214 protein-coding genes, 7 tRNA genes, 1 other RNA gene, 3 pseudogenes and 1 riboswitch (2 of these 226 running past the window's edge) are annotated in these 224226 nt (G+C 66.4%); of the genes and pseudogenes, 106 read left to right on the forward strand and 119 right to left on the reverse strand.

Going from position 1 to position 224226, the window contains the following annotated elements; all coding sequences use genetic code 11:
- The 13 genes from rfbA to CFB52_RS04250 form a co-directional block, all read left to right on the forward strand.
- Positions 1-225, forward strand: the 3' portion of a protein-coding gene (rfbA, locus tag CFB52_RS04190; protein WP_059574201.1) for a glucose-1-phosphate thymidylyltransferase RfbA. The gene continues 669 nt to the left of window position 1, outside the view; the window shows 225 of its 894 coding nt (coding positions 670-894); its start codon lies off the left edge, out of view; its stop codon occupies positions 223-225.
- Positions 210-761, forward strand: coding sequence for a dTDP-4-dehydrorhamnose 3,5-epimerase (rfbC, locus tag CFB52_RS04195; protein ID WP_099316126.1), 552 nt, complete (start codon positions 210-212; stop codon positions 759-761). Before rfbA ends, rfbC begins: the two co-directional genes overlap by 16 nt.
- An 8-nt stretch (positions 762-769) precedes the next feature.
- Positions 770-1654: a dTDP-4-dehydrorhamnose reductase gene (rfbD, locus tag CFB52_RS04200; RefSeq protein WP_099316127.1), complete on the forward strand. Its 885-nt coding sequence runs from the start codon at positions 770-772 to the stop codon at positions 1652-1654.
- Between the two features lie 225 nt (positions 1655-1879).
- The gene (locus CFB52_RS04205; protein ID WP_059574198.1) at positions 1880-3325 is read left to right on the forward strand and encodes a mannose-1-phosphate guanylyltransferase/mannose-6-phosphate isomerase; all 1446 of its coding nucleotides are present in this window, start codon (positions 1880-1882) and stop codon (positions 3323-3325) included.
- Between the two features lie 209 nt (positions 3326-3534).
- Positions 3535-5109, forward strand: a complete 1575-nt coding sequence (locus tag CFB52_RS04210; protein WP_257219956.1) for a methyltransferase domain-containing protein — start codon at positions 3535-3537, stop codon at positions 5107-5109.
- A complete protein-coding gene (locus tag CFB52_RS04215; protein WP_099316128.1) occupies positions 5109-8828 on the forward strand; it encodes a glycosyltransferase in 3720 nt (1239 codons plus the stop codon). Before CFB52_RS04210 ends, CFB52_RS04215 begins: the two co-directional genes overlap by 1 nt.
- A gap of 12 nt (positions 8829-8840) precedes the next feature.
- Positions 8841-9881, forward strand: coding sequence for a GDP-mannose 4,6-dehydratase (gene gmd / locus CFB52_RS04220; protein ID WP_099316129.1), 1041 nt, complete (start codon positions 8841-8843; stop codon positions 9879-9881).
- A complete protein-coding gene (locus CFB52_RS04225; protein WP_099316130.1) occupies positions 9859-10776 on the forward strand; it encodes an NAD-dependent epimerase/dehydratase family protein in 918 nt (305 codons plus the stop codon). Before gmd ends, CFB52_RS04225 begins: the two co-directional genes overlap by 23 nt.
- Positions 10777-10978: 202 nt before the next feature.
- The gene (locus CFB52_RS04230) at positions 10979-12043 is read left to right on the forward strand and encodes a glycosyltransferase family 1 protein (RefSeq protein WP_226093714.1); all 1065 of its coding nucleotides are present in this window, start codon (positions 10979-10981) and stop codon (positions 12041-12043) included.
- Positions 11926-13230: a glycosyltransferase family 4 protein gene (locus CFB52_RS04235; RefSeq protein WP_257219957.1), complete on the forward strand. Its 1305-nt coding sequence runs from the start codon at positions 11926-11928 to the stop codon at positions 13228-13230. The genes CFB52_RS04230 and CFB52_RS04235 overlap by 118 nt, the downstream gene beginning before the upstream one ends.
- A gap of 525 nt (positions 13231-13755) precedes the next feature.
- A complete protein-coding gene (locus CFB52_RS04240; protein ID WP_059574193.1) occupies positions 13756-14721 on the forward strand; it encodes an SDR family oxidoreductase in 966 nt (321 codons plus the stop codon).
- Between the two features lie 5 nt (positions 14722-14726).
- A complete protein-coding gene (locus tag CFB52_RS04245) occupies positions 14727-15737 on the forward strand; it encodes a glycosyltransferase family 4 protein (protein WP_059574192.1) in 1011 nt (336 codons plus the stop codon).
- Between the two features lie 12 nt (positions 15738-15749).
- The gene (locus CFB52_RS04250; protein WP_099316131.1) at positions 15750-17642 is read left to right on the forward strand and encodes a nucleoside-diphosphate sugar epimerase/dehydratase; all 1893 of its coding nucleotides are present in this window, start codon (positions 15750-15752) and stop codon (positions 17640-17642) included.
- Positions 17643-17744: 102 nt separating this feature from the next.
- Here CFB52_RS04250 and CFB52_RS34130 read toward each other — a convergent pair whose 3' ends face one another.
- Positions 17745-18647: a hypothetical protein gene (locus tag CFB52_RS34130; RefSeq protein ID WP_144029717.1), complete on the reverse strand. Its 903-nt coding sequence runs from the start codon at positions 18645-18647 to the stop codon at positions 17745-17747.
- A 524-nt stretch (positions 18648-19171) separates the two neighbouring features.
- Here CFB52_RS34130 and CFB52_RS04260 point away from each other — a divergent pair.
- The gene (locus CFB52_RS04260; protein ID WP_099316133.1) at positions 19172-21496 is read left to right on the forward strand and encodes a protease pro-enzyme activation domain-containing protein; all 2325 of its coding nucleotides are present in this window, start codon (positions 19172-19174) and stop codon (positions 21494-21496) included.
- A 54-nt stretch (positions 21497-21550) separates the two neighbouring features.
- On the opposite strand, the gene CFB52_RS04265 is transcribed toward CFB52_RS04260, so the two are convergent.
- The 5 genes from CFB52_RS04265 to CFB52_RS04285 are packed head-to-tail and all read right to left on the reverse strand — an operon-like array spanning position 21551 to position 27000.
- Complete coding sequence (locus tag CFB52_RS04265; protein ID WP_099316134.1) at positions 21551-22669, reverse strand: glycosyltransferase; 1119 nt, start codon at positions 22667-22669, stop codon at positions 21551-21553.
- 27 nt (positions 22670-22696) lie between these two features.
- Positions 22697-23719: a UDP-glucose 4-epimerase GalE gene (galE, locus tag CFB52_RS04270; RefSeq protein ID WP_099316135.1), complete on the reverse strand. Its 1023-nt coding sequence runs from the start codon at positions 23717-23719 to the stop codon at positions 22697-22699.
- 15 nt (positions 23720-23734) lie between these two features.
- Positions 23735-24871, reverse strand: a complete 1137-nt coding sequence (locus CFB52_RS04275) for a glycosyltransferase family 4 protein (protein ID WP_059641926.1) — start codon at positions 24869-24871, stop codon at positions 23735-23737.
- Positions 24872-24922: 51 nt separating this feature from the next.
- Positions 24923-25747 carry a glycosyltransferase gene (locus CFB52_RS04280; protein WP_099316136.1) on the reverse strand — a complete coding sequence of 275 codons (825 nt, stop codon included), beginning with the start codon at positions 25745-25747 and terminating at the stop codon, positions 24923-24925.
- Complete coding sequence (locus tag CFB52_RS04285; RefSeq protein WP_059641920.1) at positions 25744-27000, reverse strand: lipopolysaccharide biosynthesis protein; 1257 nt, start codon at positions 26998-27000, stop codon at positions 25744-25746. The genes CFB52_RS04280 and CFB52_RS04285 overlap by 4 nt, the downstream gene beginning before the upstream one ends.
- Positions 27001-27246: 246 nt before the next feature.
- Between CFB52_RS04285 and CFB52_RS04295 the strand changes: the two genes are divergently transcribed.
- The 4 genes from CFB52_RS04295 (at position 27247) to waaA (ending at position 32106) form a co-directional block, all read left to right on the forward strand.
- Positions 27247-28641 (forward strand): phosphomannomutase/phosphoglucomutase, encoded by a 1395-nt coding sequence (locus CFB52_RS04295; protein ID WP_059574184.1) that lies wholly within the window; start codon positions 27247-27249, stop codon positions 28639-28641.
- Between the two features lie 171 nt (positions 28642-28812).
- Positions 28813-29808: a lipopolysaccharide heptosyltransferase I gene (waaC, locus tag CFB52_RS04300; RefSeq protein WP_059574183.1), complete on the forward strand. Its 996-nt coding sequence runs from the start codon at positions 28813-28815 to the stop codon at positions 29806-29808.
- Between the two features lie 23 nt (positions 29809-29831).
- Positions 29832-30716: a Kdo hydroxylase family protein gene (locus CFB52_RS04305; protein ID WP_059642178.1), complete on the forward strand. Its 885-nt coding sequence runs from the start codon at positions 29832-29834 to the stop codon at positions 30714-30716.
- A 37-nt stretch (positions 30717-30753) separates the two neighbouring features.
- Positions 30754-32106 (forward strand): lipid IV(A) 3-deoxy-D-manno-octulosonic acid transferase, encoded by a 1353-nt coding sequence (waaA, locus tag CFB52_RS04310; protein ID WP_099316137.1) that lies wholly within the window; start codon positions 30754-30756, stop codon positions 32104-32106.
- Between the two features lie 63 nt (positions 32107-32169).
- On the opposite strand, the gene ureG is transcribed toward waaA, so the two are convergent.
- From ureG to hemN, 16 genes are all read right to left on the reverse strand, one after another.
- Positions 32170-32817, reverse strand: a complete 648-nt coding sequence (gene ureG, locus CFB52_RS04315; protein WP_059574181.1) for an urease accessory protein UreG — start codon at positions 32815-32817, stop codon at positions 32170-32172.
- Between the two features lie 16 nt (positions 32818-32833).
- A complete protein-coding gene (locus tag CFB52_RS04320) occupies positions 32834-33514 on the reverse strand; it encodes an urease accessory protein UreF (protein ID WP_099316138.1) in 681 nt (226 codons plus the stop codon).
- A complete protein-coding gene (ureE, locus tag CFB52_RS04325) occupies positions 33501-34121 on the reverse strand; it encodes an urease accessory protein UreE (protein ID WP_099316139.1) in 621 nt (206 codons plus the stop codon). Before ureE ends, CFB52_RS04320 begins: the two co-directional genes overlap by 14 nt.
- A gap of 18 nt (positions 34122-34139) precedes the next feature.
- Positions 34140-35846 (reverse strand): urease subunit alpha, encoded by a 1707-nt coding sequence (gene ureC, locus CFB52_RS04330; protein WP_059574178.1) that lies wholly within the window; start codon positions 35844-35846, stop codon positions 34140-34142.
- Positions 35847-35875: 29 nt separating this feature from the next.
- Entirely contained in the window at positions 35876-36181 is a 306-nt protein-coding gene (locus tag CFB52_RS04335; protein WP_059574177.1) for an urease subunit beta, read from the reverse strand.
- Positions 36182-36198: 17 nt separating this feature from the next.
- Entirely contained in the window at positions 36199-36501 is a 303-nt protein-coding gene (ureA, locus tag CFB52_RS04340) for an urease subunit gamma (RefSeq protein ID WP_006406310.1), read from the reverse strand.
- Between the two features lie 236 nt (positions 36502-36737).
- Positions 36738-37613, reverse strand: a complete 876-nt coding sequence (locus CFB52_RS04345; protein WP_059574176.1) for an urease accessory protein UreD — start codon at positions 37611-37613, stop codon at positions 36738-36740.
- 114 nt (positions 37614-37727) lie between these two features.
- Entirely contained in the window at positions 37728-38420 is a 693-nt protein-coding gene (gene urtE / locus CFB52_RS04350) for an urea ABC transporter ATP-binding subunit UrtE (RefSeq protein ID WP_099316140.1), read from the reverse strand.
- 4 nt (positions 38421-38424) lie between these two features.
- The gene (urtD, locus tag CFB52_RS04355) at positions 38425-39282 is read right to left on the reverse strand and encodes an urea ABC transporter ATP-binding protein UrtD (protein WP_060312934.1); all 858 of its coding nucleotides are present in this window, start codon (positions 39280-39282) and stop codon (positions 38425-38427) included.
- Complete coding sequence (gene urtC / locus CFB52_RS04360) at positions 39279-40463, reverse strand: urea ABC transporter permease subunit UrtC (RefSeq protein ID WP_059574173.1); 1185 nt, start codon at positions 40461-40463, stop codon at positions 39279-39281. Before urtC ends, urtD begins: the two co-directional genes overlap by 4 nt.
- Position 40464: 1 nt before the next feature.
- Positions 40465-42084 carry an urea ABC transporter permease subunit UrtB gene (gene urtB / locus CFB52_RS04365; RefSeq protein ID WP_099316141.1) on the reverse strand — a complete coding sequence of 540 codons (1620 nt, stop codon included), beginning with the start codon at positions 42082-42084 and terminating at the stop codon, positions 40465-40467.
- A 139-nt stretch (positions 42085-42223) separates the two neighbouring features.
- A complete protein-coding gene (gene urtA, locus CFB52_RS04370; RefSeq protein WP_059574171.1) occupies positions 42224-43531 on the reverse strand; it encodes an urea ABC transporter substrate-binding protein in 1308 nt (435 codons plus the stop codon).
- 354 nt (positions 43532-43885) lie between these two features.
- Positions 43886-44209 (reverse strand): rhodanese-like domain-containing protein, encoded by a 324-nt coding sequence (locus CFB52_RS04375; RefSeq protein WP_006488544.1) that lies wholly within the window; start codon positions 44207-44209, stop codon positions 43886-43888.
- A 14-nt stretch (positions 44210-44223) separates the two neighbouring features.
- Positions 44224-44880, reverse strand: a complete 657-nt coding sequence (locus CFB52_RS04380; RefSeq protein ID WP_099316142.1) for a protein-L-isoaspartate O-methyltransferase — start codon at positions 44878-44880, stop codon at positions 44224-44226.
- Positions 44881-44984: 104 nt separating this feature from the next.
- Entirely contained in the window at positions 44985-45242 is a 258-nt protein-coding gene (locus CFB52_RS04385) for a hypothetical protein (protein ID WP_059574169.1), read from the reverse strand.
- Positions 45243-45337: 95 nt separating this feature from the next.
- Positions 45338-46729, reverse strand: coding sequence for an oxygen-independent coproporphyrinogen III oxidase (gene hemN / locus CFB52_RS04390; RefSeq protein ID WP_099316613.1), 1392 nt, complete (start codon positions 46727-46729; stop codon positions 45338-45340).
- Between the two features lie 172 nt (positions 46730-46901).
- Here hemN and CFB52_RS04395 point away from each other — a divergent pair, with 172 nt between their 5' ends.
- The 3 genes from CFB52_RS04395 (at position 46902) to CFB52_RS04405 (ending at position 48707) form a co-directional block, all read left to right on the forward strand.
- Positions 46902-47219, forward strand: a complete 318-nt coding sequence (locus tag CFB52_RS04395; RefSeq protein ID WP_027783753.1) for a YkgJ family cysteine cluster protein — start codon at positions 46902-46904, stop codon at positions 47217-47219.
- A complete protein-coding gene (locus CFB52_RS04400) occupies positions 47216-47797 on the forward strand; it encodes a DUF1439 domain-containing protein (RefSeq protein ID WP_099316143.1) in 582 nt (193 codons plus the stop codon). The genes CFB52_RS04395 and CFB52_RS04400 overlap by 4 nt, the downstream gene beginning before the upstream one ends.
- 79 nt (positions 47798-47876) lie before the next feature.
- Positions 47877-48707 carry an undecaprenyl-diphosphate phosphatase gene (locus tag CFB52_RS04405; RefSeq protein WP_099316144.1) on the forward strand — a complete coding sequence of 277 codons (831 nt, stop codon included), beginning with the start codon at positions 47877-47879 and terminating at the stop codon, positions 48705-48707.
- A 92-nt stretch (positions 48708-48799) separates the two neighbouring features.
- On the opposite strand, the gene trmB is transcribed toward CFB52_RS04405, so the two are convergent.
- The 3 genes from trmB to CFB52_RS04420 form a co-directional block, all read right to left on the reverse strand.
- Positions 48800-49576, reverse strand: coding sequence for a tRNA (guanosine(46)-N7)-methyltransferase TrmB (trmB, locus tag CFB52_RS04410; protein WP_099316145.1), 777 nt, complete (start codon positions 49574-49576; stop codon positions 48800-48802).
- A gap of 138 nt (positions 49577-49714) precedes the next feature.
- Positions 49715-49789 (reverse strand) — tRNA-Gly (locus CFB52_RS04415).
- A gap of 108 nt (positions 49790-49897) precedes the next feature.
- Positions 49898-51742: a DUF262 domain-containing protein gene (locus CFB52_RS04420; protein ID WP_099316146.1), complete on the reverse strand. Its 1845-nt coding sequence runs from the start codon at positions 51740-51742 to the stop codon at positions 49898-49900.
- A 317-nt stretch (positions 51743-52059) separates the two neighbouring features.
- Between CFB52_RS04420 and CFB52_RS34995 the strand changes: the two genes are divergently transcribed.
- The 4 genes from CFB52_RS34995 (at position 52060) to CFB52_RS04440 (ending at position 55743) form a co-directional block, all read left to right on the forward strand.
- Entirely contained in the window at positions 52060-52281 is a 222-nt protein-coding gene (locus CFB52_RS34995) for a hypothetical protein (protein ID WP_257219975.1), read from the forward strand.
- Between the two features lie 182 nt (positions 52282-52463).
- Positions 52464-53540, forward strand: coding sequence for an Imm71 family immunity protein (locus tag CFB52_RS04430; protein ID WP_099316147.1), 1077 nt, complete (start codon positions 52464-52466; stop codon positions 53538-53540).
- Positions 53541-53876: 336 nt separating this feature from the next.
- Positions 53877-54221 carry a cupin domain-containing protein gene (locus tag CFB52_RS04435; RefSeq protein ID WP_059448122.1) on the forward strand — a complete coding sequence of 115 codons (345 nt, stop codon included), beginning with the start codon at positions 53877-53879 and terminating at the stop codon, positions 54219-54221.
- Positions 54222-54564: 343 nt separating this feature from the next.
- Positions 54565-55743, forward strand: a complete 1179-nt coding sequence (locus CFB52_RS04440; protein WP_099316148.1) for a mandelate racemase/muconate lactonizing enzyme family protein — start codon at positions 54565-54567, stop codon at positions 55741-55743.
- 175 nt (positions 55744-55918) lie between these two features.
- Here the strand turns inward: CFB52_RS04440 and CFB52_RS04445 are convergent, their stop codons facing one another.
- From CFB52_RS04445 to CFB52_RS04455, 3 genes are all read right to left on the reverse strand, one after another.
- Positions 55919-56461: a chromate transporter gene (locus tag CFB52_RS04445; protein WP_060312962.1), complete on the reverse strand. Its 543-nt coding sequence runs from the start codon at positions 56459-56461 to the stop codon at positions 55919-55921.
- Entirely contained in the window at positions 56458-57069 is a 612-nt protein-coding gene (locus CFB52_RS04450) for a chromate transporter (protein ID WP_099316149.1), read from the reverse strand. Before CFB52_RS04450 ends, CFB52_RS04445 begins: the two co-directional genes overlap by 4 nt.
- A gap of 132 nt (positions 57070-57201) precedes the next feature.
- On the reverse strand, positions 57202-57957 hold the full coding sequence (locus CFB52_RS04455) for a DeoR/GlpR family DNA-binding transcription regulator (RefSeq protein ID WP_099316150.1): 756 nt from the start codon (positions 57955-57957) through the stop codon (positions 57202-57204).
- A gap of 81 nt (positions 57958-58038) precedes the next feature.
- Here CFB52_RS04455 and CFB52_RS04460 point away from each other — a divergent pair, with 81 nt between their 5' ends.
- From CFB52_RS04460 to CFB52_RS04470, 3 genes are all read left to right on the forward strand, one after another.
- Complete coding sequence (locus CFB52_RS04460) at positions 58039-58638, forward strand: NUDIX domain-containing protein (protein WP_099316151.1); 600 nt, start codon at positions 58039-58041, stop codon at positions 58636-58638.
- Positions 58635-59015, forward strand: coding sequence for a hypothetical protein (locus CFB52_RS04465; protein WP_059574152.1), 381 nt, complete (start codon positions 58635-58637; stop codon positions 59013-59015). The genes CFB52_RS04460 and CFB52_RS04465 overlap by 4 nt, the downstream gene beginning before the upstream one ends.
- A gap of 174 nt (positions 59016-59189) precedes the next feature.
- A complete protein-coding gene (locus CFB52_RS04470) occupies positions 59190-60056 on the forward strand; it encodes a Sir2 family NAD-dependent protein deacetylase (protein ID WP_089464598.1) in 867 nt (288 codons plus the stop codon).
- 53 nt (positions 60057-60109) lie between these two features.
- Here CFB52_RS04470 and CFB52_RS04475 read toward each other — a convergent pair whose 3' ends face one another.
- Positions 60110-61321 carry a S53 family peptidase gene (locus tag CFB52_RS04475; RefSeq protein WP_099316152.1) on the reverse strand — a complete coding sequence of 404 codons (1212 nt, stop codon included), beginning with the start codon at positions 61319-61321 and terminating at the stop codon, positions 60110-60112.
- 415 nt (positions 61322-61736) lie between these two features.
- On the opposite strand from CFB52_RS04475, the gene crcB reads away from it, so the two are divergent.
- Together crcB and CFB52_RS04485 are read left to right on the forward strand one after the other, a co-directional pair.
- Complete coding sequence (gene crcB / locus CFB52_RS04480; RefSeq protein WP_059574149.1) at positions 61737-62123, forward strand: fluoride efflux transporter CrcB; 387 nt, start codon at positions 61737-61739, stop codon at positions 62121-62123.
- Between the two features lie 23 nt (positions 62124-62146).
- The gene (locus tag CFB52_RS04485; RefSeq protein ID WP_059574148.1) at positions 62147-62497 is read left to right on the forward strand and encodes a DUF190 domain-containing protein; all 351 of its coding nucleotides are present in this window, start codon (positions 62147-62149) and stop codon (positions 62495-62497) included.
- Between the two features lie 15 nt (positions 62498-62512).
- Here CFB52_RS04485 and CFB52_RS04490 read toward each other — a convergent pair whose 3' ends face one another.
- Positions 62513-63076 carry a YggT family protein gene (locus CFB52_RS04490; protein ID WP_006488584.1) on the reverse strand — a complete coding sequence of 188 codons (564 nt, stop codon included), beginning with the start codon at positions 63074-63076 and terminating at the stop codon, positions 62513-62515.
- 76 nt (positions 63077-63152) lie between these two features.
- Positions 63153-64082 carry a Rossmann-like and DUF2520 domain-containing protein gene (locus tag CFB52_RS04495; RefSeq protein ID WP_059574147.1) on the reverse strand — a complete coding sequence of 310 codons (930 nt, stop codon included), beginning with the start codon at positions 64080-64082 and terminating at the stop codon, positions 63153-63155.
- 514 nt (positions 64083-64596) lie between these two features.
- On the opposite strand from CFB52_RS04495, the gene CFB52_RS04505 reads away from it, so the two are divergent.
- Entirely contained in the window at positions 64597-64893 is a 297-nt protein-coding gene (locus CFB52_RS04505) for a hypothetical protein (protein ID WP_059574146.1), read from the forward strand.
- Between the two features lie 118 nt (positions 64894-65011).
- Here CFB52_RS04505 and CFB52_RS04510 read toward each other — a convergent pair whose 3' ends face one another.
- Together CFB52_RS04510 and CFB52_RS04515 are read right to left on the reverse strand one after the other, a co-directional pair.
- On the reverse strand, positions 65012-65680 hold the full coding sequence (locus CFB52_RS04510) for a LysE family translocator (protein ID WP_059641723.1): 669 nt from the start codon (positions 65678-65680) through the stop codon (positions 65012-65014).
- A gap of 58 nt (positions 65681-65738) precedes the next feature.
- Positions 65739-67295 (reverse strand): UbiD family decarboxylase, encoded by a 1557-nt coding sequence (locus CFB52_RS04515; RefSeq protein ID WP_099316153.1) that lies wholly within the window; start codon positions 67293-67295, stop codon positions 65739-65741.
- Between the two features lie 599 nt (positions 67296-67894).
- Here CFB52_RS04515 and CFB52_RS04525 point away from each other — a divergent pair.
- Positions 67895-69022, forward strand: a complete 1128-nt coding sequence (locus CFB52_RS04525) for a transglycosylase SLT domain-containing protein (protein ID WP_099316154.1) — start codon at positions 67895-67897, stop codon at positions 69020-69022.
- A 108-nt stretch (positions 69023-69130) separates the two neighbouring features.
- A protein-coding gene (locus tag CFB52_RS04530) for an IS3 family transposase (RefSeq protein ID WP_099316614.1) occupies positions 69131-70491 on the forward strand; the annotation gives its coding sequence in 2 pieces (ribosomal slippage) (positions 69131-69593 and positions 69593-70491; 1362 coding nt in all).
- Between the two features lie 88 nt (positions 70492-70579).
- Here CFB52_RS04530 and CFB52_RS04535 read toward each other — a convergent pair.
- From CFB52_RS04535 to CFB52_RS04575, 9 genes are all read right to left on the reverse strand, one after another.
- The gene (locus CFB52_RS04535; RefSeq protein ID WP_099316155.1) at positions 70580-71776 is read right to left on the reverse strand and encodes a pyridoxal phosphate-dependent aminotransferase; all 1197 of its coding nucleotides are present in this window, start codon (positions 71774-71776) and stop codon (positions 70580-70582) included.
- 68 nt (positions 71777-71844) lie between these two features.
- A complete protein-coding gene (gene nusB / locus CFB52_RS04540; RefSeq protein WP_059638876.1) occupies positions 71845-72282 on the reverse strand; it encodes a transcription antitermination factor NusB in 438 nt (145 codons plus the stop codon).
- Positions 72279-72794, reverse strand: a complete 516-nt coding sequence (ribH, locus tag CFB52_RS04545) for a 6,7-dimethyl-8-ribityllumazine synthase (protein WP_034206641.1) — start codon at positions 72792-72794, stop codon at positions 72279-72281. The genes nusB and ribH overlap by 4 nt, the downstream gene beginning before the upstream one ends.
- A 53-nt stretch (positions 72795-72847) precedes the next feature.
- Positions 72848-73990 carry a bifunctional 3,4-dihydroxy-2-butanone-4-phosphate synthase/GTP cyclohydrolase II gene (gene ribBA, locus CFB52_RS04550; protein ID WP_059574141.1) on the reverse strand — a complete coding sequence of 381 codons (1143 nt, stop codon included), beginning with the start codon at positions 73988-73990 and terminating at the stop codon, positions 72848-72850.
- A 184-nt stretch (positions 73991-74174) separates the two neighbouring features.
- Complete coding sequence (locus CFB52_RS04555) at positions 74175-74693, reverse strand: DUF1993 family protein (RefSeq protein ID WP_099316156.1); 519 nt, start codon at positions 74691-74693, stop codon at positions 74175-74177.
- Between the two features lie 317 nt (positions 74694-75010).
- The gene (locus CFB52_RS04560) at positions 75011-75640 is read right to left on the reverse strand and encodes a riboflavin synthase (RefSeq protein WP_099316157.1); all 630 of its coding nucleotides are present in this window, start codon (positions 75638-75640) and stop codon (positions 75011-75013) included.
- Between the two features lie 14 nt (positions 75641-75654).
- Positions 75655-76776, reverse strand: a complete 1122-nt coding sequence (gene ribD / locus CFB52_RS04565) for a bifunctional diaminohydroxyphosphoribosylaminopyrimidine deaminase/5-amino-6-(5-phosphoribosylamino)uracil reductase RibD (RefSeq protein ID WP_099316158.1) — start codon at positions 76774-76776, stop codon at positions 75655-75657.
- Between the two features lie 15 nt (positions 76777-76791).
- The gene (gene hemL, locus CFB52_RS04570) at positions 76792-78075 is read right to left on the reverse strand and encodes a glutamate-1-semialdehyde 2,1-aminomutase (RefSeq protein ID WP_099316159.1); all 1284 of its coding nucleotides are present in this window, start codon (positions 78073-78075) and stop codon (positions 76792-76794) included.
- 177 nt (positions 78076-78252) lie between these two features.
- The gene (locus CFB52_RS04575) at positions 78253-78705 is read right to left on the reverse strand and encodes a hypothetical protein (protein WP_034182952.1); all 453 of its coding nucleotides are present in this window, start codon (positions 78703-78705) and stop codon (positions 78253-78255) included.
- Positions 78706-78953: 248 nt separating this feature from the next.
- On the opposite strand from CFB52_RS04575, the gene CFB52_RS04585 reads away from it, so the two are divergent.
- On the forward strand, positions 78954-80171 hold the full coding sequence (locus CFB52_RS04585; RefSeq protein ID WP_059574136.1) for a Bcr/CflA family multidrug efflux MFS transporter: 1218 nt from the start codon (positions 78954-78956) through the stop codon (positions 80169-80171).
- 133 nt (positions 80172-80304) lie between these two features.
- Here CFB52_RS04585 and CFB52_RS04590 read toward each other — a convergent pair whose 3' ends face one another.
- The 10 genes and pseudogenes from CFB52_RS04590 to zwf form a co-directional block, all read right to left on the reverse strand.
- The gene (locus CFB52_RS04590; protein WP_099316160.1) at positions 80305-80733 is read right to left on the reverse strand and encodes a type VI secretion system amidase immunity protein Tai4; all 429 of its coding nucleotides are present in this window, start codon (positions 80731-80733) and stop codon (positions 80305-80307) included.
- A gap of 102 nt (positions 80734-80835) precedes the next feature.
- A complete protein-coding gene (locus CFB52_RS04595; protein WP_060313018.1) occupies positions 80836-81192 on the reverse strand; it encodes a DUF1493 family protein in 357 nt (118 codons plus the stop codon).
- A pseudogene (locus CFB52_RS35365) lies at positions 81192-81329 on the reverse strand (STM2901 family protein); the annotation flags it as partial. The gene CFB52_RS04595 and the pseudogene CFB52_RS35365, both read right to left, overlap by 1 nt.
- A gap of 532 nt (positions 81330-81861) precedes the next feature.
- Complete coding sequence (locus tag CFB52_RS34135) at positions 81862-82455, reverse strand: hypothetical protein (protein WP_144029721.1); 594 nt, start codon at positions 82453-82455, stop codon at positions 81862-81864.
- Between the two features lie 321 nt (positions 82456-82776).
- Positions 82777-83037: pseudogene (locus CFB52_RS04605) on the reverse strand (bifunctional transcriptional regulator/glucokinase); the annotation flags it as partial.
- A 52-nt stretch (positions 83038-83089) separates the two neighbouring features.
- The gene (locus CFB52_RS04610) at positions 83090-83782 is read right to left on the reverse strand and encodes a hypothetical protein (protein ID WP_144029722.1); all 693 of its coding nucleotides are present in this window, start codon (positions 83780-83782) and stop codon (positions 83090-83092) included.
- Positions 83783-83823: 41 nt separating this feature from the next.
- The gene (locus CFB52_RS34140) at positions 83824-84465 is read right to left on the reverse strand and encodes a hypothetical protein (protein ID WP_144029723.1); all 642 of its coding nucleotides are present in this window, start codon (positions 84463-84465) and stop codon (positions 83824-83826) included.
- 301 nt (positions 84466-84766) lie between these two features.
- Positions 84767-86695, reverse strand: a complete 1929-nt coding sequence (locus tag CFB52_RS04615) for a bifunctional transcriptional regulator/glucokinase (RefSeq protein ID WP_059574132.1) — start codon at positions 86693-86695, stop codon at positions 84767-84769.
- Positions 86673-87353 carry a 6-phosphogluconolactonase gene (gene pgl, locus CFB52_RS04620; protein WP_099316163.1) on the reverse strand — a complete coding sequence of 227 codons (681 nt, stop codon included), beginning with the start codon at positions 87351-87353 and terminating at the stop codon, positions 86673-86675. The genes CFB52_RS04615 and pgl overlap by 23 nt, the downstream gene beginning before the upstream one ends.
- 88 nt (positions 87354-87441) lie before the next feature.
- Positions 87442-88911 carry a glucose-6-phosphate dehydrogenase gene (gene zwf / locus CFB52_RS04625; protein ID WP_059638885.1) on the reverse strand — a complete coding sequence of 490 codons (1470 nt, stop codon included), beginning with the start codon at positions 88909-88911 and terminating at the stop codon, positions 87442-87444.
- Positions 88912-89341: 430 nt separating this feature from the next.
- On the opposite strand from zwf, the gene CFB52_RS04630 reads away from it, so the two are divergent.
- The 4 genes from CFB52_RS04630 (at position 89342) to CFB52_RS04645 (ending at position 93743) form a co-directional block, all read left to right on the forward strand.
- Positions 89342-90589 (forward strand): ABC transporter substrate-binding protein, encoded by a 1248-nt coding sequence (locus tag CFB52_RS04630; RefSeq protein WP_059574129.1) that lies wholly within the window; start codon positions 89342-89344, stop codon positions 90587-90589.
- Between the two features lie 138 nt (positions 90590-90727).
- On the forward strand, positions 90728-91666 hold the full coding sequence (locus tag CFB52_RS04635; protein WP_059499909.1) for a carbohydrate ABC transporter permease: 939 nt from the start codon (positions 90728-90730) through the stop codon (positions 91664-91666).
- Complete coding sequence (locus tag CFB52_RS04640; RefSeq protein ID WP_011544828.1) at positions 91656-92513, forward strand: carbohydrate ABC transporter permease; 858 nt, start codon at positions 91656-91658, stop codon at positions 92511-92513. Before CFB52_RS04635 ends, CFB52_RS04640 begins: the two co-directional genes overlap by 11 nt.
- Before the next feature lie 111 nt (positions 92514-92624).
- Positions 92625-93743 carry an ABC transporter ATP-binding protein gene (locus CFB52_RS04645; protein WP_060313032.1) on the forward strand — a complete coding sequence of 373 codons (1119 nt, stop codon included), beginning with the start codon at positions 92625-92627 and terminating at the stop codon, positions 93741-93743.
- 163 nt (positions 93744-93906) lie between these two features.
- On the opposite strand, the gene CFB52_RS04655 is transcribed toward CFB52_RS04645, so the two are convergent.
- The 5 genes from CFB52_RS04655 to trxB form a co-directional block, all read right to left on the reverse strand.
- Positions 93907-94107 carry a hypothetical protein gene (locus CFB52_RS04655; RefSeq protein WP_060965688.1) on the reverse strand — a complete coding sequence of 67 codons (201 nt, stop codon included), beginning with the start codon at positions 94105-94107 and terminating at the stop codon, positions 93907-93909.
- Between the two features lie 13 nt (positions 94108-94120).
- Positions 94121-94483 carry a hypothetical protein gene (locus tag CFB52_RS34145; RefSeq protein ID WP_144029724.1) on the reverse strand — a complete coding sequence of 121 codons (363 nt, stop codon included), beginning with the start codon at positions 94481-94483 and terminating at the stop codon, positions 94121-94123.
- Positions 94484-94782: 299 nt separating this feature from the next.
- A complete protein-coding gene (locus CFB52_RS04660; RefSeq protein ID WP_059574124.1) occupies positions 94783-95433 on the reverse strand; it encodes a trimeric intracellular cation channel family protein in 651 nt (216 codons plus the stop codon).
- A complete protein-coding gene (locus CFB52_RS04665) occupies positions 95393-96172 on the reverse strand; it encodes a Smr/MutS family protein (protein ID WP_059574123.1) in 780 nt (259 codons plus the stop codon). Before CFB52_RS04665 ends, CFB52_RS04660 begins: the two co-directional genes overlap by 41 nt.
- 136 nt (positions 96173-96308) lie before the next feature.
- Complete coding sequence (gene trxB / locus CFB52_RS04670; RefSeq protein ID WP_059574122.1) at positions 96309-97271, reverse strand: thioredoxin-disulfide reductase; 963 nt, start codon at positions 97269-97271, stop codon at positions 96309-96311.
- A 387-nt stretch (positions 97272-97658) separates the two neighbouring features.
- On the opposite strand from trxB, the gene CFB52_RS04675 reads away from it, so the two are divergent.
- The 3 genes from CFB52_RS04675 to CFB52_RS04685 all read left to right on the forward strand — a co-directional run bounded on the left by CFB52_RS04675 (position 97659) and on the right by CFB52_RS04685 (position 102331).
- Entirely contained in the window at positions 97659-99968 is a 2310-nt protein-coding gene (locus CFB52_RS04675; protein ID WP_059574121.1) for a DNA translocase FtsK, read from the forward strand.
- A gap of 46 nt (positions 99969-100014) precedes the next feature.
- Entirely contained in the window at positions 100015-100704 is a 690-nt protein-coding gene (gene lolA, locus CFB52_RS04680; protein ID WP_059574120.1) for an outer membrane lipoprotein chaperone LolA, read from the forward strand.
- Between the two features lie 316 nt (positions 100705-101020).
- Complete coding sequence (locus CFB52_RS04685) at positions 101021-102331, forward strand: replication-associated recombination protein A (RefSeq protein WP_059574119.1); 1311 nt, start codon at positions 101021-101023, stop codon at positions 102329-102331.
- 52 nt (positions 102332-102383) lie between these two features.
- Here CFB52_RS04685 and CFB52_RS04690 read toward each other — a convergent pair whose 3' ends face one another.
- Positions 102384-102653, reverse strand: coding sequence for a DUF2164 domain-containing protein (locus CFB52_RS04690; protein ID WP_059574118.1), 270 nt, complete (start codon positions 102651-102653; stop codon positions 102384-102386).
- A gap of 248 nt (positions 102654-102901) precedes the next feature.
- Between CFB52_RS04690 and serS the strand changes: the two genes are divergently transcribed.
- Together serS and CFB52_RS04700 are read left to right on the forward strand one after the other, a co-directional pair.
- Positions 102902-104203: a serine--tRNA ligase gene (serS, locus tag CFB52_RS04695; RefSeq protein WP_099316164.1), complete on the forward strand. Its 1302-nt coding sequence runs from the start codon at positions 102902-102904 to the stop codon at positions 104201-104203.
- Positions 104204-104318: 115 nt separating this feature from the next.
- Positions 104319-104409: transfer RNA gene (locus CFB52_RS04700), tRNA-Ser, on the forward strand.
- 159 nt (positions 104410-104568) lie between these two features.
- Here CFB52_RS04700 and CFB52_RS04705 read toward each other — a convergent pair.
- Positions 104569-105729 carry an alkane 1-monooxygenase gene (locus tag CFB52_RS04705; protein WP_099316165.1) on the reverse strand — a complete coding sequence of 387 codons (1161 nt, stop codon included), beginning with the start codon at positions 105727-105729 and terminating at the stop codon, positions 104569-104571.
- Positions 105730-106045: 316 nt separating this feature from the next.
- Between CFB52_RS04705 and CFB52_RS04710 the strand changes: the two genes are divergently transcribed.
- The 6 genes from CFB52_RS04710 to CFB52_RS04735 all read left to right on the forward strand — a co-directional run bounded on the left by CFB52_RS04710 (position 106046) and on the right by CFB52_RS04735 (position 109566).
- A complete protein-coding gene (locus tag CFB52_RS04710; RefSeq protein ID WP_226093717.1) occupies positions 106046-106321 on the forward strand; it encodes a hypothetical protein in 276 nt (91 codons plus the stop codon).
- Positions 106284-106907 (forward strand): GNAT family N-acetyltransferase, encoded by a 624-nt coding sequence (locus tag CFB52_RS04715; protein WP_226093718.1) that lies wholly within the window; start codon positions 106284-106286, stop codon positions 106905-106907. The genes CFB52_RS04710 and CFB52_RS04715 overlap by 38 nt, the downstream gene beginning before the upstream one ends.
- Positions 106908-107076: 169 nt before the next feature.
- Positions 107077-107862: a septum site-determining protein MinC gene (gene minC / locus CFB52_RS04720; RefSeq protein ID WP_059574115.1), complete on the forward strand. Its 786-nt coding sequence runs from the start codon at positions 107077-107079 to the stop codon at positions 107860-107862.
- A 59-nt stretch (positions 107863-107921) separates the two neighbouring features.
- Positions 107922-108737, forward strand: a complete 816-nt coding sequence (gene minD, locus CFB52_RS04725; RefSeq protein ID WP_006476635.1) for a septum site-determining protein MinD — start codon at positions 107922-107924, stop codon at positions 108735-108737.
- A 12-nt stretch (positions 108738-108749) separates the two neighbouring features.
- The gene (gene minE, locus CFB52_RS04730) at positions 108750-109004 is read left to right on the forward strand and encodes a cell division topological specificity factor MinE (protein WP_006476634.1); all 255 of its coding nucleotides are present in this window, start codon (positions 108750-108752) and stop codon (positions 109002-109004) included.
- Between the two features lie 160 nt (positions 109005-109164).
- Entirely contained in the window at positions 109165-109566 is a 402-nt protein-coding gene (locus tag CFB52_RS04735; RefSeq protein WP_059574114.1) for a YXWGXW repeat-containing protein, read from the forward strand.
- Positions 109567-109682: 116 nt separating this feature from the next.
- Here the strand turns inward: CFB52_RS04735 and CFB52_RS04740 are convergent, their stop codons facing one another.
- Positions 109683-111218, reverse strand: a complete 1536-nt coding sequence (locus tag CFB52_RS04740) for a chloride channel protein (RefSeq protein WP_099316166.1) — start codon at positions 111216-111218, stop codon at positions 109683-109685.
- A 191-nt stretch (positions 111219-111409) separates the two neighbouring features.
- Between CFB52_RS04740 and waaC (CFB52_RS04745) the strand changes: the two genes are divergently transcribed.
- Positions 111410-112408 (forward strand): lipopolysaccharide heptosyltransferase I, encoded by a 999-nt coding sequence (gene waaC / locus CFB52_RS04745; RefSeq protein WP_059574112.1) that lies wholly within the window; start codon positions 111410-111412, stop codon positions 112406-112408.
- 19 nt (positions 112409-112427) lie between these two features.
- On the opposite strand, the gene CFB52_RS04750 is transcribed toward waaC (CFB52_RS04745), so the two are convergent.
- The 9 genes from CFB52_RS04750 to rph form a co-directional block, all read right to left on the reverse strand.
- Positions 112428-112607, reverse strand: a complete 180-nt coding sequence (locus CFB52_RS04750; protein WP_059574111.1) for a hypothetical protein — start codon at positions 112605-112607, stop codon at positions 112428-112430.
- Between the two features lie 104 nt (positions 112608-112711).
- A complete protein-coding gene (locus tag CFB52_RS04755; RefSeq protein WP_099316167.1) occupies positions 112712-114022 on the reverse strand; it encodes an MFS transporter in 1311 nt (436 codons plus the stop codon).
- 305 nt (positions 114023-114327) lie between these two features.
- On the reverse strand, positions 114328-114819 hold the full coding sequence (locus tag CFB52_RS04765; protein WP_059574109.1) for an energy transducer TonB: 492 nt from the start codon (positions 114817-114819) through the stop codon (positions 114328-114330).
- A gap of 310 nt (positions 114820-115129) precedes the next feature.
- Positions 115130-115423, reverse strand: a complete 294-nt coding sequence (locus CFB52_RS04770) for a hypothetical protein (protein WP_099316168.1) — start codon at positions 115421-115423, stop codon at positions 115130-115132.
- A gap of 294 nt (positions 115424-115717) precedes the next feature.
- Positions 115718-116107, reverse strand: coding sequence for a hypothetical protein (locus tag CFB52_RS04775; protein WP_059638897.1), 390 nt, complete (start codon positions 116105-116107; stop codon positions 115718-115720).
- 142 nt (positions 116108-116249) lie between these two features.
- Positions 116250-116337 (reverse strand) — tRNA-Ser (locus CFB52_RS04780).
- Between the two features lie 44 nt (positions 116338-116381).
- A complete protein-coding gene (hemW, locus tag CFB52_RS04785) occupies positions 116382-117596 on the reverse strand; it encodes a radical SAM family heme chaperone HemW (RefSeq protein ID WP_060313069.1) in 1215 nt (404 codons plus the stop codon).
- 34 nt (positions 117597-117630) lie between these two features.
- A complete protein-coding gene (gene rdgB / locus CFB52_RS04790; protein ID WP_060313074.1) occupies positions 117631-118260 on the reverse strand; it encodes an RdgB/HAM1 family non-canonical purine NTP pyrophosphatase in 630 nt (209 codons plus the stop codon).
- Complete coding sequence (gene rph / locus CFB52_RS04795; protein WP_059574104.1) at positions 118253-118993, reverse strand: ribonuclease PH; 741 nt, start codon at positions 118991-118993, stop codon at positions 118253-118255. The genes rdgB and rph overlap by 8 nt, the downstream gene beginning before the upstream one ends.
- A 173-nt stretch (positions 118994-119166) precedes the next feature.
- On the opposite strand from rph, the gene CFB52_RS04800 reads away from it, so the two are divergent.
- From CFB52_RS04800 to CFB52_RS04815, 4 genes are all read left to right on the forward strand, one after another.
- Positions 119167-120090 (forward strand): YicC/YloC family endoribonuclease, encoded by a 924-nt coding sequence (locus tag CFB52_RS04800; RefSeq protein ID WP_059574103.1) that lies wholly within the window; start codon positions 119167-119169, stop codon positions 120088-120090.
- A 70-nt stretch (positions 120091-120160) separates the two neighbouring features.
- A complete protein-coding gene (gmk, locus tag CFB52_RS04805) occupies positions 120161-120844 on the forward strand; it encodes a guanylate kinase (RefSeq protein WP_059574102.1) in 684 nt (227 codons plus the stop codon).
- 58 nt (positions 120845-120902) lie between these two features.
- Positions 120903-121106 carry a DNA-directed RNA polymerase subunit omega gene (gene rpoZ / locus CFB52_RS04810; RefSeq protein WP_006025620.1) on the forward strand — a complete coding sequence of 68 codons (204 nt, stop codon included), beginning with the start codon at positions 120903-120905 and terminating at the stop codon, positions 121104-121106.
- 63 nt (positions 121107-121169) lie between these two features.
- Positions 121170-123536 carry a bifunctional (p)ppGpp synthetase/guanosine-3',5'-bis(diphosphate) 3'-pyrophosphohydrolase gene (locus CFB52_RS04815; protein WP_027783823.1) on the forward strand — a complete coding sequence of 789 codons (2367 nt, stop codon included), beginning with the start codon at positions 121170-121172 and terminating at the stop codon, positions 123534-123536.
- 185 nt (positions 123537-123721) lie between these two features.
- On the opposite strand, the gene CFB52_RS04820 is transcribed toward CFB52_RS04815, so the two are convergent.
- The 3 genes from CFB52_RS04820 to CFB52_RS04830 form a co-directional block, all read right to left on the reverse strand.
- Positions 123722-123798 (reverse strand) — tRNA-Arg (locus tag CFB52_RS04820).
- 61 nt (positions 123799-123859) lie between these two features.
- Positions 123860-123936: transfer RNA gene (locus CFB52_RS04825), tRNA-Arg, on the reverse strand.
- Positions 123937-124002: 66 nt separating this feature from the next.
- Positions 124003-124079: transfer RNA gene (locus CFB52_RS04830), tRNA-Arg, on the reverse strand.
- A 129-nt stretch (positions 124080-124208) separates the two neighbouring features.
- Here CFB52_RS04830 and greB point away from each other — a divergent pair.
- Positions 124209-124772 carry a transcription elongation factor GreB gene (gene greB / locus CFB52_RS04835; RefSeq protein ID WP_006486618.1) on the forward strand — a complete coding sequence of 188 codons (564 nt, stop codon included), beginning with the start codon at positions 124209-124211 and terminating at the stop codon, positions 124770-124772.
- An 82-nt stretch (positions 124773-124854) separates the two neighbouring features.
- Here greB and CFB52_RS04840 read toward each other — a convergent pair whose 3' ends face one another.
- Both CFB52_RS04840 and CFB52_RS04845 read right to left on the reverse strand, forming a co-directional pair.
- Positions 124855-126000: a porin gene (locus tag CFB52_RS04840; RefSeq protein WP_059898421.1), complete on the reverse strand. Its 1146-nt coding sequence runs from the start codon at positions 125998-126000 to the stop codon at positions 124855-124857.
- Between the two features lie 497 nt (positions 126001-126497).
- Positions 126498-126764, reverse strand: a complete 267-nt coding sequence (locus tag CFB52_RS04845; RefSeq protein WP_059574101.1) for a hypothetical protein — start codon at positions 126762-126764, stop codon at positions 126498-126500.
- A 394-nt stretch (positions 126765-127158) separates the two neighbouring features.
- Between CFB52_RS04845 and CFB52_RS04850 the strand changes: the two genes are divergently transcribed.
- Positions 127159-127362, forward strand: coding sequence for a cold-shock protein (locus CFB52_RS04850; protein WP_006476615.1), 204 nt, complete (start codon positions 127159-127161; stop codon positions 127360-127362).
- Positions 127363-127503: 141 nt separating this feature from the next.
- The gene (locus CFB52_RS04855; protein ID WP_099316169.1) at positions 127504-128631 is read left to right on the forward strand and encodes an exonuclease domain-containing protein; all 1128 of its coding nucleotides are present in this window, start codon (positions 127504-127506) and stop codon (positions 128629-128631) included.
- Between the two features lie 33 nt (positions 128632-128664).
- On the opposite strand, the gene CFB52_RS04860 is transcribed toward CFB52_RS04855, so the two are convergent.
- Both CFB52_RS04860 and CFB52_RS34535 read right to left on the reverse strand, forming a co-directional pair.
- Entirely contained in the window at positions 128665-129255 is a 591-nt protein-coding gene (locus tag CFB52_RS04860; protein WP_059574099.1) for a chorismate mutase, read from the reverse strand.
- Between the two features lie 223 nt (positions 129256-129478).
- Positions 129479-129583 (reverse strand): chorismate mutase, encoded by a 105-nt coding sequence (locus CFB52_RS34535; protein ID WP_162484450.1) that lies wholly within the window; start codon positions 129581-129583, stop codon positions 129479-129481.
- A 239-nt stretch (positions 129584-129822) separates the two neighbouring features.
- On the opposite strand from CFB52_RS34535, the gene CFB52_RS04870 reads away from it, so the two are divergent.
- The 3 genes and pseudogenes from CFB52_RS04870 to CFB52_RS04880 form a co-directional block, all read left to right on the forward strand.
- A complete protein-coding gene (locus CFB52_RS04870; protein WP_059574097.1) occupies positions 129823-130212 on the forward strand; it encodes a DUF2946 domain-containing protein in 390 nt (129 codons plus the stop codon).
- Positions 130213-130340: 128 nt separating this feature from the next.
- A complete protein-coding gene (locus CFB52_RS04875) occupies positions 130341-132704 on the forward strand; it encodes a TonB-dependent receptor (RefSeq protein WP_099316170.1) in 2364 nt (787 codons plus the stop codon).
- Positions 132705-132796: 92 nt separating this feature from the next.
- Positions 132797-132979, forward strand: a pseudogene (locus CFB52_RS04880) (TlpA family protein disulfide reductase); the annotation flags it as partial.
- A gap of 80 nt (positions 132980-133059) precedes the next feature.
- Here the strand turns inward: CFB52_RS04880 and CFB52_RS04885 are convergent.
- From CFB52_RS04885 to pepN, 4 genes are all read right to left on the reverse strand, one after another.
- Entirely contained in the window at positions 133060-133314 is a 255-nt protein-coding gene (locus CFB52_RS04885; RefSeq protein ID WP_006476609.1) for a GlsB/YeaQ/YmgE family stress response membrane protein, read from the reverse strand.
- A gap of 868 nt (positions 133315-134182) precedes the next feature.
- Positions 134183-134258 (reverse strand) — tRNA-Thr (locus CFB52_RS04895).
- Positions 134259-134464: 206 nt separating this feature from the next.
- The gene (locus CFB52_RS04900) at positions 134465-135478 is read right to left on the reverse strand and encodes a class 1 fructose-bisphosphatase (RefSeq protein WP_059574095.1); all 1014 of its coding nucleotides are present in this window, start codon (positions 135476-135478) and stop codon (positions 134465-134467) included.
- A gap of 284 nt (positions 135479-135762) precedes the next feature.
- A complete protein-coding gene (gene pepN, locus CFB52_RS04905) occupies positions 135763-138456 on the reverse strand; it encodes an aminopeptidase N (protein ID WP_099316171.1) in 2694 nt (897 codons plus the stop codon).
- Between the two features lie 187 nt (positions 138457-138643).
- Here pepN and CFB52_RS04910 point away from each other — a divergent pair, with 187 nt between their 5' ends.
- Complete coding sequence (locus CFB52_RS04910; RefSeq protein WP_059574093.1) at positions 138644-139354, forward strand: DUF4136 domain-containing protein; 711 nt, start codon at positions 138644-138646, stop codon at positions 139352-139354.
- A 49-nt stretch (positions 139355-139403) separates the two neighbouring features.
- Here the strand turns inward: CFB52_RS04910 and CFB52_RS04915 are convergent, their stop codons facing one another.
- The 8 genes from CFB52_RS04915 to CFB52_RS04955 all read right to left on the reverse strand — a co-directional run bounded on the left by CFB52_RS04915 (position 139404) and on the right by CFB52_RS04955 (position 147392).
- Complete coding sequence (locus CFB52_RS04915; protein ID WP_059574092.1) at positions 139404-139976, reverse strand: TMEM165/GDT1 family protein; 573 nt, start codon at positions 139974-139976, stop codon at positions 139404-139406.
- 78 nt (positions 139977-140054) lie between these two features.
- Positions 140055-140192: riboswitch (yybP-ykoY riboswitch) on the reverse strand.
- Between the two features lie 129 nt (positions 140193-140321).
- Entirely contained in the window at positions 140322-141641 is a 1320-nt protein-coding gene (gene guaD, locus CFB52_RS04925) for a guanine deaminase (RefSeq protein WP_099316172.1), read from the reverse strand.
- Complete coding sequence (locus CFB52_RS04930; RefSeq protein ID WP_099316173.1) at positions 141638-141982, reverse strand: hypothetical protein; 345 nt, start codon at positions 141980-141982, stop codon at positions 141638-141640. The genes guaD and CFB52_RS04930 overlap by 4 nt, the downstream gene beginning before the upstream one ends.
- A 27-nt stretch (positions 141983-142009) precedes the next feature.
- Positions 142010-143035 carry an adenosine deaminase gene (locus tag CFB52_RS04935; protein ID WP_089464616.1) on the reverse strand — a complete coding sequence of 342 codons (1026 nt, stop codon included), beginning with the start codon at positions 143033-143035 and terminating at the stop codon, positions 142010-142012.
- A gap of 18 nt (positions 143036-143053) precedes the next feature.
- The gene (gene xdhC, locus CFB52_RS04940) at positions 143054-144058 is read right to left on the reverse strand and encodes a xanthine dehydrogenase accessory protein XdhC (RefSeq protein ID WP_060313108.1); all 1005 of its coding nucleotides are present in this window, start codon (positions 144056-144058) and stop codon (positions 143054-143056) included.
- Positions 144059-144679: 621 nt separating this feature from the next.
- Positions 144680-145192 carry a disulfide bond formation protein B gene (locus tag CFB52_RS04945; RefSeq protein WP_059638910.1) on the reverse strand — a complete coding sequence of 171 codons (513 nt, stop codon included), beginning with the start codon at positions 145190-145192 and terminating at the stop codon, positions 144680-144682.
- 136 nt (positions 145193-145328) lie between these two features.
- Positions 145329-146705, reverse strand: coding sequence for an amidase (locus CFB52_RS04950; protein WP_059574087.1), 1377 nt, complete (start codon positions 146703-146705; stop codon positions 145329-145331).
- 6 nt (positions 146706-146711) lie between these two features.
- Entirely contained in the window at positions 146712-147392 is a 681-nt protein-coding gene (locus tag CFB52_RS04955) for a GntR family transcriptional regulator (RefSeq protein WP_059574086.1), read from the reverse strand.
- Positions 147393-147679: 287 nt separating this feature from the next.
- On the opposite strand from CFB52_RS04955, the gene CFB52_RS04965 reads away from it, so the two are divergent.
- Together CFB52_RS04965 and CFB52_RS04970 are read left to right on the forward strand one after the other, a co-directional pair.
- Positions 147680-148861: a gamma-glutamyl-gamma-aminobutyrate hydrolase family protein gene (locus tag CFB52_RS04965; protein WP_089464619.1), complete on the forward strand. Its 1182-nt coding sequence runs from the start codon at positions 147680-147682 to the stop codon at positions 148859-148861.
- A 115-nt stretch (positions 148862-148976) separates the two neighbouring features.
- Positions 148977-149675, forward strand: coding sequence for a DUF2968 domain-containing protein (locus tag CFB52_RS04970; protein ID WP_099316174.1), 699 nt, complete (start codon positions 148977-148979; stop codon positions 149673-149675).
- A 78-nt stretch (positions 149676-149753) separates the two neighbouring features.
- Here CFB52_RS04970 and CFB52_RS04975 read toward each other — a convergent pair whose 3' ends face one another.
- Positions 149754-150770 carry a hypothetical protein gene (locus CFB52_RS04975; RefSeq protein WP_306532321.1) on the reverse strand — a complete coding sequence of 339 codons (1017 nt, stop codon included), beginning with the start codon at positions 150768-150770 and terminating at the stop codon, positions 149754-149756.
- 286 nt (positions 150771-151056) lie between these two features.
- Here CFB52_RS04975 and CFB52_RS04980 point away from each other — a divergent pair, with 286 nt between their 5' ends.
- Positions 151057-152352, forward strand: a complete 1296-nt coding sequence (locus CFB52_RS04980; protein WP_059574081.1) for an MFS transporter — start codon at positions 151057-151059, stop codon at positions 152350-152352.
- Between the two features lie 82 nt (positions 152353-152434).
- On the opposite strand, the gene CFB52_RS04985 is transcribed toward CFB52_RS04980, so the two are convergent.
- Positions 152435-154342 carry a tetratricopeptide repeat protein gene (locus CFB52_RS04985; RefSeq protein ID WP_099316176.1) on the reverse strand — a complete coding sequence of 636 codons (1908 nt, stop codon included), beginning with the start codon at positions 154340-154342 and terminating at the stop codon, positions 152435-152437.
- Between the two features lie 58 nt (positions 154343-154400).
- On the opposite strand from CFB52_RS04985, the gene CFB52_RS04990 reads away from it, so the two are divergent.
- On the forward strand, positions 154401-156047 hold the full coding sequence (locus tag CFB52_RS04990; protein ID WP_099316177.1) for an FAD-dependent monooxygenase: 1647 nt from the start codon (positions 154401-154403) through the stop codon (positions 156045-156047).
- A gap of 8 nt (positions 156048-156055) precedes the next feature.
- Here the strand turns inward: CFB52_RS04990 and CFB52_RS04995 are convergent, their stop codons facing one another.
- The 4 genes from CFB52_RS04995 to CFB52_RS05010 are packed head-to-tail and all read right to left on the reverse strand — an operon-like array spanning position 156056 to position 161358.
- Positions 156056-156307, reverse strand: a complete 252-nt coding sequence (locus CFB52_RS04995) for a formate dehydrogenase subunit delta (protein ID WP_059574078.1) — start codon at positions 156305-156307, stop codon at positions 156056-156058.
- Between the two features lie 7 nt (positions 156308-156314).
- A complete protein-coding gene (gene fdhF, locus CFB52_RS05000) occupies positions 156315-159266 on the reverse strand; it encodes a formate dehydrogenase subunit alpha (RefSeq protein ID WP_099316178.1) in 2952 nt (983 codons plus the stop codon).
- 17 nt (positions 159267-159283) lie between these two features.
- Positions 159284-160861, reverse strand: a complete 1578-nt coding sequence (locus CFB52_RS05005) for an NADH-quinone oxidoreductase subunit NuoF (protein WP_059574076.1) — start codon at positions 160859-160861, stop codon at positions 159284-159286.
- The gene (locus CFB52_RS05010) at positions 160858-161358 is read right to left on the reverse strand and encodes an NAD(P)H-dependent oxidoreductase subunit E (RefSeq protein WP_059574075.1); all 501 of its coding nucleotides are present in this window, start codon (positions 161356-161358) and stop codon (positions 160858-160860) included. The genes CFB52_RS05005 and CFB52_RS05010 overlap by 4 nt, the downstream gene beginning before the upstream one ends.
- A gap of 131 nt (positions 161359-161489) precedes the next feature.
- On the opposite strand from CFB52_RS05010, the gene CFB52_RS05015 reads away from it, so the two are divergent.
- The 3 genes from CFB52_RS05015 to CFB52_RS05025 all read left to right on the forward strand — a co-directional run bounded on the left by CFB52_RS05015 (position 161490) and on the right by CFB52_RS05025 (position 163674).
- The gene (locus tag CFB52_RS05015) at positions 161490-162596 is read left to right on the forward strand and encodes a substrate-binding domain-containing protein (RefSeq protein ID WP_099316179.1); all 1107 of its coding nucleotides are present in this window, start codon (positions 161490-161492) and stop codon (positions 162594-162596) included.
- 101 nt (positions 162597-162697) lie between these two features.
- A complete protein-coding gene (locus CFB52_RS05020) occupies positions 162698-162967 on the forward strand; it encodes a hypothetical protein (RefSeq protein ID WP_059574073.1) in 270 nt (89 codons plus the stop codon).
- 353 nt (positions 162968-163320) lie between these two features.
- Positions 163321-163674: a DUF4148 domain-containing protein gene (locus CFB52_RS05025; RefSeq protein ID WP_099316180.1), complete on the forward strand. Its 354-nt coding sequence runs from the start codon at positions 163321-163323 to the stop codon at positions 163672-163674.
- Positions 163675-163933: 259 nt separating this feature from the next.
- On the opposite strand, the gene ssrA is transcribed toward CFB52_RS05025, so the two are convergent.
- The 4 genes from ssrA to ompA form a co-directional block, all read right to left on the reverse strand.
- Positions 163934-164303: a transfer-messenger RNA gene (gene ssrA / locus CFB52_RS05030) on the reverse strand.
- A gap of 17 nt (positions 164304-164320) precedes the next feature.
- The gene (gph, locus tag CFB52_RS05035; protein WP_099316181.1) at positions 164321-165034 is read right to left on the reverse strand and encodes a phosphoglycolate phosphatase; all 714 of its coding nucleotides are present in this window, start codon (positions 165032-165034) and stop codon (positions 164321-164323) included.
- A 13-nt stretch (positions 165035-165047) separates the two neighbouring features.
- On the reverse strand, positions 165048-165746 hold the full coding sequence (gene ubiG, locus CFB52_RS05040; RefSeq protein ID WP_099316182.1) for a bifunctional 2-polyprenyl-6-hydroxyphenol methylase/3-demethylubiquinol 3-O-methyltransferase UbiG: 699 nt from the start codon (positions 165744-165746) through the stop codon (positions 165048-165050).
- Positions 165747-165898: 152 nt separating this feature from the next.
- Complete coding sequence (gene ompA / locus CFB52_RS05045) at positions 165899-166567, reverse strand: outer membrane protein OmpA (RefSeq protein WP_059574070.1); 669 nt, start codon at positions 166565-166567, stop codon at positions 165899-165901.
- A gap of 536 nt (positions 166568-167103) precedes the next feature.
- Between ompA and gyrA the strand changes: the two genes are divergently transcribed.
- The 16 genes from gyrA to cysM all read left to right on the forward strand — a co-directional run bounded on the left by gyrA (position 167104) and on the right by cysM (position 184850).
- Entirely contained in the window at positions 167104-169707 is a 2604-nt protein-coding gene (gyrA, locus tag CFB52_RS05050; protein ID WP_059574069.1) for a DNA gyrase subunit A, read from the forward strand.
- A gap of 83 nt (positions 169708-169790) precedes the next feature.
- Positions 169791-170390, forward strand: coding sequence for a DUF2059 domain-containing protein (locus CFB52_RS05055; RefSeq protein ID WP_006486966.1), 600 nt, complete (start codon positions 169791-169793; stop codon positions 170388-170390).
- 155 nt (positions 170391-170545) lie between these two features.
- Positions 170546-171628, forward strand: a complete 1083-nt coding sequence (gene serC, locus CFB52_RS05060) for a 3-phosphoserine/phosphohydroxythreonine transaminase (RefSeq protein ID WP_059574068.1) — start codon at positions 170546-170548, stop codon at positions 171626-171628.
- Positions 171629-171661: 33 nt separating this feature from the next.
- Entirely contained in the window at positions 171662-172744 is a 1083-nt protein-coding gene (gene pheA / locus CFB52_RS05065; RefSeq protein WP_034206715.1) for a prephenate dehydratase, read from the forward strand.
- Between the two features lie 186 nt (positions 172745-172930).
- On the forward strand, positions 172931-173857 hold the full coding sequence (locus CFB52_RS05070; RefSeq protein ID WP_059574067.1) for a prephenate dehydrogenase/arogenate dehydrogenase family protein: 927 nt from the start codon (positions 172931-172933) through the stop codon (positions 173855-173857).
- 13 nt (positions 173858-173870) lie between these two features.
- A complete protein-coding gene (aroA, locus tag CFB52_RS05075) occupies positions 173871-175175 on the forward strand; it encodes a 3-phosphoshikimate 1-carboxyvinyltransferase (protein ID WP_059574066.1) in 1305 nt (434 codons plus the stop codon).
- A 13-nt stretch (positions 175176-175188) separates the two neighbouring features.
- Entirely contained in the window at positions 175189-175875 is a 687-nt protein-coding gene (cmk, locus tag CFB52_RS05080; protein WP_059501685.1) for a (d)CMP kinase, read from the forward strand.
- 142 nt (positions 175876-176017) lie between these two features.
- Positions 176018-177730: a 30S ribosomal protein S1 gene (rpsA, locus tag CFB52_RS05085; protein WP_059574327.1), complete on the forward strand. Its 1713-nt coding sequence runs from the start codon at positions 176018-176020 to the stop codon at positions 177728-177730.
- Positions 177731-177752: 22 nt separating this feature from the next.
- Positions 177753-178076 carry an integration host factor subunit beta gene (locus CFB52_RS05090; protein ID WP_006486894.1) on the forward strand — a complete coding sequence of 108 codons (324 nt, stop codon included), beginning with the start codon at positions 177753-177755 and terminating at the stop codon, positions 178074-178076.
- Between the two features lie 210 nt (positions 178077-178286).
- Positions 178287-178580: a lipopolysaccharide assembly protein LapA domain-containing protein gene (locus tag CFB52_RS05095; RefSeq protein WP_034183038.1), complete on the forward strand. Its 294-nt coding sequence runs from the start codon at positions 178287-178289 to the stop codon at positions 178578-178580.
- Positions 178581-178634: 54 nt separating this feature from the next.
- Positions 178635-179807, forward strand: coding sequence for a lipopolysaccharide assembly protein LapB (gene lapB, locus CFB52_RS05100; RefSeq protein ID WP_099316183.1), 1173 nt, complete (start codon positions 178635-178637; stop codon positions 179805-179807).
- Between the two features lie 90 nt (positions 179808-179897).
- A complete protein-coding gene (locus CFB52_RS05105) occupies positions 179898-181298 on the forward strand; it encodes a UDP-glucose/GDP-mannose dehydrogenase family protein (protein ID WP_060965722.1) in 1401 nt (466 codons plus the stop codon).
- 7 nt (positions 181299-181305) lie between these two features.
- Complete coding sequence (gene rfaE1 / locus CFB52_RS05110; RefSeq protein WP_059574062.1) at positions 181306-182256, forward strand: D-glycero-beta-D-manno-heptose-7-phosphate kinase; 951 nt, start codon at positions 181306-181308, stop codon at positions 182254-182256.
- A 63-nt stretch (positions 182257-182319) separates the two neighbouring features.
- On the forward strand, positions 182320-183312 hold the full coding sequence (gene rfaD / locus CFB52_RS05115; RefSeq protein WP_006496538.1) for an ADP-glyceromanno-heptose 6-epimerase: 993 nt from the start codon (positions 182320-182322) through the stop codon (positions 183310-183312).
- A 74-nt stretch (positions 183313-183386) separates the two neighbouring features.
- Positions 183387-183734 (forward strand): helix-hairpin-helix domain-containing protein, encoded by a 348-nt coding sequence (locus CFB52_RS05120; protein WP_060313163.1) that lies wholly within the window; start codon positions 183387-183389, stop codon positions 183732-183734.
- Positions 183735-183947: 213 nt separating this feature from the next.
- Positions 183948-184850: a cysteine synthase CysM gene (gene cysM, locus CFB52_RS05125; RefSeq protein ID WP_059574060.1), complete on the forward strand. Its 903-nt coding sequence runs from the start codon at positions 183948-183950 to the stop codon at positions 184848-184850.
- 85 nt (positions 184851-184935) lie between these two features.
- Here the strand turns inward: cysM and mltB are convergent, their stop codons facing one another.
- Positions 184936-186279 (reverse strand): lytic murein transglycosylase B, encoded by a 1344-nt coding sequence (mltB, locus tag CFB52_RS05130; protein WP_099316184.1) that lies wholly within the window; start codon positions 186277-186279, stop codon positions 184936-184938.
- A gap of 43 nt (positions 186280-186322) precedes the next feature.
- Between mltB and CFB52_RS05135 the strand changes: the two genes are divergently transcribed.
- Complete coding sequence (locus CFB52_RS05135) at positions 186323-187246, forward strand: histone deacetylase family protein (protein WP_059574058.1); 924 nt, start codon at positions 186323-186325, stop codon at positions 187244-187246.
- 33 nt (positions 187247-187279) lie between these two features.
- On the opposite strand, the gene CFB52_RS05140 is transcribed toward CFB52_RS05135, so the two are convergent.
- Positions 187280-188188 (reverse strand): alpha/beta hydrolase, encoded by a 909-nt coding sequence (locus CFB52_RS05140; protein ID WP_099316185.1) that lies wholly within the window; start codon positions 188186-188188, stop codon positions 187280-187282.
- 216 nt (positions 188189-188404) lie between these two features.
- On the opposite strand from CFB52_RS05140, the gene CFB52_RS05145 reads away from it, so the two are divergent.
- The 5 genes from CFB52_RS05145 (at position 188405) to CFB52_RS05165 (ending at position 192835) form a co-directional block, all read left to right on the forward strand.
- Positions 188405-189439, forward strand: a complete 1035-nt coding sequence (locus CFB52_RS05145; protein ID WP_059574056.1) for a methionine ABC transporter ATP-binding protein — start codon at positions 188405-188407, stop codon at positions 189437-189439.
- On the forward strand, positions 189429-190082 hold the full coding sequence (locus CFB52_RS05150) for a methionine ABC transporter permease (RefSeq protein WP_059574055.1): 654 nt from the start codon (positions 189429-189431) through the stop codon (positions 190080-190082). Before CFB52_RS05145 ends, CFB52_RS05150 begins: the two co-directional genes overlap by 11 nt.
- A gap of 29 nt (positions 190083-190111) precedes the next feature.
- On the forward strand, positions 190112-190906 hold the full coding sequence (locus CFB52_RS05155) for a MetQ/NlpA family ABC transporter substrate-binding protein (RefSeq protein WP_059574054.1): 795 nt from the start codon (positions 190112-190114) through the stop codon (positions 190904-190906).
- 227 nt (positions 190907-191133) lie between these two features.
- Positions 191134-191883, forward strand: a complete 750-nt coding sequence (locus tag CFB52_RS05160) for an electron transfer flavoprotein subunit beta/FixA family protein (protein ID WP_099316186.1) — start codon at positions 191134-191136, stop codon at positions 191881-191883.
- A 16-nt stretch (positions 191884-191899) separates the two neighbouring features.
- Entirely contained in the window at positions 191900-192835 is a 936-nt protein-coding gene (locus tag CFB52_RS05165) for an electron transfer flavoprotein subunit alpha/FixB family protein (protein ID WP_059638223.1), read from the forward strand.
- A gap of 320 nt (positions 192836-193155) precedes the next feature.
- On the opposite strand, the gene CFB52_RS05170 is transcribed toward CFB52_RS05165, so the two are convergent.
- A complete protein-coding gene (locus tag CFB52_RS05170; RefSeq protein WP_059574052.1) occupies positions 193156-194442 on the reverse strand; it encodes a D-amino acid dehydrogenase in 1287 nt (428 codons plus the stop codon).
- Positions 194443-194587: 145 nt separating this feature from the next.
- Here CFB52_RS05170 and CFB52_RS05175 point away from each other — a divergent pair, with 145 nt between their 5' ends.
- Complete coding sequence (locus CFB52_RS05175) at positions 194588-195076, forward strand: Lrp/AsnC ligand binding domain-containing protein (protein ID WP_012492860.1); 489 nt, start codon at positions 194588-194590, stop codon at positions 195074-195076.
- A 90-nt stretch (positions 195077-195166) separates the two neighbouring features.
- Positions 195167-196345 (forward strand): PA0069 family radical SAM protein, encoded by a 1179-nt coding sequence (locus CFB52_RS05180; RefSeq protein ID WP_060313176.1) that lies wholly within the window; start codon positions 195167-195169, stop codon positions 196343-196345.
- Between the two features lie 51 nt (positions 196346-196396).
- Here the strand turns inward: CFB52_RS05180 and CFB52_RS05185 are convergent, their stop codons facing one another.
- Together CFB52_RS05185 and CFB52_RS05190 are read right to left on the reverse strand one after the other, a co-directional pair.
- Positions 196397-196864: an NINE protein gene (locus CFB52_RS05185; RefSeq protein ID WP_059574326.1), complete on the reverse strand. Its 468-nt coding sequence runs from the start codon at positions 196862-196864 to the stop codon at positions 196397-196399.
- 109 nt (positions 196865-196973) lie between these two features.
- On the reverse strand, positions 196974-198113 hold the full coding sequence (locus CFB52_RS05190; protein WP_099316187.1) for a sorbosone dehydrogenase family protein: 1140 nt from the start codon (positions 198111-198113) through the stop codon (positions 196974-196976).
- 152 nt (positions 198114-198265) lie between these two features.
- Here CFB52_RS05190 and rpsP point away from each other — a divergent pair, with 152 nt between their 5' ends.
- The 6 genes from rpsP (at position 198266) to CFB52_RS05220 (ending at position 202395) form a co-directional block, all read left to right on the forward strand.
- Positions 198266-198520, forward strand: a complete 255-nt coding sequence (gene rpsP / locus CFB52_RS05195) for a 30S ribosomal protein S16 (protein ID WP_006476550.1) — start codon at positions 198266-198268, stop codon at positions 198518-198520.
- A gap of 42 nt (positions 198521-198562) precedes the next feature.
- Positions 198563-199240, forward strand: coding sequence for a ribosome maturation factor RimM (gene rimM, locus CFB52_RS05200; protein ID WP_060313183.1), 678 nt, complete (start codon positions 198563-198565; stop codon positions 199238-199240).
- A 1-nt stretch (position 199241) separates the two neighbouring features.
- Positions 199242-200036 carry a tRNA (guanosine(37)-N1)-methyltransferase TrmD gene (trmD, locus tag CFB52_RS05205; RefSeq protein WP_059638231.1) on the forward strand — a complete coding sequence of 265 codons (795 nt, stop codon included), beginning with the start codon at positions 199242-199244 and terminating at the stop codon, positions 200034-200036.
- 133 nt (positions 200037-200169) lie between these two features.
- On the forward strand, positions 200170-200562 hold the full coding sequence (rplS, locus tag CFB52_RS05210) for a 50S ribosomal protein L19 (RefSeq protein WP_059574047.1): 393 nt from the start codon (positions 200170-200172) through the stop codon (positions 200560-200562).
- Between the two features lie 87 nt (positions 200563-200649).
- Positions 200650-201336 carry a CoA pyrophosphatase gene (locus CFB52_RS05215; protein ID WP_099316188.1) on the forward strand — a complete coding sequence of 229 codons (687 nt, stop codon included), beginning with the start codon at positions 200650-200652 and terminating at the stop codon, positions 201334-201336.
- 120 nt (positions 201337-201456) lie between these two features.
- Positions 201457-202395, forward strand: a complete 939-nt coding sequence (locus CFB52_RS05220) for a CobD/CbiB family protein (protein WP_059574045.1) — start codon at positions 201457-201459, stop codon at positions 202393-202395.
- Positions 202396-202472: 77 nt separating this feature from the next.
- Here the strand turns inward: CFB52_RS05220 and CFB52_RS05225 are convergent, their stop codons facing one another.
- Genes CFB52_RS05225 through CFB52_RS05235 form a run of 3 tightly spaced genes read right to left on the reverse strand, consistent with a single transcriptional unit; the run spans position 202473 to position 205048 of the window.
- A complete protein-coding gene (locus tag CFB52_RS05225; RefSeq protein ID WP_011351362.1) occupies positions 202473-202790 on the reverse strand; it encodes a putative signal transducing protein in 318 nt (105 codons plus the stop codon).
- 60 nt (positions 202791-202850) lie between these two features.
- Entirely contained in the window at positions 202851-203792 is a 942-nt protein-coding gene (gene rsgA, locus CFB52_RS05230) for a ribosome small subunit-dependent GTPase A (protein ID WP_059574044.1), read from the reverse strand.
- On the reverse strand, positions 203789-205048 hold the full coding sequence (locus CFB52_RS05235; protein WP_099316189.1) for a M48 family metallopeptidase: 1260 nt from the start codon (positions 205046-205048) through the stop codon (positions 203789-203791). Before CFB52_RS05235 ends, rsgA begins: the two co-directional genes overlap by 4 nt.
- 125 nt (positions 205049-205173) lie before the next feature.
- Between CFB52_RS05235 and orn the strand changes: the two genes are divergently transcribed.
- Positions 205174-205794: an oligoribonuclease gene (orn, locus tag CFB52_RS05240; RefSeq protein WP_050011510.1), complete on the forward strand. Its 621-nt coding sequence runs from the start codon at positions 205174-205176 to the stop codon at positions 205792-205794.
- A gap of 34 nt (positions 205795-205828) precedes the next feature.
- On the opposite strand, the gene mog is transcribed toward orn, so the two are convergent.
- Complete coding sequence (mog, locus tag CFB52_RS05245; RefSeq protein WP_081083261.1) at positions 205829-206437, reverse strand: molybdopterin adenylyltransferase; 609 nt, start codon at positions 206435-206437, stop codon at positions 205829-205831.
- Positions 206421-207023 (reverse strand): ribosome biogenesis factor YjgA, encoded by a 603-nt coding sequence (yjgA, locus tag CFB52_RS05250; protein ID WP_306532323.1) that lies wholly within the window; start codon positions 207021-207023, stop codon positions 206421-206423. Before yjgA ends, mog begins: the two co-directional genes overlap by 17 nt.
- Before the next feature lie 127 nt (positions 207024-207150).
- Between yjgA and pmbA the strand changes: the two genes are divergently transcribed.
- On the forward strand, positions 207151-208521 hold the full coding sequence (gene pmbA / locus CFB52_RS05255; protein ID WP_059574040.1) for a metalloprotease PmbA: 1371 nt from the start codon (positions 207151-207153) through the stop codon (positions 208519-208521).
- Positions 208522-208605: 84 nt separating this feature from the next.
- On the opposite strand, the gene CFB52_RS05260 is transcribed toward pmbA, so the two are convergent.
- Both CFB52_RS05260 and CFB52_RS05265 read right to left on the reverse strand, forming a co-directional pair.
- Entirely contained in the window at positions 208606-209106 is a 501-nt protein-coding gene (locus CFB52_RS05260) for a dihydrofolate reductase (RefSeq protein ID WP_099316191.1), read from the reverse strand.
- 287 nt (positions 209107-209393) lie between these two features.
- Complete coding sequence (locus CFB52_RS05265) at positions 209394-209606, reverse strand: hypothetical protein (protein ID WP_257219985.1); 213 nt, start codon at positions 209604-209606, stop codon at positions 209394-209396.
- Positions 209607-209894: 288 nt separating this feature from the next.
- Here CFB52_RS05265 and CFB52_RS34540 point away from each other — a divergent pair, with 288 nt between their 5' ends.
- The 3 genes from CFB52_RS34540 to CFB52_RS05275 are packed head-to-tail and all read left to right on the forward strand — an operon-like array spanning position 209895 to position 212623.
- Positions 209895-210236, forward strand: a complete 342-nt coding sequence (locus CFB52_RS34540) for a hypothetical protein (RefSeq protein WP_180278191.1) — start codon at positions 209895-209897, stop codon at positions 210234-210236.
- Positions 210212-211609 (forward strand): sigma-54 dependent transcriptional regulator, encoded by a 1398-nt coding sequence (locus tag CFB52_RS05270; protein WP_060313194.1) that lies wholly within the window; start codon positions 210212-210214, stop codon positions 211607-211609. Before CFB52_RS34540 ends, CFB52_RS05270 begins: the two co-directional genes overlap by 25 nt.
- A 42-nt stretch (positions 211610-211651) precedes the next feature.
- Positions 211652-212623, forward strand: coding sequence for a thymidylate synthase (locus CFB52_RS05275; RefSeq protein ID WP_059574036.1), 972 nt, complete (start codon positions 211652-211654; stop codon positions 212621-212623).
- A gap of 97 nt (positions 212624-212720) precedes the next feature.
- Here the strand turns inward: CFB52_RS05275 and CFB52_RS05280 are convergent, their stop codons facing one another.
- Both CFB52_RS05280 and CFB52_RS05285 read right to left on the reverse strand, forming a co-directional pair.
- Entirely contained in the window at positions 212721-215270 is a 2550-nt protein-coding gene (locus CFB52_RS05280; RefSeq protein WP_099316615.1) for a DUF6600 domain-containing protein, read from the reverse strand.
- 162 nt (positions 215271-215432) lie between these two features.
- Positions 215433-216140, reverse strand: coding sequence for a helix-turn-helix transcriptional regulator (locus CFB52_RS05285; RefSeq protein WP_059574035.1), 708 nt, complete (start codon positions 216138-216140; stop codon positions 215433-215435).
- Positions 216141-216327: 187 nt separating this feature from the next.
- Between CFB52_RS05285 and CFB52_RS34545 the strand changes: the two genes are divergently transcribed.
- Together CFB52_RS34545 and CFB52_RS05290 are read left to right on the forward strand one after the other, a co-directional pair.
- A complete protein-coding gene (locus CFB52_RS34545) occupies positions 216328-216468 on the forward strand; it encodes a hypothetical protein (RefSeq protein WP_167351605.1) in 141 nt (46 codons plus the stop codon).
- 164 nt (positions 216469-216632) lie between these two features.
- Positions 216633-217145, forward strand: coding sequence for an acyl-CoA thioesterase (locus CFB52_RS05290; protein ID WP_023475851.1), 513 nt, complete (start codon positions 216633-216635; stop codon positions 217143-217145).
- 46 nt (positions 217146-217191) lie between these two features.
- Here CFB52_RS05290 and fumC read toward each other — a convergent pair whose 3' ends face one another.
- The 3 genes from fumC to CFB52_RS05305 form a co-directional block, all read right to left on the reverse strand.
- Positions 217192-218586 (reverse strand): class II fumarate hydratase, encoded by a 1395-nt coding sequence (gene fumC, locus CFB52_RS05295; protein WP_059574034.1) that lies wholly within the window; start codon positions 218584-218586, stop codon positions 217192-217194.
- Between the two features lie 184 nt (positions 218587-218770).
- Positions 218771-220159 (reverse strand): multidrug efflux MATE transporter NorM, encoded by a 1389-nt coding sequence (gene norM / locus CFB52_RS05300; RefSeq protein ID WP_059574033.1) that lies wholly within the window; start codon positions 220157-220159, stop codon positions 218771-218773.
- A gap of 137 nt (positions 220160-220296) precedes the next feature.
- The gene (locus CFB52_RS05305) at positions 220297-220515 is read right to left on the reverse strand and encodes an RNA-binding S4 domain-containing protein (protein ID WP_006486208.1); all 219 of its coding nucleotides are present in this window, start codon (positions 220513-220515) and stop codon (positions 220297-220299) included.
- A 268-nt stretch (positions 220516-220783) separates the two neighbouring features.
- Here CFB52_RS05305 and CFB52_RS05310 point away from each other — a divergent pair, with 268 nt between their 5' ends.
- Entirely contained in the window at positions 220784-221197 is a 414-nt protein-coding gene (locus tag CFB52_RS05310; RefSeq protein WP_099316193.1) for a hypothetical protein, read from the forward strand.
- 132 nt (positions 221198-221329) lie between these two features.
- Here the strand turns inward: CFB52_RS05310 and CFB52_RS05315 are convergent, their stop codons facing one another.
- The 4 genes from CFB52_RS05315 to CFB52_RS05330 all read right to left on the reverse strand — a co-directional run.
- Positions 221330-222112, reverse strand: a complete 783-nt coding sequence (locus CFB52_RS05315) for a DUF4088 family protein (protein WP_099316194.1) — start codon at positions 222110-222112, stop codon at positions 221330-221332.
- Between the two features lie 158 nt (positions 222113-222270).
- The gene (locus tag CFB52_RS05320) at positions 222271-222609 is read right to left on the reverse strand and encodes an AzlD domain-containing protein (protein WP_059574030.1); all 339 of its coding nucleotides are present in this window, start codon (positions 222607-222609) and stop codon (positions 222271-222273) included.
- Positions 222606-223373: an AzlC family ABC transporter permease gene (locus tag CFB52_RS05325; RefSeq protein ID WP_059574029.1), complete on the reverse strand. Its 768-nt coding sequence runs from the start codon at positions 223371-223373 to the stop codon at positions 222606-222608. Before CFB52_RS05325 ends, CFB52_RS05320 begins: the two co-directional genes overlap by 4 nt.
- Positions 223374-223499: 126 nt before the next feature.
- Positions 223500-224226, reverse strand: the 3' portion of a protein-coding gene (locus CFB52_RS05330; RefSeq protein ID WP_099316195.1) for an AraC family transcriptional regulator. Its footprint extends 179 nt past the window's final position; 727 of the gene's 906 nt are visible here — the last part of the coding sequence; its start codon lies off the right edge, out of view; it ends in the stop codon at positions 223500-223502.

A 224226-nucleotide genomic window follows, 5' to 3' on the forward strand; every position in this document is an offset into this window, starting at 1 on the left:
CTCGATACCGGCACGCACGATTCGTTGATCGATGCGGCAACGTTCATCGCGACGTTGCAGAAGCGTCAGGGGCTCGTTGTTGCCTGTCCCGAAGAGATCGCCTATCGCAGACAGTGGATCGACGCGGATCAGTTGCGCAAGCTTGCCGTGCCGCTGGCGAAGAACGGCTACGGGCGCTATCTCGAACACGTTCTTTTGGATCAGGTCGCATGGCAATTCAAGTAACGGCAACGGCGCTGCCGGAAGTCAAGATCATCGAACCGAAGGTGTTCGGCGATGCGCGTGGCCATTTCTATGAGAGCTTCAACGCGCGCGACTTCGCGGAACACGTGGCGGCGGGCGTCGAATTCCTTCAGGACAATCATTCGCGCTCGACAAAGGGGGTGCTGCGCGGCCTTCACTACCAGATTCGGCACGCGCAGGGAAAACTTGTGCGCGTCGTGGAAGGCGAGGTATTCGACGTCGCGGTCGATATCCGCAAGCACTCGCCGAATTTCGGCAAGTGGGTCGGCGTCGTGCTGTCGGCCGAGAACCATCGGCAGGTATGGATTCCGCCCGGTTTTGCGCACGGCTTCGTCGTGCTGTCCGACACTGCGCAGTTCCTGTACAAGACGACCGATTACTGGTACCCGGAGCACGAGCGCTGTATCGTGTGGAACGATCCTGAGATCGGGATCGAATGGCCACTCGATGTGGCGCCATTGCTGGCGCCCAAGGATGCCGCGGGCGCACGACTCAGCGAAGCCGAGGTGTACGTTTGAGGCCGGATATGAGGCAGCAGTCGACGATTCTCGTGACCGGGGTAAACGGCCAGGTTGGTTTCGAATTGTTGCGATCGCTCCAGGGGCTCGGCCGAGTGGTGCCGTGTGACCGGTCGACGCTCGATCTTTCCGATCTCGATCGTGTGCGCGCTTTCGTCAGGGATCTGAAGCCGTCCCTGATCGTGAATCCGGCCGCTTATACGGCGGTGGACAAGGCAGAGAACGACATCGAGCTTGCGCGACGCCTGAATGTCGACGTGCCGCGCGTATTTGCCGAGGAGGCGGCGCGTAGCGGCGGCGCGCTGATTCACTACTCGACCGATTATGTGTTCGACGGTGCGAAAGCGGGCGCGTATGTAGAAACCGACGCGACGAATCCCCTGAATGCATACGGAGCGACGAAGCTCGAGGGCGAACACGCGATCGCGGCGACCGGATGTGCGCATTTGATCTTGCGCACGAGCTGGGTATATGGCCGGCGTGGCAGCAACTTCCTGCTGACGATGCTGAGGCTGGGCGCCGAGCGCTCCGAGTTGCGGGTCGTTGCGGATCAGGTCGGCGCGCCGACCTGGGCCAGGACAATCGCTGCCGCGACGTCGCACATCGTCGCCCAGGGCGTTGCATCGGTTGACGCCGACTGGTGGGCGCGCCAGTCGGGTATCTACCACTTTACGTCTGCCGGCGCGACCTCCTGGTGCGGCTTTGCCGAAGCGATATTCGCTATCGTGATGGCTTCGCGCGCGCCGAGGGTGGTGCCGATTTCCTCGGATGACTATCCGACGGCCGCAACGCGGCCGGCCAATTCGCGAATGGCACTGGGGAAGCTGACGGCGGCATTCGGCTTGCAGATGCCGGATTGGCGCGATGCATTGCAACTGTGCTTGAGCGAATGACGCGCCGGGCGAGACGGGTTGCGGGCGCCCGGGAATGCCCCGGCCCTCCCCGGTGGTTGTTCGGGGCGCCCCCGGCCGTTTCCGGGGAAGGTGGTTCGCCGGCTATAATTCTCCTTTCGGCCCGGTCCGATGCGACCCGGCTGACACCGATGCCGGCGGTGTACTGATGCAAATGGCGAAGGCCTCGACCTTGCCAACGGATACTAAATTTCTGGAGTGAATGCGATGTTAATCCCCGTCATCCTGTCCGGTGGTGCTGGCACCCGACTGTGGCCAGTTTCCCGCGAAGGGCATCCCAAACCGTTCATGAAGCTTGCGGATGGTGAAAGCTTGCTCCTGAAAACCTACCGTCGGGCGGCAGCGGCGATCGGCAATGATGGGGAATCCGAGCGTGGAGAACTGTTGACGGTCACGAACCGCGACTACTACTTCATGAGCAAGGACGAGTTCGGCTATGCCGCGCTCGGCAATCAGCAGTCCGGTGTATTCATGCTCGAGCCGACCGGTCGCAACACTGCGCCTGCGGTGGCGATGGCGGCGCATCACGTTGCGGACAAGTACGGGCGCGACGCGCTGATGTTGGTGCTCGCAGCCGATCATCTGGTGCAGGATCAGCAGGGTTTCTCGGCTGCGGTCGCGAGCGCGATCGAACTTGCGAAGCAGGACAAACTGGTCACGTTCGGCATCGTGCCGACGGGGCCGGACACGGGCTTTGGCTACATCGAGGCGGGGGATCGCGTCGGGGACGGCCGCGTGGCGCTGCGCTTCGTCGAGAAACCCGACGCAGTGAAGGCTGCCGAATATGTCGCAGCCGGCAACTACCTGTGGAACTCGGGCATGTTCTGTTTCAAGGCCGGTGTGATTCTCGACGAGATGGCTCGTCATGCCCCGGACGTCGCGACGGCCGCCGATGAATGTTGGGCGTCGCTGCAGTCGGACAAGGGTTCGGCGCAGATGCTCGAGATTCCCGCCGAATCGTTCCAGAAAATGCCCGACATCTCGATCGATTATGCGGTGATGGAGCGTTCGTCGAAGGTTGTGGTCGTGCCGTCCAGTTTCGGCTGGAGCGATATCGGCTCGTGGGGCGCTGTGCGCGACCTGACCGTGCCGGACCAGGACAGCAACCGGGCCGTCGGCGAAGCGATCTTCGTCGATAGCCGGAACACCTATGTGCAGAGCCAGGATCGTGTCGTCGCGGCGGTTGGCGTCACCGATCTGATGATCATCGATACGCCGGACGCATTGCTGGTCGCGAGTCCGGATCGCGCGCAGGACGTGAAGCAGGTGGTAGCCCGCCTGAAGAAGCAGAATCACGATGCCTACAAACTGCATCGCACGGTGAGTCGCCCGTGGGGCACGTACACGGTGCTGGAGGAAGGCCCGCGCTTCAAGATCAAGCGCATTGAAGTCAAGCCGGGCGCGAGCCTCAGTTTGCAGATGCATCATCATCGCAGCGAGCACTGGATCGTCGTGTGCGGGATGGCCAAGGTCGTCAACGGCGATCAGGAAATTTTCGTTCGGACCAACGAATCCACCTACATTCCCGCCGGTCACAAGCACCGCCTCGAGAATCCCGGTGTGCTGGACCTCGTGATGATCGAAGTGCAGAGCGGCGAGTATCTCGGCGAAGACGACATCGTTCGCTTCGAAGACGTATACGGCCGGGCTTGATGCCGGGAATGACGCCAGTCCTTCGGATCTAGCGGGGCTCATGGCGTGAAGCGCCAAGCGGGAATTCCAGTCCAGGTTCGGAATTCCGGCTTGGCGCGGCTGTGCCGTTCTTGACCAGCGATGGCCTGCTCGCGGCGCAGGCGTGCCGCGGGTCTGATGTCGACATATCGCCGCACTGTTGTGCGGGCAAGTTGCCGTGGAGCACATGCGTGAAAGCGCTGGGCTGCGCCCGGAACGCGTTCACCCGTGACGTCAACCTGATCCAGGAGCCGCGCTTCTCGCGGTGCTACTTGCCGGTGGTGGATAATTTCGTCGATGTGGCCTGGCTGCTGGACGATGGTGAGGAGTTTGTCTTAGTGGATAGCTTTTATCGCGCGTTTGAAGATCAGCATCGAGGCTCAAGGGAACTGATCAAAAGTCGGCTGGCGAAATACCGGCCGTTTATTGCACCCCTTGCGACGCTCTATCCGGGCGGAAAAGCGTTCGATCTGGGTTGCGGTCGCGGTGAATGGCTGGAGTTGATGGGCGAGTCGGGGTTCGCCGCGATCGGCGTGGACCTCGATGGCGACATGCTGGAAGCATGTCGGGAGCGCGGTCTGTCGGTATTTCAGGGCGATGCCATCGAGTATCTTGCTGCGCTCGACGCCAATAGTCACGCGCTCGTTTCAGCGTTTCACGTTGTCGAGCATGTGTCGTTTGAGCAAGTTCGACGAATCGTCAGCGAAGCGTTGCGCGTACTGAAGCCGGGCGGTCTCTTGATCCTCGAGACGCCGAACCCCGAAAATATCGTCGTCGCGGGCTGCAATTTCTATCTGGATCCGAGTCACGTTCGTCCGATTCCTTCGGAACTCCTGAGTTTCGTGGGCGAGTATGCCGGATTTGCCAGGGTCAAGCGAATTCGACTGCAGGAGTCCCCTGCGTTGCAGGAAGAGGGGGCGCGGGCCCATCTTATGGATGTGCTCGGCGGTGTCAGTCCGGATTACGCCATTGTTGCCCAGAAATCCTGCGGTGAAGCCGACGCGGCATTTTTCGACGCAGCATTCGATGCCGATTACGGGCTGTCGCTGGCCGAGCTTGCTGCGCGTTTCGAGGCAGGGGCCGCCCGGGCGCACGAGCATGCCGCTGAACAGATCGAGCAGACGCGGAGCGAAATCGGGCGCCTTCATCAACAGACCCAGAGCGAAATCGGGCGCCTTCATCAACAGACCCAGAGCGAAATCGGGCGCCTTCATCAACAGACCCAGAGCGAAATCGAACGCCTTCATGGCGAACTTGGCTTGACTCGCGAAGAAGTGGACGGCACCCGCCGTGAACTGATGCGGGCCGTTGATGAGCTTGCGCAGATCCGCAGCGACCTGGGCCGTGTCCGGGGCGATCTGGCGCAAGTGACCGGCGAACTGAGGCGGGTCCAGGACGACGCGCAGCACGCCGCGGAGCGATTGCAGGCGGTCTATGGCAGCACGTCTTGGCGTGTCACAGCGCCCATGCGAAGCGCCGTCACGTTCGCTCGCGGAGCGAAAGCGACGTGCAAATCCGGCGTGAGGCGTGTGCTGTTCCGAAGCGTCGCGTACGTCAATCGCAACCCTCGTCTGCGACGATTGGCGGTGCGAGCGCTGGGCGCGATGCCTGGTGTGAAGCAGAGGCTCGTTCGGATCATCGTGGGGGCGCCTGCGCAATCGATGCAGAGAAAGCCGATCGATGATGACGGTTTGACACCCCGCGCGCGCGAAGCGTACATGGCGCTCAAGTCAGCGTTCGCGCCGGACCATGGGGATACTGAATAATGCGTATCGTTGTTGACATGCAAGGGGCGCAAAGCCTCAATTCGCGCAATCGCGGCGTGGGTCGTTACACCGAGTCCATCGTCAAGGCGATGATCCGGAATCGCGGCGACCACGAAATCGTACTTGCACTGAATGGCGCGTTCGAGGAGTCCGCGCGGGTCCTGCGCGAGCAGTTCGAGGCATTGCTCCCGGCGGAGAACATTCACGTCTGGTATGCAGCAGCGCCCGTCGCGCATGCGGATAAAGCCAATGGCTGGCGTCGCCACGCCAGCGAATTGACCTATGAAGCCTTTCTGACGAGCCTGAAGCCTGACTTCATTTATATCGCCAGCTTTTTCGAAGGCTTCGGCGATGATTCGATCACCAGCATTCACGCGCTTCAGACCAACGTCCCGGTCGCCGTCACGCTGTACGACCTGATTCCATACCTCTATGCCAAGCCTTATCTGGAGAATCCTCTTTTCAAGGATTGGTACCTCGAGAAAATCGAACATCTTCGACGCGCGGATTTGTGGTTGGCCATTTCCGAATCGTCTCGCTCGGAAGGGATCGAACATCTGAATTTCTCGCCCGAGTGGTCGGTCAACATGTCCGCCGATGTCGACGCATGGTTCCGTCCCGAGCAGATTTCTGCCGAGCGCGAAACTGCGTTGCGAAGCAAATACGGGCTGACGAAACCGTTCGTGCTCTATACGGGGGGTATCGATCACCGCAAGAACGTCGAAGGCATGATCCGCGCGTTCGCATTGCTGCCGTCCGAGTTGAGGAAGTCGCACCAGTTGGCGATCGTTTGTTCGATTCAACCGGCTAGCCGTGATGCATTGACGCGCCTGGCCCGGCAAGTCGGCCTGGACGCGGCTGATGTCGTATGCACGGGCTTTGTGCCGGACGAGGATTTGCTGTCGCTCTACAATCTGTGCCGCTTGTTCGTCTTTCCTTCGTGGCATGAAGGTTTCGGTTTGCCGGTGCTGGAGGCGATGCGTTGCGGCGCGCCCGTCATCGGCGCGAATACGTCGAGCGTTCCCGAGGTGATTGGCTGGGAGGAGGCGCTGTTCGATCCCAAATCCGACGACGCGATTGCGCAGCACATGCAGCGTGGCCTGACGGACGAGGGTTATCGTCAGGCACTGATCGAACACGGGATGCGTCAGGCGGGCAAGTTCTCGTGGGATCGCAGCGGGCGGTGTGCGCTCGATGCAATCGAGCGGCGGCGTCGGGCTTGGCTCGCCGAAACGCGCGAGCCGGAAGTCCAGTCGAAACGGCCCAAACTGGCCTACGTGTCGCCGATGCCGCCGGCCCGCACCGGGATCGCCGACTACAGCGCCGAATTGCTGCCGGAACTGGCGCGCTTTTACGATATCGACGTCATCGTCGATGCGCAGGCAGCGCGGGAAATACGGCTCGACCAGTTCGCGCCCGTCTCGGTCAAAACGCCGGCGTGGCTGCGCAAACATGCGGCTTCGTACGATCGGGTGCTCTATCATTTCGGCAACTCGTCATTCCACGAGTACATGTTTTCGCTGCTGGAAGCCGTGCCGGGAGTCGTTGTTCTGCACGATTTCTTTCTCTCGGGCGTGCTTGCGCACATGGCCATTCACGGGAACCGTTCCGACGCTTGGTCCAAGGCACTGTATGACGCGCACGGGTACGTCGGCCTGCGGGCACGACATCTGAGCGCGGATATTGCGGACGCTGTCTGGGAGTACCCGTGCAGCTTGGGCGTGGTCCAGAAGAGCCTCGGCGTGATCGTCCATTCTCCCAATTCACTGCGGCTCGCCCGTCGCTGGTACGGCGGGGACGTGGCAGACTGGACCGTCATTCCTCACATGCGCGATGCGCGTATCGCGTCGCATGGCGAGGATGCCCGCGACGCGCTGGGGATCGGCAAGGACGATTTCGTGGTGTGCGCGTTCGGCGGCCTCGGGCCGTCCAAGTTGAATCACCGGCTGCTTGATGCGTGGGGCCGATCGACCCTCGCGCGCGATAGGGCCTGTCATCTGATATTCGTCGGGGAAAATCAGCCGACCGAGTATGGCGAGAAACTCGCGCGCACCATTCGGCAAATGGGAGATCGGGTCCGCGTCACCGGTTGGGCCGATGCGCAGATGTTCCGGCGGTATCTGGCGGCAGTCGATGTCGGCGTGCAGTTGCGTACGCTGTCTCGCGGCGAGACGTCCGGGACGGTGCTGGACTGCATGAATTACGGCAAGGCGACGATCGTCAATGCCAACGGAAGCATGGCAGACCTGGATCGCGAGGCGGTATGGATGTTGCCCGACGAGTTTTCCGACGAGCAACTGGTCGAGGCGCTGGAAACGCTGCGCTCGGATCCGGCACGCCGGCAACGGATAGGCGCGCGCGCGCGGGACATCATCGTCAACGCCCATGCGCCCGACGTTTGTGCACAACAGTATCGCGACGCTGTCGAGCGGTTCTATCTCCAAGCGAATGCGAATCCGGTCGTATTGTCTCGCGCAATCGCGCTTCGCGCCGGTCAAGCCAGCGATGACCAGTTGCGCACGTGGGCGCTGAGCGCGGCGAGGAGCTTTGTTCCGCGCAACAACAAGCGGCAATTGTTGGTCGACATCTCCGAGCTCGTGCAGGTGGACGCCAGAAGCGGGATCCAGCGTGTGGTGCGCAATCTGCTGAAGGAATGGCTGGATTCTCCGCCCGACGGCTTCCGGGTGGAACCGGTGTACGCCACGACCAAGGACTCCTATCGCTATGCGCGTGAGTTCACGATGAGGTTGATGGGGTTCGACGACGGCTGGCTGCAGGACGAGCCGATCGACTATGCGGCAGGAGACGTATTCGTCGGTCTGGATCTGCAACCGCGGGTCGTGCCAGCGCAGCGGGCGTTTTATCAAACCATGCGATTGCAGGGTGTGCAGGTCAAGTTTGTCGTCTACGATCTGCTCTGCGTGCTGCTCCCTCAGTACTTCGTTCCTGGCGCGGCCGATGGGTTTACGGGATGGCTCGATGTCGTGGCGGAGAACGATGGCGCGTTGTGCATTTCGCAGGCTGTGGCGGCGGATTTGTCGTCATGGCTCGCAACGCACGCTCCGGACCGCGCACGCTCGTTCGAGATCGACTGGTTCCATCTCGGGGCGGATATCGAAAATTTCGCGACGTCTTCGGAAATCCCGCGGGACGGAAGCAAGATGCTTCAACACCTGCGTAATGCCCCGACGTTCCTGATGGTGGGGACGCTGGAACCCCGCAAGGGGCATGCTCAGGTACTTGATGCGTTCGAGCAGCTGTGGCGCGACAATCAGAACGTCAATCTGGTCGTCGTGGGGCGACAGGGCTGGATGGTGGAGGACCTGGTCGCCCGCCTGCGGGCGCACACGGAGCAGGGGCGCCACTTGTTCTGGCTGGAAAATGCCTCGGACGTCTATTTGGAGAAAATCTATGGGGCAAGTTCGTGTCTGATTGCGGCGTCCTATGGTGAAGGCTTTGGTTTGCCGCTGATCGAAGCCGCGCAACATGGATTGGCGATCATCGCGCGCGATCTGCCGGTGTTTCGCGAAGTGGCTGGCGAGCATGCATTCTATTTTTCCGCGCAAGACGGGCGTGAGCTGGCGACCGAGATCGAGGCATGGCTGGTGCTCCGAGCGCAGCAGCAGGAGCCTTCATCTCGCGGTATGCCGTTCCTGACCTGGGCGCAGAGTGCTCGCCAATTGGCAAAAATTCTCATGCGCGATGAAGCGTATTCTTAAAGTAGGATCATTATGTCTAAGAAAACTTCCATCATCACTGGCATCACGGGACAAGACGGTGCTTATCTGGCCGAGTTGCTGCTTGATAAGGGCTACACGGTCTACGGCACCTACCGCCGCACCAGCTCGGTGAACTTCTGGCGCATCGAGGAGCTCGGCATTGCCAAGCATCCGAACCTGCATCTGGTCGAATACGACCTGACCGATCTGTCGGCGAGCATTCGCCTGCTTCAGACGACCGGGGCAACGGAGGTGTACAACCTCGCCGCGCAGAGCTTCGTCGGCGTGTCCTTCGACCAGCCGGTCACGACTGCCGAGATTACCGGCATCGGGCCGCTGAACCTGCTCGAGGCGATTCGCATCGTCAATCCGAAGATCCGCTTCTACCAAGCGAGCACGTCCGAGATGTTCGGCAAGGTGCAGGCGATTCCGCAGATCGAATCGACGCCGTTCTATCCGCGCAGCCCGTATGGCGTGGCGAAGCTGTACGCGCACTGGATCACGGTGAACTATCGCGAGAGCTACGACATCTTCGGTTGCAGCGGGATCCTGTTCAACCACGAATCGCCGCTGCGCGGCCGCGAATTCGTCACGCGCAAGATCACCGACTCCGTCGCGAAGATCAAGCTCGGCCAGCTCGACGTACTCGAACTGGGCAACATGGATGCGAAGCGCGACTGGGGCTTCGCGAAGGAGTATGTCGAGGGTATGTGGCGCATGCTGCAGGCCGACGAACCGGACACGTACGTGCTGGCCACGAACCGTACCGAGACCGTGCGCGATTTCGTGAGCATGGCGTTCAAGGCGACGGGTGTCGACCTCGAATTCAAGGGCAGTGACGATCAGGAAGTCGGTATTGATGTCGCCACCGGCAAGACGCTGGTTCGCGTGAATCCGAAGTTCCATCGGCCGGCCGAAGTCGATCTGTTGATCGGGAATCCCGAGAAGGCGAAGCAGAACTTGGGCTGGGAGCCGAAGACGACGCTCGAGGAGCTGTGTGCGATGATGGTTCAAGCAGATTTGCGCCGAAATGAACGCGGCTTCTCGTTCTGATACGCCGCGCGCCCTGGTGACGGGGCTCGGCGGCTTCACCGGCGACTATCTCGCGAAGTCGTTGCAGGCGGCCGGCTATCGCGTGTTCGGCACGACGCACGGCTCCGAGGTGACCGGAGCCGGCATGTACCGGGTCGATCTGTGCGACCGGGCGGCGCTGGCAAAGGTCGTCGCGGACGTGCAGCCGGACGTGGTCGCGCATCTCGCTGCGGTGTCATTCGTCGCGCACGGTGATGCGGACGCGATCTATCGCACCAATGTGGTCGGCTCGCGGAATTTGCTGGAGGCGCTCGCGAGTCTGGCAAATCGTCCGCGAGCAATTCTGCTGGCGAGCAGCGCCAATATCTATGGCAACGCGGCGGTCGAGGTCATTGACGAATCCGTCGAGCCGAATCCCGCGAACGATTACGCGGTCAGCAAACTGGCGATGGAATACCTGGCGCGCCTGTGGCAGGACAAGCTGCCGATCGTCGTTGCGCGTCCGTTCAACTACACGGGCGTCGGGCAGTCGCCGCAGTTTCTGCTGCCGAAGATAGTCGGCCATTTCCAGCGCGGCGAGCGTGTGATCGAACTCGGCAATATCGATGTCGAGCGAGATTTTTCCGACGTGCGGCGCGTGGTGGATGCCTATCGGCGTCTTCTGGAACAAGCGCCGGCTGGCGGCGTGTTCAACGTTTGTTCGGGCCGGGCGGTGTCGCTGAAGGCGGTGATCGCGATGATGGAGCAGATCGCCGGCTACACGATCGACGTCCAGGTCAACCCCGCGTTCGTACGTGCGAACGAAGTGCGCCGATTGCAGGGCAACGGTGCGCGGTTGCAGGCCGCTATCGGGCAGCTCGACGACATTCCGCTGGAGAGTACGTTGCGCTGGATGTTCGAAGCGGGGCGTGGGTGAGCGTCGGTTTCGGTATGGTCGCGTCGGTTTCGCGTGGTGCGTACGCCGTCTCGGCAGGTGCACGTCGGCAGTTTGTCGAACGGGCGGGGTGCAACGAGGTATCGATGTCGGTCGGCCGGATTGTACGATTCCCCGCGTTCGGTGGCCGCGTTCGCGTCGCTTGCGAGTCGGCCCGGATGAGGAGCAGCACGTGAAGTTGGGGGTGGATATCACCTGGATGGTAGGCAACTACCGCGGCATGGGGCGATTCGCCCGGCAACTGGTGGAACCGGTCAGCGCGTCGGTGCTGGGTCTGGCGCCGAGCGGCGTGAGTGCCGACGAGTGGCCGTTCGTCAGTGACGGTCACGGTTTCTTCCCGTGGTGGGAGCAGGTCGAGTTGCCGCGCTTGTGCCGTGAGCAGAAGCTCGACTATCTGCTATGCCCGTATAACACGGGGCCGCTGCGGTCCACGGGCAGCACGCGGGTGATCGCGGTCGTCCATGACCTGATCTACATGAAGCCGTGGCATGTGCTGCCGCCGGCGCGATCGTTGTATCAGACCGTTGGGCGGGTTTACCGTCGTCAAGTGGTGCCTCGGCTCGTTCGCCGGGCCGACGCCGTGCTCACCATCTCACGCTTCACACAGCGAGAGTTGATGGAGCGGTTCGGGTTGCGCGAGGCGGACGTCCCTGTCATTCCGTGCACGATTTCGGACGACTGGTTCGCGCCGCCGGTCAGTCGGCCTGCCCGCCAGCCGTATCTGTTCACGGTAGCGGGAGAAGTGCCCAGCAAGAACGTTGACCGTTTGCTGCAGGCTTTCGCGATGGCGAGGCCCGCACTGGGCGATGACGCACGGCTCAGGATCGCGGGGATCAAATCCGACCATCACGCGCACTTTCTCGGGCGAGCGAATGCGCTTGGGCTGGGGGGCGTCGTCGAACTGCTGGGCTACGTGTCGCGAGAGGATCTGCGGCAGCAGTACCGCCACGCCCGCGCGTTCGTCTTTGCGTCGTTGTTCGAAGGGTTCGGGATTCCATTGCTGGAAGCGATGGCGTCCGGTACACCGGTCGCATGCAGCAACACGACGTCGATGCCCGAGATCGTCGGCGAGTGCGGCCTGCAGTTCGATCCTTATTCGGTCGAGGACATGGCCGAACAGATCCGCCACGTATGGGGCGACAGTACGCGATTCGACGTGGCGGTCGGTGCCGGCATGGACCGCGCGCGCACCTATTCGGCGTCTGCCGTTCGTCCATCGATTCAGGATTTCTGGGCCCGCCTGTCATGAGTCAGAACAAGAAGAAACTGCTGGTGCTGACGCCGCGGTTTCCGTATCCGGTGATCGGCGGCGACAAGCTGCGGATCTACCATCTCTGTCGCGTGCTGTCCCGCCATTACTCGCTGACGCTGCTGAGCATGTGCGAGACCGACGAAGAAATGCATGCCGTGTTGCCGGACGACGGCGTGTTCGACCGCGTCGAACGGGTCTTCCTGCCTCGCCGGCTGTCGTACCTCAATACGCTGCTCGCGTTGCCGACCCGCACGCCGTTGCAGGTCGCGTACTACCGCAGCCGTGCATTTGCGGCGGCGGTGGCGAGATTGCTGCCGTCGCATGATGGCGTATTCGTGCATCTCGTGCGCTGTGCCGAATATGTACGCAAGTCGGACAAGCCGCGCATCCTCGAAATGACCGACGCGATCTCGCTCAACTACAGTCGTGTGAAGCAGTTGAAGAACGCACGAGGGCTGAAGTCGCGCGTGTTCGGTATCGAGGCAAAGCGCCTGCTCGACTACGAGCGAACGATCGTCGACGACTTCGATCTCTCGGTGCTGGTTTCCAGAACCGATCGCGACTACCTGTTTCCCGGCGCGTCGGGCAAGAACGTGATGGTGTGCTCGAACGGTGTTGACCTGTCGGGCCTGCCGTACACGCCGCGCAGCATGGCGAGCCGCGTCGTGATTTTCATCGGCGACATGCGCACGGTCCAGAACCAGGATATGTGTCACTTTTTCGCCGGGGCCGTGTTGCCGTTGCTGCGCCAGCGTGCCGACTATCGTTTTCGGATCGTGGGGTCGATCGTACCTGCACTCGCCGAACGATTTCGCGCGTACGACGGCGTCGAAGTGACCGGCCGGGTCGAGTCGGTTGCGCAAGCTGCGTCAGACGGCGCAATCGGCGTATGTCCGATGCGCATCGGCGCGGGAGTGCAGAACAAGATTCTCGAGTACATGGCGCTCGGGCTACCCGTCGTTACCACGTCGCTGGGCCATGAGGGCTTGGGTGCTGAAGGGGGGCGGGAACTGTTGATCGCCGATACGCCGGAGGAATTTGTCGATTGCATCGAACAACTCGTCGCCGACGAGGCCGCGTCGGTAGAGATGGCGGCGCGAGCGCGCACCTTCGTCGAACGTGAGCATGGGTGGGAGCGAATGATTGCGCCGCTCGTCGAAAAGGTGAATGCGTTGCTGGCTTGATCGCTGTCGTGCCCGTCGCGGCCCATACGCGTACGGCTCGGTTGCAAGTAGCGGTTCGAGCGCCGTCGGCCCGGCTATTCGAGGCGCCCGGCTTGGAGGCCGCGAGCCGGCACGGTTACAATTTGGCACGCGTCCGATTGAACCCCCGATGCCGGCGACGGCGGTCTTCTTTCATGAGGCCGTGTCCGGGGCGGGGCGACCCCGGTCACATCAGCGGTGCAGCATTTATGTCCGATTCAGAGGCCGCGCATCGATTCGTATCGGCCCTGCCGCGGGCGGGTGCGCGGTGGTGCGAATCGATGACGGTGTCCACGATCGATATCCTCCTCGTTTTCGAGAGCCATCCGTGTTCTTCGTTGGCCCCCTTCCCGTATGCGTGCGCCCGCTGGGCACAAGCGGTCCCACCTGCGATGTAGCGCGTGGCGTCGTGACGCGCGCGCTTGACGCTCCGATTTCGTGCGTGGTCATCGGCAGTGGCATCAGGCGGTTATGTAGCGATGTCCGCCGGCTGAGTCGGAGGCGATCATGACGCATCTCGTTGTCACCGGCGCGAACGGCTTCGTGGGCCGCGCAGTTTGCCGTCTCGCGCTGGACGCCGGGCACGCTGTCACGGCACTCGTGCGGCGGCCGGGCGGATGCGTCGACGGCGTACGCGAGTGGGTGCATGGCGGCGCCGATTTCGATGGCCTCGCCGAAGAATGGCCGGCCGACCTGACCGCCGATTGCGTGATCCACCTCGCCGCACGTGTCCACGTCATGCGCGACGAGTCGCCCGATCCCGACGCCGCATTCGACGCGACCAACGTCACGGGCACGCTGCGTCTCGCCGAGGCCGCGCGCAAGCATGGCGTGCGTCGGATCGTGTACGCGAGCAGCATCAAGGCGGTGGGCGAAAGCGACGGCGGCGCACCGCTGTCTGAAAGCGTGCGCCCCAACCCACAGGACGCATACGGCCGCTCGAAGCTGCGTGCGGAACAGCAACTCGCGCGGTTCGGCGCATCGGCCGGGCTCGATGTCGTCGTCGTGCGGCCGCCGCTCGTCTACGGCCCGTCCGTCCGTGCCAATTTTCTGCGAATGATGGATGCGGTGGCGCGCGGGATGCCGCTGCCGCTCGGTTCCGTCTCCTCGCGCCGCAGCATCGTCTACGTCGACAATCTCGCCGATGCAATGCTGCAATGCGCGACGAACCCGCACGCGGCCGGTGAATGCTTCCACGTTGCCGATGACGACGCACCGTCCGTCACGGGCCTGCTGCGTCTGGTCGGCGACGCCCTTGGCAAGCCGGCGCGGCTTCTGCCGGTTCCGGCCGCGTTGCTCCGTGCGCTCGGCAAGGTGACCGGCCGTAGCGCGGCGATCGACCGCTTGACCGGCAGCCTGCAACTCGATACGGGCCGGATCAAGCGCGTGCTCGGTTGGCAACCGCCTTACACGACCCGGCAGGGCCTCGAAGCGACCGCCGCATGGTATCGTTCGCGCGATACACAACGATAGTCGACATGCCTTTCCCGATATTCACGTGGCCCGTTGCGGTGGCGCTGGCCGCCGCCATCGCATCGACGGCCATCTTGCGCGTGCTGCTCGCGACCGGCCTCGCGTGGCGTCTTGCCACCGACATCCCGAACGATCGTTCACTCCATACGCTGCCGACTCCGCGTGTCGGCGGGTGGGGCATCGTGCCGGTTTGCATCGTCGCGCTGCTGGCGCTGGCGCCGCACCTGTGGCTGATCGCGGTCGCCGCCGCCGCGCTTGCCGCGATGTCGCAGATCGACGATCGGCGCGGGCTACCGGCCCGCGTGCGGTTCTCGGTGCACCTGGCGTCCGTCGTCGCGCTGATCGCTGTCTACCCGGCCGATGCGCCGTGGTGGCTGCTCGTCGGCGTCGGCTTCGTGATGGTTTGGCTCACGAACCTGTACAACTTCATGGACGGCGCAGATGGCCTCGCGGGAGGTATGGCGCTGTTCGGCTTTGGCGCGTACGCGGTCGCGGCGTTGACGGGCGCGCATCCGTCCCCCGATCTCGCCTTGACCGGGGCGGCGGTGGCCGGCGCGGCGTTCGGCTTCCTGCTACTCAACTTCCATCCGGCCAGGCTGTTTCTCGGCGATGCAGGTTCAATTCCGCTCGGTTTCCTGGCCGGGGCGCTCGGCTATTGGGGCTGGCGTACGGACGTCTGGCCGATCTGGTTTCCGGCCCTGGTGTTCGCGCCCTTTATTGCGGACGCGTCTGTAACACTTTTGAGACGTCTGTTACGCGGCGAAAAGTTCTGGCAAGCGCACCGGGAGCACTATTATCAAAGGATGGTCCGATCGGGCGTAGGTCACGGACGGACCGCTCTTTATTGGTACCTCATCATGCTCGCAGGCATAATCGTCGCCGTGTGGGCAAAGGGCCGCCCGGAATGGCAGCAATGGCTGTCATTCTTCGCGTGGTACGCCATCCTGGCATGCATGGGATGGTCGATCGACATGCGCTGGCGCCGGTTTCAGGCGGCCGCCGAAAACAATTCGTGAGGTTTCCCGCCGATGTTGCGATCCAAAGCATCGTGGCTGTCACTGAGTGCTTTCCTGTTCGACCTGACGGCCGTTGTCGCGTCGTGGTTGTTCGCTTATCTCATCCGTTTCAACGGCAGCGTTCCGTCTGATTTCCTGAGCGGCGCGCTGATGGCCCTCGTCTGGGTGCTGCCGGTCTACGCGCTGATGTTCCACCTGTTCGGCCTGTACCGCGGGCTGTGGGTATTTGCGAGCCTGCCCGACCTGATGCGCATTTCGAAGGCAGTCGTCGGCGGTGGCGTGATCGTGATGATCGGCGCCGTGATGTTCCAGCCATCGCCGATCATCCCGCGCTCGGTGCTGCTCGTGTCGCCGCTGATGCTGTTTCTTGCGATGGGCGGGGCGCGCGCGCTGTATCGCGCGACGAAGGAGTTCTACCTGTACGGCGGGCTGGTCGGGCAGGGCAAGCCCGTGTTGGTGCTCGGCGCCGGCACGGCCGGCGCGAGCCTCGCGCGCGAGCTGTCGCGTTCGGGCGAATGGCGTCTGGTCGGCTTGCTCGACGACGACGTCACCAAGCAGGGGCGCGAGATCTACGGCTACAAGGTGCTCGGCTCGTTCAACGACCTGAAGCACTGGACAGACGCGCTGAAGGTCGAATACGCGATCATCGCGATTCCGTCGGCATCGGTCGAAACGCAGCGCAGGGTGGCGACGCTGTGCGTGCGCGCCGGTGTGAAAGCGATGGTGCTGCCGTCGCTGACCGCATTGATGCCGGGGCAGGGGTTCCTGTCGCAGGTCCGCAATATCGACCTCGAGGATCTGCTCGGTCGTGACGCGGTGACAATCGATACGCCGCACGTCGAGGCGCTGCTGCGCGGTCGCGTCGTGATGGTGACGGGCGCGGGCGGCTCGATCGGATCGGAACTATGCCGGCAGATTCTTCGTTTTGCGCCGGCGCAACTCGTCGCGTTCGACCTGTCCGAATACGCGATGTACAGGCTTGCTGAAGAGTTGCGCGAGCGTTTCCCCGACCAGCCGGTGGTGCCGATCATCGGCGACGCGAAGGATTCGCTGTTGCTCGACCAAGTGATGTCGCGCCATGCTCCGCACATCGTGTTCCATGCGGCAGCGTACAAGCATGTGCCGCTGATGGAGGAGCACAACGCGTGGCAGGCGCTGCGCAATAACGTGCTCGGTACGTATCGCGTCGGGCGCGCGGCGATTCGTCACGGGGTGCGTCATTTCGTGCTGATCTCGACCGACAAGGCAGTCAATCCGACCAATGTGATGGGCGCGAGCAAACGTCTTGCCGAGATGGCCTGTCAAGCGCTGCAGCAAACGAGCGGCGGCACGCAGTTCGAGACCGTGCGCTTCGGCAACGTGCTCGGCAGCGCAGGCAGCGTGATTCCGAAGTTCCAGCAACAGATCGCGAAGGGGGGGCCGGTGACGGTCACGCATCCCGAGATCACGCGATTTTTCATGACGATCCCGGAAGCATCGCAACTCGTGCTGCAGGCATCGAGTATGGGACACGGCGGCGAAATCTTCATTCTCGACATGGGCGAGCCGGTCAAGATCGTCGATCTCGCACGTGATCTGATCCGCCTGTACGGGTTTTCGGAAGGCCAGATCCGGATCGAATTCACGGGTCTGCGGCCGGGCGAGAAGCTTTACGAGGAGCTGCTCGCGGATGACGAAACGACGACGCGCACGCCGCATCCGAAGCTGCGGATAGCGCGCGCACGGGAAGTGCCGGATCATCTGCTCGATGAATTGCTGCCGTGGCTGATGCAGAACCGCGTGCTGAGCGACGACGAGGTGCGGCGCGATCTGCGGCGCTGGGTGCCGGAATATCAGACCGCCGCAAGTCCTGCCCTTCAAGCCGTATCGGCGTTGTTCCCGCCGAAGTCCGCGGCGCGAGGGTAGCGGACGCGGGTACTACCAAGCGTGCCCGCCGACCGTAGCCATTTTTGAAACCATTCTTGGATAAAAGGGCGCAATGCATCGAGCACGCGATGCAATCCGCCGTTACGGTGCGAGTAGTGCCCCGTAACGGGCAATTGCCCTCATGGTGATTTGTCGCTGGAGCGACGGTATCTTCGCGCCCTTGGGAAATCGCCGTATCGCCAGCAGGGACCAGAGCTTCACATCGAGCCTGCATCGGTCATCCAGCAATGACAACGTCTCCTTATCGAGTTCCTTGTCGAGCCGGATGCGCAGATTTTCCGGCACACGTGCAGTCGAATTAAGATGCATCATTGGCAGCTCGGTCTTGAACCAATGACTCAAATTTTGATGAAAATATGGGTTCTCGATAATATCGCTGTAAGCAATTGAGTCGAGTCGACTCAGTGCGTTTCTCAGTAATCTGGAGTCCTGATCCGGGGAGATGAACGAATCATTCCCGATACGTTCGTCCGGCCACAATAGCATGCGAGTGGCCAGATTATCCGTTTGACACGCAATGCGTGGATCCGTCAGGAATTCTTTCAGGGTGCCGCGCGAGAGTTTGATGCAATCTTGCCAACTTCCCCAACGCACAAGATATTCGTCCGACATACATCGCCAGTACACCCAATGAGACAAGAGGCGGGATAACGGCTCGCGAAGGAAAGTCAGTAGTTGGGCGCGCGGGTATCGATTCGTCAAAGTGCTGTAAGAGAAATGACCCATGATCAGCTTCGATTCGGGCATCTTGCTTTCATCAAGATGGATTGTCTGCGCAACCTCATCATCGAACTCCGAGAGTCGATCAAATGTGCCGAGCAGTAGTCGATCGATTCCTCGAACTTCGTCGTTGATTTTCAAGGATTGCGATATGCCGGTGATGACTGATGTGCCCGCCGTTTTCGGGACGTGCATGATCGCAAGCGGCTTTTCGTGGTTACGCGGTTCGTTTTTAAATCTGGGAGTAATGAAATAGTCGAACACGATCTAATTGGAGATGATCTATCAATAATCGCCTTGGGCAGACGATTTCTTCACGATGACTTGCGACAAGTAGAAGGCCGGCGGGTGCTATCGATCCATACGGACGGCTATGTCGGGGTGCCAGTTTATCGGCAAAAGGAGGTGGCTGCCACAACACCGGCGTCGAAGGCTGCCACAGCGGCCCGATCCCATTCTCGACATGGGTGAGGCGGTCGAGATCGTCGATCTCGCATGCGACCAGATTCGTCTTCCCGTTCTCTTGAGAGCGGGATCGAGAGCGAATTCCCGCTCGCTGCGCCCTTGAGCGAAACCATACGACGACCGGCAATACCGCAGTTTGGGTGAGCCACGGGCGGCCCGCGGCGGTATTCGTTTGACTACCAACCGATTCGTTCCTATGTTTTCCTCAAGGTACCCGTGCGATTGCCGTAAAGAAAAAAGGCGAAAAGCCAAATACGAGGCCTACGGTCCATACCAATCCGATGAAAACGGCTCAATTTGTCAGGGGAATAGGCGCGGCGCTCATGGCGCTCGCGCTTGCAGGCTGCGGCGGCGACGACGCGGGTTCCGCCGTGGCTACGGCGCAGACCGGCAAACTATCGGCGCTGCGAGCCGCGGGCAACGTGGTGAGCGCGACGCCGATGAGCGTGGCGGCGCCCGTTCATGTTGTGCTGGTGCTCAAGCTGAATGACGAAGCCGGGTTGAACCGCTTTCTGCAGCAAGCGCGCCTCCCCGGAAGCGCGAGTTTCGCGGCCGTACTGACTTCTGCGCAGATTGCTGCACAATACGCCCCTACTGCGGACCAGGTTGCCACCGTGAAGACTTACTTGGCAAGTAAGGGCTTCGCGAACATCAAGGTCGCCGGCAACAACATGATCGTCGAAGCCGATGCCCCGGCCGGCGTGATATCCAATGTGTTCCAGACGACGCTTGTCCCCGTCGCGATGGCTGACGGCACCACGACGCATATCAACACGGCCCCGGAGACCGTGCCCGCCGCGATCGGCGGGGTCGTTCGCGGGGTTCTCGGGCTCGATACCGCGACTCGCCTGCGCCCGAATTTCGTACGGGCTTCCAATACCGCCGCTGCGCTGACTTCCAACGCATCGCCGACGACCTCCGCGGTCACGGTGGGTCACAATCCGACGGATTTTCCCCGCATCTATTCCGCTGGCAGCGCTCCGACGGCGGCAAACATCACGGTCGGCATCATCGCCGAAGGAGACGTGACGCAGTCTGTCATCGACCTGGCGACGTTCGAAAGCAATAACCATCTGCCCGCCGTACCCGTTTCCGTGATTCATGCCGGACTGTCGAGCGGGGACACGAGCGCAACCATGGAATGGTCGCTCGATAGCCAGACCATCGTCGGGATGTCCGGCGGCCTCAAGCAACTCAATTTCTACGTTGCGCGGTCGTTTGCGTGGAGCGATATGGCGCTTGCAATCAATCGCGCCGTGACCGACAACACCGCCCGGGTCATCAACATGTCGATCGGCGGTTGCGAGAACTGGGCGCCGACGGCGGTCATCGACACGCTGTTCCAGCTCGCCGTCGCGCAGGGGCAGACTTTTTCGGTCAGTTCCGGCGATTCAGGAAGCGTGGCGTACGGCTGCTCTGGCACATCGGTGCAATACCCCGCGACGTCACCGTACGTGGTGGCTGTCGGCGGCACGACGCTCTATACGAACGGGAACGGCAGCTACGCAGGCGAGACGGCCTGGGATTCCAGTGGGGGCGGCATCAGTGGCATCGAGCCGATCCCGTCGTGGCAGTCGAATGTTCCGGCGCTCAAGGGGCGCGCTTTTCGGGGCATGCCGGACATCGCGTTCGACGCCGATCCGAACAGCGGCGAAGCAGTCGTCGTGGGCGGGCAACTCGAGATAGTGGGCGGGACGAGCCTGTCCGCGCCGCTGTTTGCTGCGACCTGGGCGCGCATGCTGTCGGGTGCCTGCGCGACGAATCTCGGTTTTGCTGCACCCGCGCTGTACAACGCTCCGGTCACGATGCCATCGGCATTTCGCGATATCACCTACGGGTCGAACGGTGCATACAGTGCAGGTGCGGGATGGGACTTCGTGACCGGCTGGGGCACGCCGAACGTCAGCATGCTGTATTCGTCGGTATGCAATACGGCACCCGCCGTCTACAGCGGCGGAATCAACGAAGGGACGATGCTGAAGCCACGGCAGGCCGTGTATTCCGCGTCCGGGAACCATGAGCTCCTGATGCAGGATGACGGGAACCTTGTGCTTTACAACACGACGAATGGTGCTGCGGTATGGAACACCCGGACGTATGGAAACCCCGGGGCGTATGCTGTCTTCCAGACCGATGGCAACTTCGTGGTCTACAGTGCGAATGGCACGCCGCTATGGTATTCGGCGACCTACGGCCAGTCCGGCGAGCAATATCTTGCCGTACAGGATGACGGCAACATGGTGATCTACCGGTTGTTCGTGCCGGTATTTGCTACCGCGACCGATACGCCGAGTTATGTGGTCTCGTCGGCCGGCCCCGCTGTCTGGAATGGCGGTGTCGTCCTCAGTAGCGGCCAGAGTCTTACGTCCGGCAACGGGGCGAACGTACTCGTGATGCAAGGAGACGGGAATCTGGTGCTGCTCCGCCACGGCGCGCCGGTATGGAATTCGGGTACATTCGGTTATTCGGGCGCCTTTGCGGTGATGCAGGGGGATGGCAACCTGGTCGTCTACAGTGCGGCGGGTGCGCCGCTCTGGAATTCCCGCACCGGCGGCAATCCAGGCGCGGTCACTTACGTTCAAGACGACGGCAACGTCGTGATCTATACGCGACGGCCGAACTGGAGCACGAACACTGCGGGCGCCTAGTTTTCGCGGTTGCGTAGTGATGGTCCGTCGGCATCAACGGGCCGTGCGAGCCGGCTACCGACGCCCCTCAATGCCCCGCCTTGCCTTCCTCACCACCATCCACCGCGGCGCCCTGAACCTGACGATACTGAGATAAAGCCACACATAAGTCAGCGCGAACACCACAACAAAAACGAAAAGATGCACGGTATGCCGCCAGAACAGCGTCGCCGGAATCACCGCGACGAGGCACAGCAGCCACAGATAAGGTGACGTAAGCGAATTCCGCCGCGTCAGATCGTGCGCATGCTTCGTCCCCACGGCCCACCGCATCAGCCGCTTGTACACGAGCATATGCAGATGCACGCCGTCCGGAATCCCCGGCGACATCCCGCGGATGAACTTCTTCCGGTAGATCGAGAAGCAGGTCTCGAAGATCGGATACATGAACAGCAGCACCGGATACCACGCGGACACCTCGCGGTTGCGCATCACGAGCATGATCGCGAGCTCCGCGAGCATGAAGCCGATGAAATACGCGCCGCCGTCGCCGAGAAAGATCAGCCCGGCCGGGAAATTCCACAGGAAGAAGCCGAGCACGGCGCCCATCATGATGATCGACGCGGACATCACGACCGGGTCGTTGACGTGGAACGCGACATACGCGAGCGACGCGAACATCATGAAGCTGACCATCGACGCGAGCCCGTTGAAGCCGTCGATGATGTTGATCGCGTTCGCGAGCGCCGCGACCGCGAGCACGGTGATGAACGCCGAGATGGCCACGTAGCCGAGCAGGAAATCGAGCGGCGGCACGCTGATGCGCTTGACCGCGATACCGAGCAGCCAGAACGCCAGCGCGGCCGCGCCCATCGTGCACAGCAGCCGCGCGCGGGGCGACACGCGCTTGGTCAGGTCCTCGACGAGGCCGGACAGGAACGCCGGCAGCCCGCAGGCGACGATCCCGAGAATGCTGCCGGCGATCGTCGGGTAGCGTCGCGACACGACAAGCGCGGCAATCACGACCCCGGCGAGGATCCCGATGCCTCCCACTCGCGGCACGGGCCGCACGTGGAATTTCTGCACGCCGGCCAGGTCGCTGTCGATCGAGAATTTCTCGTGAAGGTGCGCGTAGCGCACGATGAACAGCGTGACGAGCAAGGAGACGATGAAGCCGGACGCGAAGCTGAGCATGGGATCGCTCGAAAAATGGACAGCGGATTATACAAAACCGCGCGGGTTCCCCTCCTGCCATCGCCAGTGGTCGGCACACATTTCTTCGATGCCGAGCGTCGCACGCCAGCCGATGATGTCGGCCGCGGCCTGCGGGTTCGCATAGCACTCGGCGATGTCGCCCGGGCGGCGCGCGACGAGTTCGTACGGCACCGGGCGGCCCGACGCCTTCTCGAACGCGCGTACGACTTCCAGCACGCTGTAGCCCTGGCCGGTGCCGAGGTTCACGACGAAGCTCGCGTCGCGCGTGGCCAGCGCATCGAGCGCGGCGATGTGCCCCTTCGCGAGATCGACGACGTGGATGTAGTCGCGCACACCGGTGCCGTCCGGCGTCGGGTAGTCGGAGCCGAACACGCGCAGCTTTTCCAGCTTGCCGACCGCGACCTGCGCGACGTACGGCATCAGGTTGTTCGGGATGCCGGCCGGATCCTCGCCGATCAGCCCGCTCGCGTGCGCGCCGACCGGGTTGAAGTAGCGCAGCGTCGCGATGCGCCACGACGGATCGGACACCTCGAGATCACGCAGGATCTGCTCGGCGATCAGCTTCGACTGGCCGTACGGGTTCGTCGCGGACAGCGGGAACGATTCGTCGATCGGCGAGCGCTCGGGCACGCCGTACACGGTCGCCGACGAGCTGAACACGAACTGCCGGACGTTGCGCTCGCGCATGACCTTGAGCACGGCGAGCAGGCCGCCGATGTTGTTCTGGTAGTACTCGAGCGGCTTCGCGACCGATTCGCCGACGGCCTTGAGCGCCGCGAAGTGAATCGTGCCGGTGATCGGGTGCGCGTCAAATACCTTCGCGAGCGCGGCTTCGTCGCACACGTCGACCTGGTGGAACGCGGGCGTCTTGCCCGTGATCCGCTCGATGCGCCGCACCGATTCAGCCTTGCTGTTCACGAGGTTGTCGACGATCACGACGTCGTAGCCGTTGTCGAGCAGCTCGACGGCCGTATGCGAGCCGATATAGCCCGCGCCGCCGGTAACGAGGATGGTGCCTTTAGCGGTCATTGCTGATGCGCTCCTTCAGAGGGTGAATCCGGTCAACGAATGGATGGTCTCCCTGTAGCGTTCGACGACCTGTTGTTCGTCGAATTCCGCCGCGACCTTGTGTCGGCCGCGTGCGCCCATCGCCGCGCGGCCTTGCGGCCCGAGCGCGATCATGCGAATCAATTGTTCCGCGAGGCTTCCGCTGTCGCGCACGCGGCACAGGAACCCCGTTTCGCCGTCGGCGACGACGTCGCGGCAGCCCGGCACGTCGGTCGCGACGATCGGCCGGCCCATCGCCGATGCTTCCATCAAGGTGCGCGGCACGCCTTCGCGGTACGACGGCAGCACGACACAGTCGGCCGCCGCGATGTGCGGGCGCACGTCGTGCGCTTCGCCGAGATACTCGACGATGCCTTCGCCGACCCACGCGTCGACGTCCGCGCGACCGATCGCGCTTGGATTGTCGACGCCGAGCGGCCCGAGCAACTGGAAGCGCGCGTTCGGAAAGCGCTCGCGCACGACACGCGCGGCTTCCACGTATTCACGCACGCCCTTGTCCCACAGCAGCCGGCCGATCAGGATGAAGACGGGCGCGTCGCCGCCCGGCAGCGGCACGGGCGAGAACTGGTCGAGATCGACGCCTTCGCCGTGCAGCAGCCGCGCGCGCTCGGGATGCGCGAGCAAGCGCTCGTCGGTGAAAGTCGCGAGATCGTCGCGGTTCAGGAACCACACCTCGCGCGGAAAGCGGAACGCGAACCGGTACAGGCGCTTCGCGATGCTCGCCGCGCGGCTCTTCTGGATGAACACGTAGCCGAGGCCCGTCGTCACCGCGATCGACGGCACGCGTGCGAGCCAAGCGGCCACCGAGCCGTAGATGTTCGGCTTGATCGTGTAATGGAACACGAGGTCGGGCCGCAGCGCGCGGTAGTGGCGCGCGAGCGCGGCGAGCGTGCCGAGATCCTCGCGCGGGCTCGTGCCTTTCGACGCGACCGCGAGCGCGACGTAGCGGCAGCCCATCTGTTCGAGCAACGGCACCGTGCGGTCGTGCGGCGCGATCACGATGACCTCGGCGCCGCGCGCGACGAGCGCACGGATCAGCCCGTGGCGATACGTATGGATCGCCCAGGCCGTGTTGCAGACGAGCGCGATGCGCAGCGGAGAGGTGGCGGACATGAAAAAAAGAAAAAATAAAGCGTCGAAATTGCCGAACGGGCCGGATGCGCGTCAGGCGGACGGCCGCGCGGCGAACAGCGTCTGCTTGATGCGCTGCAGCGTACGGTACGGCGTCACGAAGTGCAGCAGGTTCTTGGCGAGGCCGGCCCAGTCGTACGGGTTCAGCGCGTTGAAGTGGCGCAGCAGCAGCGTGAGCGTCGACACCAGTTGGCGCCGGCGCTTGGTCGCGCTGATCCCGCCCTCGTTAAGCTCGTAGTACAGGCCGAGTTCCGGCAGGTTCGCGCAATCGTAGCGTTGCATTAACCGTAAAAAAAGATCGAGATCCTCGGCCGCGCGGTACTTGGCCCGATAGTTGCCCACTTCGCGCACGGCGTCGATGCGCAACATGACCGACGGATGCACGAGCGGGGAGCGCAGGAAGCGCGTGCGGCGCAGCGTGCGCGGATCGGTGGGCGGCGTGAGCATGAAGCGCGGCTCGCCGGCGCGCGACACGACCTGCGTCCACATGCCGACGCAGGCGACGCGCGGGTGGGCGCCGAGATACGCGCGCTCTTTCGCGAGGCGCCGCGGCGCGGCGAGATCGCCCGCGTCGATGCGGGCCGCGTAGCGGAAGCCGCGCGCGGCGAGCGCGTCGATGCCGGCCGCCAGCGCGCGTTCGATGCCGCCGTTTTGCGGCATGCGCAGCACGTCGATCGCGAGGCCCGGCAGGTCGGGCGCGACGATCGGCGGCGTGCTGCCGTCGTCGACGATCAGCACGTGCACGCGCGCATCCTCGCGAAACGACGCGAGGGTCCGGACGACGTCGTCGTGCCCGTTGTAGGCCGGCATCAGCACGGCCACGTCGTCGAGCGGGGGCGGGCTATCGGAGGGCGTCATGTTCGCAGCTTGAAACGGATGTAATAAAAGTTGACGGCGGCAGCAGCCAGGTAGCCGGCCGCCAGCCCGACGAGCGCGCCGTACAGGCCGAGCCGCGGGATCGCGAACAGGTTCACGAGCGCGGCGATCGCCAGCGCGAGCAGCCATTTCGTGAGCAACACGAATTTTGCTTGATATTTGAGAACGATAAGATTGCCTATCGCCTCGATGCCGGCCGGCACGGACAGCCACACGGCCCAGCGGAAGATGTCGACCGACGCCTCGTAGCCGCGGCCGAACACCTTGCCGACGATCAGCGGGGCGGCGGCGTCGAGCACGAGCGCGCCGGCCGTCATCAGGCCGGCCGTCATCGCGATCAGCCGGACGATGTTGCGGCGCAGCCGCGCGACGTCCTGCACGCGGTAGACGAAGGCGGGCGCGATGGTCTGCGCGAGCATCAGCGCGAGCGTGATCCAGTTCTCGTTGAGCTGCTGCGCGGCCGAGTAGCGGCCGAGATCGGCGAACGACACATGGCGCTCGAGCATCAGGCGGTCGAGCTTCAGGAACAGATACATGCAGATGAGGCCGAGCCAGAACACGGTGCCGGCCGTCGCAAAGTGCCGGAACAGCGGCCTGTCGAACGTCCAGCCGAGCGCGCCGCCGTTACGATGCCGGTAGTACAGCAGCAGCGCGAAGCCGATCGCGGCGGCTTCCAGCGCCCACAGCCACGCGAAGCGGGCAGGGCCGGCGGCCGCGCGCACCAGCAGCCACACGAGCAGCGCCTTGGCGAGCGCGGTGACCATGCTGGCGACGAGCTGCGGCTTGCTGTAGGTCATGCTCTGCAGCCACGCGTTGATCACGCCGACGAACGGCTCGCGGAACACCATCGTGACCGCGAGGCCCGCGAGCATCGCGCCGACCAGCGGGTCGAAGGCGCCCGCGGCGATCGCGATCCAGGTCGCGGCGAGCGCGGCGACCGACACGGCGATGCGCAGCACGAACGCGCTGCCGAGCACCGCGCCGAGCTGGGCCGGCGGGCGCTGGACGATGGTCGGGACGAGGATTTCCGCGCCGCACACCCAGGTGAGCGGCGCCAGTACCAGGAGCAGCGTATTCGCATACTGCCATTTGCCGAACACATCTGGCCCGAAATAACGGGCCAGCAGGCCGCTGATCGCGATCGCGACGCCGATCTGTGTAAGCCGTTCGAGCCCCAGCCAGACGAGGTTCGCGACGGCTTTCGCGACGTCCGGGTTGCCGAAGCGCTTCAGCATGCGCGGCAGCGGCGGCGCGCGGGCAGGGCGGCCGGAAGCGGCGGGTGGGCGGCGGCGGGACGGCCAGGCATTAAAATGGGCGATATGCGCGTCATCGAAACCCGCGATTATAAGTGGGATCGCGACCGCGCCAGCCGTTCCATTCCTTGTTTTGCGGGGCCGCATGTATCATGCGCGGCACCGGCGAGAGGCGGCCAGCCAAGCCAGACAATTTTCCATGCACGCAACTGAGAGAGAAGAGAATCGATGATCTCCCAATCCATCTTCAAGGCATATGACATCCGTGGCGTGGTCGGCAAGACGCTCGACGTCGACACGGCGCGCGGGATCGGCCGCGCATTCGGCAGCGAAGTGCGTGCGCAGGGCGGCGATGCGGTCGTCGTCGCGCGCGACGGCCGCCTGTCCGGGCCGGAACTCGTCGGCGCGCTGGCCGACGGCCTGCGTGCTGCGGGTGTCGACGTCGTCGACGTCGGCATGGTGCCGACGCCGGTCGGCTATTTCGCGGCGAACGTGCCGCTCGCGCTGAAGGGCGGCGAGCGCCGCGTCGATTCGTGCATCGTCGTCACGGGCAGCCACAACCCGCCCGACTACAACGGTTTCAAGATGGTGCTGCGCGGCGCCGCGATCTACGGCGAGCAGATCCAGGCGCTGTACCGCCGCATCGTCGACGAGCGGTTCGAGACGGGCAGCGGCACGTATGAGGAAATCGACGTCGCCGATCAATACATCGCGCGTATCGTCGGCGACGTGAAGCTCGCGCGGCCGCTGAAGCTGGTCGTCGACGCCGGCAACGGCGTCGCGGGCCCGCTCGCGACGCGCCTGTTCAAGGCGCTCGGCTGCGAACTCGTCGAGCGCTTCACCGACATCGACGGCACGTTCCCGAACCACCATCCCGATCCCGCCCATCCGGAAAACCTGCAGGACGTGATCCAGGCGCTGAAGGACACCGACGCCGAGCTCGGCTTCGCGTTCGACGGCGACGGCGACCGCCTGGGCGTCGTCACGAAGGACGGCCAGATCATCTATCCGGACCGCCAGTTGATGCTGTTCGCGGAAGAAGTGCTGTCGCGCAACCCGGGCGCCCAGATCATCTACGACGTGAAGTGCACGCGCCATCTCGCGCAGTGGGTGAAGTCGAAGGGCGGCGAGCCGCTGATGTGGAAGACGGGCCATTCGCTGGTCAAGGCGAAGCTGCGCGAGACGGGCGCGCCGCTCGCCGGCGAAATGAGCGGCCACGTGTTCTTCAAGGATCGCTGGTACGGCTTCGACGACGGCCTGTACACCGGCGCGCGCCTGCTCGAGATCCTCGCGAAGACGGCCGATCCGAGCGCGCTGCTCAACAGCCTGCCGGACGCGATGAGCACGCCCGAACTGCAGCTCTGGCTCGACGAAGGCGAGAATTTCCGCCTGATCGACAAGCTGCAGAAAGAGGCGAAGTTCGAGGGCGCCGAGGAAGTCGTGACGATCGACGGCCTGCGTGTCGAATACCCGGACGGCTTCGGCCTCGCGCGTTCGTCGAATACGACGCCGGTCGTCGTGATGCGTTTCGAAGCCGAGACGCAGGAAGGGCTCAAGCGTATCCAGGAAGACTTCCGCCGCGTGCTGACGGCCGCGAAGCCGGACGTCAAGCTGCCGTTCTGAGCGCCGGCGGCCGGCGGGCCGCCCGTACGACGGCCGTTCATCGGCCGTGTTCATCCCGAAAAGCGGCGCGCGCCCCGGGCGCGCGGCCGCTTTTTGTCTGTCCGGTCGTCCGGCCGCGATAAAATCCCCCCTTTATGTCCGTCGCCGGCTGCCAGCCGGCGTTTTTTCAGCGTGCAAAAGATCCTGATCGTGCGCGTGTCGTCGCTGGGCGACGTCGTGCACAACATGCCGGTGATCGCCGATATCCGGCGCCGCCACCCCGATGCGCAGATCGACTGGCTCGTCGAGGAAAGCTTCGTCGACCTCGTGCGGCTCGTCGACGGCGTGCGCAACGTGCTGCCGTTCTCGCTGCGCCGCTGGCGCAAGAGGCCGTTCTCGGGCGCGACGTGGCGCGAGATCCGTGCGTTCCGCCGGCGCCTCGCGGCCGAGCAGTACGACCTCGTGATCGACTGCCAGGGCCTCATCAAGACGGCATGGGTCGCGAGCTGGGCGCGCGGCCCGCTCGTCGGGCTCGGCAACCGCACCGACGGCGCCGGCTACGAATGGCCGGTGCGCTTTTTCTACCGCAAGCGCGTGCCGATCGCGCCGCGCACGCACGTGGTCGAGCGCTCGCGGCAGCTCGTCGCGGCCGCGCTGGACGACCCGGCGCCGACGCCGGCCGATCCGGTCGAATTCGGCCTCGACACGCGCGCGGCGGCGCTCGCGGTGGCCGCGCTCGGCCTGAACCTGCCGGTGCCGTACGTCGTGTTCGTTCACGCGACGTCGCGCGCCGACAAGCAGTGGCCGGACGCCGCGTGGATCGAGCTCGGCCAGGCGCTCGTGCGGCGCGGCGCGTCGCTCGTGCTGCCGTGGGGCAACGACGCGGAACGCGCGACCAGCGAGCGGCTCGCGAAGGAATTCGGCGCGGCGGCGATCGTGCCGCCGAAGCTGTCGCTGCCGGCCGTGGTCGGGCTGATCGACGGCGCGGCCGCGACGGTCGGGGTTGATACAGGTCTGGTTCACATCGCGGCCGCGCTGAAGCGTCCGACGGTCGAACTGTACAATTTCGCGACGGCCTGGCGGACCGGCGGCTACTGGTCGCCGAACGTCGTCAATCTCGGCACGGCGGGGCAGCCCCCGTCGATCGCGCAGGTGAAGTCGGCGCTCGCGGGCTTCGGTCTCCTGTAATGCTGTCCACATGCGAACCGATCATGAGCGAATCCCAGATCATCGAAGTCCCGTCCGCCGACTGGAGCGGACACAACCTGTCGACGCCGCGCGAGCAGTTGCTGGCGGCGGTCGAGGAAGGCAAGGTGCTGTATTTCCCGCACCTGCGCTTCGCGATCGAAGGCGGCGAGGAAGCGTTGCTCGATCCGGCGCTCGCCGATCCGAAACGCAAGAACATCAGCCTCGCGCCGAACGGCGGCGCGCTTGCCGGCGTGCTGGGCGACAGCGTCACGCAGTCGGCCGTGCGCGCGCTCGTCGCGCGCTTCCAGCAGCAGGCCGGCACGCTCGTCGACGGCCTTTTCCCCGAATATCGCGGCAAGCTGCGCGTCGCGCCGACGAGCCTGCGGCTGATGCAGGTCGAAACGCGCCAGACGTCGTGGCGCAAGGACGACAGCCGGCTGCACGTCGACGCGTTTCCGTCGCGGCCGAACTACGGCGAGCGCATCCTGCGCGTGTTCACGAACGTGAACCCGGCCGGCGCGCCGCGCGTGTGGCGCGTCGGCGAGCCGTTCGAGGACGTCGCGAAGCGTTTCCTGCCGAAGATCCGGCCGCAGTTGCCGGGCTCGGCGTGGCTGCTCAACCTGCTGCACGTGACGAAATCGCCGCGCAGCGCATACGACCACCTGATGCTGAATCTGCACGACGGGATGAAGGCCGATCTCGACTACCAGAAGACTTGTCCACAGCAGACGATGCCGTTTCCGCCGGGCAGCGTGTGGATATGTTTCTCCGATCAGACTTCGCACGCTGTGATGTCCGGCCAGTTCATGCTCGAGCAGACCTTCTTCCTGCCGGTCGATGCGATGGTGCGCCGCGAGTGCGCGCCGCTCGGCATTCTCGAACGCCTGACGGGCAGGGCGCTGGTTTGAGCGCGCCCCTGTTTCGACGTAACGCCCGGGCGGCCGCATGCTGAGGGCGATCTATCGTGCGCTGTGGTGGCTCGTCGCGCCGGCCGCGGTCATCCGGCTCTATGTGCGTTCGCGCAAGGAGCGCGGTTATCGCGAGCATATCGGCGAGCGCTTCGGCCAGGTCGCGGGCCGCTCGCCGGACGACCGCGCGCCGCTGATCTGGGTGCATGCGGTGTCGGTCGGCGAGACGCGCGCCGCGCAGCCGCTGATCGATGCGCTGATGCGCGCGCGCCCCGATGCGCGCATCCTGCTCACGCACATGACGCCGAGCGGCCGCGCGACGGGCGAACAGATCTTCGGCGATCGCGTGCTGCGCTGCTACCTGCCGTACGACATGCCGGGCGCGGTGCGGCGCTTCCTGCGCGCTTGGCGGCCGACGCTCGGCCTCGTGATGGAGACCGAGGTGTGGCCGACGCTGATCGACGAGTGCCGCCGCGCGGACGTGCCGCTCGTGCTGACCAATGCGCGGATGTCCGCGCGTTCGTTCCGGCGCGCGGCGAAGTTCGGCGCGGCCACGCGCGACGTGTTCGGCGGCTTCTCGCGCGTGCTCGCGCAGAGCCCGGCCGATGCGGAGCGGCTGACGTCGCTCGGCGCCCGCAACGTGACCGTGCTCGGCAACCTGAAGTTCGACATGACGACGCCGCCGGAGCTCGCGGCACGCGGCCATGCGTGGCGCGACGCGATCGGCGCGCGGCCGGTGTGGGTCGCGGCCAGCACGCGCGAGAACGAGGAAGCGCTGGTGCTGCAGGCGTTCGCGGAAATGCGCACGCCCGGCGCGTTGCTGGTGCTCGTGCCGCGTCATCCGCAGCGCTTCGCCGAAGTCGAGGCGCTCGTCGTGCGCAGCGGGCTCAAGTGCGTGCGGCGCTCCGTCTGGGCGGCCGATGCGGCCGCGCTCGCGGCCGGCCGGCCGGCCGCCGAACCGCTGCCGGACGATGTGACGGTGCTGCTTGGCGATTCGATGGGCGAGCTCGGCGCGTACTACGCGGCGGCCGACATCGCGTTCATCGGCGGCAGCTTGCTGCCGCTCGGCGGGCAGAACCTGATCGAGGCGTGCGCGGTCGGCGTGCCGGTGCTGATCGGGCCGCACGTGTTCAACTTCACGCAGGCGACCGCCGATGCGGTCGCGGCCGGTGCGGCGATGCAGGTCGCGGATCCGCTCGACCTCGCGCACGTGCTCGACGCGCTGTTCGCCGACAAGGCGCGGCGCATCGCGATGGGCGCGGCCGGCGCGGCGTTCGCGGCGCGTCACCGCGGTGCGACCGCGCGCACGGTCGACGTGCTCGCCGCGCTGCTGCCGGCTGTCGAAGCCGAGACGCGTGCGCTGCCGGGCGCCGCTTCCGAAGACGAATAGACGAAGGGCGGCGCAAGGCCGCCCGCGCACGCATGGCGGCGACGCGAGCCGCCGCCATGCCGCTCACACCGTCAGCAAGCCCTTCTTCTCGATGAACGCGATCACGTCCGCGACGCCATCGAGCGCCTTCAGGTTCGTCATCACGTAAGGCCGCTCGCCGCGCATTTTCTTCGTGTCGGACGCCATCACATCGAGGTTCGCGCCGACCAGCGGCGCGAGGTCGGTCTTGTTGATCACGAGCAGGTCGGACTTCGTGATGCCGGGGCCGCCCTTGCGCGGAATCTTCTCGCCGCCGGCCACGTCGATCACGTAGATCGTCAGGTCCGACAGCTCGGGGCTGAAGGTCGCCGCGAGATTGTCGCCGCCGGACTCGATGAACACGATGTCGGCATCGGGAAAGCGCGCGAGCATCCGGTCGACCGCTTCGAGGTTGATCGACGCATCCTCGCGGATCGCCGTGTGCGGGCAGCCGCCCGTCTCGACACCCATGATGCGTTCCTCGGGCAGCGCGCCGGCGACCGTCAGCAGCCGCTGGTCTTCCTTCGTATAGATGTCGTTCGTGATCGCGACGAGGTCGTACTTGTCGCGCATCGCCTTGCACAGCATTTCGAGCAGCGTGGTCTTGCCGGAGCCGACGGGGCCGCCTATGCCGACGCGCAGCGGCGGCAGTTTCTTCGTGCGGCGGGCGGAGGAGGGAGCAGGTGCGTTCATGGTCGGGCGAAGAGGTTCAGGAGCGGAACAACCGCGAGTACTGGGTTTCGTGCCGCGCGGACAGGATGCCGAGCTGCGGCGCGAACGTGTTGACGGCGTCGGGCGGCGTCGCGAGCGCGCGGCGCACGGCGGCGTCGATCGCGCCGCGCAGCGCGACGATGATGCGTTGCCCGGCGAGCTGGCCGAGCGGCACGGCCTTCAGCGCGGCGGACGTCTGGTTCTCGACCCAGCCGAATGCATACGCGGCGAGCGTCGCGTCGGCGCTCGCGTCGTGTGCGGCGGCCGCGTACGCGAACGCGGTCGGCAGCGCGATCGGCGCGATCGACGCGAGCGTCGCGCGGCGTGCGGCGTCGCCCCATTCGAGCGACGCGCACAGCTGCGCGAGCGACCAGCCCATCTGTTCGGTTTCGCGGCGCAGTTCGGCCGATTCCCGGCTCGCGACGAACCACGCGTTTTCGGCGGCGAGCGCGTGCGTGTCGTGCGCCTGCCAGCGGGCGAGCTGGTGGGCGAGGAACGGCAATTCGCCGTGCGCGAGCACGTCGGTCAGGCCGCTCGCGATCCAGTCGCGCGCGGAATCGGCGTCGCGGATCAGGTTCGCGTCGAGCGCGGCTTCGAGGCCCTGCGAATAGCTGTACGCGCCGATTGGTAGTGCGGGCGACGCGAGGTGCAGCAGCGCGACGAGTTCAGTGGTGGTCATGACCGTGGTGGCCGTGCGTGCAGCCGGGGCCATGCTGATGGCCGTGATCGTGATCGTGATCGTGATCGTGATCGTGCGAATGCGAATGCCCGTGGTGTTCGCCGAACACCTGCTGCGCGAGCGCGTAATCCTCGGCGAACGTCGCGTCGTGTCCGTGCTTGTGGCCGCCGCCGTACGCGCCGGCTTCCGGCTGGAACGGTGCGTGCGTTTCCTCGACCTGCGTGCCGAGCCGGCGCAGCATGTCCGCGAGCACGGGATCGGCCTCGAGCTTCAGGTAGCCGTCGCCGATCTCGACCGGCGTGTGACGGTTGCCGAGATGGTAGGCGGCGCGCATCAGCGTGAGCGGGTCGGCCGCGCGTACGAGCAGCACGGTTTCGGCGGCAGCGGCGATGCGAACGAGCGCGCCGTCGTCGGCGACGAGCACGTCGCCGTCGCGCAGCACGGTGCCGCGCGGCAGCAGGACCGCGACGTCCTCGCCGGTGTCGAGCGTCGCCGCGAGGCGGCTCTTGCAGCGGGCGTCATAGGCGAGCGTGAGCGTCGGCGCGCGCGCGACGAGCGACGCGGCGAGTTTCACGTTCGGGGCAATGCGTTTGTCGAGGGTGCGCATGAAACTGGGGATTCCGAATCAGAACAGGAAATAGCGCTGCGCCATCGGCAGCACCGTCGCCGGTTCGCAGGTGAGCAACTGGCCGTCGGCGATCACGTCGTAGGTTTCCGGATCGACGCTGATCGACGGGCGCCATGCGTTGTGGATCATGTCGGCTTTCGTCACGTTGCGGCAGTTGTGCACCGGCACGATCCGCTTCGCGAGGCCGTAGCGCTCCGCGATGCCCGCGTCGGCCGCCATCTGCGACACGAAGGTCAGCGACGTGCGCGCGAGCGCGCCGCCGCGCGTCGCGAACATCTCGCGATAATGAACCGGCTGCGGCGTCGGGATCGACGCGTTCGGGTCGCCCATCTGCGCGAGCGCGATCATCCCGCCCTTCAGGATCATCGAAGGCTTGATCCCGAAGAACGCCGGTTCCCACAGCACGAGGTCGGCCCACTTGCCGGGCTCGATCGAGCCGACTTCGTGCGCGATCCCGTGCGTGAGCGCCGGGTTGATCGTGTACTTCGCGACGTAGCGCTTCGCGCGGAAGTTGTCGTTGCGCGCGGTGTCCTCCGGCAGCGCGCCGCGCTGCACCTTCATCTTGTGCGCGGTCTGCCACGTGCGGATGATCACTTCGCCGACGCGGCCCATCGCCTGCGAATCGGACGACAGCATCGACAGCGCGCCGAGATCGTGCAGGATGTCCTCGGCCGCGATCGTCTCGCGGCGAATGCGCGATTCGGCGAACGCGAGATCCTCGGCGATCGACGGATCGAGGTGATGGCACACCATCAGCATGTCGAGATGCTCGTCGAGCGTGTTGATCGTGTACGGGCGCGTCGGATTGGTCGACGATGGCAGCACGTTCATCTCGCCGCACACCTTCAGGATGTCGGGCGCATGGCCGCCGCCCGCGCCTTCGGTGTGGTACGTGTGGATCGTGCGGCCCTTGAACGCGGCGACCGTCGATTCGACGAAGCCGGCTTCGTTCAGCGTGTCGGTGTGGATCGCGACCTGTGTGTCGGTGTCGTCGGCCACCGACAGGCAGTTGTCGATCGCGGCGGGCGTCGTGCCCCAGTCCTCGTGCAGCTTCAGGCCGATCGCGCCGGCCGCGATCTGCTCGACGAGCGGCTGCGGCAGGCTCGCATTGCCCTTGCCGAGAAAGCCGAGGTTGATCGGCCAGCCGTCGGCCGCCTGCAGCATCCGCTCCATGTGCCACGGGCCCGGCGTGCAGGTCGTCGCGTTGGTGCCGGTGGCCGGCCCCGTGCCGCCGCCGAGCATCGTCGTGACGCCCGACGCGAGCGCTTCGTCGATCTGCTGCGGGCTGATGAAGTGGATGTGCGTGTCGATGCCGCCCGCCGTCACGATCAGCCCTTCGCCGGCGATCACTTCGGTGGCCGCGCCGATCGCGATCGTCACGCCCGGCTGGATGTCGGGGTTGCCGGCCTTGCCGATCGCGGCGATGCGGCCGTGCTTGATCGCGATGTCGGCCTTCACGATGCCCCAGTGATCGAGGATCACCGCGTTCGTGATGACGGTATCGGGCACGTCGGCGGCCACGCGCTGCGACTGGCCCATCCCGTCGCGGATCACTTTCCCGCCGCCGAATTTCACTTCCTCGCCGTAGGTCGTGAAGTCGCGTTCGATCTCGATCAGCAGTTCGGTATCGGCGAGCCGGACGCGGTCGCCCGTCGTCGGCCCGAACATTTCCGCGTACGCGCGGCGGCTCAAGCGTAGTGTCATGTTGCTGTTCCTGAAGAGCGGGGCGCGGCTTACAGCGGCCCCATCACCTTGCCCTGAAAACCGTAGACGGCGCGCTCGCCCGCGAGGGCGACGAGCTCGACGGTGCGCGTCTGGCCCGGCTCGAAGCGCACGGCCGTGCCGGCCGCGATGTTGAGCCGGAAGCCGCGCGCGGCCGTGCGGTCGAACGACAGTGCATCGTTGACTTCGAAGAAGTGGTAGTGCGAGCCGACCTGCACCGGGCGGTCGCCGGTGTTCGCGACAGCGAGCGTCAGCGTCGCACGGCCCGCGTTCAGTTCGTGTTCGCCGTCGTCGGTGAGGATTTCGCCGGGGATCATGCGCGGTACCACCTTGGTCACGGAATCGGATGATGGACGGTCACCAGCTTCGTGCCGTCGGGGAAGGTCGCTTCGACCTGGATGTCTGGAATCATTTCCGGCACGCCGTCCATCACGTCGTCGCGCGTGAGCAGCGTCGTGCCGTAGTGCATGACTTCGGCGACCGTCTTGCCGTCGCGTGCGGCTTCCATCAACGCCGCGGTGATGAAGGCCACCGCCTCCGGATAGTTGAGCTTCAGGCCGCGCGCACGGCGGCGTTCGGCGAGCAGCGCCGCCGTGAAGATCAGCAGCTTGTCCTTTTCGCGGGGAGTCAGTTTCATGAAGGCAGGCGTTCAGGAAAACGTAATTTTTATCGGTGCGCACGCGATCGGGCAGGCGAGCGGATCATCGTAGCACCGCGCTGTTTGGCGTGCGTCGTGTATCACTTATGTAAGCAGCAAGGGGCGTGCCATGTGCATCCGGCGCGCCGTCATGCTCTTTCGTGGTGCGCGATGCGTGAAGAGTGTGCGCCGTGTGTCGCGGCATTGCGCCGAAACGGTGCGCGATGCGCGCGCGTTCAGGTTTGCCAGAGACGCAGCGGCCGCGCGTCGATGCCGTGCACGATCGGCCGCAACTGCAGCCAGCAGTCGGTGAAGTGGCGCTGCAGCGCTTCCATCGACGTCGCCAGCGCGCGCACCAGCACGACGCCGGGCGTTACGCAAGTGGCGCCCGCGCGCAGCGTATCGTCGAACGGCATCCCGGCGGCGAGCGTTTCGGCGAGCGCGGCGTCGCACGCGGCGCCGGCCGCCCACAGCGTGCCGTAGGCGGGAAAGCCGGCGAGGCCCTGCGGCGCGCCGCGCAGCGGGTCGCGTGCATCGAGCAGCGCGCGCTCGGTCCACAGCGGCCGGCCGTCGGCATCGACGAGCGCCGACGTCGACGCGATGCGTCCTGCCGACCAGGTTTCGCCGGCCGCCTGCCGGCCGAGCTGCGTCGCGTCCCAGCCGATCGCGCTCGCGCCTGCGCCGAGCGTCACCGTGAAGTCGAGCGCGGCGTGCGCCGCGTCAAAGAACAGGTTGTTCTGCGGCAGCCAGTCGAGCTTCGCGTGCGCGCCGACCGCGATGCCGATGCGCTGCGTCGCATCGAGGCCGTTGGACTTGTACCACTTGGTCGCGCCGGGCGTCGTCAGCACCGCGTGCGTGCCGTCGCCGAGCGCGATGTCGATGTCGAGCCGGTCGCCGCCCGCGACGCCGCCTGGTGGGTGCACGATCACCGCATGGCAGATCGCGTCGCCTTCCGGGTACAGCGGCCGCTGCACGCGCAGCGGGCCGTCGTGCAGCCGGTGCGCGAGCGTCGTGCGCGCACCGTGCCGCTCGAAGCCGAGTTCGAGACGGCCGCGCCACGACTTGGCGACGGCGGGGCGGGACAGCGGGGCGTGGGAGTCGGGGGCGGACATCTATTGGACGTGGAGAGGCTAAGACTTTCACTGAAATGCTCGGTTTCAGCGAGCGTTGAAGAAGACCATTTTAATGAAATTCTTGTCGCCTCTCGGCATTCGTCCAAGCCGTCACTACACCGCGATCAGTTCGCGCACCCCATTCGTCTCCATATCCCGCGCGTCACCGCCCGCGACGACCTCGCCGCGGCTCATTACCCAGTAATGGTCCGCGATCGAGCGCGCGAAATCGTAATACTGTTCGACGAGCAGCACGGTCATCCTCGATTCGTCGACGAGCTGGCGCAGCGTGCGCCCGATGTCCTGGATGATCGACGGCTGGATGCCTTCGGTCGGCTCGTCGAGGATCAGCAACTGCGGATCGCTCATCAGCGCGCGGCCGATCGCGAGCTGCTGCTGCTGGCCGCCCGACAGGTCGCCGCCGCGCCGTGCGCGCATGTCCTTCAGCACCGGAAACAGCTCGTAGATACGATCGGGCACTTTCGACGGCGCCTTGCGGCTCGCCGCGCCGACGAGCAGGTTTTCCTCGACGGTGAGCCGCGGAAAGATGTCGCGGCCCTGCGGCACGTAAGCGAGCCCGGCCGCCACACGCGCATACGGCGGCAACGCGCCGAGCGCGGCGCCGCGCCACGACACGCTGCCGCTTTTCGCGGCGACGACGCCCATCAGGCAGCGCAGCAGCGTGCTCTTGCCGACGCCGTTGCGGCCAAGCAGCACGGTGAGCTTGCCGTCGTCGGCGACGAGGTTCACGTTGCGCAGGATATGGCTGCCGCCGTAGTACTGGTTCAGCGCTTCGATTTTCAGCATCGCATCATCGTCCGAGGTAAGACTCGATCACCGCTTCGTCGCGCTTGACCTGGTCGAGCGTGCCGTGCGCGAGCACCGCGCCTTCGGCCATCACCGTCACGCGCCCCGTGTCGCCCGCGAGCGCCGCGACGAATTCCATGTCGTGCTCGACGACCATCATCGAGCAGGTGCCGCGCAGCGTGTTCAGCAGCTCGGCGAGCTCCATCGTCTCGTGGTCGGTCATCCCGGCCGCCGGCTCGTCGAGCAGCAGCAGCGCGGGACGCTGCATCAGCAGCATGCCGATTTCGAGCCGCTGCTTCTGCCCGTGCGACAGTTCGCCGGCCGCGCGATACGCATCGCTTTCGAGGCCGATCAGCGCGAGCGTCTCCTCGATCTTCGCCTGCGCGGTGCGGTCGAGCCGCGCGCGCAGCGACGCGAGCCAGCCCTTGTCGGTCTGCATCGCCAGTTCGAGGTTTTCCCACACCGGGTGCTGTTCGAACACGGTCGGCTTCTGGAACTTGCGGCCGATCCCCGCGCGCGCGATCTCGGGTTCGTTCATCCGCGCGAGGTCGATCGTCTGGCCGAGAAACACCTTGCCTGCGTCGGGCCGCGTCTTGCCGGTGATCACGTCCATCATCGTCGTCTTGCCCGCGCCGTTCGGGCCGATCACGCAGCGCAGCTCGCCCGCGTCGATCGCGAGCGACAGCTTCTTCAGCGCGCGAAAACCGTCGAAGCTCACCTCGATATCCTCGAGATAGAGGATCGTGCCGTGCGACGTGTCGATGCCGGGCGGCACGACGCGCCCCATCGACGCGCTGCCGCTGACGGCGAGCAGCTCGTCCTCGGGCGGCGGCGTGAACTGATAGAGAGCCGTGCCGTTCATGCGCGTTTCCCCTTCGCGAGCAGCGTGTCGACGAGGCCCATGATCCCGCGCGGCAGCAAGAGCGGCACGAGCACGAAGATCAGGCCGAGAAAGAACAGCCAGTATTCGGCGAAGTACGCGGTGAAGAAACTCTTCGCGCCGTTCACCGCGAACGCGCCGACGATCGGCCCGATCAGCGTGCCGCGCCCGCCCACCGCGACCCAGATCGCCATTTCGATCGAGTTGCCGGGCGACATCTCGCCGGGATTGATGATGCCGACCTGCGGCACGTACAAGGCGCCTGCGATGCCGCACAGCACGGCCGACAGCGTCCACACGAACAGCTTGTACGCGAGCGGGCTGTAGCCGAGGAACATCAGCCGCGTCTCGCCGTCGCGCACCGCGGTCACCACGCGCCCGAGCTTGCTCGTGACGACCGCGCGCGCGACGATGAACGCGAGCACGAGCGTCGCGAAGGTCAGCAGCAACAGCACGGTGCGCGTGCCCGGCGACGTGATCGCGAAGCCGGCGATGCGCTTGAAGTCGGTGAAGCCGTTGTTGCCGCCGAAGCCCGTCTCGTTGCGAAAGAACAGCAGCATCGCGGCGAACGTCAGCGCCTGCGTGATGATCGACAGGTACACGCCTTTCACGCGCGAGCGGAACGTGAAGAAGCCGAACACCCATGCGAGCACGGCCGGCACGAGCACGACCAGCGCGAGCGCCCACGCCAGATGCTGCGTGCCGCTCCAGTACCACGGCAACTGATGCCAGTCGAGAAACACCATGAAGTCGGGCAGGTCGCTGCCGTACTTGCCGTCGCGGCCGATCTCGCGCATCAGGTACATGCCGATCGCATAGCCGCCCAGCGCGAAGAACAATCCATGGCCGAGGCTCAGGATCCCGCAGTAGCCCCATACGAGATCGAGCGCGAGCGCGGCGATCGCGTAGCACATCAGCTTGCCGGCGAGCGTCATCGCGTACGCGGACAGATGGAACGCGCTGGCTTCCGGCGCGACGAGCGCGGCGAGCGGCACGCCGATGCCGATCGCCACGCACAGCGCGACGAGCGCGAGCCATGCGCGGCGCGACAGCAGCGCGGGGCGGGGCGGCAGGCCGAGCGCGAAGCCGTCCGCGCGCGTGCCGGCGGCGGGCTTCGGCGTATCGGCGACCGGGTTCGATATCGAATCGGTGAATGAAGTCACGTCAAGCCTCCGCGCTGCGGCCCTTCGGGGCGAACATGCCCTGCGGGCGTTTCTGGATGAACAGCACGATCATCACGAGCACCGCGATCTTCGCGAGCACGGCGCCCCAGAACGGCTCGATGGCCTTGCTGACGAGGCCGAGCCCGAAGCCGCCGAGCACGGTGCCGGCGATCTGGCCGACGCCGCCGAGCACGACCGCCATGAACGAATCGATGATGTAGTTCTGGCCGAGATCGGGGCCCACGTTGCCGATCTGCGACAGCGCGCAGCCGCCGAGGCCCGCGATGCCCGCGCCGAACGCGAACGCATACGCGTCGACACGCGCGGTCTTCACGCCGACGCAGGCGGCCATCCGACGGTTCTGCGTGACCGCGCGCACGAACAGGCCGAGCCGCGTCTTCGTCAGCACGGCCCACGCGACGAACACCACCGCGAGCGCGAACGCGAGGATGGCGAGCCGGTTGAACGGCAGGATCAGGTTCTGCATCACGGTCACGCCGCCGCTCATCCACGACGGGTTCACGACCTGGACGTTCTGCGCGCCGAACAGCATGCGCGTCGCCTGGATCAGGATCAGGCTCACGCCGAACGTCGCGAGCAGCGTCTCGAGCGGGCGGCCGTACAGATGCCGCAGCACCAGCCGTTCGAGCACGATGCCGACGAGCGCGGCCGCCGCGAACGACACCGGCACCGCGACGAGCGGATACCAGTCGAATGCGCCGGGCGCGTAGCGCTGGATCAGCGTCTGCACGACATAGGTTGCATACGCACCGATCATCAGGAATTCGCCGTGCGCCATGTTGATCACGCCGATCAGCCCGTACGTGATCGCGAGGCCGAGCGCGGCGAGCAGCAGCACGCTGCCGAGCGACAGGCCGGCGAACAGCGTGCCGACAATTTCGCCGCGGCGCTGCAGCGCGTGCAACGTATCGAGCCCTTGCTGCGCGGCCTCGCGCACGCGCGCGTCGGGTTCCGCGTAGCTGCCGTCCGCGTTCTTCGCGACGAGCGGGCGCAGTTGTTCGATCATGTCGAGATCCTGGCGCGCGGCCACCACCTGCACGGCTTCGAGGCGCTTCGCCGGATCGGCATCGTGCAGCGCGGCGATCGCCCACAATGCGTCGAGGCGACGTTTCAATGCCGGATCGGTTTCCTTCGCGCGGGCGCGGTCGATCATCGGCTTGAGCGCCGGGTCGGGCGACTTCAGCAGCGCGTCGATCGCATCACGCCGCGCGGCGACGTCGGGCGACGCGAGCGCGAGGCCCGACAGCGCGCCGGCGATCTTCGTGCGCAGCAGGTTGTTCAGCATCACCGGCTGCGCGTCGCCCGCCGGCGTCGCGGCCTGCGTGAGCGCGTCGTGCGCGGTGTCGCCGGACTGGATCAGCAGCCGGCCGTCGCCGGTCGCGAGCGCATCGCCGCTCGACAGCGCGTTGAGGATTGTCACCGCGCGCGGATCGGTATCGGTGGCGAGCCGCTCGATCGCGGCCGTCTTCGCGTCGAAGTCGTCGCCGGCGAGCGCGGCGGTGTCGGCCGCCGTCAGCGCGAACGAGGCGTGCGGCAGCAGGCCCGCGAGGGCGGCGCATGCCGCGATCGCGCGGGCGGCTCGGCGAAAGCGTGTAGGCATCGGGAAGTCCTGTCGGGCGAGGGGAATCGGAGCGGCGCTGCGCCGGCGCGCGCGGTTCGTCACGGCAAGCGCGGCCGGCGCATCGACGGCGGGCGGGCGAGCGGCACGTCGCGCGCAAGGCCCGACGCGCCGCCCGGCGTCACGCCAGCGCCGCGCGCTGCCGGCGCAGGAACGCCGGAATCGAGCTGACGACGTCCGGCTTGTTCTGGTTACCCGCGATGAACGGGCTCCACGGCTGCGCGCGCACGGCCGTCTTCGTCTTCCACACGACGTTGAACTGCCCGTCGCCGCGGATCTCGCCGATCATCACCGGCTTGTGCAGGTGGTGGTTGCCGTCCATCGCGAGCGTGAAGCCCGACGGCGCGGCGACCGTCTGGCCGATCATCGCGACGCGCACCTTGTCGACGTCGGTGCTCTTCGCCTTCTCGACGGCCTGCTTCCACATGTGGATGCCGACGTAGGTCGCTTCCATCGGATCGTTGGTCACGCGCTTCGCGCCGCCCGGCAGGTTGTTCGCCTTCACCCACGCGGCGAACTGGTCCTTGAACTTGGTGTTGGTCGGGTTCTTCACCGACATGAAGTAGTTCCACGCGGCGAGGTGGCCGACGAGCGGCTTCGTGTCGATCCCGCGCAGCTCCTCCTCGCCGACCGAGAATGCGACGACCGGCACGTCGGTCGCCTTGATCCCCTGATTGCCCAGTTCCTTGTAGAACGGCACGTTGGAATCGCCGTTGATCGTCGAGACCACGGTCGTCTTGCCGCCTTGCGAGAAGGTCTTGATGTTCGCGACGATGGTCTGATAATCGCTGTGGCCGAACGGCGTGTAGACCTCCTGAATGTCGGCGTCCTTCACGCCTTTCGATTTCAGGAACGCGCGCAGGATCTTGTTGGTCGTGCGCGGATACACGTAGTCGGTGCCGAGCAGGAAGAAGCGCTTCGCGCCGCCGCCTTCCGCGCTCATCAGGTACTCGACGGCCGGAATGGCCTGCTGGTTCGGCGCGGCGCCCGTGTAGAACACGTTGCGCGACATTTCCTCGCCTTCATACTGCACCGGGTAGTAGAGCAGCCCGTTCAGCTCTTCGAATACCGGCAGCACGGATTTGCGGGACACCGACGTCCAGCAGCCGAACACGCACGCGACCTTGTCCTGCGTCAGCAGCTGGCGCGCCTTCTCGGCGAACAGCGGCCAGTTCGACGCAGGATCGACCACCACCGGTTCGAGCTTGCGGCCCAGCACGCCGCCGCTCTTGTTGATGTCGGCGATCGTCATCAGTGCGGTGTCCTTCAGCGACGTCTCCGAGATCGCCATCGTGCCCGACAGCGAATGCAGGATGCCGACCTTGATCGGGCCGGTGCCCGCGTCGGCTGCGTGCGCGAACGGGCTCTTGCCCGCCAGCGCGAGCGCGCCGGCCATCGAACCGAACTTCAACAGACTGCGACGTTTCATCGAGATCCCCTTTGTCGTGTTGGATGCGCGTGCGCCGTGGCGGCGCCGGCCATCGTGTAACGCAAGGCATGTGCCAGTCGCGCCGATGCACGCCCGGCGTGCCTGTGCGGGCCATCGGCGGGCATCGACGCGGTGCGGATGACGCGTCGTGCAGCATGCGCGGTCCGTTGCGGTGCAGGCGCGCGGGCGCAAATGGTGCACGAAGGTGTCGCGGCGTCGCGGCGCGGGGAAATGTCGGAACGGAAGGGGAATGAGAAACGGGCGCGCGGTGCGCGCCCGTTCGGCGGATCGGTGCGGCCGGCGGCAGGGTGCCGGGCGGCGCGGCGGCGCGCGATGCGCGGCCGGAAGGATCGGTCAGTAGCGCGGCACGGACGGGTCGACGTCGCGCGACCACGCGTCGATTCCGCCTTGCAGGTTGTACAGCTTCGTGAAGCCGCGCGATTCGAGGAACATCGCGACCTGCGCGCTGCGCATCCCGTGATGGCACACGCAGACGATTTCCGCTTCGTCGTCGAGCTCCTCGCTGCGCGCGGGAATCTGCTGCATCGGAATCGACACGCTGCCGGCGATCTGCGCGGTCGCGATTTCCCACGGCTCGCGCACGTCGAGCACGACCGGCGCGGGGCGCGCTGTGTCGCCGAGCCATTCCGCGAGCATCGCGGGCGTCAGGATCTGCATGGAGGCTCCGCCGCTCAGAACTTGAAGCGCGACGGCTCGATCGCGTTGACGAGGTGGTCGATGTAGGTTTCGAACACGTCGGCGACGCGGTACTGCTTGTCGTCGATGCGCGTGATGATCTGCGCCTTCATCACCGGACGGCCGCCGACGAACGCCGACAGGCGGCCGCCGATCTTCAGCTGTTCGAGCATGTCCTGCGGCACGACCGGCAGGCCGCCCGCGACGCAGATCACGTCGTACGGCGCCTTCGCGGCCCAGCCGCGCGAACCGTCGCCGAGCACGACTTCGGCGTTGGTCACGCCGTCGTTGCGCAGGTTGTCCGCCGCGAACTTCGCGATCGCCGGATCGATCTCGACGGCCGTCACGTGCTGCGCGCGATGCGCGAACAGCGCGGCCAGGTAACCCGAGCCCGCGCCGATCACGAGCACGTTCTCGTGCTTCTTGACCGCCAGCTCCTGCAGCACGCGTGCTTCGACGCGCGGGAACAGCATCTTGCTGGTGCCGCCCGGCAGCGGCAGTTCGAGATCGGCGAACGCGAGATCGCGGAATTGGGCAGGAACGTAGTTCTCACGCTTGACGATCGACAGCAGGCCCAGGACATCCAGATCCAGCACGTCCCACGGACGGATCTGCTGTTCGATCATGTTGAAACGCGCGTTTTCGATATTCATGGTGTGGTCACGCAGCCTGGTCGGCCATCAGCGGGGATAGAGAAACTTCGTGATTGTACCAAACGGCGCGGCCGCGAAGCCTTCAGGCGGCCTGCAACAGACCTTTACCCCTTGCTCTTCTTGATCTGCGCCTCGAATGCGAGGTCGAGCTTGCTCGCCTTGCGCGGCTTTTGGGGGCCAAATGCGTCGACGAACTTGACGAATTCGTCGAGCGGCAGCGGCTCGCAGCGCTTTTCGGCGGTGCCGCCCGAGCGGTCGACGAGATAGAACAGGCCGCCCGCCATCGCGACGGCCGCGAATTGCGGGTTGCCGGAGCGGGTCTTCAGGCGTTCGACCGCGTGGGTCGCTTTGGTCGTGCGCATCTTGGGGGCTGGCGAAGCGGGTGTAAGCCTCACACTCTATCAAACCGGCCGCCCGCGTGCGGCCGGCGCCCGCCCCATGGCCCGCGCGAACGGCCCTAAACCGTGCGCGAGTAGCGCTGCCGCGGCGTCTGGCCGAGATACGCGTCGAACGCCATCGCGATGTTGCGCACGACCATCCGGCCGGCCGGATGGATCGTCAGCCGGTCGCGCGCGATCGTCAGCAGCCCGTCGCGCTCGAACGGGCGCAGCGCGTCGAGCTCGCGCGCGAAATGATCGGCGAAGCGGATGCCGTGCGCGGCCTCGACATGCGAGAACGGCAGTTCGAGATTGCACATCAGCTGCGTGATCACGTCCCGGCGCAGCCGGTCGTCGGGCGTGAGCCGTACGCCGCGCGCGATCGGCAGCCGGCCCGCGTCGAGCGCGGCGCCGTACGCGGGCAAGTCCTTCGCGTTCTGCGCGTAGACGTCGCCGACCTTGCCGATCGACGACACGCCGAAGCCGATCAGGTCGGTATCCGCGCGCGTGCTGTAGCCCTGGAAATTGCGCTGCAGCGTGCCGTTGCGCTGCGCGCGCACCAGTTCGTCGGACGGCCGCGCGAAGTGGTCCATCCCGATGTACACGTAGCCGGCCGACGTCAGCATGTCGATCGCGAGGCCGAGCAGCGCGATGCGCGTCTCCGGCGGCGGCAGCGTCGCATCGTCGATCTGCCGCTGCATCTTGAACAGGTGCGGCATGTGCGCGTAGCCGAACACCGACAGGCGATCGGGCGCGAGCTCGATGATCGTCTCCAGCGTGCGTGCGAACACCGCGACCGTCTGGTGCGGCAGCCCGTAGATCAGGTCCACGCTCACCGAATGGAAGCCCGTCGCCCGCGCGGCGGCGAGCAGGTCGGCCGTCATCGCGCGCGGCTGGACGCGGTTGATCGCCTGCTGCACGGCCGGGTCGAAATCCTGCACGCCGAGGCTCAGCCGGTTGAAGCCGATCGTGCGCAGGTGGACGAGCGTGGCCGGCGTGACCGTGCGCGGATCGATCTCGATCGAGAACTCGGCGTCGGCGTCCGCCGCGAGCGCGAAATGCTCGCGCGTGGCGGCCATCAGCTCGGCCGTTTCGTCGTCGGACAGGAAGGTCGGCGTACCGCCGCCCCAATGCAGCTGCGTGACGGGGCGGGACGGATCGAACAGCGCGGCCTGCAACGCCATTTCGCGCTTGAGTTGGTCGAGATACGGGCGCGCGCGGCGGCGGTTGTTGGTCGCGATCTTGTTGCAGCCGCAGTAGAAGCACGCGGTGTTGCAGAACGGGATGTGGAAGTACAGCGACAGGTCGCTCGACGACGCGCCGGGGTCGCCGGCCGCGCGCACGTAGCCGGCCGGATCGAAGTCGTCGCGGAATTGCAGCGCGGTGGGGTACGACGTATAGCGCGGCCCGTTCGCGCCGTATTTCGTGAGCAAATCGGGACGGAACATCGTGTCGGCAGAACCAGAATGCATGACGGTCTCGCGCTTTTTAGATGCTTTCGAGTATATGAACGCGCGGTCGGCCTGCATTGTGTAATAACGTCGCAGCCGGCGATGGCACAATGCGGGGTAGGGCTGCCGGATACCGCGTCCGGTTGCCGCACCGTTTTTCGTTGTTCGTCGAGAGAGCCGAGTGTCCGTCGAAATGCCTGTCCGCCCGGCGCCCGCCGAAGTCCCGCCGCCGCACGCGTGCCGCGAGGGCTGCGGCGCGTGCTGCATCGCGCCGTCGATTTCCAGCCCGATTCCGGGCATGCCCGACGGCAAGCCGGCCGGCGTGCGCTGCGTGCAGCTCGGCGACGACCTGCGCTGCATGATCTTCGGCCGGCCCGAGCGCCCCGCGTGCTGCTCCGGGCTGCAGCCGTCCGCCGACATGTGCGGCGCGTCGCGCGACGACGCGCTCGCGTGGCTCACGCGCCTCGAGGCCGCGACGCGGCCGGCGCATCCAGGAGAGAGTTCAGCATGACCGTCCCTCGCGCGCCCGGCCGGCGCCGTTTTCTCGCTGCCGCCATCGGCGCCGCCGGCGTGTGCGTATCGCTTGCCGCGTGCGCGTCGACGTTCCCGTTCATCCCCGATCACTACACGTTCTCGCGCGGCGACGTGCAGAAGGCCGTCGCGCGCAAGTTTCCTTACCAGAAGACGGTCGCGCAGGTCGTCGACGTGTCGCTCGCGAACCCGGCCGTCAACCTGCTGCCCGACCAGAACCGCGTCGCCGTGCAGCTCGACGCGAATTTCGCGAGCCCGTTCCTGCGCGCGCCCGTCAGCGGCAAGTTCACCGTGTCGGGCCAGCTCGCGTACGACGCGCCGAGCCGCTCGGTGGTGCTGAGGGCGCCGGCCGTCGACAGCCTCGTGCTCGACGGCGACGCGCAGATGTACGCGCAGCAGGTGGGCGCGGCCGCCGGGCTGCTCGCGACGCAGTTGCTGACCAACTACCCGATCTACACGTTCAAGCCGGAACAACTGCAATTTGCCGGGGTGAACTACGAACCCGGTACAATTACGATCCTTACAAACGGCATACGCGTGGCGATCGTCGAAAAGTGACGACGGGGCGCGCACGGCCGGGCGGGCCGCGCGCGCAAGAGTGGCCTTTTCTTTCGACCATTTCGGAGTTGGGCCACGGATGGACTGGATCCTGATCTGCAAGGCATTGATCCTCGGCGTCGTCGAGGGGCTGACGGAATTCCTGCCGGTGTCGAGCACCGGTCACCTGATCGTCGCGGGCAGCTTCCTGAATTTCAACGATTCGCACGCGAAGACATTCGACGTCGTGATCCAGTTCGGCGCGATCCTCGCGGTCTGCTGGGAATACCGGCAGCGGATCGCGTCCGTCGTGTCCGGGCTGCCGAGCCGGCCCGACGCGCGGCGCTTCACGCTGAACGTCGTGATCGCGACGATTCCCGCGATCGCGCTCGGCCTCCTGCTCGAGAAGAAGATCAAGGCCGTGCTGTTCTCGCCGGTGCCCGTCGCGTTCGCGCTCGTCGTCGGCGGCGCGATCATCCTGTGGGCCGAGGCGCGGCAGCGCGAACGCGGCCAGCCGCCGCGCGTGATGTCGGTCGATGCGCTGACGCCGCTCGACGCATTCAAGGTCGGACTCGCGCAGTGCTTCGCGCTGGTGCCCGGCATGTCGCGCTCGGGCTCGACGATCATCGGCGGGATGCTGTTCGGCCTCGACCGCCGCGTGGCCACCGAATTCTCGTTCTTTCTCGCGATTCCGATCATCTTCGGCGCGACGCTCTATGAAACCGTGAAGGACTGGCAGGCGTTCACCGTCGACTCGCTCGGGCTGTTCGCGCTCGGGCTCGTGTCGGCGTTCGTCAGCGCGTTCGTGTGCGTGCGCTGGCTGCTGCGCTACGTCGCGACGCACGATTTCACGGTGTTCGCGTGGTACCGGATCGCGTTCGGGCTGTTCGTGCTGCTGGTCGGTTACAGCGGGTGGCTGAACTGGTCGTGAGGCGAATGCGAAGGCCGGTGCGCCTTCGATAAAAAAGCCCGACCGGCGCGAGATGCCGGTCGGGCTTTTTTATTTTGCGCGGGGCGGGGCGTTCAGCCTGCGCGCTTGCGGAACACCAGGTCCCACACGCCGTGGCCGAGCCGCAGCCCGCGCCGTTCGAACTTCGTCACCGGGCGGTAGTCAGGGCGCGGCGCGTAGTCGGCGGCCGTGTTCTCGAGCGTCGGTTCCGCGCCGAGCACTTCCAGCATCTGCTCCGCGTAGTTCTGCCAGTCGGTCGCGCAGTGCAGGTACGCGCCGGGCTTCAGTCGCGACGCGAGATGCGCGACGAGCGGCGGCTGGATCAGCCGGCGCTTGTGGTGACGCGCCTTGTGCCACGGATCGGGGAAGAAGATGTGCACGCCGTCGAGGCTTTCCGGCGCGATCATGTGCTCGAGCACCTCGACCGCGTCGTGCTGGATGATGCGGATGTTCGTCAGATCCTGCTCGCCGATCAGCTTCAGCAGCGCACCGACGCCCGGCTCGTGCACCTCGACGCCGAGGAAATCGTCGCCCGGGCGGTGCGCGGCGATTTCCGCGGTCGACGCGCCCATCCCGAAACCGATCTCGAGGATGCGCGGTGCAGTGCGGCCGAAGATCGCGTTCCAGTCGGGCAGCGCCGGCGCATACGGGACGACGAAGCGCGGGCCGAACTCGTCGATCGCGCGGCGCTGGCCGGTCGATACGCGGCCGGCGCGCGTCACGAAGCTGCGGATGCGGCGGCGATGCAGCGGGTTGGCTTCGTCGGCGCCTTCGGCGGCTTGGTCGGCCTCGTCGGGAATGGCGTCGTCGTGCGGCGGCAGGCCGGCTTCGTTCGGATCGTTGTGCATCATCGGTACAGAGAAAGGCTCGGTTCGGGCGAGAGCCCGTTGCGCAGCAGTGCTGCCGGGCGATTCAGCGCATGGTACAAAAAAGCCGCCTTCGACGAGGGAAGAGGCGGCTCATGCGCAGGCTGCAGGGCAGCCGGAAAGTGGAGCGGGCGATGGGAATCGAACCCACGTCATCAGCTTGGGAAGCTGAGGTAATGGCCATTATACGACGCCCGCAGAACGCGTAATTCTACAGGGAGTTGGGTGGGGATGGCAAGCGGGGCGTTTTGGCCGCTGGCATCGAAACTGGCATGGCTTGATGATCGAGCGGTGTCTCGATCGTTATCAGGCTCCCTCCTTCAATCGGTTGGTTGACCACAGCCGTTCTGCAATCCCCTTGTAGAGGCTGAAGCGCTTGTCGAAGTCTGCCTTCTTGAATTCGTTGAACGGATTGAACGGCAAACCGGTCTCCGCCTTCAGCCTTACGAATCCTGGGTTGTGAACGTAGCACAAGGGGTGTAGCGATCTGGCGAGTAGGTTCTCGCTCCGGTAATGCTCTAGCTTGTCGCTATACGGCTTGTCGTTCAGGCTCGCGTTGATCTTCTTCGGCAGCAGCACGAGTCCTCCGACCTTGTTGCGATGTGCGGAAAAGTCTTGGGCATGAGTGAATTCATCGGTGTGACGCTCGAAATGGTTGGCCCACAGGTGTTCGATCTCGTGGGCATTCTTGCCCGAGCGAACGATGTATTCATGGTATCTCCCCGGCTGCCCGCTTTGCTCTTCTATCCAGTGCGTGAATCGAGCCAACTGGCGATGCAGACTCTTGGCATTCCAATTGTTGAGGTAAGGTTGATCGTCCAATGGCAGTTCGAGTTCTTCCAAGGTCAATCTCGTGATCAATTTGTCGCGCAGCACGTCTAACGGCAAATTGCGCAGATCCTTGGTCAGCAAGAAGGTGGCGTATTGCAGGGTCGAGTAGTCAATCGATTTAAAATTCCAAAGCCGGCGATTGAGCCAGCAATCAAGGTAGTCTGCCGTCAGTTTGAGCTTTGCCTTCACCGTGACTTCGTCATCGGTCGGTAGCAGTGGGGCAAGCAGGACTTGAAATTGCTGAGTAAAGCCGTGGTCAGCGTTGAAACGGATGGATTCCAGTCCCGGCGTCAAAGTCGTGGATGCTTCCAACACATTCAGGTAGATGCGAGCGAAGAATCGGAGGTCCTGACGCACCCAGCGGCTGAAATCGTCACTGGTATTGAGGCCGATTAGATCGTCCCGGTCGCGAACCCAGCGATGATATTCCGTGCCGATCAGGTCGAAGTCTTCCGGTTTTGCGCCTTTCTTTCGTTCACGGATGCCCTGCGCATACTTCGCTCGCAGCCAGGCCTTGAAGAAGTCTGCTTCGCTTTCTTTAGTTTCCCCGTCGCTGTCATGCTTGGCAAAGGCGAGCAACCAGTTCTTAATTTCCTTATTGGCCTCAGCGCGCTTTGCTGTGTCGGTGATGCTTGCGAGCAGGTAGCCCTTGAGCATGTCCGTATTCGATAGCGACAGCCCTCGGTCATTCATGGTCTCGAAGATCGTGTAGGCGTCAGCATCGGCGTATGCCGTGATCTCGACCAATTGCGTTTTGTTACGGAGCCAATCGACGAAGTAAGGTAGTGCCTTACCGGTAGCAATCTCGTCGGGAAATGCGTCAACGATGTCGTTGTAGCGTCCGATCAGGTTCCGTATCGATTCGACCTGATCGATGGAATCATATGGCTCGCCGTCGAACAGCGCGTTCATGCACTCGTTGCGTTCGGGAATATCGAGATTGAAAGACTTCTCGCCGTACTCGTCGGAGAAGATCATCTTCTCGACCGAAACTGCATCCGTCCGGTCTTTCTGGATGCTGTGTAGGTAGATCAGCAGCAGCGTGAGGCTGGTCAGCCGCTGCTGACCATCGACGATCTGCTTTTTATCGTCCGGCTGGCTGATGACGATGGAGCCCAGGAAGTAGTGGCCGTAAGAGGCTACGTCCTTGCGCTCGTGCTGTGGTTGGTACTCTTCGAGGAATGCTGAGGTGAGGTCGGAGACCAGTTCGACGATCTGCTTGGGCTGCCACTTGTACTCACGCTGGTAATAGTCGATGCCGTATTTGGTATCGCTCAGCAGTTCGCGCACGCTGCGCGTTTTCGCCTGAATCTCTCTCATCGCTCGGTCCCTGATTGGAACCTAACTGTACCGCATTCCTTGCGTGCGCAGACTCCACCGATGCGAGTTTTGTCGATGCTTCAACTGAGGAGTGTCATCAGGGAGCGGCGGCTATATCGTCAGCTTCTTGCAGTTGGCGCCGGGTGAAAACTGGCATCGCAGCGAAGCGCGCATGAACAGTGGTTCTTCGTGGAGCTGGGAGAAATTATGACGTGAGAATGCGCGTAGACAGTGACTCTGATTAACGCGCCGGGGCTTGGGAAGCTGAGGTGTTGGCCATTATACGACGCCCGCAGAACGGATAGTTCTACAGGGGTTTGCTGGCGGATGGCAAGCGGAAGGATTTGGCGGCTGGCATCACTCGACGCTGGAGCGGTGGCGTCGCTGGCAGTGTCGGGTGGAAGGGGCGGATTGCCGAGCAATGGGACAACGAAAAAGAAGTTGCCACCATGCGTTTGCTGGTCGGAGGCGATCTTCAATTCTTCGTGGACTTTGAGCACTCGTTTAATGCGCCCGTGAAAAAATGGATAGAAGCGTAGCTCGCGAACGGGCAGCTCAAGGCACTTCGGACGCATTGGATCGACGTTAAGCTACCCGATCAAGCAACCGCGCGAGCGCTCATGCTGGCCGAGCGTGAGCGATCGGACAAGATCAGACAGGAAGGCTATGCGCGGCGAGCCATCGCCAATGGCGGAAAACAATCGACGGAAGAACAGAACCAATGATGCTGAATACTTTGACCATGACGCCTGAGCAGGAGCTGGATGCGCGTGCCAAAGCATTTTACCTGCTCAAGAAATGGACAAGCGTTACGTTCCTGGACCATGCAGTTAGTCTGTACAGGGACTTTCTTCACGCGTATGCCAAGCAATTGGACACGCCGAGCCCAAATCAGGAGGAATCGGAGGCAGCGTATGTCAGCGATTTCCTGAATGCGTTGGTGAGGATGGATCAAGGCATTGAGACATTGCGGCAAGGTGCCGACAAGCGCTCGGCTTACGATGCGCTCATAACGGGTAGCGAGAAGGGCGGGGACCTTTTGTTCGGGCGGAGTGCGCACGAGGTCGGTCGAACATATGATCCGTTTTTCCACGCGCTTGGCGTGAGGGATACGAGGTTTTCGGATTTCGAATATGCAACGGGGTATGCGGAAGGGGCGTGGATTGAAGAGTTGAGCTGTCAGGCGCTCAAGTGTACTGTCGGGCTCGATTTTTCCGAATACCTTACCTATGGCAAGCGTGCCGACGGCGGTACTCGTGTGTTCAAGCATTGGACGTATGAATCGTTGTTCCAGGATCCGTTATTTCCTGCTTGGCGATATTGGCCACCCGGTCGTACCTATCCCGCATCGCTTCCTCCCTGTCCGCCCAAGAACGAATCCGCAAGCGGCGAGGTTTGCAGCGATCAGGAGATTCCTGTCGAGGGTATCTGGGAACCATGGTTTCCGGCTGGCAAGGTTGGATGTCCGAGTTACTTCCTCAAGGGCAGTATCGCCCACAAGTACCTGTTGGAAGGTACCAACGACGAACATGTGGTGCGCTGGCGGCTATTGTGGGAAGACAAGCGTTATCGGGACGGCAGCATCCCGGCAGAGGAGGAGACCTACCTCCCCAAGCCTGCTGCGCAACCAAGGCTACGTGCCCTGCCCGGGGAGCCTTGTCCGCGCGCCGGCTATTGGCAAAGTCCTGCCGTGAAAGATTCGGTTTATGTCGAGGCCGGAACGCCTATGCCAGGACCTCAACGCACGGCATGGGGAATGGTCATTTGGCATTACTCGGACCCTCAGCCGAACAATTGAATCGCGATTGGAACAAGAGCACGTCGATCGGCCCCGACGAAGGGGTGTTGCGTCGTTGGCCGCAGCAACTCTAACTCGGGCGTCAAGCCACGTAGCAGGGCAGATGGTTTGTGTGGTTTTCGATGTGCCGTGCTTCTGTTCATACGCGTAGAGGGTACGAGCCCAGCATCTCGACAGTGAACGAATGGCGCTATGCGAGCACGTCGACTGCAACGTGAGGCGGCCCGCCAGCCAATGTCGAAAATAGACGAGTCGGCGTCGGAAGCATACAAGCCCGGGTAAAGCTTTCGAACTAACGTGACAGGTCTTTCATACGATCGTCAGTCTGGAGCCGACATGTCCGATTTCATCACCGTTCTGCGCAAAACCTGCCCGACGCCTGTCGTTGACGCGACCAAGTGGAAGCGCATCGGCGGCGATCCGCACACCGTGAACCTCAACGCGTACGTCTCGAAGGACGGCAGCAAGATCATGGGTACCTGGATCTGCACGCCGGGCAAGTTCGAGGTGAATTACGAAAAATGGGAGTACTGCCACTTCCTCGATGGCTACTGCATCATCACGCCGGAAGGCGAGGAGCCGGTGCACCTGAAAGCCGGCGACGTGTTCGTGATCGAACCCGGCATGAAGGGGACGTGGGAAGTGGTCGAGACGGTGCGCAAGTACTTCGTATTCGCCTGAGTTTGTCTGAGCGGGCCCGCCGATTCTCCCGGCGCGGGCTATTCTCGTCGCCTTATCTTGTCCCGGTGCACGAAGGCAGGAGTGGCGAACGGGAATTCCGCCTCGATCAACGTCGCCCAGGTTCGGAAACAGTGCGCCGAGCGTGGTTATACGCTCGGCGTTCTGCTTTCCGGCTGCAACACGTGATGAAGGCGGCGCGCGGTTGTCGATGACGACGCGATGACGATGCCGCGGGTCCTGCACGCAAACACGCAAACCCCTAAGATGCAGCGATCCGCCCACCGTTTCCGCTGCTGCGCGTGAAGCTTGCGCCTGCGCCGGACGCCTCTCCGGAGCCCCGACCATGCGCATCACCGCGATCCACGAACGCGCGATTCCCGTTTCCCGCTATGCCGATCCGGCGATTCCGTCCGGCGGCCTGACGACGAGCATCGTCGCGGTCGTCACTGACGTCGTGCGCGACGGCCGCCCGGTGACGGGCTACGGCTACGCGTCGATCGGCCGCTTCGCGCAGGGCGGCCTGATCCGCGAACGGTTCGCGCCGCGCCTGCTGGTCGCCGCCGACGCACTCGCCGACGAAGGCGGCACGAACCTCGACCCGTTTCGCGCATGGCGCGCGATGATGGCCGGCGAGAAGCCGGGCGGGCACGGCGAACGCTGCGTCGCGGTCGGCACGCTGGACATGGCGATCTGGGACGCCGCTGCGAAGATCGCCGACCTGCCGCTCGATCGCTTTCTCGCCGATCGTCTCGGACGCACGGCGGCGCCGCGCGTGCGCGTGTACGCGGGCGGAGGCTACCGCTATCCGCACGACGATCTCGCGCGCTTGTCGGATGAGATACGCCGGATCGTCGATCTCGGCTACACGCACGCGAAGATCAAGATCGGCGGCGCGGATTTCGATCTCGACCGGCGCCGTATCGAAGCCGCTGCCGCGCAGCTAGCCGGCACCTCGCATCTCGCGGTCGATGCGATGAACACGTACGACGCGACGACCGTGTACGAGGCGGCCGACATGCTCGCGCCGTTCGACCTCTGGTGGTTCGAGGACCTCTGCGATCCGCTTGATCTGCCGCTCCAGGCAGACGTCGCCAAGCGCTACGCATCGCCGATCGCAGCAGGCGAAGCGCTGTTCTCGCTTGCGGAAGCGAAGCTACTCGACCGGTACGGCGGCCTGCGTCCCGACCGCGACGTGCTGGTGTTCGATCCAGTGCATGCGTACGGGTTGCCGGGCTATCTGCAGATCGTCGACCACTTCGTGTCGCGCGGCTGGCGGCGCGATGCGTTCTGGCCGCACGGCGGCCATCTGTTCTCGCTGCACGTCGTCGCGGCGCTCGGGCTCGGTGGCGCGGAAGTCAGCCCGTTCGCATTCCATCCGTTCAGCGGGCTCGCCGATGGCGAAATCGTCGATGCGGGATACGCCCGCGTGCCGCAGGCGCCGGGTATCGGTTTCGAACTGCATGCCAATGCACGCGAGGTATTCCGCGCGGTATCGGAATCCGAACCTGTAGCGCGCCGCTGACCGCTCAAGCGCATCGATCGCGACACGCATCGAGAAGCCGCACATAATCTGCATCGCCAAACGATCGCGGAGCGGACACGTGATCGGACGAGCGAACCACGCACCGCACGCCCACGCTCCATAGGCAAGCATTGCGAATCGGCGGAGCGAAGCGGTCGTCGGCCGCGCCGCCGCGCTACACGCCCCCGAGCGCATGCACGCCGACGAGCAGCAGCGCGCCGATCGCGATCAGCAGCAGCGCATGAACACGCGTGTAGATCACGCACAGCGTCGACGCCACCGCGATCGCGCGGGCGGCCCAGCCGCCGTCGAGCGCCTGCACCAGCACCCACGCCGACGCGACGATCATGCCGGCCGCGACCGGGCGCAGGCCGGTTTCGAGCGCGATTTGCCAGCGCGCACCCCGGTGTCGCCGCCATAGATGCGCGACGCCGTAGATCAGGAATGCGGTCGGGCCGAACAGCGCGAGCGTCGCGATCACCGCGCCCCAGAAGCCGGCCACCTGCCAGCCGATCAGCGTCGCCAGCAGCGAGCCGGGGCCCGGCGCCATCCGTGCGATCGCGAAGTCGTTCACGAATTGCGCGGCGCTCATCCAGTGATGCACATCGACGACTTGCCGCTGGATATCGGCGATGACCGCCTGCCCACCGCCGATCGTCGCGATCGACAGCGGCGCGAACACGCCGAACAGTGCTGCGTAACGTGCGGACGCGTTCATCGTGCGTCACTTCCGACCGGCGCAGCGGCCGCGCGACGGTATTCGAGCGCGACGCTCAGCGTGCCGCCGATCAGCACGGTCCACACGAGCGGCCAGTGCAGCACCGCGACCGACACGAACGTGAGCGTCGTCACCGCGAACGGCAGCACGCGGCGCGGCAGTCGGCGCACGGCGGTGATCGCCATCGAGATCGACAGCCCGATCGCCGCGGCCGCCGCGCCGGCGAGCGCGACATGCGTGAGCGGGAAGCGCGTGAGGGTCGAGAACGCGACGCCGAACAGCACGATCAGCACGGCCGGCGGCGCGATGATGCCGGTGAAGCCGGCCACCGCGCCGCGCCATCCGGCGAGCCGGTAGCCGATCCAGATCGCGAGGTTCTTCACGTTGACGCCCGGCAACGCTTGCGACAGCGCGAGACCATTGAGGAACGCCTCTTCGTCGAGCCAGCGCCGCTCGTGCACGAAATCGCGCATCATCCGCCCGCTGAGCCCGCCGCCGAAGCTGGTCAGGCCGATCTGCGCGAATGCGATGAACAGCGCGAGGACGCCCGGTGGCGGCGCGTCGCCCGCGGGCGGTGCAGTGGGAGTCATGGCGGAGGGCGAGGGCATCGGGCGGGTGGCACGTGGCGATCGAGCGATCGCCCATGTTAGCAAGCGGTGCCTGTCAGCACGCTGACATTGGCGCGAAGCCTGCACCATCCCCCTCTCCGCACCGATTCGACGCGACCGGCCCGACGCGCGCTACGCGCGCACCACGGTCACGCCCGCGGCCTCGATCGGCTTCGTCAGCGCGGCGTCGGTTTCCTTTTCGACGACGATGGTCTGCGCCAGCGTGAGCTCGCCGATCACGAACTGCGACGCCGCGCGCAGTTTCGACTGCGACGCGAGCACGACCGTCTCGGCCGCGCGTTCGGACAGCGCGCGCTTGATCGCCGCCTCCTCGAAATCACCGGTGCTCAGGCCCGCGGCCGGATGGATGCCCGTGACGCCCATGAAGTACAGGTCCGCGTGAATGCGCGCGATGCCTTCCATCGCCGCCGCGCCGACCGCGACGATCGAGTGCTTGTAGAGTCGCCCGCCGATCAGGATCACGTCGATCGACGAATGCGCGGCCAGCGCCACCGCGACGCTCGGGCTGTGCGTGACGATCGTCGCGCGCAGGTCGGCCGGCAACTGGCTGACGAGCAGCGCGGAGGTCGTGCCGCCGTCGACGATCGCCACCTGCCCGGGCGCGATCATCTGCGCGGCTCGCCGTGCGATGCGCCGCTTCTCCGTGGTTTCGAGCGCTTCGCGCTGCGCGAACGGCGCGACGGCCGGCGACGCCGGCAGCGCGCCGCCATGCACGCGCTGCAACCGCCCTTCGGCCGCGAGTTCGCGCAGGTCGCGGCGCACCGTGTCTTCGGACACGCCGAATTGCACGCTCAGCTCGGCGGCCAGCACCTGGCCGTCGCGCGCGAGCGCGTCGAGGATCGCCTTCTTGCGTTGCGTCGTCAGCATCGTGTTTGCACGAAAATTCTTGAAATTGCACGAATATGCACGTTACCATGGGCGCCGTCCTTTGTCGAACCGGAGGCTGCGATGGCTGCAACGCGGGAGCGGGTCCGCATCGTCGATACGACGGTGCTGTCCGATGACTGGTATGTGCTGAGGAAGGTGACGTTCGATTTCCTGCGCCGCGACGGGACGTGGCAGCGCCTGAGCCGCGAGACCTACGATCGCGGCAACGGCGCGACGATCCTGCTGCGTCATGCCGAGACGGGCGACGTGCTGCTGACGCGGCAGTTCCGGATGCCGGCGTTCGTGAGCGGGCACGATGGCATGCTGCTCGAAGCGGCCGCCGGGCTGCTCGACGACGAAACGCCCGAAGCGCGCATCCGCGCGGAGGCCGAGGAGGAGACCGGCTATCGCGTGCGCGGCGTGCGCAAGGTGTTCGAGGCGTTCATGAGCCCGGGCTCCGTGACGGAGAAGCTGCATTTCTTCGTCGGCGAATACGATGCGTCGCTGCGCACGGGCGCGGGCGGCGGCGTCGCGGAAGAGGGCGAGGATCTGGAGGTCGTCGAGATGCCGCTGCAGGCTGCGCTGGACGCGATCGAGCGCGGCGAGATCGTCGACGCGAAGACGATCATGCTGCTGCAGTACGTCGCGCTGCGGGAAACCGCGGGCGCGTGCGCCGCATGACGCCGCGGCTCGTGCTGGTCGCCGGCCCCTATCGCAGCGGCACGGACGGCGACCCGGCGCGCATCGCCGCGAACCTGCACCGGCTGGAAGCGGCGGCGCTCGCCGTGTATCGCCGCGGGCACGTGCCGATGATCGGCGAATGGGTGTCGCTCCCGCTCGCCGCCGCGGCCGGGTCGACGCAACTGGGCGACGCGATCGGCGAAACCTTCCTGTATCCGGCCGCGCACCGGCTGCTGCGACGCTGCGATGCGGTGCTGCGCATCGACGGTGCGTCGCGCGGGGCGGATGCGGACGTCGCGCTTGCGCGGCAACTCGGCAAGCCGGTCTATTTCGCGGTCGACGAGATTCCGGCTGGGCAGGACGATTCGGGTCACTAAGCAAGCATGGGCGCCGCGTCGCGGTATCGGCGGTGCGGACGGTCGGTATTCGCACTGTCGGAAGCCGCACGCGCGCCGCGCCACGCAGTTGCGTTGCCGATGCGGCGCGACGCCCGAACCGGCGTATGATCGCGACGCCACTCGCGCAACGTTCGACGCCACCGCTTCTCCATCATGCCGCCTTCCGATCCCGCTGATCCCGCCGATTCCATCGCGCCGCTTCCCGCCGATCTCGTCGCGTCCGCCGTCGACGCGCTCGCGCGTGCCGACGCCTTGCTCGTCACGGCCGGCGCCGGCATCGGCGTCGATTCCGGGCTGCCCGATTTTCGCGGCACGGACGGCTTCTGGCGCGCGTATCCGGCGCTGCGCCACGAGCGTTTCGAATTCCATGAGATCGCGTCGCCGCACGCATTTCGTGCGCGTGCGCCGCTCGCATGGGGATTCTACGGGCATCGTCTCGCGCTCTATCGCGCGACGACGCCGCACGCGGGCTTCGCGATCCTGCGCCGCTGGATCGACGCGATGCCGAACGGCGGCTTCGTGCTGACGAGCAACGTCGACGGCCAGTTCCAGAAAGCCGGCTTCGAGCCGGCACGCATCGTCGAGATCCACGGCTCGATTCATGCGATGCAATGCCTGCGCCCGTGCACGGACGCGACGTGGGACGCGGCCCCGTTCGTGCCGGAAGTCGACGAAGCGACGTGCCGCCTGGTTGGCGACATGCCGCGCTGCCCGCACTGCGGCGGTCTCGCGCGGCCGAACATCCTGATGTTCGGCGACACCGGCTGGCTCGGCGCGCGCTACGACGCGCAGGAGCGTGCGCTGGAAGACTGGATCGCGCAGGCCGGGCGCGTGGTGGTAGTCGAGATCGGCGCGGGCACCGCGATTCCGACCGTGCGTCTGCTGAGCGAACGGCTCGGCGCCGACGTGATCCGCATCAACGCGCGCGAGGCGCATGCGCGCCGGGCGGACGTGATCGGGCTGAAGGGCGGTGCGCTGGCGACGCTGAACGTGCTCGACCGCGCATGGCGCGGCGGCTGAGCCCCGCGCTTCGCGCCGACCTGCGCCGAAGCCGCGTGATGGCGGCCGCGCGACTACGGCCGCGCGACGAGCGCCTGCACGAGCGCCGGCGCGATCGGTGAACCGAGGCCCGTCACGTAGTCGTAGCCGCCCGCCGCGTTGCAGATGCTGCCGCAATTACCGTTGGACCCGGTCGTCACGTCGTGAAAGTCGCTGCCGTACGCGGTTTTGCCGACGGTATAGAGCGTGTCGTAGGTGCCGCTCAACGCTTTCTTGCCGGCCGCCGCGCGCAGCGAATTCGCGATCGCGACGAGCGCCGCCCATTGCGGCGCACCGGCGCTCGTGCCGCCGACCTGGAACCAGCCGGCCTGCCCCTGATAGGCGACCGAGTCGTACACCGCGAAACCGCTGGACGGATTCGCGTCGTAGCTGACGTCGGGCACGCCGCGCTTGCCGGCCACCGGAACCGGCCATGCGGTCTGGCCGGCCGGCTCGGCTTCGATGCCGCTCACGCCGCCGCCGCTGCCGCTCCATGCCGCCTCGCCGATGTAGTTGCCGGCCGTATCGGACGACAGCGTCGTGCCGCCGACGGACACCACATAAGGCGACGCGGCCGGGTATTCGGTGCCGGTGCCGCTGTCGCCGGACGACGCGACGAACGTGACGCCGGGTGCGTTGAAATGGCTGTCGAAGCCGGTCTCGCCGCTGAATTCGTTGCCGCCGAAACTCATCGACACGACCGACGCGCCGCGCTTGACCGCGACGTCGACCGCGGCCAGCAGGTCGTTGAAGCTGGCCGACGCGGCTTCGACGAGCAGGATCTTCGCCTTCGGCGCGATCGCGTGGACCCATTCGACGTCGAGCGAGATCTCGAGCGCCCAGCCTGAATCGGTCCTGGGCCGCCCACCGCGTGCGTACACCTTGGTGAAACAGCCGTTCGACGACGTGCAGGCCGGCAGCGAGAACGCATTGCTGAACACGCCGAGATCGGATTCGATCTTCGGGTGGTCGTACGCGTCGACGATCGCGACGACCATCCCGTCGCCGTGGTTCGCGATCGTGTCGAATCCGTATGCATGCCGCGTGAGTGCCGGCGTGAGGCCGGCGATCGCGGCCGTGCTCGCGCGCGACTTCGTGTGGAACGGCGGGCGGGCAAATCCGTTCGGTGCGCGGTGGCCTTCGACGTAGGATGGCGGCCCGTTGCCGTCGGCGAGCGCACCGCCGGACGCGAGCAGCGACGCGCACAGCGCCGGAATCAACATGGACGACAGGCGGATATCGTTCATTTTTCGAGTCTCCATGTCGATGGAGTGGGGTGGCGAAACGATTTTACGAAATCGACGGCGGTAATTGCATCGAATATCGGCCGGATACGGGAATGTCTGATAAGGGAAAGTACGTGGAGCCCACGTAGGACGGGCATTTCACAGGGTTGGTCCGAGCGGGATCGAACGGTTTTATCGGTTTTTAAAAAGCTGATAAATAATTGGCCGATTCAGAATCGATTTGTCATGTCGGATGAAATTGCCTGGTAAATGTTCGCCGCGGCGCGCGGGTGGAAATCGTGAAAGGCATCATGCGCTCGCGACGCGATCCGATGCCTGCCGGCCCGGTTCGTCGGCATTGCCGGTGTGGCGCGATTACGCATACAGTTCAGCGTAGGCCGCGTGCGCCGCGCGGCGCCGTCACTGAGGGGTGCCCTTGTTCTATTCGATCGTCGCGATCTTCGTCGGCGCCGGCCTCGGCGCGTTGCTGCGCTGGTTCCTGAGCCTCGCGCTCAACGCCTGTTTTCCCGCGGTGCCGCTCGGCACGCTCGCGTCGAACCTGATCGGCGGCTACGTGATCGGCGTGGCCGCCGTCGTGTTCACGGTCCGCGTCGGGTTGCCGCCCGAGTGGCGGCTGTTCGTGATCACCGGTTTTCTCGGCGGCCTCACGACGTTCTCGACCTATTCGGTCGAAGTGATGACGCACGCGCTCGAGGGCGAATTCGGATGGGCATTGGCGGTGGCTGCCCTACACTTGACTGGATCGTTCGCGCTGACGGCGCTCGGCATGTGGACCGCGCGCGCGTGGCTCGCGGCGGCCTGAGCGGGCCGCCATCGGAGGGAGCGATGGACAGAGTCTTGTTGCGCTTCTACGTGCACGAGCAGCATCGGCTGCACTGGAAGCCGCTGTGGGAGTGGCTATTGGAAGAGGCGAACCGGATGGGTGTCGCGGGCGGGTCCGCGTTTCGCGCGATGGCCGGTTTCGGCCAGCATCGCGTGCTGCACGAGGATCGCTTCTTCGAACTGCAGGGTTCGCTTGCGATCGAGGTCGAATTCGTCGTCACCGAGGACGAGGCGCAGCGGCTGCTCGAGCGGCTGTCGCGCGAGAAAGTGCGCGCGTGCTACGCGATGATGCCCGCGCGGTTCGGCGTGATCGACACGCTCGGCGCACCGCCGGCGCAGGGGCCGGCGGCGTAGGCCCATCGCGCCGGATCAGATGCCGAACATCGTCAGCGACACGGCGGCGCGCGTGACGATCATCAGCAGCACCTGCACGATCACGAACAGCAGGATCGGCGACAGGTCGATGCCGCCGAGGTTCGGGATCACACGGCGCAGCGGGTTCAGGAACGGCGCCGTGAGCTGGTAGAGGATCGGCATCGCCGGCGAGCGCGGGTTGAGCCACGACAGCAGCGCCATCAGGATCGTCATCCAGATCACGAGGTTGAGCGCCCACTTCACGACGGTGAGCAGCGCGACCACGACGAGCGTCGCGATCACGGCGGCCGGATCGAAGCCGGCCATGACGACCATCAACACGACGTAGACGAGCGCGGTGAGCAGCGCGGCGACGACGCTGGCCCAGTCGATGCCGCGTACGCCCGCGATCACGCGGCGCAGCGGCAGCACGAGCCAGTTGGTCGCCTGCAGCACGGCTTGCGTGACGGGGTTGTACGGCGGCACGCGGACGGCCTGCATCCAGACGCGCAGAATCAGCGCGGCGCCGAATAGCGTGAAGACGGTATTGAGCAGAAAACGGGCGATCTCGCCGAACATCGTTGGCATCCTTTTTATTACAGTCAGTAGCGTGCGGCCGCCAACGCCGGTTGGCGGCGCATCGGCCGACACCTTATCACGCCTCGTCTCGCGGCGGGGAGGGGTGCGCGGCCACGCGCGCGAGCGACGTTTCGACGGCTTCGGCCAGCGCCGGCAGCGATGCCGGCGGCGCCGCGCGCTTCGCCGCGAGTGCGATCGCGCGGCGCGTGAGCAGCGCATACAGCGCCGCGTGATCGCCGCCGCGCGCCTCGAGCAGCGCGAGCTGGCGCTCGACGATGCCCGTGTCGCCGCGCGATACCGGGCCGGCCAGCGCATTCGCGAGCCCCTTGTCGCGCGCGGTCTCGATCGTGCCGGCGAGCATCGGCAACAGCGCGCGCAGCGCGGCGTCCTCGTCGAAACCGAGGCCGCGCCACAGCTCGACCGCTTCCGACAGCCCGCACAGCGCGAAGCTCGCCGCGTAGTGGGCGGCCGCGTGATACAGCATCCGGCCGCCGGCCGGAATCGACAGCGGATGGCAGCCGAGTGCGGCGGCAAGTCGCAGCAGCGTCGCGTGCAGCGCACCTTCCGCTTCGATCGTGACCGAGCAGCCGTCGATGCGCGCGAGGTCGGCGTCGGTGCCGCCGAACAGATAGAGCGGATGGAAGCCGCCTGTGGCCGCGCCTTGCTGCTTCGCCGGATCGAGCAGCGTGACCGCCGACGCGCCGCTGCAATGGACGACCGCCTGGCCGGCGGCGCGCGATGGGTCGAAGCGCAGCGCCGCGGCGCTCGACGCGAGATGATCGTCGGGTGTCGTCACGAAGATCAGGTCGGCGGCGTCGGCCACCTGCTGCGGCGTGTCGACCGCGCGGCAGCCGTCGATGCGTGCGGCGAGGCCGGCGGCCGACGCAGGCGTGCGGCTCGCGATCGCGACGACCGGGAAGCCGGCCTGCGCGAAGCGCTGCGCGATACAGCGCGCGAGGCGGCCGGCGCCGATGAAGCCGAGGCGGGGTGTGTCGGGAAGCGGCATGGCAGCGGCGGTAAGCAAAAACGAGGCAGCCGCCAGTATCGCAGGAATGATGCCGGTGCCGTGGAAGGTCGGTTGCGGAGCCGCCGCACGTATGAATGACCGACAGGCGGCGCGATTCGGGCCGGCCGACGCTCGGCATGACGACCGCATCAGGATCGAGGAATCCGACCCCGAAACACCGCGTGCCCGTATCCCGCTTGAAATGTCGGCATCTCGTCTTTAATTTGTAATCGTTCATTACGTACGCGCGCCCCGTGCCCGCGACGGATCCGGTAAGACTGACCGGTCGTTGTGTGGCGGCCCGTCTCCTCGGACGGAATCGCGCGACCCGCAAGGGGCGCCGCCCGCACCGGGTGTCGCGCCACACGGCGGCTCCGGCCGCGTGCGATTGCAATTTGCAACAAATGCCCGATACGCGCGGGGCGGGTTTTCGCTACATTGCTTCCATGCGACGTGCATGCCCGCCGTTGCCGACAGGGAGCGCCTAAAATACCGCTCCAGCAGGAGAATCGAAGTGAAAAAGCTCATTCCGTTCATCGCCGCCGCCGCGCTGGGCCTGGGTGCCGCAAGCGCCGCGCAGGCTCACGTGTCGATCGGGGTCGGCATCGGTGTCCCGGTCGCGCCCGCTTATCCCGTCTATGCACCGCCGCCGCCCGTGTATTACGCGCCGCCGCCTCCGCCCGTCTACTACGCGCCGGCGCCGGCCTACTATGCGCCGCCGCCCGCCGTGGTCGTCGGCGGCTACTACGGTCGCCCGTACTGGCGCCACGGTTATGGCGGCTGGGGCCATCACGGCTACTGGCGTCGCTGATTCGCCCCGCGCGGCCTGACCGCGCATGGCGAAACGGCGCAACGTCCCGCGAGGGGCGCTGCGCCGTTTTTCATTGGGGCCGCCGTTACGTGCGTGGCTGCGCGCGGCGCCGCCGCGATTACGCCGCGTGCACGATCAGGTCGCGGTAGCCGCCGACGATCACGCTGTACGAAAAGTACGCGAACAGCAGCGCCGACGCGACATGGCAAGCGCGCATCAGCCCGGCGCCCGCGCGCTTGCGGCCCTGGCTCGCGAGCGTGCACATGAAGAGCGTCCACGCGAGGCCGCCGAGGAAAAAGCCCGTCAGGAACACCGACGCGGTGGCGGGAGTGGTCGCACCGGCTTTCGCGATCAGCGCGCCGCCGACCGCCGCGAACCACAGGATCGCGCTCGGCGACGACATCGCGAGCAGCATCCCGCGCATGAAACTGCGCCGCGCGCTTGCCCGCGGCGGAAGCGGGGCGTCCGCATCGTCGTCGGCCGCTTTGGCGGGCGCGAGCGCTTCGCGCGCCATCTTCCACGTGAGGAACAGCAGCACCGCGCCGCCGCCGATCCATACGATCCAGCGCACGGGTTCGAACTGCAGCAGCACGGCCATTCCCGCGAGCGCGAGCGCCGCGTACACGAGATCGCCGACGCACGATCCGACGCCGAGCCAGAAGCCCGGCCGGAAGCCGTGCGACAGCGTCAGCGACAGCATCGCGACATTGACGAGGCCGATGTCGAGACACAGCGACAGCGACAGAAAGAATCCGTCGGACAGCATGGAGGCGGGTGGAAAGCTCATCTTCTGGGTGCGTGCGACGATTGCGATGCGCGGGCCGGCGGGCGCCGGCCGCGTGGCGTCAGAGGCCGATCTCCTGCCACAGCCGGTCGACGCGGGCCTTCACGGCCGCATCCATCTCGATCGGGCGGCCCCATTCGCGGCTGGTTTCGCCCGGCCACTTGTTGGTCGCGTCGAGCCCCATCTTCGAGCCGAGTCCGGCCACCGGCGACGCGAAGTCCAGATAGTCGATCGGCGTGCTGTCCACCATCACCGTGTCGCGTACGGGGTCGACGCGCGTCGTGATCGCCCAGATCACTTCCTTCCAGTCGCGGATGTTCACGTCCTCGTCGACGACCACGATGAACTTCGTATACATGAACTGCCGCAGGAAGCTCCACACGCCGAACATCACGCGTTTCGCGTGGCCCGCGTAGCTCTTCTTCATCTGGACGATGGCCATCCGGTAGCTGCAGCCTTCGGGGGGCAGGTAGAAGTCGGTGATTTCCGTGAACTGCTTCTGCAGCAGCGGCACGAACACCTCGTTGAGCGCGACGCCGAGCACCGCGGGCTCGTCGGGCGGCTTGCCCGTGTAGGTCGAGTGGTAGATCGCGTCGCGACGCATCGTGATGCGCTCGACGGTGAACACCGGAAACCACTCCTGCTCGTTGTAATAGCCGGTGTGGTCGCCGTACGGCCCTTCGAGCGCGTGCTCGTACGCGGTCGCCGCATTGCCGGCCGGCCGCGGCGGTGCGCCGGCCGGAGCGGGGGCAGGGGCGCCTTCCTGCGGATGAATGAAGCCTTCGAGCACGATCTCCGCGCGCGCCGGCACCTGCAGCGTGTCGACGCCCGGCGTCAGGCACTTCGCGAGCTCCGTGCGGCTGCCGCGCAGCAGGCCGGCGAACTGATACTCGGACAGCGAATCGGGCACGGGCGTCACCGCGCCGAGCGTCGTGGCCGGATCGGCGCCGAGCACGACCGCGACCGGATACGGCTTGCCGGGATTGCGCAGCGCGAACTCGCGGAAGTCGAGCGCGCCGCCGCGATGCGCGAGCCAGCGCATGATCAGCTTGTTGCGGCCGATCAGCTGCTGCCGGTAGATGCCGAGGTTCTGGCGCGCCTTGTTCGGCCCGCGCGTCACCGTCAGGCCCCACGTGACGAGCGGCCCCGCATCGCCGGGCCAGCAGGTCTGGATCGGCAGCTTGTTCAGGTCGACGTCGGCGCCTTCCCAGACGATCTCCTGGCACGGCGGCGACGACACCGACTTCGGCGCCATGTCCCACACCGCCTTCGCGAGCGACAGCAGCTTGCCGGCGTCCTTCAGGCTCTTCGGCGGATCGGGTTCCTTCAGCGCGGACAGCAGGCGCCCGAGATCGCGCAACGAACCGAGCGCGGCATCGTCGCCCGCATCGACGCCCATCCCGAGCGCGACGCGGCGCGGCGTGCCGAACAGGTTGCCGAGCACCGGGAATGCATTGCCGGGCGGCGCGTTGAACAGCAGCGCCGGGCCGCCGGCGCGCAGCACGCGGTCGCACAGCTCGGTCATTTCGAGCACGGGCGACACGGGCTGCGTGACGCGCCGCAGTTCGCCGAGCGCCTCGAGGCGCTGAATGAAATCGCGTAAGTCTTTGTATTTCATGAAGAAGGTCCGGGCCACCCGCATGAGTGGGCAGCGATGGGCGGGGCAGCGGCCGGCTGCGACCCCGAATTGACCGACGATTTTACCCCGTGCAGCCGTGCGGCCGCCCCGGCGGAGAAAAAGTCGACCGCGCGCAAACCCCCTACGGCACGGGGCTTGCGTTCTGAAGAGGGGTTTTAAATTACTTTTTGTTATAGATTTGAGTTTTTATAGTGTTGACGATCTATAAAACCCTGCTAGAATCCGCTCACATTGGTTGCAGGGTAAAAGGCTTCGAGCCGCCAATCACCGATCTTTGACGCAGCGCGTCACCGTCCGCCGAATCCTGCACGGCGTCTTCGACGGCCTTTGTCGTAGTCCCAGCCAGCGCCACCAGACGCTGGTTTTTTGCGTGGGTGCCACCGCGTATGCCCGTCTCGCCCAGTGTGTGCGAAGGCGCCGGCCTTCTTACACCGTGGCCTCGAACGGTACTTATACCGTTTCCCCGATGCTTGCGCGTCCCAACCAAGGCGTGCGGCGTCGTGATTCCGCGGCGCGTTTTCTGTCTCGCCTTCGAGCTGAGCGAGCCGCACGAGTCATGTTCATGGGAGATGATCTGAATGAACGCTTGGTTATCGTGGCGTCCCACTGAGCAGCATGCGCAAATCGTGCGCAACTTGCTGCGTCGCGGGACGCGTGTCAGTCACCATCTATTCAGCGTTGTCGGCTGTTTCGCCGTCGCGGTTGCGCTTGCACTGTGGCTGCTGCCAACCGTCCGCGGCACGCTCGCCGCGAAGCTGATGCCGGTCGTATCCGCGGCCGTGCAGGCCGGCCCGGCCCGTCTGCTGTCCGGCCATCCGCTGCCGAACTTCGCGCCAGCCGGTGTGCAGCCGCAGCAGGAAGACAATCCCGAAACGGATACGCTTGCGGTCGGCCTCGATGTCGCACCGGAAGCTGCCGCGCAGGGCGCCCAGGGCGATGCGTCCGATCCGGCCCGCACCGGCCCGTCGCCGGTCGCGCTGGCCAAGCTGATTCCGATTCAGCGGGTGGCGGCCGATGCGCGCGACGATCGCGCGCTCGCGTCGAACCGCGAACAGGCGCTCGTCGCCACCTACCTGTCGCGCCGTTACCGCGTCGCGCAGGAGCCGCTCGGTCAGCTCGTCAAGGCAGCGTTCCAGACCGGCCGCGACGTTGGCCTCGATCCGCTGCTGCTGCTGTCCGTGATGGCGATCGAATCGGGCTTCAACCCGTACGCCGAAAGCGGCGTCGGCGCGAAGGGTCTGATGCAGGTCATGTCGAAGGTCCACTCCGACAAATTCGAGTACTTCGGCGGTACCGACACCGCGCTGCAGCCGCTCGCGAACCTGCAGGTCGGCGCGCTGGTGCTGAAGGACTGCATCGCGCGCGGCGGCTCGCTCGCGAACGGCCTGCGTCTGTACAACGGCTCGACGAACCCCGACGACAATGGCTACGGCTCGAAGGTGATGGCCGAGCGCGCCCGGCTGCGCGACGTCGCGCGTGGCCGCAACGTGCCGATCAATGCACCGCAGGCGCCTGCGCAGCCCGCGAAGCCGATCGTCACCGCCGCTGCCGTGACGGCCGCGGCAGGCGGCGCGAAGCGCGTACATGCGACGCTCGACGGCACGACGTCGGTCAAGGCGGCGCCGAAGGAAGCGGCTTCGCAGGACGACGCGAGCGTCGATACCGCGAAGCAGTCGCGCGGCGATCATTCGGAGCTCGGCGCGTAACGCGTCACGCCCGCTGTGCGGCTGCGGCCGGCAGGACATGAAAAAGGCACCCGATTCTGAACTGCACCCCAAAAGTTGGACACCCGTCCAACCTTTGGGGTGTTTTTCATGACGAAGTACAACGAGCAGTTCAAGCAACGCATCGTTGACGAGTATTTTTCCGGTGGAATTGGCATCCAGTCCCTGGCTGCCCGGCACGGCGTGGGGCGTACGGTGATCCGGCGCTGGGTGGCAAGTTACAGGGAGCATGGCAACGCGGGGTTGCGCAAGAAACACGTTTGCTACGATGCTGAGTTCAAGCTATCGGTACTGCAGCGCATGTGGCGAGACGAGTTGTCATACGGCCAGGTGTCGGCCTTGTTCGACATTCGTGGCGCGGGCTGCGTCGCCGGCTGGGAGCGCCTGTATCATGAGGGCGGTATCGATGCACTGTCCCCTCGCCGACGAGGGCGCCCCCGAAAGATGGCCACTTCACTTCCGCCCAAACCCACTGAAACCGGCTCACCGGATGAACGCACACGCGAGGAATTGCTCAAGGAAAACGAGTATCTGCGTGCGGAGGTGGCCTACCTAAAAAAGCTCGATGCGCTGCTGGCGAAGAAGCAGGCAGCGCAAAAGAAAAAGCGCAAATAGTGCGCGAGCTTAGGCAACACCATCCGGTAGCGGCACTTCTGAAGGCGGCCGGTCTGGCGCGCAGCACGTTCTATTACCAACTCGGGACGCTGAACGTTGGCGATCGCCATGCCGATCTCAAGGCGAGGATCCGGGCGGTGTTCGACCATCACAAGGGCCGCTACGGCTATCGACGCGTCACGGCTGCGATTCGGCAAACCGGGCATCTCGTCAACCACAAGGCTGTGCAGCGGCTGATGCAGCAATTGCAGCTGAAGTCCCTGCTGCGCCCGAAGAAATATCGTTCGTGGCGAGGTGAGGTCGGCAAAGTCGCGCCCAACCTGTTGCAACGTCAGTTCAGCGCCACGCAGGCCAACCAGAAGTGGGTAACGGATGTGACGGAATTCAACGTCGGCGGGCAGAAGCTGTATCTGTCGCCGGTAATGGATCTGTACAACGGCGAGATCGTGGCCTACCAGATGGACCGACGCCCAAGCTTCGAGCTGGTCAGCAGCATGCTGAAGAAGGCATTGGCCAAACTCAAACGCACGGACAGACCGTTATTGCATTCGGACCAAGGCTGGCAATACCGAATGCCGGCGTTTCGTCGGCAATTGAAGCGACGCAAGCTGACTCAAAGCATGTCGCGCAAGGGGAACTGCCTCGACAATGCTGCGATGGAAAGCTTCTTCGGCACGCTCAAGTCCGAGTGCTACAAGGGACATCGCTTCACTTGCGTGGAGCATTTGCGCGACACGCTCGAGCGCTACATCCACTACTACAACCACGAACGCATCAAGCTCAAGTTGAAAGGGCTGAGTCCCGTGCAATACAGGACTCAGCCCTTGGGCGCCTAGCCTTTAACTGTCCAACTTTGCGGGGTCAGTTCATTCGGGTGCCTTTTCGTTTTGCGGTAGCGAAGCGGCCGCTGCGCCGGCCGCGGCGTCAGTGTCGACCGAACAGCGTCGCGAGCCGGTCGACGGCCTCTTCGAGCCGCGAGTAGGCCGTCGCATAGGAGAGGCGGATATAGTCGCGCGGCGCATGGACACCGAAGTCCATGCCCGGCACCAGCACCACGCCCGCATCGTGCAGCATCGCCTGCGTGAGCGCGGCGCTGTCGCCGGCCGCCGGGTGCGCGACGCCGCCGCAATGCGCATACACGTAGAACGCGCCGTCCGGCATCACCGGCACCGTGAAGCCGAGCCGCTCGAGCGCCGGTGCGATGAAATCGCGGCGGCGCTTGAATTCGAGCCGGCGTGTTTCGTAGATGTCGAGCGTCGCGGGTTCGAAGCAGGCGAGCGCCGCATGCTGCGCGAGTGCGGACGGGCAGATGAACAGGTTCTGCGACAGCTTCTCGAACGTGCCGACGAGCGCGGGCGGCACGACGAGCCAGCCGAGCCGCCAGCCCGTCATGCTGAAATACTTCGAGAAGCTGTTCACGGTGATCACGTCGTCGCCGAACGACAGCGCCGACACGGGCGCGGCGTCGTAGCTGAGCCCCTGGTAGATCTCGTCGACGATCGTGAAGCCGCCGCGTGCGCGTACCGCTTCGACGATTCGCTTGAGTTCGTCCGGTTCGAGCGACGTGCCGGTCGGGTTCGACGGCGACGCGAGCAGCACGCCGCGCGTGCGCGCGTTCCAGTGCGTGCGGACGTCGTTTTCGGTGAGCTGGAAGCGCGCGTCCGGGCCGCTCGGCACGAGCACCGGGCGACCTTCGGCCGCCGCGACGAAGTGCCGGTTGCACGGGTATGACGGGTCGGGCATCAGCACTTCGTCGTCGCGACCGACCAGCGCGAGGCACGCGAGCAGCAGCGCGGCCGATGCGCCGGCCGTCACGACGATCCGCTCCGGGCCGATCGTGAGGCCGTATGCACGTGCATAGTGCGCGGCGATCGCCTCGCGCAGCGGCGTAATGCCGAGCGCGCTCGTGTACTGCGTGACGCCACGGCGCAGCGCAGCCGTGGCGGCCTCGACAACCGGCTCCGGCGCGGTGAAATCCGGTTCGCCGATGCCCATGTGGATAACATCGCGCCCCAAGGACTCGAGCCGCTGTGCCTCCTTCATCAGTTCCATCACGTAGAAGGGCTGGATCGCGTCGACGCGTGCGGCGAGCGTGACGAGCGAATCGGCGGTGGTATTCATCGGCGGGCAGGGCGGGGAGAAAAGAATGAAAAACGGGCGCTTGCGCGCCCGTGGACCAACCAACGGTATCAGCCGTTGCGACGCGCCTGCGTTTCGGCGGGGCGCAGCTTCGCGGCCAGCTTGTCGAGCACGCCGTTCACGTACTTGTAGCCGTCGGAGCCGCCGAACGTCTTCGCGAGTTCGACGGCTTCGTTGATGATCACGCGGTACGGCGTTTCGACGTGGTGCGTGAGCTCGAACGTCGCGATCAGCAGCACCGCGCGTTCGACCGGCGACAGCTGATCGATCGGACGGTCCAGCGACGGCGCCAGCGCGTCGACGAGCGTCGCATGCTCGCGGATCACGCCGTGCAGGATCGCTTCCAGCAGTTCCTTGTCAGCCTTGTCGTAACCGAGCGCGCCGCGCAGTTGCGCGTCGATCTCGCCGGAGGGCGCGTTCGACAGCAGCCACTGGTACAGCCCCTGCGTCGCCAGCTCGCGCGATTGTCGGCGGGCGCTCTTCTTCATGCGCGCTCCTCTTCGTCGTCTTCGTCTTCCTCTTCGTCCTCGTCGTCGCCGAGCTGGTCGAGGGCCATCGTCAGGTTGGCCATCTCGACGGCGACGCGTGCGGCGTCACGACCCTTTTCGGTCATGCGCGCGACGGCCTGCTCGTCGGTTTCGGTCGTCAGGACCGCGTTCGCGATCGGCAGGTTGAAATCGAGACCGATGCGGGTGATGCCCGCGCCGCTCTCGTTCGACACGAGTTCGAAGTGGTAGGTCTCGCCGCGGATCACCGCGCCGAGCGCGATCAGCGCGTCGAACTGGCCACTTTCGGCGAGCTTCTGCAGCGCGAGCGGGATTTCCAGCGCGCCGGGCACCGACACGAGCAGCACGTCTTCACCGGTGACGCCGAGGCGCTCCAGTTCTTCGACGCACGCGTCGGCGAGGCCGTTGCACACGGGTTCGTTGAAGCGCGATTGCACGATGCCGATACGCAGGCCGTCGCCTTCGAGATTCGGTTGGTATTGTCCGATTTCCATGATCTGGTCCGTGGTGTGGATGAACGGTTGTAGGGCGAAAGCGCCGTGGCGGGTTACGCGTGGGACGCCGGGCAGGACGTGGCTTCGCCGCCGGGCATCGGGATGAAGCCCGTGACTTCGAGGCCGTAGCCGGACATGCTGCCCAGCTTGCGCGGATTCGACAGCACCTGCATCTTGCCGACGCCGACATCGCGCAGGATCTGCGCGCCGATGCCGAACGTCTTGAAATCGACCGGCCGGCGCTTGAGCGCAGCGGCCTTTTCTTCCTCGTCGAACGCCTTGAAGACGTCGATCAGGTGTTCCTTCGTGTCGCCGCAGTTGAGCAGCACGATCACGCCGAGGTCGCGTGCGGCGATCTCGCGCATCGCCGCGTCGAGCGTCCACGAGTGGGTCGACACGCCCGTCTCGAGCAGATCGAGCACCGACAGCGGCTCGTGCACGCGCGCCGGCGTGTCGACGTCGGGCGACGGCGTGCCGCGCACCAGCGCGATGTGCGGCGAGCCGCTCGGCTGGTCGCGGTACAGCACCGCGCGGAACGTGCCGTGCGCGGTCTGCATCGTGCGCTCGGCGATCCGCTCGATGATCGACTCGGTGCGGCTGCGGTACTGGATCAGATCGGCGATCGTGCCGATCTTCAGGTTGTGTTCCTTCGCGAATTCGATCAGGTCGGGCAGGCGCGCCATCGTGCCGTCGTCCTTGATCACCTCGCAGATCACCGCAGCCGGCGTGAGGCCCGCGAGCGCCGTGAAGTCGCAGCCGGCTTCGGTGTGGCCCGCGCGCACGAGCACGCCGCCCGGTTGCGCCATGATCGGGAACACGTGGCCCGGCTGCACGATGTGCTCGGGGCGCACGTCGTGCGCGACCGCCGTGGCGATCGTGTGCGCGCGGTCGGCGGCCGAGATGCCGGTCGTCACGCCTTCGGCCGCTTCGATGCTGACCGTGAACGCGGTGCCGTACTGCGTGCCGTTGCGGTAGGTCATCAGCGGCAGGTGCAACTGCTTGCAGCGTTCCTGCGTCAACGTCAGACAAATCAGGCCGCGGCCGTACTTGGCCATGAAGTTGATCGCTTCCGGCGTGACGAATTCGGCGGCGATCACGAGGTCGCCCTCGTTTTCGCGGTCTTCTTCGTCGACCAGGATCACCATCCGGCCGGCTTTCAGCTCGGCGATGATGTCGAGCGTGGAGGCGAGCGTCATAAGGGGGCGAGAAAGAGGAAAGTGCGTATTTTACGCCAGCCGGACGGCGTTTCGGCTGGCGCGGGCCGCGCGGGGCCGGCGAGCCTGCCGGAAAGCGGTGCGGCCGGCCCGTGAAGCAGGCCTGCCCGGACTGCCCCTGCCGCGCTGGCGGGCGGCCATGGGGCGCTCCGGGCCCGGCCGCGCGTCACGCGTGGTCGTTGCGGCCGCCGAGGTAGTCCAGCTTGCCGAGTTCGACGCCGCTGTGGCGCAGGATGTCGTACGCGGTCGTCACGTGGAAGAAGAAATTGGGCAGCACGAAGTTCAGCAGGTACGACTGGCCGGTGAACTCGATCGGGCCGACGCGCATCTTCAGCACGATCTGGCGCGCCTCGCTGCCGTCGATCTGCGCGGCATCGAAGCTTTTCAGATAGTCGATCGTCTTCTGGATGCGCGCATACAGTTCGTCGAAGGTTTGCTCGACATCCGGGTAGCTCGGGATCTCGGCGCCGGCGAGCCGCGCGGCGCAGCCCTTGGCCGTGTCGGTCGCGATGTAGACCTGGCGGACGAGCGGCAGCATGTCCGGATAAAGGCGTGCGCCGATGAACACCGACGGATCGATCTGCTTCTCGGCCGCATGCGCCTGCGCCTTGCCGAGGATGTGCTGCAGGTTGGTGAGACCGCGGATCAGGACGGGCAGCGAAGCCTGGTACATCGAGATGGACATGGGGACGACTCCAATGGGAAGAATGGCGGCCGCTACGCGGCGCGTCGTACGTGGCGGCATGGGAACCGCTGTCGACGCATCTTAGCGCGGCGGCATGACCCGTGCGCGTCGTTGGCCGTTCGGCCAGGTGTCGGCTTGCTGGACGGCCAACGAGCGAACGCGATCGCGACGCTGTCGCTTGGGATGGCCGACGGGGCGGCCCAGCACGAAGTAGGGCGGGAGCAACGCTCGGCGGAGCGATGGGGCTGCGGCGACGCCCGGACAATGCCGGGCCGAACCGTCAGCCGTCGTTACATATATGGGACCGAACTGCCCGATCAGTCCTGCTGGACGCCCTGCGCCGCCGACAGCATCCGCTCCACGTACCGCGCGATCATGTCGACTTCGAGGTTGACCTTGTCGCCGGTCTTCACGTGACGCAGCGTCGTGACTTCGACCGTATGCGGAATCAGGTTGATCGAGAATTCGCAGCCGTCCGCGCGATCGTCGACCGCATTGACGGTCAGGCTCACGCCGTTCACCGTGATCGAGCCCTTGTACGCGAGATAGCGGCCGAGCTCGCGCGGCGCGACGATTCGCAGTTCGTGCGACTCGCCGACCGGCGCGAAGCGCGTGACGGCGCCGAGGCCGTCCACATGGCCCGACACGATATGCCCGCCGAGGCGGTCGTGCGCGCGCAGCGCCTTCTCCAGGTTCACTTCGCCGGGCTGCGCGAGACCGACCGTCCGGTTCAGGCTTTCGCGCGACACGTCGACGTCGAACGTGGTGTCGGTCTTCTCGATCACCGTCATGCACGCACCCTGGATCGCGATGCTGTCGCCGAGCGCGACATCCGCCAGGTCGAGCCCGCCGGCCTGCACGGTCAGGCGCACGCCGGCTTCGGCCGACGTGCCGAGCGCGGCGATCGATTCGATGCGGCCGACGGCCGCGACAATTCCGGTAAACATCGTGACGATCCCGTTCAGTGAGAGGCGTCGGGCGGCGTGAGCCGCGCGAGGATCCGCAAGTCGTCGCCGATCCGCTCGAACCCGTGGAACGACAGCCGGGTGCGCGCATCGAGGCTGGCCGGCGCGGCGAGATCGAACATGCCGGCCGCGTCGGCGCCCAGCAGGCTCGGCGCCAGATAGACCAGCAATTCGTCGACGCACCGCTCGCGCAGCAGCGAACCGTTCAGCTTGTGGCCGGCCTCCACGTGCAGTTCGTTCGCGCCGCGCGCGCCGAGCGCGGCCAGCATCGCGGGCAGGTCGACCTTGCCGTGCGCATTCGCGAGCGGCACGATTTCCGCGCCGCGCGACCTCAGCACGTTCGCGCGGACTTCGCCGGCGGCGTCGAGCCGGCCGCAGAAAATCAGCAGCGGCGCGCCTTCGAGCAGCCGCGCGTCGAGCGGCAGGTCGAGGCGGCTGTCCACCAGGATGCGTTGCGGCTGACGCGGCGTGTCGATGCCGCGCACGGTCAGCAACGGATTGTCCTCGCGCACCGTGCCGATGCCGGTGAGGATCGCGCACGCGCGTGCGCGCCACGCGTGCCCGTCGAGGCGCGCGGCCTCGCCGGTGATCCACTGGCTTTCGCCGGACGGCAGCGCGGTGCGGCCGTCGAGCGACGCGGCGGTCTTCATCCGCACCCACGGGCGGCCGCGCGTCATCCGCGACACGAAGCCGATGTTCAGCTCGCCGGCCTCGTGCGCGAGCAGCCCGCAGCGCACGTCGATACCCGCGTCGCGCAGCATCCCGAGGCCGCGCCCCGACACCTGCGGGTTCGGGTCTTCCATCGCGGCGACGACTTTCGCGACGCGCGCGTCGATCAGCGCGTTCGCGCACGGCGGCGTGCGGCCGAAATGGCTGCACGGTTCGAGCGTCACGTAGACGGTCGAGCCCGCGACGTCGTAGCCGCGTGAGCGCGCGTCCTTCAGCGCCTGCACTTCCGCGTGATCCTGGCCGGCCGGCTGCGTGAAGCCTTCGCCGATCACGTCGCCGTCCTTGACGATCACGCAGCCGACGCGCGGATTCGGCGCGGTCGTGTACATGCCGTGCGCGGCGAGCGCGAGCGCGCGCTGCATGTGGGCGAAATCGGTATCCGAGAACATGCGCGCGGCCCCGGGTCAGGCGGCGAGTGCCGCGAACGCGCGGCGCGCGGCCGCGAGCGTCGCGTCGATCACCGCATCGTCGTGTGTGCTCGACACGAAGCCGGCTTCGTATGCGGACGGCGCGAAGTACACGCCCTCGTCGAGCATCAGGTGGAAGAAGCGGTTGAAGCGCGCGATGTCGCTCTTCGTGACTTCCGCGAAGCTGCCCGGCACGCGCTCGGCGAAGTACAGGCCGAACATCGCGCCGATCGAATCGGCCGCGAACGGTACGCCGGCCGCGCGCGCTTGCGCCGCGAGGCCGTCGGCGAGCCGCTTCGTCTGCGCGGTGAGCGCGTCGTAGAAACCCGGCGCCTGGATCAGTTGCAGCGTCTTCAGGCCCGCGGCGACCGCGATCGGGTTGCCCGACAGCGTGCCGGCCTGGTACACGCCGCCGAGCGGCGCGAGGTGGGCCATGATGTCGCGGCGGCCGCCGAACGCGGCGGCCGGCATCCCGCCGCCGATCACCTTGCCGAGGCAGGTGAGGTCGGCCGCGATGCCGTAGTACGCCTGCGCGCCGCCGAGCGCGACGCGGAACCCGCACATCACCTCGTCGAAGATCAGCACGGCGCCGTGCTTCGTGCACAGCGCGCGCAGCGCGCCCAGGAATTCGGGCGTGCCGCGTACGAGATTCATGTTGCCGGCGACCGGCTCGACGATCACCGCGGCGATCTCGTCGCCGAATGCGCCGAACGCTTCCTCGAGCGCGGCGACGTTGTTGTATGCGAGGACGGTCGTGTGCTTCGCGATGTCGGCGGGCACGCCGGCCGAGGTCGGGTTGCCGAACGTCAGCAGGCCCGAGCCGGCCTTGACGAGCAGGCTGTCCGCGTGGCCGTGGTAGCAGCCCTCGAACTTGACGATGCGGCTGCGGCCCGTGAAGCCGCGCGCGAGACGCAGCGCGCTCATCGTGGCCTCGGTGCCGCTCGACACCATCCGCACCTGCTCGATCGACGGCACGAGCTTGCAGATTTCCTCGGCGATCTCGATTTCCGCTTCGGTCGGCGCGCCGAACGAGAAGCCGTCGGCGAGCACGTTCTGCACGGCCGACAGCACTTCCGGATGGACGTGGCCGACGATCATCGGGCCCCACGAGCCGATGTAGTCGATGTACTGCTTGCCGTCGGCATCCCAGAAATACGGGCCTTGCGCGCGCGCGACGAAGCGCGGCGTGCCGCCGACCGACCGGAACGCGCGCACCGGCGAGTTGACGCCGCCCGGAATGGTCTTCTGGGCGCGTTCGAAGAGAAGCTGATTGTTGGACATGAGCGAAACCTGCGAGAGAAGGGCGCGGGGGCCGGTGCACGGGCCGCGGCGCCTGGGCGGAACGATCGTCCGATTGTACCGGAGACGCGCGCGGCAAGCCCGCCGGCCGGTCTGCGGCCTTTCGGCGCGCGGCATCGGCCGGCCGGAAAGGCGCGCGTGATGCGACCCGGTTTCCGCTTATCGCGGCGGCTTGCGCTTGCCGGTCAGTTCGGCCCAGCGCTTTTCGAGCGGGCCTTCGACCATCGGCTTGATCGACGTGCCGGAGCTCTGCGCATCCCAGGTCTGGACCGAATACGGATGGACGCGCAGCGCGTCGCGCGCGATCACGACGTCCTGATGCGCATCGACCAGCCAGTCGTACACGAAGTCGATGCACAGCCGGTAGCCGCGCTTCGTCGACGGATCGGGCACCTCGTACGGCGCGCGCGTCACGTAGCCGGAGCCGAACACGCCCTTCGGTTCCTTCGCGACGCGGTGCAGGAACACGCGGTCGCCCGGCAGGATGCCGCGCGCGAAGCCGCAGCCCCACACGTCATGCACGGCCTCGCCGGCCTTCACGCGCGCGGCGACGTCGGGCAGCTCGGGCCACGGCCATTTCTTGGGGCTCCAGATCAGCAGGAAAGCGGTCATCGGGTGGGTCGTACGTCGAATGGTCAGACGAGAGTGGCAAGCAGCAGCAAGCTTAATCGAATCGGCCCGCGCGTTTGTTCCGCGCATGACGAGCATGGGTGTTTCGCGGCGTGCCGCCGCACGCGGCCCAAGGCACGCAAAAAAGTTGCGCGTACAATCATGAGCCTGAACGCGTCGCTTGCGGCGCGGTTTCCCGTCTTCACCGCCACGCGCGCCCCGATGCGCGCGGGCTCCCATTCCGGATACCCATGTCTCACGTCGTCCGGCGCCGGCCCGATGCCCGGCTGATCCTGTTGCTCGGCGCGCTCGCGGCCTGCGGGCCGATCGCCACCGACATGTACCTGCCGAGCCTGCCGTCGATCGCCGACAGCTTCTCCGTCAGCGCCGGCGCCGCGCAGCGCACGCTGACGAGCTTCATGGCCGGCTTCTCGATCGGCATGCTGCTGTACGGCCCGCTGTCCGATACGTGGGGCCGCCGCCCCGTGTTGCTCGGCGGCATTGCGCTGTTCACGCTCGCGAGCATCGGCTGCTTCGTGTCGGGTTCGATCGACATGCTGATCGTCGTGCGTTTCCTGCAGGCGCTCGGCGCCGGCGCCGCGTCGGTGCTCGCGCGTGCGATCGCGCGCGACGCGCACGAGCCGAGCGATGCGGCGAAGGTGCTGTCGATGGTCGCGATCGTCACCGCGGTCGGGCCGCTGCTCGCGCCGCTGATCGGCGGCCAGATCCTGCGTTTCTCCGGGTGGCGCGGCGTGTTCGTCGTGCTGGCCGTGTTCGGCGCGATCTGTGCGACGACCGCGTACCTGCGCGTGCCCGAAACCTGGCCGAAGGAGCGGCGCAAGAGCGCGGCCGTGCTCGCGTCGTTCGCGTCGTACGGGCGCATCCTGTCCGACCCTGTCGCATGGGGGCACATGCTGTGCGGCGGGATGGCGTTCGCGTCGATGTTCTCGTACATCACCGCGACGCCGTTCGTGTACATCGAGTATTTCCACGTGTCGCCGCAGCACTACGGGCTACTGTTCGGCCTGAACGTCGTCGGGATCATGATCGGCAACTTCGCGAACACGCGGCTCGTCGGCCGCATCGGCTCGCTGCGCATCATCTCGGCCGCGTCGCTCGTGAGCTGCATCGCGTCGCTCGCGGTCGCGTTCGTCGCGCTGACGGGGTTGGGGGGGCTGTGGTCGATCGTCGTGTGCCTGTTCTTCGTCGTCGGCGTGGTCGGGATCCTGTCCGCGAACTGCACGACCGACCTGATGCACCGCTATCCGCACAACGCGGGCGCGTCGGCGGCAGTGTTCGGCGCGATGCAGCTGGCGCTCGGTGCGCTCGCGAGCGTCGCGATCGGCGCGCTCGCGGACGGCACGCCGTTCGCGATGGGCGTGACGATCGGCGTTACCGGCGTGTTGTGTTTCGTCGGGCGTTATCTGGTGCTGCGCTGGCACGGACGGCCGGTGAAGGCGGGTGCCTGAGCGGCGTGACGGAACTGACGGAGGGCGCGAGTATGTCGATGATGTTCGCCCAAGCGACAACCTGAGCGAACACCATGCCGATGTAACCCGGCCAGCGATGCGGGGCAAGCATTGGGTTATTTCCGTGTCCGCATCACTTGGACCGGTCTGACGAGCGATTGTCGAGTCGATAGCTGCGCTTCGGGTTGATCACGAATCGCCTGACTTCGGTCTCGAGTTCCTGGCTGTGATACAGATCCAGGCATTTCAAAAAATCAAACCTCACGCCCTTGATTTCGGACTCGACGACCGGATTGCGATAGTCGCGTGCAAGAAAACGATTGACCAGCGATTTGCCCGCGTCGGGGTTCCGTTCCAGATCGAAGTCGGTCCAATCCATTAGTGCACTGGCGCTGCTTCCCGCGTCCATCGCAGCGGACGGCTCATTCCGATAAGCGGTCGCGACGCATTCGGCGAGCACCATGTCCTTGTAGTTCCGGGCGTAGGTTCGGGCGCCGGCTTGTGGCGACGACGTATCCATGGCGTGGCTGGGTTGTGCCGCGAACATCAGGGCCCAGAACATCACACACCGGAGCAGTGGATTTTGTCTGATGGCAGACTCCAGAGGTATGCACAGATCCAACGCATCGCCTAAAAGATGAACCGGCTATGTGGCTAGGAGCAATCAGCGCGGTAGGCTTTCCAAGCGCTGATTGCTCCACTCTCCATCCAAAATAGCCTGATAGAGCATGCCTAGAGTCAGTGGTACTTTGTCATATTTTTCTCGGCGTTTTCTGGAGAAAGCCATCCGCGCCACTTCAATCAGGCTAAAGCCCTCTCCTGAGAAGTAGCGATTGAACTCAAAATCTCCAACTTGCACTGGAAATTTATCGAAGAAGCGCTCCATAAACTCGACCGCATCGTCGCCAGTGATATCCAAATCGCCCTCGACGGCATGATCTTTTGTGAGAATTTTTTGGGGACTAACACCGGTCTCCCTTCTCACAAAATCCTCAAACTCGTTCCACGTAAACTGGCTCATCAGAACACCTTGTCCTCAGGCTTAACAAGCGCGTTATAGCGCGACACGGAACGAATGCTGATCATCATGACATCCTTGGCAGCAATGACCCACCCAACGACAGGAACTGCGCGCCCAACGAAAACCCCCAATGTCTGCGCGTAGGTGCGGCCGAGTGTTTGCGGTGAAGACGGGCCCTTGTCTGCACGACTCGGGTTTGCCAATAGCATGAGCGCGCAAACATCGAGTACGGTAGCTTGTTGACGAGAGATCCATGACCGGTAACCCAAATACCGCATTTATTCCCGGTCGACATGTTTCCTTCCCGCGGGATTGAACCGGGGTTTCCAGATGACGTTCGATGTGCCGATAGGCAACTTTCCAGAGCAGGTTCCTTAATGTGCTTGCATCCAACTCAAAAGTCTCCGCCAGATTCCCTTTTGGCCGGGCGGCTCTTCGCGATTTTTATCGGAAGAAAGGTAGTCGAATATAAAATTCGAAATTCCTTCTATTGTAGGTGGGCAGTCTGGGTTGTTTATTGTTGGCATGTTGAAGTGTCGAAACACTGCTAACAAGAATAAGGAGATGTCGTCGTGATATATCTTAAAATCGTCAAGGACGTTCGTGTTTTTTGACACTTCGCTTCGGTCAATGAATGCAACTTCCCTGACGAAAATTTCAATCACCGTTTCAATTATTTCTTGTTTCGAGGGGCGTGTTTGAGATTTGGTTTCCATGTCTTGCATCATACGCGCACTTTCCTATGAGGGCTGCATCAATCACAGCCATGGCAATGGCACCCGCTCCGGAGGCTCGTCCAAGTACTCCAAATACACGAACCGTGCCGAACGCTTTCTTGGCGAAATTTGCAATCGGGCCGTGCGGCAATAATAACCTCGGGAAAAATCTAACTCCAATGTCGCTGACGATATTCGTGTACTTACTTGAATTTCCTATTACTGGGTGTCCAAGTATTGATTTTTTGATTGGGATTCCTCCCGCTGCGACTAGCAGCGTTGTTCCGGTTAGACCGTAATACTCTTTCGCGCATTTCCATAGATCTGCTCCGACGGATTCAGTTGACTTTCCCGGGTCGAGGGATGTTGAGGAATATAGTAATTCATAGCCGAGCTTGTTTTTGGAAGGGACTGCAATAATCCCGCTCGTGTTGGTGGGGAATCTGTTGAGTTCGAGTGACAGTTGCGATGTATTGGGTGTGAAATTGCTGTTGGTTGATCGATTTATTTCTTTTGTTGCAGAAATTATTTCAAAATTAAGTGACATATTTTTTGTTTGGAGATTGTCGTGTTTGAGCCAGTTGCGGTAAAGGAATCATTCCATGTGGCTTCGAGGATATCCGAATTTCGAGCCCTTCAGTCTCCCTGGCCAATTGGCGGAATATCGCCATGGCGCTGTATCCCTTGTCACCATTGGCGATGCAGCTCGAATTGCAAAGACGTGGCCTTGTTGCACAGTGTTAATTCGTCGATTCGCCCACAGCGGCACACCAACGCCAAGCGGCTCCCCAATGCAAAACACCCCGAACGCCGGGCCTGAATCCAGCGTTCGGGGTGTCGTTCACCGAGGCGTTTTTTTACCGCTGCATCAATCCCGCGCGACGTCCTTCGCCGCCGGCGAAGCCCCATGACTCAACCAGTCGAGCACGTCGGCCGTTTCGTCGTCGGTGGCGCGTGCCCGCGCCTGCGCGACGGCCTCCGGCAACTCGCCGTTGGTCGACGCGCGACGGATCGCGGCGCCGACCGCGAGGATGTCGATCATCAGCAGATGCAGGACCCGCGAGATCATCGACAACTGCGACTCGCGCATCCCGATGTGATCGGTTTCGAGCGTGACGGTCGCGCGCGAACGCGATTCTTGCGATGTCCTGGTCCGAATGCGAGAGAGCAGCGAAGAGCGACTACAGCGCATTCGTGAATGCTTGTTCAGATAGCGATTGCCATGCGAAGCCCGCGCGATGCGCGGTGGTTTGCAAAGCGCGGGTCAGCGAGCGCGTGAACGCGGGAGTGAGCGACAGAATACCGGCGATGTCACCATCGACCCCGGGGCGCATGACACCGACCAGGTGATGCGCGCGCGGTGCTTTTTGTTCGGTTGCTGCGTGCCGTATCCAGTTGTCGCCGGCAAGCGCCTGCAGGGTGTCTCGTGAAACGATCGGGGCGGGCGCGTGATGCTCCGAGATCAGCACGACTTGTGCCTGACTGTCCCACGCATAGCCGGGTGCGTCGAACAGGAGCTTCGCTGTGTCGACGGCATGTGTCGAAACGAGCACGGTGCGTGCAGTCCCGCGATGTACCGCGGCGCGTGCATGGGCCGCGAGGCCGGCAATATGCAACGGCTGCGACGTATCGTCGCTCGATGACAGTGCGATCGCTTGTTTAGCGGGCGGTACGACAGGAAAGGTCAGGGTCGCGACGGAGGTGAGTGCGCGGGCGAGTACGTCAGCGACGCCGGGCGGTACACCGGCGTCGACGGCGCGCGGTTCGACGTGCCAGCCAATCAGGATGACGTCGGCGGCTGGCGGCGGCAATGGGCCGAGTTGCCACTGCGAAAGGGTTGGCGTCTCGCAGACGAGAATCGTGGGGGCGCTCATTGCGTTTTTGCGTGAGGTAATGGCGTGAAGACAGCATCACCTCAGTCATAAATGGTGCCGCCTAGTGTGGCGCCCGCCTGATATCCGGCGTATCCGCCAATCACGCAGCCAGCCAAACCGCCGATTGCCGTGCCAAGCGGTGTTCCCAGGGAGCCGATCGACGCGCCCACAGGTCCTACAGTCTTGCAGCCGATCCACGCGAGCGCCCATCCAGCAGTGACCTCGGATGTACGACGAATGGGTCGACTGGCTACGACAACGGATGCGATGTCAAGCGCAACGCCGAAAATCGCAAGCACACGTCCAGCATGGCGAAAATATTTGGCCGAACGATACGCGACCGCTCCTAATTGCTTGATTGGCGTATGGTCGCTGATACCGAACGTTTCGTACGTGCCTCGTTGATTCCAATGATAATCGACCGTCTTCGTCTGGACGTTGTATCCGTAATCCAGACGGAGATGCTTGCACCCCGATACGTCCTGGAAAAAAAGCGTGGAGGTCGAGCCTCGCTTGGGCATGGCGCCTCGCGGCCGCAATTCTATGCACAGGCCTTGCGTGCCGGGTATTGGGATGCGGATGGCGCTCGCCATGCCTATCGAATAAGGGATGCTGCCGGATGCGGGGGCGTTGGGGTCGGACATCGCGGTGTTGATGGTTAATCGAGATACGTTCGGACCCATGACTTGCGTTGAGAATCGTGCACGGTGCAAAAGATGCTTCCGACCATACCTCGATTTTCGATCAAAGCGCTCTCCTTCAGTAATTCGCGTACCGACGTTACGGGCACGGCAGCCTTGTCACCATTGGCGATGCAGCTCGAATTGCAAAGACGTGGCCTTGTTGCACAGTGTTAATTCGTCGATTCGCCCACTGCGGCACACCAACGCCAAGCGGCTCCCCAATGCAAAACACCCCGAACGCCGGACCAGCCGTCCAGCGTTCGGGGTGTCGTTCACCCGTGACGTCTTTTTTACCGCTGCATCAATCCCGCGCGACGTCCTTCGCCGCCGGCGAAGCCCCATGACTCAACCAGTCGAGCACGTCGGCCGTTTCGTCGTCGGTGGCGCGTGCCCGTGCCTGCGCGACGGCCTCCGGCAGCTCGCCGTTGGTCGATGCGCGACGGATCGCGACGCCCACCGCGAGGATGTCGATCATCAGCAGATGCAGGATCCGCGAGATCATCGACAACTGCGACTCGCGCATCTCGATGTGGTCGGTCTCGAGCGCGACGGTCGCGCGCTTCGCGAGCGGCGTGTTGCTCGACGTGATCGCGATCACCTTCGCGCCGGCCTGCATCGCGACGTCGAGCACGCGCAGCAGCTCGGGTGCGCGTCCCGACTTCGACACCGCGACGATCACGTCGCCCTTGCCGAGCAGCGCGGCCGATGCGGCCTGCATGTACAGGTCGCCGTACGCGATCGTCGGAATCCCGAAGCGGAAGAACTTGTAGTGCGCGTCCTGCGCGACGATGTTCGAGTTGCCGAGCCCGTAGAACTCGATGCGCCGCGCGCCGTTCAGGATCTCGATCGCGTTCTCGACGTGCTCGAAATTCAGGTGCTCGCGCAGTTGCAGGATCGCGGACACCGTGTTGTCGAGCACCTTCGCGCCGAAGTCGGTGGCCGTATCGCCGAGGTGCACCTGGCTGTGGCTCATCGGGATCGTGCCGGTGAGGCCGGTCGCGAGCTTCAGCTTGAAATCCGACAGCCCCTGGCAGCCGAGCGAGCGGCAGAAGCGGATCACGGTCGGCTGGCTCACGTCGGCCTTGCGCGCGATGTCGACGATCGGATCGTTGATGATCGAGCGCGGATGGTTCAGCGCGAGATCGGCCACGCGGCGCTCGGCCGGCGTCAGCGCGTCGCGCATCTGGCGGATCCGCTCGAACACCGCCGACGACGCGCCGCCGGAACGGTTCGACAACTGCTCCGCGAGAATCGCTGACACACCGAGGAACGCCGGATATTCGGCGGTGATCAGGTACGTCGGGATGTTCTCGAGGTAGTGCGTGAAGCGGCCCTTCGCCTCGAAGCGCGCGCGGAACGACGAGCGCGTGAACAGTTCGCCCAGCTTCAGCGCGACGCCGCCGCCGATGTACACGCCGCCGAGCGCGCCGAGCGTGAGCGCGACGCTGCCCGCGAACGCGCCGAGAATCCCGCAGAAGCATTCGACCGTCTCGAGCGCGAGCGCATCGCCCGCATGCGCGCGCTCGACGATCTCGACCGTGTCGACGGATGCCGCGACGCGCTTCTTGTCGCGCGCGGCGAGCGCGCGATAGATGATCTCCATGCCGGGGCCCGCGCACACGCGCTCGAACGACACGTGCGGAAACTTCTTGCGCGCGTACTGCAGCACCAGATCCTCGCGCTCGTCCTGCGGCGCGAACGACGCGTGGCCGCCCTCGCTGCCGAGCGCGATCCAGCGGTCGTCCGCGGGGATCAGCCCCGACACGCCGAGCCCGGTGCCGGGCCCGAGCAGGCCGATCACGCTGTTCTGGCGCCGCGCGCCGCCGCCCACCTGCACGCGTTGCGCATCGGTCAGGCCCGGCAGCGCCATCGCGAGCGCGGTGAAATCGTTGACGACCAGCAGCGTGTCGAAGCCGAGCGCGCGGCGCGTCGCCTCGATCGAGAAGCTCCAGTCGTGGTTCGTCATCGTGACCTGGTCGCCGTCGACCGGGTTCGCGATCGCGATCGCCGCGTGGTTCACGCGGCTGATCTTCACGTCCTTCAGGTATTTGCGGATCGCATCGGTGATCGTCGGATAGTCGGCGCCGGGATACACGCGGATCTGCGTGATCTCGCCGGGGCCGGTTTCCAGCGCGAAGCGCGCGTTGGTGCCGCCGACGTCCGCGAGCAGGCGCGGGCCGTCGGCATGCTGACCCGCGACGACCGCCTTACTTTGCACACCAGTAGACATCGAGCTGGGTCCCCTTGTCGTTGGCCAGTTGGGAAATCGCGTTCTTCTGCAGCGACGCGGCCGCGGCGTCGAGCACGTCGCGTTTGCGCTCGCCCGCGATCAGCAGGAACAGCCGGTCGACGCGCTTGAGCGCATCGAGCGAATAGCTCACGCGTGCATGCGGCGCCGCGCCCGGATGCACGGCGACGAAGCGTTCCGGCGTCGTGATCGCGTGGTCCCATTCGGGTGCGTCGGCGAAGATCGACGCGGTGTGGCCGTCCTCGCCCATGCCGAGCACCGCGACGCTCGGCACGCGGTAGTCGGCGTTTGCGTTCAGCGCGGCGACGTGCGCGTCGAGCGTGCTGCGCGTGTCGACGAGCGGCAGGAAGCGGGCAGGGGCCGCCGCGTGCTGCAGCAGCGTGTCGCGCACGAGTTGCGCGTTGCTGGCCGCGTCGTCGTCCGGCACCCAGCGGTCGTCGACCAGCGTGACGTCGACGCCGGCCCAGTCGAGCGCCGCGTGCGACAGGGTGTGCAGGAACGGGCGCGGGCTGGTGCCGCCGGACACCGCGAGCAACGGGCGCGCGGGGTCGGCGAGCGCCGCGCGCAGCGCATCGCCGACGGCGCGCGCGAGCGCTTCGCTTTGCGCTTCCTGGGTGTCGAAAGCGTGGATCTCGATCACATCTCCTCCGGACTGCTTTGTCTGTTCAAATCGTACGAATCGTGGGGCACGTTGCCGCGTACGGTGGCGTACGCGGCAACGGTTTGCATCAGTTTTCTTCTTCGAGCCAGCAGGTGTCGTGCTGCGCGAGCATCGCGCTCGACGCGGCCGGCCCCCACGTGCCCGCCGCGTACGGCTTCGGCGGCTTCAGCGTGCGCGCCCATTCGTTCAGGATCGGCTCGACCCATTGCCATGCCGCTTCCTGTTCGTCGCGACGCACGAACAGCGCGAGCCGGCCGTTGATCACGTCGAGCAGCAGGCGCTGGTACGCCTCCATCTGCCCTTCCTTGAAGAACTGGTCGAACGCGAGGTCGAGGTGCACGCTCGCGAGGTTCATCCCTTCGCCCGGCTGCTTCGCGAGGCAGTACAGGCGGATCGTCTCGTTCGGCTGCAGCCGGATCACGAGGCGGTTCGAACCGGGGCGCAGCGCGGTCGGCCCGAGCGCCGAATGCGGCACCGGGCGGAAGTTGACGACGATCTCCGCGACGCGGTCGGCCAGCCGCTTGCCGGTGCGCAGGAAGAACGGCACGCCGGCCCAGCGCCAGTTCTCGATCTCGACCTTCAGCGCGACGAAGGTCTCGGTCTGGCTGTCGGGCTTCACGCCCGGCTCGGTCGCGTAGGCCGGCACCTGCGCGCCCTTGATCACGCCCGCATGATACTGGCCGCGCACGGCAACCTTGCCGATGTCGCGCGGATCGATCGGCTTCAGCGCGCGCAGCACGCGCAGCTTCTCGTCGCGCACCGAGTCGGAATCCATCGAGTGCGGCGGCTCCATCGCGACGATCGACAGCAACTGCAGCAAGTGGTTCTGCACCATGTCGCGCAGGGCGCCCGTATTGTCGTAGAAGTCGCCGCGCGCCTCGACGCCGAGTTCCTCCGCGATCGTGATCTGGATGCTCTCGACCCATTCGCGGCGCCACAGCGGCTCGAACAGCGCATTGCCGAAGCGCAGCGCGAGCAGGTTCTGTACCGGCTCCTTGCCGAGGTAGTGGTCGATCCGGTAGATCTGGCCTTCCGCGAAGATCTCGCCGACCGCGTCGTTGATCGCGTTCGACGATTTCAGGTCGTAGCCGAGCGGCTTCTCGAGCACGATGCGCGAGTCTTCGTTCAGGCCGACCGACGCGAGCGCCTTGCAGATCGGCACGAACAGCGACGGGCCCGTCGCGAGATAGAACACGCGGATGCCGGGCAGCGACGCCACCGCGTCGCGCAGCACGCCGTAGTCTTCCGCGCGGCCGAGATCGAGGTGCACGTAGTCGATGCGATCGAGGAAGGACTTCCACGCGGCGTCGTCGAACGCGTTGCCGGCCGCCTTCGCCGCATGCGGCTTCACGTGTGTGTCGACCCATTCGAGATAGGCTGCCCGATCCGATTCGTGTCGCGCCACGGCGACGATCCGGCCGCTCGCCGCCAGCATGTTCGCGCGGTGCGCTTCGAACAGCGCGGGCAGGATCTTGCGCATCGACAAATCGCCGGTGCCGCCGAAAAGTACGAAGGTAAAGCTGGAATCGGTATGCATGTGTCTCCGCCGTGTTGGGGTGCCCGGAAGCGATCCGTAGTGCGATAAAAATATTTTTGACACTGAATTGTAGTTTAACTACAATCCGCCGCAAGGGGTAGCACCTGGGCGAAGAAAAAAAGAAGTGCGGTCGATGAACTGCGCGAGCTTCGCCTTCGGGAGCGCCTTGTGCCGAATGTTATCGGACATTGGCGGTGCGCATCGTCGGCGCGCCGTCGGCCCCGGGCTCGCGTCGCATCATCGCGGCGGGCCAGAAACACAAAGAGGAGACACGCCGTTGAATCTCGATTCACGCTTTCTGTAAGAGCCCGGCCGGTCATCGGCCCCGTACGCTGCATGCGTCCCGCGGCTCGATTTCCCCGTCGTTATCAAGAAGCCGGTTCCTGGTCAGGGAACCTCACGAGTTGATTCAGTCTGGAGGAGATAAGTAATGAAAGTTCGCTCGATCATGGGCGCGCTCTGCGCCGCAGGCCTGATGGCTGGCGCCGTGGCGGCGCAGGCAGCCGAGAACGTAACCGTGCTGCACTGGTGGACCTCGGGCGGCGAGTCGAAGGCCGTCGGCGTGCTGAAGGACGACCTGCAGAAGCAGGGCTACGTGTGGAAGGACTTCGCGGTCGCGGGCGGCGCTGGCGCCGCGGCGATGACCGCGCTGAAGACCAAGGTGATCAGCGGCGATTCTCCGTCGGCCGCGCAGATCAAGGGCCCGCTGATCCAGGACTGGGCCGACCAGGGCGTGCTCGTCAACATCGATTCGGCTGCCGGCGACTGGAAGCAGAACCTGCCGCCGGAAATCGACAAGATCATCAAGTACAAGGGCCATACCGTCGCCGCGCCGTTCTCGGTGCACCGCGTCAACTGGCTGTACATCAACAAGGCCGCGCTCGACAAGGTCGGCGCGAAGGTGCCGACCACCTGGCCTGAATTCTTCGCGGTGGCCGACAAGCTGAAGGCCGCGGGCATCCAGCCGATCGCGATGGGCGGCCAGCCGTGGCAGGACCTGACGCTGTGGGAGGACGTCGTGCTGTCGCAGGGCCCGGCGTTCTACAAGAAGGCGCTGGTCGACCTCGACCAGGCGACGCTGACGTCGCCGCAGATGGTGTCGGTATTCGACACGGTGCGCAAGATCCAGGGCTACTTCGATACCGGCCGTAACGGCCGCGACTGGAACCTCGCGACCGCGATGGTCATCAACGGCAAGGCCGGCATGCAGTTCATGGGCGACTGGGCGAAGGGCGAGTTCGAGAACGCGGGCAAGAAGTCGGGCAAGGACTACATCTGCGCACCGGTGCCGGGCACGGCGAACGCGTACACGTTCAACGTCGATTCGTTCGTGTTCTTCCAGCAGAAGGGCGAGAAGAACGCGACGCCGGGCCAGCTCGCGCTCGCGAAGACGATCATGACGCCGGACTTCCAGGAGCAGTTCAGCCTGCTGAAGGGCTCGGTGCCGGTGCGTCTCGGCGTGAAGATGGACAAGTTCGACGACTGCGCGAAGAAGTCGTATGCCGACGAGCAGACCGCGATCAAGTCGGGCGGTTTCGTGCCGTCGCTCGCGCACGGCATGGCGCAAGGCGACGCGACCGCCGGCGCGATCACGGACGTCGTGACGAAGTTCATGAACTCGCAGCAGGATTCGAAGAGCGCGGTCGCCGCGCTCGCGAAGGCCGCGAAGGTCAAGTAACGCGCGCCAGGCGCCCGGCCGGACACGCTTCATCGGCCGGGCGTTTTTGCATGTGCAGCAAACGGGCTCGCCCGCGAGCCCGTGCCGTACCCGGCGCCGGCCAGGCCTGCGTCGCCCTCGTTCCAGGAGTCGAATCAAGTGGCTGCCCCTCTTAGCGGAAACGGATCCGGCGCTGCCGCCGCACGGCGTACGTCGCCGATGTCGGCCTTCGCCGATCGCTGGATCCCGAAGCTCGTGCTCGCGCCGAGCGTCGCGATCGCCGTCGTGTTCATCTACGGCTTCATCCTGATTACCGGCTATCTGTCGCTGACCAACTCGCGGCTGTTGCCCAACTACGAATTCGACGGCTTCGGCCGTTACACGGACCTGTTCCAGAACGACGTGTGGTGGACCTCCGCCGCGAACCTCGGCTGGTTCGGGATCCCGTTCATCGCGATCTGCGTCGCGCTCGGGCTGTTCCTCGCGATCCTGCTCGACCAGCGGATCCGCAACGAAGGCGCGCTGCGCGCGATCTTCCTGTACCCGATGGCGCTGTCGTTCATCGTCACGGGCACCGCGTGGCAGTGGATCCTGAACCCCGGCCTCGGCCTCGAGAAGGTGATGCACGACTGGGGCTGGACGAGCTTCTCGTTCGGCTGGCTCGACGATCCGGACAAGGCGATCTTCTGCGTGGTGATCGCGGCCGTGTGGCAGTCGACCGGCTTCGTGATGGCGCTGTTCCTCGCGGGGCTGCGCGGCGTCGACGGCGAGATCTTCAAGGCCGCGCAGGTCGACGGCGCGACGCTGCCGACCATCTACCGCAAGATCGTGATCCCGAGCATGCGCCCGGTGTTCTTCTCGGTGCTGCTGATCCTCTGCCACATCACGATCAAGACCTTCGACCTCGTCGTCGCGCTGACGGCGGGCGGCCCGGGCACGTCGTCGTCGCTGCCGGCCATGTTCATGTACACGTTTTCGTTCAACCGCGGCCAGCTCGGGCTCGGCGCGGCGTCCTCGGTGATGATGCTCGCGACCGTGGTCGCGGTGCTGGTGCCGCTGATGTATATGGAATCGAGGAGCACCCGCAATGCAGCCTAAGATGACGATCAGCCGGGCAGTGATCTATGCGGCACTGATCCTGTTCGCGCTGTATTTCCTGTTTCCGATCTACGTGATGCTGTCGACGTCGTTCAAGGACCTCGACCAGCTTCGTACCGGCAACCTGCTGACGCCGCCCACCACGTGGACCGTCGACCCGTGGGTCAAGGCATGGAGCGGCGCCTGCACCGGCGTGCGCTGCGACGGGATGAAGCCGTTCTTCCTGAACTCGCTGCAGATGGTGATCCCGGCCGTGCTGATCTCGTCGCTGATCGGCGCGTTCAACGGCTACGTGCTCACCCACTGGCGCTTTCGCGGTGCGGATGCGCTGTTCACGATGATGCTGGTCGGCTGCTTCATTCCGTTCCAGGTGATCCTGCTGCCGATGGCGCGCCTGCAGGGGATGCTCGGCCTCGCGAACACGATTCCGGGCCTCGTGTTTGTGCACGTGGTGTACGGGATCGCGTTCACGACGATGTTCTTCCGCAACTTCTACGTGAGCGTGCCGGCCGAACTCGTGAAGGCCGCGCGCATCGACGGCGCGGGCTTCTTCACGATCTTCACGAAGATCCTGCTGCCGGTGTCGCTGCCGATCTTCATGGTGTGCCTGATCTGGCAGTTCACGCAGATCTGGAACGACTTCCTGTTCGGGATCGTGTTCTCCGGCGTCGATTCGATGCCGATCACGGTCGCGCTGAACAACCTCGTCAACACGTCGACGGGCGTGAAGGAATACAACGTCGACATGGCCGGCGCGATCATCGCCGCGCTGCCGACGCTGCTCGTCTACATCGTCGCCGGCCGCTACTTCGTGCGCGGGCTGACGGCAGGCGCGGTGAAGGGGTAAGCGCGGCTTTTCCGATACGACGAACCGGCCGCGCACCCCGCGCGGCGCATCGAAACGAACCCGACGCGGCGCCGGCGTGCGCCGCGCGAGACGAGACAGAGGATTCACAGCATGGCAAGCCTTTCCATCCGTGACGTGTACAAGACCTACCCGAACGGGGTGCCGGTCCTGAAGGGTGTCGACATCGAGATCGAGGACGGACAGTTCCTGATCCTGGTCGGCGGCTCGGGCTGCGGGAAATCGACGCTGCTCAACATGATCGCCGGGCTCGAGACGGTCACGAGCGGCGAGATCTGCATCGACGGCAAGGTCGTCAACGACCTGTCGCCGAAGGATCGCGACATCGCGATGGTGTTCCAGTCGTACGCGCTGTATCCGTCGATGACGGTGCGCGAGAACATCTCGTTCGGGCTGAACATCCGCAAGGTGCCGAAGAGCGAGCAGCAGCAGATCGTCGATCGCGTGTCGGCGATGCTGCAGATCCAGCATTTGCTCGACCGCAAGCCGGGCCAGCTGTCGGGCGGCCAGCGCCAGCGCGTCGCGATGGGCCGCGCGCTTGCACGCGATCCGTCGCTGTTCCTGTTCGACGAACCGCTGTCGAACCTCGACGCGAAGCTGCGCATCGAGATGCGCGCGGAAATCAAGCTGCTGCACCAGCGTCTCGGCACGACGATCGTCTACGTGACGCACGACCAGATCGAGGCGATGACGCTCGGCGACCGGATCGCGGTGATGAAGGACGGCGTGGTCCAGCAGTTCGGCGCGCCGCAGGAGATCTACGATTCGCCGTCGAACCTGTTCGTCGCGGGCTTCATCGGCGCGCCGCCGATGAACTTCATCAACGGCCGCCTGGTCGAGCAGGGCAGCGGCATCGCGCTCGAGATCGACACGGGCCTCGCGCGCAGCGCGCTGAACCTGCCGTTCGACGCGGCGAAGCTGAAGTCGCACGTGGGCCGCGAGGTGATTCTCGGGTTGCGCCCGGAGCGCATCACCGACGCGCGCAACGCACATCACGGCGAGGCGTCGAAGCTGCAGCCGATCGACGTGCGCGTCGACGTGACCGAGCCGACCGGGCCGGACACGCACGTGTTCGCGCAGGTGAACGGCAAGCGGATCGTGAGCCGCGTGCATCCGGCCGCGAACCCGCAGCCGGGGCAGACGCAGTCGCTGCTGTTCGACGTGTCGAAGGCCGTGCTGTTCGATCCGGCGTCGGAAGAACGGATCGCGTGAGGCACTGGATGAGCTGAATGAAGAAGGGGCCGTTTCGAAACGGCCCCTTTCGTCTGTGCATGCCGGTGCCGCGTCAATGCGGCAACCGCACGTCGAACTTGAACGTCGCGAGCGGCGCGGCGAGGATGAAGCCGGTCGCGAGCAGCACGCTGTATGGAGGCAATCACGGGCTCGGCAATGACAAGAAGTACGAACCGATCGCATGCATGAGCGGCATGAACAGAAGGCACGCGAAGACGGCCGGAAAATAAAATCTCGAGCGGCGGACGGTGGAGAACAGGCCGGCCACGGCGACGACCAGACAAACGGTCGCGAGTGTACCGAACAGGTCGCTATCTGCGATTACCGAAAAGAACGCACGCATCCTTGCCTCGGCATTACTGATTGAATGCAGCGAAATTCCAGCGATACAGCTGGAATTGCTTTAGAAAGTCCTTCACTTCGGCGCCTGTGGTCTCGTTTCTGTAGTCCCACCCTTCCTCGCCGGGGGTGTAGTACCCGTTTTCGACGCTCATACCTGCATAACTGGCGCTTTGCGGATCTGCACGATTGTGGCCGAATATCCTCATGATCGTCGTGAATGGACGGACGATCACACCGCTCGAATTGCCCTGCATGATCGAAACGGACGATGGCGAGGTGTTTGTGACCGCGCGGAAGTGAAGTCGCGCAGTCGCTTTTTGCTCGGCGCGCCGGGGGCCGCTTCGATTGTCCCGACGCTCTCGCATGTGCTGCACCACGCGCGTTGTCCGACGAACGTGATCTTCCGGCGTTTGCCGTCGTCACCCACGATCGTTCCGCACTTACCGCCATCGAGTACGTAGCCGCCGCTATCCAGCGGATCGCCTTCAACGACCGCGTAAAAAATAGTCATGCCGCACCCGTTCGCGTTTGTCGGGCGAAACGTAGCACGGGGTTGTCGATTGCGAAAGGGAATTGTAAAAAACTGTGTCCGATCGATCGGGCGTTTTCGGATCACCGGCGTGCGGCGACGAGAGCCCGTTTCGACGGCCCCTCATGACTCAAACGATGCCCGGATTCAATGCGGCAACCGCACGTCGAACTTGAACGTCGCGAGCCGCGCGGCGAGGATGAAGCCGGTCGCGAGCAGCACGCTGTACACCGAGTCGAATTGCAGCCACACGAGCAGCAGGTAGAACCAGCAGCCGACGAACGCGCAGGTCGCGTACGGCCGCGAATCGCGCAGGATCAGCGGGATGTCGTTGCACAGCACGTCGCGGACGATCCCGCCGACCACGCCGGTAATCACGCCCATCATCACCGCGATGAAGCGCGGCATCTCGGCGTCGAGCGCGATCGACGTGCCCGAGATGCTGAAGATGCCGAGCCCGATCGCGTCGGCGATCAGCAGCAGCCGTTCGGCCGACAGCCGCGACAGCATCCGCAGCACGAACGGCGCGAACAGCGCGAGCACGAAGATCGCGATCACGTAGTCGTCGTGCACGACCCAGTAGAACGGCCGGCGCTCGAGCAGGATGTCGCGCAGCGTGCCGCCGCCGAAGGCGGTCGCGAGCGCGACGACGAACGTGCCGACCGAGTCGAGGCGGTTCTTGCGTGCCTCGATGAACCCCGAAATCGCGAATGCGAGCGTGGCGATCGCCTCCAGTACCGCGATCGCGAGCGTCAGCCTAGGATGCGGCACGCGGCCCCCGGTCGGCCGGCGTCGCATGCGGCTGCAGCAGCACGAGCACCGCGCCCGCGCCGCCGTCGTGGCCGCGCGCCTCGCAGAATGCGATCACTTCCTCCTTCTGCACGAGCCAGGCGCGCACCTTGCCCTTCAGCACGGGTTCCTTGCCGATCGAGCCGAGCCCCTTGCCGTGGATCACGCGCAGGCAGCGCAGCCCTTTCTTGCCGGCTTCGCGGATGAATTCGGCGAGCGCGTCGCGCGCTTCGTCGCGCCGCATGCCGTGCAGATCGATCTGCGCCTGCACGATCCACGCACCGCTCCTCAGCCTGCGCACGACGTCGCGGCTGATGCCGGGGCGGTGGTAATACAGCGAGTCGTCGCTGTCGAGCAGCGTCTCGGGATCGAACTCGTCGGACAGCGTCGCGTTCAGCACGGCTTGCTCGTCGCGCTGCGTCTGCTTCGGCACCGGGTCGGGCGGCGTGCGGCCCGACGACGCGCGCGGCGGCGCGTTCAGCGGCCGGATCGCGCCGATCTCGTTGCGGAACAGATTCGCGTCGGCTTCCGCCTTGCGCTCGGCCTTCTCGGTTTCGATGCGCGCGCGTTCGCGACGATCGGCTTCGCCTTGCAGCGACTTGCGCAGCGCGCCGAGGCCCGCGAGGCCCTGGCCGCGCAACGCGGCCGCGTCGAGGGCGGGCGGCGGCGCCTCGGGCGCCGGGGTCACGGGGCGGGCAGCGATCTTCCGCTTCGCGGGATCGCTCGGGTGGGGCTGGTTCTTCGCCATGATTCGGTAACGGGGCAGGCGCGTTCGGGCGCGCGGGCAGAAAAAAAGCCGCTGCGCGGCGGCAGCGGCTTTCCGGTCGAGCCCGCTTCGCGGCAGCGGACGCCATTGTAGCGCCCGCCGCGGCGAGGCTCCCGGCTCACTTCTTGTCGTGCAGGCTCTCGAGGTAGCGCTGCGCGTCGAGCGCGGCCATGCAGCCCGTGCCCGCGCTGGTGATCGCCTGGCGATACACGTTGTCCTGCACGTCGCCTGCCGCGAACACGCCCGGCACGCTCGTCGACGTCGCGTTGCCTTGCAGGCCGCTCTTCGTCAGGATGTAGCCGTCCTTCATTTCGAGCTGGCCCTGGAACAGGTCGGTGTTCGGCTTGTGGCCGATCGCGACGAACACGCCCTGCACGTGCAGGTCTTCCGTCGCGCCGGTCTTCACGTTCTTGATGCGCAGGCCCGTGACGCCCGACTCCTCGCCGGTCACTTCGTCGAGCACGTGATCCCACTTGATGTCGACGACGCCTTCCTTCTGCTTCTCCAGCAGGCGGTCGATCAGGATCGGCTCCGCGCGGAACTTGTCGCGGCGGTGGATCACGGTGACCTTCTTCGCGATGCCGGTCAGGTACAGCGCTTCCTCGACGGCCGTATTGCCGCCGCCGATCACCGCGACTTCCTGGTTGCGGTAGAAGAAGCCGTCGCAGGTCGCGCAGGCGGACACGCCCTTGCCCATGAACGCTTCCTCGGACGGCAGGCCGAGATACTGCGCGGATGCGCCGGTCGCGATGATCAGCGAGTCGCACGTGTATTCGCCCGAGTCGCCGATCAGGCGGATCGGCTTTTCGTGCAGCTTCGCGGTGTGGATGTGGTCGAAGACGATTTCGGTGTTGAAGCGCTCCGCGTGCTCCTGGAAGCGCGCCATCAGTTCCGGGCCTTGCACGCCCTTCGCGTCCGCCGGCCAGTTTTCGACATCGGTCGTGGTCATCAGCTGGCCGCCCTGCGCGATGCCGGTGATCAGCACCGGGGACAGATTGGCGCGTGCCGCGTAGACGGCGGCCGTGTAGCCGGCGGGGCCGGAACCGAGAATCAGGACTTTGGCGTGTTTGGGCGTGGACATATGCGAATCCGTAAAAGGCGGCCGCGGCGGGCGGGGTAGGGCTCGCCGTACGATCCGGGTTGACCGGGATGCCGTCATAGATGGGTATCAGACGCGCATTATAAAGGCCCCGTTGCTGCGCTGCCGAACGAGAGTTTCAATCGTGGCGATAGCGTTCGGCGGCCTGTCGTCCGTACCGGGGCGGCGGGGCGGGCGGCGGTTTGCCATGTGGCGGCGCGTTGTCGCAGGGGCGGGCATCCGGCCGGCTGGCAGCCGCCGGCGGCGCCGGTTGGGCGCCCCGTTTCCGTCATGTAACCGTCATTTACACTTGGCGGCGCGATGCAGCGTTTACAATAAGCGCGATCGAACGACAGGCGGGCGCACGGCCCGTCCTCTTTATACGGATTCATGGCAAAAGCTCCTTATTCCGCCCAGGCACAGGCGTTGCCGCACCGGATGTCGAAGCTCCTCACGGAGATCCGCTGGATTCTCCAGGTCGCGCTCTGCGCCTTTCTGGTGATGGCCCTGCTGAGCTACAGCCGGCGCGATCCGAGCTGGACGCATGCCGCCCAGGTCGATCACATCTCGAACTGGGCCGGCCGCGTCGGCGCGTGGACGGCCGACATCATCCTGCTGCTGTTCGGCCTGTCGGCCTACTGGCTGATCGTGCCGCTCGGGCGGCGCATCGCCGTCAACTACCGCCGCATCACGCGTCACGAGGCGATTCCCGACGAACCGGAGCGGCCGATCGGCTGGCTCACCGAAATCTTTGCGTTCGTGCTGGTCGTGCTCGCCTGCGACGGCATCGAGGCGTTGCGCATGTGGTCGCTGAAGGTGCAGTTGCCGCGCGCGCCGGGCGGCGTCGTCGGCGAGGCCGTCGCGGGCGCGATGTCGCATGCGTTCGGCTTCACGGGCGGCACGCTGCTGCTGCTGATCGCGCTCGCGATCGGCCTGTCGCTGTATTTCCGCTTCTCATGGCTGTCGGTCGCCGAGCGCGTCGGCGGCGCGATCCTGTCCGCCGTCAACGTCGCGAAGCTGCGCCGCGAGGCCGAGCGCGACCGCAAGCTCGGCGAGGCCGCGGCGGTGCGCCGCGAAGGCAAGGTCGAAGAGGAGCGCGTGCGCATCGAGGATCACGAGCCGGTGACGATCGTGCCGCCGGTCGTCACGCCGGCGAAGTCCGAGCGCGTCGAGCGCGAGCGCCAGGTGCCGCTCTTTACCGACCTGCCCGGCGATTCGACGCTGCCGCCGGTGTCGCTGCTCGACCCGGCGCCGAAGACGCAGGAAGCGATTTCCGCCGATACGCTCGAATTCACGTCGCGCCTGATCGAGAAGAAGCTGAAGGACTTCGGCGTCGAGGCGAGCGTCGTCGCCGCGTATCCGGGCCCGGTCGTCACGCGCTACGAAATCGAGCCGGCCACCGGCGTGAAGGGCAGCCAGATCGTCAACCTCGCGAAGGATCTCGCGCGTTCGCTGTCGCTCGTGTCGATCCGCGTGGTCGAGACGATTCCCGGCAAGAACTACATGGCGCTCGAGCTGCCGAACCAGCGCCGCCAGACGGTGCATCTGTCCGAGATCATCGGCTCCGAGGTGTATGCGGCCGCGCCGTCGGCGCTGACGCTGAGCCTCGGCAAGGACATCGGCGGCAAGCCGGTGTGCGCGGATCTCGCGAAGATGCCGCACTTGCTCGTGGCCGGCACGACCGGCTCGGGCAAGTCGGTCGGGATCAACGCGATGATCCTGTCGCTGTTGTACAAGGCCACCGCCGAGCAGGTGCGCCTGATCCTGATCGATCCGAAGATGCTCGAAATGAGCGTCTACGAAGGCATTCCGCACCTGCTGTGCCCGGTCGTCACCGACATGCGCCAGGCCGGCCATGCGCTGAACTGGACGGTCGCGGAGATGGAGCGCCGCTACAAGCTGATGAGCAAGCTCGGCGTGCGCAACCTCGCTGGCTACAACAACAAGATCGACGACGCGGCCAAGCGCGAGGAGAAGATTCCGAACCCGTTCAGCCTGACGCCGGACGATCCCGAGCCGCTCGGCCGCCTGCCGAACATCGTCGTCGTGATCGACGAGCTGGCCGACCTGATGATGGTCGTCGGCAAGAAGGTCGAGGAACTGATCGCGCGGATCGCGCAGAAGGCGCGTGCGGCCGGCATCCACCTGATCCTCGCGACGCAGCGCCCGTCGGTCGACGTGATCACGGGCCTGATCAAGGCGAACGTGCCGACGCGGATCGCGTTCCAGGTGTCGTCGAAGATCGACTCGCGCACGATCCTCGACCAGATGGGCGCCGAATCGCTGCTCGGCATGGGCGACATGCTCTATCTGCCGCCGGGTAGCGGGTTGCCGGTGCGCGTGCACGGCGCGTTCGTCGCCGACGACGAAGTGCATCGCGTCGTCGAGAAGCTCAAGGAGCAGGGCGAGCCGAATTACGTCGAGGGCCTGCTCGAGGGCGGCACCGCCGACGGCGACGAGGGCTCGGCCGGTGCGGGAACCGGCGAAGGCGGCGGCGAGTCTGATCCGCTGTACGACCAGGCGGTCGAGATCGTCATCAAGAACCGCCGCGCGTCGATCTCGCTCGTGCAGCGTCATCTGCGGATCGGCTACAACCGCGCGGCGCGGCTGCTCGAGCAGATGGAGCAATCGGGGCTCGTGTCGGCGATGTCGTCGAGCGGCAACCGCGAAATTCTTGTGCCGGCGCGCGACGCGGAATGAGTCCGCGGCGCCCGCAGCGCCGGCCACCCAGGGAGAAAACCGCAATATGCAGCAACTTTCGTTCGTCCCTTCCCTTCGTTCGACGCGGCGCTGGCTCGGCGCGGCGCTCGCCGGCGCATCGCTGATGCTCGCGGCGACGCACGCGTTCGCGGGCGGCACCGAGCAACTGAAGGCCTTCGTGTCGCAGGTGCGTTCGGCGAAGGGCGATTTCACGCAGCAGATCGTCAAGGCGCCCGCCAAGGGCGCGAGCGCCGCGCAGGCCGCGCCGAAGCCCACCGACAATTCGAGCGGCACGTTCGTGTTCGCCCGGCCGGGCAAGTTCATCTGGACGTATCAGAAGCCGTACCAGCAGGTGCTGCAGGCCGACGGCGACAAGCTTTACGTGTACGACCGCGACCTGAACCAGGTCACCGAGCGCAAGCTGAACGGCGCGCTGGGCGCGAGCCCGGCCGCGATCCTGTTCGGCAGCAACGATCTCGACAAGAGCTACACGCTGCGCGATGCGGGCGAGAAGGGCGGCATCGAGTGGCTCGAGATGCTGCCGAAGGCGCAGGACACGCAGTTCCAGCGGATCGGCATCGGCTTTCGCAACGGCACGCTCGCCGCGATGGAGTTGCACGACGTGTTCGGCAACGTCACGCTCTTGACCTTCACGAACATCCAGACGAACCCGTCGCTGAAGGGCGATACGTTCAAGTTCGTGGTGCCGAAGGGTGCGGACGTGATCAACGGCTGACCTTCGTTGCGCCGTTTTCCCGACACGGGCCTGCCGTCAACGGCAGGCCCGTGTTGTTTGGGGGCGCGTGCAACAGACGCGTGTAACGGGCGCGTGCAACAGACGCGTGTAACGGGCGCGTGCAACAGACGCGTGTAACGGGCGCGTGCAACAGACGCGTGTAACGGACGCGTGCAACGGGCGCGTGCTACAGACGCGAGTACCGGCGCGGGCACCAGACGCGTGTACCAGCCCCGGCGGCGCGCTCGCGCGGCTGTCATAATGTCGGGTCCGGCGGCCGGTTCGGCCGCTACCGTTTGATGTGGAGCGAGGGTTCATGTCCGACCTGTTTCAAGTCGAGCCGCGCCGCCCGCTCGCCGAGGCGCTGCGGCCGAAAACGCTCGCCGAGGTGATCGGCCAGACGCATTTGCTGGGCGAAGGCAAGCCGCTGCGGCTCGCGTTCGAATCCGGCAAGCCGCATTCGATGATCCTGTGGGGGCCGCCCGGCGTCGGCAAGACGACGCTCGCGCGGCTCACCGCGCTCGCGTTCGACTGCGAATTCATCGCGCTGTCCGCGGTGCTCGGCGGCGTGAAGGACATCCGCGAGTCGATGGAGCAGGCGAAGGACACGCTGAACCGCACCGGCCGCCACACGATCCTGTTCGTCGACGAGATCCACCGTTTCAACAAGGGGCAGCAGGATGCGCTGCTGCCGTTCGTCGAATCGGGCCTCGTGACCTTCATCGGCGCGACGACCGAAAACCCGAGTTTCGAGGTCAATTCGGCGTTGCTGTCGCGGGCGCAGGTGTACGTGCTGAAGTCGCTGAACGACGACGAGATGCGCCAGTTGCTCAAGCGTGCGCAGGAAATCGCGCTCGACGGCCTCGCGTTCGACGACAAGGCGGTCGATACGCTGATCGGCTATGCGGACGGCGACGCGCGCCGCTTCCTGAACCTGCTCGAACAGGCGCAGACGGCGGCGACGTCGGCCGGCGTCGCGACGATCGATGCCGATTTCGTCGGCAGCGCGATGACGCTGAATGCGCGCCGCTTCGACAAGGGCGGCGACAACTTCTACGACCAGATTTCGGCGCTGCACAAGTCGGTGCGCGGCTCGAGCCCGGACGGCGCGCTGTATTGGTTCTGCCGGATGATCGACGGCGGCGCGGATCCGAAGTATCTCGCGCGGCGCATCGTCCGGATGGCGTGGGAAGACATCGGTCTGGCCGATCCGCGCGCGTTGCAGGTGGCGAACGACGCGGCCGAAACCTACGAGCGGCTCGGCTCGCCGGAAGGTGAACTCGCGCTCGGGCAGGCCGTCATCTATCTCGCGTGCGCGGCGAAGAGCAACGCCGGGTACAACGCGTTCAACCAGGCGATGGCGTTCGTGAAGCAGGACAAGTCGCGCGAGGTGCCCGTGCATCTGCGCAACGCGCCGACCAAGCTGATGAAGGAACTCGGCTACGGCCACGCCTATCGTTACGCGCACGACGAGCCGAACGCGTACGCGGCCGGCGAGACGTATCTGCCGGACGGAATGCGCGAGCCGCGCTGGTACCAGCCGGTGCCGCGCGGGCTCGAATCGAAGATCGCCGAGAAGCTCGCGTGGCTGCGCGAGCTCGATCGCGAGGCGGGCAAGAAGGACTGATCGGACTGATGGCGCCGCGCGGGCCGGTTCGATCCGCGCAGCCGGGGACGCATCAGCGCTTGCGGCCCGGCTGCTGTTTCTTCCAGTATTCGAACGGCTCTTCGTGGCATTCGATATCGAGTTCGGCGACCCGCGCATGCAGGCGTTCCTGCGCGTCGGCGATCGCGAGGTTGTAGATCGCCGGTGCGATCTCCTGAATGAAGAAATGGAGCAGCGCGCCGGCCTGGATGTTGCCGATCGGCTCGTCCATGTTTTCCGTGAAATAACGTTGCAGCGACGTGATCGCGCGGTCGCGCACGTCCTTGTCGAGTTCGATGGTCATCGGATTCCTTCGCGTGCTGTGACGCGGAGCCGGCGCTCCGCCTGATACGGTTGCCGCCCGCCGGGGCGGACATGTTGCGATCCGTCATGACGACGCGCGCGGCAATTCGCCGTCCGCCGATGCGGCGGCCCGGCAATGCGATACTGCCATGGCCGGCCGTTTGCGGCATTGTCCGTCCGGCCAACGCCGTGGCGGCCGCGGGGTGCGTTAGAATTCCCGTCTTACACAACGATTTTCCAAGTCCTCCCATGCTCGACATCCAGTTGCTGCGCAAAGACCTCGACGGCGTCGCCAAGCGCCTCGCCGATCGCGGCTACACCCTCGACGTCGCCGCGTTCTCCGCACTCGAAGCGGAACGCCGTGCGATCCAGACCCACACCGAAGAGCTCCAGGCGCGCCGCAACAGCTTGTCGAAGCAGATCGGCGCGATGAAGGGGAAGGGCGAGGACACGTCGGCCGTGATGGCCGAGGTCGGCGGGATCGGCGACGAAATGAAGGCGTCGGAAGCCAGGCTCGGCGACATCCAGGCGCGCCTGTCCGAGCTGATGCTGGGCATGCCGAACGTCGCGCACGAAAGCGTGCCGGTCGGCAAGGACGAAGCCGACAACGTCGAGGTGCGCCGCTGGGGCACGCCGCGCCAGTTCGACTTCGCGGTGAAGGATCACGTCGACGTCGGCACGCCGCTCGGCCTCGATTTCGAGACGGGCGCGAAGCTCGCCGGCGCGCGCTTCACGATGCTGCGCGGCCCGATCGCGCGCCTGCATCGCGCACTCGCGCAGTTCATGATCGACACGCACACGCAGCAGCACGGCTATACCGAAACGTACACGCCGTACATCGTGAACCCGGAGATCCTGTACGGCACGGGCCAACTGCCGAAGTTCGCGGACGACATGTTCCGCGTCGAGAAGGGCGGCGAGGAGAACAAGGTCACGCAATACCTGATCTCCACGTCCGAGATTTCGCTGACGAACACCGTGCGCGAATCGATCGTCGACGCATCCGCGCTGCCGATCAAGCTCACCGCGCATTCCCCGTGCTTCCGCTCGGAAGCCGGGTCGTACGGCCGCGACACGCGCGGGATGATCCGTCAGCACCAGTTCGACAAGGTCGAGATGGTGCAGGTCGTCGCGCCCGAAACGTCGTATGCGGCGCTCGACGAGATGGTCGGCCACGCGGAAGCGATCCTGCAGAAGCTCGGCCTGCCGTACCGCGTGATCACGCTGTGCACGGGCGACATGGGCTTCTCGGCCGCGAAGACGTTCGACCTCGAGGTGTGGCTGCCCGCGCAGAACACCTATCGCGAAATCTCGAGCTGCTCGAACACCGAGGCGTTCCAGGCGCGCCGGATGCAGGCGCGGTTCCGCAACGCACAGGGCAAGCCCGAACTCGTGCACACGCTGAACGGTTCGGGTCTGGCGGTCGGCCGGACGCTCGTCGCGGTGCTGGAGAACTACCAGAACGCGGACGGCTCGGTCACGGTGCCGGAAGTGCTGCGTCCGTACATGGGCGGCATGGAGCGTATCGACGCGCCGGCGCAGGCGTCGTAACGCGGCCGTTCGGCGCCTTCGCAAAAAATTTGCAAAAAGGGCTTGTCGGCCACGAAGAGATCGTCTTATAATCTTTTTCTCGCGGAAACGACCAGCCGCGAAATGCAGTAAGGAAGGAGAGGTGGCAGAGTGGTCGAATGTACCTGACTCGAAATCAGGCGTACGGTTTCCCCGTACCGTGGGTTCGAATCCCACCCTCTCCGCCAAAATACGAAGCCCCTTGATCCGGAAGGATCAAGGGGTTTTTCGTTTTAGATCGCCGGTGCAATGTGCCGATTGCCGATGCAGTGACAGCGGGCCGGCTACCGGCGCATCGACCGTTTCAAGCAGTGCCCGCCGGTTTCTACACCGTCCCCACCGAACCCTCACGCCGCAGCCGGATACTGCGCCAGCACCTTGTCGCGGATCGACGGCTTGATGTTCGATTGCGCCATGTCGCCGCGATAGTGCGCGACGACACGCGGGTTCATCACGCGATACCAGAGCGGCGGCACGTACGCGAGCAGGATCATCGTCGCGTAGCCGGCCGGCAATTGCGGCGCATCGTCGAAGTGGCGCAGCGCCTGGTACGAGCGCGTCGGATTCGCGTGATGGTCGGCGTGTCGCTGCAACTGGTACAGGAACAGGTTCGTGACGACGTGATTGCTGTTCCACGAATGCTGCGGCGTGCAGCGTTCGTAGCGGCCGCTCGGCAGCTTGCGGCGGCCGAGCCCGTAGTGCTCGACGTAGTTCACCACTTCGAGCAGCGAAGCGCCGTAGACGGCCTGGATCACGAGGAACGGGATCACGATCTTGCCGGCCATCGCGATCGCGATGCCCCATACGATCGCGGTCATCGCCCACGCGTGCAGCACTTCGTTGCGCCACGTCCAAGGCGAACGCCCGAGGCGCTCGAGGCGGGTTTTTTCGAGTCGCCATGCCGAGCGGATGCTGCCCGTCACCGTGCGCGGCAGGAACGCCCAGAACGATTCGCCATAGCGCGCGCTCGCCGGGTCCTCGGCGGTCGCGACGCGCACGTGATGGCCGCGGTTGTGCTCGACGTAGAAGTGGCCGTACGCGACCGGTGCGAGCGTGATCTTCGCGAGCCAGCGTTCGAAGCGGTCGGTCTTGTGCCCGAGCTCGTGCGCGGTATTGATCGAGATGCCCGTCGCGGCGCCGAGCGACAGCGCGAAGCCGACATAGTCGTACCAAGCGAGCGCGTGCGTGCCGACGATCCACACGCACATGAAGAACGCGACGTATTCGACGAAAGTCGCGAGATAGACGATGTACCGGTAATAGCGCTCGCGTTCGAGATGCGGCACGACGGCTTCGGGTGGATTGTCGCGATCGTCGCCGATGAGCGTGTCGAGAATCGGGATCACGCCGAACGCGAACAGCGGACCGAACCACCAGAACACATGGAAGCCCGTCGACAGCGCGAGCTGCGCGGCGAGGATCGGCAGCGTGATCGTCAGCGCGCCGAGCAGCCACAGGTAACGCTTGCCATCCGACCAGCCCGAAGCCGATCCGTCGGTCGTTGCCATTGTCTCCCTCCAGCCGGCCGGCCCGCAGGCGGCCGCATGCAAGATCTTCGAATCCTCGTGGTCCGCGACGCGCGCGGCGGCCCCCGGATCGTCGCCCGGATCTGCCTGTTATACGACCGGCGTGCGCGCTTGCCAAACCCCCGCGCTAGGCGTGACGCTCCAAACGCCGGAGCATGCACCACGCGCGTATCGAAGCGCCCAGGCGCGCCGATTGAAACATGCAGGTAGGGGCGAATCTGTCCGTGGGTTGGCGCGTTCGTCAGATGAATGGCCCGGCGCGTGATGCGCGCATGCCGATGTGATGCGGCGGCAACAAATGTTGCATCGCAATAAAAAGGCCAGCGAAGTATTGCTGCAGCGCGTGTTTCGTTTGCTTGTATTACGTCGCATTACGGCCGCGGCAAGGCAATGCAACGCGGCTCGAAACCGGGGGGCCGCGCATCGCAAGGAGAACGAGGCGAAGCGCTGGATCACGACAGCACATTTACCGTCCAACAATCTGCGCCGATGCGCCGATGCTGCACGTGCACACCGATCGGTGCGGGTCGTCGCCGATGACCTCCGCCGCCTTTCGATCCGCGCCGCCGTTTGAAAATTACGATTTGACTCATGCCCCGCTTTCGGTTGAAGCTACTAGCTTGCTGTCCGAAGGGGGCTGTGCCTGCATGAGTTCGACCTTGACCGTTCGTCGTATCGCTGCCGATCAGGGCGGCGTGTATCGCGAACTCCGCGCTGCATCGCTGCGTGAGCCCTACGCGCCCGGCGAAGCGCCGGAGGCCGAATTGCTGACCGTCGAAACGGACGCAGCGTCGGCGATCGCCGCGCAGCGCGCCGTGTCCGACGAGTCGACGACTTTCCTGCTGTACACCGAAGGCCATCCGGCCGGCATGATCGGCGCGTATTTCGACAACACGCCCGATCGGCGCGCGTTCGTCAGCGAACTGTGGGTCGCGCATGCGGTGCGTCACCTGCGCGGTGGCGTGCTGCTGCTGGAGACGGCCACTGCATGGCTCGCCGAGCGCGGCGCCACCGACGTCTACGCGTGGATCGCCGATGCGAACCGCAACGCGATCCGTTTCTACGAGCGTGCGGGTTTCGGCAACACCGGCGAACATGCGCCGATCGCGCGGATGCCCGGCGCGATGAAATCGCTGTTCGTGTCGCAGGTAAAGCACTGACGCTGTCCCGACACGCCAGCCGGGCGGCGCGATGACAGCGCGATCGGCCGCTGGCCTGCCCGCCTGCCGGTTGCGCGTCCGCCCGGGCCGCCGCAACCCCGAGTCCCAAAAATAATGGCCGCACGCGTGGACGCCTGTAAAATACGCAAAAAATTTTTGCAGAGTGTCCATGTCGCTTAAAAAATCGCCATTCTTCGAGCTGCGCAGCGGATCGGTCGATACGTTGCTGTTCACCGTGAAGACGACCGATCTCGATGCGTTGCGTGCCGAACTGGTCAAGCGCTTCGAAGCGACTCCCGAGTTTTTTGCCGACGATGTCGTCGCGATCGACGTCCGCCGCCTGGCTGACGGCGAACGCGTCGCGCTCGCGGACATCCGCCAGATGCTGAACGACGTGCGGATGCGTCCGGTGGGCGTCGTCGCGCTGGCCACGCAGGGCTGGGCGGGGGAAGCCGGCCTGCCGTTGCTGGAGGCGCGCGATCGCCGCGCGCCGGCCGCGAAACCTGCCGACGAAGCGGAACCGGCGGCCGTGCCAGCCGTCGACACCGCCGCCGCCGGGGAAGCCGAAGCGGCGCCCGAACAGTCGCCGGAACCCGCGCCGGCGCTCGGGCAAGCCGGTGCGCAGACGCTGGTGATCGACCGGCCGTTGCGTTCGGGGCAGCAGATTTACGCGAAAGGGGACCTCGTGGTGCTCGCGCCGGTCAGTCACGGCGCGGAGATCATCGCGGAAGGCAATATTCATATCTACGCGCCGTTGCGCGGCCGTGCACTCGCCGGCGTGCACGGCAATCACGACGCGCGCATTTTCTGCACGTGTCTCGAACCGGAACTGATTTCGATCGCGGGTATCTATCGAACCACCGAGAACCCGCTGCCCGCCGACGTACTGGGCAAATCGGTGCAGATCCGGCTCGAAGAGGAAAAACTGATGATCGAACCGCTGCGCCTGACGTAATTCACGCGGTGCGCTCCGGGTCGATCGGCTCTCATTGACGAACACAGGGTATTGGGTAAATGGCAAAAATCATCGTGGTGACCTCGGGCAAGGGCGGCGTGGGCAAGACGACGACGAGCGCGAGCTTCGCGTCGGGTCTCGCGCTGCGCGGCCACAAGACGGCCGTGATCGACTTCGACGTCGGCCTGCGCAACCTCGATCTCATCATGGGCTGCGAGCGTCGCGTCGTGTATGACCTCGTGAACGTGATCCAGGGCGAAGCGAACCTGAACCAGGCGCTGATCAAGGACAAGAAGTGCGAGAACCTGTTCATCCTGCCGGCGTCGCAGACGCGCGACAAGGATGCGCTGACGCGCGACGGCGTCGAGAAGGTGCTGAACGACCTCGTCGCGATGGACTTCGAATACATCGTCTGCGATTCGCCGGCCGGTATCGAAGCCGGCGCGCTGCACGCGATGTACTTCGCGGACGAAGCGCTGATCGTCACGAACCCGGAAGTGTCGTCGGTGCGCGATTCGGATCGCATTCTCGGCATCCTGTCGTCGAAGACGAAGCGCGCGACGGAAGGCAAGGAGCCGATCAAGGAACACCTGCTGATCACGCGTTACAGCCCGAAGCGCGTGAGCGAAGGCGAGATGCTGTCGCTCGAGGACATCAGCGAGATCCTGCGCATCAAGCTGATCGGCGTGGTGCCCGAGTCGGAAGCCGTGCTGCACGCATCGAACCAGGGTCTGCCGGCCGTGCATATCGACGGTACCGACGTCGCCGAAGCGTACAAGGACGTCGTCGCCCGCTTTCTCGGCGAGGACAAGCCGCTGCGCTTCACCGATTACCAGAAGCCGGGCCTGCTGCAGCGCCTCTTCGGCAGCAAGTAACGGAGGCCGCCCATGTCCATCCTTTCGTTTCTCCTCGGCGAGAAGAAGAAGTCCGCATCGGTCGCGAAGGAGCGCCTGCAGCTCATCATCGCGCACGAGCGGGTCGGCGGCCGGCCGCCGGCCGATTACCTGCCGGCGCTGCAGAAGGAACTCGTCGCGGTCATCTCGAAGTACGTCCATATTTCGGACGATGACATCCGCGTGAGCCTCGAGCGCCAGGACGATCTCGAAGTCCTCGAAGTGAAGATCGAGATTCCGCAAGCCTGACGCTTGCGCGTGTCCCTCCGCACGGCGGCGCCCGCCGCCGTGCGCGTCTTACGCCCTGTTGCACTTTCGGGCACGCCGTAACACGGCGCCTGTCGGCCGTCATCCCCCGTCGCGCATTGAACGAATACGCTCGCGTAACTTGTTCAACCAGGAGGTTGTGATGGCTGTCTCTACCGTTTCACGTCGTCTCGTTTCGCTCGCGCTGTTCGCCGCGGGCCTGTCAGCCGTCGTCGCGCCGTTTGCCGCGCATGCGGACGAAATTCTCGTCGGCACGCCCGTGATCGCGCCGCAGGGGCGCATGGTCATCGCCGAGCCGGTCGCCGTGCGTACCGAGGAAGTCGTCGTCGTCGCGCCGAATGCGCCGCCGCCCGTGCGCTACGAGGTCGTGCCGGCCACGCGCGTGGGCTACGTGTGGGAGCGCGGGCACTGGCGCTGGGATCATGGCCGCTACGTGTGGATCGGCGGTCACTGGGAAACCGAACGCGTCGGCATGCACTGGGTGCCGGGCCACTGGGATCAGCGCGGCCCGAACTGGTTCTGGACGCGTGGCCACTGGGCTTGAGGCAGGCGTGCGATGAAAAGAACCGCAATCGCCATCGCGCTCGTCGCGATCACGCTGGCCGGGTGCATCGTCGTGCCGGCGCGGCCGGTCTACTACCGGCCGGCGCCCGTCGTGATCTATTGAGTGTCGCGCGGGCCGGGCTGGGCCGGGCCGTGTGCGCCGGTCGCAGCCGGCGGCCCGGTATCGTCCGACGCCGGTGTCGGCGCGGCGCGGTCGGCCGCCGCCGCGGCGGCCGGCTCGTCGCCGCCTTCGTCGCGCAGCGTATCGAGCGGGTCGGCGGGGGCCGCGTTTTCATCCTGGGGTTCGGCAACGTTGCTCGCGGTGGCTGCCGTCGCCGCAGCGGCCGCGACGGGGGGCGCGAGATAGCGCTGCGCAAGCGTTTCGTAGAGCGGCGGCGCGAAAAAGCGCGAGACCCGGCTCGATACCAGCGCGGTCGCCATCAGCGAAATCACGAGCGCATGCCCGTTGATCATTTCCATCACGATCACGAACGACGTGATCGGCGACTGCGTGACGGCCGCCAGATAGCCGACCATCGCGAGTGCGATCAGCATCGGCAGGCTCATGTTGCTGAACACGGCGTGCAGCAGGTTGCCGAAGCCGGCACCGATCGACAGCGACGGCGCGAAGATCCCGCCCGGGATGCCCGGCAGGTACGACGCGACCATCGACACCATCTTCAGGAACGGATAGAACACCGACAGTTGCTGACTGCCGTCGAGCAGGCCGCGCGCCTCGGCATAGCCGCTACCGAACGTCGTGCCGCCGGATACGAGCCCCACGACGGCGATCACGAAGCCGCACAGCGCGGCGAACCTGATCGGCCGCTCGCGATACAGGCCCAGCAGTTGCGCGGGCAGCCAGCGCCCCGTGTTGAGCAGCAGCCAGCAGAACAGGCCGCCCGCGATGCCCGTCACGATCGCGGTGACCAGCACCGCCACCGCCAGCAGTTTCGGGAAATGGAGGCCGGCGTTGATCGTGCCGAAATACGTGTAGTTGCCGTTCAGCCCGAGCGCCACGACGCCGGCGAGGATGATCGCGGTGATCAGTACGCCGCTGGCGCGCGCGGAGAAGCTGCGGGTCAGTTCCTCGATCGCGAACACGATGCCGGCGAGCGGCGTATTGAACGCGGCCGACAGCCCGGCCGCCGCGCCGGCCAATACGAGCTGGCGTTCGATCTGCGCGTTCGAGCGCGGGTAGAAGCGCCGCAGGTTGAACATCAGCGCCGCGCCGACCTGCACGGTCGGCCCTTCGCGGCCGATCGTGAAGCCGCCGAGGATGCCGAGGAACGAGATCAGTACCTTGCCGAACAGGATGCGCAGCGTCAGCAAGCGGGCGCCGAACGCGCTCGGCCGCGCATGCAGTGTCGCGATCACCTGCGGGATGCCGCTGCCCTCGGCGCCGCGGAAGAAGCGGCGCGTGATCCATGCCGACAGCGCGGCGATCGCCGGCGTCAGCAGCAGCGGCAGCCACACGGCGTGATCGCGCATCGCGCGGAAAGTCTCGTAGCCCCAGTCGATCAACCGGGCGTACAGGACGGCCGCGAGCCCGACGACGATCGCCCCGAGCCAGAAGACACCATATTGGCGCCAGATTCGCAGCGAGCGGCGGGTGAGGGCGGGAAACAGCGCGGGAAGGGCGGGGCGCGGCATTGGCTCGGGCCGGAGGGCAAAGAGGGAATTATAAAAAGAACCGGATGCCAGCGGGACCTCGGAAGCCGGTAGGGAATGACAAAAATCCACAAAAGAGATGCAATTTGTTGCAAATGTAATGCTCGCGTAATGTCTGTACATAGCAACCGTCGTTAGCATGCCGAGATAACCCGTCGAGAACCCCGCCAATCGTGAAACGCATCCTCATCGTGAAAGTGACGTCGCTCGGCGACGTCGTCCAGACGCTGCCTGTCGTCGCCGACCTGCATCGCGCCTTCCCCGGCGTGACGGTCGACTGGGCCGTCGACGAATCGTGCGCGGAGGTCGTACGCTGGCATCCGGGCGTGAGCGCCGTCCTGTGCGCGCCGCTGCGCCGCTTCAAGAAAATGCGCAATGTCGGCGACCTGAAGGCGATCTCGGCATCGATCGGTGCGTTGCGTGCGCACCGCTACGATGCGGTCATCGATCTGCACGGCGTCTACAAGAGCGCGATCATTTCGTCGCTGGCGCGTGCCGCGCGCCGTGTCGGCTACCAGACGCAGGATCTTGGCGAAACGGGCGCGCGCTTCGCGTATTCGCACCGTTTCGGCCCGCGGCCGGACTGCGACGCATGGCACGGGATGCGCGTGAGTGCCGGCGAAGCGCTCGGCTACGTGCCCGAAGGGGCTGCCGCGTACGGCATCGTCGCGCCGCAGGACGCGAGCCTGCCCGCGGCCGTGACCGACGGCGGGCCGTTCATGCTGCTGTTCCATGCGACGTCCAACCCCGACAAGAAGTGGCCGGCCGAACACTGGGCCGCCCTTGCCACGGAGATGATGGCGCGCGGCGTGCGCGTCCTGCTGCCGTGGGGATCGGCGGCCGAGCACGACGATGCGCGGGATATCGCCGCTCGTGCGCCGGGCGCGATCGTGTTGCCGGCGATGACGGTGCGTGAACTGGGCGCGGCGCTGGGCCGGGCCGCGCTCGTGGTGGGGGTCGATACGGGGTTCGTGCACATGGCGCACGCGTTGCAGCGGCCGACCGTGATGATTTTCGTCGCGACGTCGCGCCACCATTGCGGGATCGGCGGCGCGCCGCATGCGCTGTCGATCGGCGAGCCGGGCGCGATGCCGACCGTCGACGAGGCGCTGGACGCGATCGATACGGTCTGCCCGGCCTACGGCGCGTTGCGCGCGCGGCTGTCCGCCTGACGCGGCGCGGCGGCCGTGGTCAGGCCAGCAACATCTCGACCGTGACGACGGCGGCGATGGCCGCCAGATTCGCCAGCAGCGCCTCGAACACGAGGCCGCGCCAGGTCTTCGGCCGGAACCGTAGCGCGAGCAGCAGCGCGCCACCCAGCGCGAGCGCGAGGATCACGACGAGATCGGCATTGGCGAGGCGGATATTCATGGCGGCGGCTCCTGTCGGGGCGGGATATCCGGGCGCGCGACGACGCGCCCAGGATCGAGTATAGAGCGCGCCTGCCGCCGTACAACCCGGGTCGCCCCGGAGGGTCAGACGAGCGATGCGTCGCGCGTTTCGCGCATCAGCAATACGCCGATCAGGCTGATCGCCGCCGCGACCGACACGTAGCCGCCGACCCACGACAGCCCGCCGCGCGCAGCCAGCAGTTGCGCGATATACGGTGCGATCGACGCGCCGAGGATCCCGCCGAGGTTGTACGCGACGCCCGCGCCCGTATAGCGGACGTTGGTCGGGAACAACTCCGGCAGCAGCGCGCCCATCGGCGCGAAGGTCACGCCCATCAGGAACAGTTCGATCGTCAGGAACAGCGCGACGAGCGGCATCGAGCCGCTGCCGAGCAGCGGCGCCATCGCGAACCCCGACAGCAGCGCGGCGAGCGCGCCGGCGACCAGCACCGGCTTGCGGCCGAAGCGGTCCGACGCCCATGCGGACAGCGGCGTCGCGAGCCCCATGAAGACGACCGCGAAACACAGCAGGCCGAGGAAGCTCTGGCGCGGAATATGCAGCGCCGACACGCCGTACGACAGCGAGAACACCGTCGAGATATAGAACAGCGTGTAGCAGACGACCATCGCGAGCGCGCCGAGCAGCGTCGGCTGCCAGTGCTGCGTGACGAGCGTCGCGACCGGCACGCGCACGCGCTCGTTGCGGTCGAGCGCCGCCTGGAACGCGGGCGTTTCGGTGATCTTGAGCCGCACGTACAGGCCGAGCGCGACGAGCACCGCGCTGACGAGGAACGGGATGCGCCAGCCCCAACTGCGGAACTGCTCGTCGGACAGCGACAGCGCGAGCGCGAAGAACAGCCCGTTCGACATCAGGAACCCGACCGACGGCCCCAGTTGCGGGAACATCCCGAACCAGCCGCGCTTGCCCTGCGGCGCATGCTCGGTCGCGAGCAGCGCCGCGCCGCCCCATTCGCCGCCGAGACCGATCCCCTGGCCGAAACGCAGCACGCACAGCAGCACCGGCGCGAGCGTGCCGATCGCGTCGTAGCCGGGCACGAAGCCGATTGCGGTGGTGGACACGCCCATCACGAGCAGCGAGGCGACGAGCGTCGACTTGCGGCCGATACGGTCGCCGAAGTGTCCGAACAGGAACGAGCCGATCGGGCGCGCGATGAACGCGATGCCGAACGTGACGAATGCGGACAGTGCCTGCGCCGTTGCGGAGCCGTGCGGAAAGAACACGGGGCCGATGACGAGCGCGGCGGCCGTTGCGTACACGTAGAAATCGTAGAACTCGATCGCGGTGCCGATGAAGCTCGCGAACACGATGCGCCGGTGGCTGACGGCGCCGGCCGAACCGGTTGCGCGTGCAACGGCCGGGGGGGATGCGGACATGGATGTCTCCGTTTTGTCGTTGGGGCAGCCGGCTGAGCGTGCGTTCGGCGGGCGACGGCCTGCCGGGCGCTGCCGGGCAAATGATCGATGCGGATGACGCGATGGCGGCGTGGACGCGCGCCGTGGCGCGGACGTCACCCGCCGGTCGACGATGGAGACGGGTACGTCGCCGCCGCCCGGTGCCGGCGTGGTCGGCTCGCTTGCCGGGTGCGGCGCGCGAACGCACGCGCGGCGTGATGGCCGCGCGAGTGCGGAAAATTATAGCCAGCAGCGCCGTGCACCGGCAATCGGGCCGCGGCGGCGCGTCAGTCGATCGACTGCGCCTGCGCGGACGCGGTGCTTTGCAACTGGAAGTGGCCGTCGTCGTTGAAGAGCCAGCCTTCCATCAGTTCGAGCCGGCCGTTGCCGTCGAGCAGCCGTGACGGCGGCGCCGGCAGCGGCGCCGAGCGGCGCAGCGACGCGAGCGCGAGCGCTTCCGCCTCGCTGTCGCCGTTGCTGCGATAGACGGACGCGTTGATCACGCGGCCGCTGCCATCGACGGTGAAGGCCACGACGACGAGCGAGCGCAGCATGGCCTGCGGCGTGCCGTGCAGCATGCCGGACGGATTGCGCTCGGCGACGCGATGCGCGACCTCGACGCGATACTGGTCGAGCGTGCCGCTGCGTATGACCGACGGAATCGTCAGGACCGAGCGTAGCGACGAAGGCGGCGTGATCGTGCACGCGGCGAGCAGGGCGACGACGGCTAGCGCAGCGACACGCAGCCGGACGACGCGCGGACGGAGAAGGGGGCGCATGACGGGATGGCCGGGAGGGACGATAGAAAAATGATAGGCGTACCGACGCGAGACGATATGGGGGGAAACGCATAGCGCGCGGGATCGGTTGCTGCGATCGCTGATGATGACGGCCGGGCGCTGCGTCGAGCGATGTGCATCGCGCGCGGTGCGTCGCGAGGTGACGCGACATGTGACAGCGTCAGCGATGGACGCGCATGTTGCAAGGTTGAAAGCCGCGGCACGCTGCGATCATCCGGCCGCGCGGCCAGCCGATGCGGCGACCTCGACCGGCCTTCCGCGCCATCGCCGGCGATGCTTTGCGGCCGCGTCAGAAGCCGTGCGTCACGAGCGACAGTACCGACAGGTCGGGGTGCGTGCCGTCGATGATGCTCTTGCCGACGTGCACGCCTTCGCGGGTCGCCTCGTCGATGCTCGCGAAGCTCTCCTCCCCGTCCGCGTGGAACGGCACCGCATGGCCGGGCAACGCGGGATTCACGCCCGGATGGCACACGTAGCCGGTGTAGGTATAGCGCGTGTCGCTGCCGGGCATCGCGGCCGGCACGACATGGATCTCGAAGCCTTCGTAATCGACGTGGTCCGTCGCGCTCGACAGGTCGGTCATGGCGATCTCCGTGTGCCGCGCGCACGGGTGGCGCGTGCGGCATCGAATACGCGGCGGCGGTTGTCGCCGTGTTGAACGAATTCTAGGTGATGGCGAGCGGGGTGGGGAAGCGTGCGGCGATGCGCGGCGGCATGCGCCCGGGCGCGCGTACCATGCCGATCGGGTGCCGATTCCTGAGCGCGATTGCGTTTGCGTTGGGCGCCGTGGTGTCGGTCGTCCTGCTGCTCCGCCTGCCGCTGTCCGGCGCGCATGCGCATCCGTCTCGACTGATGAACGTGTCGCGTCGCGACTTCATTACTTGCAGCGCGCGTCCTTGCGCTGCACGACGACGATCACCGGATACTTCTGGCCGTGATCGAGTTCCACGCGCGCGACGACGGTCAGCGTCGCCGGATCGGAATCGTCGTATACGCTGACCTGTTCGTTGCGCAGATAGGTCACGCCGGTGCAGTTCGACGTGCGTCCGTCGTCACCCACCTTGCATTGAAGCTCGTTGTCCTTCAGGTAGTTGTATGGCGACGGGCTCGCGAGGTATTCGCTCAGGCCGCGCGGCGAACCGCCGACGCCGGTCACGTACGCGATCGCACACGATGCTTGCGCGTCGCCGGAGGCGGTGTCGGCCGCCGCATGCGTGCTGACGGCAACCAGCAGCGCGGCGAGCGACGAGACGAGGAAGGGCTTCATGACGTGGAGTTCCCGTTTCGCGAATCGGAGCGCGGGATTGTAACGGCATCCGGCGCGACGTGTCGGCTCGTGCGGGGCGCACGCGGGCGGACAAACAAAAAACCCCGTCATTCTGCGAATGGACGGGGTTCGGCGAATTTCCTGGCGGAAGCGGTGAGATTCGAACTCACGGACAGTTTCCCGTCGCTGGTTTTCAAGACCAGTGCCTTAAACCGCTCGGCCACGCTTCCACACGAGGCGGCATTGTAACCGAAATGCCGCCCCGTTCATTCGTTCAGTCGTCGCGCAGGAACAATTCCTGCAGGTCGTTGAGGAAACGCTGGCCGAGCGGCGTGGGCGCGATTTGCGTGAAATCGCGCGTGATCAGTCCGCGCCGTTCCGCTTCCTTCAATGCCGGCTCGATCGTGCTCATCGGCAGGCCCGTGCGTTCCGCGAAGCTGTGCACGGGGAAACCCTCGACGAGCCGCAGCGTGTTCAGCATGAACTCGAACGGCAGGTCGCGCGCGCCGACCTCACGCTCTTCCTGCACGGCCGTGCCGGCCTTCGCCTGTTCGATGAAGGTCGCCGGATGCTTGTAGCGCGCCTGCCGCAGGATCCGGTTCGGGAACGACAGTTTCGTGTGGGCACCCGCGCCGATCCCGAGATAGTCGCCGAAGCGCCAGTAGTTCAGGTTGTGCTTGCACTGATGATTCGGCTTCGCGTACGCGGATACTTCGTAGCGCCCGTAGCCGGCTTCGGCCGTGCGCGCATGGATCCATTCCTGCATGTCGGCCGACGCGTCGTCGTCGGGCACGACGGGTGGGAATTTCGCGAACAGCGTATTCGGCTCGAGCGTCAGGTGATACAGCGACAGGTGCGGCGGCGCGAACGACAGCGCCGTCTCGATGTCAGCGCGGCATTCGTCGAGCGTCTGGTTCGGCAGCGCGAACATCAGGTCGAGGTTGAAGTTGTCGAAGTTCTTCGCGGCGATCTCGACGGCCGCGCGTGCCTGCGCGGTGTCGTGAATCCGGCCGAGCGCCTTCAGGTGCGCCTCGTTGAAGCTCTGGATGCCGACCGACAGGCGGTTCACGCCGCTTGCGCGGAACTGCGCGAACTTCGCGGCTTCGAACGTGCCCGGATTCGCTTCCAGCGTGATCTCGGCATCGGCGTCGAGCGGCAGCAGCGCGCGCACGTCGGACAGCATCCGGTCGAGGCCGGCCGCCGACAGCAGGCTCGGCGTGCCGCCGCCGATGAACACGGTATGCACCTGCCGGCCCCACACGAGCGGCAGCGCCTGCTCGAGGTCGGCGCGCAACGCGTCGAGATACTCGGCTTCCGGAAACCGTTCGCCTTTCCATTCGTGCGAGTTGAAGTCGCAGTACGGGCACTTGCGCACGCACCACGGGAAATGCACGTACAGCGCGAGCGGCGGCAGCGACGTGAGGCGCACCTGGCCGGGCGACGTGAAGGTCGCGACGACGCGTGCGCCGGTTTCCGCGGCCTGGCTCATGCGGCCTCCCGCTGCGGATGCGTGATGAAGACGATCATGCGGGTTCCTCTGCGAGCCGCGCGAGCAGCGCCTTCAGCGCGAGCGCGCGATGGCTGTGCGTGTTCTTGACGGCCGGCTCGAGTTCGGCTGCCGTCGCGCCGAGCGACGGCAGGTAGAAATACGGGTCGTAGCCGAATCCATGCCCGCCGCGCGGCGTATCGACGATCTCGCCGGCCCAGCGGCCTTCGGCGAACAGCGGCTCGGGATCGTCCGCGTGACGCACGAGCGCGAGCACACAGCAATAGTATGCGCGCCGGTCGTCGACGCCGCGCAGTTGCTCGACCAGGTACGCATTGTTCGCCGCATCGCCCTTGTCGCGGCCCGCGCGCTGCGCGTAGCGCGCCGAATAGACGCCTGGTGCGCCGCGCAGCGCGCGCACGCACAGGCCGGAATCGTCGGCGATCGCCGGCAGCCCGGTGAGCCGCGACGCGTGGCGCGCCTTCGTCAGCGCATTCTCGATGAACGTGCCGAACGGCTCTTCCGCCTCGGGCACGGCCAGGTCGCCCTGCGGCATGATCTCGATGCCGACCGTGGAAAACAGCGCGGTGAATTCGCGCAGCTTGCCGGCGTTGTTCGACGCGAGCACGATGCGCGACAGCGGCGCGAGGGTGCGGTCGTCACGCATGGTTCGTGCCCAGGACAGCTTTCTGCAACTGCACGAGCTCGGCGATCCCGCCTTGCGCGAGGTCGAGCAGCGCATTCATCTCGGCGCGCGAGAACGGCACGCCTTCGGCCGTGCCCTGGACTTCGACGAAGCCGCCCGCGCCCGTCATCACGACGTTCATGTCGGTGTCGCAGCGCGAATCTTCCGCGTAGTCGAGGTCGAGCACCGGCGTGCCTTCGTACACGCCGACCGAGATCGCGGCGACGTGGTCGGTGATCGGCGAGCGCGCGAGCTTGCCGGCCGCGATCAGCGTCGACACGGCGTCGTGCGCGGCGACGAACGCGCCGGTGATGCTGGCCGTGCGCGTACCGCCGTCGGCCTGGATCACGTCGCAGTCGATGTGGATCGTGCGCGGGCCGAGCGCCTCGAGATCGAACACCGCGCGCAGCGCGCGGCCGATCAGGCGCTGAATTTCCTGCGTGCGGCCCGTCTGCTTGCCGCGCGCGGCTTCACGGTCGCTGCGCGTGTGCGTCGCGCGCGGCAGCATCCCGTATTCGGCGGTCAGCCAGCCTTGCCCGCGCTCGCGCAGGAATTCGGGCACGCGCTCGGCGACGCTTGCGGTGCACAGCACCTTGGTGTCGCCGAATTCGACCAGCACGGAGCCTTCGGCGTGTTTCGTGTAGTGGCGCGTGAGGGCGACCTTGCGCAGTTCGTCGGCGCGGCGGCCGCTCGGGCGGGAAACGGAAGACGTCATGGGGAAATCGCGGAAGGAGAGGAAACCCCGATTTTAGCGCCGAACGCCGCGCGCGCCCGGCGGGGTGTCCCGCAAAAATGGGATAATGCGCGCTTGCCGCCCCGCGCTTTCCGATGCGCCGGGCGCCTCGACATATCCCCCGCCCGCGAGGGCGCCAGACGGCGAGACGAACCATGATCTACAGCATGACGGGCTACGCGAGCGCGACGCGCGAACTCGCGACGGCCACCGGCAACGGCGGCACCAGCGTGTCGGTCGAACTGCGCACCGTGAACTCGCGCTTCCTCGATCTCAATTTCCGGATGCCGGACGACGTGCGCGCGTGCGAATCCGCGCTGCGCGAAATGCTGATGAACAAGCTGTCGCGCGGCAAGGTCGACGTGCGTATCAACCTGCAGCGCGGCGAGCAGAGCATCGGCGCGGGCGCGCTGAACCAGTCGGCGCTCGGCCAGCTTGCCGAACTCGAACGCGCGGTGCTCGATTCGTTCCCGGGCGTCGGCCGCCTGCGCGCGGGCGAGATCCTGCGCTGGCCCGGCGTGCTCGCCGAGAGCGGCGTGTCGGCCGAGGCGATCCGCGATGCGGTGCTCGCCTGCGGGAAGGAAGCGATCGGCGAGCTCGTCGTCGTGCGTTCGCGCGAAGGCGCGCAACTGGCGGCAATGCTGCTGTCGAACGTCACCGAGATGGAGGCGATCGTCGCGCGCATCACGCCGCTCGTGCCGGAGCTGATCGCGAAGCATCAGCAGAAGATCGTCGAGCGGCTGCAGGAAGCGCTCGGCATCGCGGCGCCCGAAGGCGGCTCGACGGTCGTCACGCGCGAGGAAGCCGCGGAGCGCATCCGTCAGGAAGTGACGATGTACGGGATCCGGATCGACATCGCGGAAGAGCTGTCGCGGCTCACCGCGCACCTGAACGAAACGCGTCACGTGATCGAGAAGGGCGGCCGCGTCGGCAAGCGTCTCGACTTCATGATGCAGGAACTGAATCGCGAAGCGAACACGCTCGGCTCGAAGGCGGCGGCGAAGGAACTCGCCGACGCGTCGATGGCGCTGAAGCTGCTGATCGAGCAGATGCGCGAGCAAGTGCAAAACCTGGAGTAAAAGAGATGAAACGACCCCCACGCTCACTATGTTTGCTGCCCTCCGAGGGGGCGGCCCGGCGGAGGCTGTCATGACCGATTCCCATCGCGACGGCCACGCGTCGCATTCGCTGCACGGCGGCGTCTATCCCGGTAACCTGTTCATGGTCGTCGCGCCGTCGGGCGCCGGCAAGTCGACGCTCGTGAATGCGCTGCTGTCGAAGGACAGCGACATCTGCCTGTCGATCTCGTACACGACGCGCAAGCCGCGCCCCGGCGAGCAGGACGGCCAGCACTACCACTTCACGACCGTCGAGGATTTCCGCGCGCGTCACGCGGCGCACGAATTCCTCGAGAGCGCGGAAGTGCACGGCAACTACTACGGCACGTCGCGCGTCTGGATCGAGGAGCAGATGCAGAACGGCCACGACGTGCTGCTCGAAATCGACTGGCAAGGCGCGTTGCAGGTGAAGAAGCAGTTCCGCAACGCGGTCGGCATCTTCATCCTGCCGCCGTCGCTCGACGCGCTCGAGGAGCGCCTGAAGAAGCGCGGCCAGGACGAGCCGAACGTGATCACGCGACGCCTGCTGGCGGCCGGCAGCGAGATCGCGCACGCGTCGGAAGCGGAATACGTGGTGATCAACGAGAATTTCGAGCGTGCGCTCGCGGAACTCGAATGCATCGTCGCGGCGACGCGCCTGCGTTTTGCTTCGCAGTACGCGCGACACACGGAGCTGTTCATCGAGCTCGGCATCCATCTGCCCCACGCGGAATGACGCGGGGCACGAGGGACATAAGGTAGAATAAGGACTATATTCAGAAGGAATCACCAACATGGCTCGCATTACCGTCGAAGACTGCCTGAAGCAAATCCCGAATCGCTTCGAACTGGCGCTCGCCGCCACCTATCGCGCGCGGCAGCTCGCGCAAGGCCATACGCCGAAAATCGAAAGCCGCGACAAGCCGACCGTCGTCGCGCTGCGCGAAATCGCTGCCGGCCAGGTCGGCGTCGAGATGCTGAAGAAGGTGCCGGTGTAACGCGCATCCGGCCCGTTCCAGCCATGTAGTCCACGCGCGCAACGACTCGACCTGGAGGCGAATATGAGCACCACCCCATCGTCCGCCTCCGCGGATCCGACCACCGAAGCCACGGCTCAGTCGCCTGCGCGCCAGTACATCGACGCGGTCCTCGAACAATCCTTCCGGCATCTGTTCGGGCCGACCGCCACCCCGGAGCAGCCGCGCAAGCACGGCGTCGTTTCGATCGCGAAACTGACGGCCGCGCTTGCCGAGTATCTCGCTCCGGACGAAATCAAAGAGGTCAAGGCGGCGTTCCACTTCAGCGACGAAGCCCACCTCGGTCAATATCGCCAGAGCGGCGAACCCTACATCACCCATCCCGTCGCCGTCGCGGAAATCTGCGCCGGCTGGAAGCTCGACGCGCAGGCCGTGATGGCCGCGTTGCTGCACGACGTGATGGAAGACCAGGGCGTGACCAAGAACGAGCTGGCCGAGCGGTTCGGCCCGAAGGTCGCCGAACTGGTCGACGGCCTGTCGAAGCTCGACAAGATGGAATTCCGCAGCCGCGAGGAAGCGCAGGCGGAAAACTTCCGCAAGATGCTGCTCGCGATGGCGCGCGACGTGCGCGTCATTCTCGTGAAGCTCGCCGATCGCCTGCACAACATGCGCACGCTCGGCGCGGTACCGATGGAAAAGCGCCGCCGCGTCGCGCGCGAAACGCTCGACATCTACGCGCCGATCGCACACCGGCTCGGGTTGAACAACACGTATCGCGAGCTGCAGGACATGAGCTTCGCGAACTTCAACCCGCATCGCTACGCGACGCTCGAGAAGGCCGTGAAGGCCGCGCGCGGCAATCGCCGCGAAGTGATCAGCAAGATCCTCGAGGCCGCGCAGCGTGCGATGGCCGACGCGAAGATCGACGCCGAGATCACCGGCCGCGAGAAGACCATCTACAGCGTCTATCGCAAGATGCGCGACAAGCAGTTGTCGTTCTCGCAGGTGCTCGACGTGTACGGCTTTCGCGTCGTCGTCGACAGCCCGCTCGACTGCTACACGTGCATCGGCGCGCTGCACGCGCTGTACAAGCCCGTGCCCGGCAAGTTCAAGGATTACATCGCGATCCCGAAGATCAACGGCTATCAGTCGCTGCACACGACGCTCGTCGGCCCGTTCGGCGCGCCGATCGAGTTCCAGGTGCGCACGCGCAAGATGCACGAGATCGCCGAGGCGGGCGTCGCCGCGCACTGGCTGTACAAGAACGGCAGCGCCGATCTCAGCGACGTGCAGAAGCGCGCGCACCAGTGGCTGAAGTCGCTGCTCGACATCCAGAGCGAAGCGGGCGATTCGAGCGAATTCCTCGAGCACGTGAAGATCGACCTGTTCCCCGACGCGGTCTACGTGTTCACGCCGAAGTCGAAGATCATGGCGCTGCCGCGCGGTGCGACGGCGCTCGATTTCGCGTATTCGATCCACAGCGATCTCGGCAACCAGTGCGTGGCCGTGAAGATCAACAACGAGCTGCTGCCGCTGCGCACCGAGCTGAAGAGCGGCGACATCGTCGAAGTGATCACCGCGCCGTATTCGAAGCCGAATCCCGCGTGGCTCGGCTTCGTGCGTACCGGCAAGGCGCGCTCGGCGATCCGCCACTACCTGAAGACGATGCGCCTGAACGAGTCCGTGCAGCTGGGCGAGCGGCTCGTCGACCAGAGCCTGAAGGGCTATGGCCTCGCGCTGGCCGATGTCGAGCCGGAAGTGTGGGAGAAGCTCGTGCAGTGGACGGGCAACAAGAGCCGGCAGGAAATCTTCGCGGACATCGGCCTCGGCCGCCGCGTCGCCGCGGTGATGGCCAAGCGCATCGAGGTGCTGATGAGCGGCCGCGACGCGGACGACGATCTGCCGAAGTCCGAGCGGCATCCCGCGCATCATGCGCCGCCGGTCGTGATTACCGGCACCGAGGGGATGTCCGTGCAGTTGTCCGCATGCTGCCGACCGATCCCGGGCGACGCGATCATGGGTTACATCGGCATCGGTCTGGGCATGGCGATTCATACGACGGATTGCCGTGTCGCGCAGCGCATCCATCGCCGCGATCCGGGCCGCTGGATCGACGTCGAATGGGCGCCGCAGCCGGGCCGCCTGTTCGATGTCGCGGTGAAGGCGCTCGTGAAGAACACGAAGGGCATCTTCGCGCGCGTCGCGGCGGACATCACGTCGGCCGACGCGAACATCGTCCATATCGCGATGGACGAGGATCTGACCCACGAATCGACGGTGCTGCGCTTCGTGATCCAGGTCAGCGACCGCGTGCATCTCGCGAACGTGATGCGGCGCGTGAGAACCAATCCGGACGTGATGCGGATCATGCGAGAGCGCTCGACCGACGACGGGGCGCATGCGCGCCACGACGGTGGCATGCGCATCGAGCGCGAGCGGCAGGATTACTGACATTCACGCGCCCCTTCGCGGGGGGAGTGCGGTGATCCACGGACGGCGGCCAATGGCCGCCGTTTTCGTTGAGGCGGGCGAAACTGCACGCGACGTTTGCCGAAGGCGTGCGAGGCGATGGTGCGGACGAGGGGAGGCGGGCGCAAAAAGAAAAAGGGCTTTCCCGGAGGAAAGCCCTTTTAAGGTGGCGCGGCTGGCAGGATTCGAACCCACGACCCCTTGGTTCGTAGCCAAGTACTCTATCCAACTGAGCTACAGCCGCACGCAAAACGGTACTGCTTCAACTGTCGGAACCTTCTGCGATGGGAAGGCCCCCAAATAAGTGGCGCGGCTGGCAGGATTCGAACCCACGACCCCTTGGTTCGTAGCCAAGTACTCTATCCAACTGAGCTACAGCCGCACGCAACAACACACTTCTACTGCTTCGAACTGAAAGGGCCTTCGGTTCGGAAGGCCCTCGAAAAGGTGGCGCGGCTGGCAGGATTCGAACCCACGACCCCTTGGTTCGTAGCCAAGTACTCTATCCAACTGAGCTACAGCCGCACGCAGAAGCGGAAGTATAGCAGAGTCGTATAAAAAGGGAAGCCTTATTCGCGAATTTGGTGCGATGGCCTTGGCCGGGCGCCCTTCGTGTACCCTTGGAGCATCAGTCATTCACGTTGAATCCGCATCATGAACAAGGCGTTTGTCAAAGAGTCGGACGGTGACGACGACGATCTCGACCCGGCTCAACCCGCGATTCCGGCGGGCGCGAAGAACTACATCACGCCGGCCGGCCACAAGCGGCTGAGGGACGAGCTGCTGAACCTGATCGACGTCGAACGTCCCGAGGTCGTGCGGCTCGTGTCGTGGGCGGCCTCGAACGGCGACCGGTCGGAGAACGGCGATTACATCTACGGCAAGCGGCGGCTTCGCGAGATCGATCGCCGCATCCGCTTCCTGACGAAGCGGCTCGACCTCGCCGAGGTCGTCGACGCGAGCCGGCAGGAGAACGTCGACCAGGTATTCTTCGGCGCGACGGTCGATTACGAGACGCCGGACGGCGAGGACCACACGGTGACGATCGTCGGCATCGACGAGGTCGATCTCGACCGCGGCTGCGTCAGCTGGATTTCGCCGGTCGCGCGTGCGCTGATCAAGGCGAAGATCGGCGATACCGTCACGCTGATGACGCCGGCCGGCCCTCAGCCGATCGACATACTCGACGTCCGGTATCCGGCGCGCGGCGACGCCTGAGCGTCGGCCGGCGCGACGCGGCAAAGCAAAAGCGCCCCGTCGGGGCGCTTCGTCTTTCCGCGTACGGCGATGTGCCGGTCGCTCAGAAGCGATGGCGCAAGCCGGCCGTGACCGCGATCTGCTTGTTGGTCGACGATGCGGCGCCCAGCCCGTTGATGTTGGCGCCGAGGTCGAGCCCGTCGCTGTTGACCTTCTGGAACTCGCCCTGCAGGTACACGTCGGTGCGCTTCGACAGCGCGTAGTCGGCTTGCAGGTTGAACTGGTGCCAGGTCGGCTTGTCGCCGGACAGGCGGCCCTGCGTATACGTGTAGGAGCCGGCGAGCGACAGGGCCGGCGTCAGCGCGTAGCGGCCGTTGACTTCGTAGTTGCTGAAGCGGCCGCTGTCGCCAAGGCCCGTGATGCCGCCCGTCACGCCCGATTGGCCGGCGCTGATCGCGCGCAGGCCGCTAAGGCGCGTCTGCGTGAACACGAAGCCGACCGTCGCGGGGCCGAACCCGTAATTCAGGCCGGCGCCCCAGGTACGCTGCACGCGCGACGCGAAGGTCCAGTCGCCGGTGACCGCACCCGGATCGGAGGCGGCCTGCGCGAGCGCGTTGACGTCGCTGTTCAACTGCAGGTAGGCCGCGGCGAAATTGAAGCCGAGGTAGCTGTACGACACGCCGCCGCTATACGCGCGGTTGTTCGCGAACGCCGACGAATTCGAGAACCCGTACAACGCACCGAACTTGAGGCCGCCGTAGTTGGCGCTCTGGTACTTGACCGAGTTGTTGATCCGGAACGAGTTGTTCAGGTTGTCGTTGTCGAACGGGTGGGCGAACTGGGTGCCGCCATACTGGGTACCGGTCAGCGACAGCGGCCCGAGATAGTCGACCACGCTGTCGTATTGACGGCCCAGCGTCAGCGAGCCGTAGGTGGTGTGCGCGAGGCCCACGAACGCCTGCCGGCCGAATTCGCGGCCGTTCTGCTTGAGCGTGCCGTTGTTGATGCCGAAACCGTTTTCCAGCGTGAAGATAGCTCTCAGGCCGCCGCCGAGATCCTCGGTGCCGCGCAAGCCCCATCGGCTGCCGTTGATCGAACCGCTCGTTTCCTGCCAGGCGCTGTGGCCATGCTGATTGTTCGTGTAGGTGATGCCTGCGTCGATCAGGCCGTACAGCGTCACGCTGCTTTGCGCATGGGCTGCGGTGACGAATACACCCGACAACGCGGCGACGATCAAGGTCTTTTTCATGGATCTGTCTCCAAACAGGATGTCGATCGAACCTGCGGCGGACTGGCCGTGTTCGCCTGACGCCGTAGTCGCTCCGGCGGCGCGGCCGTGCGATCGTCAGAAAGCCACCTTCAGTGTATGAAGGGCGTCGAGCGAGGGCGGCTGGCGCTTTAAGAAATAATGTATTTTGGAATCCGCAAAAATCGACGGGTGCGCGCGAACGCTTGTCCCGCAAGGATCTGCGGCGGTGCAGCGAAAGGAAGCAGCAATGGGAACGACGTAACGGGCGTTGCGCGGCCGCGACAGACAGTCAGCAGCGAGCGGGGGCTTCTATAGCGCGATTATTGACACATCGGCAATAGAGGTTTGTGCGGAGCATGGATAATGAAAGGTAGTTCTCTCGCTATACTGCGATCTCTGCTTTCCGAAGCAGACTTTTTCGTTGACGGAAAAGATCTCCAAACCTTTGTCGGCGCGACTTCCCAGTCGCGCTTTTTTTTGCCCCGCTGCGCGGTGCGCTACCGCGTGTACGAGCGGCGCTTGCGCTTGCCTGCAGGCGCGGCTTCTTCTGCTTCGATCGGCGGCGGCGTGTAGGTCCAGTCTTCCATCACGTAGTGACGGGCATCCAGAGGCGATGCGAGCAGGTTCTGCCAGTGATCGCCGTGCCACGTCATATCGAATTCGGCGTCGCACGGCGCTTCGCGCGCGGACTCGGCCAGGGCGCGGGACTTGCGACGTACGCGCCCGAGCCGGCTCGCGAAGCGCTTGATTCCGTCCAGCCACATGACCCTCTCCTTCCTTTCGGCGTTGCTTCAGGATCGCAATGTCTCCGCATTTCCGCAACCCGGAAAAAACCCGAGGATTTTACCGGGTCGATTTGTCCCCGGTAGAAATTTCGCTCCCGATGATTATCGAGGATCCGATCCCGGTAATGTTGACAGGTTTTTGATGCGAATCAATTAATCAAGGATGATGGTGTACCGATTCCAGCGGTATTAGCATCTTTTCGATAAAGCACACGTCAAAAATTTTCTTGACGCACCCGGATTGTCCAATTTATAAAGTCAGCACTCCGTCCTCGGGCGGCGCGCCGGTGCGGATGCCGGCGCAATGTTTCGGGATTTCGGGTAACGGCTATAAAAATAGCTTTTTTGATCTTATCGAGTGGGGAACGCAGACATGGATACCGGTATCGTGAAATGGTTTAACGATGCTAAAGGTTTTGGGTTTATTACGTCGGACAATGGCGGTGAAGATTTGTTTGCGCACTTTTCCGAAATCCGGATGGACGGCTTCAAGACGCTGAAGGAAAACCAGCGTGTTTCGTTCGACGTCAAAGTCGGGCCGAAAGGCAAGCAGGCAGCGAATATCCAGGCGGTCTGACGCGCCTCGCATTGCCGATCACGTCCGGCCCCCGCATCGCGGGGGCTTTTTGTTTTCCGGGGACGGAGCATGCCGGCTCGGGCTGGCCGCGAGTACGCATGCCGGTGCATACTCACGAAAGCACCGTTTCCCAGTCTTTTCATGTCCGATTCCCGTCCGCCCGATCCCGCCAGCGAACAGCCGCTAGTCTTCGTCGACCTTGAAACCACCGGCGGCTCGTCCGCCGACCATCGCATCACCGAAATCGGCGTGGTCGAAATCGGGCCGCTCGGCGTGTCGACGTGGACGAGCCTCGTCAATCCGGGGCAGGCGATTCCGCCGTTCATCCAGCAACTGACGGGCATCTCGGACGCGATGGTGCGCGATGCGCCGACGTTCGCGTCGCTCGCGCCGGCGCTGTTCGAGCGGCTCGACGGCAAGCTGTTCGTCGCGCACAACGCGAGCTTCGATCGCGGCTTCCTGCGCGCCGAATTCGAGCGAGCCGGGCTTGCCTTCAATCCCGATGTGCTCTGTACTGTAAGGCTGTCGCGCGCGCTGTTTCCGCGCGAATCGCGGCACGGGCTCGATGCGTTGATCGAGCGGCATGGGCTCGTGCCGGCCGCGCGCCACAGGGCGCTGGCCGATGCCGACCTCCTCTGGCAGTTCTGGCGCCAACTGCACGACATCGTGCCGCTCGAGCGGCTGCGCGACCAGATCGCGCGGACGACGCGCCACTTCCGTCTGGGCGGCGACCTGACCGAGGCGTGGCTGGATACCGCGCCGGCAGGGTGCGGCGCGTATGCGCTGTTCGGCGAGCGCGACGAAGCGCTGTATGTCGGCCGCAGCGTGCGCGTGCGGCAGCGGCTGCGCGCGCTGCTGACCGGCGAGCGCCGGTCGTCGAAGGAAATGCGGCTGGCGCAGCAGGTGCGGCGCGTCGAGTGGCGCGAGACCGGCAACGAGCTCGGGGCGATGCTTGCCGAAGCGCAATGGATCGCGCGGTTGCGTCCGTCGTACAACCGGCGCCCCGCAGCCGACGCCGCTCGCGCGGGCGGTGCGCCCTGGCCGTTCGACGGCGCCGTCGCGTTCGAGGCGAACGGCGAGCGCCGCCTGTTTCACGTGATCGACGGCTGGTGCTATCTCGGTTCGGCGGAATCGCTCGATGCGGCCGCGCGGCTCGTGGCCGACACGGCGGGCGGGGCGTTCGAACCCTTCACCCATCGCCTGCTGCAGACGCATCTCGCGCGCGGCTTGCAGATGATTCCGCTCGCGGCGCTCACGCCGGCCGATTGAGCGCGGCGGCCCGGGTCCGTCGCCTCGCCTGCGTCAGCCGATCGCGCTGGCCCCGCCGGCGGCGCACACGTGTGACAGCGCGGTATCGAGGGCCTGCGTCTGCCTCGAATCGTAACGCGTGAGCGTCTTCCAGTTCGCGATGCTGCGCGCGAGCCGCGCCTGGCAATCGGGCGCCTCGCGCAGCGGGGCGACCTGCGCGAGACCGGCGAGCATTTTCTGCGTCAGCCGGTCGAGTGCCGGCCGCGTGCTGGTCGCGAGGTCGGGCGGCGTGCCTTCCGGCGGCCGCGTCGTGCGCCAGGTCGCGAACAGTGCGTTCTGCACGTCCTTGCTCGCCGTGATCTGATCCTCGAAGAAGGTTCGGGCAAACGCGGGATCGACGCCGGCCTGGACGGCGCGTTTTTCGACCGCGGTGAGCAGCGCCGCTTCGCGCGGCTGGTCCTCGATGGCCTTGTGATTCGCCCATTTCCATCGCGCGACCGGTTCGGCGAGCGCGAGCCGCTGCGACGCGAGCGCGACGATGTTGGTGAGGGCGGTGTCGTCGCCGTCTGCACGGGCGGTATGCGGGGAGAAGAGGGCGACGCCGAGCGCGGCGACAGCGAGGCTGGCACGAATGGCTTGCTTCATCGGAACGATCGGGAGAGCCGGGCGGGCCGGACGTGGAAAACCAGAAGGATAGACGAAGACAGTCGCGCGGCGTAGCGTCGCGACAGCAGAATCAGCAGGCGAGCCGATCCGGCACCGTCAGGCTGTTGCGGCCCGGGTGCGAGGCGAATGGCGCGCGAGGCGCACGGATGAACCGCACGATAGCGATGATCGACACGTGGCGGTTACAGAACCGAACTGACGTTCACTTCGGCGAGTACAGCTTGTGCTGCTCGTCGAAGAATGCCCGAACGTGCTCGGGCAACTCGGCGAGGAATTCCACGCCGACGGGTTCCGGATCCGGGCTCATCACTTGCTCGGGTGGTGGCATGCGAGTTGGTCTTTCGTCCATGATCGTTTCTCCAGCAGGTTCAATGATTATCAACCTCGCGCTCGGATTTATGCCAGCGTCGAATCGTTAGATTTTGTCTCTGTTGTATTAACGGCACATGCGCTCCGACGCGCGGTGCGATGCCCGGTATGGCAACCGCGCGATCGGCAACGATCGGGCCGCTTGCTATACTTGCGCGCACTTTTTCCTGGACCGCGATGAGACGAACGACGCGATGGATCGGCCTCGTATGGCTGGCGCTGGTACTGAACGTACTGTCGCCCGTCGTCGGCTACGCGCGTCTTGCGTCGAACGGCTCCGGCACGCTCACGCTCGAGTTGTGCAGTGCAGCGGGCGCCCGTCAGGTCGTGCTCGCGCAAGCGGGCGACGACCGCGACACGTCGTCGTTCGACCACGCCGGCGTCCCGCATTGCGTGTACTGCCCCGGCTTCGCGGCGAACGTCGCGCTGGGCGCGAGCCTGCCCGCGATGCCGGGTTTCGTGCGCACGTTCGCGTATCGGGTGGCTGCGCCGCTCGTTCCCGACGTGCGCTGCAAGGGCATCCGTCTCGCGCAGCCGCGCGCCCCGCCTGAAAACGTTCCGGTCTGATTGATGTCGTCCGCGCGCCCTGGTGGCGTGCGAGCCGCCCGCGGCCCCGGCCCGCGCGTCGCGTCGTTCGTGCGCGATTCGCGCCCCGGTGTCCGGCGGCGTCCGATCACGTTTTCAGGAACTCACTCATGTCGTCTCCCCTTGCCGCGCGGCCGTCGCGCGGCCAGCTCGCGCTCGCATGCGCGGCCGCTTTCGCATGGCCGGCCGCTTACGCGGCTTCAGCCGACGATGTCCGTGCCGAGGCCGCCCGCGGCGGTCACGCCGATCGTCCTGCCGCCACCGCGCCGGCCTCCGCCGGTGTCGCCGCATCGGCCGCGCCGGCCGGCGAGACGCTGTCCGCCGTCAGCGTGACCGCGCAGCGGCAACCCGTCGATCCGGATACGCCGGCCGTCGTCACGTCGATCACCCGCGAGCAGATCGATGCGTACACCAACGTCACCACCGAGGACGCGCTGAAGTACGCGCCGAACCTGATGGTTCGCAAGCGCTACATCGGCGACCGCAATAGCGTATTCGCGGGCCGCGACTTCAATGAACTGCAGAGCGCGCGCGGGCTCGTCTATGCCGACGGCGTGCTGCTGTCGAACCTGCTCGGTTCGAGCTATGCGTACCCGCCGCGCTGGTCGCTGATTCCGCCCGACGACATCGCGCGCGTCGACGTGCTCTATGGCCCGTTTTCCGCGCTGTATCCGGGCAACTCGATCGGCTCGACCGTGCTGCTCACCACGCGCCGCCCGGAACAGCTCGAGGCGTCGCTGTCGACGCAGTTCTTCACGCAGCGTTACCACGACGGCTACGGATTCGCGGACAGCTTCGGCGGCAATCACCAGACCGCGCGGATCGCGAACCGCGTCGGCCGGTTCTGGTTCGCGCTGTCGCTCGACCGGCTGGAAAACGACGGCCAGCCGATGCAGTATGCGAGCCCCAATTCCGCCTACAACCCGAAGCTGGGCGCCGCCGTCCCGGTGGCGGGCGCGGCGACCGACATCGGACCCAACGGCAAGCGGCGGACCATCGTCGGCGCGCAGACGATCGAGCGGACCGAGCAGCTCAACGAGACGGTGCGGATGGGCTATGCGTTTTCCGATCACGTCGATGCGACGTTGACGCTCGGGCATTGGGAGAACCATTACCGGCAGCACGGCGAGACCTTCCTGCGCGACGCGACGGGCAAGCCGGTCTACGGCGGCAACGTGTCGATCGGCGGCCAGAACATGACTGTCGCGCCGAACGCGTTCGCGCCGCAGCGCGGCGACCAGGAGAACTGGCTGTACGCGCTCGGGTTGAACGGCCGGCTCGATTCCGGCTGGCGGCTGTCGGGCGTCGTGTCCGCGTACGACGTCTCGCGCGACGTGCTGCGCGCGGCCTCGACCGTGCAGGGCGGGGCGGGTACGCTGTTCGAGGGCGACGGCACCGGCTGGCGCACGCTCGACCTGAAGGCCGAGGCGCCGGAAGTGAAAGGCCATACGTTCACGTTCGGCTATCACTACGACAACTACTTCCTGCGCAACGCCACGTACAACACGGCCGACTGGCTGGCCGGGCCGACCACGTCGCTCGCGAGCGTCTATCGCGGCGATACGCGCACGCAGGCGCTGTTCGGGCAGGACGCGTGGCGCTTCGCGCCGGGCTGGCTCGCGACGCTCGGGCTGCGCTACGAGCGCTGGGACGCGTATGGCGGCGCGCTCGGCAATGCGAACGGCACGCTCGGCTATGCGGACCGGAGCGCGAACGCGCTGTCGCCGAAAGTCGCGCTGCAATGGGACGCGACGGATGTCTGGCGCTTCCGGCTGTCGTTCGCGACCGGCACGCGGTTTCCGACGGTCGGCGAGCTGTTCCAGGGCACGATTTCGAATAACGCGATCGTCAACAACAACCCGAACCTGCGGCCGGAAAAGGCGATCGACTGGGATTTCACGGCCGAACGCGACGTGGGTGTCGGCGTCGTGCGCGCCAGCGTGTTCCAGAGCGACCTGCGCGATTCGATCTACAGCCAGACGACGGTGGCGGGTGCGACCACCGTCACCAACGTGTCGAACGTCGACCGCGTGCGCGTACGCGGCGTCGAACTCGCGTTCAGCGGCGAGAACGTCGGGCTGCGCGGGCTGAACATCGACGCGAACGTATCGGCGAGCAACGCGCAGATTCTCGCCGATGCCGCGAACCCGGCCTACGTCGGTTCGCGCTTTCCGCGGATTCCGCGCATGCGCGCGAACCTGCTCGCGTCGTATCGCTTCGACGAGCACTGGCTGGCGAGCGTCGGCGTGCGCTACTCGGGCCGTCAGTTCAACACGCTCGACAACAGCGACGTGAATCCGGACGTCTACGGCGGCACGAGCTCGTTTACGGTCGTCGATCTGAAGGCGCGCTACCGCTTCGACCGTCACTGGAGCGCGTCGGCGGGCATCGACAACCTGACGGGCCGCCGCTACTACGTGTTCCACCCGTATCCGGGCCGCACGTTCTATGGAGAACTGAAGTGGTCGCTGTGAAACCGTTCGCGGCAGGCTGCGCGCCGCGGCTCGCGACGCCGTCGTCCGCCGGCGCGCACGAGGCGTCCGGAGGACCGAAAGCCGCCGATTCGCAGGGCGTGCAGTATGCGAACGCGGAGCCGATACCCCAGTGGCTGCGGGTGGCGCTCGATGCGCAATGGAGAGGGGAGATGCCGCGCACCCTGTGGATCGGGCGAGATGGTGTGCGTGAAGCTTCCAGCGGATTGCGGACGGCCGACGTGCTCGACGGCGGCTTGCGGCACGCGAAGCGTTGACGGAGCCGGTGGCGCGCGGCGAACGCGCCGCGCGCCGGCCCGATGCGAAAACGCGCCCGAAGGCGCGTGGAGAGAAAACGTCAGGCCGCTCGCCTGAATAGGCGGATCACGAACAGCAGGATCACCGCGCCGATGACCGCGACGATCACCGAGCCGATGAAGCCGCTGCCGATGCTGATGCCGAGCAGTCCGGCAAGCCAGCCGCCAATCACCGCGCCGACGATCCCGACGATGATGTCGACGATCAGCCCGAAGCCGCCGCCCTTCACGAGCAAGCCGGCCAGCCAGCCGGCGATCGCGCCGATGATGAGCCACATAATCAAGCCATGAGTCATGGTGGTGCTCTCCTTGGGTTGAGTCGAAATGACCGGGCACGGGCGGTCGCGCGCCGCAAGCTGGTTGAAAGCGGCTGCGGCCGCCGCACCGCCCACGCAATGTAACGCGATAGGCGGGTCGGAATCGTTAAGTAATGTTATGCACCCTTAAGGAGATTTTCCAGGGAGATTTGTCTGCGTACGGCTCGATTCGTGCGCGCACCGCGCATGGCGCGCGGCCAAGCCGGTCTGCAGGAATGAGGCGCGGCCGAAAATTCGTCGATCGGGCGCATCGTGGCGTGCATGGGCACCTCGGGCCGTCCGTCGGCAGCGTCGGCTGTCAGCCGCGCAACGGTCACGGCATCGCCGATCGCCAGCAGTGCGAAACGGGCAGGCAAGGGCGAGCAAGAGCGACGTATCGGCTTCACCGATCCGGGGCATCGTGTGGCCCGCGCGGCGGCGTAGAGGGCGTCGCATTCGGCGTCCGTCATCATTCGGTATCCTGACTGACTGGCATTGGTCGAAGTAGGTGGATGGAGCGCGATCGAGCGCGGCGGCCATGGCGTCAATGTGCGAGGCGTGCCCGGCGGCCGGGCACGTGATGGACGATGCTGTTGCTTGCGCCGTACAGGTCGGACAGCCGGCCGTCGGGGCCATGGCCGCCGCGGGCCGAGCCGCTGCGCACCGCGATGGGTGATCGATACGATTGGCTGGCCGCCGCCGAGTGGGGAGAAGTCGTGCGGGAGGTGTGGGCGAGGTGGCGCAGATAACGGCCGCCGCGAGGATCGCGCGCTGCGCGATCGGCAGGGCGTCGTCGACCGGCCTCACGATTTCGGCGCCGGAAAAGAGAAAAGGTCTGACAAGCGATGCTTGTCAGACCTTTATGTCTTGGTGCCGGAGATAGGAGTCGAACCTACGACCTTCGCATTACGAATGCGCTGCTCTACCAACTGAGCTACACCGGCAGCAGAGAAATGAAATTATATGGTCAAATCCGCGATCTTGGCAATAGGTTTTGCGAAATTTTTTCAGCTTGCTGCTACTGCTTCGCGAAACCCTCGATCCGGCGGACTTTCCGCTTCCACTTCACCGCGATGCGACCCGTTAGGGCCACATCGCGAAGGCGCGATTGTACTGATGTCTCGCGCCTCCGTCCAGTGCTGCAGTGCAATTATTTTGCTTCGTCGTGATAGCCGGTCACGCGCTCGACTTCGTTCTTCGAGCCGAGGAATACGGGCACGCGCTGGTGCAGGCCGGTCGGCTGCACTTCCATGATGCGCTGCGTGCCGGTCGTCGCGGCGCCGCCCGCCTGTTCGACGATGAACGCCATCGGGTTCGCTTCGTACATCAGGCGCAGCTTGCCCGGACGATCGGGCGTGCGCTTGTCGGCCGGGTACATGAAGATGCCGCCGCGGTTCAGGATCCGGTGCACGTCCGCGACCATCGACGCGATCCAGCGCATGTTGAAGTTGTCGCCGCGCGGGCCGTCCTTGCCGGCGTTCAGCTCGTCGACGTAACGCTTGACCGGGTCGTACCAGTGGCGGGCGTTCGATGCGTTGATCGCGTATTCGCGCGTGTCGGCCGGGATCTGCATGTTGCTCTGCGTGAGCACCCACGAGCCGACTTCGCGGTCGAGCGTGAAGCAGTTCACGCCGTTGCCGGTCGTCAGCACGAACACCGTCTGCGGGCCGTACACGGCATAGCCGGCCGCGACCTGCTGCGTGCCGGGCTGCAGGAACGATTCCTCGGTCGCCTGCTTGCCGTCCGGGCAGCGCAGCACCGAGAAGATCGTGCCGATCGACACGTTCACGTCGATGTTCGACGAACCGTCGAGCGGGTCGAACACGAGCAGGTATTCGCCGCGCGGGTAGTTCGCCGGGATCGGGAAGAACGTTTCCATTTCCTCCGACGCCATCGCGGCGAGGTTGCCGCCCCATTCGTTCGCGTCGAGCAGGATTTCGTTCGACAGGATGTCGAGCTTTTTCTGCACCTCACCCTGGACGTTCTCGCTGCCGGCGGTGCCGAGTGCTTCGCCGAGCGCGCCCTTCGACACGTTGTAGCTGATCGCCTTGCACGCGCGGGCGACGACTTCGATCAACAGGCGCAGGTCGGCGGGGAGGTTGTTGGTCTCACGTTGCTGTTCGATCAGGAACTTCGACAGCGTGGTGCGGCGGGCAATGGACATGACAGACTCCGAAAGGCGAAAGAATCCTTGAATGGCCGCAATTTTACCCGTCGCGCCTGCGGTGCCGCCGGCTTTTTTCGTCCGGTTACATGGGCGGGCCGCCGAATCGGCCCGGTATCGGGCGACGCCGGCGGGCGGGGCGTTCATCGCAGCCGCGGCCGGTCGGGCGGTCCGACCCCGCGATCGCGAGCGGTTTCAGCCGCGCCCGCGCAATGAAAAAGCCGGTGCCGCGTGAGGCGGCACCGGCCCGATCGCGCGGACGCGACAGTGGGCGATCGCGTGACTTACGCGAGCGCCTTCTCGACGATCTCGCGCACGTCGCGCGATTTCGCGCCGGCGGCGACCTGCTCGAGCGCTTCGCGCATCCGGTCGCGCAGCGCCGGCGTGAAGCGGCGCCACAGTTCGAGCGAGCGCGCGAGGCGCGCCGCGACCTGCGGGTTGATCGCGTCGAGCGCGAGCACCTGTTCCGCCCAGAACGCGTAGCCCGACCCGTCGGCCGCGTGGAATTGCGCGGGGTTCGCCGCGCAGAAGCTGAAGATCAGCGAGCGCGCGCGGTTCGGGTTCTTCAGGTTGAACGCGGGGTGCGCGAGCAGCTTGCGCACCTTCGCGAGCGTCGGCTGCGCGGGCGTACCGCGTTGGGCCGCCTGCATCGCGAACCACTTGTCGATCACGAGCGCTTCCTTTTCGAAGCGACGGTAGAAGTCGTCGAGCGCATGCTCGGCCGGCCCGGTCGCCCCCGCGGCGGACGCCGACAGCAGCGCGCCGAGCGCGGCCGCGCGATCGGTCATGTTGTTCGCCGCGTCGTACTGGGCCGTGGCGAGGCGTACGGCATCGGCCGGATCGTCGAGCTCGGCGAGATACGCGAGCGCGAGGTTCTTCAGCGCGCGGCGGCCCGACGCTTCCGGCGTCGGCTCATAGGCGCCCGGCGTCTGGTGCTGCTCGTATGCGGCGAGCCAGTCGGCGCGCAGCGCGGTTGCGAGCTGGCGGCGCACGAACTGGCGCGCGCGATGCACGGCGGCCGGGTCGGCCTCGGCCATCTGGTCGGCGAGGTAGGTTTCCGACGGCAGCGTGAGCGCGAGTTCGCGGAACGCCGGCGACAGGCTTTCGTCGGTCAGCACGCGGCGGAACGCGGCGACGAAGTTCTCGCCGAGCGCGAGCGGCGCGTCGGCCGCGGCACGCGCGGCGAGCGTGAGCAGCGCGCGCGTCGCGAGGCGCTGGCCGGCTTCCCAGCGGTTGAACGGATCGCTGTCGTGCGCGAGCAGGAACGCGAGATCGTCGTCGCTGTAGTCGTACTCGACGATCACCGGCGCGGAGAAGTTGCGCAGCAGCGACGGCAGCGGCGCTTCCGGCACGTCGACGAACGTGAAGGTCTGCTCGGTGTCGGTGAACTCGAGCACGCGCGTCGTGCCCGATGCGGCGGCCTCGCCGTCCAGACGCAGCGGCAGGTCGCGGCCGTCGCGGCCGATCAGGCCGATCGCGAACGGGATCAGCAGCGGCCCCTGCTGCGTTTCGCGCGCGGCCGGCGACGCGTCGCCGTAGCCTTGCGCGAGGGTGACCGTATAGCGGCGCGCGGCCGCGTCGTACGCGGTGCGCACCGACACGCGCGGCGTGCCGGCCTGGCTGTACCAGCGCTCGAACTGCGCGAGGTCGCGCCCGTTCGCGTCGGCCATTGCGTGGCGGAAGTCGTCGCAGGTCACCGCGTGGCCGTCGTGGCGCTTGAAGTAGAGATCCATCCCCTTGCGGAAGCCGTCGCGGCCGAACAGCGTCTGGTACATCCGCACGACTTCCGAGCCCTTCTCGTAGACCGTCATCGTGTAGAAGTTGTTGATCTCGACGTAGCTCTCCGGGCGTACCGGGTGCGCCATCGGGCCCGCGTCCTCGGCAAACTGCAACTGGCGCAGCACGCGCACGTCCTCGATGCGCTTGACCGCGCGAGCCGCCGATTCGACGTCGTCGCCCGCGGCCATGTCGGCCGAGAATTCCTGGTCGCGGAACACCGTCAGCCCTTCCTTCAGGCTCAACTGGAACCAGTCGCGGCAGGTCACGCGGTTGCCGGTCCAGTTGTGAAAGTACTCGTGGCCGACCACCGACTCGATGTTCGCGAAATCGGTGTCGGTGGCGGTCTCGGGGTTCGCGAGCACGTACTTCGTGTTGAAGATGTTGAGCCCCTTGTTCTCCATCGCGCCCATGTTGAAGTCGCCGACCGCGACGATCATGAAGCGGTCGAGATCGAGCTCGAGGCCGAAGCGCTTCTCGTCCCAGCGGATCGAGTGGATCAGCGAATCCATCGCGTGACGCGTCTTGTCGAGGTCGGCCGGCTCGACCCACACCTGCAGCAGCTTGTCCTTGCCGGAGCCGGTCGTGATCTTCTCCTCGATCGCGACGAGCTTGCCGGCGACGAGCGCGAACAGGTAGCTCGGCTTGCGGAACGGGTCTTCCCACTTCGCGAAGTGGCGGCCGTCGGGCAGGTCTCCCGAATCGACGAGGTTGCCGTTCGACAGCAGCACCGGGTATGCGGCCTTGTCGGCGCGCAGCGTGACGGTGTACGACGCCATCACGTCGGGGCGGTCGAGGAAGTAGGTGATGCGGCGAAAGCCCTCGGCTTCGCACTGCGTGAAGAAGTTGCCGCTCGATACGTAGAGGCCGGACAGCGTCGTATTCTGGTCGGGCGCGCACGCGCTTTCGAGCGTCAGCTCGAAGGCGTCGGGCACGTTCTCGACCGTCAGCCCGTGTTCGTGCGCGCGCACCGCGCCGTGCGGCGCGCCATCCAGCCGCGCGCCGAGGAATTCGAGCGCCTCGCCCATCAGCTCCAGGTGCGGCGCGGGCGCGGCATCCGGATTGCGGCGCACGCGCATCGTATTCCTGACGATCGTGCGGGCCGGCGCGAGATCGAATTCGAGTGCGACGGAATCGATGAGGAAGGCCGGCGGCGTGTAGTCGGCGCGGCGGATCACGGTGGAGGAGGCGTTGTCGGACATGGTCGTCGAGATCGGTGGAGTGGGGGACGGGCCCGTCGCGCGGGCCAGGCGAACCGGGTCATTGTACAAAGGCTTGCGGCGGCGTGTCGGGCGAACTTTTTACCGCTTCCGGCAGTCCGCGTATTATCGACATCCCGTTGTCGTTCGCGCGGTGCGACGAACGGGTGACGGATCGACGAGGATCAACATGAAACGCGAATGGATTTTTCGCGGTGCGGGCTGGGCGGCGGTGCTGTGCGTCGCGCTGCTGACCGGCTGCACCAGCTACGTGACCACCCGGGTCACGGCCTTCTCCGACTGGAGCGGCAGCGACGCGACCCGCACCTATGCGTTCACGCGTACGGACGCGCAGAAGAACAGCATCGAGCAGTCGACCTACGAGCCGATCGTCGCGAACGAGCTGTCCGCGTATGCGTTCCGGCAGGTGCCGCAGTCGCAGGCACGCTATCTGGTCGGGCTGACCTATTCGGTCGGCAGCGATCTCGTGACGGTGCCGCAGCCGGTCTACTATGACCCGTGGTTCATGGGGCCGGGGCCGTACTGGCGAGGCGGGCCGTGGAGCCCCTGGGGCCCGTGGGGGCCCTGGGGGCCGATGCCGGCCGGCTACGTCGCGCAGACGTACCAGGTCTTCGACTATGTGCTCGGCATCCGTATCACCGAGCGCGCGACGGGCAAGGAGGTCTACAACGTGACCGCGCGCACGACCGGCGACAACGGCACGCTGCTGTACGCGATGCCGTTCCTCGCGCGCAGCGCGCTCGCCGATTTTCCGTTGTCGAACGGTGCGGTCCGCACGGTCCGGCTGCCGGTCGACAAGCGGGGCGGGCCGGCGGCGCCGGCCGCCAACGAGCGCGCGGTGCCGGCGGCGCCGGCCTCGGGCGCGGCTGTCGCAAAGTAGCGCGGTATCCGCGTCGGCGCGGCCGCCCGGCCGCGCCGGCCGATTCCTTTCAGATTCCGATGCCGAACAGCGCCAGCGCGCCGAGCACGACGAACAGCACGGCCGCGATCCCGTGCACGAGCTTCGTCGGCAGGCTGTGCGCGAAGCGGTCGCCGAGCAGGATCGCCGGCACATTGGCGAGCATCATCCCGAACGTCGTGCCGGCCACGACGCCGATGTAATCCTGGAAGCGCGCGGCCAGCGCGACGGTCGCGATCTGCGTCTTGTCGCCCATTTCCGCGAGGAAGAACGCCACCAGCGTCGCGCCGAACACGCCGAGCCGCGAGCGGGTCGCATGGGCTTCGTCCTCGTCGAGCTTGTCCGGCACCAGGATCCATAAGCCCATCGCGATGAACGAGAACGCGAGCGCCCAGCGCATGATCGACGGCGTGACGAGCACGCCCAGCCATTCGCCGAACGCACCGGCGAAACCGTGGTTGACGAGCGTCGCGACGAGTACGCCGAGAATGATCGGCACCGGCTTGCGATAGCGCGCGGCCAGAACGAGGGAAAGCAGTTGGGTCTTGTCGCCGATTTCAGCGAGGGCGACGGCGCCGGTGGAGATCAGGAAGGCTTGAGACACGTATGGGGTTCCACGGGCCGATGTTGTGCATGCGAGCGACGATCCACCGCGCGCCGGGCCCTGATGCGGCGCGCAGTGAACCATCGGTCTCGCCAGGCCAACGTGGCTGCGCCCGCCATGGCCGAACGGCCAAGTCTGTTGACGGACGCCTCCGTCACGATGCGCGCCGGGGGCGCGGGACATCGAGCGGAGCGGCTACTCCCCAATGAGCGGCGAATTCTAGCACGGCGCATCGCGCGCCGGAAAGCGGCCGGGCCGCGGTGCGGCGCGCCGCACCGCACCGCATTCGACTGCCGGCATGACGACGGCGAAGCGGCCGCGCATGCCGGAGCGCGGCGCGGGTCGCTACGCGGCGGCCGGGCCGCGCGCGGCGCCGCGCTCGTGCACGAGTTTGCCGGCCGCATAGGTACGGTACACCGCGCGGTCGTCGCCGAGCAGCGCGAACGCGAACAGCAGTTCCTCGAGCGAATCCGCGCGCTTCGTGCGGCGCGCGAGCAGCGGCGTCGCCTGCGGATCGAGCACGACGAAGTCTGCCTCGGTGCGCGGCGCGAGCGTGCCGACCGTGTCGGCCAGGTCGAGCGCCTGCGCGGCGCCGGCCGTCGCGAGCCAGAACATCCGCGTGGCGCTCAGGTGGTGGCCCGACAGCCGCGCGACCTTGTGCGCCTCGTTCATCGTCTGCAGCATCGAGAACGACGTACCGCCGCCGACGTCGGTCGCGAGCGTGACGGGCACGTCGTATTTGCCGGCCTTGTCGAAATCGAACAGGCCGCTGCCGAGGAAGAAGTTCGACGTCGGGCAGTGCGCGACGACGGTGCGCGTCTCGGCCATCCGGCGGCGATCCTCGTCGTCGAGGTGGATGCAATGGCCGTACACCGCGCGCGGACGCAGCAGCCCGTAGCGGTCGTAGATGTCGAGATAGCTGCGGTGGCCGGGGAACAGCTCGGCCGCCCACTTCACCTCGTCGACGTTCTCCGCGACGTGGCTTTGCACGAACACGTCCGGATGGCGGCGCGCGAGTTCGCCGCACGCCTCGAGCTGCGCCTCGGTCGACGTCGGCGCGAAGCGCGGCGTGAGCGCGTACATCTGGCGGCCCTTGCCGTGCCAGCGGCCGATCAGCTCGGCGCTGTCGTCGTAGCTCGACTGCGCGGTGTCGCGCAGGAATTCGGGGCAGTTGCGATCCATCAGCACCTTCCCCGCGATCATCCGCAGGTCGCGCGCGTCGCTCGCCGCGAACAGTGCGTCGGCCGACTGCTTGTGCACCGTGCAGTAGACGAGCGCGCTCGTGGTGCCGCACGCGAGCAGTTCGTCGACGAAGAAGTCGGCGACTTCGCGCGCATGCTCGGGGTCGCCGAACCGGCGCTCGGTCGGGAACGTGTACTTGTCGAGCCACGGCAACAGGCCCGGCGCCGGCGACGCGATCATGTCCGTCTGCGGATAGTGGATGTGCGTGTCGATGAAGCCGGGCACGATCAGCTTGTCGCGCAGGTCGTGGACCGCCGCATCGCGCGCGAGCGTCGCCGCGAGCGGCGCATACGGGCCGGCCGCGACGACCTTGCCGTCGTCGACGATCAGGAGCCCGTCGGTCTCGTAGTTCGCGGCCTGGCTCGATTGCGCCGGGTCGCCGTTGAAGGTCAGCAGTTGGGAACGGAAAGCGGTTTGCGTCATGACGAAGGGTCCTGCATCAAGGTAAGGCGAACAGAAGAAAACGGTCGACGCCGCACGGGGGCGGCGCGGTGCTGCGCGAGCGGCGGCATGCTGCGTGCGCCACGACCGGCGGCGATGGCGCGGGCGAACGTGGCGGCCGAAGCCGCCAGCGCGTGGTTGCCCGCACACCTCGCGGCCGTTGCGCGCGCAACCGGTGCGGCGGCGAACGGTACGGCAAGCCACGACGGAGCGCGCATGCGGGCGACGACGCGCCGCGCCGTCGCTCCGCGAGCACGCGGGCGGCCGGCCCGGCGCGAGGCCGAACGGGGAAACGCGAAGCGGATGCCGTTGCCGTGTTTCATCTGTCTAGCGGGCCTCGATGCGGGCCGTCACGCGGCCTGCCAGTACGCGTCGAGGCGCGCGTACAGTGCGTCGCGCTGCGCCGGTTCGATGAACGACGCCTCGAAGCCGTTGCGGATCACCGCATGGACTTCGGCATCCGTCAGTTGCAGCCCTTCGGCCGTCGCGAAGTAGTTTTCGTTGACGTAGCCGCCGAAATAGGCCGGATCGTCGGAGTTGATCGTCACCGCCACGCCGCGGTCGAGCAGTGCCTTCAGCGTGTGCTTCGTCATGTCGTCGAACACGCACAGCTTCAGGTTCGACAGCGGGCAGACGGTGAGTGCCGTGCGCGTTTTCGCGAGACGCTCGACGAGTGCTGCGTCCTCGATGCTGCGCACGCCGTGGTCGATCCGGTCGACCTTCAGCACGTCGAGCGCTTCGTAGATGTACGCGGGCGGACCTTCCTCGCCCGCATGCGCGACGAGCTTCAGCCCAAGCGCGCGCGCCTTGTCGAACACGCGAGCGAACTTTGCCGGCGGATGGCCGAGCTCGGACGAATCGAGGCCGACGCCGATCAGCCGATGGCGATAGCGCTCGAACAGCGGCAGCGCGGATTCGAACGTCGCGAGCGCGTCCGCTTCGGACAGGTGGCGCAGGAAGCACAGGATCAGCTTGCTCGACAGCCCGCGTCGCTCGGCATCGGCGAGTGCGCGCTCGATGCCCGCGACGACCGTCTCGATCGGCACGCCGCGCTCGGTGTGTGTCTGCGGGTCGAAGAACAGCTCGGTATGGACGACGTTGTCGGCGAGCGCGCGCTCGCAGTACGCGGCCGTCATGTCGTAGAAATCCTGCTCGGTGAGCAGCACGCTCGCGCCGGCGTAGTAGATGTCGAGGAACGACTGCAGGTCGGTGAACGCGTACGCGGCGCGCAGCGCATCGATCGAATCGTACGCGAGCTTCACGCCGTTGCGCTGCGCGAGCGCGAAGATCAGTTCGGGCTCGAGCGAGCCTTCGATATGGATGTGCAGCTCCGCTTTCGGCGCGCGGGCAATCTTGTCCTTGAATGTCGGGGTCATGGCGTCGTTCTTGGTCGGTCAGTAGGTAGGGGAAGCTTGCGCGGCCGCATTCGCCTCGACGGCCTGCAGCAACTGCGCGGCCACCGAGATCGCGATCACTTCGGGCGCCTTGTCGACGATGCCTTCGACACCGATCGGGCAGCGCATCCGCGCGACCTGGGCCGGGTCGATGCCGATCGCCGCGAGCCGGTGATCGAACTGCATGCGTTTCGTGCGCGAGCCGGTCATCCCGAAGTACGCATAGTCGCCGCGTCGCAGGATGCGCTCGGCCAGCACGAAATCGAGTGCGTGGTCGTGCGTCATCACGACGAAGTAGGACCGCGGCGGCGCCGCGTCGACCGCGTCCGCCGGGGAAGCGGGCGCGTCGATCGTGACGTTGCCGATGCCGGCGAGCGCGTCAGCCGGCGGGAACGCGGCGTCGGCCCCGTCGATCCAGCGTACGTGGCACGGCAGCGTCGCCAGCACCTTCACGAGCGCGGTGCCGATGTGCCCCGCGCCGAACAGCACGACGGGGAACGCATACGGCGCGATCGTTTCGGTCATCAGCGACACGCCGCCGGTTTCCCACAGCAGGCAGTCGGCCCGCGCGGCTTCCGATTCGGGCTCGCTCAGCAGCGGCGCGCCCGGCGAGGGGCCGAATGATACGCTACGCACGGTCGCGGCGCCGGCCGCGACGCGCTTGGCGAGCGACATGATCCAGCCGAGGTCGCCGACGTCGAGCCGTTCGAACGCGAGCACCACGGCGCCGCCGCAGCACTGGCCGAGGCTCGGGCCGAGCGCGAGCCGCTCGAGCCGGCGTGCGTGCGGCACGTGCGCGCCGTCCTTCAGCAGGTGCCGCGCGATCTCGATCGCCTTCCATTCCAGATGACCGCCGCCGATCGTATGGCGGGCCGTGTCGCGCGTGACGAGCATCTTGGTGCCGGCTTCGCGCGGCGCGGAGCCGTCGGTGTGCGCGACCGTCACGAGCACGGCCGCTTCGCCGTGCGCGAGCAGTTGCTGCAGATCGCCGAGCCAGGCTTCCATCAGCACGCTCCGTTCGGGACGACGCGGCACGACGCGCTGCGCGGGCTGGCGGGCGTGGTGGCGAGGACGGACGGGAGCGGGGCAGGCCGGCGGCACGGCTCATGCCGTGCGACGACCGCGGACCGGCGGCGTGCGCGAACGGCGCCGCCGGACGCGCGGACGCCATGAGGGTGATGGATGCGGATGGTTTGCGTTGTCATGATGAATCCAGTCGACATTGCGGATCGGGCGCGCGTTACGCAGGCAGCGGTGAGACCGCCTGGCCTCGCGCACGTAGATCGCCATCCAGTCCCGAAGATAGCATCGCCACGCGGCGGGAACATGGCCGGGCGGTGATCCGGGGTATCAGGCGGCGATCATGTCGATCATAGGCCCGCCGCGCCGGATCGGGGGGCCGATGCAGGCGCATCGGGCCGAAACGCACGTGTGACGGGGCGAGGTGCGGCGATCGCGCGCCGCGCCGTCGGCCCGGACATCCGGGCGGCGGCGGGGTAGGTGTTTACGCGCGACGACGGGGCGGGGCCGGCGCACGCATCGGCCGGCGCCCGGTGGCGACTCGCAGGCGGCGCGCGGCCCATTCGGTCGGGCCGCGCATGCTGTCGGCAGGCAACGCGGGCTCGGTCAGCCCGCGAGCTTGCGGCGATGGCGCCAGAGGCTCGCGACGACCGCGACCAGGATCAAGGCGAAGCCGATCAGCGCCCAGCCGGGCAGCAGGATGCCGAGGATCGGCGGGTAGACGGTCTCGCACAGCCCGGCGACCTTGAACATGCCGGGGAACCACTGCGCGGGCGGCAGGCTGTCGACGATCGGCTGCAGCGTGTCGAAGCCGCAACTGAAGCCCGGATTCATCTGAATCGACAGGTGCCGCGCGGCCGTGCCGACACCGCCGGCCGCGGCGATCGCGATCAGCAGCTCGAGCACCCAGACACCGCGCCAGTTGCGGATCCCGGCGGCCAGGAACGCGAAGATCCCGATCGCACAGAAGAAGTAGCGCTGGATGATGCACAGCGGGCACGGGTCTTCGTTCTTCACGTACTGCAGGTACAGCGCGCCGGCCAGCAGGGCGATGCACACCCATCCGAGCAGCATCAGCAGATGGCGTTCGCGGCGGAGTGCAAGCGTGTAGTCGTTCATGTCGGCGGGGTTCCTCGTCGGTCGGTCCGGAAAACAATCGCGCGATTTTAGCGCGAACGGTCTGGCACGAAACTGACAGCGCGCGTGCGGCAACCTGCCGCACCGCGCGCGTTGCCCGCCGGCGGCTGACTGGCGGTCAGCGGATCGTGTTCAGCACGGCCTCGACCGATTGGCCGATCGCCAGCAGCGCGTCGTCGCGATGCGGCGCCGCCGCGAGCATCAGGCCGACCGGCGCCGCGTCGCGCGCGTGGCACGGCAGCGACAGCCCGCACGCATCGAGGAAGTTGAACGCGCTCGGGTTGCGCAGGATCAGCGCGTTGGTGCGCGTGAACGCGTCGTCGTCCGTTTCGAGGTCGGCGATGCGCGGTGGCACGACGGGCACCGTCGGCGCGACGAGCGCATCGAAGCGCGCCCAGACCGTGTGCGCGGCTTCGTCGAGCATCGCGGCGCGCGCGGCGAGCAGGTCGAGATAGTCGGCCGCGCTCGCGGGCTCGCCCTTCAGGATCCGCGTCAGCACGCGCGGGTCGTACTGGTCGCGATGCTTGGCGAGCAGCGGACGATGCCATGCGTACGCCTCGATCGGCGAGAAGCCGAAACGGTTGATCTCCGGCAACCGGTCGAGCGCGGGGAAGCGCACTTCGGTGACGATCGCGCCGGCCGCTTCGAGATGCTTGAGCGCGGTGTCGAGCGCGGCCGCGACGTCGGCATCGACGCCGTCCGTCACGTAGTTCGTCAGCACGCCGAGCCGTACGCCTTCGAGGGGCCGGGCGGCCGGCACGTGCGGCTCGAGCCCCGCGAGCATCCGGTCGACGAGCGCGCAGCACGCGACCGTCAGCCCGATCGGGCCGAACGAGTCGAGCGTCGTCGACAGCGGCACGCCGCCTTGCGTCGGGATCCGGCTCGCGGTCGGCTTGAAGCCCGTCAGCCCGCACAGCGCGGCCGGAATGCGGATCGAGCCGCCGGTGTCGGTGCCGAGCGCGACGGCCGCCATCCCGTCGGCGACCGACGCGGCCGCGCCCGACGACGAGCCGCCCGAAATCCGCGCATCGCCCGGCACGTCGCGGCGGTACGGCGAGCGCGGGTTGCCGAAGTGCGGATTCAGCCCGAGCCCGGAGAACGCGAACTCGCTCATGTTGGTGCGGCCGACCAGCACCGCGCCCGCGCGCCTGAGCCGCGCGACGGCGACCGCATCGGTGCGCGCGGCCGGCGCGCCGTCGAGCACGCGGGACCCCGCGCGCGTGACCTGGCCCGCGACGTCGAACAGGTCCTTGACCGACACGGGGATGCCCGCGAGCGGCGACAGCACGGTGCCCGCGGCGCGCAGCCGGTCGTGCGCGTCGGCGGCCGCGCGTGCGTCGTCGGCATCGACTTCGGTGAAGACGACGGCGCCCTGGCCCGACGGATCGGCGATCCGGTCGAGCGCGGTGTCGACGAGCGCGCGGCTCGTGGTCCGGCCGGCGGCGAGGTCGGCGGCGAGCTGGGCGAGCGGGGGGAACGGCGTGAAAGTGGTCATGGCGGCTCAGGGGCGAAGATGTTGAACAAGCGTGGAGCGGAACGAATCGATATGGCTTTCGACGGCTGCGCGCGCGCCGGCGGCGTCGCGTGCGGACAGCCGGTCGAACAGCGCGCGGTGCTCGTGCTGGACGTCGGCGAGATGGTGCGGTTCGGACAGCGTGACGAACCAGAAGCGCAGCGAGCGCTCATGCAGCGCGCGCAGGATGTCGGCCAGCACCGCGTTGCGCGCGGCCGCGGCGATCGTCTGATGAAACGCGCGGTCGAGCTCCATCATGCCCTCGACGTCGTGTGCGTCGACGCAGGCCTGCCCGTCGTCGAGCAGCGCGGCCAGGCGGGCGAGATCGTCGGGCGTCGCATGGCGCGCGGCGAGTTCGACGCAGTGCGCTTCGTTGATGCGCCGCACGTCGATCACCGCGACGATGTCGTCGAGCGACAGCGGCTGCACCATCAGGCCCTTGCGCGGCATCACCGACAGCAGCCCCTCGAGCACGAGCCGATGCACGGCCTGGTGCACCGGTGTGCGGCCGATTCCCGTCCGCGCGACGAGCTCGGCTTCGTTGAGCGCGGCGCCGGGTTTCAGGCGCATCGTGACGATGTCGCGCTGGATCAGCGCGTACGCGCGGTCGGCGAGACTCGCCGGGGACGCGGCGGGGCGGTCGCGGGTGACGTCGGTCAGGGTGCTCATATGGGGTTCGGCACCGGGGCCGGAAGGCGCGCGATCATGACGCGGCGGGCTCGGGAAGCGTGGGCGATCTCTGGATATTATTGTGATATATCACAGGTGTCCAGCCCAGGAGCGGCACGGGCAGCGGGGGCCGGGTGCGCGAACGGGGCCGCATGCCGCCGCGGCGGCCCTGCCACCGACTTGCAACAATATCGACAGGATGTTGCAGGTTTGCCGCGTGATCGTGCACTGAAGCATAATGAATCCTCGTCTATTCATACGCGTGAGCGACGTACCAGACCATCGTCATGAGCGAAAACACGCCTTCCCCGGCCGGTCTGCCCGGCACCTTTTCCGCTTCTTCCGATTCCCCGCGTCCCGATCCGGCGAAAACGCACGATGCGCAGGCCGCCGTGCAGAACGCCGCCGACGACGGCGCGTCGCCCGTGACGGCCGCATCCGAGCCCGGTGCACCCGGTGCCGCGGGCGCGATTGGGGACGGCGCCGCCACGGCCGCGCCGCCGAAGCCGGGTGCGCCGCCGCCCGGATTCGGCGCGCAGCCCGATTTCGACACGCCGCGGCCGCCGCCCGCGAACGCGCAGAATGCGCCGCCCGCCTACCTGAAGCAGAGCGACACGCCGTGGTCGGTATTCGGCCGGATCGTCGCGGCGCGCGCGCGGCGGCTGTTCGACCGCGCCGGCCAGCGCATCACGCAGCGCACGCTGCGCATCGGCGTGTCGGCGCGGATCTTCCATCCGGAGCCGGGCGCGAAGGGGCTGCGCGGCAAGACGCTGCAGTATCTCGAGGAATCGATCGCCCACTGGGTGATGTCGCGCGACGTGCTCGTGTTCATGATTCCGACCGTCGGCCATCAAGGCATGATCCATCCGAGCAACATCCGCCTGCGTGACTACGCGAAGCATCTCGACGGCCTGCTGCTGCAAGGCGGCGCCGACGTGTCGCCGCAGACCTACGCGGCGTCGGATGCGCGACCCGAATGGCCGGGCGATCGCGTGCGCGACATGTACGAGCTCGAGCTGCTGCACGAATTCGTCGAGTCCGGCAAACCCGTGCTCGGCGTGTGTCGCGGCTGCCAGTTGATCAACGTCGCGTTCGGCGGTTCGCTGTACCAGGACATCGCCACCGACGTGCCGACCGCCCATGCGCACGTGAGCGAGCATTACGACCAGCACCGTCACGCGATCCGTTTTCCCGACACGTCGACGCTCGCGAGCATGTTCCCGGGGCGCAGCGAAGCGATCGTCAACTCGATTCACCATCAGGCGATCCGCGATCTCGGCCGCGATCTGAACATCGAAGCCGTGTCGGCCGGCGACGGGATCATCGAAGGCATTCGCCATCGGCGTTCGCCGTTCGTCGTCGGCGTGCAGTGGCATCCGGAGTTCCATCGCGCGGGCGGCTCGGAGCTGCTCGACTGCACGCCGCTGCTCGATGCATTTCTGCGCGCGGCGCGCGAAACGCGCCTGTAGCCCGCCGTATTTTTCGTGTTGAACTCAGGCCGGCCGCATCCCGATAAATTCGAGATGCGGCCGTTTCGTTTTGAACGATAATCGCGAGTTCCGATTCGTTCGCCGGAGTCTGACGTTGGCTTTCCGAAACTTTTCCCCTGCACGATGCGCAACGTGGATCGTTGCACTGGCTGCCTGCGCGCAAGCGGGCGCGGCCTGGTCCGCCGACGCGACCGCCCCCGCTGCCGGTACGCGTCCGGCGGTCACGAGCCTGAGCGGCGGCGCGTCGCCTGCGGCATCGGCCGCGGCCGCGACGGACGTCGCCGCGCAAGGCAACGTTGCCGAGCTGACGCAGATGCTGCACGACGGCCGGATCGTCGAGATGCGTACGACGTACAACGGCAGCTACGGCGCGAGCCTGATGTTCGATCCGCGCGAGATGACGTATTACGTCGCGCTGTTCCAGGACAAGAATCTGTGGCGCGTGATCCGTTCGCAGGACAAGAATCGCGCGGAGATGGTGTATGCGAACTTCGTCCAGCAAACGGCGCAACTCGCCGATATCGAGATCCGCCGGACCGAGCTGCAGGCGCAGAAGGCATTTCTCGAACGCGTGATCGCGCTGCAGGCGAATCGTGCGCAGCAACTGCAGGCCGACCTGAGCGTCGCGCGCAGCCAGCAGGCCGAAGTCGCGCAACGGCAGAAGTCGGCGCAGGAGCAGGCGCAGGCGCTGCAGGTCGAGAAGCGGGCGGCGCAGTTGCAGTTGCGCGATCTGCAGGAGCAGGTGCGGCAACTCGAGAAGCAGACCGAGATGGGGTTGCCCGTGCACAAATAACGATCCGTCGAGCGGACGGAGCGAGACGAGCGAAAACCCGGCGAAGCGATCTTCGCCGGGTTTTTTATTGCGCGGGCATCAATGCGCGAACGCGTCCGGCACGTCGGTCACGCGGCGGTGCGACAGTTGCGACGTCCAGTCGAAACCGGCCGCGCGCGGGTGCGTGGGGCCGGCCGGCTGCGTGGCGCGCAGCGCGTTCGCCATGGCGATCAACGTGGCAGGATCGTCGAGCGCGTCGCGCGTGACACGCGTGTCTGCCTCGTGCGGCGGTGGGGCGCGCCGAACGCGCGTGCCGGTGTTGGTGGCGTCGTGCTGAATCGGCGGATGCGCAGCCAGCCGTGGCACGGCCGGTGTGCGGGGCGGCGCTTCCGTCGTGCGCTGGCCGGCTGCCGGACGTGGCGAGGCAGGAGCGGCATGCCGCACGTCGGGCGTTGCTTGCGGGTGAAGCGATGCGGGGCCGCGCGCGACGCGGTGCGTGGCTGGCGGCGAGACCATCGTATGCGCGCCAGCCGTCGCTACCTTGGGTTGCGGCATGGCGTTCGTCGACGTGACCGGTGCAGCCGCGGCGACATGTGTGGTGTCGGTCGATGTCGCGATGTGAGCGGGTGCGCCGCCGGCGGCTTGAATCGCGTATGCGGGAACGGAATCCGCAGGCGGCTCGTGCGCGCCGATCAGCCAGGCGATGATGCCGAGCGCGCCGATGCTCCAGCAGACGGCGTATCGCGCGCGCCGATCGCGAGGCGGGCGCACGGAACGGCGCAAGTACCGACCGGCGCCAGCCGCCGGCGTGACGGGCAATCCGGCCGAAGCGGGCAGTGCCGCCGCCACCGGCAGCGGCTGCCATCGGCACGCGCTGTGCGGCCGGTCGATATCGATGCAGGATGTCGTCAGTGTCGCGAGGCAGTGGCTGCCGGGCCGTGCGCCGGACGCACCGAGGAACCGCCATTCGCGGCCGAACGGCGGGACGTGATCGAGCGGAGTGGCGCGAGGGCGGGCGAGCGCGCCTTCGACCGGGACGAGGGGCGATGGGGTCATGAGAGCGGTACGCCGTGCGACACAGGCCCGTGCCGACGCGGCGCGGAAACGTCGTCGCAAATCTTGCCATTGTGGTCAGCCGGCGCGGGTCGGTCGATCAGATCGATCTGATTCTTGTGCCCGTTTCGGGGCGACTTGTACGAGGCGGACGCCGTGACGGCCGTGATGGGGCACCACAAGGCAAATGTCGGCTTGACGTGGCATGATGCGCGAATCTTGCTGGCGGCGCGCCGTTACGCGCCGCCGGCGGGCAGCGATGCCCGTGTGCGCGTGCCAACGCTGCGCGCCGCGCATCGTCGGTTTCATGCGGCGCGGAATTCGCGCCATCCGAGCTTAGCGAGAAAACATGTCCACAGCATCGCCTGCCATCGCGCAGGAATCGAAAGTCCGCACCGTCTTCCGCGTCGTCAGCGGCAACTTCCTCGAAATGTACGACTTCATGGTCTACGGGTATTACGCGTCGGCCATCGCGAAAACGTACTTTCCGAGCGGCAACGCGTTCGCGTCGCTGATGCTGTCGCTGTCGGTATTCGGCGCGGGCTTCCTGATGCGGCCGGTCGGCGCGATCGTGCTCGGCGCATACATCGACCATCACGGCCGCCGCAAGGGGTTGATCCTGACGCTCGGGCTGATGGCGATCGGCACGCTCACGGTGGCCGCGATACCCGGCTATGCGACGATCGGCGTGCTCGCGCCGGTGCTCGTGCTGCTCGGCCGGCTGTTGCAGGGCTTCTCGGCGGGCGTCGAGCTGGGCGGCGTGTCGGTGTACCTGTCGGAGATCGCGACGAAGGGCCACAAGGGGTTCTATACGTCGTGGCAGTCGGGTAGCCAGCAGGTGGCCGTCGTGTTCGCCGCGTTCGTCGGCGTCGTGCTGAACCGCGCGCTGCCGGTCGAGGAAATGACCGCGTGGGGCTGGCGCATTCCGTTCCTGATCGGCTGCCTGATCGTGCCGTTCCTGTTCCTGATCCGCCGCTCGCTGAAGGAAACCGACGAATTCCTGGCGAAGCGTCACCGCCCGACGATGGGCGAGATCATGCGCTCGATGCTCGACAACTGGGGTATCGTGGTGGCCGGCATGGGGATGGTGATCATGACGACGGTGTCGTTCTACATGATCACCGCCTACACGCCGACCTTCGGCAAGGAAGTGCTGCACCTGTCGTCGCTCGATGCGCTCGTCGTGACAGTCTGCATCGGTATCTCGAACCTCGTGTGGCTGCCATTGTCCGGCGCGCTGTCCGACCGCGTCGGCCGCCGTCCGGTATTGATCGCGTTCACCGTGCTGACGCTGCTGACGGCTTATCCGGCGGTGCTGTGGCTCGTCGGCGATCCGTCGTTCCTGCGGCTGCTCGCGGTCGAGCTGTGGCTGTCGTTCCTGTATGCGTCGTACAACGGGGCGATGGTCGTCGCGCTGACCGAAGTGATGCCGGCCGACGTGCGCACGGCCGGCTTCTCGCTCGCGTACAGCCTGGCCACGACGATCGGCGGCTTCACGCCGGCGATCTCGACGCTGCTGATCCACGAGACGGGCAACAAGGCGGCGCCGGGGCTGTGGTTGAGCGTGGCCGCGATCTGCGGCTTGATCGCGACGCTCGTGCTGTACCGCACACCCGACGCGCGCGATCAGTACAAGTCGGCCTGACGGCCACCCGCATGTCGCGCGGCGTCGGGCCGCGCATCTCATCGAAACAGGGAGCGCGATGCGCTCCCTGTTTCGTTTGCGATCATGCCTCGCGCAGCATGTCGGCCACCGTGGCCGCCACGTCGAGCCATGCGCCCGGCGCAGGCTGGCGGGCGATCCTGGCCTGCGGATACCACGGGCAATCGTCGCCGGTGAACCAGCGCCAGTCGGCCGCGAACGGCAGCATGACCCAGAGCGGCTTGCCAAGCGCGCCCGCGAGGTGCGCGACCGCCGTGTCGATCGTGACGACGCCGTCGAGGCGTTCGATCAGCGCGGCCGTATCGCCGAAGTCGTTCAGCCGGCCGTCGAGACGATGCATGCGCGGATGCGCGTCGATGCGCGCCCGCTCGTCGTCGTCGAGCGCGGGCTGCAGCACGATCCAGTCGATGTCCGGCAGTGCGAGCAGCGGCGCGAGCGCGTCGAACGGCATCGAGCGGTTTTCCTGTGCCTGTCGGCGCCCCGACCATGCCAGCCCGAACTTGCGCTTCGACTGCCCGCCGAGCGAGCCGCGAAAGCGCCGGCGGGCGCCGTCGGGCGCGTGCAGATAGCGCGAGCCGACGATGTCCTCGGGCTGAAGCCCGAGCACGAACGGCAGGCTCATCAGCGTGCACGCGACATCCGCGGCAGGCGGCTTCGCGGCGCCCTGGGCGACGAGCGTCACGCGCCAGCGCGACGCGGCCGGTGTCAGCAGCGCGACGAGTTCCGGCTGGACTTCGAGTACGACGCGCGCGCAGCGTGCGCGGGCGAGCGGCACGAAGCGGACGAACTGCAGCGTGTCGCCGAACCCCTGTTCCGCGCGGATCAGCAGCGTGCGCGACGCAATCGGCTCGCCCTGCCAGCGCGGCAGCGCGCCGAGCGGCGTCGCGCCGGGCGTCTCGTGGCGCGCTTCGTAGGCGGGCAGGCCGCGCGTGAAGTCGCGCAGCGTCAGCAGCGTGACCGCGCGATGCAGCCGCGCGAGCGTGAGATCGGGCGCGACACGCAGCGCCTGGTCGAATGCGCGCAGCGCCATCTCGTGCGCGCCGAGCGCGTGATGCGCGTTGCCGAGATTCAGCCACGCGAGCCCGAACGACGGATCGAGCCCGACGGCGCGCTCGTAGTAGGGCAGTGCGTCGCGGTGGCGCGCCTGCGCGCAGAGCGCGTTTGCGAGCCCGAACAGCGCGAGCGGAAACGGCGGGTGCAGTGCGAGCGCGGCTTCGAACGCGGCCGCCGCCTCGGCATGCCGGCCGAGTGCATCGAACGTGTTGCCGAGATTGAAATGCGCGGCGACGAAACGCGGCTGCACGGCGATCGCGGCCTGGAAGTGCGCGATCGCATCGTCGGCGCGCCCCATCGCGTTCAGCGCCATCCCGAGATTGTTGTGCGCGCCCGCATGCCCGGGCCGGAGCTCGAGCGCACGACCGAACGCGGCGAGCGCGTCGTCGTGGCGGCCGAGCGCGTTCAGCGCGTTGCCGAGATTGTTGTGGATCGACGCGTCGTCCGGCGTGAGCCGCAGCGCGCGGCCGAAGGCGTCGATCGCATCGTCGTGACGCTGCAGCGCCGCATACGCGTTGCCGAGGTTGTAGTGTGCGAGCGGAAATTCGGGCGCGAGCGTCAGCGCATTGCGAAAGCGGTCGATCGCTTCGTCGAGCCGGCCGAGCGCTTTCAGCGCGTTGCCGAGATTGAGCTGCAGTGCGGCATCGTTGGGGCGCAGCGCGACGGCCCGGCCGACGAGATCGGCGGCCTCGGCGTGCTGGCCCTGCTGGTGCCGCAGCACGCCGAACAGGTGCAGCGCGTCGGCGTCGGCGGGGTTGGAGGCGAGCGCGTGGCGATAGCCGTGCTCGGCCTCGGCGAGGCGGCCCGCGCGGTGTGCGGCGTACGCCCGGTCGAATGCGGAATCCATGACGCGAAAACTGGCGGAAAGCGCGTATTTTCCCACACCGCGGGGTAGGGCCGCGTATCGGCCGGTCGGCATATGGCCCCGTCACGCGGAGCGGCGTAGACTTGCAGAGTCGCGTGTCATCGAGGTTTCCATGGCTGACACACTGTCCGATATCCCACCCGTGCTGATCGTCGGCGCGGGGCCGACCGGCCTTGCCGCGGCGATGAGCCTGGCGCGGGCCCGCGTGCCGGTGCGCATCATCGATCGCCTGGCCGCGCCCGCGCCGTTTTCGCGCGCGATCGGCATCCAGGCGCGCACGCTCGAGCTGCTGGAGCAGCATCGCGCGGTCGAGCCGTTTCTCGCGCTCGGCCATCGCGCGCATGCGGCCGAGCTGCATGCCGACGGCCGCTTGATCGCGCGGCTCGATTTCGATCCGCTGCAAACGCGCTATCCGTATCTGATGTTTCTCGACCAGAGCATCACCGAGCGGCTGCTCGCCGAGCATCTGGCCGGGATGGGCGTGACCGTCGAGCGCGGTACCGCGCTGACCGCGTGCGACGCGGGCGGCACGTCGCTCGACGTGACGCTGCGCCGCGCAGATGGTCGCGACGAGTCGTTCGCGCCGTCGTACCTGATCGCGGCCGACGGCGCGCACAGCACGGTCAGGCATCTGCTCGGCCTGGGCTTCGCCGGGCATGCATTCGAACAGACTTTCCTGCTGGCCGATTTCGCGGCGATACCCGAGTGGCCGGACGAAGAGATCCGCCTGTTCACGACGCCCGAAGGTATCGCGGGCCTGTTTCCGATGGGGAGCGGCCGTTACCGGCTCGTCGCGGACCGGCCGCCCGGCAGCGACGCGTCGCCCGGCGCGCCGGCGCCGTCGCTCGAGGAATGCGACGCGATCATCCGCGCGCGCGTCGGCGCCTCGATCTCGCCGAGCGATCTCGCGTGGTCGTCCTATTTCCACCTGCACAGCCGGATGGTCGACCGGCTGCGTCATGGCCGCGTGTTCTTCGCGGGCGACGCCGCGCACGTCCACAGCCCGGCCGGCGCGCAGGGCATGAACACCGGCATCCAGGAGGCGTTCAACCTGGGCTGGAAGCTCGCGCGCGTCCTTGGCGCAGGCGCACCCGAGCGGTTGCTCGACACGTATCACGCGGAGCGCTATCCGATCGAGCGCGACGTGCTGCGGCAGACCGGTTTCGTCACGCAGGTCGTCGAAGCCGAGCGCGGCGCGATGAAGCTGCTGCGCGATCACGTCGTGCCGCTGCTGGCGTCGTTCGGGCCGATGCGCGACGCGCTGCGGCGCACGGTGAGCGAGCTCGGCGTGCAGTACCGGAAGAGTCCCCTCACGCTCGAGCGCGTGCTCGACGGCGGCCCGCGCGCGGGCGAGCGCGCGCCCGATGCGCTCGTGCACGTGCTCGACGGGCCGCTCGGTCGTGCGCCCGGCACGGCGCGGCTATACGATCTTCACGATCCGGCGAGCTTCACGCTGTTGCTGCTGGAGGAGCCGGTGGACACCGACGCCGGCGAGGTGCCGCCGATCCCGGCCGATGCGCGGGGGCTCGTGCAGGGGCTCGAGCGCATCATGCCGGAAGCGGTGCGCGTGTGGCGTGTCGCCGATGCCGAAGGCGACGGGGCGGCGGGGCTCGCGCAGGAATACGGCCGCTCGCGGCCGTCGTTCTATCTGCTGCGGCCGGACGGCTATGTTGCCGCGCGCGGGCGCACGGCGACCGACGCCAATGCGCTGCTGCGCCATTGCGAAAACTGGTTCGCGGGCATGTCGGTGTCCGCGTAGCCGCGCGGTCAGGCGGGCGCCGCGGCCGGGACGAGCGACGCGCGGTGCGCGGCGATCGCGTCGCGCACGATCGGCGTCGCGCGTTGCCCGGCCGCGTTCGACGGATCGTCGAGCGCGGCGAGCAGCGCTCGGCGCATGCGCGGCTCCCAGAAGCGCCGGATATGCTCGGCGATGCCGGCCAGCGCTTCGTCGCGATCGGGCATCGATTCGAAGAATGCGCCGATCTGGTTGGCCATGTCGATCAGGTGGTCGTTGTCCATTGCTGCCTCACTTGCCTGTCGTCACGGCGGCCGGCGCGGCCGCGCGGCGCTCGAGCAGGTCGAGCTGCTCCGAGTTGAAGCGCGCATAGGCACGCTGCCAGTCGGACGGTTGCGCAACCGGCAACACCTGCACGGCCGTCACCTTGTATTCGGGGCAGTTCGTCGCCCAGTCGGAGCTGTCCGTCGTGATCACGTTCGCGCCCGATTCGGGGAAGTGGAACGTGGTGTACACGACGCCCGGCTGCATGCGCTCCGTCACGAGCGCGCGCAGCACCGTCTGCCCCGCGCGCGACTCGATGCCGACCCAGTCGCCGGTGCGGATCCCGCGATCCTGCGCATCGTGCGGATGGATCTCGAGGCGATCCTCTTCATGCCACCGGACGTTTTCGGTACGGCGCGTCTGCGCGCCCACGTTGTATTGCGACAGGATGCGGCCCGTCGTCAGGATCAGCGGATAGCGCTGCGTGACCTTCTCCGGCGTCGGAATGAACTTGGTGATCACGAACCGGCCCTTGCCGCGCACGAACGTGTCGATGTGCATCGTCGGCGTGCCTTCCGGCGCGTGTTCGTTGCACGGCCACTGGATGCTGCCGAGTGCGTCGAGCTTCTCGTACGATACCCCCGAGAAAGTCGGCGTGAGCCGCGCGATCTCGTCCATGATTTCCGACGGATGCGCGTAGTGCATGTCGTAGCCGAGCGCCTGCGACAGCAGCAGCGTGACTTCCCAGTCCGCATAGCCCGCGAGCGGCGGCATCACCTTGCGCACGCGCGAGATCCGGCGCTCCGCGTTCGTGAACGTGCCGTCCTTCTCGAGGAATGTCGAGCCCGGCAGCAGCACGTGCGCGTATTTCGCGGTTTCGTTCAGGAAGATGTCCTGCACGACGATGCATTCCATCGCCGACAGCGCGGCCGCCACGTGCTGCGTGTTCGGATCCGACTGGACGATGTCCTCGCCCTGGCAGTAGAGCCCCTTGAAGCTGCCGTCGAGCGCCGCGTCGAACATGTTCGGGATGCGCAGCCCCGGCTCCGGCTGCAGCGTGGCCGACCACGCCTGTTCGAACTGCGTGCGCACGACCGCGTCGCCGATGTGCCGGTAGCCGGGCAGCTCGTGCGGGAACGAGCCCATGTCGCATGAACCCTGCACGTTGTTCTGGCCGCGCAGCGGATTGACGCCGACGCCTTCGCGGCCGACGTTGCCGGTCGCCATCGCGAGGTTCGCGATGCCCATCACCGTCGTCGAGCCCTGCGCGTGTTCGGTCACGCCCAGGCCGTAATAGATCGCGGCGTTGCCGCCCGTCGCGTAGAGGCGTGCGGCCTCGCGCACCCGCTCGGCCGGCACGCCCGTCACGTCGGCGGTCGCCTCGGGCGAATTGTCGGGCTGCGCGACGAAGTCGCGCCATTGCTCGAACGCGCGCGTGTCGCAGCGCTCGGCGACGAAGGCCTCGGCCACCAGCCCTTCGGTGACGATCACGTGCGCCAGCGCATTGACGATCGCGACGTTGGTGCCGGGGCGCAACTGCAGGTGGTGCGTGGCCTTCACGTGCGGGCCGTCGACGACGTCGATGCGGCGCGGATCGATCACGATCAGCTTCGCGCCTTCGCGCACGCGCCGCTTCAGCCGCGAGCCGAACACCGGATGGCCGTCGGTCGGGTTCGCGCCCATCACGACGATCACGTCGGCCTGGCCGACCGAGGCGAACGTCTGCGTGCCGGCCGATTCGCCGAGCGTCGTCTTGAGGCCATAGCCGGTCGGCGAGTGGCACACGCGTGCGCAGGTATCGACGTTGTTGTTGCCGAACGCGGCGCGCACGAGCTTCTGCACGAGATAGGTTTCCTCGTTCGTGCAGCGCGACGACGTGATACCGCCGATCGAATCGCGGCCGTACTTCTGCTGCAGCTTGCGGAATTGCGTCGCCGCGTACGTGAGCGCCTCTTCCCAACTCACTTCGCGCCACGGGTCGGTGATCTTCTCGCGGATCATCGGCTTCGTGATGCGGTCCTTGTGCGTCGCATAGCCCCACGCGAAGCGTCCCTTCACGCACGCGTGGCCTTCGTTCGCGAGACCGTTCTTGTGCGGCGTCATGCGCACGACTTGCGTGCCCTTCATCTCGGCCTTGAACGAGCAGCCGACGCCGCAATACGCGCAGGTCGTGACGACCGAGTGTTCGGCCTGCCCCAGTTGCACGACGGATTTTTCCTGCAGCGTGGCCGTCGGGCAGGCGGCGACGCACGCGCCGCACGACACGCATTCCGACGCCATGAACGATTCGCTTTCGCCCGCGGCGACGCGCGATTCGAAGCCGCGCGCGGCGATCGTCAGTGCGAACGTGCCCTGCGTTTCCTCGCACGCGCGCACGCAGCGGTTGCAGACGATGCACTTCGACGGGTCGTACGTGAAGTACGGATTCGACTCGTCCTTCGTGTCCTTCAGGTGATTCGCGCCGTCGAAACCGTAACGCACCTCGCGCAGCCCGACCACGCCCGCCATGTCCTGCAGCTCGCAGTCGCCGTTGGCCGGGCAGGTGAGGCAGTCGAGCGGGTGGTCGGAGATGTACAGCTCCATCACGTTGCGGCGTAGCGACTGCAGCCGGTCCGACTGCGTGCGCACCTTCATGCCGGCTTCGGCGGGTGTCGTGCACGACGCCGGATAGCCGCGCCGGCCCTCGATCTCGACGAGGCACAGCCGGCACGAGCCGAACGGTTCGAGCGAATCGGTCGCGCAGAGCTTCGGGACGTTGACGCCGGCTTCGATCGCCGCGCGCATCACCGACGTGCCGGCCGGCACCGTGACCGGCTGGCCGTCGATTTCGAGCGTGACGTCGGTATCGGCATGCCGTTGCGGCGTGCCGTAATCGGTATCGTCGAACGGGTCGCGGGCGCGCGCCTGTGCCGCGCTCTTGCACGCGCATTGGCCCGAGCCGCAGCCGCCTTGGCGGACGTTGTTCGTGTCGAGTGACATGCAGGGCTCCTTCTGGGTCAGGCCGCGGCCTTGACCGGGCCCGACGCGGCATCCTTGCCGGCAGCGAGCCCGAAATCTTCGGGGAAATGGTCGAGTGCGGACAGCACCGGGTACGGCGTCATGCCGCCCATCGCGCATAGCGAACCGGCCAGCATCGTGTCGCACAGGTCGCGCAACAGCGTGACCTGCCGCTCCGACGTATCGCCGTGGCGGATCCGCGCGATCGTCTCGACACCGCGCGTCGAGCCGATCCGGCACGGCGTGCACTTGCCGCACGATTCGATCGCGCAGAACTTCATCGCATACTCGGCCAGCTCGGCGAGATTCGACGTGTCGTCGTGCAGCACGATGCCGCCGTGGCCGACGACCGCGCCAATCGCCGCGTACGCCTCGTAGTCGAGCGGCACGTCCCACTGGTGGTCGGGCAGGTAGGTGCCGAGCGGGCCGCCGACCTGCGCGGCGCGTGCCGGCCGGCCGCTGGCCGTGCCGCCGCCGAAGTCGAACAGCAGTTCGCGCAGCGTGACGCCGAACGCGAGCTCGACGAGACCGCCGTGACGGATGTTGCCTGCGAGCTGGAACGGCAGCGTGCCGCGCGAGCGGCCCATCCCGTAGTCGCGATAGAACGCGGCGCCGCGCGCGAAAATCACGGGCGCCGTCGCGAGCGTGATCACGTTGTTGATGACCGTCGGCTGGCCGAACAGGCCGGCGAGCGCGGGCAGCGGCGGCTTCGCGCGCACGACGCCGCGCTTGCCCTCGAGCGATTCGAGCAGCGCCGTTTCCTCGCCGCATACGTACGAGCCCGCGCCTTTCGCGACGTGCAGCTCGAACGCGTGCGCGGAGCCGAGCACGTGCTCGCCGAGCCAGCCGGCTTCACGCGCGCGGACGATTGCCGCTTCGAGCGTGGCGATCGCGTGCGGGTATTCGCTGCGCACGTAGATGTAGCCGACCGTCGCGCCGGTGGCGACGCCCGCGATGATCATCCCTTCGATCAGGCAGTACGGGTCGCATTCCATCAGCAGGCGGTCGGAGAACGTGCCCGAATCGCCTTCGTCCGCGTTGCAGACGATGTATTTCTGCGCGGCGCGCGCCTGCCGCACGGTACGCCACTTGATGCCGGCCGGGAACGCCGCGCCGCCGCGGCCGCGCAGCCCCGACTCGATCAGCGTTTCGCATGCGGTGTCGCCGTCGAGCGCCAGCGCGTTCTTCAGGCCGGCAAGCCCCTCGTGTTGCAGATAGTCGTCGATCGACAGCGGATCGGTCAGGCCGATCCGTGCGAACGTGAGCCGCTGCTGGCGGGCGAGGTAGGGCAGCGCGTCGACGAGGCCGACGCCGCTCGGGTGCGCGCCGCCGTCGAGCCAGCCGGCGTCGAACAGGGCGGGCACGTCGGCGGCCGACAGGTTGGCATAGCCGACGCGACCTGCGGCCGTCCCGACCTCGACGAGCGGTTCGAGCCACAGCAGCCCGCGTGACCCGTTGCGGACCACCTCGATGGCGACCCCGCGCCGTTCGGCCTCGGCCGAGATCGCGGCGGCGAGCGCGTCGGCGCCGAGCGCCAGCGCGGACGAATCGCGCGGAACGTAGATGCGGGTCGTCATGCCGCCTCCTGCGCGTGGGCCACCGCGTCGGCCAGCAGCGCGTCGAACTTCTCCGGCGTGACCTTGGCGTGGAGCACCCCGTTGACCGTCATCGACGGCGATTGCGCGCACAGTCCGAGGCAGTAGACCGACTCGAGCGCGACGTCGTCCGGCGTACGGGCCGCGGCGGCATCGCCGTGCTTGGCGTCGAACCGGCAGCCCGTGCGGGCTTGCGCGTGGGCGGCGAGCGCCTCGCAGCCCATGCTGCGGCACGCTTCGGCGCGGCACATCTGGATCGTCACGCGGGCGGGCGGCGCGGTGCGGAAATGGTGGTAGTAGGTCAGGACGCCATGCACTTCCGCGCGCGACAGGTTCAGCACCTTGGCCAGCGGCGCGACGCAGCCCGCCGGCACGTAGCCCGCGTCGTCCTGGATCGCATGCAGGATCGCGACGAGCGAGCGGCCGGCGCGCGCATGGCGCTCGACGAGCACGTCGGGCGCAGGGGAATTCGGGGACATCGGTTTTGCTCCTCCAAAGCCTCATATGCGCTCGAAATTCATATAGTGCGCATCGCGACTTCGTTCTGATTGATTTTCACCCACGATAAGCGGAAGATTTCGCGGTCGCAATAGGAAATCGGAGTGCATAATTGATTCGGATCGAATGCGACGCGTATCTGACCGTACGCGACACGGAAGGCCGGTCGGCCAGTCTGTCGGACGTCGCTCCGCTGCTGGAACTCGTGGCCGATACGGGCAGCATCGCGCAGGCCGCGCAAGCCAAGGGACTGTCGTACCGGCACGCGTGGGGCATGCTGCGCGCGCTGGAATCGTGCATCGGCGGGGAATTGATCGAAACCGCGCGCGGCAAGGGTTCGACGTTGTCGGCGCTCGGCCGGGCGGTCGTCGATGCGCAGCGTCTGGCGCATAGTCGCCTCGACGGGAACCTGCGCACGCTGGCGGCCGAGGTGGCCAGCGACCTGAACCGGCGGCTCGCGCAGCGCGACGGCGCCGTGCGCATCCATGCGTCGCACGGTTATGCGGTCGCGACGCTCGTTTCCGCGCTCGTCGATGCGCAGGCGGCCGTCGACATCAAGTATCGCGAGAGCGTCGAGGCCGTGCAGGCGCTCGCCCGCGGCGAATGCGACCTCGCCGGTTTCCATTTGCCGCGCGGCGCGTTTCGCGCGCAGTGCGCGCAGATCTACCGGCCGTGGCTCGACGACGCGCGCCACGTGCTGATCCATCTCACACGCCGCCAGCAGGGGCTGTTCGTGCCGCGCGGCAACCCGAAGCAGGTGCGCGGGCTGGCGGATCTCGCGCGTGACGACATCCGCTTCGTCAACCGCCAGCCGGGGTCGGGCACGCGCATGCTGCTGGATCTCGCGCTGCGCGCGATCGGCATCGATCCGGAGCGCATCGACGGCTATGCGTCGGCCGAACTCACGCATTCGGCGATCGCGGCGTTCGTCGCGAGCGGCATGGCCGATCTCGGCTTCGGCGTCGAGCCGGCCGCCCGTCACTTCGGGCTCGACTTCATCCCGATCGTCGACGAAGACTATTACTTCGCATGCGAACGCGCGCGGCTCGATGTGCGGCCGCTCGCCGATGTGCTGGCGCTGCTGCGCGACGCACGCTTCGTCGAACGCGTCGCGCATCTCGACGGCTACGATCCGGCTGCGTGCGGCGCGCTGGAGCGCATCGCGACCGGGCTGGCCGGCGGCGACGGCACGAGCGTGCCGGACGGCAATTCCCGGTAACGAGGACGCGATCGAACCGCGCTGCAGCAGCGGGGGATTTGCGCTACGCTTGCCGCTTGATCAACGTTCCAACAAGCACGCCGTTCAGGCGTCATCCCGCCATGAAATTTCCCGTTCCCCTTGCCGCGGCAGCGTTGACCGCGGGGTTGCTGGTCGTCGCTTCGCCGTTTGCGTTCGCGCAGAATTCCCCGGGCGTGCCCGGCGGCATCCTGAGCGAACAGTTCCGACTGAACGAACATCCGCAGATGCCGTTCGCGGCATCGGCGCCGTCGGACAAATACCAGACCGGCAAGAAGTCGGCGTTGCGCCGCAAGGGCGACCTGGGCGACCCGAACGGCTGCAACCTGAAGTGCCCGATGGATGCCCGGTAGCGCGGAGGCAGTTGGCCTGTGCCCAAGTGGGGTGCTGTCTTCTGCGTCACGGATCGATCAACCGACAGACCTGCTACCCGCGCTCCACCCAATCTTGCTTTGTTCGAGCCCCGCAAAGCCTGCGCTTTTCGGGGCTCGTGCTTTTCCGCGGCCCTTCATGCAACGCGGGAGACGAAACGGCGATTTGCCCGCATCACCTTTCGGACAGGAGCCTAGGGTTAACCCGTAAATCAGGAAGGATGTCTTCCTGAAACCTGCCTTATTCTTAAGCATCCACCTACATAAACTTCGGTTTGTCGGCGCTGATCAAGGGTGTTCACCGCCGAATCAGACAAATCTGGAGGTAGGTCATCATGAAGTCGCTCGTTCAAGCCGTTGTCGTTGCTGCCGCTCTCGTTGCCCCGGTTGCGTCGTTCGCCCAGTCGGGCTCGACGATCACCCGTGCGCAGGTCCGTGCCGAACTGGTTCAACTGCAGCAGGCCGGTTACAACTCCGCTCGCGGCGAAGATCCGCATTATCCGGAAGCGATCCAGGCCGCAACCGCGCGTGTCGCGGAGCAGCAGCGCAGCGCACTGGCTCAAGCTCAAGGCGCCGACGCCAGCGGCTACGGTGCGCAGGCACAGGGCGCATCGGCGTCGGGTTCGCGCGCAATGGGCGTGCGCCCGGCCAGCGCGGACGAAATGAAGTCGCTGTATCGCGGCAGTTGAGCCCCGCGTCGCCGGTCACGGTCGGGGCCCAAGTCGTGCCCAAACCCTGACCAGCGGGCCGGCCGCTGCGCGGCGCAATCGCTGATGGGGCGACCGCGCCAGAACATCCGTCACCTCCTGCCGCCGGAGCACCGGTGGCATTCCGCCCGGCCCGTCCGGGGCTGGGTGCTTTTTCGGAAGGAGTCGGCGTGCGTGTCGCCGGCAACAAAAAACCCCGCAGACTGGCGTCATGCGGGGTTCGTGCGACGAGCGCGGAATTTGGTGGAGGCGGCGGGAATCGAACCCGCGTCCAGAAGCGCTCCACGACTAGTTCTACATGTTTAGTTCGGTCTTTTGATTTAACCGCAGCGACGCGGACGAACACGCTGCACTACGGCGATTCGCTAGGTTTTCGACCCTGGCGTCGCGACGCCGACAGGGCTTAACTGACGTAAATGACCTCTGGCGGTATTGCTACCGGTCTTGCGACACTAGCCCGTCAGTGAACTAGGCAGAGGACGGCGGCCCTTAGGCTGCCAGTGCGAACGTATCGTCGTTTGCAGTTACGATTTTCCCATTGATTAACGAGGTGACGGGTCCTCGACATGCCCTAGCCGCTTCACAACCCCTGTCGAAACCAGGTCGCCCCCGCGGATAAGATCGACCATTATAGCCCAACATCGCGCAGCAGGTGCCGCAGTTCCTGCGTCGAACCGACGAGATGCTGCGCTTGCCAGTCAGCCGGCGCCGCGCCGTCGCCGCAGTAGCCGTACGCGGCGGCGACCGTCGCCATGCCGGCGGCGCTTCCGGCCTGAATGTCGCGAAGATCGTCGCCGACATAGACGATGCGCTCGGGCGCGAGCGCCATCTGCGCTGCCGCATGCAGCAGCGGAGCCGGGTGCGGCTTCGAGTGCGGCGTTGTGTCGCCCCCGACGATGCAGGCCGCGCGCGACGACAGGCCGAGCAGGTCGGCGAGCGGCGCCGTGAGGCGCATCGCCTTGTTCGTGACGATGCCCCAGCGCACGCCGCGCGCATCGAGTTCGTCGAGCACGTCGCCGATGCCGGGAAACAGCGTGGTATGTACGCAGATATCCGTTGCGTAATTGATCAGGAACTCGTCGCGCATCGCTTCGTAGCCGGGCGTGTGCGGATCGATGCCGAACGCGCCGCCCAACAGGCCCCGCGCGCCGGCGGACGCCAGCGGCCGCAACACGTCGAGCGGCGTTTCGGGCAGGCCGCGCGCGCGCTGCATCTTGTTGACGGCTGCCGCGAGATCGGGCGCTGTGTCGGCGAGCGTGCCGTCCAGGTCGAACAGGACCGCATCGCAGTGCAGCAGGCGCGGTTCGTCTGCGATCCGCGCGGTCGAAAAGGGAGTCGTCATGCCGTTCGGAGGGTCACGCGCCGCGGCGGCACGCGACGAGGTAGTTGATGTCGGTGTCGTTCGACAGCGCGAAGCGCTTGCCGATCGGGTGATAGGTGATGCCCTTGATCTCGACGATGTGCAGACCCGTCGCGCGCACGAAGCCGGCCAGTTCCGACGGGCGGATGAAGCGCGCATAGTCGTGCGTGCCCTTCGGCAGCATTTGCGCGATGTACTCCGCGCCGATCACGGCGAACAGGTAGGACTTCAGGTTGCGGTTGAGCGTCGAGAAGAACACCCAGCCGCCCGGCTTCACGAGCGTCGCGCACGCGGCCACGATGTCGCCGGGCGACGGCACGTGCTCGAGCATCTCCATGCACGTGACGACGTCGTAGGTGCCGGGTTCGCGCGCGGCGATCGCTTCGGCGGCGATCGCCTCGTATTCGACCGAAATGCCGCTTTCGAGGCTGTGCAGGTCGGCCACGCCCAGCGCTTCGGTCGACAGATCGATGCCTTTCACCTGGGCGCCGAGCCCGGCCATCGATTCGGACAGGATGCCGCCGCCGCAGCCGATGTCGAGCGCGCGCTTGCCGGCCAGATGCGCATGGGCATCGATCCAGCCGAGCCGGACCGGGTTCAGGTCGTGCAGCGGTTTGAATTCGGCATTCGGATCCCACCACCGATGGGCGAGGTCGCTGAATTTCTGGAGTTCGTGCGGATCGGCGTTGGTCATGTCGGCAAACGGGCTACGAGAGGAGGGCGGTGCTTCGGTGCGTCAGCCCCGAGTATATAAGCGGGCGAACGACGAGGCCAGCGAGCGCCTGGACGGGCGTCAATGAAAAAGCCCCGCCGGAGCGGGGCTTTGAAGCAGTCGAGAGCCGCGGCTTAGTTTGCCGGAACGGTCGTCTTTTCCACTTGCTGCGTACCAACCACTTCGACTTCCACGCGGCGGTCCGGTGCGAGGCAGGCGATGAGTTGCTTGCGGTTCTTCTGGTTGCAGCCAGTCGTAACCGGGTTGCGCTTGCCCTTGCCTTCCGTGTAGATCTTGTTGGCCGGCACACCCTTGCTGACCAGGTACGACTTCACGGCTTGAGCACGGCGCAGCGACAGGCGGTCGTTGTACTTGTCCGAACCGATGCGGTCCGTGTAGCCCGTTGCAACGACCACTTCCGTGTTCATGCCTTGGATCTTCGAAGCCAGTTCGTCCAGCTTCTGCTTGCCCAGCGGCTTCAGCGTTGCCTTGTCGAAGTCGAACAGTGCGTCGGCTTGATACGTGATCTTCTGGCTCGAGATGACCGGAGCGACCGGAGCGACCGGCGGCTGCGGTGCCTGGGCGACCAGTGCGCCATCGCACTTGGCGTTGGCGGTGGCCGGCGTCCAGAACGCATCGCGCCAGCAGAGCTCGTTCGTGCCGTTCATCCACACCCATTCGCCCGTGCCGTTCACCCAGTTGTCATTGACGGCCTGACGCGACGCCGGCACCGATTGTGCCGAAGCGGATGCAGCCATAACTGCGGTAGCTGCAATGAACGCGAGCTTTGAAAGTTTATTCATATTTCTCCTCTCGAAATTGAGATTACCGCAGGTTTACTGCGAGCCTGTTGACGGTGACAAGTCATACATTGCTCGAAGTATAACATTGGTGCGGCACAAAAATGCGGCGCCGCTCCTTGTAGGTAGACTTCGAGCAGCGTCTAACTTTCAGTGCGTTGGCATTTTGCCATATCGTTCCCTTCCTACGAAAAAAAATCCTCCCCACCCCAAGATCGCTTCAACTTTGTGGTGCATGCGCAACACCGGCCTGCCGCAACTTTTAGAAATTGTCAAGAGCGCGCGTGAGGTTGTGCGCCGGCGTGCGGTTGTTTACGCGTGCGCATGAAACGCGCGCCGCGCAGTCGTCCGCGACGTCGGGTCCGAGCCGGGCGCGCAGTCGCGCCCGGCTTGCCGCCGCCGCGATTTTCGCTATCTATATATAGAGGGGGAGGCGAATTGGCGGCTGATGGGCGCATGTTAGAATCTCGCGTTGCGTTGCGCATGCAGCGCCCACGCGAAAGGCGTTCGCCGTCTTCGCTCCGAAACGATACGGATACATGGATCAATTCGCCAAAGAGACCCTGCCCACCTCCCTAGAGGAGGAAATGCGCCGTTCGTATCTCGATTACGCGATGAGCGTGATCGTCGGACGTGCCCTCCCGGATGTCCGCGATGGCCTGAAGCCCGTGCATCGGCGCGTGCTGTTCGCGATGCACGAACTGAACAACGACTGGAACCGCGCGTACAAGAAGTCGGCGCGTATCGTCGGTGACGTGATCGGTAAATACCACCCTCACGGCGATACCGCGGTCTACGACACGATCGTGCGGATGGCGCAGGATTTCTCGCTGCGCTACATGCTGATCGACGGGCAGGGCAACTTCGGCTCGATCGACGGCGACAATGCCGCGGCGATGCGCTACACCGAAATTCGCATGGCGAAGATCGGTCACGAGCTGCTCGCCGACATCGACAAGGAAACGGTCGATTTCGAGCCGAACTACGACGGCAACGAAATGCAGCCGTCGGTCCTGCCGTCGCGCATCCCGAACCTGCTGATCAACGGCTCGTCGGGCATCGCGGTCGGCATGGCGACCAACATCCCGCCGCACAACCTGAACGAAGTCGTCGACGCGTGCCAGCACCTGCTCGGCAACCCGGACGCGACGATCGACGAGCTGATCGAGATCATCCCGGCGCCGGACTTCCCGACGGCCGGCATCATCTACGGCGTCGCCGGCGTGCGCGACGGCTACCGCACCGGGCGCGGCCGCGTCGTGATGCGCGCGGCCACGCACTTCGAGGAGATCGACCGCGGCCAGCGGATGGCGATCATCGTCGACGAGCTGCCGTACCAGGTGAACAAGCGCTCGCTGCTCGAGCGGATCGCCGAGCTCGTCAACGAGAAGAAGCTCGAGGGCATCTCCGACATCCGCGACGAGTCCGACAAGAGCGGCATGCGCGTCGTGATCGAGCTCAAGCGCGGCGAAGTGCCCGAAGTGGTGCTGAACAACCTGTACAAGGCGACGCAGCTGCAGGACACGTTCGGCATGAACATGGTCGCGCTCGTCGACGGCCAGCCGAAGCTGCTGAACCTGAAGGAAATCCTGCAGTGCTTCCTGTCGCACCGACGCGAAGTGCTGACGCGCCGCACGATCTACGAACTGCGCAAGGCCCGCGAACGCGGCCACGTGCTCGAAGGTCTCGCGGTCGCGCTCGCGAACATCGACGAATTCATCGCGATCATCAAGGCCGCACCGACGCCGCCGATCGCGAAGCAGGAGCTGATGGCGAAGCCGTGGGATTCGTCGCTCGTGCGCGAGATGCTGACGCGCGCCGAGAGCGAGAACGCGGCGGCCGGCGGCCGTTCCGCGTACCGTCCGGAAGGCCTGAACCCGGCGTTCGGGATGCAGGGCGACGGGCTGTACCGCCTGTCCGACACGCAGGCGCAGGAAATCCTGCAGATGCGTCTGCAGCGCCTGACCGGCCTCGAGCAGGACAAGATCATCGGCGAGTACCGCGACGTGATGGCGCAGATCGCCGACCTGCTGGACATCCTCGCGCGCCCCGAGCGGATCACGACGATGATCGGCGACGAGCTGACCTCGGTGAAGGCCGAATTCGGCGACGCGCGCCGCTCGAGGATCGAGCTGAACGCGACCGAGCTGAACACCGAGGATCTGATTACGCCGCAGGACATGGTCGTCACGATGTCGCACGCGGGCTACGTGAAGTCGCAGCCGCTGTCCGAGTACCGCGCGCAGAAGCGCGGCGGTCGCGGCAAGCAGGCGACGCAGATGAAGGAAGACGACTGGATCGAGACGCTGTTCATCGCGAACACGCACGATTACATCCTGTGCTTCTCGAACCGCGGCCGCGTGTACTGGGTCAAGGTCTATGAAGTGCCGCAGGGCTCGCGCAACTCGCGCGGCCGTCCGATCGTCAACATGTTCCCGCTGCAGGAAGGCGAGAAGATCAACGTCGTGCTGCCGGTCAAGGAATTCTCGGCCGACAAGTTCATCTTCATGGCGACGTCGCTCGGCACCGTGAAGAAGACGCCGCTCGAGGCATTCAGCCGCCCGATGAAGAAGGGCATCATCGCGGTCGGCCTCGACGACGGCGACTACCTGATCGGTGCGTCGATCACCGACGGCGCGCACGACGTGATGCTGTTCTCCGACGCCGGCAAGGCCGTGCGTTTCGACGAGAACGACGTGCGTCCGATGGGGCGCGAGGCGCGCGGCGTGCGCGGCATGCAGCTCGAGGACGGGCAGCAGGTCATCGCGATGCTGGTTGCCGGCAGCGAGGAGCAGACCGTGCTCACCGCGACCGAAAACGGCTACGGCAAGCGCACGCCGATCACCGAGTACACGCGCCATGGCCGCGGCACGAAGGGTATGATCGCGATCCAGACGTCCGAGCGCAACGGCAAGGTCGTGGCTGCGACGCTCGTCGACGCCGAGGATCAGATCATGCTGATCACGACGGCCGGCGTGTTGATTCGCACCCGTGTTTCCGAGATACGCGAGATGGGGCGCGCCACGCAAGGTGTTACACTCATCAGTCTCGATGAGGGTACCAAGCTCTCTGGCCTGCAGCAGATCGCGGAGGCCGAAGAGGGAGAGGGCGAAGCCGACGAGGCGTCGGACGGCGAAGCCTGAAGAACGGATGAGACTCTGGCCGCCGCGGGCGAAAAGCGCCGCGGCCGGCGAGCAACCATTCATATTTCCAAAAGGGAGTGATGATGCAAAAGCAATTCAAGCAACTGGTTCTGCTGGCTGCACTGGTGCCGACGTTCGCGATGGCGCAGGCGCTGTCGAATTCCGCACCGGCTGCTCCGGCGGCAGCTGCGCCGATCGACGCCGACAAGAAGGCCGCGATCAAGGATCTGCTCGACGCGATCGACGCGCCGAAGCTCGTGTCGGCAATCGGCAACAGCGCCGAAATGCAGGCGAAGCAGCTCGTACCGGCCATCCTGTCGGACGCGCTGTCGGAAAACAAGACGCTGAACGACAAGCAGAAGCAGGCTGCCGTTCCGACGCTGCAGAAGAACGCGGTGCCGAAGCTGGTCGACGGCGCAGGCAAGGTGTTCGGCACGCAGCAGTTCCAGAGCGATGCGATGTCGGCGCAGTACGACGCGTACGCGAAGTACTACAGCACGTCGGAGATCAAGGATCTGACGACGTTCTACAAGAGCCCGACGGGCCGCAAGTTCATCCAGGTTCAGGATCAGGTCGGTCGCGACGTGGTCAACGGCCTGATGCAGAAGTACATGCCGCAAGCGATCCAGGCAACGCGTACGCAGGCTGACAAGGAAGTCGCAGCAGTCAAGCCGGGCAAGTAAGCCGTCCGGGCGCGCCCCCGGCCGTTCGGCCGGGTTTGGCGGGAGCCTGACGACAGTGCGATAATGGCCGTTTGCGCGCGAGCGCAAGCGGCCATTTCTTTTCTGGCGCGTTTTGCCGGCGGCAAGCCGGTCGCGTCCTTCCCGAGGTTTTCACGATGCGCGTCTTTAATTTCTCCGCCGGCCCGGCGGCGATGCCCGAGGAAGTGCTGCGGCAAGCCGCCGACGAAATGCTCGACTGGCACGGCAGCGGCATGAGCGTGATGGAGATGAGCCATCGCGGCAAGGAATTCATGTCGATCCACGAGGCCGCGCTGACCGACCTGCGCGACCTGCTCGGCGTGCCGGCGAGCCACCGGATCCTGTTCCTGCAGGGCGGCGGCATCGCGGAAAACGCGATCGTGCCGATGAACCTGCTCGGCTCGCGCAAGACGGCCGACTTCGTCGTGACGGGTTCGTGGTCGCAGAAATCGTTCGGCGAGGCGAAGAAGTTCTGCACGCCGCATCTGGCCGCGACCGGCAAGACGGAGGACGGCTTCACGCGTGCGCCCGCGCGCGCCGAATGGCAGTTGTCGGACGATCCGGCCTACGTGCATCTGTGCACCAACGAGACGATCGACGGCGTCGAGACGTTCGAGATCCCCGATCTCGGCGACGTGCCGCTGGTCGCGGATGTCTCGTCGCACATCCTGTCGCGCCCGATGGACGTCGCGAAATACGGCGTGCTGTTCGGCGGCGCGCAGAAGAACATCGGGATGGCCGGCGTGACGGTCGTGATCGTGCGCGAGGATCTGCTCGATCGCGCGCTGTCGATCTGTCCGTCCGCGTTCGAATGGAAGACCATCGCCGCGAACAACTCGCTGTACAACACGCCGCCCACCTACGCGATCTACATCGCGGGCCTCGTGTTCCAGTGGCTGAAGCGGCAGGGCGGCCTCGAAGCGATCGAGGCCCGCAACACCGAAAAGGCGAAGCTGCTCTACGACACGATCGACGCGAGCAGTTTCTATCTGAACAAGGTCGAGCCGGCAGCACGTTCGCGCATGAACGTGCCGTTTTTCCTGGCCGACGAATCGCGCAACGAAGACTTCCTTGCCGGCGCAAAGGCGCGCGGGCTGCTGCAGCTGAAGGGCCACAAGTCCGTCGGCGGCATGCGGGCGTCGATCTACAACGCGGTGCCGCTCGAGGGCGTGAAGGCGCTCGTCGAGTACATGAAGGACTTCGAGCGGCGCGGCGCCTGACGGCGGCGCTGTTCAAACAGCACGGCAAAACGCATGGACGACGAACTGAATTCCCGCCTGAAACCGCTGCGCGACCGCATCGACGCGATCGACGCGCAGCTGATCGCGCTCCTGAACCAGCGCGCCGCGGTGGCGCTGGAGGTGGGCGAGGTCAAGAAGCATTTCAACGCGCCGGTGTTCCGGCCGGAGCGTGAGCTGCAGGTGATCGCGCGGCTGCAGGACATGAGCGCCGGGCCGCTCGCGAGCGAGCACATCAGCGCCATCTGGCGCGAGATCATGGCGGCGAGCCGCGCGCTCGAGCAGACGATCCACGTCGCGTTCCTCGGGCCGGTCGGCACGTATAGCGAGCAGGCGATGCTCGAGTATTTCGGCCAGTCGATCGAAGGGCTGCCGTGCCCGTCGATCGACGAGGTGTTCCGCTCGGTCGAGGCCGGTGCGTCCGCGTTCGGCATCGCGCCGGTCGAGAATTCGACCGAAGGCGCCGTCTCGCGCACGCTCGACCTGCTGCTGCAGACCCAACTGGTGATCAGCGGCGAGCTCGCGCTGCCTATCCATCACAACCTGCTCACGCAGAGCGGCACGCTCGACGGCGTGAAACGTGTCTGCGCACATGCGCAGGCGCTCGCGCAATGCCAGCAGTGGCTCGCGGCGAATGCGCCGCAGCTCGAGCGGCAAGCCGTGGCGAGCAACGCGGAGGCCGCGCGCCTCGCGGCGGCCGATCCGACCGTCGCCGCGATCGCGGGCGACCGCGCGGCCGCGCACTACGGTTTGCAGATCGCGTTCTCGCTGATCCAGGACGACCCACACAACCGCACGCGCTTCGTGATCGTCGGCAAGCAGCCGGCCGGCCAAAGCGGTCACGACCAGACGTCGCTGATCGTGTCGGTGAAGAACGAGCCGGGCGCCGTGTTCAAGCTGCTCGAGCCGCTCGCGCGGCACGGCGTGTCGATGACGCGCTTCGAATCGCGTCCGGCCCGCGTTGGCACGTGGGAGTACTACTTCTACATCGACATCGAAGGGCACCGCGACGATGCGGCGGTGGCGGCCGCGCTCGCGGAACTCGGTCAGAAGGCCGCGTTCCTGAAGATACTCGGCTCGTATCCGCGCGCACGGTGACGCGCTGCGGCCCGGCGCCCGCTTGTGCAGGCGTGGTGGCCGGGCGGGCAGGGCAGGCCGGTCGGCGCTGCCGAAGGCGGGCTCGGGCGGTATCCGGTGCAGGTTGCGCCGGATGCGGGCCCGCTGCCCGGAATCTGGAATTCCGCGTGCGGGGCGTCGTTTCGCGCGCGTAACTTGGCTCTTGTCGTGTCAGGCTTTGCATTCAACAAACTGGTCATCTTCGGCGTCGGCCTGATCGGCGGGTCGCTCGCGCGCGCGTTGCGCGAGCGCGCGCCGGGCAGCGCGGGCGAGATCGTCGGCGTGGGCCGTTCGCAGGCGTCGGTCGAGCGCGCGCTGTCGCTCGGCGTGATCGACCGTGCGGCGGCGCTCGACGACGACGCGCAATTGCGCGACGCGCTGGCCGGCGCCGATCTCGTCCTGCTGGCCGCGCCCGTCGCGCAGACGGGCCCGTTGCTCGCGCGCGTCGCGCCGTGGCTCGACCGCGCGACGATCGTCACCGATGCGGGCAGCACCAAGTCCGATGTCGTCGCGGCGGCGCGCGAAGCGCTCGGCGCGCGCATCGCGCAGTTCGTGCCGGGTCATCCGATCGCGGGGCGCGAATCGAGCGGTGTCGAGGCCGCGTTGCCGGATCTCTACGTCGGCCGCAACGTCGTGCTCTGCCCGTTGCCGGAGAACGCGCCCGAAGCCGTGGCGCGGATCGACGCGATGTGGCGCGCGACCGGCGCCGACGTGCGCACGATGAGCACCGAGCAGCACGATCGCGTATTTGCGTCGATCAGCCATCTGCCGCACGTGCTGTCGTTCGCGCTCGTCGAGCAGATTCTCGGCGAAGCCGACGCGGAACTGAAATTCTCGTACGCGGCCGGCGGTTTCCGCGATTTCACACGCATCGCGGCGTCGAACCCGGAAATGTGGCGCGACGTGTGCGTCGCGAATCGCGCGGCGCTGCTCGACGAGCTCGACGGCTATACGCGCGTGCTCACGCGGTTGCGCGCGGCGATCGACGCCGGCGACGGCGCGGCGCTCGAAGCCGTATTCACGCGCTCGCGCGCCGCACGCAAGGCATGGCAGGAACGCGGCGGCACGCCGGCTGCCGAACCGGTCAAGAAATAACAGGACGATTCCCATGGACTATCTCGATCTCGGCCCATACTCCAGCGCATCGGGCACCGTGCGCCTGCCCGGCTCGAAGAGCATTTCGAACCGCGTGCTGCTGCTCGCGGCGCTCGCCGAAGGCGAAACGACGATCACCAACCTGCTCGACTCCGACGACACGCGCGTGATGCTCGACGCGCTCGGCAAGCTCGGCGTGAAGGTCGCGCGCGACGGCGACACCTGTGTCGTCACCGGCACGCGCGGCGCGTTCACCGCGAAGACGGCCGACCTGTTCCTCGGCAACGCGGGCACGGCGGTGCGGCCGCTGACCGCCGCGCTCGCGGTGAACGGCGGCGACTATCGCGTGCACGGCGTGCCGCGCATGCACGAGCGGCCGATCGGCGATCTCGTCGACGGTTTGCGCCAGATCGGCGCGCAGATCGACTACGAGCTCAACGACGGCTACCCGCCGCTGCGGATCAAGCCGGCGACGATCTCGGTCGACGCGCCGATCCGCGTGCGCGGCGACGTGTCGAGCCAGTTCCTCACCGCGCTGCTGATGACGCTGCCGCTCGTGAAGGCGAAGGAGGGCAGGACCGTCGTCGAAGTCGACGGCGAGCTGATCTCGAAGCCGTACATCGACATCACGATCCGGCTCATGGCGCGTTTCGGCGTGACCGTCGAGCGCGACGGCTGGCAGCGCTTCGTCGTGCCGGCCGGCGTCCGCTACCGCTCGCCGGGGCGGATCATGGTCGAGGGCGACGCGTCGTCCGCGTCGTACTTTCTCGCGGCCGGCGCGTTGGGCGGCGGCCCGTTGCGGGTCGAGGGCGTGGGGCGCGCGAGCATCCAGGGCGACGTCGGTTTCGCGAACGCGCTGATGCAGATGGGCGCGAACGTGACGATGGGCGACGACTGGATCGACGTGCGCGGCATCGGCCACGATCACGGCAAGCTCGAGCCGATCGACATGGACTTCAACCTGATTCCCGACGCGGCGATGACCATCGCGGTCGCGGCGTTGTTCGCGAACGGCACGAGCACGCTGCGCAACATCGCGAGCTGGCGCGTGAAGGAGACGGACCGCATCGCCGCGATGGCGACCGAGCTCCGCAAGGTCGGCGCGATCGTCGAGGAAGGCCCCGACTACCTCGTCGTCACGCCGCCGGAAAAGCTCACGCCGAATGCGGCGATCGATACGTACGACGATCACCGGATGGCGATGTGCTTCTCGCTCGTCAGCCTGGGCGGCGTGCCCGTGCGGATCAACGATCCGAAGTGCGTCGGCAAGACGTTCCCCGACTATTTCGACCGCTTCGCCGCGCTCGCCAAGGCCTGACCCGACTGTTCCGATGAAATCCACCCGACCCTTTCACCCGACTCCCGTCATCACGATCGACGGCCCGACCGCTTCCGGCAAGGGCACCGTCGCGGCGCTCGTCGCCGCGCACCTGGGTTTTCACCTGCTCGACAGCGGCGCGCTGTACCGGCTCGCGGCGCTCGCGAGCGTGCGCTACGGCATCGCCGCGGAAGACGTCGACGCGCTGGTGAAGCTGATCGACGACCTGCACATCACGTTCCGTGAAGGTTGCGCGCAGCTCGACGGCGTCGACGTGTCGAACGACATCCGCGCCGAAGCGGTCGGCAACCGCGCGTCGGCCATCGCCGTGCACGGGCCCGTGCGCACCGCGCTCGTCGCGCGCCAGCGCGCGTTCCGCAAGACGCCTGGCCTCGTGGCGGACGGGCGCGACATGGGCACCGTGATCTTCCCGGACGCCGTGCTGAAGGTGTTCCTGACGGCCAGCGCCGAGGCACGCGCGACCAGGCGGCATAAGCAATTGATGCAAAAAGGTTTTTCTGCTAGTATAGATGACTTGCTCCGGGATCTTCGTGAACGTGACGCGCGCGACAGCAATCGCGCGGCCGCGCCGCTGAAGCCTGCGGCAGATGCCAAGCTGCTCGATACGTCGGCACTTTCGGTCGATGAAGCCGTCGACCAGGTGCTGCAGTGGTACCGGGCACTCGGCCAGCCGGCCTGAGAAGGCAGGCAGCGGTAGGTGCTTCGCGTCGCAAGCGCGGAGCGTGTTTCGAACCCTTAACCCCGTGTGGTCCTCGATCTGGCCCTTTCAGCCTGCCATTCCGGCCGGCGTGGCACAGCGAGCCATGCACAATCAGATTTTTATGTCCGACCTGCAAACCTCCAACCCGAATACCGAATCCTTTGCGGCTCTGTTCGAAGAGTCGCTGACCCGCCAAGACATGCGCGCCGGCGAAGTGATCTCCGCCGAAGTCGTGCGCGTCGACCACAACTTCGTGGTCGTCAATGCAGGCCTGAAGTCCGAGGCTTACATTCCGATCGAGGAATTCCTGAACGATCAGGGCGAGGTTGAGGTGCAGTCGGGCGATTTCGTGTCCGTCGCGATCGACGCACTCGAAAACGGCTACGGCGACACGATCCTGTCGCGCGACAAGGCGAAGCGCCTTGCATCGTGGCTGTCGCTGGAAAAGGCGCTCGACAACAACGAGCTCGTCACCGGCACCATCACCGGCAAGGTGAAGGGCGGCATGACCGTGATGGTCAACGGCATCCGCGCGTTCCTGCCGGGTTCGCTGGTCGACACGCGTCCGGTCAAGGACACGACCCCGTACGAAGGCAAGACGCTCGAGTTCCGCGTGATCAAGCTCGATCGCAAGCGTAACAACGTCGTGCTGTCGCGTCGTGCAGTGATCGAAGCCACGCAAGGCGAAGAGCGCGCGAAGCTGCTCGAGACGCTGAAGGAAGGCGCGATCGTCAACGGCGTGGTCAAGAACATCACCGACTACGGCGCGTTCGTCGACCTCGGCGGCATCGACGGCCTGCTGCACATCACCGACATCGCATGGCGTCGTGTGCGTCACCCGAGCGAAGTCCTGTCGGTTGGCCAGGAAGTCACCGCGAAGATCCTCAAGTTCGACCAGGAGAAGAACCGCGTCTCGCTGGGCATCAAGCAACTGGGCGACGATCCGTGGGAAGGCATCTCGCGCCGCTACCCGTCGGGCACGCGCCTGTTCGGCAAGGTCACGAACATCACCGACTACGGCGCATTCGTCGAAGTGGAATCGGGCATCGAAGGCCTCGTCCACGTGTCGGAAATGGACTGGACCAACAAGAACGTTGCGCCGTCGAAGGTTGTCCAGCTGGGCGACGAAGTCGAAGTCATGGTCCTCGAGATCGACGAAGACCGCCGTCGTATCAGCCTCGGCATGAAGCAGTGCAAGCCGAATCCGTGGGATGACTTCAGCCGCAACTTCAAGAAGGGCGACAAGATCACGGGCGCGATCAAGTCGATCACCGACTTCGGCGTGTTCATCGGTCTGCCGGGCGGCATCGACGGCCTGGTCCACCTGTCGGACCTGTCGTGGAGCGAAGCCGGCGAAGAAGCCGTTCGCAAGTACAAGAAGGGCGACGAAGTCGAAGCAATCGTGCTCGGTATCGACGTCGAGAAGGAGCGCATTTCGCTCGGCATCAAGCAGCTCGAAGGCGACCCGTTCAGCAACTACGTTGCCATGAACGACAAGGGCTCGATCGTCGACGGCGTCGTGAAGACGGTCGATGCGAAGGGTGCGGTCGTCACGCTGACGGGCGACGTCGAAGGCTACCTGCGTGCGTCGGAAATCTCGCAGGATCGCGTCGAAGACGCACGCAACGTGCTGAAGGAAGGCGACAAGGTCAACGCGATGGTGATCAACATCGATCGCAAGTCGCGCGGCATCAACCTGTCGATCAAGGCGAAGGATTCGGCCGAGCAACAGGAAGCGATCCGCGGCCTGCAGTCGGACACGAGCGCTGCCGCGACCGGTACGACCAACCTCGGCGCGCTGCTGAAGGCGAAGCTCGACGGCCAGAACCAGTAAGCCTTACGAGGTCTGCTGAAGTATGACCAAATCCGAGTTGGTCGCGCAGCTGGCATCGCGATTTCCGCAACTTGTCCTCAAGGATGCGGATTTCGCGGTGAAAACGATGCTCGATGCGATGTCCGACGCCCTGGCGAAAGGGCATCGCATTGAAATTCGGGGTTTCGGCAGTTTCGGCCTCAACCGTCGCCCGGCGCGCGTCGGACGCAACCCGAAGTCGGGGGAGAAAGTGCAGGTGCCCGAGAAGTTCGTGCCGCACTTCAAACCTGGCAAGGAGTTGCGTGAACGCGTCGACGGCCGCGCCGGTGAACCGCTGAAGGCTGACGATCCGGACGACGAGCGTTGAGCGTCGTTCGGTGTGCCCGGAACCTGTCCGGCGAAGGCTGAAAAGAAAAGCGCCCCTTGCGGGCGCTTTTTTCATTTCGGGCCACGGGTGTGCAACGCGGGCGCACAGGATGTGCGCAGCCGCGGAAACGCTTCCTTTACAATACGGGTCGATTCGGTGCGACGAAGGGGAGTCGCGCGCCGCGGCAAACCTCAACAAAGAGAGGGCTTCATGAAGTTTATCGTCTGGCTGATCCGGGTATTGGTGTTCGTCCTGCTGCTGGTGCTCGCGCTGGCCAATACACAAACCGCGACGCTGAATTTCGTTGCCGGCTACGCATGGCAAGCGCCGCTGATCCTGATCGGCCTGGCATTCTTCGTCGTGGGGCTGCTGGCCGGCCTGCTGTCCGCGCTGCCTTCGATCTTCCGCCTGCGTCTCGAGAACGGGCGTTTGAAGCGCGATCTGCGTGCGGCGCGCGAAACGCCCGCCGTCATCGACCAGCCGCCGATGCCGCCTGTCATTTAACACGGACGCCGCGCGATTCCTCGCGCGGTTTTCGTCTCTGCTTCGATATTTCGCATGGATCTGGATTTCTGGTGGTTGCTCGCGATTCCGGTCGCATTCGCGCTCGGTTGGGCGGCGTCACGCTATGACCTGAAGAATCTCCTGTCGGAGAGTGCCAACCTGCCGCGCTCGTATTTTCGCGGCCTGAATTTTCTGTTGAACGAACAACCGGACAAGGCGATCGATGCGTTCATCGAGGTGGCCAAGCTCGATCCCGAGACGGTCGAGCTGCACTTCGCGCTCGGCAACCTGTTTCGCCGTCGCGGCGAGACCGACCGCGCGATCCGCGTGCACCAGAACCTGCTGAGCCGCACCGATCTGCCGGTCAACGAGCGCGACCACGCGCTGTACGAACTGGGCCAGGACTTCCTGAAGGCCGGCCTGCTGGATCGCGCCGAAGAGGCGTTCCACAAGCTCGCGGACGGCGACTACGCGCTCGGCGCACAGCGGGCGTTGCTGACGATCTACGAGATCGAGAAGGACTGGAACAAGTCGATCGACACGGCCAAACGCATCGAATCGATGAGCGACAAGCCGCTCGGCATCGAAATTGCGCAGTTTCACTGCGAACTCGCGCAGGACGCGCTGCAGCGCAAGAATGCCGCAGCGGCGGCCGAGCAACTGCGCCTTGCGCTGACCGTGAATCCGCAGAACGTCCGTGCGACGGTTCTGTCCGGCGATGCGGCGGAAGCGGCAGGCGACCACGCGGCCGCGATCGAGTACTGGAAGCGCGTCGAAGCGCAGAATTCGGCGTATCTGCCGCTCGTCGCCGACAAACTGATGAAGGCGTACGTCGCACTCGGCAAGAACGTCGAAGGCGCGGAGCTGCTGATGGGGTACGTCGATCGTTATCCGTCGAACGACCTGCTCGACATCGCCTATCAGCATATCGCCGGGTTGCGCGGCCAGGATGCCGCGCACACGCTCGCGCGCACGCAGATGGAAAAGTCGCCGAACCTGTCGGGGATGCTGCACCTGCTCGATGCGCAGATCGCGGCGGCCGACGAACCGCGTCGTAAGGAACTTGAAATGATGCGTGCGCTGATCAAGCAGCGCACGAAAAATCTGCCACGGTATACGTGCCAGAATTGCGGTTTCCGGGCACGGCTCTTCTACTGGCAGTGCCCCGGCTGCAGCGGCTGGGAAACCTATGCGCCGCGCCGCGTCGAACCTGCGATGCCGGGCTGATTCCGGCGCGCGGAGCCAACGCGCAGCGGTTGCCGCCGGGCTCGTCCCGGCGGCCAAGTTAGTCAATTACCGGGAAGTACCGGAACATCTATGAAAATCACCATCATCGGCACCGGCTATGTCGGTCTCGTCACGGGCGCCTGCCTCGCGGAGATCGGTCACGACGTCTTCTGTCTCGACGTCGATCCGCGCAAGATCGACATCCTGAACAACGGCGGGATGCCGATTCACGAACCGGGGCTGCTGGACATCATCGCGCGCAACCGCACGGCGGGGCGCCTGCGCTTTTCGACCGACATCGAGGCGAGCGTCGCGCATGGCGAGATCCAGTTCATCGCGGTCGGCACGCCGCCCGACGAGGACGGCTCGGCCGACCTGCAATACGTGCTCGAGGCCGCGCGCAACATCGGCCGCCACATGACGGGCTTCAAGGTGATCGTCGACAAGTCGACGGTGCCGGTCGGCACCGCGCAGCGCGTGCGCGGCGTGGTCGACGAGGCGCTTGCCGCACGCGGGCTCGCGGGCAGCGTCGCGCATCGCTTCTCGGTCGTATCGAACCCGGAATTCCTGAAGGAAGGCGCCGCGGTCGAGGACTTCATGCGTCCGGACCGGATCATCATCGGCGTCGACGACGACGAAACCGGCACGACCGCGCGCGAGAAGATGAAGAAGCTCTACGCGCCGTTCAACCGCAATCACGAGCGCACGATCTACATGGACGTGCGTTCGGCCGAGTTCGCGAAGTATGCGGCGAACGCGATGCTCGCGACGCGCATCTCGTTCATGAACGAGATGTCGAATCTCGCCGACAAGGTCGGCGCGGACATCGAGGCCGTGCGACGCGGGATCGGCTCCGATCCGCGCATCGGCTATCACTTCCTGTACGCGGGCGTCGGCTACGGCGGCTCGTGCTTCCCGAAGGACGTGCAGGCACTGATCCGCACCGCGGGCGAGAACGGCCAGCCGCTGCGCATCCTGGAGGCCGTCGAGGCCGCCAACCATGCGCAGAAGGACGTGCTGATCGGCAAGATCGAGCAGCGCTTCGGCGCCGACCTGACGGGCCGCGAGTTCGCGGTCTGGGGCCTGGCGTTCAAGCCGAACACCGACGACATGCGCGAGGCGCCGAGCCGTCGCCTGATCGCGGCGCTGCTCGAACGCGGAGCAACCGTGCGCGCGTACGATCCGGTCGCGGTCGACGAAGCGCGGCGCGTGTTCGCGCTGGATTTCGGCGACGATGCGCGCGCACTGGCGCGGCTGCATCTCGTCGACACGCAGGATCTCGCCGTCACCGGCGCGGATGCGCTCGTGATCGTGACCGAGTGGAAGGAATTCCGCAGCCCCGATTTCACGCGCCTGAAGGCCGAACTGAAGGCGCCGGTGATCTTCGACGGGCGCAACCTGTACGAGCCGGACGCGATGGCCGAGCTGGGCATCGACTATTACGCGATCGGCCGGCCGTACGTCGATCCCCAGTCGTCCTCCCGTGGCTGAACGTACGATGAATACTCTTCGCGAAATCGTTCCGGTGCCGCGCGAGCAACTCGCGCGCTCGCGTGTGCTCGTCGTCGGCGACGTGATGCTCGACCGTTACTGGTTCGGCAACGTCGATCGCATTTCACCTGAAGCGCCGGTGCCGGTCGTGCACGTGCAGCGCCAGGAGGAGCGGCTCGGCGGCGCGGCCAACGTTGCACGCAATGCCGTGACGCTCGGCGGGCAGGCCGGCCTGCTGTGCGTCGTCGGTTGCGACGAACCCGGCGAGCGGATCGTCGAGCTGCTCGGCAGCAGCGGCGTGACGCCGCATCTCGAGCGCGATCCCGCACTCCCGACCACGATCAAGCTGCGCGTGCTCGCGCGCCAGCAGCAACTGCTGCGCGTCGATTTCGAGGCGATGCCGACGCACGAGGTGCTGCTCGCGGGGCTCGCACGCTTCGACGTGCTGCTGCCGCAGCACGACGTCGTGCTGATGTCGGATTACGCCAAAGGCGGCCTCACGCACGTGACGACGATGATCGAGAAGGCGCGTGCGGCCGGCAAGGCGGTCCTGGTCGACCCGAAGGGCGACGACTGGGCGCGCTATCGCGGCGCATCGCTGATCACGCCGAATCGCGCGGAACTGCGCGAGGTGGTCGGGCAGTGGAAATCGGAAGACGACCTGCGCGCGCGCGTCGCGAATCTGCGCGCGGAGCTCGGCATCGACGCGCTGCTGCTCACGCGTTCGGAGGAGGGCATGACGCTCTTTTCCGCGGGCGGCGAACTGCATGCGCCGGCGCTCGCGCGCGAGGTGTTCGACGTGTCGGGCGCGGGCGACACCGTGATCGCGACGGTCGCGACGATGCTCGGCGCCGGTGTGCCGCTCGTCGACGCCGTGGTGCTCGCGAATCGCGCGGCGGGCATCGTGGTCGGCAAGCTCGGCACGGCCACCGTGGATTACGACGAACTGTTTCACTGAGCGCATTCGGCGGCGCGACGAGCGCGCCGCACGCATGGCTCGCACTTTTCAGGCAGGACGATCATGACCCTCATCGTCACCGGCGCAGCCGGTTTTATCGGCGCGAACATCGTCAAGGCGCTCAACGAGCGCGGCGAGACGCGCATCATCGCGGTCGACAACCTGACGCGCGCGGACAAGTTCCGCAATCTCGTCGACTGCGAGATCGACGACTATCTCGACAAGACCGAATTCGTCGAACGCTTCGCGCGCGGCGATTTCGGCAAGGTACGCGCGGTATTTCACGAAGGCGCCTGTTCGGACACGATGGAAACCGACGGCCGCTACATGATGGACAACAACTTCCGCTACAGCCGTGCGGTGCTCGATACCTGCCTCGCGCAGGGCACGCAGTTCCTGTATGCATCGTCGGCCGCGATCTACGGCGGCTCGACGCGTTTCGTCGAGGAGCGCGACGTCGAGGCGCCGCTGAACGTGTACGGCTATTCGAAGTTCCTGTTCGATCAGGTGATCCGTCGCGTGCTGCCGAGCGCGAAGAGCCAGATCGCGGGCTTCCGCTATTTCAACGTGTACGGCCCGCGCGAGACCCACAAGGGCCGCATGGCGTCGGTCGCGTTCCACAACTTCAACCAGTTCCGCGCGGAAGGCAAGGTGAAGCTGTTCGGCGAGTACAACGGTTATGCGCCGGGCGAGCAGACGCGCGATTTCGTGTCGGTCGAGGACGTGACCAAGGTGAACCTGTTCTTCTTCGATCATCCGGAGAAGTCGGGCATCTTCAATCTCGGCACGGGCCGCGCGCAGCCGTTCAACGATATCGCATCGACGGTCGTGAACACGCTGCGCGCGCTCGACAACCAGCCGCCGCTGACGCTCGCGCAGCAGGTCGAGCAGGGCTTGATCGAATACGTGCCGTTCCCCGATGCGCTGCGCGGCAAGTATCAGTGCTTCACGCAGGCCGACCAGACGAAACTGCGCGCGGCCGGCTACGACGCACCGTTCCTGACCGTGCAGGAAGGCGTCGATCGCTACGTCCGTTGGCTATCCGGCCAGGTTTAAACCGGCGCGTCACATCGATAGACTGGGTCTCACGGTCGGCAGCCGCCGGCCGTTTTTCTTCGGAGATCCAGCACATGATCAGGAAATGGTTTGCCGCGGCGGTCATGCTCGGCGCGGTGGCGTCGGCCTGGGCGGCCGTCGACGTCAACACCGCGAACGAGGATGCGCTCGTCGGCATCAAGGGCATTGGCCCGGCGCGGGCGAAGGCGATTCTCGACGAGCGCGGCGCACACGGTCCGTTCAGGAATGCGGACGATCTCGCCACGCGCGTGAAGGGCATGGGCGGGCATACCGTCGAGCGGCTTCAGCAGGAAGGGCTGACGATCGGTGCGGCGGCCGGTACGGGTACGACGCCGCCGGCCGCGGGCAAGCCGGCGGCGGCAAAGCCCGCCGCCGCACCGGCCCGCACGGCGCAGAAATAACGGGTCGCACATACCCGACACAGGGCTCCTTCAGCCGCCGTCGTTGCGACGGCTTCCCGCGGCATGCCGCGGGTTTTTTGCGTGCGGCGGGCTGCGCGACGATCGCGAACCGCGCGGCGCGCGTATTCCATCGTCGTAATGGGGTTGCCGGCGCGCGTGCCGGTGCTGGTTTACAATCGATCGATTGATCGGCCTCGCACTCACGGTATATCCATGGCTTACAAAACTATCGAAGACACGATCGGCAATACGCCGCTCGTGCAACTGGTCCGCCTGCCGGACGACGAGATTCGCGCGCGCAACAACGTGCTGCTCGCGAAGCTCGAGGGCAACAATCCGGCCGGTTCCGTGAAGGATCGCCCGGCGCTGTCGATGATCAGCAAGGCCGAGGCGCGCGGGCGCATCAAGCCGGGCGATACGCTGATCGAGGCGACGAGCGGCAACACGGGCATCGCGCTCGCGATGGCCGCGGCGATCCGCGGCTACAAGATGGTGCTGATCATGCCGGAGGATCTGTCGGTCGAGCGCCGCCAGAGCATGGCCGCTTATGGCGCCGAAATCATCCTGACGCCGGTGAAGGGCGGGATGGAGCTGGCGCGCGATCTCGCGGAGCAGATGCAGCGCGAAGGCAAGGGCGTGATCCTCGACCAGTTCGGCAATCCCGACAATCCCGTCGCGCACTACGAAGGAACGGGGCCGGAGATCTGGCGCGATACCGAAGGGCGCATCACGCACTTCGTGTCCGCGATGGGCACGACGGGCACGATCATGGGCACGTCGCGCTACCTGAAGGAACAGAATCCGGCGATCGAAATTATCGGCGCGCAGCCGGAAGACGGCTCGCGTATTCCCGGCATCCGCAAGTGGCCGGAAGCGTACATGCCGACCATCTTCGATCGCAGCCGTGTCGATCGCGTCGAAAGCGTGAGCCAGGCGGCGTCGGAAACGATGACGCGCCGCCTTGCGGCGGTCGAAGGCATCTTCGCGGGCATTTCGTCGGGCGGCGCATGCGAAGTCGCGATGCGCATCGCACGGCAGGTCGAGAACGCGACGATCGTGTTCATCGTCTGCGATCGCGGCGACCGCTACCTGTCCACGGGCGTGTTTCCCGCCTGAGCGAGAGCGGGGCGCGATTCGCGCGTCGATAAAAAAAGCGCCGCGTTCCGTGAACCGCGGCGCTTTTTCTTTGGGCGACCAGCGCTTACTGCGGCTGCGCGTCGTCGGCGGCCGGTTGCAGCGCGCCATTGGCTTCCATCTGCGCCTTCACGGCCTCGCCGAGCTGGTACACGGCGAGCGCGTAGAAGAAGCTGCGGTTGTAGCGCGTCAGCACGTAGAAGTTCTTCAGGCCGAGCATGTATTCGGTCGCGCGCCCCGGCGTCGGCAGGTCGACCACGGTCACCGGCGTGCCGGCTTCGGCCGTGATGTTGACCGTCGGCTCGTTCAGCGTCATGCCCGCGCGCAGCAGTTGCGACAGTGCCCAGTGCGGTTCGGGCTGGCCGTCCGCGGCGGCCTGCGCGATGCCCAGGCTGCCCGTGTCGGGCGTGATCTGCCAGACCACCGGGCGGTCGGTTTCCCAGCCGTGCTGCTTCAGGTAGTTCGCGACGCTGCCGATCGCATCGACAGGACTGCTGCGCAGATCGACGTGGCCCGTACCGTCGAAGTCGACCGCGTATTCGCGGATGCTGCTCGGCAGGAACTGAGGAATCCCGATCGCGCCGGTGTACGAGCCGAGCACGGTGGTCGGGTCGAGCTGGTTGTCGCGGGTCCAGACCAGGAAGTCTTCGAGGTTCTTGCGGAACGTGGCCTGGCGGCTGTCGCGATTCGGCGTGTCCGGGTAGTCGAACGTCAGTGTGGTCAGCGCGTCGAGCACGCGGAAATTGCCCATGTAGCGGCCATAGATGGTCTCGACGCCGATGATGCCGACGATCACCTCGGGCGGCACGCCGAACTGCTCGGACGCGCGCTGCAGCGTCGCCTGGTTCGCCTTCCAGAACTTCACGCCGGCGTTGATGCGGATCGGTTCGATGAAGCGCGAGCGATAGACGCGCCAGTTCTTGACCGAAGGCGTGGGCGCGGGCCGCACGAGCTTGACGGCCGTCGCCGAGTAGCTGATGCGCGAGAACAGCGCATGCAGGCTCGCCGAATCGAAGCCGTTGCGGCTCACCATCTCGTCGATGAACGCGTCGACCTTCGCGTTGTTCGCGTACCGCTGCGGAACGATTTCCTCTTCGAAAGTCTGGCCTTGCGGCGTCGGCTGCTGCGGCTGGGCCTGGGCGACGAGCGTGCCGGCGGGCTTCGCCGGCTGCGTCTGCGCGACGGCAGGCGCGGTGCCGAGGGCCGTGGCGATGGCAGCGGCGACGAGCGGAGCGCGAACGCGGAACAGCGCGGGGAGAAGGGCGGCAGGCTTGCTGGAATTCATGTCGAAGCGGGCGGACAGGGCGATGGTGTTCGGCGCAGTATACCCGACGCATCCGGCGCGCCGGGCCGAAGCGGACCCCCGTTGTGGTAAGTTAGCGGCGAATTCGCGGCAGACGATGGACATCATTGAGGGAGACCTGCGGCGCACCCTGCGCCACGGATGACAGCTTATGGCAACCGCTTTCTATACGCACCCCGACTGCATGCTGCACGAGATGGGGGAGTGGCATCCGGAATGCCCGGCCCGCCTGTCGGCGATCCAGGATCAACTGATTGCGAGCCGCATCGACGACCTGATCGTGCACGAAACCGCGCCGTTCGCGAGCGAGGTCGCGCTGGGCCGCGTGCATACGCAGGCGCACATCGACTACATCCGCAGCATGACGCCGGTCGACGGTTACGTCGAGATCGATCCCGATACGCTGATGAATCCCGACACATGGCGCGCGGCGCTGCGCGCGGCCGGCGCCGCGATCGCGGCGACCGACGCGGTGATCGAAGGCCGCTATGCGAATGCGTTCTGCGGCGTCCGCCCGCCCGGCCATCATGCGGAGCCTGCCCGAGCGATGGGCTTCTGCTTCTTCAACAACGTCGCGATCGCCGCGCGGCATGCACTGGACGTACACGGCATCGAACGGGTCGCGATCATCGATTTCGACGTGCACCACGGCAACGGCACCGAGGCGGCGTTCGCGAACGACGAGCGCGTGCTGATGTGCAGCTTCTTCCAGCATCCGCTGTATCCGTTCTCGGGCGTCGATCATCAGGCGCCGAACATGGTCAACCTGCCGATGCCCGCGCGCAGCAACGGGATGGCGATCCGCGAAGCCGTCGACATGTTCTGGCTGCCGCGCCTCGACGCGTTCAAGCCGCAAATGCTGTTCGTGTCGGCCGGCTTCGACGCGCATCGCGAGGACGACATCGGCAATCTCGGTCTCGTCGAGGCCGACTTCGAATGGCTGACCGCGCAGATCGTCGAGGTGGCGCGCCGGCATGCGCAGGGCCGCATCGTCAGCTGCCTCGAAGGCGGCTACAACCTGTCCGCGCTCGGGCGCAGCGTCGTCGCGCACCTGCGCGTGCTGGCCGGGATCTGAATCCCGGCCGACCGGCCAACCGGCCGGCCGCGCTCAGCGTGCCGGCACGCGCGCGTGAATCCACGCGACCAACGCGTCGATCACGCGATCGCGTTCGAGATCGTTCATCGTTTCGTGGAAGCCGCCTTCGTACAGCGTCAGCGTACGGTCGGGTGAGCCGACGCGTGCGCCGAACGCGCGGCTGCCGTCGGGTTCGGTCAGCTTGTCCTCGGTGCCGTGATAGACGAGCACCGGCACGCGCAGCGTGTCGCGGCCGTTTTCGATGCGCGCCATCGCGTCGAGAATCTCCGCACCAGTGCGTGCGGGCACGGCGCCGTGATGCACGAGCGGGTCGGCGCGATTGGCCGCGACGATGGCCGGATCGCGCGACAGCAGCGCCGCATCGATCCTGATCGCGGGGAAAGTGGGCCACACGCGGCTGATGACGCGGCTGACCGCGAGCATCCAGCGCGGCACGTCGCGCCCGGGCGCAAGCGCCGGACTCGACAGCACGAGGCCCGTCAGCGCGTGGCCGCGTACCGGTGCACGTTCGATCGCGTAGAGCGCCGCGATCGCGCCGCCCATGCTGTGTCCCATCAGGAACAGCGGCGCGTCGCCGCGCGCGGCTTCGGCGACCAGCGCGTCCGCATCGTTCAGGTAGTCGTCGAAACGTTCGACCCAGGCTCGCTTGCCGGGCGAGTGGCCATGCCCGCGCAGATCGATCGCCAGCACGTCGATGCCGGCCGCGTTCAGCCGGCCGGCGAGCGCGGCATGGCGGCCCGCGTGTTCGGCGAGACCGTGCACCAGCGCGATCGTCGCGCGCGGCGGCGCGGCGCCGTCGCCGGCCGGCCAGCGGTACGACGCCAGTTCGAGCCCGTCGGCGGTACGCAGCCGGCCCATCCGCGGCGCGGGCGCCGATCCGGCGGTGGCGGGTGCGGCGGCCGGCGTGGTGGTCGTGCTCATCGGGCGTGTTCCCTGTTCGTTGGTCGGTGTTCCGGATCATAGTCGCGGGATTCTCGCGAGCCCCCAGCGGCGCCCCTCTAATTTCATTTGGTTATGAAAAGATCGAAATCGATTATTAAGGGGAATGAGGGGTTTGCGGTAAAATCGCGGGTTATTCCAGATGCATCGGCGGCCGACTGGCGGGCCAACTCGCCGGCCGGCCGCCGTTTTGTTTACATGATCGAATTGCGCAATCTTTCGCAGCGTTTCCCCGGCCCGGGCGGCTGGGTCGAAGCGTTGCACAACGTCAATCTGACGATCCCGCAGGGCGAGGTGTTCGGCATCATCGGCCGAAGCGGCGCCGGCAAGAGCACGCTCGTGCGCACCATCAACCTGCTCACGCGGCCGACCGAAGGCAATGTCGTCGTCGGCGGGCGCGATCTCACGCTGCTGTCGGCCGGCGCGCTGCGCGAAGCGCGCCGCGAAATCGGCATGATCTTCCAGCACTTCAACCTGCTGTCGTCGCGCACGGTGTTCGACAACGTCGCGCTACCGCTCGAGCTGGCCGGCGCGAGCCGTGCCGACATCGAAGCCGCGGTGCTGCCGCTGCTCGACCTGGTCGGGCTGTCCGCGCAGAAGGATCGCTATCCGGCGCAGATCAGCGGCGGGCAGAAGCAGCGCGTCGGCATCGCCCGCGCGCTGGCGAGCCAGCCGAAGGTGCTGCTGTCGGACGAGGCGACGTCGGCGCTCGACCCCGAAACCACGCGTTCGATCCTCGACCTGCTGAAGCGCATCAACCGCGAGCTCGGCCTGACGATCGTGCTGATCACGCACCAGATGGAAGTGATCAAGCAGGTCTGCGATCGCGTGGCGGTGCTCGATGCGGGGCGCGTGGTCGAGGAAGGCCGCGTGATCGACGTGTTCCTGCAGCCGCATCACGAAGTGACGCGCGCGCTGATCGGCGACGTGATCGCGCAGGAGTTGCCGCCCGCGCTGAAGGCGCGCGTGGCCGAGCGGCTGAAGACGGGCAGCGGGCATCTGCTGCGGCTCGCGTTCACGGGCTCGGGGGTCGACCAGCCGATCCTGTCGGAGACGATCCGCCGGTACGAACTCGATTTCAACATCCTGCATGGCCAGATCGACGAGATCCAGGGGCAGGCATTCGGTTCGCTCGCGGTGCTCGCGGGCGGCGAGCCGGGCAAGGTCGGGCAGGCGCTCGCGTTCCTGCGCGAGCAAGGTGTGGTGGTAGAGGAGCTTTCGTATGTTGAGTGAGATGTTCGATATGTTCGTGCAGTCGTTCTGGGAGACGCTGATCATGGTCGGCATCTCCGGGGCGGTCGGCGCGCTCGTCGGCCTGCCGCTCGGCGTGCTGCTCTACCTGACCGATCGCCAGGGCGTGCTGCAGAATCTCGCGGTCAATCGCGTGCTCGGCGGCATCGTGAACGCGGTCCGCTCGACGCCGTTCATCATCCTGCTGGTCGCGGTGATTCCGTTCACGCGGCTCGTTACCGGTTCATCGATCGGCACGGCTGCGGCGGTCGTGCCGCTGACGCTCGCGGCCGCGCCGTTCATCGCGCGTCTCGTCGAAACCGCGCTGCGTGAAGTCGATCGCGGGCTGATCGAGGCCGCGCAATCGATGGGCGCGACCACGTCGCAGATCGTCTTCAAGGTGCTGTTGCCCGAATCGCTGCCGGGCGTCGTCGCGGGCCTGACGATCACGTTCGTGTCGCTGGTCGGCTATTCGGCGATGGCGGGCGCGATCGGCGGCGGCGGGCTCGGCGATCTCGGGATCCGTTACGGTTACCAGCGCTATCTGCCGGAAGTGATGTGGACGGTCGTCGCGATCCTGATCGTGTTCGTGCAGATCGTGCAATCGCTCGGCGACTGGCTGGTGCGCCGGCTGAGCCACAAATAAGATCAGACCGATTCGATAGGGGAGAGACGATGCAACGACGCTTCATGCTGAAATTCGCGGCGGCGCTGGGCGCGGCCGCACTGTTCGCGGGCGCGCAAGCCCGGGCCGAAACCATCAAGGTCGGCGTGACGGGCGGTCCGCACGCGCAGATCATGGAAGTGGTGAAGAAGGTCGCGGCGAAGGAGGGGCTCGAGATCCGCATCGTCGAGTTTTCCGACTACGTGCAGCCGAACGCCGCGCTCGCGTCGGGCGACCTCGACGCGAACAGCTACCAGCACGATCCGTATCTGCAGGCGCAGGTGAAGGATCGCGGCTACAAGCTGATCAAGGTCGCGGATACCGTCACGTTTCCGATGGGCATCTACTCGAAGCGCGTGAAGTCGCTGGCCGAGCTGAAGCCGGGCGCGCGCGTCGCGGTGCCGAACGATCCGACCAACGGCGGCCGCGCGCTGCTGTTGCTGCAGAAGCAGGGGCTGCTGAAGCTGCGCGCGGATGCGGGGTTGAAGGCGACGCCGCTCGATATCGTCGACAATCCGCGCAAGCTGAAGATCGTCGAGCTCGATGCGGCGCAGATTCCGCGCTCGCTCGGCGACGTCGACGCGGCCGCGATCAATACCAACTACGCGATGGAAGCGGGGTTGAAACCGAAGCAGGACGCGATCGCGATCGAGGGCCCGAGCGGCCCGTACGCGAACATCCTCGCGATTCGCGACGCGGACCGGAACAAGCCGTGGGTCGCCAGGCTGATTGCGGCCTATCACTCGGCCGACGTGAAACAGTTCATCGAAGGCAAGTTCGGCGGCGCGGTCATTGCCGCCTGGTAACGGCCGCAGCACGGGACGCCCGGCGCGATTAGAGTCGATGATCGAAAACCCGGGCTTTGCGTCCGGGTTTTTTCTCTTTTAAAATAGAACGACCGTTCGCTATCATTGGCGCGTCGCCAAGAAGCGGTATCCTCGACAACCATCATGGTTGGGTCCGCCTGGCCGCGCAGTCATGAGGCCTCGCTTAAAATGGCCTCTGGTCGTATTCGTAACTTTGGAGCGTGTGCATGAAAATCCTGGTGCCAGTGAAAAGAGTGGTCGATTACAACGTGAAGGTCCGCGTGAAGTCGGACAACACGGGTGTCGACATCGCGAACGTGAAGATGTCGATGAACCCGTTCGACGAGATCGCCGTGGAAGAAGCCGTGCGCCTGAAGGAAGCGGGCGTGGCGACCGAAGTGATCGCGGTGTCGGTGGGTGTGACTCAAGCGCAGGAAACGCTGCGCACGGCGCTGGCGATCGGCGCGGATCGCGCGATCCTCGTCGAGTCGAACGACAGCGTCGAGCCGCTGGCCGTCGCGAAGATCCTGAAGGCACTGGTCGACAAGGAACAGCCGCAACTGGTGATCCTCGGCAAGCAGGCGATCGACGACGATTCGAACCAGACGGGCCAGATGCTGGCCGCGCTCGCAGGTCTGCCGCAGGCGACGTTCGCGTCGAAGGTGACGATCGCCGACGGCAAGGCAATCGTTGCGCGCGAAGTCGACGGCGGCGCAGAAACGCTGTCGCTGACGCTGCCGGCGGTCGTGACGACCGACCTGCGCCTGAACGAGCCGCGCTACGTGACGCTGCCGAACATCATGAAGGCGAAGAAGAAGCCGCTGGAAACCGTGAAGCCGGAAGACCTGGGCGTGGACGTCGCGCCGCGGCTGAAGACGCTGAAGGTGGCCGAGCCGCCGAAGCGCGCGGCCGGCGTGAAGGTGCCGGACGTGAAGACGCTGGTCGAGAAGCTGAAGACCGAAGCCAAGGTGCTGTAAGAGGGAGCGCAAGGAAATGACGATTCTGGTGATTGCAGAACACGACAACGCGTCGATCAAGGCCGCGACGTTGAACACGGTGGCGGCGGCAGCGAAGATCGGCGGCGATATCCACGTGCTGGTCGCGGGCCACAACGCGCAAGCGGCGGCCGACGCGGCAGCGAAGATCGCGGGCGTGTCGAAGGTGCTGCTGGCCGACGCGCCGCAACTGGCCGAAGGCCTGGCGGAAAACGTCGAGGCGACCGCGCTGAACATCGCGAAGGACTACTCGCACATCCTCGCGCCGGCGACGGCCTACGGCAAGAACGTCGCGCCGCGCATCGCCGCGAAGCTGGACGTCGCGCAGATCTCGGACATCACGGCAGTCGATTCGGCCGATACGTTCGAGCGTCCGATCTACGCGGGCAATGCGATCGCGACCGTGCAGTCGAGCGATCCGATCAAGGTCATCACGGTGCGTGCGACGGGTTTCGATCCGGTGGCGGCGGAGGGCGGCAGCGCAGCGGTCGAGAAGATCGAAGCGGCGGCCGACGCCGGCAAGTCGCAGTTCGTGAGCCGTGAAGTGACGAAGCTGGACCGTCCGGAGCTGACGTCGGCGAGCATCATCGTGTCGGGCGGCCGCGGTCTGGGCAGCGGCGAGAACTACACGAAGGTGCTGGAGCCGCTGGCGGACAAGCTGTCGGCAGCGCTCGGCGCGTCGCGCGCGGCAGTCGACGCCGGCTACGTGCCGAACGACTACCAGGTCGGCCAGACGGGCAAGATCGTCGCGCCGCAGTTGTACATCGCGGTCGGCATCTCGGGTGCGATCCAGCATCTGGCCGGCATGAAGGATTCGAAGGTGATCGTCGCGATCAACAAGGATCCCGAAGCACCGATCTTCAGCGTGGCCGATTACGGCCTCGTCGGCGATCTGTTCTCGCTCGTGCCGGAGCTCGTGAACGAGCTCGGCTGACGCGGCGTGACGCTTCAGCGGTAAGCACACACGAAGAGGGGCGCGATGAGCGCCCCTTTTTCGCTGTGTCGTCGGCTGAAGCGGCGCGAGCGTCGTTCGCCTGGAAGATCCGCGATCGTACTGTGCCGTGCCGAACATATCGTCGCGTACACCCGACGGGCAGCGTCGGTTCGCTCGCCGTGCGACGGGAGCATGCGCACGTTGACTGAAGCGTCGCGCCGAGTCGGCACTCGCACTCGCAGTCACGGAAACGAGAAAGGCGCCCAAGGGCGCCTTTCTCGTCGATGCAACGGGCCCGCCTCGCCGCGGGCCGTTCCGATTTACGCGTAGGCCGGGCGCGCTTGGCCGGGCGCGTCCTTCAGGTAACGATGCACCGACAGGTCGTCGGCCTGGATCGCCGGCATCTTGCCCGAGATCAGGTCCGCGAGCAGTTGGCCAGAGCCGCACGACATCGTCCAGCCGAGCGTGCCATGGCCGGTGTTCAGGAACAGGTTCGACACCGGCGTGCGGCCGACGATCGGCGTGCCGTCCGGCGTCATCGGGCGCAGACCCGTCCAGAACGTGGCCTTCGACGTGTCGCCGCCGCCCGGGAACAGGTCGTTCACGCACATCTCGAGCGTTTCGCGGCGTGCGGCGCGCAGCGTCTTGTCGAAGCCCACGATTTCCGCCATCCCGCCGACGCGGATGCGCTGGTCGAAGCGCGTGATCGCGATCTTGTAGGTTTCGTCGAGCACGGTCGACACCGGCGCGGCGGCTTCGTCGACGATCGGCGCGGTGATCGAATAGCCCTTGAGCGGATAGACGGGAATCTTCATCAGGTTCGAGATGAAGCGCGTCGAGTACGAGCCCAGCGCGACGACGTACGCGTCGGCACGCACCGTCTCGCTGCCGCATTGCACGCCGGCGATCTTGCCGCCCGCGATCGCGAGCGCATCGATCGGCGTGTTGTAGCGGAACTTCACGCCGAGCGATTCGGCGAGCGCGGCGAGGCGCGTCGTGAACAACTGGCAATCGCCGGTTTCGTCGCCCGGCAGGCGCAGGCCGCCCGTCAGCTTGTGCGAGACGGCGGCGAGCGCCGGCTCGGCTTTTTTCAGCTCGGCCGGCGACAGCAGTTCGAACGGCACGTTCGCTTCCTGCAGCACGGCGATGTCCTTCGCCGCGCCGTCGAGCTGCTGCTGCGTGCGGAACAGTTGCAGCGTGCCGCCCGTGCGGCCTTCGTACTGGATGCCGGTATCGGCGCGCAGCGCCTGCAGGCAATCGCGGCTGTATTCGGCGAGACGGACCATGCGGCTCTTGTTCACCGCATAGCGCTCGGCCGTGCAGTTGCGCAGCATCTGGACCATCCACTGGAGCTGGAAGCGCGTGCCGTCGAGGCGGATCGCGAGCGGCGCGTGCTTTTCGAACATCCACTTGACGGCCTTCAGCGGCACGCCGGGCGCGGCCCACGGCGCCGCATAGCCGGGCGAGATCTGGCCTGCATTCGCGAAGCTCGTCTCCAGCGCCGGGCCGGCTTCCCGGTCGATCACCGTGACTTCGTGGCCGGCGCGCGCGAGGTAATACGCGCTTGCCACGCCCACCACACCGCTGCCCAGAATGACGACTCGCATAGCTGCTCCAGATGGAAGGAATCAGGTCGAGGCCGGGCGCACCCGCAGCTCCGTGTTACCTCTAGCTGATCTAGTTTTTTGCGCTATGGTATTGTCGAATGTGCAGTTTTTGTTATTGTATTTTTCTGGTTTTCAGCATAAACAAATGAGAACGCAACGTCAGCCCGTACGCTCGCTCGACAAGCTCGACCGGCGCATCCTGAAACTGCTCCAGGACGACGGCCGGATGGCGATGAAAGACCTCGCGGAACAGGTCGGACTGACCGTCACGCCGTGCATCGAGCGCGTGCGGCGCATGGAGCGCGACGGCGTGATCACCGGCTATCACGCGCGGGTCGACCCGGGGCAATTGGGCGCCGCGCTGCTGGTGTTCGTCGAGATCACGCTCGGCCACAAGGGCGGCAACATGTTCGAGCAATTCCGCCGGGAAGTGATGAAGATCGACGAGGTGCTCGAATGTCATCTCGTCTCCGGCGATTTCGACTACCTGATCAAGGCGCGAATCGGCGAGATGGCCGACTACCGCAAGCTGCTCGGCGACATCCTGCTGCAGTTGCCGGGCGCCGTGCAGTCGAAGAGCTATGTCGTAATGGAGGAAATCAAGGAAACGCTGACGATCGCCGTCGGCGAGTGACGCACCGGCGGCCGGCCGTCGGGCCCTTTATCCCGCTCTTGGCATGCTGCGCCCAATACTGTATAAATGTACAGTATTGGGCGCAGGCGAATGGGTGGGCACATGGACGATCGGTCCGACAACGAATTTCCGGTAGCGCCGCCCGTGCCCCGCAAGGGGCGCGGTGCGGTCGACAACCTGCAGGGGCGGTATGAAATCGCGCAGCGCGAAGCGGTCGACGACGGCTGGACGCACGAGTCCGACGATGCCGACTTCCCCGCGCCGCTGCGCACGCAGGTCTTCGAGGAGCGGGCGAAGAGCATCCTCACGCACAACCAGTCGCCCGACATTCCGTTCAGCGTGTCGCTCAATCCGTATCGCGGCTGCGAGCACGGTTGCATCTACTGCTTCGCGCGGCCGACGCACAGCTATCTCGGGCTGTCGCCGGGGCTCGATTTCGAAAGCCGCATCTACGCGAAGGTGAACGCGGCCGAACTGCTCGAGCGCGAGATTTCGCGCAAGCGCTACGTGCCCGAGCCGATCGCGCTCGGCGTCAACACCGATGCGTACCAGCCGGTCGAACGCGACCTGCGCATCACGCGCAGCGTGATCCAGGTGATGCACGATCGCGGGCTGCCGTTCGCGGCGATCACGAAATCGTCGCTGATCGAGCGCGATCTCGACCTGCTCGCGCCGATGGCCGAACGCGGGCAGGTGATGGCGGCGGTCACGATCACGACGCTCGATGCCGAGCTCGCGCGCACGCTCGAGCCGCGCGCGGCCACCCCGGCGCGGCGGTTGCGCACGATCCGGGCGCTACGCGATGCGGGTGTGCCGGTCGGCGTGAGCATTGCACCGGTGATTCCGTTCGTCACCGAGCCAGACATGGAGCGCGTGCTCGAAGCCTGCGCGGAAGCCGGTGCGACGCATGCGAGCTACATCATCCTGAGATTGCCGTGGGAGGTCGCGCCGCTGTTCAAGCAGTGGCTTGCCGCGCATTTTCCCGATCGTGCGGAGCGCGTGATGAACCGCGTGCGCGACATGCGCGGCGGCAAGGATTACGATTCGGACTTCTCGAAACGGATGAAGGGCGAGGGGATCTGGGCCGACCTGTTGCGGCAACGCTTCCGTCAGGCCGTCAAGCGGCTCGGGCTGAACGAGCGCACGAACGGCATTCTGGATCTGTCGCGATTCCGCGGCGCGCCGGTCGCTGGGGTGTCGGCGCCGCCTGTCGCGGTTCGAGCAGCCGGCGCGAAGTCGCGCGACGACATCCAGTTGAGCCTGTTCTGACCGACGAGCAACGTAGTCGCCGGTGTCCCGTATCGATCGTGCTGGCCGGGCTTACTGCGAAATCTGCTTGGCCGCTTGGACCTGCGATTCGAAGTACGTCTGGAACGACAGCGCGAGTGCGGTCATCAGCAGGAACGCGCCGATCAGCAGCGAGAAAATCACGACGAAGATCACGGTCCAGCCCGACTGGCTGTGCTTGCCGGTGTCCGCATTGAATTGCGCATCCCATTTTTCGTCGGGGCGCAGCCCGTAGACGAGGGCGGCGAGGAACGCCGCCAGCAGCGAGATTGCGCCGGGCACCGCGAGCCACCAGCCGAGGCCGGCGCTGCGCTGGGTTGCCGCGAGCAGCAGGAAGCCCGGGATGCCGACGATCGTCGCGAGCAGGTGGGCCCAGCCGTACACGTCGCGAAAGCCGTACAGATAGAAGCGGTGCGCACCGAGCGATCCGAGCAGGAACGCGAGGGCGGCGGTGAGCGTCTTGGAGCGGAAGCGGCGGGGTGATGCGGTGCTGCTGGACATGGATGGCGGCGTATTGTCGTTGGCTTGGGCGGCCGGCAAGCCGGCGCGGGCGCACGGCCCGGCACGCATTCTACGATGCCCGGTCGGGCCCGGTCACCCCTCGGCTGCGTCAAGGTGCCGCATAAGTCACGCGATAGATCGCGCCCGCGTAATCGTCGCTGACGAGCAACGAACCGTCCGGCAGCGGCAGTACGTCGGCCGGGCGTCCCCATACCGTGCCGTCGGGCCGCAGCCAGCCGGCGATGAACGGCGTCTGACGTGCGTGGCTGCCGTCCACGGGGGCGACCACGCGCATCACGCGGTAGCCGACCTTCGTGCTGCGGTTCCACGAGCCGTGTTCGGCGATGAAGACATTATTTCGATACGACGCCGGAAACATCGATCCGGTGTAGAAACGCATGCCGAGCGCCGCCACGTGTGCGCCGAGTTTCAGGACGGGTGGTACATAACGGCGGCAGACGTCGGCGCTGCCGAATTCGGGGTCGGGCGTATCGCCGCCGTGGCAGTATGGAAAGCCGAAGTCGAGGCCGGCGCGCGGCGCACGGTTCAGCTCGTCGTCGGGTACGTCGTCGCCCATCATGTCGCGCCCGTTGTCGGTGAACCACAGCTCCCCCGAATCGGGGTGCCATGCAAAGCCGACCGTATTGCGTATGCCGCGGGCGAACACTTCGCGCCCACTGCCGTCGGCGTTCATGCGCGCAATGATCGCGTAGCGGCTGCGATCGGCGAGGCAGGCATTGCACGGCGCGCCGGTCGGTACGTAGAGCTTGCCATCGGGGCCGAACGCGATGAATTTCCAGCCGTGATGGTGGTCGGTCGGCAGCGCGTCGGTCACGACGACGGGGGCGGGCGGTCTGGCGAGCCGGTCGTCGATACGGTCGACGCGCAGGATACGCGACACGGCGGATATATAGAGAGCGCCATCGCGATAGGCGACGCCGACTGGCATATCGAGTCCGGACGCGATCACGTAGCGCGCGGTGATCCGACCCTCGCGCATCACGAATGCATGGACTCGGCCTTCCCGCGTGCCGACATACAGAATGCCGCGTGGCGACCACGCCATTTCGCGCGCGGCCGGCACCGTGTCCGTCAGCACTTCCACGTGGAAGCCGGGCGGCACGACGAGTTCGTTCACCGGCAACGGCGCGGCAAACGCCGGCAGGGAGACGAGGCAGGCAAGGCCGGCAAGCAGCGCCGCGAATCGGTGCTGCGCGCGGCGCGCGAGGGCGGCGCGAAAGGGCGGCATGACGGTCGGGAGCGTCGTGGACACGCCGATTGTATGCCTGCTGGACGGGCCGTCCGCGGATTTTTACGCGTAAGTGTTTGTTGTACCTCTGCTTTCCGGCTATAATCGCGTGTTTCAGTAGTTTCGAACCCGGTTTTCCCGAAGGACATCATATGGTTATCATCCGTCTGGCTCGTGGCGGCTCGAAGAAGCGCCCGTTCTACAACATCGTTGCTACCGATTCGCGCAACCGTCGTGACGGCCGCTTCATCGAGCGCGTCGGCTTCTACAACCCGGTCGCCACGAAGGGCGAATCGCTGCGTATCGCTCAGGATCGCCTGACGTACTGGCAAGGCGTTGGCGCGCAACTGTCGCCGACCGTCCAGCGTCTCGTGAAGGAAGCGCAAAAGGCGCAACCGGCTGCCTGACATGGCACGGTGTGCCGGTCGTGCCGGCTGTGAGGTGCATTGATGGCGGGTCACGATTCCGGTAATGCAAGGCGCGGGCGTGCGTCATTTGGCGCATTCGTCCGCAAGCCGGTCGAGCGCGACACGGTCGCGAACGCCGGTCAGGCTGCCGAACAAGGCAGTCCCGAAGCGACGCAAGCCTGGCCTGACGATGCCGTCGAGGTCGGGGCGGTGGTCGACGCCTACGGCCTGAAAGGCTGGATCAAGGTGGCGACGCATGCCGATGCCGGTCGCGGTGGCGACGCGCTGCTCAACGCGCGTCGCTGGTGGCTGGAACGCGGTGCGGAGCGGCTTTCCGCCCGCATCATGCAGTCGAAGACGCACAGCGACACTGTCGTTGCGCAACCCGCGGGCGTCAGCGACCGCGATGCCGCGCTGTCCATGCGCGGCTTTCGCGTGTTCGTGCGCCGGGAAGATTTCCCGGCACTGGCCGCGGACGAATTCTATTGGGTCGACCTGATCGGTCTCGACGTCGTCAACGAGCAATCGGTGGCGCTCGGGAAGGTGAGCGGGATGATCGACAACGGCGTGCATTCGATCATGCGTGTCGAGTATCCGGCGACCGGCAAAGACGGTCAGCCGACCACCGACGAGCGGTTGATTCCGTTCGTCGGCGTCTACGTCAAAACGGTGGATCAGGCGGCGCGTCGCATCGTCGTCGACTGGGAAGCCGATTACTGAAATGAACCAGGTTACCGAGCGCGCGGTGCAGTTCGACGTCGTCACGCTCTTTCCCGAGATGTTCCGCGCGCTGACCGACTGGGGAATCACCAGCCGGGCCGTGAAGCAGGGGCGCTTCGGGTTGCGCACCTGGAACCCGCGTGATTTCACGACGGACAACTACCGCACGGTCGACGATCGTCCGTACGGCGGCGGTCCGGGCATGGTGATGCTGGCCAGGCCGCTCGAAGCCGCGATCGACGCCGCGAAAGCGGCGCAGGCGGAGCAGGGCATCGCGAGCACGCGCGTCGTGATGATGTCGCCGCAAGGCGCGCCGCTCACGCATGATCGTGCGGTGCGGATGGCGCAGGAACCCGGCGTCGTCGTGCTGTGCGGCCGCTACGAAGCGATCGACCAGCGCTTGCTGGATCGTTGCGTCGACGAGGAAATCAGCCTCGGCGATTTCGTGCTGTCGGGCGGCGAACTGCCGGCGATGGCGCTGATGGATGCAGTCGTGCGGCTGCTGCCCGGCGTGCTGAACGATTCGCTGTCGGCCGTGCAGGACAGCTTCGCCGACGGCCTGCTCGATTGTCCGCACTACACGCGGCCCGAGGAATACGAGGGCGTGCGCGTGCCGGACGTGCTGCTCGGCGGGCATCATGCCGAGATCGAGAAGTGGCGGCGTCAGGAAGCATTGAGGAATACGTTGCGGAAGCGCCCGGACCTGATCGCCCGGGCGCGCCGCGAGAAGTTGTTGAGCCGGGCCGACGAGGCGTGGCTTGCGAACCTCGCACGCGAAGCGAAGGACGCCTCCTGAGGCGGCTGCGCGGGCGGGAATTGGCGGTGCCGTACATGCGTGTGCGGCGCCTGATGTGAATCCATCCTCTATCGGGGCCGAGCCTGGAAGCAGGCGGGTACGAACGCCGACACGATGGCATAAGGAGTCAGTAATGAATCTGATCGCAAAACTTGAGCAGGAAGAGATCGAGCGCGCGCTCGCCGGCAAGACGATCCCCGATTTCGCCCCGGGCGACACGGTGATCGTGAACGTGAACGTGGTTGAAGGTAACCGCAAGCGCGTTCAGGCTTACGAAGGCGTCGTCATCGCGAAGCGCAACCGTGGCCTGAACTCGAACTTCATCGTTCGCAAGATCTCGTCGGGTGAAGGCGTCGAGCGTACGTTCCAGACGTACTCGCCGCTGCTGGCAAGCATCGTCGTGAAGCGTCGCGGTGATGTGCGTCGTGCGAAGCTGTACTACCTGCGCGAGCGTTCGGGCAAGTCGGCTCGTATCAAGGAAAAGCTGGTGTCGAAGGATCGCGCCGCAGCAGCTTCCCAAGAGTAAGAGCTGTAAGGAAAAAGCACCCAACCGGGTGCTTTTTTCATTCTGGCGCGACAATATGCTCGATACGACACGAACCCGAGAGCCCCATTGAATCGCCGCCCCATCATCGATCCCGAAGTATTGCCGGTCGAAGGCACCGGCGCCGGCCTGCCTGTCATCGATTCCCGGCTGATGACGCCGTCCGGCCTGCGCGAACGTTTCTCACGCACGCTCGAATGGAGCGTCGAGCCCGGCGAGGCGAGGCTGCAGGAAGGTGTCGATCCGCGCAGCGCGGCCGTTCTCATGCCGCTCGTCGCACGCGAGACGGGCCTCACCGTACTGCTGACGCAGCGCGCCGATCACCTGGACGACCATGCCGGACAGATCAGCTTTCCGGGCGGCCGTCGCGAGCCGTTCGATCGAGACGCGACCGCCACCGCGTTGCGCGAGGCGAAAGAGGAGATCGGGCTGGCCGCCGAACGCGTCGAGATTCTCGGCGTGCTGCCCGACTACCTGACCGGCACGGGCTTCTGCGTGACACCGGTCGTCAGCCTCGTGCATCCGCCGTTCACCGTGCAGGCCGACACGTTCGAAGTCGCCGAGATTTTCGAAGTGCCGCTCGCGTTCTTGATGAATCCCGCGAACCATCAGGTCCGCGTGTTTCGGTGGGAAGGCGGCGAGCGTCGTTTTTTTGCCATGCCTTACCCGAACGGCGAAGCGGGCGGGCAATACTTCATCTGGGGCGCAACTGCCGCCATGTTTCGCAATCTGTATCGCTTCTTGGCCGCCGGCTAGGCGGGCGCGCCGGCCGGCGCGCGCGAGCGGCTGCCCGGCGACCGCGCCGGCAGCCATGCGCGGCTGACGCTGTGCTATCGTTATGCAAAAAATGACATAACTCCGAAGACGGCGCCACGCATGACTTTCTTTTCGGTTCTCCTTGCCCTCATCATCGAACAGGTCCGCGCGTTGTCGCCGAGCAATCCGGTGTTCGCGCTGTTCCAGTTTCATGCGGAAACCGTCGCGCATGGCCTCGACGCCGGCAAGCAGAAGCACGGGCTCCTCGCATGGCTCGCGGTCGTGCTGCCGTGGGTGCTGATCGTCGCGCTGGTCTATTTCCTGTTGTACAAGGTGAGCTTCGTGCTCGCGTTCATATGGAACGTCGTCGTCGTGTATTTCACGCTCGGCTTCCGTCAGTTCAGCCACTACTTCACCGATATCCATCTCGCGCTCAACAACGACGACGTGCCGCGCGCGCGCGAAATCCTGCATGAGTGGACGGGTATCGACACGGTCGACATGCCGGTCGGCGAAATCGTCCGCCATACGCTGATCCATGCGGTCGTCGCGTCGCATCGGCACGTCTTCGGCGTGTTCTTCTGGTACGTGCTGCCGATCGGTCCGGCCGGCGCCGTGTTGTACCGGATTTCCGAATACCTCGCGCGCAGCTGGTCGACGCCGGGCGACGATCGCACGGCCGCGTTCTCGACGTTCGCGCAGCGCGCGTTCTTCGTGATCGACTGGATTCCGTCCCGACTGACGGCGCTTGGCTTCGCGATCGTCGGCAATTTCGAGGATGCGATCTATGCATGGCGCAACCATACGCGCCAGTGGCCCGACCCGAACGACGGCGTGCTGCTGGCGGCCGGCAGCGGGGCGCTCGGTGCGCGTCTCGCCGGGCCGCTCGCGGAACCGTCGAGCCTCGATGCGCTGGCGGTCGGCGACAGCGGTCCGTTGACGGTTGGTGACGATTGCACGCCGCGCACGCTGCAGTCGGCAGTCGGCCTCGTGTGGCGCGCGGTGATCCTGTGGATGATCCTGCTGCTGATGCTCACGCTCGCCGTCTGGGTGTCGTGACGGCGCAGCGCAGTACCCGATGAAAGACAAAGGCCGGCTGGATGCCGGCCTTTTCGCTGTGGGTCGGCGCAGTGCGTTCAGTCGTCGAGCGGGTCGCGCACGGCGCCGCATTGCCAGCACGCGGTGAATTGCGCTTCGAGCGCTTCTCCGCACTGCCGGCAGCGCCACGGTGCCGCGCCGGCCGACGGGCCGTGCGACGCGGCATCGAGGAGCCGGCGGGCGAGTGCATCGTCGCGTTCGTCGTCGAGCCACAGCTCGGGCGTGCACGCATCGGCGGGCAGGCCGCCGAGTGCGCCGGTCGCGTAGCAGTTGTGCAGCTCGCAACCGATGCCGGCCACCTGGAGCACGTTGGCCCAATGCTGCGCGGTCGCGAGGTCGGGTGCCTTGAAACGCATCGTGGCTCCTGTCGATGAAGGCCGGCATGGCGCCGGCCGGCCGTCGCGCACCTCGCGCGATCAGCGGACGATCTGGCTCGCCTCGTGCACGAGTTGCGCGTACAGCGCGTGCCGCGACGGCGCGATACGGCCGTCGGCGACGGCTTCGAGGATCGCGCAGCCGGGCTCGTGCAGATGATGACAATTATAGAAACGGCAGTCCGCGAGCAACGGCCGGAATTCCGGAAACGCGCGTTCGAGACGGCCTTCGGTCAGGTGGTAGAGGCCGAATTCCTGGAAGCCCGGCGAATCGATCAGCGCACCGCCGCCTTCCAGCGGGTACAGGCGCGTGAACGTCGTCGTGTGACGGCCGCTGTTGAGCGCGGCCGAAATCTCGCGGGTCGCGGCTTCGGCGTCGGGTACGAGCAGGTTCACGAGCGTCGACTTGCCCATCCCGGACTGGCCGAGCAGGATCGTCGAATGCCCGGCGAGGTGCGGCATCAGCTGTGCACGCGCGTCGTCCGGCGCGCCCTTCACCGACAACTCGAGCACGTCGTAGCCGAGCGCGCGGTACGGCGCGAGGCGCTCGCGCGCGACCGGCAGCGCGGCCTCGACGTCGATCTTGTTCAGCACGACGAGCGGCTTCAGCTCGTTCGCTTCGGCTGCGATCAGCGCGCGGCCGAGGAGATCCTCGCTGAAATAGGGCTCGGTCGCGAGCACGATCAGCAACTGGTCGAGGTTCGCCGCGAACAGCTTCGACTTGAACTGGTCGGAGCGGTACAGCAGGTTGCGCCGTTCGCCGATCTCGACGATCACGCCCTGGTCGGCCGACGCGAGTTCGTACGCGACGCGGTCGCCGACCGCGATGTCGCTCTTCTTGCCGCGCGGGAAGCATTGCAGCATCGGGCCGCCGTCGTCGGGGGCGACGATGTAGTGGCGGCCGTGCGCCGCGATCACGCGGCCTTCGGCCCGTTGCGCGCCCGACGCGCGCGCGGCCGGCTTGCGGGAGGTCGGCCGGCTCATGCGTGCTGCAGCAAGCGGTCGATCCGCTGCGACGCGGGCGGATGCGAGTAATAGAAAGCCGTGTAGACGGGGTCGGGCGTGAGCGTCGACGCGTTGTCTTCGTAGAGTTTCACGAGCGCGCTGACGAGATCCTGCGCGTCGGTCTGGCTGGCCGCGAACGCGTCGGCCTCGAATTCGTGCTTGCGCGACGTGAGGCTGCTGAACGGCGTCGCGAAGAACAGGAACACGGGAATCGCGAGGAAGAACAGGACGAGCGCGGCGCCCGCGTTGCTGGTGTCGAGCGACGGCGTGACGCCGAGCCCCGTATAGAACCACGTGCGTTGCGCGAGCCAGCCGAGCAGCGCGAGCAGCACGAGGCTCAGCACGAACGACACGAGCATCCGCTTCATCACGTGGCGGCGCTTGAAGTGGCCGAGTTCGTGCGCAAGCACGGCTTCGATCTCCTGGCCGGACAGGCGCGCGAGCAGCGTGTCGAAGAACACGATCCGCTTCGATGCGCCGAAACCCGTGAAGTACGCGTTGCCGTGCGCGGAGCGGCGGCTGCCGTCCATCACGAACAGGCCCTTGGCCGCGAAGCCGCAGCGCTTCATCAGCGACTCGATGCGCGCGCGCAGCGCATCGTCCTTCAGCGGCTCGAACTTGTTGAAGAGCGGCGCGATGAAGGTCGGGTAGATCAGCAGCACGAGCATCTGGAACGCGACCCAAACGATCCAGGTCCACAGCCACCACAGGTGGCCGGCCTGGTTCATCAGCCACAGCACGACGAACAGCAGCGGCAGACCGAGCACGGAGCCGAGCAACGTGTTTTTCAGCATGTCGGTGAAGAACAGCCGCTTCGTCATCCGGTTGAAGCCGAAACGCTGCTCGATGCCGAACTGGCGGTAGTACTCGAACGGGACGTCGATCACGCCCGTGATCACGAGCACCGCGGCGACGAGGGCGACCTGCTGCCCGTAGCCGCGGCCGAGCCAGCCGGTCAGCAGCGTGTCGAGCGCGCCGACGCCGCCGAGCAGCGTGAGGCCGACCAGCACGGCCGCGCTGACGACGATCTCGAACATCGTCAGCCGGGTGCGCTCGACCGTGTAGTCGGCCGCGCGCTGGTGGGCGGTCAGCGGGATGGTGGCGCTGAACTGCGCGGGCACGCCGTTGCGGTGCGCGGCGACGAAGCGGATCTGCCGCGACGCGAGCCACAGCTTGGTGACGACCATCGCGAGCACGGCGATCGCGAACAGCAGGGTGAACGAAAAGGGTGACATCGAAGGCGCCAAAGGGTTCTATGCGAGAATTATATGTTCTTGCGGACCGGCCCCGCTCACGCGATGCCGGCCGCCCGGGCGGCGCCGCATCGGCGCGCCCGGTCCGCCATTTTCCAGGATGAATCATGACCGATACCGCCGCTTCCGCCAGCCAGCCCGCGCTCGTGCGCAACGAGTTGAACCTCGTCTGGCTCGACATGGAAATGACGGGCCTCGACCCGGATAACGACCGCATCATCGAGATCGCGGTCGTCGTGACCAATTCCACGCTCGACGTCGCGGTCGAGGGCCCGGTGTTCGCGATCCACCAGAGCGACGAGACGCTCGCGAAGATGGACGACTGGAACAAGTCGACGCACGGCCGTTCGGGGCTGATCGACCGCGTGCGCGCATCGACCGTGACCGAGGCGGAAGCCGCCGCGCAACTGCAGGCGTTCCTCGCGCAGTACGTGTCGCCGGGCAAGTCGCCGATGTGCGGCAACTCGATTTGCCAGGACCGCCGCTTCATGGCGCGCTGGATGCCCGAATTCGAGCGGTTCTTCCACTACCGCAATCTCGACGTCAGTACGCTCAAGGAGCTGTGCCGCCGCTGGCAGCCGGCCATCTACAAGGGTTTTCAGAAGCGGGCGATGCACACGGCGCTTGCCGATATCCACGAGTCGATCGACGAACTGAAGTACTACCGCGAGCATTTCCTGATTCCGGCCGCCTCGGCGCCGGCAGGCGATTCCGTGCCGGCCGCCTGAGCGGGCCGGCACGCGTGCGGCGCGCGGCAAACGCTCAGCGCCGCGCGCTTTTCGGCCGGAACGCCGCGACCACCGCGGCGTCGGTCTCGACATACGGGCCGCCGATCAGGTCGATGCAGTAGGGCACCGCGGCGAAGATGCCGGGCACGGTCGACTTGCCGTCGGCGTCGCGCAGCCCTTCCAGCGTTTCCCGGATCGACTTCGGCTGGCCGGGCAGGTTGATGATCAGCGCCGCATGGTCGGCCGTTTCGCGGATCACGGCGACCTGCCGCGACAGGATCGCGGTCGGCACGAAATTCAGGCTGATCTGCCGCATCTGTTCGCCGAATCCCGGCATTTCCTTCGTCGCCACGGCCAGCGTGGCTTCCGGCGTCACGTCGCGGCGCGCGGGGCCCGTGCCGCCCGTCGTCAGCACGAGGTCGCAGCCGGCGACGTCGACCAGTTCGGCGAGCGTGGCCGAGATCGTCGGCGCGTCGTCCTGGATCAGGCGCGTTTCGGCGCGCCACGGCGAAACCAGCGCGCCGGCGAGCCATTCCTGCAGCGCCGGGATGCCCTTGTCTTCGTAAACCCCCGTGCTCGCGCGGTCGCTGATCGACACGAGGCCGACCACGAGCTCGTCCGGATGGTTACGCTTCGTCGTCATGGTCGTCTCCGGCGTCGTCGGCCGCTTCGTCGTCGCTGTCGGATGCGCCGCCCGCGGCCTTGATCCATTGGAACAGCTCGCGGAAATAGCGCGGCGGCTTGCCTTGCTGCGCTTCCTTGCGCGCGTTGCGGATCAGCGTGCGGCCTTCCTGGATGTCGGCGTCGGGGTGCTGGCGCAGGAATTCGGTCAGCGCGTCGTCGCTCGCGAGCAGTTGCTCGCGCGTGCGCTCGATCCAGTGCAGGCGGGCGGTGGCGGCCTTGTTCACGCCGCGTTGCGCGTCGAGCGCGGTGCGCAGCGCGGCCGTTTCGTCGTCGGTCAGCGAGCGCATCATGCGGCCGACGTACTGGAGCTGGCGGCGCTTGCCTTCGTGATCGGTGATCCGGCGCGCCTCGCGCACGGCGTCCGCGAGGTCTTCGGGCATCGGCATGCGCTTGAGCGCGTCCTTCGGCAGGTCGACGAGCGCCTGGCCGAGTTCCTGCAGCGCGTGCATTTCGCGCTTCAACTGGGATTTGCTGGGGCGATCGTAGCCATGGTCGTCGTCCTCGACGGCAGGTTCGATCGGCTGGATTCGGGTTTTGCGTGTCATGGGCCGCATTGTATCGCGGCGCGGATACCCCAAGCTTGTCTGTGCGCGGCCCCGGACCTTGCTATGATCGCGGGATACGCAACATTTTGACCATGCGGGCGCCCGCCCGCCACCGGATACCAAGACGATGGCAGCCAATCTCGACGTACAAGCGCGCTATTTCCCGCACACGCAGGACCAGCTCAAGGAAATCGCATCGGACATCCTTCGCCATGCGAAGGCGCTCGGCGCGACGGACGCCGCGACCGAAATCTCCGAGGGCGACGGCCTGTCGGTGTCGGTGCGCCGCGGCGAAGTCGAAACGATCGAGCACAACCGCGACAAGATGGTCGGCGTCACCGTGTTCATCGGCAAGAAGCGCGGCAACGCGAGCACGTCGGACTTCTCGCCGGCCGCGATCAAGGATACCGTCGCCGCCGCCTACAACATCGCGCGCTTCACGGCCGAGGACGAAGCGGCCGGCCTTGCCGAAGCCGAGCTGCTCGAAACCGACCCGCGCGACCTCGATCTGTACCACCCGTGGGCGCTGAGCGCCGACGAGGCCGTCGAGCTCGCGCGCCGAGCGGAAGACGCCGCGTTCGCGGTCAGCCCGCAGATTCGCAATTCGGAAGGCGCGAGCGTGTCGGCGCAGCACTCGCAGTTCGTGCTCGCGACGTCGCGCGGCTTCCTCGCCGGCTACCCGTACTCGCGCCACTACATTGCGTGCGCACCGATCGCGGGCAGCGGCCGTCACATGCAGCGCGACGACTGGTATTCGTCGAAGCGCAGCGCGATCGATCTCGCCGCGCCCGAAGCGGTGGGCCGCTACGCGGCCGAACGCGCGCTCGCGCGGATGGGCGCGCGCCGTCTCGACACGCGCAAGGTGCCGGTGCTGTTCGAGGCGCCGCTCGCGGCCGGCCTGCTCGGCGCATTCGTGCAGGCGGTGAGCGGCGGCGCGCTGTACCGCAAGACGTCGTTCCTCGTCGACAGCCTCGGCAAGCCGGTGTTCGCGCCGCATATCCAGGTCGTCGAGGATCCGCACGTGCCGCGCGCGATGGGCAGCGCGCCATTCGACGAGGAAGGCGTGCGCACGCGTGCGCGCAGCGTCGTGAAGGACGGCGTCGTGGAAGGCTACTTCCTGTCGACCTATTCGGCGCGCAAGCTCGGCACGCAAACGACCGGCAACGCGGGCGGCTCGCACAATCTCGCGCTGCGCAGCTCGAACACGCAGGCGGGCGACGACTTCGACGCGATGCTGAAGAAGCTCGGTACGGGCCTGCTGCTGACCGAGCTGATGGGGCAGGGCGTGAACTACGTGACCGGCGACTATTCGCGCGGCGCGGCGGGTTTCTGGGTGGAGAACGGCGTGATCCAGTATCCGGTCGAGGAAATCACCGTCGCCAGCACGCTGCAGGAGATGTTCCGCCATATCGTCGCGATCGGCGCGGATTCGATCGTGCGCGGCACGAAGGAAACCGGCTCGGTGCTGATCGAGCAGATGACGATCGCCGGGCAGTAAGCCGCACGCGGCGCAGGCCGACAGTCAACGAAAAACCCGACCGGCGTGAGCCGGTCGGGTTTTTTCATCGTGCGGAAGAAGGCGTCAGCCGCGCTTGCGTGTGTAGACGACGAACGCATAGCCGAACGCGTTCGGCGCGGCAGCCTGATGCGCGTCGCGCGAGACTTCCTGCCAGTGCGCGGCGTCGGGCGCCGGGAACGACGCGTCGCCGTCGAAGTCGGCATCGATCTCGGTGATGACCAGCTTGTCGGCGAGCGCGAGACCTTCCGCATAGAGTTGCGCGCCGCCGATCAGGAATGCCTCGGCCACCCCGTCGCGCGCGGCGAGCGCCAGCGCGTCGGCGAGCGACGTGACCGTGTCGCAGCCTTCGAAACGGCGCGTGGCGTCGCGCGTGACGACGATGTTGCGGCGGCCGGGCAGCGGCCGGCCGATCGACTCGTGGGTCTTGCGGCCCATCACGATCGGCGCGCCCATCGTCGTGCGCTTGAAGAACGCGAGATCCTCGGGAAGTTTCCAGGGCAACTGGTTGTCGCGGCCGATGATGCCGTTGCGGGCACGCGCGACGATCAAGGTCAACGTCGTCATGAAGGTCGGGGAAGAGGGGACATGCAATGGGCCGATTTTACCGGAACGGCGGCGCGCGCCGGATTCCGCCTGCCCACGTGGGCATCGGCGTGTGTTGCGCGGTGCGCCGCGACGCGGGATGCCCGCATCACGGCGGCCGTCCGAATAAAAAGAGTGCCCGCCGGGGGACGGAGCACCAAAACATTTTGCGTCGCGAGATCGGCGATACCGGTTCCGGTCGATGGCATTCCGTCCGACCGGATCGTCGATTCAATACGCAATCCTGATTGAATCGACACGGAAAATGATCAGGGATGCGTATTGCTTCGCGCGTTGCCTCCCATCGCATGCTGCATGTTGCCCGGTTGCGGTGCCGGCATCGGCAACTGGGGCGGCGGTGGAATCTCGTCCCACAGCGTCACGGAAGCCTGGCGCGCCGGCAGCGGTTGCGGCGCCGACACGGTCACGAGACCGAACCCGTTGCCGTGCTGCCTGACCGGCACATTTTCGACAAGCAGCATCGCGCGATCCGGCCGCATGCCTTCGTCCGCGCGTGCGGGGGCAGGCGGGCCGGCGGCCGAAAGCAGGAGCGTCGTCGGCACGAAAGAAAGTAAAAGGATTTTTCGCATGGTGACTGTCTCCGGTCGTTTCCGTATTCAGCGAAATACATGCCACGATACCGGGACCATTGCCGCCATTGCGATTCGCGCTCGAGCGTTGAGAATTGTGGCCGAAAACGCCTGAAAATGTTTCAGGCCTGAAACGAGGGGGCTCGGGAATATTGCTGATTCAACCAACCCGCTTCAAGGATGAAAATCGGCGCGTGTGTTGATGACGAACCCTTCCTGCGCATGCGCTATGTGCAGATGATTGATCTGCATCGACCTCCTGAGCGATTGGGCCGGATCGCCATCGGCGCTGAAACGGGCTTGTCGTATGCTGCGCCTGTAACAAGCTGTTTGATCAAAATAACTGGACGCAAGATAAGCGCCATCATGCGAGGCATTGTCGTTGCCGCGCATCGGCATGGCGAATCGAGCCACCTTGGGCTGACCCGATTCGATCCTTTTGCACGCGACCTGACGTGTGCGGCAATCGTTAGACGGTTGATGAACGGGGTGAGGATATGGGAGCCGATCAGCGGCACGTGATCTACTATTCGCGCGAACCGAACGATGCGTTGCGCGGCCATTTCGACGAATGCGGCTGGCGCGTCGATCTTGCCGAGACCGTGCGCGACGTGCGGCGCGTCGTGCAGCAGGGCGTGGCAACCGCCGGCCTGCTCGATTTCTCGCCGGGCTTCAAGCCGTCGGATCTGCGCGAACTCGAATCCTGCCTGAGCATCCAGCACATCGGCTGGATCGCGGCGACGCGGCGCGGCCAGTTGCAGGACGCGACGCTGCGCCATCTCATCCGCGACTATTGCTTCGACTACGTGACGATGCCGTACGAAACGGCGCGCATCGTCGAGACCGTCGGCCATGCGCACGGCATGGTCGCACTGACCGATGCCGTTGCGCCGCCCGTCGGCGCCGGGCGTACCGAAGGCGAGATGGTCGGCACCTGCGATGCGATGCTCGGGCTCTTCAGGACGATCCGCCGTGTCGCGGCGACGGACGCACCGGTGTTCATCTCCGGCGAGTCGGGCACGGGCAAGGAGCTGACGGCGGTCGCGATTCACGAGCGGTCGTCGCGCGCGCAGGCGCCGTTCATCGCGATCAATTGCGGGGCGATACCGTCGACGCTGCTGCAGGCCGAACTGTTCGGCTATGAGCGCGGCGCATTCACCGGGGCGAACCAGCGCAAGATCGGCCGCGTCGAGGCGGCCAACGGCGGCACGCTGTTTCTCGACGAGATCGGCGATCTGCCGCTCGAAAGCCAGGCGAGCCTGTTGCGTTTCCTGCAGGAGGGCAAGATCGAGCGGCTCGGCGCGCACGTGTCGGTGCCGGTCGACGTACGCGTGATCTGCGCGACGCACGTGGACATGGAAGCGGCGCTGCGCGAAGGGCGCTTTCGCGAGGACCTGTTTCATCGGCTGTGCGTGCTGAAGATCGAGGAGCCGCCGCTGCGCGCGCGCGGCAAGGACATCGAGGTGCTCGCGCGCCACATGCTCGAGCGCTTCAAGGGCGATGCGCATCGCCGCCTGCGCGGTTTTTCCCCTGACGCGGTCGCGTCGCTGTACGGCTATTCGTGGCCCGGCAACGTGCGCGAGCTGATCAATCGCGTGCGCCGCGCGATCGTGATGTCGGAAGGCCGGATGATCACCGCGACCGACCTCGAACTGAGCGACTATGCGACGCTCGCGCCGGTGTCGCTGCTGGAGGCGCGCGAGGCGGCCGAACGGCAGGCGATCGAGCAGGCGCTGCTGCGCCATCGCGGCCGTTTCGCGGATGCCGCGCGGGAGCTCGGCGTGTCGCGCGTCACGCTCTACCGGCTGATGTGCGCGCACGGCATGCGCGAGCGCGGCGACACGCTGGCAGGGTTTTCGGCGCCGTTGCCGGAGCTTCCGCGCCACGCTTGCTAAAATTGGCGGGTGCGGCCGCCCCTCGCGGCCGAAGGAACCCGCATGAAACAGTATCTCGATCTCGTTCGTACCATTCTCGATACCGGCACCTGGCAGGAGAACCGCACGGGAATCCGCACCATCAGCATGCCGGGCGCGATGCTGCGTTTCGACCTGCAGCAAGGCTTCCCGGCCGTGACGACCAAGAAGCTCGCGTTCAAGTCCGCGATCGGCGAACTGGTCGGCTTCCTGCGCGCATCGCGCAGCGCGGCCGATTTCCGCGCGCTCGGCTGCAAGGTGTGGGATGCGAACGCGAACGAGAATGCGCAGTGGCTCGCGAACCCGTATCGCCAGGGCGTGGACGATCTCGGCGACGTCTACGGCGTGCAATGGCGCCAGTGGCCGGGCTACAAGGTGCTCGACGCGAGCGCCGACGCGCAGATCGCCGATGCGACGCGCCGCGGCTTCCGGATCGTCACGCGTTTCGATGAGGACGGCACGTCGAAGGTGCTGCTGTACAAGGCGATCGACCAGTTGCGCCAGTGCCTGGACACGATCATCGAGAACCCGTCCGATCGCCGTATCCTGTTTCACGCGTGGAATCCGGCCGTGCTCGACCAGATCGCGCTGCCCGCATGCCATCTGCTGTACCAGTTCCTGCCGAACGCGACGAAGCGCGAAATCTCGCTGTGCCTGTACATCCGCAGTAACGACGTCGGCCTCGGCACGCCGTTCAACCTGACCGAAGGCGCCGCGCTGCTGTCGCTCGTCGGCCGGCTGACGGGCTACACGCCGCGCTGGTTCACGTATTTCATCGGCGACGCCCACATCTACGAGAACCAGCTCGACATGCTGCAACGGCAGCTCACGCGCGACCCGTACGAAAGCCCGCGGCTCGAGATTGCCGAGCGCGTGCCCGAGTACGCGAAGACGGGCGTCTATGCGCCGGAATGGCTGGAGCAGATCGAGCCGTCCGATTTCTCGCTCGTCGGCTATCGCCACCATGAGCCGCTGACCGCGCCGATGGCGGTCTGATCGCGCGGCGGGGCCGCGCGGTTTCATCGATCCGCACGCCGCAAAAAGGCTCGACCGGTATCAGCCGGTCGAGCCTTTTGTTTCATGTCCGCGGCACTTACTGGCGATGCCGCTCTTCGTGGCCGCCCTGCGGCGGCGGGCTGCTCGGGCGCGGCGCCTCGACGTGCGGCGCCGGCTGCGGGCGTGGTTCCATCCGGGGGGCGGGCATCGACGGGCGCGGTTCCATGCGGGGCGCCGGTTGCGGCCGCGGCTCCATGCGCGGCGCCTGCGGCTGCGGACGCGGCATGTCGTGCACCGCGGGCGCCGGCGGACGGTACTCGTTCACGCGCGGCGGCGCGACTTCGCGACGGGGCGCCGGTTGGGCGAAGTCCGGGCGCGGTTGCGGCGCGGGGGCGGCCCGCTCCGGTTGCGGCTGCGCATGCCGGGCCGGCGTCGGGAAATCGGGGCGCGGATGCGGTTGCGGAATCTGCGCGGTATGGTCGGACTGCGGTTGCGGCAGCGCGCGAGGCGCTTCGTTGCGCCCGCCGGATTGCCCACCCTGCGGAGCCGGCACGCCGTCCGGATGCGGGATTGCCGCGCTGCGCACGGGCGGCAGCGCGTTCTGTCCCGCCGCGTGTAGCGCGGCAGCTGGAGCAGGGCGCTGATGCGCCATCGGCGTGTGCGGCTGCATCCACACGGGCGACGGCGCGTTCGCTACGTGCGCATCGCCCGTCCGCGCCGGAACGTCGTTCGCGCCCGGCGGATGCGGGACGCCATTGCCGGGCGCGAACGCCTGATGCGGCATCGGATTGCCGGGCGCCTGCGGCGTGCCGCCGTTGGCGAAACGCGGTGCGTTGGGCGTTTCGCCGTTCGCCGGCCGCGCGACATTCGGCATGCCCGGCGCCGGTGCGCCCGGCTGTCCAGCCCGCACGTCGGCCGGCTGGCCTTCGCGCGGCGCGCGGGCCGGCTGCACGACCGGGCCGTGCGGATTCACGAGCTGCACGTTGTGCATCGCCCATGCGCCGCCGCCCGGCTTGCCCGGCACGCGGACCGGGCGAGCCGTATAGTCGGCCGGTACGTTCGTCTTCACGACGGGCGCGCCGGCCCCCGGTACGCGCCCGCCCTGCTGCGCGAGGTGGGCGGCGGCCTGGTCGCGATACGCGGCCGGCACGGCCGGATTGCGCGTCGCCACGAACGGGTGCTGCGCGATCGCCGCCGGCGGGCGGTAGCCGGCATTGCGCAGCCCGCCGGTGAAACTCTGGCGCACCGGCGCGATGCCGGGCGTGCCCGGCATCACGTGCGCGTTGCGCCATTGCCGCGGATCGACGGGCTGCGCGAAGTGCGCGACCGGCTGGCCGTGCACGAACGCGGCGGCCGGCACGGCCGTGATCGCGTGCGGCGCGCGCAAGTTCACGTACGTCTTGTTGATGTTGGTGATATTGGTGATGTTCGTCACGTTCACGGTCTTGTTCACGTTGACGTTGTTCACCACGATGTTGCGGTTGACGCGGTCGTAGTAGTGCGGGCTCCAGCCGCCCCAGCCCGGATGCCACGCCTCGCCCGGGCCGAGCGCGAACCATGCGCAGCCGGCCGCGGCCACGCCACCGACCGTGAGCGCGACGCTCCAGTCGGAACCGCCGCCGCCACCGCCGCCCACGAACGCGACGAGCGCCGGCGCGTAGACGGGTGGCTGGCTGACGACCATCGGGCCGGGCACCCATGCCCAACTGTCGTCGACGTACGCCCAGCGGCCGTAGTGATAGGGCGCGAAGCCCCACGGCGCGTCGTCGACCCAGGTCCAGCCCCACGGCGCCTGCCAGATCCAGTGACCGTCGTGATACGGCGCCCAGTCGGCCGGCGTGTTGTTCGGCACCCATACCGCGCCGTAATTCGGGGTTTCGCGCCACGTGCCGTTCGCGTCGAGATCCTGGTAGCCCGGAATGTCGCGGGACACGTACCGGGCCGACACCGAGCGCGCTTCGGCCGCGTCGCGGCTGGCGGCCCACTGGTCGAGCGCGTCGGGGGCCGGTGCGGCCGATTGCTGCACGACCTGCAGGTCGGTGCCCGTGAACACGACCTGCTGGCCGGGCGACAGCGGATACTGTCCGTTGCTGCCGTAGACGGTCGCGCTGCCGCTGCGCACCGTCACCGTCGTGCTCGCGCCGTTCGGCGCGACATCGACGCGATAGTCGCCCGGGCCCGTGATGCCGAGCGCGAGATTCGGCGTGTCGATTTCGTACGATCCGCCGGCCGGCAGATCGCGCACGTGTGTCGACACGGTGCCGAGCCCCACTTTCAGCTGCGTCGTCGTATCGTCGAGGTTCAGCACCGACAGGCTCGTCGATTCGCCGAGCCGCACCGCGGTCGAGCCGACGTGCAGTTCCGAGCGCGCGCCGGCATCGTTCCAGAGTTGGTCGCCGGTCGTCAGCGGCCGGTTGACCGCCGCATACGACCACGTATCGGTGCCGGCCGGTTCGGTCGTCACGGCGCCCGACAGGTAATTGAGCCGCGCGACGCGGCCGGGCGGATCGCCGCCCGGTTGCCGTGCCGCGGCCATATTCGGCGGCGCGTCGACCGATTGCGCGAAGGCGGGCGGCAGCGCCGCAAGCGCGACGAACGCGAGCAGCGTGCAGCGGGCGGTGCGCTTGAGCGTGAACAGGGTGGCCATGGTGAGCGTCATTGTCGTGATGGCGGCGCGCCGATTCGTGCCGTCGAGTTCACAATATCCGCTTGGCCTGTTTCAAGGCACGGTGTTTTGTAAGTCGAGTGGCACGCGATGTAACAAAACCTCTCCATCGCGCGCCGTTGTCGTGCAGTTGCAATGCCGGCGTCAAGCGGACGTAAGCCACGCATCGAAAACCTGCTGCCCGCGCACCGTGACGCGCAGCACGCGCGGCCGGGCAGCACGCTCGATCCAGCCATGTGAACAGAAGCTATCGAGCAGCGCCGCGCCGAGTGCGCCGCCGAGGTGCGAGCGCCGCTCGCTCCAGTCGAGACAGCCGCACGCGAAGCGGCGCCGGCGCATGCGCTGCTGCGCGACGTCGATGCCCCATTGCGCGAGCGCCTGCGTGCCGAGCTCGGTGGTCTCGATCGCGTCGCCGTTTGCGAGCAGCCAGCCGCGCGCGGTGAGGCCGTCGAAGATGCGCACCGCGAGCTCGCCGGCCATGTGGTCGTAGCAGGTGCGTGCATAGCGCAGTTCGGCCGGGACCGCGCGCGACGGCGGCGGAACCGGGCGATGCGGCGCGGCCGCGCGGGCGACGTTGGCCATCGCTTCGAGCGAGGCCGCGATGTCGGCCGATGCAATGCGGTAGTAGCGATGCCGGCCGCGCACGTCGAGGGCCAGCAGGCCGCCTTCGGTCAGGCGCGCGAGGTGCGCGCTGGCCGCGGACGGCGACAGCCCCGCGATCATCGTCAGTTCGCCGGCCGGGCGCGCGCTGCCGTCCATCAGCACCCACAGCATCGCGGCGCGGCCGGGATCGGCGAGCAGCGCGCCGATGCGGCTCAGGCCCGGAAAATGGTGGTCGTCTTGATCGGTCATCGTCGTGTCTCGTCGAGCGGGATGAGGGGCAGTGTAGTCGGTGCCCGCATTCGATGTTTCGCTTTCGGATGAAATGTCGAACGCAGCGGCGGCGCCGCTGCGCGGACCGGCCGCGGGCGGTTGCAGGGCACGCGTAGAATGGCCGGACGCGGCGGCAGCGGGCCGCCGCATGTGACGCGATGCGAAGATGAAGACGATTTTCTGTGTGTTGGCGGCCGCGCTCCTCTGCGCGGCCTGTGCGCCCGGTGGCGCGGGCGCGACCGGAGCGCGCGGCGGCAGTATCGAGATGTACGGGACGATCGACCAGGGCATCACCGTGCGCCGGTGACCGGTGCCGTTCGGCTCGGGTCAGCGCAAGCCCGTTATTGGCGTGAACAGCTCTCGTCGGCATGGCCGCCGCAGCCCCGCCACACGGGGCTCGCCGCGACGCATTGCCGCGGTGCAACGTATAATGGCCCGATTACAGCGCCCCTGCCGCCTGGAGCCAGAACAATGCCCCAACCGTCCCCCGTGCCGGCCGCCCTCGACCGCACCGAAACCGTATTCCGCTTCCTTGCCGAGCCTTCGTCCGTGAACTTCGGCGGCAAGGTGCATGGCGGCGCGCTGATGAAGTGGATCGACGAAGTCGCGTATGCGTGCGCGGCGGTCTGGTCGAGCCGCTATTGCGTGACGGTCAGCGTCGGCAACATCCGCTTCCAGCGTCCGATCCTGGTCGGCAATCTGGTCGAGCTGAAGGCGCGCGTCGTCGCGACGGGCCGTACCAGCATGCACATCCATGTGTCGGTGCACGCCGGCGATCCGAAGGGCGGCGTGTTGCGTCAGACGACCGATTGCCTCGTCGTGTTCGTCGCGGTCGACGAGAACGGCAACCCGGTGCCGGTACCGCCGTTCGTGCCGGAAACCGACGAGCAGCGGGTACTGGCGAAATATGCGGCCGACGTGCGGGCCGCGCTCGACAAGATCGTCGAGATGAAGCCGGAAGAAGTCGCGAAGGGCACCGTCTGAGTGCCGCGGGCGCCGCGCTCGTCGCGCCGCGCCCGTCGTTCCGCCGTTACCGCGTCCCGATCATCTGCTCGGGGCGTACCCACGCATCGAATTCCGCTTCCGTCAGGTAGCCGAGCGCGAGCGCGGCCGCCTTCAGCGTCGTGCCTTCCTTGTGCGCCTTCTTCGCGATCTGCGCGGACTTGTCGTAGCCGATGTGCGGATTGAGCGCCGTCACGAGCATCAGCGATTCGTTCAGCAGCAGGTCGATCCGCGAACGGTTCGGTTCGATGCCGACCGCGCAGTGATCGTTGAAGCTCTGCGCGCCGTCGGCGAGCAGCCGCACTGACTGCAGCACGTTGTGCGCGATCATCGGCCGGAACACGTTCAGCTCGAAATTGCCGCTCGCGCCGCCGACGTTGACCGCAACGTCGTTGCCGAACACCTGGCAGCACAGCATCGTCACGGCTTCCGACTGCGTCGGATTCACCTTGCCCGGCATGATCGAGCTGCCCGGCTCGTTTTCCGGAATCGACAGCTCGCCCAGCCCGCAGCGCGGGCCGCTCGCGAGCCAGCGCACGTCGTTCGCGATCTTCATCAGGCTCGCCGCGACGGTCTTCAGCGCGCCGTGCGCGAACACCAGCGCGTCGGCGGCCGCCATCACCTCGAACTTGCTCGGCGCGGTCACGAACGGCAGCTTCGTCAGACGGCCGATCTCGTCGGCCACGCGCACCGCGAACGCCGGATGCGCGTTCAGCCCCGTGCCGACCGCAGTGCCGCCGAGCGCGAGCTCGTACAGGTGCGGCAGCGCCGATTCGACGTGACGGATGCCCTGGTCGAGCTGCGCGACATACCCGGAGAACTCCTGGCCGAGCGTGAGCGGCGTCGCGTCCTGCAGGTGCGTGCGGCCGATCTTCACGATGTCGGCGAATGCCTTCGACTTCGCGTCGAGCGTCGCGCGCAGCGTGCGCAGCGCCGGCAGCAGGTGGTTGACGATCGCATACGCGGCCGCGATGTGCATCGCGGTCGGGAACACGTCGTTCGACGACTGGCCGCGGTTCACGTCGTCGTTCGGATGAACCTTGCGCGCCTCGCCGCGCTCGCCGCCCATCAGCTCGCTCGCGCGGTTCGCGATCACCTCGTTGAGGTTCATGTTGGTCTGCGTGCCGGAGCCCGTCTGCCACACCGCGAGCGGGAATTCGCGCGGATGCTTGCCGGCGATGATCTCGTCGGCGGCCGCGATGATCGCGTGTGCCTTGTCGTCGGCGAGCACGCCGAGCGACTGGTTGACGGCCGCCGCGGCGCGCTTGACGATCGCGAGCGCGTGGATCAGCTCGGGCGACTGCTTCTCCGTCGAGATCCGGAAATTCTGCAGCGAGCGCTCGGTCTGCGCGCCCCAGAGCCGGTCGGCCGGCACGGCGATCTCGCCGAACGTGTCGCGTTCCATCCGAACTGCTTCGTTCATGATGCACTCCTCCTGGAAAGGGGAAAGGCCGCGCGTCGTCGCGCGGCGTCAGACGTAATCAGACGTATCGTGAGGCAGTCGCGCCGCTTGCGCGGCGTCTCGAGGTGCTCAGCCGACAAGGATAGCGCCGGCCGCGATTTCGTGTCGTGTCGCGCCCAGGGCGCGTTGCGCGCGCAAACAGGCGCTAGCGCGCCGCCGCGATGAGCGACGTGGTCTTGCGGTGAAAGCGCCAGGCCATCAGCGCGGCGACGCTCGCGAGGCCGGCCGCGAGCCCCCACCACAGGCCGCGCGCGCCCAGGCCGGCGTGGAACGCGAACCAGTAGCCGGTCGGGAAGCCGATGCCCCAGTAACCGAAGGTCGCGGCGAGCATCGGGATGCGCGTGTCCTTCAGGCCGCGCAGCGCACCCGACGCGACGGTCTGCATCCCGTCGACGATCTGGAACACCGCGGCGATGCCGAGCAGCGACGCGGCGAGCGATACCGTCGCCGCGTTGGCCGGATCGTCGAGGTGCAGGTACAGGCCGACGATCGTATGCGGCGCGACGATCATCACGAGGCCCGACAGCGACATGAAGCCGACGCCGAGCGCGAGCGCGACGAAGCCCGCGTGCCGCGCGGCGACGGGCGAGCCCGCGCCGACCCAGTAGCCGACGCGCACGTTCGCCGCCTGGCCGATCGCGAGCGGCACCATGAACGACACCGACGCGACGTTCAGCGCGATCTGGTGCGCGGCGAGCGACGTCGCGCCCAGCACGCCGACCGTGAGGCCGGTGGCGAGAAAGAGCGTCGATTCGACGCCATACGTGATCGCGACCGGCCAGCCGATGCCGATCAGCTCGCCCATCACGGGCAGCTTCGGGCGCGCGGCAGTCACGAAATGGCGAAAGCGCTGCCGGCCGTGCAGCAGCCAGATCAGCGCGAGCGCGGTGAGCCAGATCGTGATCGTCGTCGCGACGGCCGAGCCGAGAAAGCCCAGGCGCGGCAGCCCGAATGCGCCGTGGATCAGCCCGTAGTTCAGCACGCCGTTGACGCCGACGCCGCCGATCGACACCCACAGCAGCCGCCGCGCGGCGCCGATCGCCGGCAGGAACGCACGCATCAGCCCGACGCCGATCAGGCTGCCGAGCGCAGCGAAGCGCAGGATGCCCGTGTATTCGCCGACGTGATGCGCGAGCAGCGGCGGCTCGTGGAACATCAGCAGGATCGGTTCTGCGAGCGACAGCGCGACGATGGCCGGAATCGCGAGCAGCACGGACAGCGCGAAGCCGGTCCAGTAGATGTGCGGCACGCGGTCCTCGGCCTGCGCGCCGCGCGCATGCGCGACGCTCACGCTGACCGACGACAGCACGCCTTGCAGGATCGTCACGATCACGAAGAAGAAATTCGCGCCGAGCCCGCCCGCCGCGAGCGAATCGGGGCCGAGCGAACCGAGCAGCACCGTGTCGGTGACGCTCATCGCCATCTGGGAAAGTTGCGCGATCGCGAGCGGCGCGGCGAGGCGCGCGGTATCGGCGGCATGACTGGACAGGGACGGCGGCGCGGCGGCCGTCCGCGTGAGACCGGAATGCGACATGGAATGGGCGCTCGCGCGGGTGCGGGCCCGCGCTCTGTGTATTTATTTTGAGAGACGGCTAGCTTACGGCTTTATGCGTACCGTGTCGAACGCGTGCGCCGATGGCCATGTCACGGGCAGGGGAACCGCCGCGGTCGCTACGCTTCGCGTACCGCGATGCGCGTGTCGCCGAGCAGCACGACCTGGCCCGCGCGGATCTTGCAGGTCTTGCGAAGCTCGACCGCGCCGTCGACCTTCACGGCGCCGGACGCGACGATCAGCTTCGCGGTGCCGCCGCTGTCCGCGAGGCCGGTGATCTTGAGCAGGTTGTGCAACTCGACGTATTCGCCGGTCAGCGTGAAATCCAGATTGGGCATGACGAGGAAGGTGCGCAACGCGCGGAAGGAAACGCTCCGCATCATACGGCACCGCGCGTCGGCACGCGAGCGCGGGGTCGTCGCCGGCGGATGTAAAGGACTGTGAGCGATTCGTCAGCAAATGAAACGGTGGGTAACAGTCTGAGAGATTCGCGAACCGGCCGCGCGGGCCGCCGGTCTTCTGTCGTACCTGCCGCGTGTTGCGGTGGGGCATGCAACGGACCGCATCGCCGTGGTCCGGGCGCACAACTTCTTGAGGAGAATTGCCATGTCCAAGATTCGTACGATGCTGATCGGTGCCGCGCTGACGGCGTTCGCCACTTCGGCCGCATTCGCCCAGACGGGCGGGACCACGCAAGGCGCGGCCGGTGCCGGCGTGCAGGCGCAGACGCCGGCGGCAGGTGCCGGTGCCGGTGCAGGCATGCAGGGTGGTGCCGGCGCGAACGCGTCGGGCAATGCGACGACCGGTGCGACCGATGCGGTCGGCGCGGCAGCCGATGGCGCGAAGGACACGACGTCGTCGGCGGTCCATTCGACCAAGAAGCACACGAAGCATGCGGCGAAGTCGGCCAAGAGCCATGCGGGTTCGGCCAGGGCGAAGGCGAAGGCCGACGACGCGACCGAGGGCGGTGCATCGGTCGGCACGCAGGGCGGTGCATCGGCCCAGGGCGCCACGCAGTAAGCGGTGCGCGGCGCCGTCGCGATGCTCGCCTTCGGACGGCGCGTCGCGACGGGCGATCGTCCGGCGGCCCGGTTCGCTTCGCGCGAGCCGGGCCGTTTTCGTGGGGTAACTAAGACGGTCGGCGGGACGCGCTTACGGCCGGCGCTGGCCTTGCCCCTGCCCCTGCCCCTGAGCCGGCCGCACCGCGGCAGGCGTGAACACGCTGCGTAGCCACGCGGCGAGCCGCGCGAAGACGTCGTACGGTTCCTCGACGAAGATCTCCGGCTTGAGCAGCCGCAGGTATTCCATGATCTGCTGCGCTTCCTGCTTCTGGAACGAACCGTGCGCGAGCCCGAGCCGCAGCAGCCCGCGCAGTTCGCCGAGCTTGTCGCGCGCGGTGCTGCCGACGCTCATCTCGCACGCGAGCTTGGCCTCGTAGATCCGCTGCCGTAGCGATTCCGCGAGCCGCCACGCAGGCGTCTGCATCAGTTCCTCGAGCGTCTGGATGTCCTGCGCCGCGCCCTTGATCTGCGACGCGAGCGGGTCGATCAGCGACGCGTCGCCCTGCGCTTCGGCGACGATCGCCTTCGCCCAGTCGCGGCACGCCTTCGCGAGTTCGTCGGGCGTCCATTCGGAGCGCGACGCGAAGCCGAAGCCGAATTCGCCGGCCTGCCGCATCAGGATCGCGACGACGTCCGGGAATTCCTTGTCGAGCGTGCGCTTGGCCCACGCGTACTGGCCGCCCTGCAGCATTCGCTGCACGGCGTGCTCGGTCAGCGGCACCATGTTGTCGAGCAGCTTCGCGCGCAGGAAATCCTCGAACGACGGCGTCGCGAATTGCGGGTCGAGTTTCAGCGACACGCGCACGAACGCGTCGTAGTCCTTGCGCAGGGACTCGAGCGTGTCGTCCTTGAGGGAAAGGGTGATCTGGCCCATGAATCGTCTCGATGGCGGCCCGCGCAAGCCGGCGCCGGCACGGCGCACCGGAGCGGGCGCAGCGTCGACTGACCGGTGCGCGCCGGGGCCGGTGGCGGGTCTTCCTCTCCTATATCGGCGCGCCGGGCGGAAACTTGAGCGCGCGGTGGAGCGTGCGCTCAGGCCGGCGGCCAGTGCGGGAGGACGACCCCTTGCCACAGGAAGAACACGCCGAGCCCGACGGCGATCGTCACGAGCGGGCGGCGGGTCGCGGCCGACACGAGTACGGCCGCGAGCGCGCCGACGAGCTGCGGATTCCGCCACGTCAGTTCGGCCGTGCCGCCATGCGGCGAGACGGTCATCGGCACGATGATCGCGGTCAGCACGGTGACCGGCACGAAGCCGAGCGCGGTGCGCACGAGCGGCGGGAACGTCAGCCGCTCGCCGAACAGGAACAGCGTCGAGCGGATCGCGTACGTGATGACGGCCATGCCGAGGATCAACAGCGCGTAGCTCACGATGCGGCCTCCGGGCGAGAGCGGGCGCGCGTGCGATCGTGCCGCAGCGTGAGCACGACGCCGATCGCGACGCCGGCGGCGACCGCGCCGAGCAGCCCGAGCTTGTACGGCCAACTCTGCCAGAAGTACGCGAGCGTGCCGGCCGTGGCGGCCGCCGCGAAATAGCGCAGCGTGCCGAGCTGCGGGACGACGATCGCGATGAACGTCGCCGCCATCGCGAAATCGAGGCCGAGCGACTGCAGGCCCGGGAACGCCGTGCCGAAGCCGATGCCCGCGAGCGTCCAGACCTGCCAGTTCAGGTACATCGCGAGCCCGGAGCCGAAGAAGTAGTGGGGGCCGATCGTGCCGGGCGGGTGGTGCCGGTAGTGCCCGTAGGCGACCGCGAACACTTCGTCGGTCATCAGCGCGCCGAGCGTCGCGCGCCAGCGCAGCGGCAGGTGCGCGACATAGGGCGCGAGCGTCGCGCTGTACAGCAGGTGGCGCAGGTTCACGATCAGCGTCGTGGCGAGCACCACGACGAAGCTCGCGCTGCCGGCGATCAGGCCGAGTGCGATGAACTGCGCGGAGCCCGCGAACACGGCGAGCGACATCAGCGCGCCGTGCCATGCGGCGAGCGGGCCGCCGCCGACGAGCGTGCCGAAAATCACGCCGAACGGGGCGGCGCCGATCATCATCGGAATCGTGTCGCGCGCGCCGTCGAGCCATTCGTTGAGCGGGCGGCGCGGGGGCGATGCGGGTGTGTTGTTCAAGAAGCGCTCCTCCATGAGCGGGAGGATAGCGGGCCGCTGGCGGGCCGGCTTGTATGTTCTTGCGCTCGCCGAAGCGGGCCCGTGCCCGAGTGAGGGCCGGAGCGAGTTGCAGCGTGGTGGCCGGCTGCGGGAAGCCGCGCGTCAGCTTGCCTGCCAGCGCCCGGGCGGCACGCCGAACATCCGTTTGAAATGCCGCGTGAAGTGGCTCTGGTCGACGAAGCCGCTGGCCGCCGCGACATCGGCGACCGGCACGCCCGCGCGCAGCGGCGCCAGCGCACGCTGCAGCCGCAACTGGTTGCGCCACGCATGCGGCGGCATGCCGGTCGTGCGCGTGAACAGGCGCGCCGCGTGAAACGGTGACAGGCCGGCTGCCTGTGCGACATCGTCGAGCGTCACCGTGCTCGTCAGATCGGCGGCGAGCCGCTCGCGCATCGCGTCGACGCGCGGTTCGTCGGCCGCGAGCGGCGCCGGTCGCGGCCGCGCGTCGGCGTGGCGCGCGATCAGCGTCGACAGCGCGTCGAGCATTGCCGTTTCGGCGGCGAGCGGATCGTACGGGCGCGGCACGCCGGCCGCCGGATCGTCTACCGGCTGCCCGGGCGCACGCGCATGCGACGACAGCGCGCGCTCGCTGCCGGCTTCCAGCATCCGGTGCGCCCGCGTGAGCCGCGCCGCGAGATCGGCGTCGCGAATCACGCCGGGGGCGAACCACGGTGCATCGTGCGGGCGGCCCGCGATCGCACTCGCGAGTTCGCGGATGAATTCGACCGGCATGTAGCTGACGCGATAGCACCAGCCTTCGTCGGCGGCACGCGAGCCCGTATGCACTTCGCCGGGATTGATCACGGGCACGGTGCCTGTCTCGGCGACA

The sequence above is a fragment of the Burkholderia sp. AU18528 genome, from assembly GCF_002223215.2.
GTDB classification, from domain to species: Bacteria; Pseudomonadota; Gammaproteobacteria; order Burkholderiales; family Burkholderiaceae; genus Burkholderia; species Burkholderia semiarida.

Excerpts from the sequence above, each read along its gene's own strand:
- CFB52_RS04510 (WP_059641723.1), bottom strand. The coding sequence starts at position 65,680 with ATGAGCTTTCCACCCGCCTCCATGCTGTCCGACGGATTCTTTCTGTCG.
- CFB52_RS34135 (WP_144029721.1), bottom strand. The coding sequence starts at position 82,455 with ATGTCACTTAATTTTGAAATAATTTCTGCAACAAAAGAAATAAATCGA.
- hemL (WP_099316159.1), bottom strand. The coding sequence starts at position 78,075 with ATGTCCAACAATCAGCTTCTCTTCGAACGCGCCCAGAAGACCATTCCG.
- CFB52_RS05090 (WP_006486894.1), top strand. The coding sequence starts at position 177,753 with ATGACCAAATCCGAGTTGGTCGCGCAGCTGGCATCGCGATTTCCGCAA.
- zwf (WP_059638885.1), bottom strand. The coding sequence starts at position 88,911 with ATGCATACCGATTCCAGCTTTACCTTCGTACTTTTCGGCGGCACCGGC.
- CFB52_RS04935 (WP_089464616.1), bottom strand. The coding sequence starts at position 143,035 with ATGACCCCGACATTCAAGGACAAGATTGCCCGCGCGCCGAAAGCGGAG.
- CFB52_RS04475 (WP_099316152.1), bottom strand. The coding sequence starts at position 61,321 with ATGAACGATATCCGCCTGTCGTCCATGTTGATTCCGGCGCTGTGCGCG.
- CFB52_RS05155 (WP_059574054.1), top strand. The coding sequence starts at position 190,112 with ATGCAACGACGCTTCATGCTGAAATTCGCGGCGGCGCTGGGCGCGGCC.
- CFB52_RS04930 (WP_099316173.1), bottom strand. The coding sequence starts at position 141,982 with ATGAAACACGGCAACGGCATCCGCTTCGCGTTTCCCCGTTCGGCCTCG.
- rfaD (WP_006496538.1), top strand. The coding sequence starts at position 182,320 with ATGACCCTCATCGTCACCGGCGCAGCCGGTTTTATCGGCGCGAACATC.
- yjgA (WP_306532323.1), bottom strand. The coding sequence starts at position 207,023 with ATGACACGCAAAACCCGAATCCAGCCGATCGAACCTGCCGTCGAGGAC.
- CFB52_RS05010 (WP_059574075.1), bottom strand. The coding sequence starts at position 161,358 with ATGTCCCCGAATTCCCCTGCGCCCGACGTGCTCGTCGAGCGCCATGCG.
- waaA (WP_099316137.1), top strand. The coding sequence starts at position 30,754 with ATGCTGAGGGCGATCTATCGTGCGCTGTGGTGGCTCGTCGCGCCGGCC.
- CFB52_RS04685 (WP_059574119.1), top strand. The coding sequence starts at position 101,021 with ATGTCCGACCTGTTTCAAGTCGAGCCGCGCCGCCCGCTCGCCGAGGCG.
- rimM (WP_060313183.1), top strand. The coding sequence starts at position 198,563 with ATGGCGGGTCACGATTCCGGTAATGCAAGGCGCGGGCGTGCGTCATTT.
- CFB52_RS05020 (WP_059574073.1), top strand. The coding sequence starts at position 162,698 with ATGAAATTTCCCGTTCCCCTTGCCGCGGCAGCGTTGACCGCGGGGTTG.
- CFB52_RS04665 (WP_059574123.1), bottom strand. The coding sequence starts at position 96,172 with ATGGCGAAGAACCAGCCCCACCCGAGCGATCCCGCGAAGCGGAAGATC.
- CFB52_RS04400 (WP_099316143.1), top strand. The coding sequence starts at position 47,216 with ATGACCGTCCCTCGCGCGCCCGGCCGGCGCCGTTTTCTCGCTGCCGCC.
- trmD (WP_059638231.1), top strand. The coding sequence starts at position 199,242 with ATGAACCAGGTTACCGAGCGCGCGGTGCAGTTCGACGTCGTCACGCTC.
- CFB52_RS04445 (WP_060312962.1), bottom strand. The coding sequence starts at position 56,461 with ATGAACGCGTCCGCACGTTACGCAGCACTGTTCGGCGTGTTCGCGCCG.
- pmbA (WP_059574040.1), top strand. The coding sequence starts at position 207,151 with ATGGCAGCCAATCTCGACGTACAAGCGCGCTATTTCCCGCACACGCAG.
- CFB52_RS04395 (WP_027783753.1), top strand. The coding sequence starts at position 46,902 with ATGCCTGTCCGCCCGGCGCCCGCCGAAGTCCCGCCGCCGCACGCGTGC.
- CFB52_RS05310 (WP_099316193.1), top strand. The coding sequence starts at position 220,784 with ATGTCCAAGATTCGTACGATGCTGATCGGTGCCGCGCTGACGGCGTTC.
- CFB52_RS04525 (WP_099316154.1), top strand. The coding sequence starts at position 67,895 with ATGAACGCTTGGTTATCGTGGCGTCCCACTGAGCAGCATGCGCAAATC.
- rfbD (WP_099316127.1), top strand. The coding sequence starts at position 770 with ATGAGGCAGCAGTCGACGATTCTCGTGACCGGGGTAAACGGCCAGGTT.
- CFB52_RS04985 (WP_099316176.1), bottom strand. The coding sequence starts at position 154,342 with ATGCCGACCGGCCGATACGCGGCCCTACCCCGCGGTGTGGGAAAATAC.
- CFB52_RS04950 (WP_059574087.1), bottom strand. The coding sequence starts at position 146,705 with ATGACCACTTTCACGCCGTTCCCCCCGCTCGCCCAGCTCGCCGCCGAC.
- ompA (WP_059574070.1), bottom strand. The coding sequence starts at position 166,567 with ATGAATAAACTTTCAAAGCTCGCGTTCATTGCAGCTACCGCAGTTATG.
- CFB52_RS05260 (WP_099316191.1), bottom strand. The coding sequence starts at position 209,106 with ATGACGACGTTGACCTTGATCGTCGCGCGTGCCCGCAACGGCATCATC.
- CFB52_RS04485 (WP_059574148.1), top strand. The coding sequence starts at position 62,147 with ATGGACAGAGTCTTGTTGCGCTTCTACGTGCACGAGCAGCATCGGCTG.
- CFB52_RS05095 (WP_034183038.1), top strand. The coding sequence starts at position 178,287 with ATGAAGTTTATCGTCTGGCTGATCCGGGTATTGGTGTTCGTCCTGCTG.
- hemN (WP_099316613.1), bottom strand. The coding sequence starts at position 46,729 with ATGCATTCTGGTTCTGCCGACACGATGTTCCGTCCCGATTTGCTCACG.
- CFB52_RS04910 (WP_059574093.1), top strand. The coding sequence starts at position 138,644 with ATGAAACGCGAATGGATTTTTCGCGGTGCGGGCTGGGCGGCGGTGCTG.
- CFB52_RS05005 (WP_059574076.1), bottom strand. The coding sequence starts at position 160,861 with ATGACGACCCGCATCTACGTTCCGCGCGATTCGTCCGCGCTGGCGCTC.
- CFB52_RS04490 (WP_006488584.1), bottom strand. The coding sequence starts at position 63,076 with ATGTTCGGCGAGATCGCCCGTTTTCTGCTCAATACCGTCTTCACGCTA.
- CFB52_RS04610 (WP_144029722.1), bottom strand. The coding sequence starts at position 83,782 with ATGAGCGCCCCCACGATTCTCGTCTGCGAGACGCCAACCCTTTCGCAG.
- CFB52_RS04735 (WP_059574114.1), top strand. The coding sequence starts at position 109,165 with ATGGCTGTCTCTACCGTTTCACGTCGTCTCGTTTCGCTCGCGCTGTTC.
- CFB52_RS04460 (WP_099316151.1), top strand. The coding sequence starts at position 58,039 with ATGGCTGCAACGCGGGAGCGGGTCCGCATCGTCGATACGACGGTGCTG.
- norM (WP_059574033.1), bottom strand. The coding sequence starts at position 220,159 with ATGTCGCATTCCGGTCTCACGCGGACGGCCGCCGCGCCGCCGTCCCTG.
- CFB52_RS04815 (WP_027783823.1), top strand. The coding sequence starts at position 121,170 with ATGAGCACCACCCCATCGTCCGCCTCCGCGGATCCGACCACCGAAGCC.
- rph (WP_059574104.1), bottom strand. The coding sequence starts at position 118,993 with ATGACGTCTTCCGTTTCCCGCCCGAGCGGCCGCCGCGCCGACGAACTG.
- CFB52_RS04575 (WP_034182952.1), bottom strand. The coding sequence starts at position 78,705 with ATGACCGCTTTCCTGCTGATCTGGAGCCCCAAGAAATGGCCGTGGCCC.
- CFB52_RS34545 (WP_167351605.1), top strand. The coding sequence starts at position 216,328 with ATGAAGACGATTTTCTGTGTGTTGGCGGCCGCGCTCCTCTGCGCGGCC.
- CFB52_RS04875 (WP_099316170.1), top strand. The coding sequence starts at position 130,341 with ATGTCGTCTCCCCTTGCCGCGCGGCCGTCGCGCGGCCAGCTCGCGCTC.
- CFB52_RS04615 (WP_059574132.1), bottom strand. The coding sequence starts at position 86,695 with ATGTCTACTGGTGTGCAAAGTAAGGCGGTCGTCGCGGGTCAGCATGCC.
- minE (WP_006476634.1), top strand. The coding sequence starts at position 108,750 with ATGTCCATCCTTTCGTTTCTCCTCGGCGAGAAGAAGAAGTCCGCATCG.
- rplS (WP_059574047.1), top strand. The coding sequence starts at position 200,170 with ATGAATCTGATCGCAAAACTTGAGCAGGAAGAGATCGAGCGCGCGCTC.
- CFB52_RS04375 (WP_006488544.1), bottom strand. The coding sequence starts at position 44,209 with ATGCAGATCCTGACGCCCGCGATGCTCGCGGAATGGCTCGGCGACACA.
- CFB52_RS04690 (WP_059574118.1), bottom strand. The coding sequence starts at position 102,653 with ATGACCATCGAACTCGACAAGGACGTGCGCGACCGCGCGATCACGTCG.
- nusB (WP_059638876.1), bottom strand. The coding sequence starts at position 72,282 with ATGAAGAAGAGCGCCCGCCGACAATCGCGCGAGCTGGCGACGCAGGGG.
- CFB52_RS04775 (WP_059638897.1), bottom strand. The coding sequence starts at position 116,107 with ATGAAGCCCTTCCTCGTCTCGTCGCTCGCCGCGCTGCTGGTTGCCGTC.
- CFB52_RS05160 (WP_099316186.1), top strand. The coding sequence starts at position 191,134 with ATGAAAATCCTGGTGCCAGTGAAAAGAGTGGTCGATTACAACGTGAAG.
- greB (WP_006486618.1), top strand. The coding sequence starts at position 124,209 with ATGAACAAGGCGTTTGTCAAAGAGTCGGACGGTGACGACGACGATCTC.
- CFB52_RS04980 (WP_059574081.1), top strand. The coding sequence starts at position 151,057 with ATGTCCACAGCATCGCCTGCCATCGCGCAGGAATCGAAAGTCCGCACC.
- trmB (WP_099316145.1), bottom strand. The coding sequence starts at position 49,576 with ATGATGCACAACGATCCGAACGAAGCCGGCCTGCCGCCGCACGACGAC.
- CFB52_RS04265 (WP_099316134.1), bottom strand. The coding sequence starts at position 22,669 with ATGCTCAGCTTCGCGTCCGGCTTCATCGTCTCCTTGCTCGTCACGCTG.
- rfbC (WP_099316126.1), top strand. The coding sequence starts at position 210 with ATGGCAATTCAAGTAACGGCAACGGCGCTGCCGGAAGTCAAGATCATC.
- CFB52_RS04885 (WP_006476609.1), bottom strand. The coding sequence starts at position 133,314 with ATGACTCATGGCTTGATTATGTGGCTCATCATCGGCGCGATCGCCGGC.
- urtB (WP_099316141.1), bottom strand. The coding sequence starts at position 42,084 with ATGCCTACACGCTTTCGCCGAGCCGCCCGCGCGATCGCGGCATGCGCC.
- galE (WP_099316135.1), bottom strand. The coding sequence starts at position 23,719 with ATGACCGCTAAAGGCACCATCCTCGTTACCGGCGGCGCGGGCTATATC.
- rdgB (WP_060313074.1), bottom strand. The coding sequence starts at position 118,260 with ATGCGTGACGACCGCACCCTCGCGCCGCTGTCGCGCATCGTGCTCGCG.
- mog (WP_081083261.1), bottom strand. The coding sequence starts at position 206,437 with ATGACGACGAAGCGTAACCATCCGGACGAGCTCGTGGTCGGCCTCGTG.
- rpoZ (WP_006025620.1), top strand. The coding sequence starts at position 120,903 with ATGGCTCGCATTACCGTCGAAGACTGCCTGAAGCAAATCCCGAATCGC.
- CFB52_RS05175 (WP_012492860.1), top strand. The coding sequence starts at position 194,588 with ATGAGAACGCAACGTCAGCCCGTACGCTCGCTCGACAAGCTCGACCGG.
- CFB52_RS04755 (WP_099316167.1), bottom strand. The coding sequence starts at position 114,022 with ATGTCCGCATCCCCCCCGGCCGTTGCACGCGCAACCGGTTCGGCCGGC.
- CFB52_RS04285 (WP_059641920.1), bottom strand. The coding sequence starts at position 27,000 with ATGCTGAAGCGCTTCGGCAACCCGGACGTCGCGAAAGCCGTCGCGAAC.
- ribH (WP_034206641.1), bottom strand. The coding sequence starts at position 72,794 with ATGGAAATCGGACAATACCAACCGAATCTCGAAGGCGACGGCCTGCGT.
- CFB52_RS04765 (WP_059574109.1), bottom strand. The coding sequence starts at position 114,819 with ATGCGCCCCCTTCTCCGTCCGCGCGTCGTCCGGCTGCGTGTCGCTGCG.
- CFB52_RS05290 (WP_023475851.1), top strand. The coding sequence starts at position 216,633 with ATGCCCCAACCGTCCCCCGTGCCGGCCGCCCTCGACCGCACCGAAACC.
- CFB52_RS04770 (WP_099316168.1), bottom strand. The coding sequence starts at position 115,423 with ATGACCGACCTGTCGAGCGCGACGGACCACGTCGATTACGAAGGCTTC.
- CFB52_RS05275 (WP_059574036.1), top strand. The coding sequence starts at position 211,652 with ATGAAACAGTATCTCGATCTCGTTCGTACCATTCTCGATACCGGCACC.
- CFB52_RS05120 (WP_060313163.1), top strand. The coding sequence starts at position 183,387 with ATGATCAGGAAATGGTTTGCCGCGGCGGTCATGCTCGGCGCGGTGGCG.
- CFB52_RS04675 (WP_059574121.1), top strand. The coding sequence starts at position 97,659 with ATGGCAAAAGCTCCTTATTCCGCCCAGGCACAGGCGTTGCCGCACCGG.
- CFB52_RS04380 (WP_099316142.1), bottom strand. The coding sequence starts at position 44,880 with ATGAATATCGAAAACGCGCGTTTCAACATGATCGAACAGCAGATCCGT.
- CFB52_RS04640 (WP_011544828.1), top strand. The coding sequence starts at position 91,656 with ATGCAGCCTAAGATGACGATCAGCCGGGCAGTGATCTATGCGGCACTG.
- gph (WP_099316181.1), bottom strand. The coding sequence starts at position 165,034 with ATGACGACTCCCTTTTCGACCGCGCGGATCGCAGACGAACCGCGCCTG.
- CFB52_RS05055 (WP_006486966.1), top strand. The coding sequence starts at position 169,791 with ATGCAAAAGCAATTCAAGCAACTGGTTCTGCTGGCTGCACTGGTGCCG.
- CFB52_RS04560 (WP_099316157.1), bottom strand. The coding sequence starts at position 75,640 with ATGTTTACCGGAATTGTCGCGGCCGTCGGCCGCATCGAATCGATCGCC.
- CFB52_RS05225 (WP_011351362.1), bottom strand. The coding sequence starts at position 202,790 with ATGCGTTTCAAGGCACCCGACCTCGCGACCGCGCAGCATTGGGCCAAC.
- CFB52_RS05235 (WP_099316189.1), bottom strand. The coding sequence starts at position 205,048 with ATGTCACCCTTTTCGTTCACCCTGCTGTTCGCGATCGCCGTGCTCGCG.
- CFB52_RS04440 (WP_099316148.1), top strand. The coding sequence starts at position 54,565 with ATGCGCATCACCGCGATCCACGAACGCGCGATTCCCGTTTCCCGCTAT.
- minC (WP_059574115.1), top strand. The coding sequence starts at position 107,077 with ATGTCGCTTAAAAAATCGCCATTCTTCGAGCTGCGCAGCGGATCGGTC.
- fdhF (WP_099316178.1), bottom strand. The coding sequence starts at position 159,266 with ATGTCACTCGACACGAACAACGTCCGCCAAGGCGGCTGCGGCTCGGGC.
- CFB52_RS05135 (WP_059574058.1), top strand. The coding sequence starts at position 186,323 with ATGGCAACCGCTTTCTATACGCACCCCGACTGCATGCTGCACGAGATG.
- CFB52_RS04430 (WP_099316147.1), top strand. The coding sequence starts at position 52,464 with ATGATGCTGAATACTTTGACCATGACGCCTGAGCAGGAGCTGGATGCG.
- CFB52_RS04645 (WP_060313032.1), top strand. The coding sequence starts at position 92,625 with ATGGCAAGCCTTTCCATCCGTGACGTGTACAAGACCTACCCGAACGGG.
- CFB52_RS04845 (WP_059574101.1), bottom strand. The coding sequence starts at position 126,764 with ATGTGGCTGGACGGAATCAAGCGCTTCGCGAGCCGGCTCGGGCGCGTA.
- CFB52_RS04335 (WP_059574177.1), bottom strand. The coding sequence starts at position 36,181 with ATGATCCCCGGCGAAATCCTCACCGACGACGGCGAACACGAACTGAAC.
- CFB52_RS04250 (WP_099316131.1), top strand. The coding sequence starts at position 15,750 with ATGTTGCGATCCAAAGCATCGTGGCTGTCACTGAGTGCTTTCCTGTTC.
- CFB52_RS04860 (WP_059574099.1), bottom strand. The coding sequence starts at position 129,255 with ATGAAGCAAGCCATTCGTGCCAGCCTCGCTGTCGCCGCGCTCGGCGTC.
- CFB52_RS04260 (WP_099316133.1), top strand. The coding sequence starts at position 19,172 with ATGGCGCTCGCGCTTGCAGGCTGCGGCGGCGACGACGCGGGTTCCGCC.
- ribD (WP_099316158.1), bottom strand. The coding sequence starts at position 76,776 with ATGTTCTCGGATACCGATTTCGCCCACATGCAGCGCGCGCTCGCGCTC.
- ubiG (WP_099316182.1), bottom strand. The coding sequence starts at position 165,746 with ATGACCAACGCCGATCCGCACGAACTCCAGAAATTCAGCGACCTCGCC.
- CFB52_RS04715 (WP_226093718.1), top strand. The coding sequence starts at position 106,284 with ATGACCTCCGCCGCCTTTCGATCCGCGCCGCCGTTTGAAAATTACGAT.
- pheA (WP_034206715.1), top strand. The coding sequence starts at position 171,662 with ATGGACGACGAACTGAATTCCCGCCTGAAACCGCTGCGCGACCGCATC.
- CFB52_RS05190 (WP_099316187.1), bottom strand. The coding sequence starts at position 198,113 with ATGCCGCCCTTTCGCGCCGCCCTCGCGCGCCGCGCGCAGCACCGATTC.
- ureG (WP_059574181.1), bottom strand. The coding sequence starts at position 32,817 with ATGAACGCACCTGCTCCCTCCTCCGCCCGCCGCACGAAGAAACTGCCG.
- urtD (WP_060312934.1), bottom strand. The coding sequence starts at position 39,282 with ATGAACGGCACGGCTCTCTATCAGTTCACGCCGCCGCCCGAGGACGAG.
- CFB52_RS04850 (WP_006476615.1), top strand. The coding sequence starts at position 127,159 with ATGGATACCGGTATCGTGAAATGGTTTAACGATGCTAAAGGTTTTGGG.
- CFB52_RS04870 (WP_059574097.1), top strand. The coding sequence starts at position 129,823 with ATGAGACGAACGACGCGATGGATCGGCCTCGTATGGCTGGCGCTGGTA.
- rpsP (WP_006476550.1), top strand. The coding sequence starts at position 198,266 with ATGGTTATCATCCGTCTGGCTCGTGGCGGCTCGAAGAAGCGCCCGTTC.
- CFB52_RS04435 (WP_059448122.1), top strand. The coding sequence starts at position 53,877 with ATGTCCGATTTCATCACCGTTCTGCGCAAAACCTGCCCGACGCCTGTC.
- CFB52_RS04630 (WP_059574129.1), top strand. The coding sequence starts at position 89,342 with ATGAAAGTTCGCTCGATCATGGGCGCGCTCTGCGCCGCAGGCCTGATG.
- CFB52_RS04345 (WP_059574176.1), bottom strand. The coding sequence starts at position 37,613 with ATGTCCGCCCCCGACTCCCACGCCCCGCTGTCCCGCCCCGCCGTCGCC.
- CFB52_RS05165 (WP_059638223.1), top strand. The coding sequence starts at position 191,900 with ATGACGATTCTGGTGATTGCAGAACACGACAACGCGTCGATCAAGGCC.
- CFB52_RS04215 (WP_099316128.1), top strand. The coding sequence starts at position 5,109 with ATGCGTATCGTTGTTGACATGCAAGGGGCGCAAAGCCTCAATTCGCGC.
- aroA (WP_059574066.1), top strand. The coding sequence starts at position 173,871 with ATGGACTATCTCGATCTCGGCCCATACTCCAGCGCATCGGGCACCGTG.
- CFB52_RS05170 (WP_059574052.1), bottom strand. The coding sequence starts at position 194,442 with ATGCGAGTCGTCATTCTGGGCAGCGGTGTGGTGGGCGTGGCAAGCGCG.
- CFB52_RS04515 (WP_099316153.1), bottom strand. The coding sequence starts at position 67,295 with ATGAAATACAAAGACTTACGCGATTTCATTCAGCGCCTCGAGGCGCTC.
- CFB52_RS04495 (WP_059574147.1), bottom strand. The coding sequence starts at position 64,082 with ATGCCGCTTCCCGACACACCCCGCCTCGGCTTCATCGGCGCCGGCCGC.
- CFB52_RS04995 (WP_059574078.1), bottom strand. The coding sequence starts at position 156,307 with ATGGACAACGACCACCTGATCGACATGGCCAACCAGATCGGCGCATTC.
- CFB52_RS34540 (WP_180278191.1), top strand. The coding sequence starts at position 209,895 with ATGAAAATCGGCGCGTGTGTTGATGACGAACCCTTCCTGCGCATGCGC.
- serC (WP_059574068.1), top strand. The coding sequence starts at position 170,546 with ATGCGCGTCTTTAATTTCTCCGCCGGCCCGGCGGCGATGCCCGAGGAA.
- CFB52_RS04280 (WP_099316136.1), bottom strand. The coding sequence starts at position 25,747 with ATGACGCCCTCCGATAGCCCGCCCCCGCTCGACGACGTGGCCGTGCTG.
- urtA (WP_059574171.1), bottom strand. The coding sequence starts at position 43,531 with ATGAAACGTCGCAGTCTGTTGAAGTTCGGTTCGATGGCCGGCGCGCTC.
- CFB52_RS05270 (WP_060313194.1), top strand. The coding sequence starts at position 210,212 with ATGGGAGCCGATCAGCGGCACGTGATCTACTATTCGCGCGAACCGAAC.
- pepN (WP_099316171.1), bottom strand. The coding sequence starts at position 138,456 with ATGTCCGACAACGCCTCCTCCACCGTGATCCGCCGCGCCGACTACACG.
- CFB52_RS05325 (WP_059574029.1), bottom strand. The coding sequence starts at position 223,373 with ATGGAGGAGCGCTTCTTGAACAACACACCCGCATCGCCCCCGCGCCGC.
- CFB52_RS05265 (WP_257219985.1), bottom strand. The coding sequence starts at position 209,606 with ATGCTGCTTGTCGAAAATGTGCCGGTCAGGCAGCACGGCAACGGGTTC.
- CFB52_RS05180 (WP_060313176.1), top strand. The coding sequence starts at position 195,167 with ATGGGTGGGCACATGGACGATCGGTCCGACAACGAATTTCCGGTAGCG.
- CFB52_RS04205 (WP_059574198.1), top strand. The coding sequence starts at position 1,880 with ATGTTAATCCCCGTCATCCTGTCCGGTGGTGCTGGCACCCGACTGTGG.
- CFB52_RS04660 (WP_059574124.1), bottom strand. The coding sequence starts at position 95,433 with ATGCGACGCCGGCCGACCGGGGGCCGCGTGCCGCATCCTAGGCTGACG.
- CFB52_RS05305 (WP_006486208.1), bottom strand. The coding sequence starts at position 220,515 with ATGCCCAATCTGGATTTCACGCTGACCGGCGAATACGTCGAGTTGCAC.
- CFB52_RS04450 (WP_099316149.1), bottom strand. The coding sequence starts at position 57,069 with ATGCCCTCGCCCTCCGCCATGACTCCCACTGCACCGCCCGCGGGCGAC.
- CFB52_RS04465 (WP_059574152.1), top strand. The coding sequence starts at position 58,635 with ATGACGCCGCGGCTCGTGCTGGTCGCCGGCCCCTATCGCAGCGGCACG.
- CFB52_RS04740 (WP_099316166.1), bottom strand. The coding sequence starts at position 111,218 with ATGCCGCGCCCCGCCCTTCCCGCGCTGTTTCCCGCCCTCACCCGCCGC.
- urtE (WP_099316140.1), bottom strand. The coding sequence starts at position 38,420 with ATGCTGAAAATCGAAGCGCTGAACCAGTACTACGGCGGCAGCCATATC.
- CFB52_RS04800 (WP_059574103.1), top strand. The coding sequence starts at position 119,167 with ATGATCTACAGCATGACGGGCTACGCGAGCGCGACGCGCGAACTCGCG.
- CFB52_RS04240 (WP_059574193.1), top strand. The coding sequence starts at position 13,756 with ATGACGCATCTCGTTGTCACCGGCGCGAACGGCTTCGTGGGCCGCGCA.
- rsgA (WP_059574044.1), bottom strand. The coding sequence starts at position 203,792 with ATGAGCCGGCCGACCTCCCGCAAGCCGGCCGCGCGCGCGTCGGGCGCG.
- CFB52_RS04855 (WP_099316169.1), top strand. The coding sequence starts at position 127,504 with ATGTCCGATTCCCGTCCGCCCGATCCCGCCAGCGAACAGCCGCTAGTC.
- CFB52_RS05315 (WP_099316194.1), bottom strand. The coding sequence starts at position 222,112 with ATGGGCCAGATCACCCTTTCCCTCAAGGACGACACGCTCGAGTCCCTG.
- serS (WP_099316164.1), top strand. The coding sequence starts at position 102,902 with ATGCTCGACATCCAGTTGCTGCGCAAAGACCTCGACGGCGTCGCCAAG.
- CFB52_RS04750 (WP_059574111.1), bottom strand. The coding sequence starts at position 112,607 with ATGAATATCCGCCTCGCCAATGCCGATCTCGTCGTGATCCTCGCGCTC.
- CFB52_RS04710 (WP_226093717.1), top strand. The coding sequence starts at position 106,046 with ATGTTGCATCGCAATAAAAAGGCCAGCGAAGTATTGCTGCAGCGCGTG.
- CFB52_RS04655 (WP_060965688.1), bottom strand. The coding sequence starts at position 94,107 with ATGCGTGCGTTCTTTTCGGTAATCGCAGATAGCGACCTGTTCGGTACA.
- CFB52_RS04535 (WP_099316155.1), bottom strand. The coding sequence starts at position 71,776 with ATGAATACCACCGCCGATTCGCTCGTCACGCTCGCCGCACGCGTCGAC.
- guaD (WP_099316172.1), bottom strand. The coding sequence starts at position 141,641 with ATGACGCAAACCGCTTTCCGTTCCCAACTGCTGACCTTCAACGGCGAC.
- gyrA (WP_059574069.1), top strand. The coding sequence starts at position 167,104 with ATGGATCAATTCGCCAAAGAGACCCTGCCCACCTCCCTAGAGGAGGAA.
- minD (WP_006476635.1), top strand. The coding sequence starts at position 107,922 with ATGGCAAAAATCATCGTGGTGACCTCGGGCAAGGGCGGCGTGGGCAAG.
- CFB52_RS05145 (WP_059574056.1), top strand. The coding sequence starts at position 188,405 with ATGATCGAATTGCGCAATCTTTCGCAGCGTTTCCCCGGCCCGGGCGGC.
- trxB (WP_059574122.1), bottom strand. The coding sequence starts at position 97,271 with ATGTCCACGCCCAAACACGCCAAAGTCCTGATTCTCGGTTCCGGCCCC.
- CFB52_RS04840 (WP_059898421.1), bottom strand. The coding sequence starts at position 126,000 with ATGAAAAAGACCTTGATCGTCGCCGCGTTGTCGGGTGTATTCGTCACC.
- hemW (WP_060313069.1), bottom strand. The coding sequence starts at position 117,596 with ATGAGCCAGGCCGCGGAAACCGGCGCACGCGTCGTCGCGACCTTCACG.
- CFB52_RS04385 (WP_059574169.1), bottom strand. The coding sequence starts at position 45,242 with ATGCGCACGACCAAAGCGACCCACGCGGTCGAACGCCTGAAGACCCGC.
- CFB52_RS04275 (WP_059641926.1), bottom strand. The coding sequence starts at position 24,871 with ATGTCCGCCACCTCTCCGCTGCGCATCGCGCTCGTCTGCAACACGGCC.
- CFB52_RS04295 (WP_059574184.1), top strand. The coding sequence starts at position 27,247 with ATGATCTCCCAATCCATCTTCAAGGCATATGACATCCGTGGCGTGGTC.
- cysM (WP_059574060.1), top strand. The coding sequence starts at position 183,948 with ATGGCTTACAAAACTATCGAAGACACGATCGGCAATACGCCGCTCGTG.
- CFB52_RS04965 (WP_089464619.1), top strand. The coding sequence starts at position 147,680 with ATGAGCGAAAACACGCCTTCCCCGGCCGGTCTGCCCGGCACCTTTTCC.
- CFB52_RS05185 (WP_059574326.1), bottom strand. The coding sequence starts at position 196,864 with ATGTCCAGCAGCACCGCATCACCCCGCCGCTTCCGCTCCAAGACGCTC.
- CFB52_RS04705 (WP_099316165.1), bottom strand. The coding sequence starts at position 105,729 with ATGGCAACGACCGACGGATCGGCTTCGGGCTGGTCGGATGGCAAGCGT.
- CFB52_RS04455 (WP_099316150.1), bottom strand. The coding sequence starts at position 57,957 with ATGCTGACGACGCAACGCAAGAAGGCGATCCTCGACGCGCTCGCGCGC.
- CFB52_RS04900 (WP_059574095.1), bottom strand. The coding sequence starts at position 135,478 with ATGTCCATTGCCCGCCGCACCACGCTGTCGAAGTTCCTGATCGAACAG.
- cmk (WP_059501685.1), top strand. The coding sequence starts at position 175,189 with ATGAAATCCACCCGACCCTTTCACCCGACTCCCGTCATCACGATCGAC.
- xdhC (WP_060313108.1), bottom strand. The coding sequence starts at position 144,058 with ATGGAAGCCTGGCTCGGCGATCTGCAGCAACTGCTCGCGCACGGCGAA.
- CFB52_RS04990 (WP_099316177.1), top strand. The coding sequence starts at position 154,401 with ATGGCTGACACACTGTCCGATATCCCACCCGTGCTGATCGTCGGCGCG.
- rfaE1 (WP_059574062.1), top strand. The coding sequence starts at position 181,306 with ATGAATACTCTTCGCGAAATCGTTCCGGTGCCGCGCGAGCAACTCGCG.
- CFB52_RS04320 (WP_099316138.1), bottom strand. The coding sequence starts at position 33,514 with ATGACCACCACTGAACTCGTCGCGCTGCTGCACCTCGCGTCGCCCGCA.
- CFB52_RS34535 (WP_162484450.1), bottom strand. The coding sequence starts at position 129,583 with ATGAGCCCGGATCCGGAACCCGTCGGCGTGGAATTCCTCGCCGAGTTG.
- lolA (WP_059574120.1), top strand. The coding sequence starts at position 100,015 with ATGCAGCAACTTTCGTTCGTCCCTTCCCTTCGTTCGACGCGGCGCTGG.
- CFB52_RS05280 (WP_099316615.1), bottom strand. The coding sequence starts at position 215,270 with ATGGCCACCCTGTTCACGCTCAAGCGCACCGCCCGCTGCACGCTGCTC.
- CFB52_RS05150 (WP_059574055.1), top strand. The coding sequence starts at position 189,429 with ATGTTGAGTGAGATGTTCGATATGTTCGTGCAGTCGTTCTGGGAGACG.
- orn (WP_050011510.1), top strand. The coding sequence starts at position 205,174 with ATGACCGATACCGCCGCTTCCGCCAGCCAGCCCGCGCTCGTGCGCAAC.
- ribBA (WP_059574141.1), bottom strand. The coding sequence starts at position 73,990 with ATGACGCTCGCCTCCACGCTCGACATCATCGCCGAGCTGAAAGCCGGC.
- ureA (WP_006406310.1), bottom strand. The coding sequence starts at position 36,501 with ATGAAACTGACTCCCCGCGAAAAGGACAAGCTGCTGATCTTCACGGCG.
- CFB52_RS05220 (WP_059574045.1), top strand. The coding sequence starts at position 201,457 with ATGACTTTCTTTTCGGTTCTCCTTGCCCTCATCATCGAACAGGTCCGC.
- fumC (WP_059574034.1), bottom strand. The coding sequence starts at position 218,586 with ATGAACGAAGCAGTTCGGATGGAACGCGACACGTTCGGCGAGATCGCC.
- CFB52_RS04590 (WP_099316160.1), bottom strand. The coding sequence starts at position 80,733 with ATGTTCTGGGCCCTGATGTTCGCGGCACAACCCAGCCACGCCATGGAT.
- gmk (WP_059574102.1), top strand. The coding sequence starts at position 120,161 with ATGACCGATTCCCATCGCGACGGCCACGCGTCGCATTCGCTGCACGGC.
- CFB52_RS04555 (WP_099316156.1), bottom strand. The coding sequence starts at position 74,693 with ATGTCCATCTCGATGTACCAGGCTTCGCTGCCCGTCCTGATCCGCGGT.
- ureC (WP_059574178.1), bottom strand. The coding sequence starts at position 35,846 with ATGACACTACGCTTGAGCCGCCGCGCGTACGCGGAAATGTTCGGGCCG.
- CFB52_RS04945 (WP_059638910.1), bottom strand. The coding sequence starts at position 145,192 with ATGAACGACTACACGCTTGCACTCCGCCGCGAACGCCATCTGCTGATG.
- CFB52_RS04305 (WP_059642178.1), top strand. The coding sequence starts at position 29,832 with ATGAGCGAATCCCAGATCATCGAAGTCCCGTCCGCCGACTGGAGCGGA.
- lapB (WP_099316183.1), top strand. The coding sequence starts at position 178,635 with ATGGATCTGGATTTCTGGTGGTTGCTCGCGATTCCGGTCGCATTCGCG.
- rpsA (WP_059574327.1), top strand. The coding sequence starts at position 176,018 with ATGTCCGACCTGCAAACCTCCAACCCGAATACCGAATCCTTTGCGGCT.
- CFB52_RS05025 (WP_099316180.1), top strand. The coding sequence starts at position 163,321 with ATGAAGTCGCTCGTTCAAGCCGTTGTCGTTGCTGCCGCTCTCGTTGCC.
- ureE (WP_099316139.1), bottom strand. The coding sequence starts at position 34,121 with ATGCGCACCCTCGACAAACGCATTGCCCCGAACGTGAAACTCGCCGCG.
- CFB52_RS05285 (WP_059574035.1), bottom strand. The coding sequence starts at position 216,140 with ATGACCGATCAAGACGACCACCATTTTCCGGGCCTGAGCCGCATCGGC.
- CFB52_RS05105 (WP_060965722.1), top strand. The coding sequence starts at position 179,898 with ATGAAAATCACCATCATCGGCACCGGCTATGTCGGTCTCGTCACGGGC.
- CFB52_RS04245 (WP_059574192.1), top strand. The coding sequence starts at position 14,727 with ATGCCTTTCCCGATATTCACGTGGCCCGTTGCGGTGGCGCTGGCCGCC.
- CFB52_RS04955 (WP_059574086.1), bottom strand. The coding sequence starts at position 147,392 with ATGAGCACCCTGACCGACGTCACCCGCGACCGCCCCGCCGCGTCCCCG.
- CFB52_RS04595 (WP_060313018.1), bottom strand. The coding sequence starts at position 81,192 with ATGAGCCAGTTTACGTGGAACGAGTTTGAGGATTTTGTGAGAAGGGAG.
- mltB (WP_099316184.1), bottom strand. The coding sequence starts at position 186,279 with ATGATGTCCATCGTCTGCCGCGAATTCGCCGCTAACTTACCACAACGG.
- CFB52_RS04470 (WP_089464598.1), top strand. The coding sequence starts at position 59,190 with ATGCCGCCTTCCGATCCCGCTGATCCCGCCGATTCCATCGCGCCGCTT.
- CFB52_RS05140 (WP_099316185.1), bottom strand. The coding sequence starts at position 188,188 with ATGAGCACGACCACCACGCCGGCCGCCGCACCCGCCACCGCCGGATCG.
- CFB52_RS34140 (WP_144029723.1), bottom strand. The coding sequence starts at position 84,465 with ATGGGTCCGAACGTATCTCGATTAACCATCAACACCGCGATGTCCGAC.
- CFB52_RS04585 (WP_059574136.1), top strand. The coding sequence starts at position 78,954 with ATGTCTCACGTCGTCCGGCGCCGGCCCGATGCCCGGCTGATCCTGTTG.
- CFB52_RS04235 (WP_257219957.1), top strand. The coding sequence starts at position 11,926 with ATGGGGCGACAGTACGCGATTCGACGTGGCGGTCGGTGCCGGCATGGA.
- CFB52_RS04420 (WP_099316146.1), bottom strand. The coding sequence starts at position 51,742 with ATGAGAGAGATTCAGGCGAAAACGCGCAGCGTGCGCGAACTGCTGAGC.
- gmd (WP_099316129.1), top strand. The coding sequence starts at position 8,841 with ATGTCTAAGAAAACTTCCATCATCACTGGCATCACGGGACAAGACGGT.
- CFB52_RS04405 (WP_099316144.1), top strand. The coding sequence starts at position 47,877 with ATGGACTGGATCCTGATCTGCAAGGCATTGATCCTCGGCGTCGTCGAG.
- CFB52_RS04225 (WP_099316130.1), top strand. The coding sequence starts at position 9,859 with ATGAACGCGGCTTCTCGTTCTGATACGCCGCGCGCCCTGGTGACGGGG.